We start from the raw sequence: 226,235 nt of genomic DNA on the forward strand, positions 1-226,235 counted from the left end.
TTTCCCAGGGAGCAGGCGAAGCGCAAGCCCGTTTGTCCTCCCATGACTGCTCTCGTCCTCGCCATGTCGCGCGCCCACCGATCCGCCGATGACCTCGCTCGTGAGTTCATCGCGCGATTCCTGCGCATTGCGCTGGTGACGCTCGGCCTGCTGCTGATCGCGGGCGGCGCGCTGATCGCGCCGCTGCCCGGTCCGCTGGGCCTGCCGCTGACCGTGGTGGGCCTGATGCTGGTGCTGCGCAATTCGTTCAAGGCCCGAAAGCAGTTCGTCCGCTTCCAGCACGCCCACCCCAAGCTGATCTTCCCGCTGCGCCGCCTGCTGCGCCGCGAGCCCGAGGTCGTGCTGGTGGCCTGGCAGCAAGCCCTGCGCGTCGAGCGCCTGATCGTGCCGCGCAAGTGGCGGGCGGCCGTTCGGTGGCGCAAGGGCCTCAAGCGCCGCGCCATGAAGCGGTCCGGGCGGTGAACGCGATCGCCACGACTATCGACATCAAGCACAGGGTCCGTCGCCGCGCGCGATTGGCGCTGCTGCTGCGCGAATCCGCCGCCCGGGCCTTCCGCTGGATCGCCATCGGCTTCGGCGCGCTGGTGATCCTGGCCGGCGCGGTGCTGACGCCGCTGCCGGGCCACGTGGGCCTGCCGCTGCTGGTCATCGGGCTGATGATCGTGCTGCGCTACTCGTTCCAGGCGCGCAAGACCTTCATCAAGTGGCAGAAGCGCCACCCCAAGCTGGTCTTCCCGATCCGCCGCCTGATGCGCCGCGAGCCAGAGGTGCTGCTGGTCGTCTGGCAGCAGATGCTGCGCACCGAGAAACTGGTCCTGCGCAAGGCCCGCTGGCGGCTGCTGAAGAAGACCCGCAAGCGGGTGAAGCGCTACGTGGCGCGGAAGACGGCCAAACCGGCCTGACCCGTCCGACGGGCGAAGATCGTCCTGAACCCATCAGGTCCATGGGGATTTAGCAGGGGCGCGCCGCGCCCATCGCCCTCCAGGACAAACCATGCGTTTCGATGTCGAAGCCTCGCTGACCTACGACTTCGCGACCCCGTGCGAGGTGCTGCTGCTGGTGGAGGCGGCGCACGGGCCCGACCAGGTCGTGCGATCCGAGGCCCTGACCTTCTGGCCGAATGTCGACGCGGTCCGGGTCGACGATCCCGTCACCTTCGAGCGGCGGACGGTGTTCACGGCCTCCGGAAGGATCAACGCCCTCTACCGGGCCCAGGTCGACATCGCGCCTCGCGCTCCGGATCTGTCGGCGGCGCCGGCGATGGCCATCCGCGACCTGCCTAGCGCGGTGTTGCCGTTCCTGCGGCCCAGCCGCTACAGCCCTTCGGACCGCCTCGAGCGCTTCGCCCGGCATGAATTCGGAGACCTGGAGGGCGGGCGTCGGGTGATGGCGATCCTGGCCTGGATCGCCGAGAACGTGAATTATCGCGCCGGGGTCAGCGACGCGGGCACGACGGCGGTCGACACCTTGATCGATCGGGCCGGGGTATGCCGGGATTTCACCCATCTCGTCATCGGCCTGTGCCGCGCCGCGGATATACCCGCCCGCGCGGTCAGCGCCTATGCCTGGCGGCTGGAGCCGCCGGATCTGCACGCCATCGCCGAGGTCTATCTGGGCGGCCGCTGGTGGCTGGTCGACGCCACGGGCTTGGCGCCCATCGACGGCCTGGTCCGGGTGGCCACCGGCCGCGACGCCGCTGACATCGCCTTCATGACCATCTTCGGCGAGGCGACCCTGGTCGAGCAGAGCTTCTCGATCCAGGCGGCGACATAAGAAAAAGGGCGCGGACCTCGCGGCCCGCGCCCTCTTCGTCTTGTCCGTGGGACCGGCCGCTATTGCAGCTTGGCGCCCATCTGGCTGATCGCGACGTCGGCGAGCGGATCGCTCTTGGCGCCGGCGAGGCGGGCGGCCAGGACGGTCTCGGCGGCCTGGGCGGCGAGATCCACCGCGGCGGCCTTCACGTCGGCGGCGGCCTGGGCCTCGGCCTGGGCGATCTTGCGTTCGGCCATCTCGGCGCGACGCTTGATCTGCTCCTCGAGCTTTTCCTTGGCTTCCTCGGCCAGACGCTTGGCGTCGGCCTTGGCGGCTTCCAGCATGCCCGTGGCCTGGCGCTCGGCTTCCTCGCGCTGGGCCTTGACGTCCGCGAGCAGGGCCTGGGCCTCTTCACGCAGTTGCTGGGCTTCGTCGAGCTCGGCCTTGATCTTGGCGGCGTAGCCGTCCAGCGCGCCGAACAGCGCGCCCGGCAGGACCTTCAGGAAGACCAGTAGGCCGAAGAAGATGACCAGGGCGACCAGAACCCAGAATTCCGGGTTCGACAGGCTGAACAGGGATTCGTGTTCCATTTTCAGCGCTCCTTAGGCCAGGGCCGACTTCAGCTCGGCGGCCGAGGCCGCCTTGCCGGTCAGCTTCTCGACGATCGCGCCGGCCGTCTCTTGAGCGACCACGCGGACCTGGCTCATGGCCGCGTCGCGGGCGGCCTGGATCGAAGCTTCGGCCGTGGCCAGCTTCTCGGCCAGGACGGCCTCTTCCTTGGCCTGGCGCTCGGCGGCTTCGGCCGAAGCCTTGGCCTTGGCGTCAGCGGCCGTCTTCTGGGCCTTGGCGCGAGCCTCGGCGACCTCGGCCGCGGCGGCGCGAGCCTGGGCCTCCGCCTCGTCCTTCATGCGACGGGCGTCGGCGATGTCGCCGGCGATCTTGCCGCCACGCTCGTCGATCGCGCCGCTGACGCGGGGCAGAAGCACCTTCGACAGCACGACGTAGAGGAAGGCGAAGATGAGCAGCAGCCAAACGATCTGACCCGCCCAGTGCTCGAACTGCAGCTGCGGAAGGCCGCCGCTTTCGTGCTTGGGGGCTTCAGTCGTCTCGACCGTGCCGTGATGTTCCGTCGCCATGGGCGAGGGCGCCTCTCAGCTAGTGCGCTTGGAGCGGGCCGGGATCCGGCCCGGCTCCAGGAAGCGCGAGAAAACAAAAGCATGGAGCGCGTCGCTTCCGATGAAGCGCCGCGCTCCAGGGTCGGATTACGAGAACAGGATCAGGAAGGCGATGACCAGGGCGAAGATGCCCAGGGCTTCCGTCAGAGCCATGCCCAGGAACAGCATCGGGCGCTCTTGAGCGGCGGCCGTCGGGTTGCGCAGGGCGCCTTGGAAGTAGTTGCCGAACATCACGCCCAGGCCCACGCCCGCGCCGATCATGCCGAGCATGGCCAGACCAGCGCCGATGTACTTAGCAGCAGCAGCGTCCATGATAGAGACTCCTTGAAGAGGGTATTGGTTGAAAGACTAAAGGTTGATCAGTGGCTGTCGAGGTGCACGACGTCGTTGATGTAGACGCATGCGAGCACCGCGAACACGAAGGCCTGCAGGAAGGCCACCATGAACTCGAGGGCCGTCAGAGCGACGACCGAGGTCAGGGCCAGGGCCGAACCGGCCCAGCCCAGCACGCCGAGACCGCCCAGGGCGATCACGAAGCCGGCGAAGATCTTCAGCACGACGTGGCCGCCCAGCATGTTGCCGAACAGACGAAGGCCCAGGGTGATCGGACGGATCAGGAACGACAGGATCTCGATCGGCACCAGCAGGAAGTACAGCGGCCACGGCACGCCCGACGGGGCGAACAGCTTGAAGAACTTGAGGCCGTTCTTGGCGAAGCCGACGGCGACCACGGTCAGGATGACCATCAGGCCCAGCGTCAGGGTCACGGCCAGCTGCGACGTGGCGGTGAACACCAGGAACATGCCCTGGAGGTTCATGAACAGCACGAAGGCGAACAGGGTGAAGATGAACGGCAGGAACTTCTTGCCGTCATGGCCGATGATCGACTCCGCGAGTCCATCGACTAGTCCGTAGAGCATCTCGCCCACCGCCTGCAGGCGGCCCGGAATGACGGCCTTGCGCGCGGCCAGGCTGTAGAACGTGATGACCAGCAGCGCCGCCAGCAGCATCGCGAACACCGAGTTCGTGATCGACAGGTCGATAGCGCCGAGGCCGGGAACGGTCACGGTGGGCAGTTCCACGATCTTCTGGATCTGGAACTGGTGCATCGGATCGGCCATCGGCCCTAGTCTCTCTTCTGCTTGGGGACGGTTGGCCCGTCTCCCATGTGTCCGTCGGCATTCCCCTGCGGGGACGGCGCCGACGCCTGCGCGCTCAGTTTCATCGCCTTGCGGACGATGGAGAAAATCGCGAACCCGAGACCGATCAGCAGACCGCCGACCATGCCCCAGGGGCTCGTGTGGACGTAATGGTCGAGCAGCCAGCCGAAGCCGAGACCCACCAGTACGCCCCCGATCAGGTCCGCCAGGAGGCGGTAGCCGTCCTGGTTGGCCTTCTCGGACTCCGCCTTGGCGGGTTTCTCAGCCGCCTTCTTCGCCTCAAATGCGTCGAGCCGAGCGTCGAGGCTTCGCAGAGCCTTGTCGTTCGGTTCGTCGGCCTTGGGCATGGGAAGCGGCAGGTCCGAAAACGCCGCGGACGCGCCAAAACAAGGCGCTTTTCCGGCCGGCTTGATCGGCGCGGAACCTATAGACGTCGCCGCAGTGCGTCAAGGTGACCGCATCGCGCGTCAAGTGGCCGGAATACTTAAGGATTTCGCCATCGGCTTCGTGGAGGGGCAAAACCATCCCCAATCCGGACGAATTAACCGACGGCCGGGGTCTATCGAAACCGTCGAACGCTTCCTATCTGGAGCGTGCTCTCTCGGCATCACCCCCACTAGGCAAGGGGCGATGGGCCTGATGACGCATTGATTTTTGCGTCGATCTGGGGTTAAGAGCCGCCGCCTCCAAACAATACGAAGATTCATGTCGCACCTGAAGAACACCGGATTCGCCGATCGTATCTCCTCCCAGCAGGAGGCCAAGAAGGCCATGCTGGCCAAGTTCAAGGCCAAGCCGACCGTCCAGGACCCCGATTTCGACAAGCGCGAAGAGCAACGCGCCGCCGAACTCGAAGCCGTCCGCGCCGCCCGCGCCGAAGCCAAGGAAAAGGCCCGCCTCGAAGCCGTGGCCCGCCAGGAAGCGATCCTCGCGGTCAAGCGCGCCGAGCGCAAGGAACGTAAGACCCAGGAAGCCGCCGAGATGCGGGTTCGCAAGGAAGAGAAGGCCAAGGAGCGCGACGAACTGCGCGCCCTGGGCAAGACGACCAACAGCAAGCAGTCCCGCGCCCAACAATGGGGCCACCTGCTGGGCTAAAGACCAAGAGGGGTCCTTCGGGGCCCCTTTTTCTTTGCCGGTCGTCTTTTCTTTGCAAGCGCCGTCGAACGGGACCATGAGCCGCTGATGGTTCACCTGGACGTTCTCGCCAGCCTGTTCGTGGTCGCCGCCCTCGCGGGCGCGCTCGACGCCATCGCCGGCGGCGGCGGACTCGTGACCCTGCCCGCCCTGCTGCTGGCCGGCCTGTCACCGGTCCAGGCCCTGGGCACCAACAAGCTGCAAGGCGCGATCAGCGCCATCTCCTCGACCAGCGCCTTCGCCCGGCGCGGCCTGATCGACTGGAAGACCGCCCTGCCGGTCGCCGTCGGGGCCGCCGTCGCGGGCTTGTGCGGCGCGCTCTGCGCCAGCCTGCTGTCGCCGCAGCTGCTTCGGGCGATCGTGCCCGTGCTGCTGATCGCCATCGCCCTCTATTTCGGCTTTTCGCGCGCCCTCAAGACCGAGGACGTCGCCCCGCGCATGGCGTTGATCCCGTTCGCCTGTTTCGTCGCGCCGCTGGTCGGCTTCTACGACGGGATCTTCGGGCCGGGGGCGGGGGCGTTCTACATGGTCGCGATCGTCACCCTGCTGGGCTACGGCGTGCTGAAGGCGACCGCCCACACCAAGTTGGCCAACGCCGCCAGCAATCTGGGCAGCCTGGCCCTGTTCATCCTCAAGGGCGCGGTCGTCTGGCCGATGGGCCTGGCCATGGCCGCCGGCGCCTTCATCGGCGCCCAGGTGGGCTCGCGCCTGGCGATGCGCTTCGGGCCCAAGCTGATCCGGCCGCTGCTGGTGGTGATCTCGTGCGCCATGGCTATCAAGCTGCTGGCCGACCCAGCCAATCCCATCCGGCAGGCGATCGGATTCTAGTTACGCCGCGACCAGCTTCTCGGCGGTCGACAGGTCGACGCTGACCAGCTGGCTGACGCCGCGCTCGGCCATGGTCACCCCGAACAGGCGGTCCATCCGGCTCATGGTCACCGGGTTGTGGGTGATGGCGATGAAGCGGGTCTGGGTGCGGCGGCGCATTTCGTCCAGCATGTTGCAGTAGCGGTCGACATTGGCGTCATCCAGGGGCGCGTCGACTTCGTCCAGCACGCAGATCGGGGCCGGATTGGCCAGGAAGACGCCGAAGATCAGGGCGCTGGCGGTCAGGGCCTGCTCGCCGCCGCTCATCAGGCTCATGCTGGCCATGCGCTTGCCCGGCGGGCAGGCGAAGATCTCCAGGCCCGCCTCCAGCGGGTCCTCGCTCTCGATCAGCTTCAGCTCAGCCTGGCCGCCGCCGAACAGGGCCTGGAACAGGGTCTGGAAGTTGGCGTTGATCACGTCGAAGGCGGCCAGCAGGCGCTCGCGCCCCTCGGCGTTCAGCTCCTCGATGCCGGCCCGCAGCTTGGTCACCGCGCCCGACAGGTCGGCGCGCTCGGTGCGCATGATCTCCAGGCGGCCGGCGTATTCCTGGGCCTCTTCCTCGGCGCGCAGGTTCACCGGGCCGATGGCGTCGCGCTCGCGTTCCAGGGCGAACAGGTGGGCCTCGACCCCGGCGGCGTCCTTCGGGACGGCCACGGCCTCGCCGGCGACATGGCGGCCCAGCTCCTCGGGCTCCATGCGGGCCTGCTCGCGGATGGCCGAGGCGACCTCGGCGAAACGCTGACGGGCCCCGTCCAGGTGGGCGACCAGGGCCGCGCGCTTCTCGCGGGCCTCGCCGGCGGCCTGCTCGGCCGCGCGGGCGGCCCGGTCGGCGTTGAGGCGGGTGGTCTCGGCCGTCTCCAGGGCGTCGCTGGCCTTGGACCTGCGCGCCTCGGCGGCGGCGAACTCGTCCAGCAGGACGACCAGCTTCTCCCGCAAGGCGGCCGGCGCCTCGCGGGCGGCCTCCAGGGCGGCGGCGGCCTTCACGCGGTCGCCGTCCAGGGACTCGGTGCGCTTGCTGGCGGTCTCGGCGCGCCTGGCCCAGTCGCCGCGATCGCGGTCCAGGCTCTCCAGCCGGCGTTGGCGACCGGCGCGCTCGCGGGTCTCGACGTCGAGCGCGGTGCGCGCGGCGCTGGCGGCCTCGCGAGCTTGGGCCGAGGCCTGTCTGGCCTGCGCCAGCTGGGGCTGCAGGTCGCCCGAGGTCTGGGCGGCGGCGTGGGCTTCGCGCGCGACGGTCAAGGCTTCGTCGGCTTCGGCCTTCTCGGCCTCGAAGCGGGCGATGGTGTCGTCCAGCGACTGGGCCCGCGCGGCGCGCAGAGCCTGCTCGCGCTCATGTTTGGCCACCTGCTCGCGGGCCCCGTTCAACAAGCGCTCGGCGTCGGGCGGGCCGCGCCGCTTGTCGCGCAGCAGCTCCTCGACGGCGCGCATGCGGTCGGCGGCGGTCTTCAGGGCGGCGGCCGTGGCCTCGGCGCGCGGAGCCATGACGTCGATCTCGGCCTCGACCTCGGCCAGGCGGGTGCGCTGCTCCAGCCGCACCGCGGCGGGCTTGGGCGCGTCGGCGCGGGCCACGAAGCCGTCCCAGCGCCACAGGTCGCCTTCCTTGGAGACCAGCCGCATGCCGGGCTTCAGCGTCGCTTGCAGCCGATCGCCGTCGGCGCGGGCCACGACGGCGACGTGCGAGAGGCGGGCCGCCAGGGCCGGCGGGGCCTTGACCAGCGGCGCCAGCGGCTGGGCCCCGTCCGGCCAGGCGGGCGCCGGCGCCTCGGCTCCGCCCCAGTAGGAGGGCGCCTTGGCGTCCAGGGCCGCGTCCAGGTCGTCGCCCAGCGCCGCCGCAAGGGCCGCGCCATAGCCCTTGTCGGGCGCCACGCTGTCCAGGGCCGGGGCGTGGCCGCTCTTGGTGCGCGGCGCGGTCAGCTGGGCCAAGCCGCGGGCCTCGGTGCGCAGGCGGCCCAGCTGGTCTTCGACATTGCGGGCCAGCTGGCGGGCCTGGGCCTCCTGTTCGGCGGCCTTCACGCGCTCGTTCTCGGCTTCCTCCAGCGCCGCGCGGGCTGCGGCCAGGGCGGTCTCGGCGTTGGCGAAGCGCTGGCGGGCGTCGGCGGCGGCCGGGTCGATCTCCGGACCGACGGCGGCCCGCTCGGCCTTGGCCTGGTCGAGGGCGCGGTTGGTGCGGTTGGCGCGGGCCTCGGCTTCCGAGAGCCGGGCGGCGGCGGCGCGGAACTGGGCCTCCTCGGCGGCGACGCGGGCGGCCAGCTGCTCGACCTCCGTCTCGGCGGCGGCGCGGGCGGCCTCGGCGGTCTTGGCGGCAGCTTCCAGCTCGGGACCCCGTTCCGGCGCGGCGGCGACCAGGGCGCGGACCTCCGTCAGTTCAGCGTCGATGCGCGAGAGCGCGGCGGCGGCGTCGTCCTTGGTCTGCTGCTCGCGGGCCCGGTCGTCGTCGATGCGGGACAGGTCGGTCTTCAGCCGCTCGAACTCGGCGGCGGCCGCCTCGGCCTCGCGCTCGGCGCGGTCCTTCTGGATGGCCAGCTGGCCCAGGATCGCCTGGGCGATCGTCGCCTCTTCTCGCAGCGGCGGCATGGCGGCCTCTGCCTCGGTGATCGCCACCTGGGCGGCGGCGCTGGCGCGGGCGGTGTCCTCGACCAGGCGCGCGGCCTCGGTGGCCTCGCGCTGGGTGCGCTCCAGGGTGTCGCGCGCCTCGGTCCAGCGGGTGTAGAGCACGGCCCCCTGCACGGCGCGGATCTCGGAGGACAGGCGCTTGTACTTCTCGGCCTGGCGGGCCTCGCGGCGCAGGCGGTTCAGAGCCGTCTCCAGCTCGCGCGCCACGTCCTCCAGGCGCGAGAGATTGGCCTCGGCGGCGCGCAGGCGCAGCTCGGCCTCATGGCGGCGGGTGTGCAGGCCCGAGACCCCGGCGGCTTCTTCCAGGATGCGGCGGCGGTTCTGCGGCTTGGCGCCGATCAGCTCGCTGATCTGGCCCTGGCGGACCAGGGCCGGCGAGTTGGCCCCGGTCGAGGCGTCGGCGAACAGCAGCTGGACGTCGCGGGCCCGCACCTCGCGGCCGTTGATCTTGTAGGTCGAGCCGGCCCCGCGATCGATGCGGCGCACGACCTCCAGCACCGGGTCGTCGTTGAACTGGGCCGGGGCCGTGCGGTCGGCGTTGTCGATGGTCAGGGCGACGTCGGCGTGGTTACGCGGCGGCCTTGCCCCGCTGCCGGCGAAGATGACGTCGTCCATGCCGCCAGCCCGCATGGCCTTGGCCGAGTTGGCGCCCATCACCCAGCGCAGGGCTTCCAGGAGGTTCGACTTGCCGCAGCCGTTCGGACCGACGATGCCGGTCAGCCCCGGCTCGATCCGGAACTCGGTCGGCTCGACGAAGGACTTGAAGCCCGAGAGGCGGAGGCGCTGGAACTGCACGGAGGCGGTCCCCTCTGGTCCCTTAGCCCTTCGCCGCGGTGGCGAAGGCCTTGGACAGGGCGGCGAAGCCGATGTCGCCCACGATGGGCGCGCCGTTGACGTAGAAGGTCGGCGTGCTCTCGACGCCGTCATCGATGGCCTTGGCGTTGCGTTCGTTCACCGCCTTCAGGGCGGCGGCGTCGCTCATGGTCGCCTTGAACTGCTCGTCGGTCAGGCCGTACTGCTTGCCGATCGCCGCCAGCCCTTCGTACAGCTGCTCGGTGCGATAGATGTCCGCCTGCTTCTGGAAGACGGTGGTCAGGACCTCGAAGTACTTGCCAGGAATGCGGCGCGACAGGATGAAGCCCGCTGCGGCGAAGGCCTCCGGCGGGGTCAGGAATTCGCGGAAGACGAGGCGCACCTTGCCGGTGTCGATGAAGGTCTTGCGAACCTGCGGCAGCTCGGTCGTCCACCAGTGGGCGCAGTGCGGACAGCTGGCCGAGGCGTAGACCACCAGCTGGACCGGCGCCTTGGGCGAGCCCATCAGCATCTCGCCGGGGACGGGCGGCAGGGCGCGGCGCGCGCCACCGTGGCGCTGGCTGTTAAGGCCAGGCCGGAAACGATCAGCGCGCGCCGGTCCAGGGTCATTACTTCGAGGCTTCCGCGATGGCGGCGTCCAGCTGGGCCAGGGTGGCTTCGCCGCCCTCCTCGCCGCCGACCTTCTTGCCGTTGACGATGAAGGTGGGCGTGCCCTGGATCTTGTCGGCCTTCATCTGGTTTTCGATGCGCTGGGCCGACTTGGCGGCGTTCTCGTCGCTCAGGCAGCTGTTGAACTGATCCTCGCTCATGCCGGCCGAGCGGGCGATGATCAGCAGTTCGCCGCGGATGTCGCCGGTCTGGAAGATGTTGGTCTGGGCCTTGTAGAGGGCGTCCGTCACCTGGAAGTACTTATCCTTGCCGGCGCAGCGGGCCAGCATGGCGCCGGCGTTGGCCAGGGTCGGCTCGCCGGTCAGGGCCTCGCGGGCGACGTAGTTGATCTTGCCGGTGTCGATGTACTTGGCCTTGAAGGCCGGGAAGACTTCGGCGTTCCATTTGGCGCAGTGCGGGCAGGCGACCGAGGCGTATTCGACCACCGTCACCTTGGCGTTCGGGTTGCCCAGGCTCATGTCCTCGGCGGTGACCTTTGTCCCCTTGGGGCCGCAGGCGGCGAGGCTGGCCGCGAGGGCGGCGACGAGGGTGATGCGGGTGATCAGCGAACGCATGAATTGGCCCTTCGGCGGTCGATTGAGAAGTTAAGCCCGATTCTCGCTAGCGAGCGAAAAAGGCGCGACGTTGACGGGTCTCAAGAGCTTGACTGGACGCAGGTTGTCAACCGGCTCAGCGCTGGGACCGCAGCACCCCGCGACCCAGCTTCAGCAGCGCCTGTTTCAGCGCGCCATCGGGCTGTTCGGCCAGGCTGTCGGCGAGTTGCTTTTCCTGCGCCGCGTCCAGCGGCGGCTTGCGGCGCGGACGTTGCTGGACCGGCGCGGCGGCGGCCTTCACAGGGCCCTGGACGATGCGCAGGCGGGTGACCACGCCCTTGCCCAGCAGCATGTCCAGCCGGGCGGTGATCTGCGGGGCCTGGTGCTGGATCAGCGAGGCGACCGGACCGTCGACGCGCAGCTCCAGCGCGCCGCCCTCGCCGTTGCGGCCCTTGATGATGCGGACGGGCTCGGTTCGACGCGCCAGCGTGTCGCCGACGATCTCGCGCCAGCGGGCCTGCAGGACGGCGGGACCTTGGCCGAAGCGGGTCTCCAGCTCCCTCAGCAGCGGCGCCAGGTTCTTGCCGGCGGGCGGCGGCGCGCGGAACTGGGGCTTCGTGCGCTTGCTCCGCAGGATCGCGAGGGCTTCTTCCGGCGTGGGCAGGGGGCGGCGGACCATGTTTCCAGGCTAGCACGAGGCCCGGCCTTCGCGGTAGGCGAGGGAAGATGAAACACCGTGACGCGCTCCGTTCGGCCTTGCTGGCCTGGTACGACCGTCAGGCCCGCGACCTGGCCTGGCGCGTCTCGCCCGCCGACCGCCGCGCGGGCGTGCGCGGCGACCCCTACCGCGTCTGGCTGTCGGAGGTGATGCTGCAGCAGACCACCGTGCCGCACGCCACGCCCTATTTTCTGGGCTTCACCCAGCGGTGGCCGACGGTCTCGGACCTGGCCGCGGTGGAGGACGGCGAGCTGATGGCCGCCTGGGCGGGGCTCGGTTACTACGCCCGGGCTCGCAACCTGCTGGCCTGCGCGCGAGCGGTGGCCAGCGACCACGGCGGGCTGTTTCCGGACACCGAGGAGGGGCTGCGGGCCTTGCCGGGCGTGGGCGCCTATACCGCCGCCGCCGTGGCCGCGATCGCTTTCGACCGCGCCGCCAATGTCGTCGACGGCAATGTCGAGCGGGTGATGGCCAGGCTGTTCGCGGTCGAGACGCCGCTTCCCGACGCCAAGCCCGAGCTGAAGGCCCTGGCCGCCGACCTCGTCACCGACGATCGGCCGGGCGACTGGGCCCAGGCGCTGATGGACCTGGGGGCCACGGTCTGCAAACCGAAGTCGCCGCTGTGCGACCGCTGCCCGATCTCGAACTGGTGCCAGGCCCACGCGACGGGCGCGCCGGAGACCTATCCCCGGAAGACCAGGAAGGCCGATCGCCCCCGCCGCCACGGCGTCGCCTATGTGCTGACCCGCGGTGACGAGATGGCCCTGGTCCGCCGCCCGCCGAAGGGGCTGCTGGGCGGCATGCTGGGCCTGCCGACCAGCGACTGGCGGGCCGAGCCGTTTTCCGACGCCGAGGCCGTGGTCGCCGCCCCGGTTCCCGCCCCTGGCGCGACTTCGGGACGGTGGAGCACGTCTTCACCCACTTCTCGCTGACGCTGCGGGTGTTCGTGGCGCGCGGCGACGAAAGCCGCCCCGACTTCGTCTGGACCCCGCGCGAGGGTCTGGGCGCCCTGCCCAGCGTGTTCCTGAAAGCGGCGAGAGCGGGCGACCGGTTGATCTAGCCAGCGCGAGCGGGAAGGCGATCCGTCATCCGGATCGGCCGGAGAGCGCCTCCCACAGCGCTTCCGACCGTCGATCTACGCCGACGCCTCGCCCCACAGGCGGTGTCTCAGTTCATTCCCGCGCGGACCTGGGCGCGCAGGACGTCGATCGGCGCCAGGCCGGCGTCGGTCTTGAAGTGCCAGTAGGTCCAGCCGTTGCAGGCCGGGGCCGACTGGACCAGGGCGCCGATCTTGTGGATCGAGCCCGACAGGTCGCCGACCGTTATCGAGCCGTCCGGACGGACCTTGGCGGCGTGATTGCCTTTGGCGCAGTACAGGGTGTCGCCCGGCGACAGCAGGCCGGCCTCGACGATGGTGCCGAACGGCACGCGCGGCTCGGCGCGCTTGCTGCCCATGACGTCCAGGTCTTCCGGCGCGATCGGCACGACCTTGGCGATGCGGGCCTTGGCGTGGTCCAGATATTCGGCCTCGCGCTCGATGCCGATGAACTTGCGGCCCAGGCGCTTGGCGGCCGCGCCGGTGGTGCCGACGCCGAAGAACGGGTCGAGGATCACGTCGCCCGGCTTGGTGGTCGACATGATCACGCGGTACAGCAGGGCTTCCGGCTTCTGGGTCGGGTGGGCCTTGGCGCCGTCCGCGCCCTTGATGCGCTCCTCGCCGGTGCACAGCGGGATGGTCCAGTCCGAGCGCATCTGCACCTCGTCATTGGCCATTTTCAGGGCGTCGTAGTTGAAGGTGTAGCGCTTGGCGTTCTGGCTCTTCGACGCCCAGATCAGGGTCTCGTGCGCGTTCGCAAAGCGGGTGCCCTTGAAGTTGGGCATCGGGTTGGACTTGCGCCAGACGATGTCGTTCAGGATCCAGAAGCCCAGGTCCTGGATGGCGACACCGACGCGGAAGATGTTGTGATAGCTGCCGATCACCCAGATCGCGCCGTCGTCCTTCAGCACACGGCGAGCGGCCTTCAGCCACTCGCGGGTGAACTTGTCGTAGGCGGCGAAGCTCTCGAACTGGTCCCAGTGGTCGTCGACCGCGTCGACCTTGGAATTGTCGGGGCGCAGCAGGTCGCCGCCCAGCTGAAGATTATAGGGCGGGTCGGCGAAGATCAGGTCGACCGACTTCTCCGGCAGGGCGTTCATCTGCTCGATGCAGTCGCCCAGGATGATGGTTTCCGGCCCGAACTTCATGACCCGCGTCCTCAAGAAAGAGAGCGGAATCATGAGTCTTACTGGTAAACGCGGTGTGTATGGACGTGGTTACCGGGGTGTTAACTCGACCCGAAGGCGACTATTTGAGTCTGATGGGACTCAAATCTTGTGAGCGATCAAAGATCTAGCTCGGCGTTGATCACGAGTTCGCCGGCCAGGGCGGCCTTGACCGGCGCCCAGCCCAGACGGTGGATCGGCGAGGGGCCCAGGCGGATCAGGCCCTCGACGTGGACCGGGGCGTGATAGCCCTTGTGACCGGCGAAGCCGTAGCCGGGATAGAGCGCGTCCATCTCGACCATGATCCGGTCGCGGGCCTCCTTGGCCAGGATCGAGGCGGCGGCGATCGAGCACGACAGGCTGTCGCCCTTGACCACCGTCTTGACCTCGCACGGCAGGGCGAAGCGGTAATTGCCGTCGACCAGGGCGAAGGCCGGCTTCACCGACAGGCCCTCGACCGCCCGGCGCATGGCCAGGCCGGCGGCGTGCAAGATGTTGAGCTCGGCGATCTCCTCGATCGAGGCCATGCCCACGCACCACGAGATGGCGACGGCCTTGATCTCTTCTTCCAGGGCCGCGCGGGCCTTGGCGGAGAGCTTCTTGGAGTCGTTGAGGCCCTTGGGGACGCGGTCGGGATCCAGGATCACCGCCCCCGCGCTGACCGGCCCGGCCCAAGGGCCGCGCCCGGCCTCGTCCACCCCGCAGACAGGACCCTGTCCGCAGGCCAGCTCCAGCATCATGTCGGGCCCGACGCGCATGGCCGCTGTTTAGGCCGCTTCGCCAGAGTGGGGAAGAATGATCGAAGTTTACGCCCGTAATTATCCGCTTGACGCCGACCTGCCGCCCCGCTCTTGATTACGGCTGTAATTCGAGGGGCGGCATGACCATCCAGCCAGGCTATCGGCGCGACATCGACGGCCTGCGCGCCGTGGCGGTCGCGGCCATCGTCATTCATCACGCCTTTCCGGCCCTGCTGCCCGGCGGTTTCGTCGGGGTGGACGTGTTCTTCGTCATCTCCGGCTACCTGATCACCCGACTGATCGCCCAGGCGCGGGACGCGGGGACGTTCTCGTGGGGCGGCTTCTACCTGCGCCGGGCGCGGCGGATCGTGCCGGCCTACATCCTGGTGACCCTGGTCACCGCCGCCCTGGCCGCCTGGATCGAGATGCCCAGGCTGCTGGCCCAGACCGGCGCGGCGACGGCGGCCTCGGGGCTGTTCCTGGCCAATATCCTGTTCGCCCAGACCGCCGGCTACTTCGCGCCCGGACCCCAGCAGAACCCGCTGCTGCACCTGTGGTCGCTGGGCGTCGAGGAGCAGTTCTACCTGGTCTGGCCGGCCGTGATCGCGTTGCTGTCGCTGAAGTCCACGCGAGGGATGCGGGCGGGTCTGGCGCTGGTCCTGCTGCTGGGCTCGCTGGTCCTGGCCCAGGCGATGGTCACCAGCGTCTGGGCGTTCTTCGGCCTGCCGATGCGGGCGTGGGAGTTCCTGGCCGGTGGGGCCCTGGCGCTGGGCTTGGTCAAGCCGCCCGGGGACCGAACGACGGTCAATCTGGCCGGCGTCATCGGCGGCCTGATGATCGCCGGCAGCCTGGTTCTGCTGAACGAGGCCAGCGCCTTTCCAGGCGTCTCGGCGGTTCCCGTCGTCATCGGCGCTGCGCTGCTGGTGTGGAGCGGTTCGGGCGCGACGCCGGGACTGGCCGTGCTGCGCCTGCCGCCGGTGGTCGGGCTGGGGCGGGTCTCCTATTCCCTCTATCTGTGGCACTGGCCGCTGCTGGTGCTGGCCGCCGACGTCGCCCAGCAGCCGTTGAGCCTGTTCCAGCGCCTGTGTCTGGTCGGCTTGGCGCTGGGCCTCGCCGTCCTGACCTGGCGCTTCGTCGAGCAGACGTTCCGGCGCGGGCCCGTCGAGCGTCCCTGGCGACGCCTGGGCCTGATGCTCGCGCCTGTGCTGGCGCCGATCGCCGTGGGCGCCCTGCTGTTCTTCACCCACGGCCTGCCGGGCCGCCTTTCATCCGAGGCCAAGGCCCTGGCCGACCTAGAGGAGACCGACGTCAATCCGGCCCGCGAGGCTTGCCTGGAAGAGCATGGCCAGGGTGATGAGTGCCGGTTCGGCGCCGGGCTCGACGCGCCGGGCGAGGACGTCATGGTCTGGGGCGACTCCCACGCCGACGCCTTGACGCCAGGCGTGGTCGAGTGGGCGCGGCGACGGGGCTGGAGCGTCCGCGAGACGGCGCGCAGCGGCTGCCCGCCGATGGTCGGGCTGAAGGTCCGCATCACCAACCGCTTCGCCCTGGACTGCGCCCCGACCGCCGACCAGGCCCTGGACCGGATCGCTTCGGACCGGCGGCTGAAGCTGGTGATCCTGTCCGGACGCTGGCCGCTCTATCGTGGCGCGCCGCCGTTCTATGACGTCAATTCGCCCCGCGTCACGGTCGAGGTGGTGGGGCGACCGGGGTACAAGCCGTCGCTGACCACGTCGCTGAGGACCACGTTGGACGCGATCGCCCGCCGTAATCCGAACGTCCGGGTGTTGATCGTCGGGCCGTTCCCGGAGCTGACCCTGGGCGCGCCCGAGTGCCTGGGCCAGGTCCGCCAGCTGGGCGGGCGGCCCGAGGTCTGCGCCAGCGTCGCCGCCGACCTGCCGCTGTCGCGCGCCGGCCCGGCCGAGGACGCGATCCGCGCCGCGATCCAGGATCGACCCGGCGTGGCGGCGGTGTTTCCGTCCGAGACCCTGTGCCGGAGCGGGCGCTGCGCGGCGATGCTGGATGGCCGGCCGATCTATTTCGACGACGACCATCTCAGCGCCTCCGGCGCGCGGCGGTTGGCGCCGGCGTGGCTGGACGCGGGCTGGGCCGAGCTGGAACATGCGTCCCACTAAGCCCGGAGACTGCTGACGCTTGGGAATTCGGCGGCGGCCTGCTTGGATGGCCTCATGACCTTCAAGACGATCGCCGCCGTCGCCGCCCTGGTGCTGACCTCCGTCCCGGCCCACGCCCAAGACGGCTGGCGGTTGGTCTGGTCGGACGAGTTCGACGGCGACCGGCTGGACGAGACCAAGTGGACCTACGCCGCCGACTGCGGCGGCGGGGGCAATGACGAGCGCCAGTGCTACGCCGTCGATCCCGAGACGGTCTCGGTCAAGGATGGCGTCCTGCGGCTGACGGCGATCAAGCGCAAAACCCGAGGGCTGGCCAATCCGTGGGCCGGTCCGACGGGGCCGATGAAGACCGGCGACTACGCCTCGGGCAAGATCCTGACCCAGGGCAAGGCCAGCTGGCTCTATGGCCGCGTCGAGGCGCGGGCCCGCGTCCCCGGCGGCCAGGGCGTGTGGCCGGCGATCTGGATGATGCCCGAGCTTTCGACCTATGGCGGCTGGCCCAAGTCGGGCGAGATCGACATTCTCGAGACCGTGAACCTGGGCGCGCCCTGTGACGGCTGCGAGGGCGGCCGCGAGAACCGGGTGTTCGGCACGATCCATTTCGCGGGCGACGCGGCCGGGACGCACCGGCAGGTCAGCAACAGCACGCCGATGCCGGTCTCCAGCGACGGCTTCCATGTCTATGCGGTCGAGTGGACGCCCGAGGCGATCACCTGGTTCGTGGACGGGCGGCGGTACGCGCGGGCCGAGGCGGCGGACTGGAAGCGCGACGACCAGGTCGCGGGGCCCGCGCCGTTCGACCAGCCCTTCCACCTGATCCTCAACCTTGCGTTCGGCGGCCGCTGGCCCGAGGGCGCCAACGCCAAGGGGATCGACGAGGCGGCGCTGCCGGCGACGATGGAGGTCGACTGGGTGCGGGTCAGTCAGCGGCCTTAAAGCTCTGGAAGCCCGGCTCGGCTGGCCCTAGAGGAATGGGACCGGGGGATCGTCCATGACGCTGCTGACCAACGCCGTGCCGCTGCTGTGGCTGATCGCCTCGGCCGTGGCGTTCTTCTTCGTGTTCCGGCCCAAGGCCGATTGGCCGATCGTGGCCACGCCGATCCGGGGGCTGAGCGTCTTCATCCTGGTGTTCGTGGGCGGTGCGATGCTGACCGCCGTGACCCGGCCTGACGAGGCGCCGCTGCCTAAGCCGAGGCCCGCCCAGTTGGTCCGGACGGCCTTGCCCGACCCGGCCCTGGTCCGGGCCCATCCGGAGCGCTACCTGGCGCTGGACCGGGTGAAGGCCGACCGGAACAAGGCGGGCGATGTTCTGCTGACCGGCGGAGCGACCAACCTTTCGGGCCTGGCGATCGCCAATCCGCGCCTGGCCTGCCGGATGACCCGCCGGGGCGCCCCGCCGGCGAGGTTTTGGCCGGCGAGGTTTCGGCCGTGGCCGAGGGGACCATCCCACCCGGCGGCAGGATGATCTTCGCGGCGATCAATCTGGGCCCGGCGGGCGGCCCTTGGGATGGCTGGAGCTGCCGCGTGTCGGCGGCGAGCGCTCCGTAAGCGACTGCTTATCGGCCGGCGTATAAGCCCAGCGCCAATGGCTCCGCCGGTTGGACGGGCGCAGCTCTCCCTCGTCATCAGCACGGGAGAACCGCCAATGACCAAGCTCTCCGCCCTGGGCGCCAGCCTTCTGATCCTGTCCTTCGCCGCCCCTGTCCTGGCGGACGAGGCCAAGCCGGCCCCGCCGAAGGTCGCCGCGCCCACGACGAAGGCCGCAAAGCCGCCGGCGGCCAAGACCTCCGACGATCGTCCGGCTCGTCACGCCGCCAGGGACGACGACGACAAGCACGGCGAGAACCACGAGAAGAAGCACGATGGGGAGCGCCGCCATGACCGCGACTGAACGCGTCATCCCGCCGCGCCGCTGGGATCCGGTCATCAAGCTGACCCACTGGGGGATCGTCGCGGCCATTCTGGTCAATGGCCTTGTCACCGAGGAAGGATCGGGACCGCACGTCTGGGTCGGCTACGCCCTGGCCGCCACCCTGGCCCTGCGGCTCATCTGGGGCGTCATCGGCCCGGCCGAGGCCCGATTCACCGCGTTCCCGCCCAGCCCCGCCCGCGCCCTGGCGCATATCCGCGAGATCGCCGCCGGCAAGCGCGTCGAGCACGCCTCGCACAATCCGCTGGGCGCCCTGATGGTCTATGCCATCTGGAGCGTGCTCGGGGTGATCGTCGTCACGGGCGTGCTGATGGCCAGCGCGCCCGCGAAGCCGGAATCCGGGTCGCACGCCGCGCAGCCGGCCTCCGCGACGCAACGCCTCGAGCGCGACAGCGCCCGCGAGGAAGACGGGCGGGAAGAGGGACGCGAGGCCGGCGAGGAGCACGAGGAAGGCCCGCTGGCCGAGATCCACGAGACGGCGGTCAACCTGCTCTATGGGCTGATCGTGCTGCACATCGCCGGCGTCGTCTTCGAGACCCGGCGCAGCGGCCGGCGGATCGTCATAGCGATGCTTCCCGGAGGACGCTAGGGTCCGAGCTCAATACCTATCAGGGTGTCATTCCGGCCCATCATGATCGAACGGCGACACGCTCTCGAACGCAGGACCACGGCGATGATCGTCGTCGTGATCCTGCAGCTCGCCGCGACCATCTTCTTCCTGGTCGACGTCACCGGCGACCTCCGCGCCGGCGGTCTGGGTTCGCACCTCCTGGTCGAGGGCGGGGCGGCCATGGCCCTGCTGGCCGGCGTGCTGTTCGGGGCGGCCCAGATCCGCTGGCTGGTCCTGCGGGCCCGCCAGGACGAAGCGGCCGTCGCCACCGCCCGGGGCGCCCTGGCCGATCTGGCGCGGCTGCGCTTCGCCGACTGGCGGCTGACGGTCGCGGAGGCCGACGTCGCCCTGTTCGCCCTGAAGGGCTGCGACGTCGCCGAAATCGCCGCCTTGCGCGGTGCGGCCCCCGGCACCGTCCGCGCCCAGCTCGCCCGCGTCTACGCCAAGGCCGGGGTCCGCACCCACTCGGCGCTGATGGCGCTGTTCATGGAAGAGCTGGTCGAGACGGGCGGCGGGTGACGCCCCTTAGCGCTTGGCCAGCGCCTTGCATTCCTCGTGGCGATAGCAGGTCGTCAGGTGATCGTTGACTAGGCCGGTGGCCTGCATGAAGGCGTAGACGATCACCGGGCCGCAGAACTTGAAGCCCTTGGCCTTCAAGGCCTTGGCCATGTCGACGGCGAGCGGCGTCTGGGCCGGGACCTCGCCCGCGCGCCACTGGTTCTGGATCGGCGCGCCGCCGACCATGTCCCACAGGAACGTCCCGAAGTCCTCGCCGCGCTCGCGCATGTCCAGATAGATGCGGGCGCCCGAGATGGCCGCGTCGATCTTGCCGTTCGAGCGGATGATGCCGGCGTCGGCCATCAGCCGGGCGCGGTCGGTCTCGTCGAAGCGGGCGACCTTCTCCGGATCGAAGCCGGCGAAGGCGGCGCGGAAGCCCTCGCGCTTGCGCAGGATGGTGATCCAAGACAGGCCGGCCTGGAACCCGTCCAGAACCAGCTTTTCCCAAAGGGCGCGGCTGTCCCACTCGGGCACGCCCCACTCGTGGTCGTGATAGGCCTCGTAGAACGGGTCCCCGTTCATACCCTTCCAGGTGCAGCGCGCGATCTCGGTCATGCGGTGACGCTAGCAGAACTTTTCGGGAACAAAAATCCCTTTAGGCCATCCAGGTCGGACGGTCGACGCGCACCGGCCGACCCTCCACGCTCAGCGCGGCGTCCTCGATGCGGTCCAGGCGCAGCAGGGCCATGGCCCGGCCGTCGCCGCCGCTCAGCACCTCGCCGGCCCGAAGCTCGCCCGCCAGAACCTCGGTCCCGAAGGCCGGGGCGGGGCCTTCGAAGGTGATCGGCAGCATGCGGGTCTTGATCGTCCCGCGCCGCTTCATGCGGCTGGTGGTCTCCTGGCCGACGAAGCAGCCCTTCTTGAAGTCGATGCCGGCCAAGAGGTCGAAGTCGGCCTCGATCGGATAGTTCGCCTCGCTGCCCCAGTCGGCGGGGCCGGGCACGCCCAGCGCCAGGCGGTGGGCCTCGTAGGCGTCCTCATCGGCGTTGGCCGGACGCTCGCCATAGGCCCGCGCGCCCAGGCCCGGCAAGCGGGGATCGGCATAGAGGCCTTCGCCCGCGACCTCGCCGCCGAACACGGCGAACACCGGCAGGTCGCTGGCCTCCAGCGTCGCCTTGGCCCGCAGGCGGTACATCGTCAACCGCGTCAGGATCGCCGCCCGGTGCTCGGCCGCGACGTCCAGCAGCGCGCCATCTTCCGTTCCCGCCACGAACAGGTCGTAGAGCAGCTTGCCCTGGGGCGTCAGCAAGGCCGCGAAGCGCAGCGCGCCGGGCGCCAGGGTCTCGACATCCTGGGTCAGCAGGCCCTGCAGGAAGCTTCGCCAGTCCGGACCGGAGACGGCGATGACGGCGCGGGAGGCGAGATGGGCGACAGTCGACGAGTTCATACCCGCAGATGTGGCGCCGAGGCGACGATCGCGCCAGTCCCCGAAAAGACGGAAAGCTGAACTGTTAACGTGGGATGCGCCGACTCGCCGACCGGCCTATAGATGGACCGATGACACAGCGGGCCTTCCCGATTCTCTTCATCACGGCCACACGCATCGGCGATGCGGTGCTCTCGTCCGGCTTGATCAAGCTTCTCTCCGAGCAAATCCCCAACGCGCGCTTCACCATCGTCGCCGGCCCGCTGGCGGCGCCGTTGTTCGCCCATGTGCCGGGCCTGGACCGCGTGATCGTGATGGAAAAGGCCAAGGGGAAGGGCAAGGGCCACTGGTTCAAGCTCTGGCGGCAAGTGCGCCACAGGAAGTGGGGCCTGGTCGTCGACCTGCGCGGCAGCGCGACGGCTCTCTTCCTGCGCCGCGACAAGCGGGCGATCTGGAAGAAGCTGCCAGGCGAGGTCGTGCACAAGGTGGTCGACGCCGCCCGCACCCTGAAGCTGGAGGGCGATCCGCCCGCGCCTCACCTCTACATCACGCCCGAAGTGCAGACCCTGGCCGATGAGCTGCTGGGCGACGGCGGCCCGATCCTGGCCATGGGGCCGGCCTCGAACTGGATCGGCAAGGTCTGGCCGATCGAGCGCTTCACCCAGACGGCGGCCCAGCTCCTGGACAAGGACGGCCCGATGGCCGGCGGGCGCCTGCTGATCCTGGGCGGTCCGGAGGACACCCGCATGGTCGAGGAACTGCGCATGGCCTCGGCGCGCGGCCGAACCATCGACCTGACCGGCAAGGTGGACCTGCTGACCGCCTATGCCTGCCTCAAGCGGGCGCGGCTGTTCATCGGCAACGACTCGGGGCTGATGCACATCGCCGCCGCCGCCGGGGCCCCGACCATCGGCCTGTTCGGCCCGTCGGACGAGCGCCGCTACGGCCCCTGGGGCGACAAGGCCGAGGCCGTGCGCGGGCCCCGCGCCTTCGACCAGTTCGTGGCCATCGACCCGGACCTCTCCCAGGCCATCCGCCACATGAGCGACCTGCCGGTGGCCACCGTGGTCAAGGCCGCCAAGGCGCTGCTGGCGCGGACCGAGCCGGAGGCGGTGGTCGAAGAGGCGATCGCGGAAGAGGCTGTCGAGGCCGCGGCCGCGCCGGAGCCGGTCGTCGACGCGGTGGAAGAGGTCTCGCCGCAAGAAGAGGCGGTTGAGGAAGAGCGCGTTCCAGAACGCGATACCAACTAATTCCGCCTTCCTCGCCCTTGTGGCGAGGACCCATGGCGCCGCCTCCGATGAGCGTGGCGTGATCAAGGACTTGCCCGCTGAACGATGGGTCCTCGCCACAGGGGCGAGGAAGGCCATGTTTTCTGGGTTGCTTGGGACGTAAGCCGGACCTAGACCCGCTGAAACCCCTCGCCAGGAGCCCCCCCATGACCCAGACCTTCGACCTGATCGTGCGTGGCGGCGAGGTGGTCAACCACGCGGGGCGGGGGATCACCGACATCGGCGTGCGGAACGGCAAGATCGTCGCCATCGGCGACCTCGGCCAGGCCAGCGCCGGCGAGGTGTTCGACGCCAAGGGCCTCACCGTCCTGCCGGGCGTGATCGACAGCCAGGTCCACTTCCGCGAGCCGGGCCTGGAGTGGAAGGAAGACCTGGAAAGCGGCTCGCGCGGCGCGGCCCTGGGCGGCGTGGTCGCCGTCTTCGAGATGCCCAATACCGAGCCGACCACGACCGACCCGGACGCCCTGGCCGACAAGCTCTCGCGCGCCAAGAACCGCATGCACACCGACCACGCCTTCTATGTCGGCGGCACCCACGAGAACGCCGAGTTCCTGGGTGAGCTGGAGCGCCTGCCGGGCTGCTGCGGCATCAAGGTGTTCATGGGCGCTTCGACCGGCAGCCTGCTGGTGCAGGACGACGAGGGCGTCGAGAACGTGCTGCGCCACGTCAACCGCCGCGCGGCTTTCCACTCCGAGGACGAATACCGCCTGGCCGAGCGCCGCGCGCTGGCCCGGCCCGGCGACTGGACCAGCCACCCCGAGGTGCGCGACGCCCAGGCCGCCTTGCAGTCGACCCACCGCCTGGTGCGCATCGCCAAGTCCCTGGGCAAGCGCATCCACGTGCTGCACGTGACCACCAAGGAAGAGATCGACTTCCTGGCTCAGAATAAGGACGTCGCCAGCGTCGAGGTCACGCCCCAGCACCTGACCCTGGTCGCCCCCGAGGCCTATGAGCGCCTGAAGGGCTTCGCCCAGATGAACCCGCCGATCCGCTCGGCCGATCACGTGGCCGGCGTCTGGCGCGGCATCGAGGCCGGCATCGCCGACGTCCTCGGCTCGGACCACGCCCCCCACACCCGCGAGGAAAAGGCCCGGCCCTATCCCGCCTCGCCCTCGGGCATGCCCGGCGTCCAGACCCTGGTGCCGATCATGCTGACCCACGTGGTCGACGGAAAGCTCAGCCTCGAGCGCTTCGTCGACCTGACCAGCCATGGCGTCAACCGCGTGTTTGGGCTGGCCGACAAGGGCCGCATCGCCGAGGGCTTCGACGCCGACTTCACCATCGTCGACATGAAGGCCCGCCGGGTCATCACCCACGACTGGATGGCCACCCGCTCGGGCTGGACCCCGTTCGACGGCTTCGAGGCCAAGGCCTGGCCCAAGGCGACCATCGTGCGCGGCATCGTGGTCATGCGCGACGACGAGATCGTCGCCGAAGGCCGCGGCGAGCCGGTGCGTTTCCTAGAAACCCTGGCCCGCTAAAGCCCTTCGCGCTTGCGGAGCAGCCACAGCCGCTCGGCCGGGCCCGGCGCGAGGTCGATCGCCCGATCATAGGCCGCCCGCGCCGCGTCGCGCCGGCCCAGCCGCGCCAGCATATCGGCGCGCACGGCGTGATAGGGCTGGAAGTCCGCCAGTCGAACGCCGTCCAAGGCCTCGATCTCGGCCAGCGCCACGGCGGGCCCGGCCGCCTCGGCCAGGGCCACGGCGCGGTTCAGCCGCGCGAACGGATCCTCGCGCCACGCCAGCAGCAGGTCGTACAGCGCCAGGATCGCCGACCATGGTGGTGGCTCGGCCAGTGAACGCCGCAAGCTCCAGGCCGCGTGCAGGGCCGCGCGCAGCTGGCGCGGGCCGGGTCGGTTCAGCCGCGCCGCCCGGCGCAGCAGGGCGTCGCCGTCGCGGATCAAGGGCCGGACCCACAGGGCGGGGTCCTGCTCGGAAAGCGGAACCATGGCCCCCTCGGCGTCCAGCCGCGCGGGCCGTCGCGCCTCGGCGAAGCGGACCAGGGCGGCGAAGGCCAGGGCCTCCGGCTCCTCGGGCAGCAGCTCGGCCAGCACCGCCGTCAGGTCCAGCATCTCGCGGGCGTAGCCGGCGTGGGGCCGGCGCCGGCGGCGTCCTCGTGGGCGCGGGCATAGGCCACTTCCAGCGTCGACAGCACCGCCTCCACGCGTTCGGGCCAGGCCTCGGGGCCGGGAACCTCGAACGACACCCCGGCCTCGGCGATCTTCTTCTTGGCGCGGGTCAGGCGCTGGAACATGGCCGGCTCGGCGACCAGGAAGGCGCGGGCGATCTCGGGAACTGAAAGGCCGCAAACCAGCCGCAGGGTCAGGGCGGCGCGGGCCTCGGGCGCGACGGCCGGGTGGCAGCAGATGAAGATCAGCCGCAGCCGCTCGTCGGGGATCAGCCGGTCGTCCGAGGCCAGGATATCCTCAGCTGTGGCCTCCGGTTCGGGCGCGTCGGGCGCCAGGCGCTGGCGGACGTTCCGCCTGCGGATCATATCCAGGGCCCGGCGCCGCGCGGTGGCGTACAGCCAGGCGGCAGGGTCCAGGGCGGGGCCGCCGGCCAGACGGCGGCGGCCCGCGCGCAGGCCTCGGCGAAGGCCTCCTCGGCCAGGTCGAGGTCGCGGAAGGTCGCGGCCAGGGCGGCCACGATGCGCGCCCCAGCCGCCCGCACCGTTTGGTCGAGCGCCCTCAATCTTCGTCGATGACGGGGCGGACCTCGACCGCGCCGTCGCCGGCCAAGGGGATGCGCCGGGCGATGGCCAGAGCCGCGTCCAGGTCGGGAACCTCGACCAGATAGAAGCCGCCCAACTGTTCGCGGGCCTCGGCATAGGGACCGTCGTGCAGGGCGTGCTGGCCGCCGGTCTTGCGCACCGTGGTGGCGGTGTCGACGGTCTTCAGGCCCGAGCCGCCCTTCAGGATTCCCTGGGCCGCCAGTTCGCCGGCCAGGGCCTGATGGGCGGCGATGATCCCGTCCAGGGCGCGACCTTCGCCGGTGCGATAGAGGTCTTCGTTCTCGTAGATCAGCAGGGCGTATTGCATCACTTCGTCTCCCGTGAGCGCGCGGCCATCGCGGCGCTTCGACCTGAGAGACGCGCCGGCTCGGCGGGATTCGACAGGGGAGGGCGAAAAATGTCGAGGGGGCTTTCAGGGCCGCGGCCCCTCCATTGGCTCGGTCTCCGTGTGAAGCGGCGAAGCCGTGTTGAACACCTGTATGACACGCGACATAACTGACGATATGGACGGATCGCCCCTCAACACCGCGCCCTTCCGCGACGCTCGCTACGCGCCCCGCGCGCTGGAGGTCGATCGGCGCGGCGACACCCTGATCCTGCGCAATCCCATGCCCTATTCGGACGCGGTGAGGACCACGACCGCGCCGCTGGCGCGCTGGGCGGTCGAAGCCCCGGACCGGTTGTGGCTGGCGGAACGGGACGGCGACGGCTGGCGCACGGTGACCTACGCCCAGGCCCGAAATCGGGTGGAGGCGCTGGCCGGGGGCTGGCCAGGCTTGGACTGTCGCGCGGCGCGCCGCTGCTGATCCTGGCGCGTAACGGTATCGACCACGCCCTGATCGCTTATGCCGCCATGAGCCTGGGCGCGCCGGCCGCGCCGGTCTCGCCGCAGTATGGCCTGAAGGGCGCGGATCTGACCCGGCTGCACCACGCCGTCGACCGGCTGAAGCCCGCCGCTGTCTATGCCGACGACGCCGAGGCGTTCGGCGACGCCCTGGCCGCACCGTTCCTGGCCGGTCTGCCCGTAGTGGTCAGCTGCCACGCGCGGCCCGGCGACATCGCCTTCGCGGACCTGCTGAACAGCGCGCCGGTCGAACCCGTCGCCCGGCCCGACGACGTCGCCAAGCTGCTGCTGACCTCGGGCTCGACTGGGCGGCCCAAGGCGGTGGTCTGCACCCACGCCAACATCGCGCTGAACGCGGCCCAGATCCAAGGCTGCTACGCCGATCCCGAGCCGCCGGTGCTGGTCAATTCAGCGCCCTGGAGCCACAGCCTGGGCGCCAACGCCATCCTGCACATGGTGTTGCACCGGGGCGGGACGCTGTACATCGACGCCGGCCAGCCCGTGCCTGGACGCTTCGGCGAGACGGTGCGAAACCTGTCCGAGGTGGCCACGACCTATCACAACATGGTCCCGGCCGGCTGGGCGATGTTCGTCGGCGAGCTGGAGCGCGATGCGGCGCTGGCCGCCAAGTTCTTCGAGAAGGTCCGGGTGCTGCAATACGGCGGGGCGTCGATGGCCCAGTCGATCCTGGACCGCGTCCAGGCCGTGGCGGTGCGCACGATCGGCCAGCGGATCACCTTCGCGGCCGGCTATGGCGCGACCGAGACCGGGCCGACGGCCTGCAACATCCACTGGCTGAACGCCCGCTCGGGCATGGTCGGCCTGCCGACGCCGGGCACGGCCGTGAAGCTGGTTCCCGCGGGCGACGGCGGCAAGTTCGAGATCCGGGTCAAGGGGCCGCAGGTCTCGCCAGGCTATCTTGATCAACCCGAGGCGACCGCCCAGGCCTTCGACGAGGACGGCTTCTACCGGCTGGGCGACGCGGCGCGGCTGGCCGATCCCGAGGATCCGTCGGCGGGCCTGGTCTTCGACGGACGGCTCGTGGAGAACTTCAAGCTGGCCAGCGGCGCCTTCGTCGCGGCTGGGGCGCTGCGTGTGGCGGCCGTGTCGGCGATCGGCGGGCTGGTCTCTGACGCCATCGTCTGTGGCGAAGGCCAGGCGGGCGTCGGCCTGATGCTGTTCCTCGACGCCAAGGCCTGCGAGGCCTTCGGCGCTGAGGCGCCGACGGCGATCGCCGAGCGTTTGCGGCGGTTCAATCTCGACGCCAAGGGCGGGACAGGAAAGATCGCACGGGCGTTGATCCTGGACGGCGCGCCCGACGCGGCCAGCGGCGAGCTGACCGACAAGGGCTACATCAACCAGGCCCTGGCCCGCGATCGCCGGTCGGAACAGCTGGCGCGGCTGTTCGCCGAGACGCCCGACGCCGGCGTCATGCGGTTCTAGGCTCCAGCCTTTGGCCCACGCCCAGGCAGATCAGCATCTGGCCGAAATAGTACAGCCCCCATACCGCCAGGCCGGTCGCCAGGGTGTCGGGCAGCGGTCCGAGGCGGGCGAAGATCAAGAGGTCCGACAGCACGAACATCAGCGCCCCGCGACCGACCGTCTTCAGCGAGAAGTCGCTGTTCAGCGCCGCGGCGGCCATGGCCGAGAGGAAGACGCTGTAGACGGCGATCTCCGGCGCGGCGGCGCGGTCGTGCGGCAGCATCCAGGCGGCGGCCGTCACCGTCGGGATCAGGAACAGCGGGCGCAGCGACGCGCGCCGCCGATGGCGCAGGTACAGCGCCACGGCGACGATATGACCCAGCAGGAAGGCGATCGCTCCGACCGTCAGGCCGTGGGTCTCGAGCAGCACGTCGCCTGCCGCGCCCAAGGCCATGACGGTGACCAGAAGCCAACCGTCCAGGCTCCTGGCCCGGATCATCGCATGGATCGCCAGCAAGCCCACGCCGGCGCCCTTCCATATCGTCTCGACCATCGGCGGCAGGTCCAGGCCCCAGGTCGCGACGTAACTGACACCGGCGACCGCCGAGGCGAGCAGCGTCCAGCGCGCGGCCGGGCCCATGGCCTTCATGGTGCGTTTTCTCCCCGATTCTTTCGATCAGACTGCGACGACTGTCGTCCTCGACGCAATCGTGTTGAGACCCATGCCGAAATGTCGGAGACAAGAGGCAAGGCTCGCCTGGCGGCGTGGAGAACAAGACCATGAACGGCGCGGACGCCCTGATCACGACCCTCGCCGACAACGGCGTCACCGCCTGCTTCGCCAATCCCGGCACCAGCGAGATGCAGTTCGTCTCGGCCCTGGACCGCGAGCCGCGCATGCGCTCGGTCCTGTGCTTGTTCGAGGGCGTGGCGACCGGCGCCGCCGACGGCTATGGCCGCATGGCCGGCAAGCCCGCCTGCACCCTGCTGCACCTGGGTCCCGGCTACGCCAACGGCGCGGCCAACCTGCACAACGCCCGGAGAGCGTACACCCCAATAGTGAACGTGATCGGCGACCACGCCACCTATCACCGGGGCTTCGACGCGCCGCTGAACAGCGACATCGCCGCCCTGGCCGCGCCCAACTCGGTCTGGGTCAAGTCGGCCGAGAGCGCCGACAGCGTCGGCCCCCTGACCGCCGAGGCGATCGTCGCAAGCTATGGCGCGCCCGGCGGCAACGCCTGCCTGGTGCTGCCCGCCGACGCGGCCTGGAACGCGGCGACGGTGAAGGGGCCGGTCGTGACGCCGCCTGGCTTCGAGCGGCCCGACAAGACCGCCGTCGAGGCTGTCGCCAAGGCGTTGGGCTTCGCGAAGAAGCCCGTGCTGCTGCTGGGATCGGGGGCCTGCGGCGAGGTGGCTCTGGCCGCCGCCGGCCGGCTGGCGGCCCATGGCGTCCGCGTGCTGACCGACACGTTCACCGCCCGTCAGGCGCGGGGCGAGGGCCGCTTTCGACCCGACAAGCTGCCCTATTTCGCCGAGCAGGCCCTGAAGGACCTGGAGGGCGTCGACCTGATGGTGCTGGTCGCCACCCAGCGGCCGGTCGCCTTCTTCGCCTATCCCGATCGCCCCAGCGTGCTCGTGCCGGAAGGCTGCTCGGTCGAAACCCTGTGTGGCCGCGAGGTCGACGCGGCTGCCGCCCTCGTCGCCCTGGCCGACGCGGTCGGCGCGCCGGCGGCGGGGGCGGTCGAGGCCCTGGTCATTCCGGACGTCCCGGCTGGCCGCCTGGACCCCTGGGCCATCGGCGCCTCGGTGGCGCGGCACATGCCGGCGGATACGGTGATCTCGGATGACGCGGTGACGGCCGGCCTGCCGATCTTTACCCAGACCCGCGCCGCCCGCGCCCACGACTGGCTGTCCCTGACCGGCGGCGCGATCGGCCAGGGCATCCCGCTGGCGATCGGCGCGGCGGTGGCCTGTCCGGACCGCAAGGTGCTGGCCCTGACCGGCGACGGGGCCGGGATGTACACGGTGCAGGGCCTGTGGACGATCGTCCGCGAAAAGCTGGACGTCACGGTGGTCGTCTTCGCCAACCACGCCTATCGCATCCTCGGCATCGAGCTGGGTCGCACCGGCGCGGGCAATCCGGGACCGGCGGCCTCGCGACTGCTCGACCTGGGCGATCCGCGCATCGATTGGGTCTCGGTGGCCCGGGGCATGGGCATGACGGCCGAGCGCGCCGAGACGGCCGAGGCCTTCGACGACGCCTTCGCCCGCGCCATGGCCACACCCGGCCCGCGCCTGATCGAAGCCGCGCTCTAGCGGGGCAGGGCGGCGTCCAAGGTGTCCGCGATGGCGGTCATCGCCGCCAAGTTAGGATGATAGGGCGCGCCGCCCGGCGGGGCCGGATAACCGTTCATCCAGGGCTGAGCCGCGCAGGCGTCATGCCCTCGGCTGAGCTCCGACGCGGCGATGACGCTCGCCCCGCCGGCCGTCGCCGCCTCTCGGGTGATCGACAGCAGGCGCGCGGCCTTGGTCCGGGCGGCGTCGGCGTCCGCCCCGGTCAGCGGCGTGGCGGCGCATACGCCCTGGGGCGGCAGGATGGTCGGATATTCGACCAGCACGATCCGGCCTTCGGCGCCCGTTCGCGGATCGCCGCGACGAGGCCGGTCATGGCGGTCTTCAGCGCCGCGTAATCCGCCTCGGTCGGGGCGGTCGCCGGCGCGCAACTGGCCTCGCCCCGCTGGCGGCACGAGGCGCCGTAGAGGCCGCCGACCAGGCCGATGTCGTTGCCGCCGATGGTGACGGTGACCAGCGTCGTGTCGGCCGTCACCGCGTCGATCTGGGCCGGGAGCTCGCCCCACGGCTGGAGGATCGCCGAGGTCCTGGCCCCGCTGCAGCCGACATCGACCAGGGTCAGGCCGCGCCGGGCCGCCAGCTGGCTGGCGTAGTTCCGCGTCGAACGCGTACAGCGGGCCGGCGCGCCCTCCTGATACGGCGCGATCCCCAGCCCGGCGGCATACGAGCTGCCCATCGAGACATAGCGCTCGCCGGCTTGCGCGGCGGTTGCGAGCAGGGCGAAGGCGAGGGTCAGGCGGCGCAGCATGGCGCGAGCTTATCCAGCGTCCCGACCAAAAAGAAAGCCCGCCGGATCGCTCCGGCGGGCCCCTTTTCAGTTCAGGTCGGGACTGGGATCAGCCCTTGACCTTGTTGGTCGGCAGCTTGCAGCCGCCGCCGATGCCCTTGGCCTGGACGCAGGAGAGGAACTCCTTGGCGGCCGGCTTGGCGACGCCGGTCGGATAGCCCAGCACCCAGCCGGGCAGACCGTCCGAGCAGGCCACTTCGACGAAGCCCTCGGTCTCGGTCGCGCCGATGACGCGAGCGTCCGACACCGTGCACGAGGCCTTGTTGAAGCCGACCAGGTCCTTGGTCAGGCGGGCGTACTGGGTGGACGTCTTGGTGAAGGAGCAGCGGAAGCCGTTCAGTTCGGCCGTCAGGCAGTCATAGACCGTGCCGCCGGTGGCGGTGAACACGGCGATGGCGCCGACGTCGCTGTTCTTGCACTTCAGCTCGACGATTTCCTTCTTCGGGTCGTTGGTCGGCAGCATGCCGTACTTCTCGACGTCGCAGGGGAAACCGGCCTTGGCCGCCAGCTTGCTGTAGAAGCCGGCCTGTTCGGTCTGGGCCGCGACCGCGTCGGTCATGGTGCAGCCGCCGCCGACGAAGCCGGCCTGGGCGCACGGGATGGCGCGGGCGAAGGCCCCCGTCGTCGCGGTCTGCTGGTAGACGTAGCCCTTGCCGTCCTGGCACGACACTTCGAAGTAGTTGTCGACCTTGGTGCTGAGGATGTAGCGCTTGTCCTTGATGGCGCAGGTCGTGCCCGCGGCCGCCGCGGCGGTGTTCAGCGTGTCGACGATGGCCAGCTGGGTCTGACGGTTGGTCAGCTTGCAGCTGACGTTGCCGCCTTCCTCGTACAGCAGGCAGCTGTTCACGACGACGTCGCCGCTGATGTTCATCGGGGACGTGGTCTGGACGACGTAGCCGCTGCCGCCTTTACAGGCGACTTCGAAATACGAGTTCTTGGCGCCCGAGCCGATGGCGCGGGTGTTCTCGATGTCGCAGGTGACGCCGCCCTTCTTGACGAAGGGGGCCAGGCCCGCGCCCGGGTTGGCGTTGCCAGGCAGGATACAGGCCAGGCCGCCGGCCTTGCCGTCGGCGGCGGGCTGGCTCGATTCCAGGCAGGTGTAGACCTGCGGAGCCGTGTCCTTCTTGGCGATCAGCGCGAAGCCCATGCCTTCGTTACAGGCGACTTCGTAGTACTTGGCGCCGGCCTTCTTGTCCTCGCCGATGAAGCGAGCGTCCGAAACCGTACAGCCCGCGCCGCTGGCCTGGATCAGGGCCGGGGCTTCCTTCATACCCGCTTCGCGCGCCTTGGCGTCGACAGCGGCGGGCTTGCCCTTCTCTTCCTTCGGCGCCGAAATGACGGCGGCCGGAATAAGAATGGCGACCGCGAGGGCGGCCGACAGGCCGATCGCGAAACGCTTCATGGGAAACATCTCCTGGGTGGATTCCTCGCGCGGACATAAGCGCGCGCTTGCATCGGGGGTCAAGATACCGTCCGACATAGGCGCGATCGTGACGGGGTCCGAGCGTAAAAAATGGGTTGGAACAAGGACAAGCGCCGGTTGAACCGGAGCTGAAGGGGACGCAATGCGCGATGGATTCGAAGAGGGCGAGGCGCCCGGCGAGACTCAGGAACCTCGAAAGGGGCGTCTGGTCTATCCGTTCGAGACCGCGCCGGAGCAGGGCTCAGGCGAGGCCGTCGAAGTCGCGCCAGGCGTCCTGTGGCTGCGCATGCCGCTGGGCGGCTCACTGCAGTTCATCAACGTGTGGGCCATTCAGGATGGCGAGGGCTGGGCGATCGTCGACACCGGCGTCCAGACCCGCGAGACCAGCCAGGCCTGGCGGGCGGCTTTCACCGGCGCTCTGGGCGGCAAGCCGGTCACCCGGGTGATCGTCACCCACCTGCACCCCGACCACATCGGCCTGGCCGGGTGGCTGACGCGCAAGTTCGACTGCCGGCTCTGGATGACGCGGCTGGAGTATTTCCAGTGCCGCATGCTGGTGGCTGATACCGGCCGCGAGGCGCCGGAGGACGGGGTGAAGTTCTTCCAGGCCGCTGGCTGGGACGAGGACGCGATCGAGAACTACAAGGCCCGCTTCGGCGGCTTCGGAAAGGCGATCTACGCCCTGCCCGACAGCTATCGCCGACTCAGCGACGGCGAGGATTTCGAGATCGGCGGCCGGACCTGGACGGTCGTGACGGGGCAGGGGCACTCGCCCGATCACGCCTGCCTGTGGTGCCCCGCGCTGAACCTGCTGATCTCCGGCGACCAGGTGCTGCCCCGCATCTCGTCCAACGTCTCGGTGTTTCCGACCGAGCCGGACGCCGACCCCCTGAGCGACTGGCTGCGGTCGCTGGCCAAGGTCAAGGCGACCGTGCCCGACGACGTGATCGTGCTGCCGGCCCACAACGATCCGTTCGAAGGGCTGCACACCCGGATCGACGGCCTGATCTCGGGGCATGAACGGGGTCTGTCGCGCTTGGAAAAGAAGCTGGCCGAGCCCAAGCGGGTGGTCGACACGTTCGGAGCCTTGTTCGCCCGGCCGATCGGGTCCGATCTGCTGGGCATGGCCACGGGCGAGGCGCTGGCCCACCTGAACTGCCTGATCCGCCGGGGCCGAATCGAGCGTGAGCTGGATGCCGAGGGTGTGGCCTGGTACCGGGCCGTTTCCGAGGACGGGGTTTCTAGTCCAGACTAGAAACGGTCGTTTGACATTTCGCATACGAAATTTAGGTTGGCCCGCATGTCCGTGCCCGCCGATCGCCGACTGATCTTCCTGCTCAACGCCGGCCATCGGCGCGTCCAGCGCTGGATCGAGGGCAAGATGGCGGCCAAGGGCGGCCTGACCGCCGCCCAGTCGGGGGTCTTGTTCTTCCTCGGCGAGCAGGATGGGGCGCTGATCGGCGAGGCGGCCGACGCCCTGGACCTGGCGCCTTCGGCCATGACCGGCCTGATCGATCGCATGACCCGGGCCGGGCTGGTCGAGCGCCGCGCCGATCCCAAGGATGGCCGCGCCATGCGCCTGCACCTGACCGACAAGGGGCGCGCCGCCCGCGAGGCGGCCAAGGCCGGGCTGGACGGCATCAACGCCCACCTGACCGCCGGTTTCACGGACGAGGAGATCGGCGTGGTCGCCCGCTGGCTTTCCAGCCTGCAGACCAAATTCCCCAAGGGAGAGTGACATGACGGACGCTAGGCAAGGTGACTGGGTGAAGGTCGAGATCGACGCCGGCGTGATGACGCTCACCCTGGCGCGTCCGGAAAAGAAGAACGCCCTGTCCAACGCCATGTACGGCGTGCTGGCCGACAGCCTGGAGGCCGCCGAGAAGGATCCGGCCGTGCGCGTCGTGATCTTCCAGGCCGACGGCGACAGCTTCACGGCCGGCAACGACCTGCAGGACTTCGCGGCCCAGGCGACGGGCGCCTTCACGGGCGAGCGGCACGTGATCCGCTTCCTCAAGGCCCTGGCCAACGCCACCCGGCCGCTGGTCGCCGCCGTCCACGGCCAGGCCGTGGGCGTGGGCACGACCATGCTGCTGCACTGCGACCTGGTCTATGTCACCCCGGACGCGCGGCTGACCGTGCCGTTCGTCAACCTGGCCCTGGTGCCGGAGGCGGCGTCCAGCTGGCTGCTGCCCGCCCGTATAGGTCACGCCCGCGCCTACGCCATGTTCGCCCTGGGCGAGGCGATCGACGGCGGTACGGCCGTGGCCTGGGGCATCGCCAACGGTTCGGCAGAGCTTTCCGATTTGCGCGCCCGCGCCCGCGCCGCCGCCGATCAGCTGGCCAAGAAACCGCTGGGCGCCCTGACCACCACCAAGCGCCTGATGCGCGACGCCGAGAAGATCGCCGCCCTGATGGACACCGAGGGCGCGCTGTTCGGCGAGCGTCTCAAGACCGCCGAAGCCCGCGAGGCCTTCATGGCCTTCATGGAGCGCAGGCCGCCGGACTTCAGTAAGGTAAGCTAGCAAAAACGATCTGGGAGGATCGACATGGCGGAGCGGATAACCTCGTCTTTCGGGGCGAAGTCGACGGCGCGCGAGGTGGCCGCGGGCCATGACCTGTCGGGGAAGGTCGCCATCGTCACCGGCGCGGCCACCGGCATCGGCGTCGAGACCGCGCGGGCCCTGGCCCTGGCGGGCGCGGAAGTGATCATCGCCGCCCGCAAGCCCGATCTGGGCGAGGAGATCGCCAACCAGATCAACGAGGAAGCGGGCATGAAGCGGGTCAGCTTCGGCATGCTGGACCTCTCCAGCCTCGAGGCCATCCGCCATTTCGCCCATCGCTGGGGCGACCGTCGCCTGAACCTGCTGATCAACAACGCCGGCGTCATGGCCTGTCCGCTGTCGCGCACCGCCGACGGCCTGGAGATGCAGATCGGCACCAACCACTTCGGCCACTTCCTGCTGTCGGTTCTGCTGGCGCCAAACCTGGTCGATGGCGCGGAGCATTCGGGCCATCGCTCGCGGCTAGTGTCGCTGTCCTCGATCGGCCACCGCCGTTCGGGCGTGAACTTCGAGGATCCGAACTACCAGACCCGGCCCTACGACAAGTGGGAAGCCTACGGCCAGGCCAAGACCGCCAACAGCCTGTTCGCGGTCGGCTTCGACAAGCGGTTCAAGGACTGGGGCGTCAACGCCAACGCCGTCATGCCCGGCGGCATCATGACCCCGCTGCAGCGCCACCTGCCGATCGAGGAGCAGCGCGCCCTGGGCTGGCTGGACGAGAACGACAAGCCACGCGAGGGCTTCAAGACCACCGAGCAGGGCGCGGCGACCAGCGTCTGGGCGGCCGTCGGCGACGAACTGGAGGGCGTCGGCGGCCTCTATCTTGAGGACTGCAACCAGGCCGTTCCGTGGAGTCAGGAGCTGCCCTGGAACGGTGTCATGCCCCACGCCCTTGATCCCGAGGCGGCCGACCGCCTGTGGGACCTGTCTGTGAAGACCACCGGAGCCGGCGCCTGATGCAGCGCCGGGCCATGCTGCGCCTGGCCGGCGTCGCGGCCATCGTCGGGGCGGCGATCGACATCGTCGCGCCGTTCCTGATCTATCCGCGTCTCACCGATCCCTGGCCGCACCTGGTCTATGTGGCCATCGACCTGCTGCTGCTCTTCGGCATGCTGGGCGTGTGGTCGGCGAGCGGGCGGAAGGCGAACGTCCTGGGTCTGGGCGGCTTCGTGCTGGCCCTGTTGGGCGTGATGCTGGTGCGGACCTCGTCGGCCGAGATCTTCGGCGCGGCGTCCTACGTGATCGCCTCCAGCGTCTGGTCGATCGGCATGGTCGTCTGGGGGATAGACCTGCTGCGGGCCAAGCTGTTCCGCATCCCCGCCATCCTCTGGATCGCCGCCCTCGTCATCGGGCTTGTCGGCATCGTTCTGAAGGATCACGGTCCCGTCGCGCACGTGGCGAAGATGAGCTTCATCGTCGGCTTCATCCTCGCCGGCCTCGACCTGATCCGAACACGGGAGCAATCCGCATGAGCCAAGCCGCTTCACTCCGGGGCAAGACCCTGTTCGTCACCGGCGCCTCGCGCGGCATCGGCCTGGCTATCGCCCTGCGCGCCGCGCGCGACGGCGCCAACATCGTCATCGCCGCCAAGACCGCCGAGGCCCATCCCAAGCTGCCGGGCACCATCTACACCGCCGCCAGCGAGATCGAGGCGGCGGGCGGCCATGCCCTGCCGCTGGTGGTCGACGTCCGCGAGGAGGCCAGCGTCCAGGCGGCGGTCGAGAAGGCCGTCGAGCGGTTCGGCGGCATCGACATCTGCGTCAACAACGCCTCGGCCATCTCGCTGACCGGCACGCTGGCGACCGACATGAAGCGCTACGATCTGATGCACCAGATCAATACGCGCGGCACGTTCGTCACGTCCAAGGCCTGCATCCCGTATCTGAAGAAGGCCGAGAATCCGCACGTCCTGATGCTGTCGCCGCCGCTGGACATGTCGCCGCGCTGGTTCGGTCCGCACGTGGCCTACACCATGGCCAAGTTCGGCATGTCGATGTGCGTGCTGGGCATGGCCGAGGAGTTCAGGAGCGACGGCGTCGCCTTCAACGCCCTGTGGCCGCGCACCGGCATCGCCACCGCCGCCATCCAGTTCGCCCTGACCGGCGAGGAGGGGCTCAAGCACTGTCGCACCGTCGAGATCATGGCCGACGCGGCCCATGCCGTGTTCCTGAAGCCGTCGCGGGCGTTCAGCGGCAATTTCCTGATCGACGACACCTTCCTGTACGGCGAGGGCGTGCGCGATTTCGACCAGTACAAGGTCGATCCGTCGGCGACCCTGATGCCGGACTTCTTCGTGCCGGAGAGCAGCGGGCCGCCACCAGGGGTAAAGATCGGCTAGCGCTTCTTCTTAGTCGCCGCCGCCCGCGCGGCGACCTCAAGCGACTTGCGCGACCAGTCCAGCAGGAATTCCTGGTCGTCCATGGCCTCGGCCGGAGCCGTCCAATAGCCCATCGGCTTGTCGTAGCCGAACGGGGTGAAGGCGTGCGATCCGGCGGCCTCGAACTCGACTTTGAGCGACTCGTCGCCCTTGAGGTAGAGAACGTCGTCGTCGATCAGCGCGAAGAACAGTCCGTTGGCATAGATCCCCACGCCGCCGAACATTCGGCGCGCGGTGATGTGGCCCAGCGGCGCCAGTTGCTCCAGAACGAAATCCCGATAGTCGTCAGAGACCGCCATGCCCGTTTCAGTCCGTCCCGCCACACCCGCCGATGCGGGCCTGATCCACCAGTTCATCCTCGATCTGGCGGACTATGAGAAGCTGCTAGACGAGGTCACGGCCAGTGAAAGCGACACGGCCGCCGCGCTTTTCGGCGACAATGCCCGGGCGTTCGCCGACATCGCCGAGCTCGACGGCCAGGCGGTCGGCTTCGCGCTGTGGTTCTACAACTATTCGACCTTCGTCGGCCGGCACGGGATCTATCTGGAGGATCTGTTCGTGCGGCCGGCGGCGCGCGGCTCGGGCGCGGGCAAGGCGCTGCTGGCCAACCTGGCCAAGCGCTGCGTCGACGAGGGTCTGGGCCGACTGGAATGGTCGGTGCTGGACTGGAACGCGCCGTCGATCGCCTTCTATGACAGCCTGGGCGCGGCGGCGATGGACGAATGGATCATCCGCCGCCTGACCGGCGAGGGAATCCGCAAGCTGGCGGGCGTCTGACCGCTATTCCAGCCGGTCGGCCTTGCGCAGGTCGGGGAACAGGAAGGCCCACAGCGCGGTGACCGCCATAGCCCCGACGCCGCCGAACACCGCCGCGCCGATGGGACCCAGCAGCCAGGCCACCGCGCCGCTCTCGACCTCGCCCAGCTCGTTGGAGGCGCTGATGAACACGCCCGAGACAGCGGCGACGCGGCCGCGCATGGCGTCGGGCGTGACGATCTGGACCAGGGTCTGGCGGACATAGACCGACAGCATGTCCGCTCCGCCCAGCACCGCCAGGGCGGCCACCGACAGCCATTCCAGCTTCGAGAGGCCGAACACCACCGTCGCCAGGCCAAAGACGGCGACGCCCGCGAACATGATCCGGCCGGCGTGGCGGCGGATCGGATTGCTGGCCAGATAGATCCCGACCAGCACCGCGCCCACCGCCGGCGCGGCCCGCAGCAGGCCAAAGCCGCCGGGGCCGATGTGCAGCACGTCCTTGGCGAACACCGGAAGCAGGGCGGTGGCCCCACCCAGGATCACCGCGAAAAGGTCCAGCGAGATCGAGCCGAAGACGATCTTGTTGTTCCAGACATAGGACAGGCCTTCCTTGATCAGCTCGGCGCGGGAGCCGGGCTGTTGCTCGGGCTTGGTCGACTTGCGGATCGACAGCGCCAGCAGGGCGGCGGCGAGGTAGAGGCCCAGGGAGGCGCCGAAGGCCATGCCCGGCGAATGGATCAACAGCAGGCCGCCCAGGGCCGGGCCGATGATCGAGCCGGCCTGCCAGGACAGGGAGTTCCAGGCGATGGCGCGCGGCAGCAGGGCGCGCGGCACCAGCATCGGCCCCATGGCGCTGCTGGCCGGCGACAGGAAGGCGCGGCTGGCCCCGAACATCACCGAGACGGCGAAGATCGGCCACAGATGGTGCGAACCCGACATAGCCAGGACCAGCAGCACGGTGGCGCTGATCGCGTCCAGGCCCAGCGTCGTGGCGACGATCAGCTTGCGGGTCCGACGGTCGGCCGTCTCGCCGGCCACCAGGGTCAGCAGGAACAGCGGCAGGAACTGCGCCAGGCCGATCATGCTGACCATGAACGCCGACTCGCCGACGGAATGGGTCAGGCGGGCGATGGCGTAGACCTGCCAGCCCAAGGCCACCGACTGGATCTGCACCCCCAGGGTGGAGACGAACCGCGCCACCCAGAACAGGAGGAAGTCACGCTCCCGCAACAACGCGCGCGTAGAGGTGTCGGGGACGGACGCGGGCGTCTCTGGGGAGGCTGGGTCGGACATCGCGCCGAAACATAGAGCCAAGTCGCCGCACCGCAACGTTATTGACCTGAGAAAGGCTTGGCCCTACAGCGCGCGCATCTTCTGAAGGCTCGGAGCGTGGTTTCACCGCACTCCCAGAGAATGAAAAGAGCTGGGCATGCGACGCCTGCGACGAATTCAGCGCGAACGCGCCACGATCTGAAGCTCTCCCGGTCGCGCCTTCGCGTCGGGAGCCCCCGACGCCCTTTCGCATTTCCCGAAGGCCGATGACCTCCGTTCAGAAGTCCCTTTCTCCCGCGCCCGCCACTCTGTCCCCCCTTGGGCCGCTGGTCCACGAGACCCCGGCGATGGAAGCGGCCGTCACCCACCTCATCGATCGGGTCTTCGGGCCCGGCCGTTTCGCCAAGTCGTCCGAGCGCCTGCGCGAGGGCAACGCCCTGCTGGCGGACTGCTCGTTCGTGGCCCTGCGCGACGGCAAGCCGGTCGGCTGCTGCCGCATGTGGCCGGTGACGATCGGCGGCGAGCCGGTCGCCTTTCTGGGTCCTCTGGCCGTCGATCCGGACGAGCGGAGCGCGGGCCTCGGCCAGGCCCTGGTCGAGAGCGCCGTCGAGGCCGCCCGAGCCGCCGGCTGGCGAGCTGTGTTGCTGGTCGGCGACGGCCCCTATTTCGGCCGGATCGGTTTCGGCGCCGCCCATACCGCTGGCGTGGTCATGCCCGGCCCCGTGGATCAGCGCCGCGTGCTGCTGCTGCCGCTGCGCCAGGGGGCGACGTGGGACTGTCCGGCGCGGTCGCGATCGCGCCCGGCGCGAAACCGGGCGCGACGATCGCTTGAGCCGGCGGGCCTTACGGCCTAACTGATCGGTGATGACCGATGCGCGCCCCAAAGCCGGACTGGAAGGCGTCGCCCAAGCCGTGAAGGCGGCGGGCGAGCGCGGTCTGCCACCGGTGCATCTATGGAACCCTGCCCACTGCGGCGAAATCGACATCCGCATCCGCAAGGACGGCGTCTGGTTTCACGAGGGTACGCCGATCGGCCGGGCGGCCCTGGTGCGCCTGTTCTCCACCGTGCTGCGCCTCGATCCGGACGGCTATCACCTGGTCACGCCGGTCGAGAAGATGAGGATCACGGTCGAGGACGCGCCATTCATCGCCACGCGCGTCGATCGTGTGGACGGGACGCTCGTCTTCCAGACCAATGTCGGCGACACGGTCGAGGCCGGACCGGAGAACCGGATCCGTGTCGAGATCGATCCCGAGACCGGCGAACCGCGGCCCTATGTCCATGTGCGCCGAGGGCTGGAGGCGCTGATCGCCCGGCCGGTGTTCTACGAGCTGGCCGAGATGGCGCGCCTGGAAGGCGACACCTGGGGCGTGACCTCGAACGGCGCGTTCTTCCCGATCGCCTCGCCCGGAACGGCGCCGGCATGACGAGAAACGCCTTGTCTCGTGAGGAGCGGCGCGCCTGGATCACCCAGCGGCTGCATCCGATCTCGGACTACGATCCCAGCCTGGCCAATCCCATGAAGTCGGACTTCGATCTCAATCCGGGGCTGAAGGTCGACAACCCTCATGCTCTGCGCCCCGCCGCCGTGCTGGTGGGCCTGGTCGAGCATGAGGACGGCTTGACCGTCCTCCTGACCCGCCGCTCGGACACCCTGCGCAGCCATACCGGCCAGATCGCCTTTCCGGGCGGCCGCTGCGATCCCGGCGAGACGCCCTGGCAAACGGCCCTGCGCGAGGCCCAGGAAGAGGTGGCGCTGGATCCGGCCTTCGTGACCGTGGCAGGGCTACTGCACGGCTACCAGACCGTGACCGGCTTCCACGTCATGCCGGTGGTCGGCTTCATCGATCCCAAGGCGACCTTCGTCCCCAGTCCTGAGGAGGTGGCCGACGTCTTCGAGACGCCGTTCGACTTCCTGATGGATCCGGCCAATCACCAGCGCCAGCATCGCGAGGCGCCGGGCGGCGAGCGTCGGCACTTCTACGCCATGCCGTGGAACGACCGCTTCATCTGGGGGGCGACGGCGGGCATGCTCCGATCGCTGTACGAGGCGCTTTACGGCGAGGACGGCCATTCGCCCCATTTGCCGTCTGGCGGAGGCGGCGCGTCCTAGCCTAACTATGTCGCGGCCTCAGGCCGGACGCGTCAGTGGGAGCAGGCGTTGAGCAGCGAGACGATCGGCCCCGCGCCGTGGATGACGCTTCCGAAGACCCAGGCGGTGATCGCCGCCCTGGAGGCGCGCGGCGGTCCCGGCTGCGCCCGCTTCGTGGGCGGCTGCGTGCGCAACACCCTGATGGGCAAGCCGATCGACGACATCGACATCGCCACCACCTTGACCCCGGACGCGGTCATCGCGGCGCTGGAGCAGGCGGGGCTACGCGCCATTCCGACCGGCATCGACCACGGTACGGTCACGGCGCTGTCGGCCGGCCGGCCCTACGAGATCACCACCCTGCGCAAGGATGTCGAGACCGACGGCCGCCGGGCGGTGGTGGCCTTCACCGACGACTGGAGCGAGGACGCCCAGCGCCGCGACTTCCGCTTCAACACCCTCTATGTCGACGCCGAGGGCCGTCTCTACGATCCGACCGGCGAGGGCGTCAGCGACGCGCGGGACGGCAAGGTGGTGTTCGTCGGCGATCCGATGACCCGTATCCGCGAGGACTATCTGCGGATCCTGCGCTTCTTCCGCTTCCAGGCCTGGTACGGCCGGGGCGAGGCCGACCCGGCGGCCCTGGCCGCCTGTGAGGCGCTGAGGGACCGGCTGCTGGGCGGCACGGCCGAGCGCCTGCAGAAGGAACTGATGAAGATGCTGGCCGCGGAGGACCCGCGTTCGGCCTTCCGGCTGATGGCCGCCACGGGGGTGTTGCCCACGATCCTGCCCTCGGTGGAGTCGCTGGCCCGGTTCGAGGCCCTGGTCGCCATCGAGACCGAGCAGCTGTTCGAGATCGATCCGGTCCTGCGCCTGGCTGCCTTGATCCCCGACGACGCCGAGGCCGCCGGACGGCTGGCCGAGCGTCTGCGTCTGCCCAACGCTGTTCGCGACCGCGTCGTCGAGGCCGTGGGCCAGGAGCCGCGTATCGTCTCGTGGATGAGCCCGCGCGAGGCCCGCCGCGCCGTCTACGCCCTGGGCCAGGGCGCGTTCAGCGACCGGATCAAGCTGGCCTGGGCCGGCTCGGGCCGCGACTCGACCGCGCCCCAGTGGCGGGCCCTGCTGGCCCTGGCCGAGACCTGGACGCCGCCCGCCTTCCCGCTGTCGGGCGAGGAGATCCTCAAGGCCGGCGTGCCCAAGGGGCCCATGGTCGGCGAGGTCAGGCGCGAGATCGAGCTCTGGTGGATCGACCAGGACTTCATCGAGGACAAGTTCAGCGCTATCGAACGCCTGAAGGCGGTCGCGCAAGGGATGGTGTACTAGGATGAAGATCGGCCTGCTGGAGACCGGCAATCCGCCGGGCGACCTCGCGGAGACGCATGGCGGCTATGCGGCGATGTTCGAGGCGCTGCTGGGACCCGAGCACAGCTATCGCGTCTACGACGTCCAGAAGGGCGAGCTGCCCGAGGACCCGGCCGAGAACGACGCCTATGTCATCACCGGCTCGGCGGCCGGAGTCTATGATCCGCTGCCGTGGATCGAGCCGCTGAAGGCCTTCCTGCGCGCGGCCAAGGGCGAGACGCCGCTGGTCGGGGTCTGTTTCGGCCATCAGATCATGGCCGAGGCGTTCGGCGGCAAGGTCGTGAAGTCCGACAAGGGGTGGGGCGTGGGCCTGCAGGCCTATGAGGTCGCCGAGCGCGCGCCGTGGATGGACGACGCCCACCACGTTTCGGTGCCGGGTTCGCACCAGGACCAGGTGGTCGAGCTCCCGCCTGGAACGCGGGTGCTGGCCGGCAGCGCCTTCACGCCCTACGGCATCCTCGCCTACGACGACGCCAGGGCGATCTCGATGCAGTTCCATCCGGAGTTCTCGCCGGCCTACGCCAAGGCCCTGATCGAGGCTCGGCGTGGAACGCGCTTCACCGACGAGCAGGCCGACGCCGCCATCGCCAGCCTCTCGGCCGAGAACGACCGGACGCGGATGGCCGAGTGGATCGGCCGCTTCCTGGCGCAGGAAACCCAAGCCTAGGCGGAGCGTTCGAGTCCGGAACTTCACCGGGAGAACGCTGATGCGCCTCGCCACTGTCGCGATCCTGACCGGAACCCTGGCCGTGGCCGGGGCCGTGATGGCCAGCGCCGATCCCACGCCCGCGGCGAAGCCGGCGCCGGTCGTGCTGAAGACCGCCGCCAGTTTCCAGTCGATCCAGGATCCGGCCGCGCGGTCGGTCGCCCTGTTCACCGAGGCGGGCAAGGTGATCCAGAGCCCGCGCTGCCTCAACTGCCACCCGGTGCAGCGCGCCCCGACCCAAGGCGACGACCTGCATCCGCACAATCCGCCGATGGTCGCCGGCGACAGCGGCCACGGTCCGGCCGGCATGCCCTGCTTCTCGTGCCATACGGCGGCCAACGTCCCGACCTGGGGTCAGGACATCAAGAGTATCCCCGGCGATCCCAAATGGGCCCTGGCGCCGGCCGAGATGGCCTGGCAGGGCAAGTCGCTGGGCGCGATCTGCGGCCAGATCAAGAACCCGGCGACCAACGGCGGCAAATCGCTGGCCGAGCTGCATCACCACATGGCGCAGGATCACCTGGTCGGCTGGGCCTGGAATCCCGGCGCGGGCCGCGTCCCGGCCCCGGGGACGCAGGCGCAGTTCGGCGAACTGATCAAGGCGTGGATCGACACCGGCGCGAAGTGCCCGAAGGCCTAGCGCCGACCCTCAGGGCCACTTCACCGTCGGCGGCATCGAGCTAAGGATCGACTCGACATTGCCTCCGGTCTTCAGGCCGAACATCGTGCCGCGGTCGTAGAGCAGGTTGAACTCGACATAGCGGCCACGCTGGACCAACTGCTGCTCGCGCTCGTCGGCGGTCCAGGCCTCGGCCATGCGACGGCGGACCAACTCCGGATAGATCTCCAGGAACGCCCGGCCGACATCCTGGGTGAAGGCGAAGTCCCGGTCCCAGTCGCCGCTGTCGTGATGGTCATAGAAGATGCCGCCGATGCCGCGCGGCTCGTTGCGGTGCGGCAGGAAGAAGTACTCGTCGCACCAGGCCTTGTACTTGGGATGCCAGGCCGGATCGTGCTTGTCGCAGGCGCGCTGGTAGGCGGCGTGGAAGTCGATGGCGTCCGGGAAGTCCTGCTGGCGCTGATAGCCGAGCAGCGGCGTCAGGTCGCCGCCGCCGCCGAACCAGCTCTTGGTCGTGGCGATGAAGCGGGTGTTCATGTGCACCGCCGGCACGCGCGGGCTGACCATGTGGGCGATCAGGCTGATGCCGGTGGCGAAGAAGCGGGGATCATCCGCCGCCCCGGGCATGTTCTTCGCCATCTCGGGCGTGAAGGTCCCGTGCACCGTCGAGACGTGAACGCCGACCTTCTCGAACAGCCGGCCGTGCATCATGCCCATGACGCCGCCGCCGCCCGCCGGGCGGTCCCAGGGCTTCTTCTCGAAGCGACCCGCCTCACCCGGATAGAGATCGGCCGGGGCCTCGTCCTCCAGGCGTTCGAAGGCGGCGCAGATCTGGTCGCGCAGGCTTTCGAACCACGCCTTGGCGCGGGCCTTCTTGGTGTCGAGGTCTTGATCGGTGCTCATGCCTGCCGATTAAGCCCCCGCGCGTCCGTGTGCAAATGGGGCGTGTTTCTGTCAGGAAATCGATTCTAGATTGCATCAGTAAAAATACGCCCTCTAATTGTCTGGCGCATTCGCGCGACATGGAGGGTTGGATGAAACCGAAGGCCATCTTCAAGGCAGCGGCTGCTGCGACGCTGTTGGGGCTAAGCCTGTCGCTGCCCGCCTCGGCGGCGCTGCAGAATGGCTGGGATCGCGTCTACTATTCCGACGAGGCGCATACCGAAATGGTCGGCGAACGCACGCTGTACTGCACGGGCCAGCAATATCAGTGGTGGGGCACGACCTCCCCGTACTTCGATCAAGAACTCTTCCCCTGCCAGCCCTCGGGCCCGCCGACTCCCATTCCGGGTCCGTTCTGACGGCGGTAAATCGACAAGAGGCGGCGGACACGGTTGTGATCTACTACCTATAGCGCAGTCGCAACGCTGGGGATCGCACCATGCCCGCCGCCAAATCGTCCGCTTCGAAATCGTCCGCCGCCGACGTCTGGATCGCCTCGGGCGTGCGGACGCCCTTCGCCAAGGTCGACGGACCGCTGGCCTCGTATGATGCGATCGAGCTGTCCGTGCCGGTGGTGAAGGCGATGCTGGCTAAGGGCGCGCGACCGGATTTCGCGGTCTGGGGCACGGTGATCCCGAACCTGACCTGGAGCAACATCGCCCGCGAGGTGCTGCTGGACGCCGGGGCCGACCCGACCATCCCGGCTTTCTCAACGGTGATGGCCTGCTCGACCAGCATGATCGGCGCGATTGAGGCGGCGGGGATGATCGACGGACGCGGCCGCGACCTGGCCCTGGTCGGCGGCGTCGAGAGCATGAGCCGGGTGCAGATCGGCCTGTCGGTCGCCCTGTCGGACTGGATTCGCAAGTTCCAGGGCGCGAAGACCGGCGGCCAACGTCTGCAGGCGCTGGGCGCGCTGAACCTGAAGGACGTCAGGCTTTACATTCCCAAGGTCGCCAACCGGGTCACCGGCCTGTCGATGGGCGAGCACACCGAGATCACGGCCAAGGATTGGAGCCTGTCGCGCGCCGACCAGGACGCCATCGCCCTGGCCAGCCACCAGGGCGCGGTGAAGGGCTGGGAGGAAGGGTTCTTCGACGACCTGGTGATCCCGATCGGCGGGGCCAAGCGCGACACCATTCCACGCAAAGACTCGACGCTGGAAAAGCTGGCCAAGTTGGCGCCCGCCTTCGACAAGACCAGCGGCAAGGGCACATTGACGGCCGGCAACTCCTCGCCCCTGACCGACGGGGCGGCGGCGATCTGGGTCGGCTCCGAGGCCGGCATGGCGCGGCTGCCGTCCGAGACGCCGAAGGTGCGGATCATCGACCACGAGGTCACGTCGATCGACCTGCGCCACGAGGGTCTGCTGATGGCCCCCGCCTACGGCGTGCCGCGCATGCTGGCCCGCAACGGCATGACCTATGCCGACGTCTCGCTCTGGGAGATCCACGAGGCCTTCGCCGCCCAGGTGCTGTCGCACATCGCGGCGTGGGAGAGCGTCAAGTTCCTGGCCGAGAAGGCCGGTGTCACGGCGCCGATGGGCGCATTCCCGCGCGAGCGCATGAATCCGTACGGTGGGTCGCTGGCGCTGGGCCATCCGTTCGGGGCCACGGGCGCGCGGATCCTTAGCCAGGCGGTGAAGGAACTGGCCGCCCGTCCGAAGGGCGAGCGGGCTATCGTCAGCATCTGCGCCGACGGCGGTCAGGGCACGATGATGTTGCTGGAGAGCGCCTGATTCAGGTCAGGGCGGTGAAGATCAGGGCCACGACGGCGACGTCGAAGATGCGAATGGCGACGGACAGCATGGAGGGCTCGCGGCGGTGAGTTCACCAATGATCCAGCAAGATCCGCGCCAAGCCGTCGGGCGCCGCTGATGGCCCTGTTCTTCGACGCGGCCTGGTATGATGCGCGTCTGGCCGAGCGCGGCCTGGGCCGTGCGATCCTGGGCGTCGCCACCGGCCTGACCGAGGCGGAGCTGACCCTGGCCTTCAAGGACCAGCGCGAGCTGTCGATGCGGGAAGTCTCTGCTTTCGCCGAGCTTTTGGGCGTGACGCCGGCCGAGGCGGCTTCGCGGGCCGGGGTGCGGCCGCCACCCGTCAACGACGCCCAGCGCATCGCGGCGCTGGAGGCGCGGGTGGCTGTCCTGGAGGCCGAGCTGGCCCGCCTGAGACGCTAGATGTTGGTCTTCTTCAGCAGGCCCGCCTTGGGACGGCGATCGGCCGGGCCGGAATATTCCGTGCCGAGATAGGTCGATCTGGCAGTGTCGAGCACTTCCTGCCCACCGCGCAGGCCGCGCTTCTGACCGGATTGACCCATGACGTGAGCGGCGAAGGCGGCGAAGCCTTCACCGCGCGGCGGTCGTTCCCGGCGCGGTGGGGGGGCGTCTTCCTCCGCAACGAAGACGGCCTCTTGCTCGCTCTCATGGCGCTCGTCCTCGCGCGGCGCCGGGAGGGCGCGACGCGTGGGTCCTGGGCGTCGAATGGGATCGATCGGGCCGTTCATACGCGGGACGGTAGAACCAGGACGGTTAAGAAGACCTGGATCGACTTGGTTAAGAAGGTGTGGGTCAGGACTTGTTCGCGAGCTTGGCGAGCTGCTCCTGCATCGCCTCCATCTGGCGCTTCAGTTCGGCCAGCGAGTCGTCGCTGGCCGGCGCGGCGGTCGAGGGCGCGGGGGCTGGTTCGGCGGATGGGGCCGCGGCGTCTTCCGGACGGACGTAGGCGAACGGAGAGAACATCTTCATGGCCCGGTCGAACAGCGCCATGTTCTGGCGGATCTGCTCTTCGTAGACGCCGATGCCGGGCATCTTGCCGGGCGCCAGGTTGGACAGCTGGCCGCGCAAACGCTCCTGCTGCTTGGTAAAGCTCTCGAGCGACATCTCCAGATACGACGGCAGGAAGGCCTGCATCGAGTTGCCGTAGAAGCCGATCAGCTGACGGAGGAACTGGATGGGCAGCAGGTTCTGGCCGCCGCCGCGGTTCTCTTCCTCGAAGATGATTTGGGTCAGCACCGAGCGCGTGATGTCGTCGTTGGTCTTGGCGTCGTAGACCACGAAGTCGACCCCCTCCTTCACCATGTCCGAGAGGTGTTCGAGGGTGACGTAAGAGGAAGACGCTGTGTTGTAGAGGCGACGGTTGGCGTATTTCTTGATGATCACGCGTTGCCCGGCCGATTTCTCGGTCCCGGCGGCCGTTTCGCCTTTTTCAGGGTTCTCGGACATTTCGTTCCCTAGTCCAGAGGTTCCGTCCTCTTTCGCATCGCACTATCGCTAATGCAAAGGCATGGCGCCAGTGGTCAGATGACTTGGAGGTGTCGCGAAGGCGTGAAAATGTGCTCGTGACGAACGCGGCCCGGATGTGCATGTTGATGCTGCATCGCAAAAGAACGGGCGCCGCAGCCGCGAACGCGTCACGTCAGAATGTCACGGGAGCTATCGCATGAGCGACATCGTCATCGTCTCCGCCGCCCGCACGCCGGTCGGCTCGTTCAACGGGGCGCTGTCCAGCCTGCCCGCCGCCGAACTGGGCAAGATCGCCATCGAGGCGGCCGTGTCTCGCGCTGGACTGGCGCCGGCGGACGTGGACGAGGTCATCCTCGGCCAGGTGCTGCAAGCCGCCGCCGGCCAGGGCCCGGCCCGCCAGGCCTCGGTCAAGGCCGGCATCCCGGTCGAGAGCCCGGCCTGGAGCCTGAACCAGCTTTGCGGCTCGGGCCTGCGCGCCGTCGCCCTGGCGGCCCAGCAGATCGCCGATGGTTCGGCCAAGGTGGTCGTCGCCGGCGGCCAGGAGAGCATGAGCCAGGCCCCGCACGCCCAGAACCTGCGCGGCGGCCAGAAGATGGGCGACCTGCAGTTCGTCGACACCATGATCAAGGACGGCCTGTGGGACGCCTTCCACGGCTACCACATGGGCCAGACGGCCGAGAACATCGCCAACCGCTGGCAGATCACCCGCGAAGACCAGGACAAGTTCGCCGTCGCCAGCCAGAACAAGGCCGAGGCCGCGCAGAAGGGCGGCAAGTTCGACGAGGAGATCGTCCCGGTCACCATCAAGGGCCGCAAGGGCGACACGGTCGTCGACAAGGACGAGTTTATCCGTCACGGCGCGACGCTGGAAAGCGTCCAGGGCCTCAAGCCCGTGTTCAACAAGGAAGGCTCCGTCACCGCGGCCAACGCCTCGGGCCTGAACGACGGCGCCGCCGCCCTCGTCCTGATGAGCGCCGAGGAGGCCGCCAAGCGCGGTCTCAAGCCTCTGGCCAAGATCGCCTCGTGGGCCAATGCCGGCGTCGAGCCCGAGATCATGGGCACCGGCCCGATCCCCGCCTCGAAGAAAGCGCTCGAGAAGGCCGGCTGGTCGGTCGGCGACCTCGACCTGGTCGAGAGCAACGAGGCCTTCGCCGCCCAGTCACTGTGCGTGGTCCGCGAGCTGGGTCTCGACCCGGCCAAGGTCAACGTCAACGGCGGCGCCATCGCCATCGGGCACCCGATCGGCGCGTCGGGCGCGCGGATCCTGACCACCCTGCTGCACGAGATGAAGCGTTCGGGCGCCAAGAAGGGCCTGGCGACCCTGTGCGTCGGCGGCGGCATGGGCGTGGCCATGTGCGTCGAGGCGGTCTGACACTTTATCGACACGCAACCTTAGCCGTGACCGCGCGCTTCCAGATCCGATGGTTCTGGGCGCGCGCGGGCCGGCGCCAATCATAAAAATATCCGGGAGACTGAAATGACGAGAGTTGCGTTCGTGACCGGCGGCACCCGCGGGATCGGCCGAGCCATCTGCGAGCGGCTGATCGCCGACGGACACAAGGTGGCGGCGGGCTATTCCGGCAACGAGGAAGCGGCCGCGGCCTGCGCCAAGGAGCTGGGCGTGATGGTCGTGAAGGGCAATGTCGGCTCGTTCGACGACTGCGCCGCCGCCGTGAAGAAGGTCGAAGCCGAGCTCGGACCGATCGACATCCTGGTCAACAACGCCGGCATCACCCGCGACGGCATGCTGCACAAGATGACCTACGAGCAGTGGTCGGAAGTGATCCGGGTCAACATGGACTCGGCCTTCAACATGACCCGTCCGGTGATCGAGGGCATGCGCGAGCGCAACTGGGGCCGCATCGTCAACATCAGCTCCATCAACGGCCAGAAGGGCCAGATGGGCCAGACCAACTATTCCGCCGCCAAGGCCGGCCTGATCGGCTTCACCAAGGCGCTGGCGCTCGAGAACGCCAAGAAGGGCGTGACGGTCAACGTGATCTGCCCCGGCTACATCGACACCGAGATGGTGGCGGCGGTGCCGGAGAACGTGCTGGCGGGCATCATCGCCGGCATCCCGGTCGGCCGCCTGGGCAAGGGCGAGGAGATCGCCGACATGGTCTCGTTCCTGGCGGGCGAGCGGGCCGGTTTCGTGACCGGCGCGACGCTCAGCCTGAACGGCGGCCAGTACATGGCCTGACCAGGCCTGGTCCGAAGACCTCCCCCGAAGCTCGGGCTTGACGGCGACTGTTGCGGTTTGGCCTCATGCGCGCGGCTTCGGGGTTTGGACGTTAACACGTCCAAGATTCGCCCCAGTCGGCGGGCAGTACGGATCGTATGAAATTCTGCAAGGCGGAGCTTGGCGATTGGGGGGCGAAGGCGACCCTGGCCATCGCGGCTCTGATGGTCATGGCGGCGTCGGCGAACGCCCAGCAGCTGCCGCACTCCCTGCGGGACGCCCTGCTCGGCCATAAGGGCTCGGGCGAGGCTCGTCGCGTGGCGGCCCCGCCGGTGGCCCGCTACGTCTCCGAAGCCGGTGGCGGCTTCATCTTCGACCAGGCCTCGCCCCAGCCGCTGATGAAGTTCGACAACAGCGCCGAGGTCTGGGTGCTGTCGGCGCAACAGGCCTCGCGCGGCGACGTCATCTATCGCAACGATCTGGGCGAGCCGGTTCTGCGGGTCACCAAGCTGGGCGGGGTGATCCTGTTCACGGACGACGCCCCGATGGGCGCGGCCGCCGCCCTGTCGGGCCGGGCTTCGTCGATCCAGCCGCCGGCCATCCTGTCGTTCAGCGTCTTCGTCCAGCGGGTGCGTATCGCCACCGCCCGCGCCAGTCGCGCGGCCCAACGCGACATCGAGTTCTCCACGGTGCAGGACGTGCGCCCCGAGACCTCGGTCCTGGCCGCCGATACCGCGACCGTCGTCGCCGAAGCCTTCGAGCGCATGGCGCGCAAGGGCGATCGTTCGTTGATCTCGCGCATCGCCCGCGTGTTGCTGGCCGAGGGCCGCAAGCCGGCCGCGTCCCTGAAGGACGGCTCCCTGACCATCACCTATTCGCCCGACCAGGGCGTGGCGGGACGTCCGTCGTCCAAGCGGATCATCAAGGTGATCAACCGCTGACGGGCTTTATATAGCCCGTTGGAAGCGTAACCATAACTGCTCAGAACCCGTTTACCTGGCTCGCATATCGGTGTTCGCTAGTCACGGCTTCGTGGCGTCGCACCTCGCGCGCAACCCTGCGTTATGCGACGCCAGCGAGGCTTTTCGCGCGTTCGCAAGGTTCTAGTGTTTCCATGGATAGCCCCGACATCGCCGAGGCGCCCGGCCGCGGGCGCCTGAAGATGGCCGACATCGCGCGGATGGCGGGCGTGTCAATCTCGACGGTGTCGCGCGCCCTCGCGGGCAATCCGTTGATCCCCAAGGCCCTGCGCGACCACATCGTCGAGATCGCCCAGACCCACGGCTATGTCGTCAATCAGTCGGCCCGATCCCTGCGCCTGCGCAAGACCGACACCATCGGGGTCATCATTCCCCTGGCCCATGAGGCCGGACAGCTGATCTCCGACCCGTTCTTCCTGGAGATGGTCGGACGGCTGGCCGACGAGATCACGCGTCGCGGCTATTCGGTTCTGCTGAACAAGGTCATCGTCAACGAGACCGGTTGGCTGGAGCGCATCATCCAGTCGCATCGGGCCGATGGCCTGCTGCTGATCGGCCAGAGCAACCAGCACGAGGCGCTGAACACGGTCTCCGACACCTATCGGCCCATGGTCGTCTGGGGCGCCCGGCTGCCCGGGCAGCGCTACTGCGCCGTGGGCAGCGACAATGTCGAGGGTGGTCGCGTGGCCGTGGCGCATCTGGCCGCGAACGGCCGCGCGCGCATCGCCTTCCTGGGCGAGACCGACGCGCCCGAGGCGATCCAGCGGTTCGAGGGCTACAAGAAAGGCTTGGCCGAGGCCGGGCTTGCTTTTGATCCCACGCTCGTCGTTCCGACGCCCTATACGGCGGGCGAGGCGCGGGAGGCCATGGCGACCTTCCTGGCGACCGGCGTCCCGTTTGACGCGGTCTTCGCGTTCTCGGACGTCGTCGCCCTGGCCGCCATCGACGCGCTGAAGGCGGCTGGCCGGACCGTGCCGGGCGACGTGGCGGTGGTCGGCTTCGACGACGTCGTCCAGGCTCAACACAGCACCCCACCCCTGACCACCGTGCGCCAAGACCTGGCGTTCGGCGCGCGGGCGATGGTCGATCTGCTGCTGCGTCGCATGGCCGGCGAGGACGCGCCCTCGACCCTGGCGCCGGTCGAACTGATCGTACGCGGCAGCAGCGTCGCGTCGTGACGTCCTAGGCGGCCTCGACGCCGATCGACTTCAGTTCCTTGAGGAACCGGGTCAGGCTGATGTGCGAGCGCTTCAGGCCCTGCACGACCTCGGGACGGGCCAGGGCCGACTGCGGGACAATGAAGCCCTCGCGGCCGACGCGCTGCGCCATGCCTTTTTCGAGCATCTCGACGAAGCGACGGCGGACGGTCTCGTAGGGCAGGCCCAGGGAATCGGCGACCTGGCGCACGGTCAGCGGCCTACGCTCGTGATCCGGCGGAATGTCGTCCACCTCGGTATAGACCGAGCCGCGGATGTGCGAGCAGTTGCCGGCCCAAAGCGTCGTGAAGACGAGAGCATAAAGAAGATCGGAGCCGTGGACTTCAGTGGCGATTTCGACCCAGCGCAGGATGTAATCCGTCGCGTAGCGAGTGGCCGCGCGAGCATTGACGTACTCTTCGGACATAGGTGACTTGGTTCCCGGGGCCGACGCACTGAACGCGACCAGAAAAGGATTGCATGGCTCAGATACCGACGCCATGCGACCAAGTTGCCCACTATGGGTACCCGCTTTGGGGGCCTGCGGCAGGTTGACGCGCCCCTTTTCCGCCTGGAGGGATCAGCCGCGCGACGGCGTCCAGTCGGCTGGCGCCATCTCGAAGCCCTCGAACCGGAAGCCGGGCGCCACGGTGCAGCCGACCAGGGTCCAGGCGCCCAGGCTGACGGCCGTCTGCCACCACGAGGTCGGCACGACCACCTGCGGCCGGCAGCCGGCGCGCAGGTCCGGACCCAGCACATGGGCGGTCGATCCCGCGCCGTCGGGCGGCGACAGGGTGATCGAGATCGGCGCGCCAGCGTACCAGTGCCAGGTCTCGACCGCGTCGACCCGGTGCCACACCGAGACCTGCTCGGCCTCCAGCAGGAAATAGATGCAGGTCGACTTCGCCCGGCCGTCGGAACCCGGTTCGTCCTGGAAGGTCTGCCTGTACCAACCGCCCTCGGGGTGCGGCTGCAGGTCCAGCATCCGGATGATCTCCTTGGCGCCCAGGTCGCCGGCGATAGCCCGTTCCTGCCTGTTCTGGTCCGTCACGCTGTTGCTCATCCCTTGAAGCTGTCCTTGGCGGTCCGGATCTCGGCGAAGGCCTCGGCGGGCGAGGCCGCGTTCGGCCGCAGCAGCGGCGCGCGCAGGAACGGGTTGGTGGCCTTCTCGGCCGCGATGGTGGTCGGCACGGTCGGCTCGCCGCGCTCGCGAGCGGCGAACACCGCGTCCGCCCGCGCCTTCAGGGCGGGATCGTCGTCGACGGACAGGGCGAAGCGGGCGTTCGAGGCGGTGTATTCGTGCGCGCAGTAGACGGTGGTCTCGTCCGGCAGGCCGGCGACGCGGGTCAGCGAGCTCCACATCTGTTCCGCCGTGCCCTCGAACAGGCGTCCGCATCCCAGGGCGAACAGGGTGTCGCCGACGAAGGCGATGGCGTCGGCGGCGTCGTGATAGGCGATGTGACCCAGGGTATGACCGCCGCTGTCGATCACCTCGAAGCGCGTCTCGCCCAGCATGACGACGTCGCCGCCGCTCACGACCCGATCCAGCGGCGCGATACGCGCCACCTCGGCCGGGCCGGCGATGGTCGCGCCGGTCGCCGCCTTCAACGCTTCGTTGCCGCCCGCATGGTCGGGGTGCCAGTGGGTGTTGAGGATCATGTCCAGGCCCCAGCCCAGCTTGTCGAGTTCGGCGAGGATGGCCGTGGCGTCCGGCGTGTCGATGGCCGCCACCTGGCCGCTGGCCTCGTCGCGGACGAGGAAGCCGTAGTTGTCGGACAGGCAGGGGAACTGGTGGACGGTCAGGGGCATGGCGCGGTTGCTCTATCGCGCCGAAGCGGGCGCGCCTACAAGGATGACCTCGACGCTCGGGAGACTCAATGCGCCGCGACGTGCTGGACTTGAGAGCCTTCTACGCCGCCCCGCTGGGGCGCGCGGCGAGAACCATGCTGACGCGCAAGGTCGAGGAGGCCTGGGGCGACACCCGGGACCTGGACGTCTTGGGCGTCGGCTACGCCACCCCATTCCTCGACGCCGCCCGGACCAGGGCCCGGCGGGTGGTGGCGGCCATGCCCGCCCAACAGGGGGTGGAGGTCTGGCCGCATGGCGGCCGCAACCAGGCGTGCCTGGTGGAAGAGACGGCCTTGCCGCTGCCCAACGCCCTGTTCGATCGCGTCCTGGCCGTCCACGCCCTGGAAGAAGCCGACGACCCCGCCGCCCTGCTGGCCGAGATCGGTCGGGTCATGGCCCCCACCGGCCGGTTGATCGTGGCCGTTTCGTCGCGCGACGGGGCCTGGACGGGGGCGGAGACCACGCCCTTCGGGCACGGTCGGCCCTACAGCCGCGGTCAGCTGGAAAGTCTGATCCGCGAGGCGGGCCTGGAGCCCGCCGGCTGGACCCGCGCCCTCTATGTTCCGCCATTCGGCGCCATGGCCGGCTGGGCCGAGGGCTTCGAACAGGTCGGCGCCCGCCTGTGGCCGCGTTTCGCTGGCGTGATCCTGATGGAGGCGGTCAAACAGACCTTCGCGGTCAAGCCGCGCGGCCACCGCGCCCCCGCCCGGGTGTTCGCGCCCGGAGTGCTGCTGCCCAGTCCAGCGGGGCCGACGCCCGCGCGGCACACCGGCGGACGCCCGCTTCCTGTCAATAAGGCGCCCGTTCCTCAGGCGCCGAGCGGTCGAGACCGCTGATCGGGCTTGGAGCGAAGCGCGCGGACGCCTAGCTTGGAGTCGTAACAACCGTTCGCTCCTGGGAGCCGCGCCATGAAGATGATCGTCGCCGTGATTAAGCCGAGCCGCCTGGACGCGGTGCTCGAGGCGGTGACCGAGGCGGGGGCGTCGGGCCTGACGGTCACCGAGGTGCGCGGCTATGGCCGGCAGAAGGGCAAGACCGAGGTCTATCGCGGCGCCGAGTACGAGGTGAAGCTGCTGCCGAAGGTCAAGCTGGAGATCGCCGTCCCGACCGACGTGCTGGAGCCGGTCATCGAGGCCCTGCAACGCACCGCCAACACCGGCAAGATCGGCGATGGCAAGGTCTTCGTCCTCGATCTGGAGCAGGCCCTGCGCATCCGCACCGGCGAACGCGACGCCGCCGCGATCGCGGGCTGATCCCGCGAGCTTTTCGAGAGTCCACGAGACGGGACGCCCAAGCGGAGCCATAAACGGCTCCGCGCGTTTTTGCAGTTCACGGGCGTTTTAGGGCGACATGGATCCAGGGTCTTCCGTCTTCCAACCGGGATACAACTGCTGGCGGGTCGAGCCCGCCGACCGCGTGGCCCTGTTCATCGACAACGACGAGGCGTTCGACGCGCTGAAGCCGCTGATCCTGTCGGCGCGCAAGTCGATCTGGATCCTGGCCTGGGTGTTCGACCCTCTCACGCGCCTGGATCCCGATCGGGTGCGCAAGAGCCGTGACCCGACCCACGCCGACCGCATCGGCCTGATCCTGCGACGCCAGGCGGCGCTGAACCCGGCGCTGGACGTGCGGGTGCTGACCTGGGACATGCCGTTCCCGATCGCCGCCTCGCAGCTGTTCGGACCCCACAGGGGCGCGGCCTTCTTCGCCGGCTCGCGGGTCAAGTATCGCCTGGATGCCACCTTGCCGGCCAGCGCCTGCCATCACCAGAAGGCGGTGATCATCGACGGCGTCACCGCCCTGATCAGCGGCGGCGACATCGGCGTCGACCGCTGGGACGATTGCCGGCATCTCGACAACAATCCGCTGCGCCGGTTGCCGACGGGCCGTCACTACCCGGCCCGCCACGAGGTCTCGATGCTGGTCGACGGCCGGGCGGGCGAGGCGATGGCCGATCTCTTCATGGACCGCTGGAAGTCGTCGGGCGGCGATCCCATCGACCGTCCCGAGCGGCCGGAGGAAACGCCCTGGCCCGAGGATCTGCTGCCGGACCTGCGCCGCATGCCGATCGCCGTGGCGCGCACCTCGGCCGCGTGGCAGGGCCGAAAAGAGATCACCGAGTGCATGCTGCTGCATCTGTCGGCCATTCGCCGGGCGCGACGGCTGATCTATCTGGAGAACCAGTATCTGACCTCGCCGATCATCGTCGAGGCCTTGGCCGAGCGCCTGGCCGAGCCGGACGGTCCCGAGGTCGTGACGATCGGCCCGGCCCGCAGTCCCAGCTATTTCGACCAGATGACCATGGACAGCGCCCGGGCGTCGGCGATCAACCGGCTGCGCGGCGTCGACGTCCACAAGCGCTTCTCGGCCTTCTCGGCCCACACGCCCAAGGGCGCGCCGATCATCGTCCACTCCAAGGTGGCGATCATGGACGACTGGATGCTGCGGATCGGCTCGGCCAATCTGAACAACCGCTCGATCGGCCTGGACAGCGAGTGCGACCTGGCGTTCGAGGCCCATTCCGATCTGGAGCGCGAGACCGTCCGCGCCTTTCTGGGACGACTGGTCGGCCACTTCATCGACCGAAGCGCCACCGACGTGCTGGAGGCGATGGAGCGCGAGGGCGGCCTGGCTGCGGCGATCAACGCGCTGGATGTGCGGGGCGGCCCGCCCCGGCGGCTGCAGCCCGTGCCGACCCGCTATCTGTCGGGGATACAGCAGTTCATCGCCGACTGGAGCCTGGGCGACGCCATCGCGCCGGACGACGCCTGGCGGCCCTGGGGGCGTCGCGCGCGCCTGAAGCGCGACATCGCCAAGCTCACCGCGCCGCCGCCGGAGCCTCCGGAGCGTCTTCAGCCGTGATCTCCAGCTCGACCACCAGCGGCAGGTGGTCGGAGGCGACCCTGGCGAGCGGGCTGTAGGGCGAGCTGACGCCACGCGTCTCCAGACCCTTGGTCAGGAAGACGTGGTCGATGCGCATGAACGGGAAGCTGGACGGAAAGGTCGCCGTCGCGGGCCGAGGCCAGGTCGGGGTCGGGGCTTGGGCGTCGCGCAAGGCGGTCCGAAGCATGCGATAGGTGGCCGAATAAGGCGTGGCGTTGAAGTCGCCCAGCACGACGCCGGGTGCCACCCAGCGATCGTCGCCCATCCATTCGGGGCCCAGCAGGGCGGCCGCCTGCCGCTTCTGCTCCTGGGGCACCAGACCCAGGTGGGTGTTGATGATCTGGACCTTGGTTCCGCCGACCTCGACCTCGACCCAAAGGGCGCCGCGCGGCTCCAGGCCAGGGACCCGGCGGTACATGGGCAAGCTCCTGGCCTTGATCCGGCGTTCGGGCAGGGCGGTCAGGATGGCGTCGCCATAGAGTTCTTCCTCCACGGTCATCGCCGGGTGGAAGTGGAAGCTCATCTTCAGGAGCTCGGCGAGGCGGTGGGCCTGGTCGACGCTTTTGGTTCGGATCCGGCCGACGTCCAGCTCCTGCAGGGCCACGACGTCCGGCTTTTCGGCCGCGATGACCTCCGCCACACGTTCGACGTCGAGCCTGCGGTCCGTGCCCACGCAACGGTGGACGTTGTAGGTCATGAGACGAAGCGTCTTCATCCGTCGAAGAGATCGCCCGAAGCCGGCGGAAGTTCCTTTGATGCCGGGACGCCATTGCGGCTGAGCATGAACAGGCAGGTTTCGGACCGCCAGTTCTCCAGCGCGCTCGCGGGATCCATCGAGCGCGCGGGGCCCTGGCCGGCGAAGGCGGCGCTGGCGTCGACGCGCAGGTTCAGGTCCGCCGTCAGAGCCATGAAGTCGGCCAGGGTGCAGAGGTGGATGTTCGGCGTCGACCACCAGGGCAGCGGCAGGGCCTTGGTCTCGGGCATGCGGCCACGGCTCAGCAACGACCAGCGCACTCGCCAGTGGCCGAAGTTTGGGAACGAGACGATGGCCCGGTCGGCGATGCGCAGCAGCTCATCCAGCACATGGCGCGGCTTGCGCGTCGCCTGCAGGGTCTGGGACAGCACCGCGTAGTCGAACGAGCGGTCGGGGAAGTGGTCGAGGTCCAGGTCGGCGTCGCCCTGCACCACCGACAGGCCCCGCGCCATGCAGGCGGCCACGCCGCTGGCGCTGAGCTCCAGGCCACGCGCGTCGACCTGCTTCTCGTGGGCGAGCAGGTCCAGCAGGGCGCCTTCGCCGCAGCCGACGTCCAGTACGCGCGAACCGGGGCGCACCAGGCGCAGGATCTCGCGGAAATCCTCACGGATGACGGTGTTGGTCAAACCAGCCCCCGATCACGTTCCGCCGAGGCCAGGAAGCCCTCAAGCGCCGCGTCCATCACCGGCTCGTCTAGCAGGAAGGCGTCGTGGCCCTTGTCGCTCTCGATCTCGGCGAAGGCGGCGCGGGCGCCGGCGGCGGTCAGGGCGCGCACGACGTGGCGGTTCTCGGCGGTCGGATACAGCCAGTCGCTGGAGAAGCTGAGCACGCAGAACCGCACGTGGCGCGCGCGGGTGAAGGCGTTGGCCAGTACCCCGCCGTGGCTGGCGGCGATGTCGAAATAGTCCATGGCCCGCGTGATGTAGAGGTAGCTGTTGGCGTCGAACCGGTCGACGAAGCTGGACCCCTGGTGACGCAGGTAGCTCTCGACCTGGAAGTCGGCGTCGAAGCCCCACGACAGGCCATCGCGCTGCAGCTCTCGGCCGAACTTCCGCTGCAGGGCGGGCTCGGATAGATAGGTGATGTGCGCGGCCATCCGGGCCACGGCCAGGCCCTTCTCGGGCCGCACGCCGTGGTCGGCATAGGCGCCGCCGCGCCAGTCCGGATCGGCCATGATCGCCTGCCGGCCCACCTCGTGGAACGCGATGTTCTGGGCCGAGTGCCTGGAGGCGGAAGCCAGGATCACGGCGCTGGACATCCGCTCGGGATAGTCCACCGCCCACTGCTGCACCTGCATGCCGCCCATCGAGCCGCCGACCACGGCGAACAGGGTGTCGACGCCCAGGGCCGTGACCAGCATGGCCTGGGCCCGGACCATGTCGCCGATGGTGATCACCGGGAACGACAGGCCATAGGGCCTGCCCGTGGCCGGATTGGTCGAGGCCGGACCCGTCGAACCCATGCAGCCGCCGACCACGTTCGAGCAGATGATGAAATGGCGAGCCGGATCCAGCGGCTTGCCCGGACCCACCAGTCGGGGCCACCAGCCCGGCTTGCCCGTCGTCGGGTGCGGCGAGGCCACGTACTGGTCCATGGTCAGCGCGTGGCAGATCAGGACGGCGTTGGATTTGTCGGCGTTCAGCTGGCCATAGGTCTGGTAGGCGACCTCCAGCCCTTCGATCACCCCGCCCGAATCGAGCCGCAGGGGTTCGTTCGCGGGAAACCGCCAGGTTCCCCCGCCGGACAGGACGGGCGTGACCAGATCGAGCGCAGCCATGTCGCCTTGGAGCGCTTGGCGAAGAAGGTGTCAACCGCCCGCTTCCTGCGAAGGCGGCGGACGGCTATGGAGGTCGGCATGGAGCGACTGATCCTGATGCGCCACGGCAAGGCCGAACGGCATGCCGCGAGCGGCGGCGACTTCGAGCGCGCCCTGGCCGAAAGCGGCCGGGTCGACGCCGCCGTCATGGGCCGTGTTCTGGCGGGTCTGGGCCTGACGCCCGACCTGATGCTGGTGTCCTCGGCCCGCCGCACGCGCGAGACCGCCGAGCAGATGCTTGTGGCGCATGATCACAAGCCGCGCGTCGAGCATTCGCGCGACCTTTACCACGCCGACCCAGAGGACATCCTCACGGCGCTTGACGATCGTGGCGACGGCGCCGGAACCGTGATGATCGTCGGCCATAACCCCGGCCTGCACGAGCTGGCGCTGCGGCTGGCCGTCCAGAGCCAAGCCTCGCCGATCCAGACCAACAAGCTGCGCGGGCGCTTTCCGACCGCCACGGTGGTCGTCTTCGGCTGGAACGGCCGGGGCGCGCCGGTGCTGCAACACCTTTTCTACGCCCAAGAACATGGCGGAGCCGGCGGCGAATGACCCTGATCTACAAAATCCTGTCCCGCGCGGAGTGGGACGCCGCCAAGGCCGCCGGCCGGTTCGAGGGCTCGGCCGTCGATCTCCAGGACGGCTACATCCACCTGTCGGCCGCCGATCAAGCTCAAGAGACCGCCGCCAAATACTTCAAGGGCCTGCCGGACCTGGTCCTGCTCGGTGTCGAGGCCGAAGGCCTGGGCGACGCTCTGAAGTGGGAGGCCTCGCGCGGCGGGGCGCTGTTCCCGCACCTCTATCGCCCCTTGCTGGCGGGCGAGGTGCTGACCGAGACCGATCTGACGCTGGACGCCGCCGGCGTGCCGCAGCTGGGCGACCATCTCGCATGAGCCTTCATGATCTCGCCGCTCGCGCCCTCCACGTCTTCGATCCCGAGGACGCGCACGGCTGGGCGATCCGGGGCCTTAAGTGGGGCCTGGGGCCGCGCGAGAGCGGTCCGGACGACCCGATCCTGGCCGTGAAGCTGGCGGGGCTGGACCTGCCCAACTGCGTGGGCCTGGCCGCGGGGTTCGACAAGAACGCCGAAGTTCCCGACGCCATGCTGGCCGCCGGCTTCGGCTTCGTCGAGGCCGGCACGGTCACGCCGCTGGCCCAGGCCGGCAATCCGCGCCCGCGCCTGTTCCGGCTGACCGAGGATCAGGCGGTGATCAACCGCATGGGCTTCAACAACGGCGGTTTGGAGCCGTTCGCTCAACGCCTTTCGGCCCGCCAGGGCAGGGGAGGGATTGTCGGCGCCAATATCGGCGCCAACAAGGACGCGACCGACCGCATCCAGGACTACGTCATCGGCCTGACCCGCCTGTGGGGCCTGTCGGACTATTTCACGGCCAACATCTCCTCGCCCAACACGCCGGGCCTGCGCGCGCTGCAGACCAAGGCGGCGCTGGAGGAGCTGCTGGGCCGCCTGGCCGAGACTCGCGCGGCGTTGAAGATCGCGTCCGGCGTCGACTATCCGATCTTCCTTAAAGTCGCCCCCGACCTGGAGGACGGCGAGGTCGAGGCCATCGTCGAGACCGTGGTCGGGGCGGGCCTGGACGCCATCATCGTCAGCAACACCACCATCGCCCGCCCCGAGACCCTGAGGTCGGCGCGGGCCGGTGAGAGCGGCGGCCTGTCCGGCGCGCCGCTTCTGGAGCCGTCGACGGCGGTGCTGAAGCGCTTCCACGCCGCCGCGACCGGCCGCGTGGCCCTGATCGGGGCGGGCGGGATCGCCGACGGCGCTGGCGCCTACGCCAAGATCCGGGCCGGCGCGCGCGCGGTGCAGCTGTATTCGTCCCTGGTCTATGGCGGTCCGGGCCTGGTCGCCCGCATCAAGCGGGACCTGGCCGCCCGTCTGCGGGCCGACGGCTTCGCGGCGGTCGAGGACGCGGTCGGCGCCCCATGACTCGCGAGCGGGCCGTTACGCTGCTGCGCCGCTTCGGACCGCTCGCGGTCATCGTGATCCTGTTCGTGGCCGCCTTCGCCAGCGGCCTGGCCGGCCATCTGTCGCTGGAAGAGCTGCGAACCCGGGGCGCCGAGCTGCAGGCCTTCGCGCGCGAGAAGCCCGTGCTGTGCGCGGCGATCTATCTGGCGATCTATGTCAGCTCGGTGGCGGTTTCCCTGCCGGGCGCCCTGATCCTGTCGCTGACCGCCGGCTTCCTGTTCGGGCCCTTGGGCGGCGCCCTGGCGGTGACCGGCGCGACCGGTGGCTCGACCGTCACCTATCTGGTCTTCCGCACCGCCTTCGGCGATGTGCTGCGCCGAAAGCCCGACGCCTTCCTGGCGCGCATGGCGGAGGGGCTGCGCCGCGACGCCTTCAACTACCTGCTGACCCTGCGCCTGATCCCCGCTTTCCCACTGCTGGCGGTCAATGTCGCCGCGGGGGTGGCCAACATTCGCACACGCACCTTCGTACTGGCCTCGATCCTGGGCATGATCCCGAGCTCCTTCATCTATGCCGGGATCGGCGCGGGACTTGGCCATCTCTTCGCGCGTGGCGGTCCTGTAACGATCGAAACCCTCTTGTCGCCACGGATCTATCTTCCAATCATCGGCATGGGCGTTCTGGCCTTTCTGCCGCTGTTGTGGCGCCATTGGCGCAAAGGGCGTGGAGCCGCGCCGTTGCCCGAATCTTTGGACGAGAAGTAGCCGCCCCGGATGGTCGAAACGGTTTCGCCGTCGGAGACTGAACCCGCCCCGCCCCGGAAGCGCTTTCCGTGGCCCGGCGGCCTGTCGGCGCGCCTGCTGCTGTTCACCGCCGTCGTCGTCGCGTTCGGCGGCCTGCTGATCCTGCCGCCTGCCCTCGCGGCCTATGAGGAGCAGTGGCTGCTGGACCGCGTGCGGGCCGGCGAACTGGCCTCGACCATCGCCGAGTCCGACCCAGAACTGCGGGTCAGCGACGCGGTCGCCAACCAGATGTTCGACCAGGCCGGGGCCGTCACCGTCGCCGTCCAGGTGGACGGCGCCCGCCGCCTCGTCCTGCCGCCCAAGCAGCCCTTCGAGACGCCCTATCTCGTCGACCTGCGCCGCCAGAATCCGGGCTCGTGGCTGGCCGCCCCGTTCTTCACCCTGACCAGCCCCAAGGGCAGCATGGTCCGCGTCATGGCCGAGCCGCGCTTCCGCAAGGCCGAGTTCGTCGAGGTGGTGCTGCCCGACGCGCCGCTGAAGGCCAAGCTGGTCGGCTACTTCTGGCAACTGGCGGGCGTGACGGTCTTCGTGGCGGGGCTCGCGGGCCTGCTGGTCTACGCCTTCCTGAACATCTTCCTGGTTCGGCCGATGCAGCGGATCACCCGGGCCATGGAGGCGTTTCGGGGCGATCCCGACGATCCGGCCGCCCGCATCGTCGTGTCCAGCCGCCGCGACGAGATCGGCCGCGCCGAACTGGAGCTGGATCGCATGCAGGCCGATCTGCTGGCGGCCCTGGCCTCCAAGGCGCGCCTGGCCGCCCTGGGCGAGGCGGTGGCCAAGATCAATCACGACCTGCGCAACATGCTGACCAGCGCCCAGATGGCCTCGGACCGCCTGGCGGCCCTGGGCGACCCCAAGGTGGCCCAGGCGCTTCCGCGTCTCGAAAGAGCCCTGGACCGCGCCATCACCCTGGCCTCCGACGTCATGGCCTATGGCAAGTCCAAGGAGCCCGAGCCGGTCACGCGGGTCATCCCCCTGCGTCCAGCCCTGGAGATGGCGGCCGAGGACGCCGGTCTCACCCCGCAGGGAGTCGGCCTCGAGACGGTGATCGGGACGCGCGAGCAGGTGCTGGCCGATCCCGACCAGCTGCATCGCATCCTCACCAACCTGCTGCGCAACGCCCGCGAGGCCATCGAGGGCGCGCCGGACCGCGGCGGCAAGGGCAAGGTGTTCGTCGAGCTGCGCCGCGCCGACGGCATGAGCATCCTGCGCCTGTCCGACGATGGTCCTGGCGTGCCGGAGCGGGCGCGAGCCAATCTGTTCCAGCCCTTCGTCGGCTCGGTGCGGCGTGGCGGCACGGGCCTGGGCCTGGCCATCGCCCGCGAGTTGGCCCAGGGTCACGGCGGCGATCTGGCGCTGGTGGAAACCGGGCCTGGCGGTTCGGTGTTCGATCTGACGCTGGCCGGGGTTCCCGACCCGCTGCCAGAAGTCGACGACCGGGCCGCCGACGCTTCGGCCAGCTAGGAGGAAGGGCGATGACGACCACCTGGACCATCGCGGTGAAGCTCGGCGCGTCTCCTGAACGCGCCCCGATCCATGAGATCACCGTGGAGGCGCCCGACGCGCCGACCGCCCTGCGCCGCGTGGCGGCCATGGTCGCGGTGCAGGAAGCGTCCGACGCCGAGCTGCTGCTGGACGGTCAGGAAGAGGTCTTCTCCCGCGCCGAGGTCGAAGCGGGCCTGGAAGAGCACCAGGCCCACACTTGAGTTCGGGGAGGGGCTAGAGTCCCTTGGCCACGCCCTCGCGACGCGGATCGGCGCCGCCTTCCAGCATGCCGCCCGGACGGACGATCACGCCGTGCAGGCCGGACCCCTCGATTTGCCCGACCTTGATGTTGACGCCACGCGCGTTCAGCGCCGCCAGCATGTCCGGCCCGAACCAGTCGGCGTCGCCCGAGAACGTGTCGCCGCGCGCCACGATGTTCGGCAGCGACACGGCCTGCTGCATATTCAGGTTCCAGTAGAACAGCCCGACCATGGCCTTGAGATTATAGGACAGGATGGCGTTGCCGCCGGGCGAGCCTAGGGCGGCGACCAGCTTGCCCTTCTTGTCCAGCACGATCAGCGGGGCCATCGACGAGCGCGGCCGCTTGCCCGCGGCGATGGCGTTGGCGGCCGGGGCGCCGTCCTTCTCCTTCGGCGCGAACGAGAAGTCGGTCAGCTGGTTGTTCAGGAAGAAGCCGCCGACCATCCGGCCATTGCCGAAGATGCTCTCGACCGTGGTGGTCATCGAGACGACGTTGCCCTGGGGATCCACGACTACCAGGTGGGTGGTGCCGCCCGGCTCCTTGGTCATGTCGACGCCGACCTTGGGCGCGCCCTTGGGGTGGCCGAAGGGCGGGGCCTCGCCGGCCGTGTCGGTGATCAGCTTGGCGCGCTCGGCGACGTACTGGGGATCCAGCAGGCCGTCGACCGGCACGGTCACGAACGCGGGGTCGCCCACATAGCGGTCGCGGTCGGCGTACATCACGCGCTCGGCCTGGGCCAGCTGGGTCCAGGCGACCGGGTCGGTCGGGCCGCGCTTGCCGATGTCGGTGTGCTCCAGCATCTGCAACGCCTGGATCACCGCCAGGCCCGAGGATTGCGGGTTGGGCACGCAGACGGTGTAGACCTTCCAGGGGCGGCACAGGGCTGGCGCCGAGCGCGGCTTGTAGGTCTTCAGGTCTTCCAGGGTGATGGTGCTGGGCAGGTCGCCCTGGTGCAGGCGGTCGACGATCGCCTGGGCGATCGGGCCTTCCAGGAGGGCCGAGGGGCCCTGGGCGGCGATCTTGCGCACCGTATCGGCATAGGCCGGGTTCTTCAGCACGTCGCCGGCCTGGTAGCGGGTCCCGTCAGGCTTGGTGAAGTACTTCACCGCGTCGGGCTGGGACGGCTGGGGCGCGCGGGTGGTGCTGATCATGCCGGCCAGGCGCGGGCTGACCACGAAGCCGTCGTCGGCCAGCGTCTCGGCGTCCTTGAACAGCGCGCTCCAGGCGATCTTGCCGTGCGCCTTCTGGGCCTCGGCCAGCATGGCGACCGCCCCGGGCACCCCGGTCGAGCGGCCCGACAGCAGCGCCGTCACGAAGGGCAGGGGCTTGCCGTCGTTCCCCAGGAACATGTCCGGCCCGGCCCCGCTGGGCGCCGTCTCGCGGCCGTCATAGGCCGTCACCTTGCCGGTCTTGGCGTCGTAGAAGACCATGAACGCGCCGCCACCCAGGCCCGAGCTCTGCGGCTCGACCAGGCCCAGCACCGCCTGGATGGCCACCGCCGCGTCGACCGCCGAGCCACCGTCGCGCAGCACGCGCAGGCCCGCCTCTACCGCCAGCGGATTGGCGGCGGCGACCATGCCCTTGCCGGCGGGCGAGGTCGAGACCGGCTTCGGCGTCGGCATGGCCAGCGGGATCGACTCCGCCAGGGCCGCGACGGGCGCGAAGGTCAGCTGGAGGGCCGCGGAGAGGGCGAGCAGGGACACGAGACGACGCATACGGATCCTCGACAGACGTGGGGGTGGGCCTGCCCGCCATCCCGAAAGCGCCCATGGACACCAATAGGGCGATGCTGTCACGCCCAGTTCGTCTGACGCCGGCCTCAATCCATTCGTCTGAACCCCAACCGTGCAAGGGCGCATCGCCGCGAGAACATCGATGCGCCAAACTTTTCGAAATTATCCGTCAAACCGGGCTTGCGTTCCCGGAATGACCGGGCTATCTCCCCCGCCTCGCCGCAAGGCAGTGCGCGCCCGTAGCTCAGCTGGATAGAGCATCAGACTACGAATCTGAGGGTCGGACGTTCGAATCGTTCCGGGCGCGCCACTTCGGTTTAAAACTGCGAACGCCGAGAACCGCCGATTGTTCGCCCGCTGAAGCGGCCAGGGTCCTCAGCAAGTCAGTCCGATTTCCCACGATGCGCATCTCGTTTTTCGAGATGACTTCCACGCGCTGAGCCAACGCGCGCACGTGCTCGCGACGGTACTTGCCGTCCTCTCCCCGTAGCCGCTCCTTCGCGACTTCAGCGAAGCGGCCGAGAGTTTCCGGCGTGAGCATTGGCCCTAGCTTGTCGATCGCCGCTTGGGCCCGGTCAGCGTCTGCGCGGGCCTCGTCGCGGATGATCGCCAGCTCCCTCATCCGATCCTTGAAGTCTTGGTCCTCAGTCGAGGCGAACCCGTCCTCAAGCGCTTCATAAAGGCGCTTCAGCTTGGCCGCCGCCTGGGTAGCTCGCTGCCGCAGCTCGACGACGTGGACGCGGCGGCGGTCGATCCACTCACTCCGCTTGTCGATGACGTTGCCGAGCAGAACCTCAAGGCGCTCGGGATGGAGAAGCCGCCGCTCAAGATGCTCAACAACGGCGGCATCCAGACGCCCTTCATTGACGGTAATGCCCTCACAGGCGGTGCTGCCCTGCCGCGCCTTCGTCGAGCAGGTGTAGTAGCGGTACTGGATGCCCGTTGAACTCCTGCCAGTGCGGAGCGTCATGGCTCCTCCGCACTTGCCGCAAAAGGCGATGCCGCCCAACAGCACCCTACTGGTCACGTGGCTGGGGTGCGTCCGCTTCCAGTGGCGCAGATGCAGCGAGTCCTGAACCGCCTGGAACTCCTCGCGCGTGACGATGGCCGGGACCTCACAGATCGCGTGCTCGGCGTCGGGTTTGCGCTTCCTGAGCTTATGGTCGGTGCGGTTGAAATGGTGCTCGCCCATGTAGGACGGGCGGTGCAGGATTTGGTGGATCGCATCGAGCCCGAACTTTCCGCCGTCGCGGGTGCGAATGTCCCGGTCGTTGAGATAGGCGGCGATCGACTTGAACCCCATCGGGCCGGAGCCGTCGGTGCCGAACAGCGCCAAGCGATAGATAAGCCTGACCTTCTCGGCGTTGATTGGGTCGATCTCCAGTTTCTTCTTGAGCTTCGCGCCGCGCTGCTCGGCAACATAGACGCGGTAGCCGAGCGGCGGACGCGACCCGTTCCAGAACCCCTGACGGGCGTTCTCCTTCATGGCGCGAAGGGTGTGCTTGGCGTTCTCCTTCGATTGGTACTCGTCGAAGAGGGCCATGATCTTGCGCATCATCGCGCTCATGGGATCGTCACCCAGCTCCTGGGTGATCGAGACCAGGCGTACCCCGTTCTTGGCCAGCTTGCGGATGTAGAACTCGAACTGGAACTGGTCGCGGAAGAAGCGCGAGAACGAGTGGACCAAGATCACGTCAAAGAGGGCGGGCTTGGTCAGCGCCGCTTCAATCATGGCCTGGAACGATGGGCGCTTGTCGTCTGTAGCGGTGTTGCCGGGTTCAACGAACACCTCGCCCAAGGTCCATCCCTTGCCCGCGCAGTACGCCTCCATCTGCCGGCGCTGGTCCGGGATGGAGAGGTCGCTCTCGGCTTGTCGGCCGGTTGAGACGCGGAGGTAGAGCGCCGCCCTCGACGCCATCGAGGTCGGTTCAGGCTCGATCAGTCGGCCCATGGGATCGTCTCCAGATGTCAGGGGATGGGGCCGAAGAGCTCGTCCAGCACATCGGCGAAGAAGGCTTCAATGACCCGCACCTCCTGATCGGTGACAGGCACGAACTCGGGCCAGTCGTCGGTGATCGTGATGGAGACAGGCGGAAGCTCCCTGGCTGGTAGTTCGCCAGGGCGGTCGAAGAGGTAGTCGTAAAGGTCGGCCAACGGCTGCGGCTGGCGTTTGGAGCGATGGGCCATAGGCCCAGCCTGGAACGCGCGTGCCGGATCGCAAGCACTTCGCCCATCCGTCGTGGGCCAGCGTGGAAAAACAGGCGGTCGGCGGGTCGCCTAGGGATGCTCGGCGCCGAACACATAGCGCGCTCCGCAGTCGGGGCACCGGCGGGCGCTGAGATCGCGTACCGCGTCCGCCACCAACGCCATAACAGGACCGCCCTGATGCGAGAGCAATCGGGCGGCGACCGCGAGCTTACTGGCGACGCCATGGAGGTCGCTCGCCTTCGTCCGGGTCAGCGCCTTGAGGCGCCGTGGTTGGAGCGCCGCGAGCGCCTTCAGCTCGAGCTCGATAGCGTCCATCTCCGGTATGTGGGCGAGCGGAGGGCGTCGGCGGGGTGGCAAGTCCGTCCATCCGGCCTCGCGGGCCGCCTCGGTCTCAAGCGCGGCCCACTGGAGGCTCAAACGGTCGATCTGAAGGTCGGTGGACATCCACTCGGCGCACTGAGCGACCAGCGAACTCGGAGGTCTCGCCTGAGCGTCTCCAAGGACTGATGACGCGACACCGGCAGCGAGCAACGTGCGGCGGGATACCTCGATCGGAACGGCTTGATCATCGGACATGTCGGGGCTCCCGGCGCGAGCGCTCGGTCCGATCCATGCTAAGATCGGGCGGATTCGAGTTCTGAGTGCTCAAGGATGCGCACATGGAACCGATTAAGTCAACACTACGTGCGCAAGGACGCTCTATCCGTGTCGATTATAACGCCCATGCAGCTAAAGCTTGCTCGTACGGCGCTCGGCTTGGGCGTACGCGAACTGGCCGCTGCGGCTGACGTGGCGCCATCGACGGTCCAGCGGTTTGAGTCTGGCAAAGGCGACATGCATTCACGCACTCTCGATAAGGTACAGCGGGTTCTGGAGGACGGCGGCGTGATCTTCATCAGCGCCGACTCGGCCGGCGGCCCTGGCGTGCGGCTTCGCTCGTAAGAGCCAGGACCTGAAAGGTCGGTGCTCGCCCTGAAGCGCTTGGAGAGCCTCTGCCGGGCGGGCTGGTGAGGGTCAAGGGCGGCTTCGCCGTCGCGCCGCGATGGCGCCAGAGGCGCCACCCTTGACGCTCGCCAGCCCGTCCGGCCCTCGTTCCACCAGGCGCTCCAGGGCGGATTGTCTCCAGCTTGGGAAAGCGGCCTCTAGCATCTGCTTCTGTCCGCAGAGAGCGGTCTTTGGGCCCCCAAATGCGAAAGGTCCCTCTTAAGCCATTGCCGCATCTGGCGGATTTGGCCGGAGCGGGACCCTGATACGAACCCGGGTCCCGGAAATTCCTCATCACCACCAACGACATGGGCCCGAAGGGTCCCGGTCCTTTTATCTTGCCGTCGTACTTAGCCCCCCCTGATCAACCGCCCAAAGGAACTGCCCCTGCGGAGCGGTGGCCCCCGGCTAGTTGGCCCCACACGACATTGGTCCAGCCAAACTATGAGCTTCGGTCAATCGGTGCCCCGCCCCCCCCACAACTGATGCCAAGTTTGAGCGGCTTTTGGAGCCAAGATTGAGGTGACAGGATCATCGCCGATCGGTAGGTGGCTGCGGCTGCCTCCGTTCGCATTTGGGCCACCATCCTTAGATGACTGATGCCACCTCCAAGTCTGCTCCTCATGACGCGCGCGGCGTAGCGAACCTTTTGTTGTTTTTTGCCGCCGAAGCTGGGGTGGCGCTCACCAACCTATCACTCCAGAAACTCGTCTACTTTGCACACGGACTGATGGTCGTTCGTCACGGCCGACCTCTTGTCGATGGCTATTTCGAGGCGTGGGAGTACGGTCCCGTCCATCCCCTCCTGTACGCATCGTTCAAGTCCGCCGGCCGAGGCGTGCTGACACAGCGTGCAGTTAAACGGGATCTACGAACAGGCGTGACCCAAGTCGCCGCGCCGCCGGAAGACCCGGAAAGCCGGGCAGTAGTAGAGGACGTTTTTAGAGCTCTTGGCCGGCAGTCGAGCACAAGGCTGGTCAACCTTTCACACGCTAAGGGCGGCCCCTGGCACGAAGTCGTGAACGAAAGCGGAACCCGCGCGGGACTCGGGCTGCGGATATCTGATATGGTCATAAAGCAGCGATTCCACCGGCATCTAATTTCGATCGGCGCCGCCGACGAACGTGAAGGAGTGGCCTTTGACGAAATCCCGCCTGCCTGAGACCGACTTGGCGCGTATTGCGCCTCTGCCGACTGAGGATAAATGGCGGTTGCTCAGGAATATGCGCGCAGGTTTTTCGCCGATTAGCTATCGGCCGGCGCGGCGCCATCTGGCGGACGCGCTTAGACTGCAAAAACCACTTCCATTCGATATCGATAGCCCGTCGGCTGCTCAATTGCTCGCCGCCGTGCGCGCGGATTCACGGTCAGACGTCGAGGCGGATGCCAATATCGAAGTGATCGAATTGATCATGGATTTCAGGATCAACGAAAAGATTACAGCCACCGCAGAAGATTTCGCCCCTCTCAAGCTGGCCCCCGGATACAGCGCGACCTACTGGACTAATGCGATTTTGCGCTGGGGCGACCGCCTGCTTGTCGTGAATACTGATTTCCGCAGGGGCGCGGGGTATAGCCCTCTGGGGCGGCGTTTTTCGATCTCGGTGGCGCATCAGCGCATTCGCATGATGGGAGGCGACTATGCCGAGCTGGAACTCGGCCTTCTCACCTTTCCCGGTCGCAAGCATCAGCCTCGGTCCATCCAACTTTCAGTCCCTCAGGTTGAGCTCTTCTCCTACGAGGAACTCGTGGAAATGACGGGGGAAACTCTGGCTATCTGGGATCAGGTCTGCGAGGAAAAAGCGGCCTCTAGCCGCAGGCGCGCAGCAAATGACGACGGCCCGCTTTTCAGCGAGCATCTCTTTGGTGGCGTTGGCTAGAAGCAGCTAGGACGCTCGTAGATCGATCGCGCTATGGTGCTTGATACGGCGCGAGGATTCAGACATGGTTAACCCGAGTTAACACACGGCTTGCATCCTTGTGTTTATATTCGCTTCGTTCGCGTAGCTGCGCTTACGGCTTGACCCGTGATGCGTGGAACCATATTTACGCGCGCCGATTTTATCCTGGCGCGTTCGAACGCTTGGCTCGAAGGCACATGAACGAAGTTATGAAGATTGTGGGGATTCTCGTGGTAGGCACATTTGCCGTCGCGAGCCTGCGTCTGATGCTCGACATGATCCGCACCGGTGTCAGCCGGGTACGAGAAGCGCGCGAAGAGGGAAGCGGAATTTCCCAAAAGTGGCGCGGAGAACTCTCTGGCGGCCAGCGTAAACCTAGCACGGCTCGGGCACACGGACTGCACATGACTGTGCGGGGCGGTACGGTTTACTATCGCGAAAAGTCCGTTATGGCTAAGGAAGTCGCCTAGTAGAACTAGATACATCTGCGCGGCGGAAGGGGAGCCACGCGATAGATGGATCGTCATACCAGCCCGCTGTTGACAGCTCGCAAGGTATTCGCTGCTTGGGTCCCGACGATTACGGGCCAGCTCTCGTTCAGCATGATCGGCCTGGGGACTGGCGCCCGCTGCGTTACAGCGAACTACGAGTGCCCCGACCCCGCCTCTCCAAGGGTGCCAGTACGCAACGTCGCCATCGCTATGCGGCGGCAGACGAAAGACCTTCCATTCAATTTCTGGCCCATCCCTTGGTTTAAGCCCAGCACTGGCGCCGAATTTATTCTAGTCGCGCAATCCGCACCGGCAATGAGGCCGAAGCCCGAGGCGCCACTGAACGATGGCCACTTCGCCACTCACCGAGATGATATCGGGGTCCTCAGGGGACGGGTTATCGTCATACCCTACCACGCTGACGAGCGCGCGGCCTGCGAACAGCTCGTCGATAATGTTCGCCTAGCCATCGGCCGAGCCGCCGACGCGTCGCCGCGTGGAGGTTTGTGCACGACCGAGTTTGTGGGAGATAAGATAGATACGCTCCTTCTTGAGGCAGGGAAAAAGCAAATCGCTTCCATTTCGTGGCCGTTCGAATTGTTTCGAACTGGGGAGCTTCGCGTCGGAATCACCGACGCAACCGGCGCTGTATCGGAGCATACAGGGTCTATAGATGAGGATCGTTTCGACGAACTACTCTTAAATCAGGTATACTATTTCATAAAAGATGTCTCACATCGCCATTATCATCACCGCGACTCTTCAGATAACCTCCTCCCAATCGTCGAGGTCAAAGACGGAGATGACGAAGCGTGGAGGCGCGAAACGCTGTGGGCGCTAACACGATCAGTTCTTGAGCTCCGACGCCGGAAAAGGCTCGCGGGACATAAGAACGCGGTAGGCATCCTCGCCTATGCCGAAGCATTCCAAGGCACGCTCGCGCGCGTCCGCCGGTTTGACGAAAAATTCGCACCGAGCGAACTAGGGCAATCCTATAATTTCGATCATACCCGCGCCTCCTTGGAGGCTACTATAGATGAGAGAGCATACACTACATCGTTTTGGGCTCAGCTACAGGCATTCTACATTGCAACTGCTGTAGCAGCGGCGGCGCTCTGGATAGCTGCCGTACAAATTAAGGATTCTGCCTGCGTCAAGATTGGCCCATCGTGCGTCGCTCCAAGAGTTCCGAGTTGGGTTGCATGGTCCATTCGCACTGCGATTGAGCGGCCAGTTTGGTTACTTGCTGCAGTTTTTATTGTTGCAATGCTTCATCTTGAATTCTCGCGCCGCTCTCTAAAGAATATCGATGCAGTTCGTTCGTTTTCTGAATTTGTGAATGGATGGGCTGACGCAATTGGAGCGACTGTAAGCCGCTGGGCGCGAAAGCGGCATCCCATTTGGGGTGACCAGCTTGGCGCCCTGGTAGCGACCGGCATGACATTGCTGTTCGTCTTGTTCATTGGTTACATTCTAGGTCTGCTTTTTGGCCTCTGGAATTGGCCCTTGTCGTAGCGCTCGAGCCGGGCGTCCACCTGAGGGGGAGGCCTCGTTGGTCAGCATTAATCGCCAATGGTGGGAGCACTTGGCTCCCAAGGTGATGCACCGGCGCGCCCGCGAGATCGAAGCACTGCTCCAGGCATGGACCCGGTCGGGATATGGGGCGATGTGGCTAGAGTCTGCGCGGCAGGAAGGCGGCCTGATCCGTGTAAAGCCAGGACAGAATATTCCCGTCGTCCATATCGTCGGCATCCAAGACCGCCCGATGTTCATCGCGCCTCAGAAGAAGGTCGAAGAGGGGCACAGGACGGTTTCAGACGACGACGAGAGAATGATGTCCGGGCGCCCCCTGGAAAGCGGCGAGCTGGCAATGCGGCCTCAAATCCTGGTGGATTTGATGGACGACCCCGCGCTTTTGAATGCCGCCTTAATGGGCCAGACCTCCGGCCACATCATCGGCGTCAAGCACCCCGCTACGCTCTTCTCGGCGCCGGCGTGGCTGCTATTGGCGCCGACAGCCTGGCCGAAGAAGGCCTTCGTTCTCTATCAGCACATTTTCGGTTCGGGAAACTCTTACCCAAATGACGGCTACTTCTACGTTGGGGTGACGACTCGGTCATGGCAGGCGCGCTGGGCCGAACATCGCCGCGCTATGAACAACGGCAGCCCACTGCTGTTTCACCGGCGACTTCGCGAGGAGATGGACGCGGGCCGCGTCACCTACATCCATCACAAGGTGATGGGGATTACGGAAGACCTAGAGCAACTCTACGCCACCGAGGAGTTTCTCGTCGCGGGCCATTGGGACGATCAAAGGCGCCTGAACATGATCCCCGGCGGGAAGTCTGGCCTGAAATATATGCGCGAGCACGGAATGCTTCTCAGCCGATTGGTCCCCGCGCCGGATGAGCGGGATCGGATCGTGTCTGAGTGGCTGAGAGCTAACCCGCGAAAGGGGCTGCCGGCACCCTGGGTTTCGGAAAAATGGAAAGACGATGCTTGGGCAGTCGCACAAATTTGCGGTCGTGACGGCAGGCTGTCTGTCGAGCAGGTGCGCGCAATCCGGTCACTAGCTCAAGACCACGCGACCGAGGAGATCGCGGATCGTATCGGCGCCCTCAACGCCGATCAGGTTCAACGGGTGCTCGATGGGAAGACTTACACGCGCGTAACCTAGACTAGGCGTCAATCTACATCGCGGCTACGCCCTTTTACGCCACGGTGTCGGCAAAGGACTTCGAAGCCGCCAAGTATACGAGCCGAGGGACTGGTTCCGATAGACGCTCGCTGCCGGGCAGGCCCCTTGGCGGTCCTTTGCCCATGCTAGGTCGCCCGACTCCAGTTTCTCCGCCTGATCAGCCAAGCACCGAGGACGCCGGTCTGTAGGGCTCGGCGTATAGGTTCAGCGCAGTGAGCTTAGCCTTGAGGAGTGATGTCAGGCCCACGTGGTTCGACAGGACGGCCCGCAGGTCGATGGCGTCCATCAACAGAATGTTCTTTGCCGGGTTTTGCTTCAGAAGATCGACCACATGGTTCGACCAGCCGTTCACCGATAGGAACAGGCCCATAGTTTGCTTTCCCGACCGATGAAGCTGTCCGGCTAGACCGTCGAGTTGACGAATATCGGACAACTGCTCGCGCCAGCGGCATTCAGCGATGTAGTGCCAGCCCTCGAACTCGAAGGCGCCGTCGATCTGCTCGCCACCGCCGTTGCGCCGAAACGCCTTGTGCGCCGGAACACCATGGACATCGAAAAGCCGGACCAGGAGGTTTTCTAGGAAGTAGCCTCGCTGCTGAGGATCGCCGGTCAGGACCGCTTGATCGAACATCGCCAGAAGCAGGGCGCTTTCCCTGCGGATCATCTCGTTGCGTTCCCGCTTCTGGCCCAGCACCGCCGCTTCGCGCGCCAACTCAGCCTCCCGACGGCGGCGTTGGACCTCCTGATGTTCGCGCGCGGCCATCTCCTGCAGCGAGCCCACCATCTCCCGGGCCTTTTGGACGACCGAACGGGCGCGGTACTCGTCTTGTGCAAGGTGGAAATCCTGCCAATCGGCGGCAATCTCGATGATCCGGCGGACGACTTGGCCCTCCAACTCTAGCTCGCCGAGGGCGTCGAGGACTACAGCGCCGGCTTCTCGCTTCGAGCGCTTCCCATTCGTGGCCGGATCGCGCTCGTTGAGGAAGCGCTTGATCAGGTCGGCAGGGACACCGGCCGGCACCAGTAACCGTTCCGCCGCCATGCGCTTGATGTTGACCAGCGTAGCGATGGCTTCGAGCGCAAGCCGCCGGGCGTCTGCGTCAATGAAAGGACTGGCTTCGGACAAAAGCGGTCGTCACCTATCGTGGCCTAGTTGGCAACGCCAAAGATAGTGACGCTAAGCGCGTTTGTCGCCTTGATGCACTCACCGTCAGACAAGCGTAGTCTAGAGGGCTGCGGCGTAGGCGTAGCTGTCCTCCGTGTTCGATTCTGCGCACCTACCCTTTTCCGCGAAATTGCATCCCGGAACGCGCTGGGGCCGCCGCAGGTACGACGCCCGCGCGCTCTGTCTGACGGCAAAGACAGCTTGCCCCCTCGAAGGGCAGTTCGCCACAGACTCTCCGGAAGGTTGACCTTGCTGAGAATTGACGCTCCGTTCGAGGCAACTTGGGAGGGGACAAATGTTTCGCACGCTTCTGCTCGCCAGCGTCGCTGTCAGCCTGGTCACCGGCGCGGCGGCGGCGCCAAAGACGGTGGCCCGTCCCCGCCCCAGACCGGCCCCCGCACCAGCCCCAATCCTGACGCCGCCGGAACAGGCGATCGTCATGGCCAAGCGCAATCTCGAGCGCGTGACGGCTGATCAGTATGCCGCGCAAGAGCCTCTCGATTCATTTGTGGGCAAGACGTTCACGATCGAGATCAAGCCGACGACGACCTATTCCGAAGGCGTGCTGGACATCTATCTGCTGACCACGACCATCTATCCGAACGAGAGCGCTGACTTCAAAGACGCCCATAGATTCGAGAACCATCCCTCCGTCGAGATTCGAGACGTGTCGGCGACAAAGCGGGGGAGTTATGTAGGCCAGAATGCTTTCGGTACCCGCGTTGCGGTGTCTCGGATCGATCTCGACTACGCGCTTTTGATGTTCGTCAATCGTCCGGAGGACAGCCAGTATCTCGTGCGGGTCCGCCTGCCGGGGCCAGATGCCAAGGTGCTATCCACGAGTGCCCGAGTGGTCGTGACAGGGAAGATCTCAAGCAGCGACAGCGGAAAGATCGCCGGGTGCGAAACTCGATATTCGGGAGCCACCATCGATCATCCGACATCCGGCACGGCCCGGAGGTGCTGGGTGGCGGTGGAGCTGCAATCGATGGTGGTCCTCGATAAAGCGGGCGGACGCATTCTAGGCCAGTGGACGCCTGAGAGTCCCAAAGCTTCGATTCTGAGTAAACCTGAACCCATCTCGTTCGATCCATAGGCCCAGTCTATTTCGCGATTGATTGGGGACTCCAGGGCTCTTGAGTTGTCGTCCTTGCGTGGGCGCCAATGGGGGCTTTGACAATCGCCTTCCGTGCCCGAAGCCCCGGCGAGCAAGGCAATTCGTGCTCTAGAGGGCTGCGGCGTATGCGTAGCTATCCTCCGCATTCGATTCTGCGCACCTACGCCAATCTACGAAATTCTATCCGGGAGCACGCTGGCGCCGCCGGCAGTACGCCGGCAACCGGACAGGGCGAATGTCTGCGAAGGGTGGTTAGTGGACGTTTGGCGGGACAGAGTGCTGGGTGCACTCGCGAGGGAGGAGGCGGCGTGAACAGTAGCGGATTGCTCTACAGCGACGCGGGCATGCTCAGCATCGCGATCTACGTCTTCTGGGGCGGCTGGCTGGTGACCTTGGCCGGGTTGATCATGTCGATCTTGGTGATGCGCCAGCCGCAGCGCCTAGCCCTGGGCGTCGCGCTGGCGATCGGAAGTCTGGCGCCCTTTGCCTATTTTCAGCTCTGGGTAACTCTTAAGCGCTTCGCACCAAGCGAACCTAAGTCATCCGACCTTTCGATTTGGCTCGTGGTGGCCGGAATGGCCGGGTGCGTGTTGGCCGCGCCCCTCGGGGCGCTGGTTCATGTGCTTAGAGCACAGCGACGCGAAAACACCCCATAATCTGAAGGTCCGACTAGGGTGGGAAGCGGTCATTGATGGCTCCTGTTCTTCGAGCATTTCGGCCAGAGTTGCCGCAATGCCGCCCCGACCAGAAGCGATACTCGGCCACTAGCCTAGAACGGGAATGACCATGCCCCTAGGAATACTGGCGGCAATGCTGCTCTTTTATGCGGCGGACCAAACGATCCCGAAGTCTGCAGCCACACCACAGCCGTGGCCGGCCGCGACCTGTCCCTCCTCAGCGAAGGGAGAACTGATCCCATTCGAGCAAGTACCCCTTGAGGTTTTGGCCGACCTTCGCCGCGTTGATCCAAAGATTTCGCCGCCAGGCGGACCATTCAATCCAAGTGACGTGATCGACGGCACCACACCTGGAACGCGGATTATAGCCGTGATGCGCCTCGGTGATCGACTGGCCGCAGCCTATGAAAAAGGCGGCCGGGGATACAGCGTCACCGTCGTCACCTATGTGCAAGATCCAGCCACCAAGCACCTCGTTGCGAGCGGCCTGCACACGTTAAGCGGCCGCGATACGCCGCGCGGGTGGGTGAAGGACGAGGACGCTTGCGCGGCGATGGTGCGCGCCTTGAGTGCCGGTGGGTGAAGCTCCCGGAAGCCGCCGCTGTTAAAGTCGGCTCAGGGTGGTTTGCAGACCTAGGGTGCAAGCTGCACCCAGATGGTCGGAACCTGATACTTTTCCGCCCAAGCCTGAGCAGCAGCCAAGGCGTTCTCAAGTGAGATGTCGTCCTCGGCGAGCGATCCATATCCCACCCATTCCCCGTCTGCCTTCCATGAACCGCCCGTGCCAAAGAAGCGGCCATCGCCGGAAGCCTCAACTGTCAGCCAACGGTGATCGTCGCCGAGGTCGGGCATTTGCTCATCCGATGAGAGGTAGATGACTTCAGCCATGGTGCAGATCGTGAAGGAGCGCGCCTAGGTCCGCAATGGGGCGTAAGCGGATCTTGCTTCAACCATCAACGCTCGGGCAACGTACTCTCCCAGATCGTCCGTCTCCAATCTCCGCTGTGGGTGGATGGCAGAATCTAGATGCCGAAGACAGCGGAACTGACTCAGTCTGTGGGCTTCCCGCGCTTCCACATGTCCCATCCTTGTCCCAACAACTGCCACAACGGAGGCAGGTCGGCGCGGCGCAATCCGTTTCGAAAGGCGTTCAGTTCCTGAAGCGCCGAACGAGCTTCCGTGCTGCAACCGATCATCTTGTCCATGGCACGCCTAGCTTTGGGCGAGTTACGATCGTTCGCGGACATAAAGGTCTCATATCTCGGCTCGAAAAACGCGAATGCGTTCTCCGCTCGTCGCAGCGCGCTAATCACAACGGTGTCTCTGACACTGGCATAGGGGAAACGGTCGATCGCCTTTTGAGCCACGGCAAAGCGTTCTTGTCCCAGACGCTCCGAACTCTCGAATGTCTCCCGAGCGTCATCGAATACAGAGACGATCTCCACGACGAGTTCGATCGCCGCTGCTGTCACAGCGATCTGATCTTCGCGACGGCGCCGATCGTTCTCGCGGGAAGCGACCCGAGCCAAGCTGTATGCGACCCACATCGCAGCTATAGAGCCAAAGGCCTGAACCCAACTGGCCATGTCGCTGCTGAAGAGGCCCTTTTTCTGCGCGACAACCGACAGAAAGAGCGCAGCGTAGATCAGGGCGCCAACGGCCAGAACTCGGTCGAAGAACTTCATGAGGGCGACGTTCCCACGATTCCCGCCCTCCGTGCAGCCACGCTTTCCGCTCAGAGCGCAGCGTGACCGCGGCAGTTGTGGAGGTCGATATCCTCCGCGTTCGGTTCTGCGCACCTACGCTAAACTGCGAAATTGTATCCAACAGGACGCCAGCGCCGCCCCGACGCCAAGTGCGCGATCGACGTCCGCGATCGGGTGGCTAAGCACGCCGCCGCAGTCTACTTCACAGCTCGCGGACCACCCGTTTTAAGTAGGTCAGACAACCCAACCGGATTGGGAATGTTTTGAAAGAACACCGTTCTTTGGTAGAGGCTGATGCTGCGCTTCGACCTGCACAGGCGCCTAGGCGACGCGCGCCGGAGGTCGCATGGGCGTTACCAAGGACATCATCGACCAGACGCCAAGGGCATTCGATCTAGCGGCTGCCTTTTCCAAGGCCCCCCTAGCAACCTTGCGTGGACCGGTGAAGCTTGGCGACGCGCTCACGCTGCTGGCCGGCGCGCTCTTGACCCTGACCTTCACCTTCATCGTCACTGGGCTGATTTGGTTTGCGGTCCTCTACCCGGACGCTTTCAGAGGGCACATGGGTGAAGGACTTAAGGAGGAAATAACGGCCAACTTCGTCATCGGAGGCAGCTTGTTCTTCGTCGAGTTCTTCTGCGCTCTTCTGACGTCCGTGGTCATTACCGTTGTCGCGCGCCTGTGTGGCGCCGCCTCCGGCGCCAGCCTTTTCGCCAAGGTCTTGCTCGTCTTCTGCCTGGAGGCGCTCGTCGGCATTCCGTCAGCCGTCTGCGTTTTCGCCGAGGAGGCTTCGACCCAATCCGTGATGATCGCAGTCATCGCCGTCATTCGCCTAGTTGAAGTAGCCCTGCTTCTCGCGCCATTGATCATTGCCGGACGTCTACGCGGAATTCGACTGGCACTCACCTGGGGCATAGGAGTGCCAGCTCCCACGGCGATCGTCTTTTTTGTGATTACCGGCATGCATTGGGTGACGCTCGGCCCCTTCCTCGTGAAGTCATGGGACTAACCTGGCGAGCACGACAATTCGCGCTCTAGAGGGCTGCTGCGTAGGCGTAGCTATCCTCCGCGTTCGGTTCTGCGCACCTACCCTTTTCTGCGAAATTGTATCCGGCGCTACGCCAGCGCCGTCAGCGGTACGCCGCCAAGCGGGCGCGGTGAACGTCTGTGAAGGGTGGAGAGCGGAACTTACGCGGCGATCCACTCAACTGATGATGCTCACCTCGGGCGCATCGCCGGTGTTCCAGGAAAACAGCACCAAGTGCCAAAGCCCAGGCGCTTTCCGCGAGGGGTCGATCAGGCCCTGGGCGCCCGCAGCGTCCAAGCGCGCCCGGACTGACCATGAACGCGGATTTCCCCCTCTCGCTACCACCTCCTGCCAAGGCGCTATCGCATCTTCCATCAGGACGCCGACAACCTCACGCGAAGCCCGATCGCGAAGATCAATGATCCGATCAGCCCTGACCCTGACAGCCAATATCTCCAGACTAGCCGCCCTTACGTCCCTATGAGCATCCATTAGCGCCGCCGCCGGCGTCTAGACGGGCGCTCAGGCGGCTCGGGCGGTCAATGTTCGCAACGGGTGATTGCGGAAGTGTCCGCATGGCCTAGGCTGGGCCAGCAATGAAACGAACAAACCTCACAGGGACAACTATCGCTTGGGCCTTGGCGCTTCTCTTTTGTGGCGCAGTACTGCTAGGCGACAGGATCACCTTAGATCAAAGAGATGCCAGCGTGGTAGCGGCACTTACTGAGCGTGGCTTCAAAGGAGCCAAGGTCGAGAAGGTCAGCATTCTCGGCCGGTTCTGGGTTCCGTGTGGTCGGGGATTAACAAGCGACGTCAGGCATTGGGTCGCCGCCGAGGCCGACGGGTATGTCTGCGCCTACTGGGGCCAACCCGCGCGAGTTTACGTAGAGCGCAGAGGTAGGCGGCGCGAAGCTAGTCGTTAGGTCCGCAACGGGTCGAAAGTGGTCATCAGCCATAGGCCAGACCGGCGACAGTTTCAGCGCCGGCGCCAATGACCGCTCACGACCCATGGCGGACCTTCCCCACGGTCGGATAACATCCGCGTATGAGCAATCTCGAACAGCAAATCAGGGACGGCGTGACTCGTCTCAGCACATTGCCGGATTTCCGTGAGGACCTTTGGCTGACGTTGTATCTCGCTGGGCAGCCGGAAGACCTCGCTGAGTTGGCTCGCCAGCTTTCGGCAGATGGGTGGATCAATGTTGGTGGCAGCGACAGCGGCTTCATCTACCCGAAGAAGCCAGCTCGAAATCACGGCGATGACATTGTCGAGCTAACGCTCCGTACGTCGGAGCTTTGCCGCCACCACGCTGTCGAACTCCTCACGATTGACGCCGACACGAGCGCCGAGGTTGATCGCTCGAAATTCGTCACGCTGTTTCAAGCTTAGGTCCGGCAACCACCCCGAGCGGACGTTCGTGGCGTCCGCTCGGGGCTAACGTCTTACTGAAGTGGCAGAGATTGCCTTCTCGCCGGGCGCGGTCCGCAGCGAGGGTCTGAAGTCGAGGTCTTGGCTCCGGTCTCCGCCCAGGCGACTAGGTCGGCCGCCGCGTCGATGACCCTGCCGCCGATCTTTCGAAATGAGGGACCGGTGCCGTAGAGGCGGTGCTTCTCCAGCGTCCTTGGCGAAAGGCGCAGGAGTTGGGCGGCTTCAACGGTTGAGAGATAGACCGGCAGACTTTCAGTTTTGAACGTGTCCATGGCGATGCCCTGGCTTTGCCCAAAGGGGGCGGTTGAGGGCTTTGCAGTTCCAGCTTCCGCGCCCGAAGCCCCGGCGAGCACGGTATTCGTGCTCTAGAGGGCTGCTGCGTAGGTGTAGCTATCCTCAGCATTCGATTCTGCGCACCTACCCTTTTCTGCGAAATTGTATCCGGCACTACGCCAGCGCCGTCGGCGGTACGCCGCCAAGCGGGCGCGATGAACGTCCGTGAAGGGTGGTGAACGGACCTGCCTCCGGTCGACCAAAATCAGCGGGCCGCTAGAATTTCCGCTGATCGACTGACTCCGGGCGACACGGTCCGGTTATGGTAGTCGTCATAAGGACGCGCCCTTCATAATAAGTATTCACCTCTTGCTTCAAGATACCAGCAAGGCGGTCGATTGTTGTTGTATCAACTTCATTTATGCCATTCTGCATCTTGGGCGGAGTCCGCCTCATAGATATAACTGATTCAGAATAAGACAGCGCGCAGTCTTCCTCACACTCAAGTCGGCGCTTTCCATCAACTATTGCTTCTATCGTTTTGTGATCATCGTCGATGACATAGTGACGAACGTGGATTGCCTTGGGGTCAGTGAGGCTATTGACGCGTGCGTTCAATTCGGGGTTTGCGATCCACGACCGGGCGCTTACTTCGCACCTAAACATGGTCTCCTTGGCGTCAGCGATGCTCGCGCCCATGATTCCAAAGGTTGCAATCAAGCAAGAAGTCGAAATCCGCACCGGAATATCAATCCTATCAACACTCCTGCCAAGCTTAGCACCAAAGCTTTGCGGAAGGCACTGATCGCGCGAAGTCTGATTTGGGTCGGGAGCGGCCCTTGCCTTCTTGCCGCAACGGCGACGTCGGAAAGGCTGCTTTCAGCACCGGCGCCAATGACAGCTCACGACCCTTCCCGGACATTGCCGCCGTCAGGTTCGCGGAGCGTCCTGTAAGTGCCTGAGGTGCAAGGTCCGCTAGGTCTCACTCTTGGAGCCGTTCCAACTTCCCGCTCCCCCCTACCGCACGTCCGTGAAGCGGGAGAACTTTCCTCTATTGAAGCACCGCGAATAGCTTCCCTGCTGAAAGCGAGGCCCGATCTCCCGGACCCAGTAGCCCGGGATAGCTTCTAGCGGATGCAGGAACCCTTCCCGAGCACCCCATGGCTCATAGGGGGTTCGTGAGGCCCCTTCTCGGCGGGAAACAAATCTCCGCCGCGCGCGGCGATAGCGCTCGTAGGGCCTGCGGCGTCGGATGTGAACCTGGGCAAAGCTAAGGGTCATAAGTGGATTAGGACCAGCGCGGGCGCTGTCCGCAAGGCCGACGGCCTGCATCCCGGACAAGCCGCCATGTCCACCAACCACCCATATCAGTCGCCAGCATGGGCGGCTTGGAGCGCTCTCAGAGCGGCGCTTGGAAATGGCATGTTCCACCAATCGCGGTAGCCAGCATCGCCCTTTTCATTGAGCAGGGCGACTGCCGCGCGCTCAACGGCCAAGGTGAAATCACGCGTCCCGCACTCACCTCGAAAGCAGACCTCTCCCGTCTCAGTCGGAGATTGCTTCTGAAAATCCGGAAACTCCAAAACGCGCAGAAACAGACGCGCAGGGTCCACGTCGACTTGGAGGTTCAGCCGCCACTCGTAGCTGACCTTGGCGATGTCCGCTTCCCGGCCAAAGCTTCAATTTCCGCTTCCGGGCGGCGCGGTAGTTTCCGCACCCGACCCGTGGCGGACAATAAGTGCGACTGCTACGAGACCGGACGGATTGGGGAAGAGCTATGGCTATCTGCTGCTTCTGCGCACAACCGATTACCAGCAGCGATGCTGGCGCGGTTTCCATCGCCCTGACGGTTCTCTCCCCTAGGCGAAACCCACCCAGCCAGGAACTGTTCGCTCACGCACCGTGCTTAGAAGAAAAGCTTGCTCCAGCTCTCGCGCCGTCCATCCCGTTTGATGCGGAAGCCTTCAGCGACTGACGGCCGACTTCTCCTAACCACCCCGAGCGGACGTTCGTAGCGTCCGCTCGGGGCTAACGTCTTACTGAAGTGGCAGAGATTGCCTTCTCGCCGGGCGCGGTCCGCAGCGAGGGTCTGAAGTCGAGGTCTTGGCTCCGGTCTCCGCCCAGGCGACTAGGTCTGCCGCCGCGTAGATGACCCTGCCGCCGATCTTTCGAAATGAGGGACCGGTGCCGTAGAGGCGGTGCTTCTCCAGCGTCCTTGGCGAAAGGCGTAGGAGTTGGGCGGCTTCAACGGTTGAGAGATAGACCGGCAGACTTTCAGTTTTGAACGTGTCCATGGCGATGCCCTGGCTTTGCCCAAAGGGGGCGGTTGAGGGCTTTGCAGTTCCAGCTTCCGCGCCCGAAGCCCCAGCGAGCACGGTATTCGTGCTCTAGAGGGCTGCTGCGTAGGTGTAGCTATCCTCCGCATTCGATTCTGCGCGCCATTTCTCCCAAGCCCATGATGCCGACGCCGTGGCCTCGATTTGGCCGGCGCGGTTATCGGCGCGTCTGTCCTCTTACTTCTTATTCCCGCTTGGCGCGGGCGTGATGGCCAGGGCGCCGTCGGCGCGTGGGGTTACCTCGACCGGCAGGGCGGCGGGCAGGTTGGCCAGGAAGGCCCGGGCCTGATCGGTGCGGAAGCTTGCGGTCAGGCGCAGGTCGGCGACGGCGGGGCTGGTGACGACGCGGACGGACGAGAAGCGGCCGATATCGCTGGCGACGTCGGTCAGGCGGGCCGAAGCGTAGCTTAGTCGGCCGCGGCGCCAGTCGGCGACGGCTTCCGGATCGGCCAGGCGTGCGCGGCGCGCCTCGCGGGCGTCCAGCGCGACGCTGTCGCCTCGGGACAGGACGGCGTCGAAGGCCGGGCCGCCAGCGTCGCGGCGCACCGCCACGCGCCCCCGCGCGACCGCCACGCCGATCTCGCCGCTTTCGGCGCGGCGGACCTCGAAGCGGGTGCCCAGCACGGTGACCCGCGTCTGGTCCGCCTCGACCTGGAAGGGACGGCCCCCGGCGTGGCGGACATCGAACAGCGCCTCCCCCGCTCCAGGACGTAGCGACGTCCGCCCGGCCAGCCGGCCGTCCGCAGGCGCGTCCCGGGCGCCAGGATCGCCAGGCTGCCGTCGCCGAGCGTCAGGGTCCGCGTGGCGCGGCCGCTTTCCAGGATCGTGGGGCGGGGGCCACGCCGACGCCAATCGCCAGGCACGCGGCCAGGGGCAGGGCGATGGCGGCGGCCCAGCGCCAGGTCTGGCGACGGTTCCCGGCGGGGCGCGCCACCAGCGCATCGACGCCGCCCAGCGCCAGCATCAACTGCTCGGCCTGGTCATAGGCCTGGGCGTGGCGCGGATCGGCCGCCAACCATTGGCCAAGCGCCTGGGCGCGCTCGGGCGACAGCCGCTCGCCGAACACGGACAGGGCCCACTCGCGAGCCTGGTCGTCGATGTCGCCGTCAGGCGCGGCGGTTGCGTTCACGTGACAATCCTCGAAAGTCGATCGGGCCGCCGGCGACGGCCCGCTGGCAGGCGGCGACCGCTTCGCCCACGGTCTTGCGCACCAGCGCCTCGGACACGCCGTTCTGGCGGGCGATCTCGGCGAAGCTTAGTCCAGCCACGCGGTTGTCGGCCAGGAACCGGCGATGGCGTGGCGGCAGGCCCTCGACCACGCGGTTCAGCACGTCGAGTTCCTGCTTGGCGATGACCGTTCGCTCGGCGTCCGGCGCGGCGTCGGGTTCGAGCGCCGGCGCCGAGGCCGAGACCAGGCGGTAGGCCATCTTCTGGCGGCGCAGAGCGTCGCGCGCCAGATTGATGGCCACGCGGAACACGAAGGCGCGTGGGCTTTCGTGCTCCTGGTCGGCCGGACGCTCGCCCAGCTTTACGAAGGCCTGCTGCGCCAGGTCCTCGGGCTCGGGCGGGCCGGGGCCGAAGCGAGCGCGAAGAAACAGCCGCAGGTCCTCCCAGTCGTCGCAGTAGCTCTCGCGGAATACCGCGCGTCGACTCCAGGTCCACGCCTCTTCGTCGGCGCTCGGCCGTTGCGACTTCGCCACGGCTCCTCCCCTTCGTTGTGCGCCGGTCTCTCACCGACGATGCGGCCTCCCGGCCGTCCGTTCAATGCGTCGCCAAATAAATCGCGACCGGAAGGTTTTGTTGTGCGGATGGGGGAAGCTCATTCGTTGAACTTTAATTGGGCGCGATTTTGAGCAATAAATTGCTCATTATTTCCCATGTGACCGGTAACTTTTTCCTTTCGAATTCAAATTCGGCATGTTTATGTCGAACGCAGTGACACCGGTGTCCAACCGGGAAAGCGACGTTTTCGTCGCGTGGGAGGGAGGCGGCCGCGTGCGAGCCCTGAACCATTTCGATCGCCATGGGCGAGGCGTCCCGGCCGGGCGAGACTCCGATGCGCGTTGACGGCGCCTTCGTGCGGCCCCTTCTCGATTATTCGCGCAGCCTGGACCGGGAGCTGAACGACCTGTTCGTCGGCGCGCTGCTGCGACGCATGCGCCAGGCGCTGCTGGACGGCCACAGCCTGGACGTGCCGCGGATCGGCGAACTGACCGTCCGCCAGGCGCGTCCCTACGCCCTCGTCAATCCAATCAATGGCCAGACCCGCGAACTGGGCGGCGAGCGGACCATCCTGTTCCGTCCCGACCGGCAGCTGGTCCGAGACCTGAACGCCGCGCGGAGCGATCCCGATGTCGCCTGATCACCGGGGCTGGCCAACGCCGCGGGCCGCCTGACGCGACCGCCATCCGGCGTCGGGCCGGAACAAAGAGCCCGCCGCCGAAAACACGAAATCAAAATTGGGGAGAAACCAAATGAACATCGATCGAAACAAGCGCCGGGGCAGGCTGCTCGCCGGCGTCTCCATCGCCGCCTTCGCCGCCGCCGCGCCGGGTCTCGTCGCCGCCCAGACCGCGGCGCCCGCGCCGCCCGAGACCGTCAGCGAGGTGGTCGTCACCGGCTATCGCGCCTCTCTGCAGAGCGCGCTGAACCTGAAGAAGAACTCGGACGTGATGATGGACGCCATCAACGCCGAGGATATCGCCGACTTCCCGGACTCCAACCTCGCGGAATCGCTGCAGCGCCTGCCGGGCATCTCGATCGACCGTGACAACGGCGAAGGCCGCACGATCAGCGTGCGCGGCCTGTCGGGCGATTTCAGCCGTGTACGGATCAATAACATGGAGGCGCTGTCGACCGGCGCGGCCAATGACGCCGGCTCCAGTCCCAACCGCTCGCGCGCCTTTGACTTCAACGCCTTTGCCTCGGAGCTGTTCAGCTCGGTGCGGGTGCGCAAGTCGTCCTCGGCCGAGGCCGACGAAGGCTCGCTGGGCGCGACCGTCGACCTGATCACCGGCCGCCCGTTCGACTACAAGAAGAGCCAGATGGCCTTCTCGGCCGAGGACTCCTATTACCAGAACGGTAAGAAGCACTCGCCGCGCATCACCGGCCTGTTCTCCGACCGCTGGTTCGACGGCAAGATGGGCGTGCTGGTCTCGGCCGCCTGGGCCAAGCGCAACTCCGAGGACGACAGCTACAATCGCGGCACCGGTTCGTCCGACTACGTCTATCGCGGCTCGACCTGGACCGGCGACGAACTGCCCGGCCGCGCCGGCTTCGCGGCGCCGACGGGCACGGTGTTCAGCGCCCTGATCCCGACCACCCTGACGGGCTCGGCGCTGAACGCCTACAAGGCCGATCCGGCCAACTACTACAACCCGATGGCCAACCCGGCCGCCTATGCGGCGATGACGGGTTCGGATCCGGCCGCCTACGCCAAGCTCTATCCGGGCTGCGCGGCGGTCGCCGCCCAGGCGGTGGCGGGCCTGACCCCGACCACGCCGGGCTGCAACAACTCGCTGATCCGCTTCCCGGCCTTGGCCTCGATCAACCAGCGAAACGTCGAGACCGAGCGCCTGGGCTTGACCGGATCGTTCCAGCTGCAGCTGGCCGAGCGCACGCGTCTGACCATCGACGGCCTGTATTCGAAGTTCGACAGCGTCAGCACCAACTACCAGATCGGCGCGGTCGGCCTGAACCGCAACAACACCAACGCCAGCTACTCTTACGGGGCCAATGTTCCGACGGCGACGGTCCGCAACGGCTCGGCCATGACCGACGCCCAGCGGCGCGGCCTCTATCCCGGGACCTGCACCTTCGCCGCCGAGACCGAGCTCTCGCCCGGCACCGACTGCGGTCAGGCGCTGAACGGCGCGACGCCGCTGGCGGGTTATGCCTACAGCTACAATCCCTACAATCTCGACGCTTATGACTACTACACCAACCCGAATTCCCCCGGTTACGCTGGCGAGGCCTCGACCCTGCCGTTCCGCGGCCAGCTGATCGGCCGTCCGGCGGTCAAGGTGCTGGACGCCGAGGTGGTCGGCCAGAACGCCGAATATCTGAAGCTGGCCAATGTCGATTGGCGCTCGGGCGCCGATCGTGGCGCCTACACCACCGACTTTCGCCAGGTGTCCGTCAACCTGGACCACGAGTTCAGCGACAAGCTGAAGGCTCAGGTCTCGGTCGGGACCTCGCGTTCGGAGAACGTCAACGTCGGCACCCTGGTCGAGTTCAACGCCATGGACGTGCAAGGGCCGTTCGTCTTCGACGAGCGCGGCGCGACGGGCATGCCCAAGTTCGACGTCGGCTTCAACGCCGCCGATCCGAACCAGTGGGGGATCGTCAAGGGCTTCTCGGCCATGCGCAATTATCGGCGCACGACGATCAACGACTACAAGGGCGGCAAGATCGATCTGACCTACGATCTGGACGATCACTGGACCATCAAGGGGGGCGTCACCAAGCGTCAGTTCGAGTTCTCGACCGACCAGTACGAGCGCAACAGCGACCTGCTGAACCCGACCGAGAAGGAGGCCAAGGTCACCGTCTCCTCGCTGGGCCAAGTGATCGAGTTCGGCGATGGCCTGGACGTGCCGACGGGATCGACGACCAGCTTCTTCGCGCCCAACCTGGAAGCGTTCAGCAGCGTCTTCGGCTTCGACTGCAACTGCATCAACAAGTACGGCGATTTCCGCATCACCCGGAAGCGCAACCGCACCGCCAGCTTCGGCGTGACGGAGAAGAACCTGTCGTACTACGCGCAGTTCAACTTCGACTACCAAGTCTGGGGCGGCCGTCGCCTGTTCGGTAACGTCGGCGTGCGCCAGGCCGAGACGGACGTGCTGGCCTATGGCGAAACGACCGCCGGCCGCCGTATCACCGGCGAGAACAGCTACACCGATACTCTGCCGTCGGGGAACCTGACCTGGGAGGCGTACGACAACCTCTATATCCGCTTCGCCGCGGCCAAGGTCATGGCGCGTCCGCTGCTGGGCAACCTGTCGCCGGCCGTCACCGGCATCAGCATTCCGGGCGACGGTTCGTCCATCGGCGGCACGATCACGGTCGGCAACACCAAGCTCTCGCCGTTCCGCGGCAAGGCCTACGACATCGCCGCCGAGTGGTACTTCAACAAGGGCGGCCTGATCAGCCTGGCGTACTTCCGCAAGGACATCGACAGCTTCCCGCAGACCGTCTTCTACGAAGCGCCGCTGTCGAACTTCCTGGACGCCGACGCGATCGCGGCCCTCAAGCTGCAGTTCCCCGGCGAGACCGGCGGCGACGTCTTCCGCCGCGCCTATATCGACGCCGACAACCCCGTCCTGGCCCGTCAGGTTCGCGACGCGCCGGGGGGCTACCTGCAAGGCTGGGAGTTCAACTTCCAGCAGGACCTGACCTTCCTGCCCTGGTACTTCAAGAACCTGGGCGTGCAGTTCAACATGACCAAGCTGGACACCCGGCTGACCTATATCCTCGATCCGGGTACGGTCGTCGCGGGCGCGGGCACGGTCACCAAGGCGCCGACCTACGGCAAGGGGCCCTGGCTGGGGGCCTCGCCCAAGGGCCTGAATCTGACGGTCTATTACGAGACCGAGAAATTCAACGCCCGCGTCTCGATGGCCAAGCGCGACGCCTACAAGACGACCTATCCGTTGACGGCCGGCAGCTGCGATCCCGGCCTCCAGGCCAACGGCTCGGCGTGCGACAGCCCGCTGATCAACGAGTTCGGGGCCTCGGCGGCGACGACCAACGTCGACATGTCGGTGCGCTACTCGCCGCTCAAGCAGGTCAGCATCACCTTCGAGGCGTTGAACATCACCGACGAGAAGGCCACCCGCTACAGCTACACCGATCCGGTCATCCAGTCGTACGGCGCCAGCGGTCCGAACTATCGGCTCGGGGTCCGCTACAAGTTCTAAGACGGTCCTTTCCAGATCGACGCCTTGGGGCCGCGCAGAGCGCGGCCCCTTTTTGTTTGTCTTCGGTGCGTCATTCCGTCGCGGGCTGGCTCGTTCGGGCGCAACCGTTGAGGGTGGAGCCCTTGCCGTGAAGCTCCGTACGCGCACGAGACCCTCGGCGTCGGAAAAATCGAGACAAATTGCCGCTCCGCCTCAGGTTGTCCCATTTACCGTAATTTAAGGGCGCGGCCTACAAAGTTTCCACAGCCAAATATTTCGCATATCGGCGATATATATTTGTCGCGGGGGCGACTTTATTGTCTGACGTCGGATCAGGAACGATCTCGTTCGCCGGTGAGGTGACGATTTCAAATATCGGTGAAGCCCATGAGCAGCTCGGAGCCTTGCTTCGCGAGCAGGGCGCCATTGTCATCGATATTCAGGACCTGACCGACACTGATCTGACGTTCGTCCAACTCTTGGAATCGGCTCGGCGCAAGGCGGGCGAGAACGGCGTCGGCCTGTCGCTCAACACGCCGGCCGCTGGCTCACTACTGGAAGTCCTCCGGCGCGGCGGATTCCTGGACGACGAAACCTCGGACCGCGCCCAGTTCTGGCTTCAAGGGGCAGCTCAATGACCGCGATCCTCACCGTCGACGATTCCGCCAGCATCCGTCAGGCGATCAAGATCGCCCTGAGCGGCGAAGGCTACGCCGTGACCGAGGCCGTCAACGGCCAGGACGGCCTGGACAAGGGCAGCGCCGGCGGCTTCGACCTTATCGTCACAGACCTGAACATGCCGGTCATGGACGGCCTGGCCATGATCCGCGAGCTGCGCAAGCGCCCGGCCGGCGCCGGCGTGCCGATCCTGTTCCTGACCACCGAATCCGACGCCGAGATCAAGGCGCAGGCCAAGGCGGCCGGGGCCACCGGCTGGCTGACCAAGCCCTTCGATCCCGAGCAACTAGTCCGGGTCGTCAAGAAGGTCCTCGCCAAGTGAGCGGTCAGGATCCCGTCGAGATCTTCCGCCAGGAAGCGCAGGAGCTGTTCGAGGACATCGAGCAGGGCCTGCTCGATCTGGCCCACCGTCCCGGGGATCGTGATCTGGTGGACGCCGTCTTCCGCGGCCTCCACACCCTGAAGGGCTCGGGCGCCATGTTCGGCTTCGACGCCCTCGCCGCCTTCACCCACCACTGTGAAACCGCCTTCGACCGCGTCCGGAAGGGCGAGGTCGCCGCGACCTCCGAACTGGTCGGCGCGGTCCTGGCCTGCCAGGACCACATGCGAGCCCTGGCCGAGGGCCGACCGGCCGAGGCGGCCGTCGGCGAGGCCCTGCTGGCCGAACTGCACCGCGTGGTCGCCAGCGCCGGCGGCTCGGCCGTCGAGACGCCCGCCGCGTCCGCCGCCGCCCCGGCCTCGACGCCCGCCGCCCCCAGCCTCAAGACCTGGCGCGTGACGCTCAGCCTGCCGGCCGACGCCCTGGTCAACGGCACCCGCCCATTGCCGCTGCTGGACGAACTGCGCGAGCTGGGCGACTGCACGGTCGTCGCCGTCACCGACGCCGTTCCCGATTTCGACGCCCTGGTGCCGACCGAGTGCCATCTGGCCTGGGACGTGACCCTGGTCACCAAGCACGGCCGCGACGCGATCGAGGACGTCTTCATCTTCGTGATCGACGACATGACGCTGGACATCCAGGACGTCACGCCGGTCGAGGTTCCAGCCGAAGCGCCCGTCGAAGCCCTCGCCGAGATCGTCACCGAGGCCGCGCCCGCCGCCGTCGCGTCGCAGGCCGCCGCCGCGCCCGTGGAGGCCGCCAACGAAGGCCGCGCCACCAAGACCAGCGGCGACACCGTCCGCGTCCCGGCCGAGCGCCTGGACGAGATGATGGACCGCGTGGGCGAGCTGGTGATCGCCCAGTCGCGCCTCAAGCAACTGGCCGCCAGCAGCAGCGACATCGCGCTGCGCGCCGTCGCCGAGGAAATCGAGCGCCTGGCCGCGGAAATGCGCGACACGATGATGGTCGTGCGCATGGTGCCGATCGCTCAGCTGTTCGGCCGCTTCCGCCGCCTGATCCACGACCTGGCGCGCGACACCGGCAAGTCGATCACGCTCTCGACCGAGGGCGAGGCGACCGAGCTGGACAAGACCGTCATCGAACGCCTCGCCGACCCGCTGATCCATCTGATCCGCAACTCGGCCGACCACGGCCTTGAGACGCCCGAACAACGCCGCGCCGCCGGCAAGTCCGAGACCGGCCACATCGTCCTGGCGGCGCGCCAGTCGGGCGCCGAGGTGGTGATCACCATCACCGACGACGGCCGTGGCGTCGATCGCGCCCGGGTCCGCGCCAAGGCCGAGGAAAACGGCCTGATCCAGCCGGGTCAGGTGCTCAGCGACAACGAACTGCTGCAGCTGATCTTCGCCCCCGGCTTCTCGACGGCGGCGGCGATCACCAACCTATCCGGTCGCGGCGTCGGCATGGACGTCGTCAAGAAGACCATCGAGGGCCTGCGGGGCGCGATCGAAATCACCAGCACCCCGGGCCACGGCTCGGTCGTCTCGCTGCGCATCCCGCTGACCCTGGCCATCATCGATGGCCTGCTGGTTCGCGTCGGAAGCGGCCGCTACGTCATCCCGCTGTCCTCGGTCGAGGAGTGCGTGGAGCTGTCGGTCGAGCAGGACGTACGCTCGGCGGGCCGCAGCCTGATCACCCTGCGCGACCAACTGGTGCCGTTCATCCGCCTGCGGCAGATGTTCAAGACCGGCCTGGCGCCCGATCCGCACCAGAAGATCGTCGTGGTCTCCACGGGCGGACATGAGCGCGTCGGGCTGGTCGTCGACCAGATCCTCGGCGACCACCAGACCGTCATCAAGCCGCTGTCGCCGTTCCATGCCGACGTCGGCGCCTTCTCGGGCGCGACGATCCTGGGGGATGGCGGCGTGGCCCTGATCCTCGACATCGGCAGCCTAGTGGCCGCCGGTCAACGCCACGACGCGCAGACGCGCGCCGCCAGCTGAGAAGGGGCCCGGACATGACCACCGAACTTCCGACCGGCCCGATCGAGGCCCTGACCTTCGACCTGCGCGGCGAGACCTTCGCCCTCGAAGCCGGCCTCGTGCGCGAGGTGCTGGACCTGCTGCCCGAGACCGACGTGCCGGGCGCCCCGGCCTTCGTCGGCGCGGTGATCAACTTCCGGGGCCGGGTCATCCCGCTGGTCGACCTGCGCGTCGCCTTCGACATGGAGGCGGCCGAGCCCACGATCGACAGCCGCATCGTCGTCATCGAGCACGCGCTGGATGGTGAGCCGACCCTGATCGGCCTTCGCGCCGACAAGGTCCACGAAGTCACTTCCATCGCCCACGACATCACCGAGGACGCGCCGCGCGTCGGCCTGAAATGGCGCGCGGACTTCATTCGCCTGCTCGCGCGCCGGGACGGCGACGTGATCGTCATCCCCGACCTCGACCAGATCTTCGCGGCGCGCGGCCAGACCGCCGTCGTCACCCCCATCAACGCGGCGCAAGCCTGAGCTGGACCTTCCACATGCGCTTCACCATCAAACTCAAGCTCGGCCTGGCCTTCGGCCTGCTCATCGTCCTGATGACGGCTTCGACGCTGCTGGGCATCAGCTCGCTGAACAAGATCAACTCGGCCCAGACCGCGATGATCGTCGGGCCGATGGCCCAGTTGCAACGCGCCCAGGCCGCCAACATCGCCCTGCTGCAGATCACCCGCGCCCAGAAGAACATGGCTCTGGCGACCAACGACGACGAACTGCGCGGCCAGAACGAGAAGGCCGACAAGCAGCGCAAGGAAGTCCAGAGCCTGATCGACCAGGGCGTGGCCAAGGCGACCAGCGATGACGCCAAGGTCAAGTGGACCGCCCTCGAGCAGGACTGGGAAACCTACGCCGCGATCGACCTGAAGCAGCGCGAGGCCCTGATGTCGGGACGCCGCGCCGAGGCGGTGACGATGATGTCGACCGTGCAGCGTCCGGCGACCAACGCCGTGAGCCAGCGCGTTGACGATCTGGTGGCTTTCAACACCCAGCGCCTGCACGCTGCCGACGAGGAAGGCAACCAGACCTTCGCCGCCGCCCGGAACGTCCTGATCGCCGTGGTGATCGGCTCGCTGCTGATCGGTGTCGCGGCCGCGGCCTGGATCTCGCTCACGATCGGCAAGGGCCTCGCCAAGATCGCCGATCTGGCCAACGCCGTCGCCCTGGGCGACCTGGACCAGCGCGTCAACATCACGACCAACGACGAGATCAAGGACCTCGTGGATACGGTCAACCGCATGACCGAAAATCTGCGCGCCACCGCCGCCGTCGCCGACAAGGTGGCCGACGGCGACCTGACCGTCGAGACCAAGCCTCTGTCGGACAAGGACACGCTGGGCATCGCCCTGGAACGCATGGTCGAGCGCCTGCGGGGCGTGGTCTCGGACGCCATCTCGGCCTCGGAGAATGTCTCGGCGGGCAGCCAGGAACTGTCGGCGGCCTCCGAGCAGGTCAGCCAAGGCGCCACCGAACAGGCCTCTTCGGCCGAAGAGGCTTCGGCCTCGATGGAAGAGATGGCCTCGAACATCAAGCAGAACGCCGACAACGCCGCCCAGACCGAGAAGATCGCCCGCCAGTCGGCGATCGACGCCGAGGCCTCGGGTGAAGCGGTCAATCGCGCCGTCGACGCCATGCAGACGATCGCCGAGAAGATCGCCATCGTGCAGGAAATCGCCCGCCAGACCGACCTGCTGGCCCTGAACGCCGCCGTCGAGGCCGCCCGCGCCGGCGAGCACGGCCGTGGCTTCGCCGTCGTCGCCTCGGAAGTGCGCAAGCTGGCCGAGCGTTCGCAGACCGCCGCCACCGAGATCAGCGCCGTGTCGTCCGACACGGTGAAGGCCGCCCAGTCGGCCGGCGAGATGCTGACCACCCTGGTGCCGAACATCCGCAAGACCGCCGAGCTGGTCTCCGAGATCAGCGCCGCCTGCCGCGAGCAGGACATCGGCGCCTCGCAGATCAACGAGGCCATCCAGCAGTTGGACAAGGTCACGCAACAGAACGCTTCGGCCTCGGAGCAGATGTCGGCCACGTCCGAGGAGCTCGCCGCCCAGGCCGAGGAACTGCAGACCTCGATCGCCTACTTCCGCCTGTCGAATGGCGGCCAGGGCGTGCGCAAGCCCGCCGCCTCGGCGCCGGTCGTGCGCCTGCCAGCCCGCGCCGCCGCCAAGCCGGTCGCGCCGAAGGCCGCCGCCCGCAAGGCGCCGCGCGCCGTCGCCGCCCAGCAGGCCCGCGCCCAAGGTTTCGCCCTGGACCTCAGCCAGGGCGGCCCGGACGCCGACGACCGCGAATTCACTGAATACTGACTGACCCTCGACCCCGCTCACGCCGAAGGATCAAGACCATGCGTTTCACTATCAAGCTCCAACTGGGTTTGGCTTTCGGCCTGATCATCGCCCTGTTGCTGACGGCCACCCTGTTCGGCGTGAACAGCCTGTCCTCGACCAACCGCGACATGAACGCGATGGTCGATGGCCCGGCCGTCCGCCTGCAGGCGGCGCAGGAGCTGAACATCCACATGCTGAATGTGGTGCGGTTCGAGAAGAACATGGTCCTGGTCGACACCCCCGAGGAAGTGAAGACCCTCGAGGCGTCGGTCGAGAAGGAGAAGAAGACCTTCGAAGCGCTGCTGGCCAAGGCCGAGGGCCTGGCCACGGCCGAGGGCAAGCCCAGGTGGCAGGCCCTGGGCGGCGCCTGGGAGCGTCTGCTCAGCGCGCATGAACGGGTCTACGGCCTGGCCGTCGTCAACAACGACGCCGGCGCCACGGCCGTCTCGATGGGCGAGGGCCGCAAGGCGGTCACCGAGGCGAGCGCGCAGGTGCAAGAATTGGTCGAGCTGTCGCAGGCTCAGCTGAACGCCGCCACCGACAAGGCCGACGAAGACTTCGCCAAGGTCCGCAACAGCCTGATCATCCTCGCGGCCGTCTCGCTGCTGATCGCCGCCGCCGCCGCGGTCTATATCTCGATGACGGTCAGCAAGGGCCTGAACCGCGCCTCGGAGGCGGTTCGCTCGGTCGCCGACGGTGACCTGACCAAGACGATCGACATCACCACCAAGGACGAGATCGCCGACCTGCTGGGCCACGTGAACGTCATGATCGAACGCCTGCGCGGCGTGGTCTCGGACGCCATCTCGGCCTCCGAGAATGTCTCGGCCGGCAGCCAGGAGCTGTCGGCGGCCTCGGAGCAGGTCAGCCAAGGCGCAACCGAACAGGCCTCGTCGGCCGAGGAGGCTTCGGCCTCGATGGAAGAGATGGCCTCGAACATCAAGCAGAACGCCGACAACGCCGCCCAGACCGAGAAGATCGCCCGCCAGTCGGCGATCGACGCCGAGACCTCGGGCCAGGCCGTGACCAAGGCCGTCGACGCCATGCAGACGATCGCCGAGAAGATCACGATCGTGCAGGAAATCGCCCGCCAGACCGACCTGCTGGCCCTGAACGCCGCCGTCGAGGCCGCCCGCGCCGGCGAGCACGGTCGTGGCTTCGCCGTCGTCGCCTCGGAAGTGCGCAAGCTGGCCGAGCGCTCGCAGACCGCCGCCGCCGAGATCAGCGCCGTGTCGTCCGACACGGTGAAGGCCGCCCAGTCGGCCGGCGAGATGCTGACCACCCTGGTGCCGAACATCCGCAAGACCGCCGAGCTGGTCTCCGAGATCAGCGCCGCCTGCCGCGAGCAGGACATCGGCGCCTCGCAGATCAACGAGGCCATCCAGCAGTTGGACAAGGTCACGCAACAGAACGCTTCGGCCTCGGAGCAGATGTCGGCCACCTCGGAAGAGCTCGCCGCCCAGGCCGAGGAACTGCAGACCTCCATCGCCTACTTCCGCACCGGCAACACCACGGCGGCGCGTCGTCCCGTCCGCGCGCCGGCCAAGCGCCCGGCCGCATCGACCGCTCGCAAGCCGGCCGCTTCGGCGCCGCGCCAGACGGTCGCCGCCCAGCAGGCTCGCGCCAACGGCTTCGCCCTCGACCTCAGCCAGGGTGGCCCGGACGCCGACGACGCCGACTTCCGCGAGTACGCCTGATGGCCGGCGCCGCTGATCAGCAGTTCGTCACCCTGGGGCTCGGCGCCGAGGTCTTCGCGGTGTCGGTCGCCCATGTCCGCGAGATCCTCGACTACCAGGCGCCGTTCGCGATCCCGGAAGGGCCCAGCTACCTGATGGGCCTGACCGACGTGCGCGGCCGGGGCACGCCGACCATCGACCTGCGCCTGAAGCTGGGCCTGCCAGCCATTCCGCCGACCGGCGCGACCCGCATCCTGGTGCTGGACGTGCCGCTGGAGGACCGTGTGCTGTCGCTGGGCCTGATCGCCGACCGCGTGATCGAGGTCGTGGCCTTCTCGGAAGACCAGGTCGAGGCCGCGCCGGATATCGGCGTGCCGTGGCGATCGGAATACATCAAGGGCGTGGTGCGTCGTGACTCGGCCGCTGGGAAGGGGGGCTTCGTGGTCATCTTCGACCTCGCCCGCCTGCTGACCAGCCAGGACGCCGCCGCCCTCAGCCAAGCGGCCTAGAACAGGCCGTCGAAGAGACAGCGGCGCGACAGACGCCGCGAACGGAGAAGCCCGTGTCGAGACATGCCGCCGTCGCCCTGCAGGCGCCCGAAGCCGAACAACTCAGCGCCCGCAATTTCCAGCGCCTGGCGACGTTCATCCAGGATTACAGCGGCATCAAGATGCCGGCCAACAAGCGCACCATGCTGGAAGGCCGTCTGCGCCGCCGCATGCGGGCCACGCGGATCCCCGACGTCAACGCATACTGCCACTTCCTGTTCGAGGAAGACGGCCTGGCCGCCGAGACCATCCACCTGATCGACGCGGTCACCACCAACAAGACCGAGTTCTTCCGCGAGCCGGCCCATTTCGACTTTCTGGTCGCCAAGGGGCTGCCGGCCCTGGCGGCCAAGGGCAAGCGCGAGATCAAGATCTGGAGCTCGGCCTGTTCGACGGGCGCCGAGCCCTACACGATCGCCATGATCATGGACGAGTTCTGCGAGAAGCAGCGCGGTCTCGACTATTCGATCCTGTGCACCGACATCTGCACCGAGGTGCTGGACCAGGCGATCGCCGGCCGCTTCTCGGAACAGATGATCGAGCCGGTCTCGATGGCGCGCCGCCAGCGCTATCTGATGCGGGCCCGCGACGCCTCGCGCGCCGAGATCCGGATCAAGCCGGAACTGCGCGGCAAGCTGTCGTTCGCCCGCCTGAACCTGATGGATGACGCCTATCCGATCGAGACCGATCTCGACGTCGTCTTCTGCCGCAACATCCTGATCTATTTCGACAAGGTGACCCAGGCCAAGGTGCTCAAGCGCCTATGCAACCATCTGGCGCCTGGCGGGTATCTGTTCCTGGGACACTCGGAGTCGATCGTCGGCATCGACCTGCCGGTCGTGCAGATCGCCAACACCGTGTTCCAGAAGCGGTAGGGAACGCCATGATCGCGGGCAGGAAGATCCGTGTTCTGATCATCGACGACTCCGCCACCGTGCGGCAGACGCTGGCCTCGATCCTGTCCGAGGACCCGCAGATCGAGGTGCTGGGCGTCGCCTCCGACCCGTTCGTGGCCGCCAAGCGCATCGCGGAGGAGATTCCCGACGTCATCACCCTGGACGTCGAGATGCCGCGCATGGACGGCATCACCTTCCTGCGCAAGCTGATGGCGCAGAAGCCGATCCCCGTGGTGATGTGCTCGTCCCTGACCGAGGCCGGGTCCGAGACCCTGCTGCAGGCGCTGGAGGCCGGCGCGGTCGACATCATCCTCAAGCCCAAGATGGGCGTCGCCGACCACCTGCTGGAATCGAAGATCCGTATCTGCGACGCGGTGAAGGCCGCGGCCGGCGCGCGGATTCCCGGCTCCAAGCGTCCGGTCCCGCAGTTCGTCCGTCCCGACCATGCGCCGGAGAAGAAACTCACCGCCGACGCCATGCTGCCGCCCCCGGGCGCGGCCAAGGCGATGGCCCGCACGACGGAATCGATCATCTGCATCGGCGCCTCGACGGGCGGGACCGAGGCCCTGCGCGTGCTGCTGGAAGCCCTGCCGCCGGACTCACCCGGCGTCGTCATCGTCCAGCACATGCCCGAGAAGTTCACCGCCTCGTTCGCCAAGCGGCTGGACAGCCTGTGCGCGGTGGAGGTGAAGGAAGCCGAGGACGGCGACACCGTGCGCCGTGGCCGGGTGCTGATCGCGCCGGGCAACAAGCACACCCTGCTGGAGCGCAGCGGCGCCCGCTATTACGTCTCGGTCAAGGACGGGCCGCTGGTCTCGCGCCACCGGCCCTCCGTGGATGTCCTTTTCCGCTCGGCGACCCGTTCGGCGGGCTCGAACGCGGTGGGCGTGATCATGACCGGCATGGGCGACGACGGCGCGCGGGGCATGGCCGAGATGAAGCAGGCGGGCGCCTTCACCCTGGCCCAGGACGAGGCCACTTCGGTGGTGTTCGGCATGCCAAAGGAAGCCATCGCGCTGGGCTGCGTCGACCGCGTGGCCCCCTTGCAGAACCTGGCGGCCGAGATGCTGCGCGCGGCGAGCCGGTAAGGCTCATTCATCCTGCTCGCCCAAGGGGGAGATGGAGAGCTCAATTCCTAGAACAGCAGGTCGTCGTCCTCGACGGCCGTGACTTCGGCCTCGACCTCGACCGGACCCTCGCCCAGCCCTTCGGTCAGGGCGCGATGGACCTCGCGCTCCTGGGCCATGGTGTACTGCTTGGCCAGGCGGTCGACGGTCGGGCGCAGGGCCGCGGCGATGTCGTCGGTGGCGATGTCGCCGTCGCCGGCCATGCCCTGGAGCTGCGCGGCGGTTTCGTCGAGCACCGAGCCGATCTGCTTGTGGAAGTCGAAGCGCTGGGAAGCGCGACGCAGCATGTCCACGACTTCCGCGCCCTGACGGGCCACGGCGGCCAGGGCGTGCTCGACGCCGTCGCCGGCCTTGCCGATCCGGGTGACCGCGTCGCTCAGCACATTGGCGGCGGCGGCGGCCTTGCCGTCCTCGGCGTCCTGGACGGCTTCGCGCTGACCCAGGGACTCGGCGGCGTTGAACAGCCCCTCCAGGGCGCTGGTGGTCAGGCCCGCCGACTTCTCCAGATGGATGGCGTGCTGGCGCAGCTCGATGGCGATGACGCCCAAGGGCTTGCCGGTCTCGCCGATGCGGCTGCACTTCAGCGTGGTGTTCAGCGCCATCATCTGGACGTCGGCGCGGATGTTCTGGATGCCGGCGATACGCTCGGACAGATCGCGGGCCGAGACGGCGGCCGAGCGGCTGACGTCCTCGGCGGCCTGCTCGCCGGCGGTCATGTCGCCGACCAGCTCCAGGGCCTGGCCGACATTGCCTTCCAGGTCGCGCAGGAAGTTCGTCTCCGCGCCCTCCGTCTGGCCCGAGGCCAGGTCGCGCAGGCGCAGCAGCTCGGCGGCGTCGGCGGCCATGCCGATCACGTTCTGGCCGATGCGCGAGACCTCGCGATGGAAATCCTCGGCCGTCGCGGTCAGCTGGGCGCCCAGCAGGCGGTGCATGAAGGCGTGAGCCCGGGCGCGCGGTTCGGCGTCCAGGCCGGCGACCTCGGCCGACTCGTCCAGATAGCGCAGGCCCGCCTGGACGTGCTCGATCCGCTGACGGGTGATGTCGCCGATCTGCAGGGCGGCCAGGCCCGAACCGACCTTCTTCTGAACATCGCGCGCCAGGGTCGCGACGCTCAGGGCGACCTCGACGATGCGGGCGTGGTGGGCGGCGATGGCGCTGGCGCTGGCCGTCAGGGCGTCGGGCACCGCCGGCAGCAGCGCCACGCAGTCGCGAGCCAGTTCCTGCTCGTGGACCAGCGCGCCGCGCAGGGTGTGGTCCAGGCCGGCCAGCTCGCCGGCGAAGGCGTCCAGCTGGGTGCGGCCCATCTCGATGCAGTCGTAGATCTCCTGAGCGAAGATCGCGAACTCCGGCCCGGCGGCGGCGATGCCGCCCGAGGTGATCTTGATGTTGATGGCGAAGACGCGGAGATAGGCCAGGTGCTGGCGCATCTCCTCGATGCAGGCGCCCAGGCGATCGCCGAACTTGACCAGCTCGGCCACCCGCTCGCGGCGCTGGCCCAGGCTGTCGGGCAGCGACTTCAGCGACTCGGCGGCGCGGGCCAGGTCGGCGGCGGTGGTGGTCACCGTGTCGGCGTCGAGATTGCCCCGCATGCTGTCCAGTCCCGCGATCAGGGCGCCGACGCCCTCGACCGCTCGCGACAAGACGTCACCCGCTTCCAGAAAGCGGCTTTCGACCACCTGGCGCGCCGCTTCGAGGCGTTGCGCGACCCGCGCGCCCTCGCCGGTCGAAACCGTCGTGTCCGAGACTGTCGCTGCTGATGCCAAGCCCATGAAATCGCCGACTGTTTTGTTCGTGACGGACTATCGCAGGGATGTGCGAAGGCGGGGTAAAGATCGCGGGAAAATTTGGCCGCCTCAGGCGCTGAGTGTCGCGTCCTGGGCGTCGTCGGTGCGGACGTCCATCGCCTCGCCGATCGCCGCGAACAGCGCCGCGCTGGTGATCGGCTTCTGCAGGTGGACGTCGGCCCCGGCCTCGCGGCTGGCGCGGACGTGCTCGGGCCGGGCGTTGGCCGTCAGCATGATGATCGGGACGCGCGCGGCGCCGCGCGCGGTTTCCAGCGCCCGGATCCGCCGGACGGCCTCCAGGCCGTCCATCACCGGCATTTGCATGTCCATTAGGACGAGGTCGGGAGGAGCCAGGCCATACATCTCGACCGCCTCGAGGCCGTTTTGCGCGGTGACGATGTCGGCGACCTCGGCCAGCATCAGCTCGACGACCTTGCGGTTGGTCGGGTGGTCGTCGGCGACCAGCACGCGCGGCGCGCCAGCCGGCGCCTCGACGGTGTCCTCGACCGGCGCGGGCGTCCGCGCGGAGGCGACCAGGGGCAGGGCGAACCAGAACGTCGAGCCCACGCCGGGGGCGCTGTCGCAGTCGAGCTCTCCGCCCATCAGCTGAACCAGCTCGCGCGAGATCGCCAGGCCCAGGCCCGTACCACCGAAGCGGCGCGTGAACGAAGCGTCGGCCTGCTGGAAGCGTTCGCAGATCCGCGCCTTCATCACCGCGTCGAAGCCGATACCGGTGTCGATCACCTCGAAGCGGGTGCGGCCCTGGTCGTCCACCGTCACGCGCAGCGCGACCTCGCCCCGGTCGGTGAACTTGACGGCGTTGTTCAGCAGGTTGGTCAGCACCTGACGTAGGCGTGCGCCGTCGCCGGTGACGGTCCGCTCGGCGGCGTCCGATACGGTGACGTCCAGGCGTACGCCCTTCTCGTCGGCGCGCAGGGCGCAGAGCGCGGCCACCGAGCGGGCCATGTCGCCCAGCTCGAACGGCGCGGCCTCGATCACCATGTGGCCGGCTTCGATGCGGACCAGGTCCAGCACGTCGGACAGCAGGCCCTCCAGACTATGGCCCGAGGCGGCGATCATCTCGACCAGCTCGCGGGCGCGAGGCTCGGTCAGGGTCTTCGACAACAGGTCCGCGCCGGCGATGATGCCGTTCAGCGGCGTGCGGATCTCGTGGCTCATATTGGCCAGGAAGGCGCTCTTGGCCTGGCTGGCCTGCTCGGCATGGTCGAGGGCGGAGCGCAGGGCCTCGGCCGACCGCCTGCGCGCCGTGACGTCCTCGCCCAGGGTGACCACGTGGCGCGCGCCGATGTCGTCGTAGGTGGCCAGGGTCTTGATCAGCAGATGGCGCGTCTCGCCGCCGATCTCGATCGCCTCCTCCAGGACCTGCATCTCGCCGCTGCGCAGGACGGCCGCCTCGATGGCGTGGGTGCGCGCGGCGCGGTCGGCGGGAAGCACCTGGTCGATGGTCCGGCCGATCGTCTCGTCGGCGACCAGGCCGAGGGCGTCCTCGGCGGCGCGGTTGATCAGGACGTAGCGGCGATCCTCGACGTTCCTGACGGTCAGGGGCAGGGGCAGCAATTGCAGGACCGTGCGCAGGAAGCCCTGGGTCTCGACCTCCTCGGTGACGTCTCGCGCCGTGGCCAGCAGGCGAACAATGCGGCCCTCGGCGTCCCTGACCGGGGCGATGGTGGTGTCGCAATAGATCCGGGCCTTGGCGGCGCCGCCTAGGAAGGCGCGAAAGCGAGCGACCGCGCCCTCGGTCGCGGAATTGAAGGACCGGTCTAGCGAGAAGCGGCTTTCCTCGGGCCACAGGGCCCGCCAGTCGACGCGGGCGCCAGGGGCGCCGAACAAGGCCAGGGCCTTCTGGTTGGCATGCTCGACGACGCCGTCGACGCGCAGGATCCAGGCGCTGTCCTGGTTGGCTTCGAGGATGTCCAGATAGCCGTAGGCGCGGCTCGACTCCTCGAACGCGGGCCGCGCCGGACTCGCGGCGCCTTCAGGACGAAACTCTGGCGGCGACATGAAGAGTGCGCGACCTCCGGACCAGCATAGGCCCATGCTTGGCTGAAAAGACCGTTAAGTGCGGCCTCGGCGCCAGGCAGGACTGCCGTGCGGAGGTGGGGAAATAATGAAAAGTCTTTTCTTATTCTTCTTGACATGGAATTTACCTTCCATGCACCCTTCCAAAAAATGAGGGCGCTCGACGTCCCGCATAATCGTTCGTGGAGAGGAAGAGCATGACCCGTCAGCTACCGTCCCGTCGGCGCTTCTTCGGCTTGGCCGCCGGCTTCGGGGTGTCGGCGGGCCTGTTGGGCGCCTGTTCGCGCGGTGGCGCCGGCGCGTCCGAGATCGTGGTCAGCTTCAACGACCTCTCCCAGCCCTTCTTCGTGGCCATGCGTCGCGAGCTGGAGGATGAGGCGACCAAGCTGGGCGTCAAGGTCCAGGTTCTGGACGCCCAGAACAATTCCTCCAAGCAGATCGCCGACCTCGAGGCCGCCGCCGTGCAGGGCGCCAAGGTGGTGATCGTCGCTCCGACCGACTCCAAGGCGCTGGCGACCGCCGCGGACGAGCTGACCAAGCAGGGCGTGGCGGTGATCTCGGTCGACCGCAACATCGCCGGCGCGAAGACCCCCGTGCCGCATATCGGGGCCGACAACGTCGCCGGGGGCCGCGCCATGGCCGACTGGGTGGTCAAGACCTATCCGGGCGGCGCCCGCGTGGTGGTGATCACCAACGACCCCGGCAGCTCCAGCTCGATCGAGCGGGTCAAGGGCGTGCACGAAGGGCTGGCGGCCGGCGGCGCGGGCTTCAAGATCGTCACCGAGCAGACCGCCAACTCCAAGCGCGACCAGGCCCTGACGGTCACCCAGAACGTGCTGACCTCGATGCACGACACCCCGCCCGACGTGATCCTGTGCCTGAACGACGACATGGCCATGGGCGCGCTGGAAGCGGTGCGCGCGGCGGGCTTCCCGTCCAACCGCATCAAGGTGCTGGGTTTCGACGCCATCCCCGAGGCCCTGGCCCGGATCAAGGCCGGCGAGATGGTCGCCTCGGTCGAGCAGAACCCCGGCCAGCAGATCCGCACCGCCCTTCGCCAGGCGGTCGACAAGATCAAGACGGGCGCGGCGCCCAAGAGCGTCAGCCTGACCCCCGTGCTGATCACCAGCGCCAACCTCGCCGAGGCCTCGCGCATCGCCGAGGTGAAGTAGGTCGCCATGACCCTTCTGGACGTCAGTCAGGTCAGCAAGCGCTTTCCCGGCGTGCTGGCCCTCGACCAGGTCCGACTGCAGGTCGGCCGCCAAACGGGCATGGGCGAGGTTCACGCCCTGCTGGGCGAGAACGGCGCGGGCAAGTCAACCCTGATCAAGATCCTGTCGGCCGCCCACGCGGCGGACGGCGGGACCGTGACGTTCGATGGCCAGCTCCTGGATCCCAAGGATACGCCGCTGCGTCGCCAGCAGCTGGGCATCGCCACGATCTACCAGGAATTCAACCTGTTCCCGGAGCTTAGCGTCGCCGAGAACATGTTCCTGGGCCGCGAGCCCAAGCGGCCCCGTTCTGGAAATTGGGGGCTTATCGACTGGGGCCTGCTGCGCCGAGACGCCCAGAGCCTGCTCGATACGCTGGGCCTGCCGCTGGATCCCGACGAGACCGTCCGTCGCCTGACCGTGGCCGAGCAGCAGATGGTCGAGATCGCCAAGGCGATGACCTTGAACGCCCGGCTCATCATCATGGACGAGCCGACCGCCGCGCTGTCCAGCCGCGAGGTCGACCGCCTGCACGCCATCATCGCCGGCCTGAAGGCGCGCGGCGTCAGCGTCATCTATGTCTCGCACCGCCTGGCCGAGGTGAAGGCGATGTGTGATCGCTACACGGTCATGCGTGACGGTCGCTGGGTGGCCAGCGGCGACGTCGCCGAGGTCGAGGTCAGCGACATGGTCCGGTTGATGGTCGGCCGTCACGTCGAGTTCGTCCGTCGGGCTCGTTCGGGCGAGCCGGGCCGCGTGGTCTTGAAGGTCGAGAAGGTCTCGCCGCGCCGGCCGCGCATCGCCGCGCCGGGCTACCTGAAGGACATCTGCCTGGAGGTCCGCGCCGGCGAGATCGTCGGCCTGGCCGGGCTGGTGGGCGCCGGCCGCACGGACCTGGCCCGGCTGATCTTCGGCGCCGACGCCATCGCGTCCGGATCGATCCGCCTGGACGACAAGCCTCTGAAGCTGAAGTCGCCACGCGACGCCATCAAGGCCGGCGTCATGCTGGTGCCCGAGGACCGCAAGCAGCAGGGCTGCTTCCTGGGCCACTCGATCCGCCACAACCTCAGCCTGCCGGCGCTGAAGCCGATCAGCGTCCTGGGCCAATGGGTCGACGAGCGGGCCGAGCGCGATCTGGTCGAGACCTATCGCCAGAAGCTGCGCATCAAGATGGCCGACCAGGAGACCGCGATCGGCAAGCTGTCGGGCGGCAACCAGCAGAAGGTGCTGCTGGGCCGGTCGATGGCCCTGACGCCGCGCGTGCTGATCGTCGACGAGCCCACGCGCGGCATCGACATCGGCGCCAAGGCCGAGGTGCACCAGGTGCTGTCGGACCTGGCCGCCCAGGGCGTGGCCATCGTCGTCATATCGTCAGAACTGGCCGAGGTGATGGCCGTGGCCGATCGCATCGTCGTCTTCCGCGAGGGGGCGGTGGTCGCCGACCTCGACGCCGAGGCGGCCACCGAAGAGGGCCTGATGGCCTACATGGCGACCGGCGCGCTGCCGGCGCCGACAAGGGAACACCGTCCCCAATGACCGCCTCCCCGACCCTCATCCCGGATCCGGCCGCCCAGCGGCAAACCGTTCCCCCGCCCAGCAAGCGCTTCGACCTGCTGGCCTTCGCGCGCAAGCACCGGACGATCCTGTTCCTGCTGCTGCTGATCGCGGTGTTCGGGACCGTCAACGAGCGCTTCCTGACGGCGCGCAACGCGCTGAACATCCTCAGCGAGGTGTCGATCTACGGCATCATCGCCGTCGGCATGACCTATGTGATCCTGATCGGGGGGATCGACGTGGCGGTCGGCTCGCTGTTGGCCTTCGCCTCGATCGCGGCCGCCTATGTGGTGACGAACCTGATCGGCGGCGGGCCGGCGACCTGGTTCCTCGCCCTGGCCGTCTCCACCCTCGTCGGCTTCGTGGGCGGCCTGATCCAGGGCAAGGCGGTGACCTGGCTGCATGTGCCGGCCTTCATCGTCACCCTGGGCGGCATGACCGTCTGGCGCGGCGCGACGCTGCTGCTGAACGACGGCGGGCCGATCTCGGGGTTCGACGAGGCCTATCGCTGGTGGGGCACGGGCGAGATCGCCTTCGTGCCGGTCCCGATCGTCGTCTTCGCCCTGGTCGCGATCGTCGGTCACGTGGTGCTGCGCTACACGCGCTACGGGCGTCAAATCTACGCCGTCGGCGGCAACGCCGAGGCCGCGCGGCTGTCCGGCGTCAATGTCGATTTCATCGTCACCAGCGTCTACGCCGTGATCGGCGCCCTGGCCGGTCTGTCGGGTTTCCTGCTGTCGGCGCGACTGGGCTCGGCCGAGGCCGTGGCCGGCACGGGCTACGAACTGCGGGTCATCGCCTCGGTGGTGATCGGCGGGGCCAGCCTGACCGGCGGCTCGGGCAATGTCGGCGGCACCATCCTGGGCGCCCTTCTGATAGGCGTTCTGTCGAATGGTCTAGTCATCATGCACGTCACCTCGTACTTCCAGCAGGTGGTGATCGGCCTGATTATTGTCGCGGCCGTCGCCTTCGACCATTACGCCCGCACCCATAAGGCCTAGCGGGCCCAGTACGATCAGGACGGACCCGATGCGTTCCTTTCGAGCCCTTCTTCTCGGCGCGGCCCTGCTCGCGCTGCCGCTCAGCGTGCAGGCGCAGTCGGAGCTGATCGGCAAGGTCGATCCGTTCGTCGGCACCGATGGCGGCGGGGTGACCGGCGGCAACACCGTGCCGGGCGCGGGCGTTCCGTTCGGCTTCGTGTCGTTCAGCCCCGACACCACCAACGCCGACACCCACGGCTATGACTCCAAGAGCCCGATCATGGGCTTCTCCTACACCCACGTCAGCGGCACGGGCGGCTCGGGCAAGTACGGCAACTTCCGCGTCACGCCGGCCGTAGGACCGCTGCGGGTCAACCACCTGCACTTCGGCAAGACCAACGAGCGCGCCGCGCCCGGCTACTACGCCGTGGGCCTGGGCAACAGCGAGGCCGAGCGGGTCGAGGTCGAGCTGACCGCCTCGCGCCGGGTCGGCTTTCAGCGCCTGACCTATCCGGCCGTCGCCGAGAGCCAGCTGATCTTCGACGTCAGCTCGGTGGTGGCCATGCGCGGTCGCGGCCAGCGGGTGCGGCTGGCCAAGGTCCAGCTGATCGACGACCACACCCTGGCCGGCGAGGTCACGGTCGAGGGCGGCTGGAACCCCGCGCCCTACACCCTCTATTTCCACGCGGTCACCGACCGTCCGGCCAAGGCCTTCGGGGCGTGGAAGGCCGGGCAGGGCTGGATGGAGACCAAGCCCGGCGTTGGCGCCAGCGAGGGCGGCGTCCAGGTCAAGAGCGCGGCCAACCGCCAGGGGCTGATGATCGAGTACGACACCGAGCAGGAGTTCTCCAACCGCCTCGGCGCCTATCTGACCTTCGACACGACCAGCAACCGCCAGGTCCAGATGAAGCTGGCCGTGTCGTTCATCAGCGCCGACAAGGCCCGCGCCAACCTGGCCGAGGAAATGCCCGGCTGGGACTTCGACGCCGCGCGCAAGGCGGCCGAGGTCCAGTGGGGCGAGGCCTTGTCCAAGATCAAGGTCGAGGGCGGCACGGATGAGCAGCAGCGGATCTTCTACTCGGCCCTCTATCGCTCCCACACCATGCCGCACGACCTCGGCGGCGAGAACGTCTGGTGGACATCCGACGAGCCGCACTACGAGGACTTCTACACCCTGTGGGACACGTTCCGGACGCTGCACCCGCTACTGACGGTGATCCAGCCGCAGCGGCAGCGCGATATGATCCGTTCACTGATCGACACCTACAAGCACACCGGCTGGATGCCTGACGCCCGCATCGCCGGGGCCAACGGCATGACCCAGGGCGGCTCGAACGGCGACATCCTGGTGGCCGACGCGGTGGTCAAGACGCTGGGCGGCTTCGACCTGCCCCTGGCCTATGAGGCGCTGCGCAAGAACGGCGAGGTCGACAGCGACCAGCCGTTCCAGCAGGGGCGGGTGCTGAAGGACTATCTCAAGCTCGGCTACGTGCCGTTCACGGTGACCCGCTCGGCCTCGCGGACCCTGGAATACGCCTATGACGACTACGCCATCGGCGTGGTGGCCAAGGCGATGGGCAAGACCGAGGACGCCAAGCGCTACTTCGCCCGCAGCGGCAACTGGAAGAACATCTGGGATGATAGCCTGGGGTGCGTGCGCCCGCGCTATCCGAATGGCGAGTGGGTCGAGAACTACAGCTGCACCTATGAGTATCCGGACCGCTCCGGGCCGTGGTGGGACGCGGTGTTCTACGAGGGCAATGCGCTGCAGTACTCGACCTATGTGCCGCAGGACGTGGCGGGGCTGATGGCCAAGACGGGCGGCGCCAAGGGTTTCGTGACCTGGCTGGACCACCTGTTCGACGGCCACTACTCGCAGGGCAACGAGCCCGACATCCTGGCGCCGTATCTCTACATCCACGCCGGCCGGCCCGACCGCACGGACGAGATCGCCCGGACGCTGATGGCCAAGCACTACAAGCTGAGCCGCACGGGCCTGCCGGGCAATGACGACGCCGGAGCGATGTCCAGCTGGTACGTCTGGAACGCCATCGGCCTCTATCCGAACGCCGGCCAGCCCTACTACTACATCGCGTCGCCGCTGTTCACGCGCAGCGTGGTGGCGCTGGAGGGCGGCAAGACCTTCACGGTGTCCGCGCCCGCGGCCTCGGAAGCCAATCGCTACGTCACGGCGGCCAAGCTGAACGGCAAGGCCATCGACCGCGCTTGGATCACCCACGACGAACTGGCCAGGGGCGGGGTGCTGGAGCTGACCATGGGCCCGGCGCCGACCGGCTGGGCGACGACGTTCACCGCGCCGCCCAATGGCCAGTAAGCGCTAGATCCTCCCCCAGAGGGGGGAGGATCAGCTCGCCTTCAGACGGTACAGGCCCGACCCGTGCGAGGGCAGCTGGACGCTGAAGCGTCCGGCCGCCGTGCCGGCGTCGGCACGGCTCCACAGATCACGCACGGAGACCGAGGCGGGCAGGCCGACGGTCTTCAGGTCCACGCCTAAGTCGCGCGGCTTGCCGCTGGTGTTGAAGAGGGCCAGGTACGCATCGCCATTGGTTGCCTTGGCCGTCCAGACCCGCACGCCGTCCTCGACGAAGTACGGGCGGTTGTCGCTGGAGGCCTGATTGACAGCCAGCACTTCGGGATTGGTCAGCAGGGCCTTGGTCGCGGCGTCCAGGTGGCGCAGGTCACCACCCATGATCAGCGGCGAGCGGGCGATTGACCACAGGGTCATCAGGGTGCGCTGTTCGTCGGGCGTGAACTTGGTGTCGCGCTCGCCGAGCGCCAGGCGGCCCAACGGCAGCATGTCGGCGTCCGGCCAGCCGCCGTCGCCGATATAGGGCGACCAGTTCTCCAGACGCGTGAACTGGGCGTCCAGCATCTTCCAGTCGTCCCAGAAGTCGTCGGAAATGCGCCACATCTGGGCGTGGGCCTTGGCGTGGGCGCCGCGCACGACCGGCGTCTCGCCCGGCGACATCGACAGGATCATCGGCCGGCCCGTGCGGCCGATGGCGCGGTGGATGGCCTCGATCTCGGCGGCGTGGGCGTCATAGGGGCGCGAGAGGTCGTCGACCTTGACGAAGTCCACCCCCCACGAGGCCAGCAGCCTGAAGACGCTGTCGTAATAGGCCTGGGCGCCGGGCTTGCTCATGTCCACGCCGTACATGTCGGGGTTCCACGAGCAGACGCTGCGTTTGTCGACGATGTCGGCGATCGGGATGTTGGTTCCCAGCACCTTCAGCCTGCGCTCTACCGCCAGGCGCGGTGCGCCGCGCATCAGGTGGACGCCGAAACGCAGGCCCTGGGCGCGGACCTTGTCGGCCAGCGGCTTGAAGCCCTTGCCACCGACGCTGGACGGGAAGCGGTTGGGGGCTGGCAGCAGGCGGCCGTGGTCGTCCAGCGTCGGGACGGGCTTGGCGGCGTATTCGTAGCTACTGGCGCCCGGTTCGTACCACTGGATATCCACGGTCAGGATGTCGTAGCCGGCCGGCAGCAGTTCGCGGGCCATGATCGCGGCCTGCTCCAGGGTCTGGGCCTCGGTGATCGTGGTGGCGAAGCTGTTCCAGCTGTTCCAGCCCATCGGCGGGGTCGGGGCCAGTAGCGGCCTCTTCTTCGGCGCGGGTTTCTTGGTCGCCGCGACGGCGGGCAGGGCGGTCGTCAGGGCGGCGGACGCGCCCAGCAGGCCGCGACGGCTGAGGGTCGAGGTCATCGGCGCTCCTAGTGGTTCTCGTGGGTGGGGATCACCTCGGGGGTGACCAGCCGCAGTTGGTCCAGCGCCACGCGACCGGTGCGCGCGGTCACGGTGACGGTGTGGCGGCCCGGCGCCAGAGCGGGTCCGGCGGTGGCCTTCAGCATATTGTCCAGCACGCCCTGCGCCCAGGCGGCCGAGCCGACAGCACGCGGCCAGCTGACCTTCTGGGACGCCGCGCCGTCGATGCTGACATCCAGCGCGATCTCCTGGCCCTGGCCGTCGGGGAAGATCGGCAGCACGCCCAGCTGGACGCTGCGGCCTTCCGAGGCCACGTCGACCGTGAAGCTCATCGTCGCGCCGGGCTTGTCGGCGATCATCACGCCCTGGCCCCGACCCACGCCCTCGACCAGTCGCCAGCCGGTGTTGGTGGTGAAGGTCTCGGCCTCGGTGATCGGCGACTGGGCCGGCGCATTGCCGTCGACCACGGCCAGGAACTTGGCCGGATCGCTGATCAGGCCGCCACCGGGCATCGGCACCGGACGGGCGCGATAGATGCGCCACTGACTGTCGGCCGGCTCCTCGGGCATGATCCAGCGCCACTTGCCGTCGGCGATCTTGTTGTTGAACTTGTCGGTCAGGGCGGTGATCTCGCTCTGGGCGTCGACGGCGGCGGCGCCCGCCGAGCGGGCCATGACCTGGTCGTTGTCGATCAGCTCGTTGTAGCGCTCGGCGGCGAAGAACCGGACATTGGCGGCGGCCGAGACGCGGATCGGGAACTCCACGAGCTCGAACCAGGCGTCCGCCAGCTCCGGCGGGACCTGGGCGGTGGTCGCCTTGGTCTCGGCGACCAGCTTGCGGAAAGCGCGCAGGCGGTCATTGACCTCGTCGGGGGTGTAGTCGGACAGGTGCCGGCTCTCGGCCTTGGGCAGCCACTCCAGGTGCTCGGGGCGACGCTCGAAGTTCAGACGATAATAGCTGTCCATCAGCGTGGCGGTCTTGCCGGCCAGGGCGGGGCCGAAGTTTCGGCGGCTCCAGTCCTCCAGGAACTGACGCTGGCTCTTGCCGCGCCAACGATCGATGTCCCAGGCCATCTCCAGGAAGTGGCTGGTCCCGATCTCGGCCGGCTTGATGTCGCCGATATTGGCGACCCAGACGTTGCGCGCGCCGGTGTCGAAGGCGTGGGTCATCTCCTCCTGCACCAGGGCCGGCGGCGTCGTGCTGAGCCACAGATACGACAGCGGGAAGCCGAGATACGAGAGGTGGTAGTAGACGCCGGCCCCGCCCTTGCGGCTGGCCTCCTCGCGGCTGGCGAACTGGCGGATGTAGCCGAAATTGTCGTCCGGCCAGACGATGGTGACGTCGTCGGGGACCTTCACGCCGGCGCGATAGATCTCCAGCACCTCCTTATAGGGCACGAAGATCTGCGGGACCTTGGTCACGTCCGACGAGACCTCCCTGCTCAGGATCTCGCGCTGGTCGCTGATGATCTTGTCCAGCAGGGCGACCTTGTCCTGCTGGGTCTTGGGCCCGACCATGCCGGTGTCGTGAATGCCGCGCATGCCCAGGGTCCACAGGCTTTCATAGGACCCGTTCAGCTTGGCGCGCTCGTCCCAGTAGGCCTTCACGCCTTCCGGATTGGTTGCGTAGTTGAATTTGGCGGGGTCGTCCTTCCACTCGCCGACATTGTTGCGCAGCATGGCTTCAGCGTGGGACGAGCCCATGACGATGCCGTACTCCTCGGCCAGCTTGGCGTTGGCGGGATCGGAGTTGAACGGCGCGGTGGTGTGGTGCATCGCCGGCCACAGCGTGTTGGCCTTCAGCCGCAGCAGCAGGGTGAAGATCTTGCGATAGGTCTTGGGCCCGATGTCGCCGCGCTCGGGATCGAAGGTCTTCTCCGCCCACGGATAGAGGCCCCAGTCCTCGTCATTGACGAACACGCCCCGGTACTTGACCGACGGCGGACCGAAGCGATGGACGCCCGCGCGCACGACCAGGGTGTCGCGATGCTTGGGTGTGACGTCGGCCCACCAGGCCCAAGGCGAGACGCCCATGCCCTGAGCCACCTCGTAGGCGCCAAAGGCCGTGCCGCGACGGTCGCTGCCGATCACCACCAGAGCCTTGTCGACGCCGGGCAGGGGACGGTCGACCGTGGCGATGACAAAGCTCTCCCAGGCCCCCTTGAGCCGCGAGACGTCGACCTTCCTGGCCGCGACCAGCTGGTCGATCAGCTTGCTGGCGCCCAGCGTGCCGACCAGGATCGCGGTCTTGCCGGCCGGGGCGGCGGAGACGCTCACCGACTGGCCGGTCACGGTCTTGATGTCTTCGGCCAGGTCGTCGGCGGCGTGACGGACCACGGCGGCGTCCGCCGGATCGACGACGAGGGTCGGGATGCTGCCCGGCGCCACCAGGATGAAGCCGCCCCGCGTGGCGCTGTCGGCGAAGATGGGCTCGGCCTCGGCCGCGGTCCGCGTGGCCGGCGCCTTGGCCGCCAGGGCTCCGGTCGTCGCGCCCAAGGCCAGGGTCAGAGCCCACGCGCTCACGGTCGCCAGTCGGACCCACTTCATCGGCACACTCCCTCGCACTCTACGCACACGGCCACGCTAGAAGACGCGTGGCCAAGATCAACGACAGGCGGACGGATCCGCCGCGATCAGTTCGACTTCCGCGACCTGGACCGCCTTACCCGTCGTCAGCTCCAGCCGATAGCGGGCATAGGCCTTGGCCTTCAAGTCGAAGGTCCTGGTGGCGTGACGATGCGCGAAGCGCTCGCCCTTCCGTTCGTCCAGCTTTAACCAGCGCTTGCCGTCGAAACCGCTGAAGCGCCAGGCGGCCGGGTCGGCCTCCGCGGCCCCGACGCTGACCGTGTAGGCCTTCAGGCAGGTCGCGGCCGGACGGGTGAACACCGCCGACTGGCCGGTCGAGGCGGTCCAAACCGTCGAGGTCTTGCCGTCGACCAGGGCCGGGGCGTCGGCCTCGACCTTCAGCACCGCGCCGTCATAGGCCCACTGACCGGGCGTGGCGCTCATCGTGAAGTTCAGCACGCCGCCGCCCAGCAGTTGGGCCTGCGAGAGGAACGGCCCGGCCAGCGGTTTGCCGTTGAGGGTCGCATTGGCGATGTAGGGGCGGTCGTCACCGGCGTTCTCCGCCAGGATCTGCAGCGTCTTGCCGCCTTCCAGGTGCAGGACGCTGCGGGCGTGACGCGGGCCGTGCAGGTAGAAAAGGTCGCTGGCCAGCTTGGGGAAAAGGCCCAGGCGGTTGAAGACGTAGTTTGAGCTCATCGCCCCGGCGTCCTCGTCGCCCGGATAAGCGGTGGGCGTGAAGTGCGCGAAGACCTGCTTCGCCCAATAGGACGACAGGTCCGCCCGGCCAATGGCGTGGAACAGCCACGGCGTGGCGAACGACGGCTCGTTGGTGATGTCGATCAGGCCCGCGTCCAAGGCATGGTTCAGGCGCTCGTTGAAGCGCACCCGCCCGCCCATGGCCTCGACCAGGCCCGGCAGATCGTGCAGCACGCCGTACGAATAGATCCAGGCCGTGCCTTCGTAGTAACCGACATTGTTGTGGACCTTGCCGTCCCAGCCCAGCTTGGGGTCGATGTCCTGGAACTTGCCGTCCGGATAGCGCGGCATCAGGAAGCCCTGGAAGCCGTCGCTCTGGGTCTCCGGGTTCCAGATCTTGCGCCAATTGGCCGAGCGTTCGGTCAGTTGGGCAGCCTCATCGGACTTGCCCGCCTTGGCCGCGACCTGGGCGGCGAAATAGTCGTTCAGCGCGAAGCCGAGCGTCGAGGAGCCTGACTTGGCGCGCTGGTTGTTAGGCTCGGGGCTGAGATCGCCGACGCCGAAATATCCGCTTTCCAGATAGCGCGGCCGGCGGCGTTCGAAGGCGTTGAAGTGGGTCACCCGCCAGGCCTCCTTCCAGTCGACACCCTGGACGCCGCGCAGGGCGGCCTCGCCCAGCACGTTGTCGACCTCGTCGCCGCCCTGGCCGACATGATAGTTCTGGCCGCCGATGATCGCCGTGTCGGCCGCGCCGAACTTGTCGAAGGTGTGGATCAGCGAATTCAGGTTGGCCGCGTAGTCGCTGGGGCGCAGCGCCGACATCAGCGGGAACAGCGTCCGATAGGTGTCCCACAGGGTGTAGTGCTCGTCCCAGTTCGGGCGGCCCAGTTCCTTGGCCGGCTGGTCCAGGGTGCGATCCCGGGGATGGGTCGAGGCGTGGTACAAGGCCGTGTAGAAGCGCCGGGTCTGGGCCTTGTCCAGGCCCGAGACCTCGATCTCGCCGAGGCGGTCGTTCCAGGCCTTCTGGGCGGTCTGGCGGGCGCCGTCGTAGTTCCAGTCGGGGATCTCGCGGTCCAGCAGCGCTTCGGCCGTCTGGGCGCTGGTGAAGGACACCGCGATCTTGACCAGCAGCGGCTTGCCGGCGGCGGTCTTGAAGGTCAGCCAGGAACCCAGGCGCTCGTCGCTACCGGTCTGGCCTTCGACCGCGTCGGGGCGGGCGCCGATCTTGTCGAACACGCCCCAGGCGGCGGGCTTCTGGTCGACCTTGGCGACGAACCAGATGTCGATCAGGGCGGGGTTCCAGTAGCCCTTGGCCTTCACGTGGCCGACGATCTTGCCCTCGGCGGGATAGAGCTTCACGTCCGCCTGGTCCGAGGCGACCAGGCCGCCGACCTTGCGCGTGACGTCGAAGACCAGCTGGGCCTTGTCCGTGGTCGGATAGTCGAGGCGATAGATCGCCGAATAGTGGGCGGGCGTGACCGCCGCGCGCACGCCGTAACGCGCCAGCAGCACCGAATACTGGTCGGCGGCCAGGGCCTCTTCGGCCTTGGGCGACAGGTGGGCGGCTTCGTCGAATTGGGCCTCGCCGACCTGGGGCGACAGCAGGAAGGTGCCGTAGGTGGTGACGCCGCCCGACCCCTGCGAATGCAACTGGGCGAAGCCGCTGATCGGCTCGGCGGCGTTGTAGCCGGCGTTGCTGGGTTTGGGGGTCTCGGGCGAAGGATGGATGGAGCCGTTGGGCAGGGTCGGCCCGGGAATGGTGTCGCCCTCGTTGTCGTCGCCGAGGCCGACGGTCAGGATGGGCAGCGTGTAAAGCGACGGATCGGGCACGGCGTGGGCGGAGGTCGACGCCATCAGGGCGGCCACAATCAGCAGGGGCTTCACGCGACGTCCTGGCATCAAGATCCTCCGTGTTCTCGAAAACATAGCCGGTCCACGAATGGACCGGCTATCAAGTGCTTCACAGGGGAAGTGAAGATCAGAAAGTGGCGCGCGCCGTCACGGTGAAGGTGCGACCGTCATAGTCGACCCAGCGCGAGACCCGACGGTCGTTCTCGAACTCGAACCGTGCGGAGTCGGTGAGGTTGTAGGCGTCCACCGACAGGGTGAAGTTGTCGGTGACATTGTACGAGGCCGACATGTCCAGCTGACCGCGCGCCCTGACCGAGCGTGCGCCGCCGGTATAGGTGCCGTTGGCGTTCAGCGGATAGTCCGAGCGATAGTTGTAGACGGCGCGGATGCCGTACTTCGGCGTCTCGTAGTAGCCGATCAGGTTGACGTTGTGCTTGGAGATGCCCGGGAACGGAGCGATCGAGGGGCTCTTGGACGTCGTGTAGGCGTAGTTGAAGCTGCCGCCGAAGTTCTTCCAGAAGCCGGGCAGGAAATCGAGGTTCTGCTGGATGTTGAACTCGACGCCCTCGACGGTCGTCGGCTTGTCGAGGTTATAGGCGCCGCTGGCGTTGACGTGCACCTGGCGGGTGGCGGTCGAGAGGCTGGTGGCGTTGCAGTAGGCCCCGTCCCATGACAAGGCGCCGAAGCCCCAGGTCGAGCCGTCCGAGGGGCAGAGCAAAGCCGGGTCGGACGTCGAGGCGATGCGACCGGTGATGTTCTTGCGGAAATAGGCCAGCGAGACCAGGCCGTTGGGGCGGTTGTACCACTCCAGCGACAGGTCGAAGGACTCGGCCATGTAGGGGCGCAGGTTGTTGTTCCCGATCTGCACCGAGACGTCATAGACGCTGACCGAACCCGAGCTGAGGCCGGTGTTCAGGATCTGGCCTGGATTGACCTTGGTCGACGGCGAGTACTGGCGCGGGTGCGGGCGGACATAGGTCTTGTAGTAGGCGCCGCGCAGGATCAGGTCGTCGGTGACGTCGGCCACCACGATCGCCGACGGTAGGAAGAAGTTGTACTTGTTCTTGTACTGGTCGGTCTTGAAATCGTTCGGCGAGCCGATCGAGTCGACCGGCGGCTTCGTCCGGTCCAGCGTCGTGATGGTGTTCTTGGTGTCTTCGTAGCGGCCACCGAAGTTACCGCGCACGCCGTGGCCGAAGATCTCGGTGTCGTACTTCGCCTGGATGTAGAACTGATTGATATCGTTCTCGTTGGTGAAGTTCTTGTCGTAGTAGGCGCCGTCCGAGTACTGGATGTTCAGGCCGGTCGGCGACAGCGTGCCGCCCGGATAGACCGAGACGGGCGTCACCGCGCCTAGGAAGCGGCGGATGTCCAGGGTCTGCCAGTTCTTGGTGTAGTTGCCGGCGATGCCGCCCATGAAGTCGTCCACGAACGGCGCGGTGCTCAGCATGTCCGGCGTGATCTTCGACGTCTGGATGCCGTAGCCGAACACGCGGTAGCCCGTGGAGACGTACTTCTCGCGTTCGAGGCGTACGCCGCCCTGGATGCTCTTGATCGGGCCCCATTCGACGAAGCGTTCGCCGTCCAGACCCAGGCTGTTCAGCTCGTTCTTGGCGTAGCTCTGCGAGCCTTCCAGGCCCAGGCGGATCGAGCTGTTGGCCGACGTGCCGTTGTTATAATACGACACCGGGTCGTTGACGTTGCCCCACGTCCAGGTCGTGCCCGCCGGCCCCAGCGTGTTTTGCGGGGTGGGGCGCGTGACGTACGAGAAGCCGCCGATATCGTCGAGCCCGGTCGACATCGAGCCGTTGATGTTGTTGCCGCCGGCGCGGGTGGGATTGACCACGTCGACCGAGGTCTCGACCGAGGCGTTGGAGCCCGACGACAGGCTCAGGGCCGCGGCCAGGCGCCACTTGTCGTTGCTCCAGTCGATGTTGCCGATGACGCCGTTCGACTTCTGGCGCTGGGAATAGAGGCGTGTCGAGGACAGGCCGTTCATGTTGGTGAAGTCGTAGCCCTGGTACAGGTAGCGGCCGTCGTTCGTCTGGATCGGCGTGCCCGTCGGCGTGATCACCGTGCCCGCGCCCGGCGTCGAAGACGGGGCGACGTAGTTGATCAGGAAGTACTGGACGGTGTCGGGCAGATTGCGGTCGGTCGAGAAGCCGATCAGGCCGATCTTGGTGTTGTCGTTCGGCTTCCACTCGACGCCAGCCGTGCCCGACCAGACCTTGCCGACATTCATGCGGGTGTACTGGCGGATGGCGCTGTTGGCCCAGACGCCGTTGGTGCTCTTCGAGCCGGTGTTGCTGGTGACATAGGCCGCCGCGGCGGTCGGCGACAGGCCCAGGGCCTGGCCTAGCGAGCGGCAGTACGAGGTCGCGTTGCTGGCGCAGGCGGTCGGCGAGAAGTACTGGCCGTACGCCGCGTTGAACTGGGTCGGCGTCAGGCCGGTCATGGCCGAGGTCAGATAGTCGTAGTTGTTGAGGCGGACCGTATCGCGGCGGAAGTTTTCCTTCTTGTAGGCGAGGGTGCCGAACACCGCGAGGTTGTCGGTCAGGTGCTTGTTGTAGCCCAGCGTGGCGGCGGGGGCCTTGAGATCGCCCAGGGTGTTGTACTCGTACGACCCCTTCATGAAGCCGCCGTCCTTGCGCGAAAGCGCCGGGGCGATCTGCAGGTCGACATTGCCCGAGAGGCCGCCCGAGACGGTGTTGGCCATCGGCGACTTGGCGATCACGAACGCCGAGAAGATGTCCGAGTTGAACGCGCCCAGCGGCGAGCCCTGGTTGTCGCGCAGCAGGGCGGGACCGGCGAACGACTGGCCGTTCAGGGTGGTGCGCGCGTACTCGCCCGGCATGCCGCGCAGGTTGATGGTGGCGTCGCGGCCTTCGGCTTCACGGTTGATCTGGACGCCCGGAATGCGCTGCAGCGCCTCGCCGACGTTCAGGTCGGGGAAGCGGCCCAGGCCGTCCGACGAGATGCCGTCGGTGATTTCGATGGCGGCCTTCTTGGAGCGCACCGCATTGGCGTAGCTCTGCTTGAAGCCGGTCACGACGACCGCGTCCAGGGTGTCGCTCGACGGCGCGGCGGCGGTCTGCGCGGCGGCGATGGCGGGCAGTCCCCCGATGACGGTGGCGGACAGAAGCGCGATCTTGAGAATGCGCGCGGGGCTGATGTTGGGGTTCACGATGTTCCCTCCTCCTTGTTGTCTTTTTCACCGCCTTGGCTGGCAGTTTATTGGCCTGACCTCTTTAGCGGTATCAGGTCAGGGCGGTTCATTCAATTTGTCTGATGAATAAGATTGACGACAACGTTTCAATGCTGCCAATATGCAACAATCGCCATATCAAATTGATTCAAAACGGTTTTTTATATGAAATTGGTTTGATTGGCATATTTTTTCACAACCTTACGTTAGAAATTATTTTTCTTCCGTTTGAAGTGGCCAGGCCAAATGGTCGTTGGAGGTTATGGTACCGGAACCATCGCGTCGCTCAGGCGGCGGGGCGCCTATCGCCGGGATTCGGACGGGACGCCGGCCCGAAAATGAGTGCACAAAGGGTCGAGGGCTTATCCTCGATCGGGATCGAGGAAGCGTAGGAATGGAGCGTATGGGCCGGGGGTTGCTGGCGGGCGTCGCGGGCTTGGCCATGGTCGGCCTCGGGGGCGCGGCGCGCCAGGGACCTAGAAGTCCACCGACATGGTCCCGCGTGGCGACGCCATTCTGTTGGTCGACGCCGTCCAATGGAGCGCCGGCGGCGACGCGGCCTGGAACGGCTTTGGCCTGCCGCACATGAAGTACCGTCCCAGGCTGGATCCGACCCGCGTCGGTTTCCGCCTCGAACCGTTCACCGGCGAAGGGACCACGCCGGACAGGGCCCGTCCCGCCCAAGCCACGCCGCCGCAATAGGAGTTATCCCGATGAAGCGTCTTTCCCTCTTCCTCGCGGCGGCCCTGATGGCGGGGCCCGCGCTCGCCGGCCAGCCCATCAGCCCGCGGTTCAACGCCGATCCGTCACCGCACGCCTTCAAGGGCGGCTACTACCTCTACGCCACCGACGACGCCTCGAACTCGGGCCAGTACTGGGACTCGACCACCTGGCGGCTCTACAGCTCCAAGGATCTGAAGACGTGGAAGGACGACGGCGCGTTCCTGGGCGTGACGGTGTTCAAGTGGGCCAGGCCCGACGCCAAGGCCTGGGCGCCGGAGGCGGCCTATCGCGACGGCAAGTACTACTTCTACGCCCCCGTGGGCGGCGACAAGATCGGGGTGGCGGTCGCCGATAAGCCCGAGGGGCCGTTCGTCGACGCGATCGGCGCGCCGCTGGTCGACAAGGCGCGCGACGCCAACGCCGGGGCCGAGCCGATCGACCCGCAGGTGCTGATCGACGACGACGGCCAAGCCTACATGGTCTTCGGCACCCGCGTGCCCAAGATCGTCAAGCTGGGCGCGGACATGAAGAGCCTGGCCGGTCCGATCCAGGACATCGCCGTCACCGGCTTCCCGGCCGAGGACCCCAAGAAGAAGTACGGCGAGGCCCCGTTCATCCACAAGCGCCAGGGGCTCTACTATTTCAGCTTCTCGACCGGCTGGCCGGGTCAGATCGTCTACGCAACGTCGAAGAGCCCGATGGGGCCCTACGCCTATCGCGGCGTGATCCTCGACTATCTGAAGATCTCGACCAACCACCAGGCGATCCTGCAGGACAAGGGCAAGACCTGGTTCTTCTACCACGACAACCTGCTGCCCGGCGGCGGTGACCACCGACGCTCGATCGCTATCGAGCCGCTGCGCTACGGACCGGACGGGACGATCCTGGAGATCAAGCCGAGGGCGGCGAAATAGGGCCACGCCGAAATTCGAAGGTGGCTCGACTAAAGTTTTTACGCAACACTCCGGGCGCGAGTTGAGAGACCGGCGCTCGGCAACCTTCCAAAGCATTGTCGGGCGGCCCTGGGCTCTGTAAGCAGGCGCCTTGCCGGTCGCCCCAGGGCGCTAAGGAAGGTTGCGAATGCCGAGTCCCGTGATGGCGGCGCTCAAGGACGTTGGAGACGGCATCCGTCTCGCGCCCCTGTGGTGGCGAGTGGGCCTGGACCAGACGGCCTCGCGCTTCCAGCGCTCGATCCTGGGTCCGTTCTGGATGGCCTGCAACCTGCTGGTCGTCGCCTTCGCCCTGGCCTTCCTCGTCAGCGCCATGATGGGCGTCGACATGTCCAAGAGCTATCCGCAGGTGGTGGCGGGGCTTCTGGCCTGGTCGTTGGTCGGCACCGCCATGGCCGAAGCCCAGGCGATCTTCCTCTACAATTCCGGCCTGATGCAGAGCCAGCGCCTGCCGCTCAGCTTCTATGTCTTCCTGCACGCCCAGAAGGCGGCGACGAACTTCCTGTTCCAGCTGATCGCCTTCTGGGTGACGATGCTGGTGCTGCGCAAGTTCGCGATCCCGCACTGGACGCTGATCCCGGCGCTGGTCGTCATCCTGCTGATCGTCTGCATTCAGGGCTTCATCATCGCCATTCCCTCGACGCGCTTCCGCGACGTGGCGTACATGATGAGCTACCTGGTCCAGTTGTTGTTCTATGTGACGCCCGTGTTCTGGACGGCCGATCACCTGAGCCCGAAGGCGCGCCGGATCGTCGAACTCAATCCCTTCACCCATCAGGTCGAGTTGCTGCGCGCGCCGCTGACCGGCCACGCTCCGGCCATGATCGACTGGTGGTGGACGCTGGGCACGACCGGCGTCCTGGCGGTGGTCGCGCTGGCGCTGCTGGCCATGTTCCGCAAGCGCGTGGTCTTCTGGCTGTAGGAGCGGGCGATGACTCACCAGATCACGCTGAAGAACGTCGACCTCGACTATTTCGTCTACAGCCTGCGCTCGCAGTCGCTGCGCAGCGCCGTGTTCAACCTCGCGGTCGGCGGCACGATGTACAAGGCCGCCGGCGACGTGGCGGCGGTCAAGGCGCTGCACGACATCAACCTGGAGATCGTCGAGGGTGACCGCATCGCTTTGGTGGGTCACAACGGTTCGGGCAAGACGACCCTGTTGAAGGTGATCGCCGGCATCTACCACCCGACCCGTGGCGAGCTTTCGATCGACGGGGACATCACCTCGATGATCGCCATCAACGCCGGCATCGACATGGAGGCCACGGGTCTCCGAAACATCCACAAGCTGGGCCTGATGCGTCGGCTGCCGCGCAAGGTCATCGACAGCCGCGTCGACGCCATCGCCGAATTCTCCGGCCTGGGCGACTTCCTGCACCTGCCGGTCCGCACCTATTCGGCCGGCATGCTGGCGCGCCTGATGTTCACGGTCGCCACCGAGTTCGAGGCCGACATCCTGGTGCTGGACGAATGGCTCAGCGCCGGCGACGCAGAGTTCGTCAAGAAGGCCGGCCAGCGCATGCATCAGATGGTCGAGGACGCCAAGATCGTGGTCATGGCCACCCACGATCACGACCTCGTCCGCCGCGTCTGCAACCGCGTCTGCGAACTGCAGAGCGGCCGTATCGCCTTCCTGGGCACCACCGAGGAATGGCTCGCCTACCGGGAATCCCACGCCGCATGACCGACACCGCCCGCCGCCTCGCCCACGAGGACCTCAAGGGGGTCGACACCGACGCCTGGATCGCGCGGCTGAAGCGCTCGGTCGCCGAGCGCGTGCAGGATGGCGCGCTGTATCCCGAGTTCCCTTCGGCCGAAATCCAGCGCCAGTTCGTCGGCTCGGCCTACGAGGACGCCCTGGACGAGGCCGGTCGGTTCTACCGCTTCGCCCAGGAGAGCATGGTCGACCGCGCCTACAAGCGGTCGGCGGGGCAGGGCTATCTGGATTTCGGCTGTGGCTGGGGCCGCATCGGCCGCTTCTTCCTGCGCGACTTCCAGGCCGAGCACATGGCCGGGGTCGACATCGATCCGGACATGGTCGCCTTCTGCGCCGGCGCCAACCTGCCGGGCCAGTTCGGTACGATCGTCAACGGTCAGCCGCTGCCGTTCGCGGACGGCCAGTTCCGGCTGGTGACGGCCTATTCGGTCTTCACCCACCTGCCGCCGCACCTGTTCCGCGCCTGGCTGGCCGAACTGCTGCGCGTGCTCTCTCCGGGCGGCCTGCTGGTGTTCACGGTCGAGCCGCCGCGCTTCCTGGACTTCCTGGAGTCCACCGACTCCAATTCCGACAACGCCTGGCACGTGGCGCTGTCGGCCTACAAGGACCAGCTGCCGCGCATGCGGGACGAGCTGGCCCGTGACGGCGTCGCCTATCTGCCCTCGGGCGGCGGCGCGCACCGCGGGGCCGAGATCTACGGCGACACCACGGTCACGGCCAAGTTCGTGGCCAAGGAAGCCGCCCCGCACGGCGGCGAGGTCGTGCGCTATGTCGATGATCCCGCCCAGTTCTGGCAGGCGGCGGTGGTCATCCGCAAGCGTGAGCCGCGTGGACGCCAGGGCTTGCTGGCGCGCCTGCTGGACCGCCTGACGGGCAAGGCATGACGATGTTGCCGCCCGGCCTCAAGCCCGGACGTGACGTTGCGATCGAGGGCGTGGACGCCCAGGGACGGGTCGTGCTGGTCGGGACCGGCGACGATCCGCAGATGATCTGGACGCCGCCCAAGGCCGAGCGCGCGGCGTTGCGCGCGGCCCGCACCGTCCGGATCGACGTCAAGCTGGAGGGGCTGGACGGCGAGTTGGTCGGGCCGGCCCTGTTCGCCGACTGGGGCGACGGCTTTTCAGAAGATTCCTACGCGCGGCTGAAGGCCGGGCCCGACGGCTGGTTCGCCTCTCTGCCGGCGCGCAGCCGCCAGCTGGTGCGGGTGCGTCTGGATCCGTCCGAAGGCCCCTGCTGCTTCACGGTAGGCAACCTCACGGTCAAGCCGGCCGGGCATCTGGGCAGCGATCCGCGTGGCTGGAAGGGCGTGGCGATCCAGGCGCTCAAGCCGGCCCTGGGGCCGCTGCGCAAGCCTGTCGGCGCGGTCTGGCGCAAGGGGCGCGCCATCGCCGGGCAGGTTCGCGCCAGCCGCGCCCAGACCGGTGACGCTGGTCCGGTTCGCGCGGCCTATACCCACGCGATCCAGGTTTCCAAGAACCTGCGCAGTCCGCACTTCGCCGCGCCGATCGCCGCGCCGATCACGATGCCGGCCGACGCGCCCAAGGTCGTGGCGTTCTACCTGCCGCAGTTCCATCCGTTCCCGGAGAACGACGCCTGGTGGGGCAAGGGCTTCACCGAGTGGACCAACGTCTCCAAGGCCCAGCCGCAGTTCCTCGGCCACTACCAGCCGCGCCTGCCGGGCGATCTCGGCTTCTACGACCTGCGCCAGCGCGAGGTGCTGGCCCAGCAGGTCGAGCTGGCCAAGGGGGCGGGCGTCCACGCCTTCTGCTTCCACTACTACTGGTTCGCCGGCAAGCGCCTGCTGGAGAAGCCGATCGAGCTCTATCTGGCCGATCCGACCCTGGACCTGCCGTTTGCCCTGTGCTGGGCCAACGAGAACTGGACCCGCCGCTGGGACGGTGACGAGACCGACGTCCTGATGGCCCAGAAGCACTCGCCGGAGGACGATCAGGCCGTGTTCGAGGACATGGCCCGCTACATCCGGGATCCGCGCTACCTGCGGGTGGGCGGCAAGCCGGTGCTGGTGCTGTACCGGCCTGAAATCCTGCCCGACGCCAAGGCGACCACCGACCGTTGGCGCGAGCAGGCGCGGGCCATGGGGCTGGGCGAGCTGCGGTTGCTGTGCACCACGGCCTTCGGCTTCCAGGACTACGCCAGCCATGGCTTCGACGGGATCATCGACTTCCCGCCCCACGCCATCGTCGAGGGCGAGATCACCAAGTCGGTGACGCCGCTGCACGAGAACTTCACCGGCAAGGTCTACGACTATCCGGCGGTGGTCCGGCACAAGCTCTCCGAACTCTCGAGCGTCGACGCCGCCTTCGTGCCGGGCGTCATGCCGGGCTGGGACAACCAGGCCCGCAAGCCCTGGGCCGGCCACGCCTTCCACAACGCCGATCCGGAAAGCTACCTGACCTGGCTGTCGGGCGCGCTGAAGCACGTCGAGGCCAAGCATCCGAAGGGTGAGGGCCTGGTCTTCGTCAACGCCTGGAACGAGTGGGGCGAGGGGGCCTATCTGGAGCCCGACCGCTGGTTCGGCCACGGCTATCTGCACGCCACCCGCGCCGCCCTGGGCGCCTATGTGCCGCGCCTGACGGATGCTCATCCGCTGGTGGCCGAGGCGCGGGCGGGGTTCCAGAAGCGCGCCGACGCCGTCGTCCTGCTGCACCTCTTCTATCCGGAGCTGATCGACTGGTTCGCCCAGCGCTTGGCGGCCACGGCGGGCGATCTCGACGTGATGATCACCGTGCCGGAGAGCTGGAGCGAGGATGACCTCGCCCGCGCTCGCGCCGCCTTCCCAGCCGCGCACTTCGCCATCGCCGAGAACCGCGGTCGCGATATCCGGCCCTTCGTCGAGACCCTGCGGCGGGCGCGGGCCCTGGGCTATTCGGTGTTCTGCAAGCTGCACTCCAAGCGCTCGCCACACCGCGCCCAGGGCGACGAGTGGCGAGCCGAGCTGTTCGACGGGCTGCTGGGCGGCGAGGCGGCCAGCCTGGCCTTGCGCGCCTTCGCCCAGGATCCGAAACTGGGCCTGCTGGCCTCGTCGGAAGCGCGCATGCGGATCGGCGATCCCGACGTGATGGACAACAACTGGACGGCGGTGAAGCGCCTGTCGGCCCGCATGGGCCTGAAGCTCGAACCCGAGACGCCTTTCGCGGCCGGCTCGATGTTCTGGGGACGGACGGAAGCCTTCGCGCCGCTGTCGGACCTGACCGACGCCGAGATCGACTTCGGGCCGGAGCTGGGCCGCGTCGACGGCACGACGGCCCACGCGATCGAGCGGCTGACCGCGGCCATCGTCGGCCGCGCCGGCTATCGCGCGAGCTTCGAGCTGTGAAGCGGGTGCTGCGCGTCGCCCGCCGGATCGCCAAGGGCGCGGCCGGCCGGCTGAAGGCGATGGTCCCCGAGCGTCCGGAAGGGCCGGGCACGCCGCTGGAGGTGGTGTTCGAGGAAAACGTCCTGCCGCGCGTCGACGACGTGCTGGTCGAGCCGCCGCCTCCCGCGCCGGGCGCCATGGCCCAGGCGATCCCGCAAGTGATCCTGGACGAACCCGAGACCCGCGCGCTGCTGGGCGGTAACAGCGGCGGAACCGATGTGCCGCCCTGGGCCCATGGCGCCAACGGCGTGCTGCGCTCGCGCGTGGACCTGGTCCGCCTGCCGGGCGTCTGGCACGCCCCGGCCTATGGCGCCCTGTTCAACGACCAGGGACTGGTGTTCCACAAGGCCATCCACGAGGCGCTGTACCTCACCCCGACCCTAGGCCTGCTGCCCGGCGTCAAGGTCGAGGCGGACGGCCCGGTGTTCCGCGTTCCGGACGACGTCCCGGTGGTCGACCGGGCGACGGTGTTCATGGCCTGGGGCGGCCTGCACAACTACGGCCACTTCCTGATCGACTGCCTGCCGGCCCTGGCCACGGCCATGGGGGCGGGCGCGACCGAGCGCTTCCCGGCGATCACGCCGCCGCTGCTGCCCTGGCACCGCGAGCTGCTGTCCCTGATGCTGGGCGACCAGCCCCAGCCGCGTCTGATCGAGGCGCCGCTGGTGCGGATCGAGGACGCGGTGTTCGCCACGGCCATGGACCACTTCCTGCACGCGCCGAACGCGCCGCTGGACAGGGTGCGCGAGCGGATCCTGGCCGCCGCCGCTATCGATCCCGCCGGCGGCGCCAAGCGCATCTACGTCACCCGCCGGGGCTCGCAGAAACGGGTGCTGGTCAACGAGCTGGACCTGGAGACGGCCCTGGCGGCGCGCGGCTTCACGATCGTCCGGCCCGAAGAACTGTCGGTCCGCGACCAGATCGCCCTGTTCCACCAGGCCGACCTGATCGTCGCGCCCGCCGGTGCGGCCCTGGCCAACGTCCTGTTCTGCCGGCCGAGCGCCAAGGTCATCGAGCTGCAGCCCAGCAACTTCATCGGCGTCTGGGTGCGCAACATCGCCCTGCTGGTCGGGGTCGACTGGCGCGCGTTCTTCGCGCCCTCGCCGCTGAGCGAGACCGAGGTCTATCTGGAAGGCCACCATCGTCCGAACGCGGAGTTCAGCTGGCGGCTGGACCTGCCGGCGTTCCTCGCCTTCCTCGACGCCGCGCTCTAGGGGGCGGTCCATGGTCGCCAGCGTCGACATCACCGACTGCGACCGGGTCCCCCTGGCTTCGGCGCTCGCTGGCGATGGCGGCCGCGCCGCTCGCGCCAGGCTGATGGATGGCGGCGGCATCGTCCTGGCCCGGCCGATGCTGTGGCCGTGCGCGGGCGAGCAGATGAACGCCGACCACATGATGGACTGGCCGGCGCCGGACATCGATCTCTACGTGGTGCGCGACGTGCTGTGCGGCGGACGCGGCAGCCACCTGACCCTGGACGGCCAGCCCCTGCAGGCGCGAGGGCCTTATCCGGGCTACATCAAGTACTGGTACGACAACGACATCGCGCCCGCCAACTGGGCGTTCACGGCGCCGGCTAAGCGACGGCTGGAGCGGGCGTTCGTCATCGCCCACTTCAACTTCGTCTGGGGTCATTGGCTGACCGAGATGTACCCCAAGCTGTTCTTGATCCAGGCGCTGGAACAGGCGGGTATCACCGCGCCGATCGTGCTGCCCGCGACCGCGCCGGCCTATGTGGCGCGGATCGTCCGCCAGTTGCTGCCGACGCACGAGATCATCACCTACGACCCGGCCCGCGAGGCGCTGGCGATCGACATAGCCCTGCTGCCGCACATGCTGCACGCCGACTACATCTTCCATGACTTCCTGCGCTGGAAGCTGGAGGAACAGGCCCTGGCCTGGCCGCGCGGCGGCGGCTTCGACAAGGTGTTCGTCAGCCGCGCGGGCCTGCGCGCGCCGGGCGTCTTCCGCGAGATGACCAATGAGGCCGAGATCGAGACGATCGCGCAAGAGCTGGGCCTGACCCTGCTGCGGCCCGAGACCATCCCGTGGGAGCAGCAGGCCCGAATCTTCTCGCGCGCCCGCGTGGTGGCCGGCGAGTTCGGCTCGGGCCTGCACAACGCCCTGCTGTCACCGACGGGCTGTCAGGTGGTGTCGCTGAACTGGCTGGTCGAGGTGCAGTCGCGGATCGGCAACTTCCGCCGTCACGACGTGGGCTACATCCTGCCCAGCGATGGCCGGCCGCGCCTGCACACCGTGGAAACCCAGAGCCAGCCGTTCACGATCGATCCCGCCGAGTTCCGCGCCAAGCTGGGCTTGGCGGTCGAGCGCGCCGAGACCAAGGCCGCCATGGCCGGCTGGGATGATGGCCCGCTGGCTGCGCCGGAGCTGCGACTGTGAGGGCGCTGCTCCTGGCCGCGCTGCTGCTGACCACGCCCGCCGTAGCCGCTCCGCGCGTTTCGCTGATCAAGGCCTGCGAGACGCCCAAGGAAATCGTGTTCCAGGGCGGCGGCTATGGCGGCATCTCGGGGATCGACCACGAGCCGCGATCGGACCGCTGGGCGTTCATCAGCGACGACAAGTCCGAGCACGGGCCGTCGCATTTCTTCCTGGGCCGGCTGGACGTCCGGCCCGGTCATCCGTGCGGCCCGGTGCTGGAGACGATGGTCCCGCTGCGCCGGGAGGACGGGACGACCTTCCCCGACCGCAAGGACGGCGCCGAAGCCGCCGACGGCGAGTCGATCCGTTTCGACCCGCTGAGCCGCGACCTCGTCTGGTCTACCGAGGGCGACTTCGATCACGGCTATCCGCCGTCGGTGCGGCGGATGAAGGCCGACGGGACGCCGCTTGAACGGACGGTGGTTCCCGACTCCCTGACCTTCCACGCCGGCGGCCTGACCGGCGCGCGCAAGAACGCCACGGTCGAGGGGCTGACCTGGTCCGTTGACGGATGGTCGATGTGGCTGTCGATGGAATGGCCGCTGGCTCAGGATGGTCCGATCCCCTCGGTCGCCGAGGGCGGTCTCGTGCGGCTGACCAGGCTGGATCGCGCGGGCAGGGTCCTGGCCCAGTACGCCTATCGCATCGATCCGGTGCAGGAGGCCTCGCCGGTGGGCGTGAACGACAACGGGATCAGCGAAATCCTGACCCTGGATGATCACCGTCTGCTGGTGCTGGAGCGCTCGGGTGTGAAGCGGGCCGACGGACGCTACGGCTATCATGTCCGCCTTTATCTGGCCGATCTGGCCAAGGCCCAGGACGTCGCCAAGATCGACAGCTTGGCGACCCTGCCGGTGAGGACGGTCGAGAAGCGGCTGCTGCTGAACTTCGATCGGCTCGGCATCCGGATCGACAATCTGGAAGCCATGGCCTGGGGGCCCCGCCTGAAGGACGGGGCCCGTACGTTGGTCCTGGCCTCGGACGACAACTATGACGCCAACCAGATCAACCAGATCCTGGTGCTGCGCTTCGCGCCCTAGGCGGCCGCTTCGTCGGCCGGGAAGTCGGTCGAGACCGCCACCGCGCGCCAGGCGTCGACGACCTCCAGCAGTTCGGCGGCCTTGGCCTCGGTCGCGGCCGCCGTGTCGCTGCCGAGCGGCAGGCGGACCGGCGGATTCTCCGCGTCCACGAAGTCGACCAGCACCTGGGCCAGGCGTTCGGGGTCGCCGGGCTGGGCGTGGCTGACTTGGGCCGCGCGGACCCGCGTGGCGCCCGCCGTCTCGTGATAGTCGGCGATGCTGGCCGGGCTGACGCTGAGCGAGGTCGCGTCCAGGAAGTCGGTGCGGAAATAGCCCGGCTCGACGGCAGTCGCGAAAATCCCCAGCGGCGCCAGCTCGGCGGCCAGGGCCTCGGTCAGACCTTCGACCGCGAACTTGGTCGAGCAGTAGACGCCGAAGCCGGCGCCCGAGCGCAGACCGCCCACCGACGACAGGTTTAGGATCCGACCCGAACGTTGGCGGCGCATATGCGGCAGCACGGCCCGGGTCACGGCCAGCAGGCCGAAGACGTTGGTGCGATAGAGCGCCTCGACCTCGGCGCCCGTGGCCTCCTCGACCGCGCCCAGCAGGCCGTAGCCGGCGTTGTTGACCAGGATGTCGATGCGCCCGAAGCGCTCGACGGCGGCCTTGGCGGCGGCGTGAGCCTGGGCTTCGTCAGTGACGTCCAGGGCCACGGCCAGCAGGTTCGGGTGCTGGCCGATCCGACCGATGACGCTTTGGGGATCGCGGGCGGTGGCGACGACGGCGTCGCCGGCAGCCAGGGCCTTCTGGGCGATCAGGGCGCCGAAGCCGCGCGAGGCGCCGGTGATGAACCAGGTGCGCATGTCTCGTTCCTTCCGTTTGGGCCGCGTCCGGGAGCGTCGCGGCGACGGAGGAACATCTAGACCCGAGCCTTCGATGAGGTAATCATGTCAGTTCTCGTCGAGCTATTGAGTCAATCTCAGCAATGCGTCCTGTCGCGCCCGCCGATCTCGCCAGCTTCCTGGCCATCGCCCGCCACAAGAGCTTTCGCCGCGCCGCCGACGAGCTGGGCTGCACGCCGTCGGCGCTGAGCCACGCCCTACGCGGCATCGAGGAGCGGCTGGACCTGCGCCTGGTCAACCGCACCACCCGCAGCGTCGCCCTGACCGAGGCCGGCGAGCGTCTGTTCGCCCGCGTCTCCCCGGCTTTCCGCGACATCGACGACGCCCTGGACGACCTCAACAACTTCCGGGGCCAGCCGATGGGCGCCTTGCGCTTCAACGCCTCGCGGGGCGCGGCCGAGCTGGTTTTGCTGCCGGTCGTGACCCGGTTCATGGCCACGCAGCCGGGCGTCAAGGTCGAGATCATGGTGGACGGCGCGCTGGTCGACATGGTCGCCGAGGGCTGCGACGCCGGCATCCGCTTTGGCGAGACCATCGCCCAGGACATGGTCGCCGTGCCGATCGGCGGACGCCAGCGCACGGCCATTGTCGCCGCGCCGTCCTTCTTCGAAAGGCATCCCCGGCCGACCTCGCCCGAACAGCTGAAGGACCTGCCCTGCATCCGTTTCCGCTTCGCCAGCGGCCGTCTCTATCACTGGGAGTTCGAGCGCGGCGGCGTCGAGCTGAACATCGAGGTCGACGGCCCACTGACCCTGGGCGACCAGGGGCTGATGATCCAGGCGGCGCTGGACGGGGTGGGGGTGGCCTTCGCCTTCGAGGATCAGGTCATCGACCTGATCGCGGCCGGCAAGCTGGTGCGCGTCCTGGAGGACTGGTGCCCCTACTACGGCGGCTTCTATCTCTACTATCCCAGCCGTCGCCGCGCGCCCGCGCCGCTGCGGGCTTTCATCGACTTCATCCGCGAGGGCGGGTGAGGCGGGCTATTCGTCGCCTTGGAATTTGTCGACGGCCTTGCGCAGGGCGCCGACATTGATCGGCTTGGCCAGGACCTCGACGCTCTCGAAGCCCTTGCGCGGCAGGTCGCCGTAACCGGTGGCGAACACGAACGGCACGCCGCGCTCGCGCAGCTCCTCGGCGACCGGGAACACCATCTCGCCGCCGATATTGACGTCCAGCACCGCGCCGTCGGGCGAGGGTTCGCCGCTGCCCAGCCAGGCCAGGGCGTCGGTCACGGCGCCGAACGAGCCGGCGACCTCGCACCCCAGGTCCCCGAGCATGTCCTCGACCATCATGGCCACCAGCGCCTCGTCCTCGACGATCATCACCTTGCTGGACTTCATGCGGCGAGACTCATCCTCTTCGAAAGCGGCGCGCGCAGGGTGTAGACCACGCCTCGCGGCGTGAAGTCGAGGGTGGCCTTGCCCCCCAGGTCGCGGGCCAGGCCACGCTCGACCATCTGGGTCCCGAAGCCGCGCCGTTCCGGCTGGCCGGTCACAGCGGGACCGTCGACCTCGCGCCAGGTCAGGGTCAGCATCGGCGGCGTGGCCGCCTCGTCGACCGTCCAGCGGATGACCACCCGGCCCTCCGGCGTCGACAGGGCGCCGTGCTTGGCCGCGTTCACCGCCAGCTCGTGCAGGGTCATGTGCACCGAGACCGAGGTCTCGGCGCTGAAGGACAGGGCCGGGCCGACGACGTCGAAGCGGTCGGCCAGGTCGGGACTGAACGGCGCCAGCGCCTTTTCCAGGATCTCGTGCAGCTGGGCGCGCCCCCAGGCGCGCCGGGTCAGCAGTTCGTGCGCCTGCGACAGGGCCAGGATCCGGTTCTCGAACACCTCGGCGAAGGTCTCGGGCGACGGGCTGGCGCGCAGCGTCTGGCGCGAGATCGACTGGACGATGGCCAGGGTGTTCTTCACCCGATGGTCCAGCTCCTGCAGCAGGAAGGTGCCGTGGTGGCGGGCGTCGACCAGGCTGTCGTGCAGGCGCCCGCTCTCCAGGGCCGAGGCCGTGGCGCGGGCGATCACCTGCAGCTTTTTGACGGTCTCGGGCGAGGGGACATACTCCTCGGCCCAGTAGGCGCCGATGGCGGCGACCGGGTCCTCCAGGCGCACCGGCGTCATGACCAGGCTCTTGACGAAGGTCGGCCGGTAGGCGTCGTGCGGGATGCGCTCGTCCAGATAGATATCGGGTATGATCACCGTCTGGCGGTTCAACATCGCCCAGCCCGAGATGCAGGCGGTCAGCGGAAAGCGCTTGCCCTTCCACAGCGGGCCGATGGCGTCCTCGTCGAAGTACCAGCACTTGTCGTTGTCGCGCAGCACGAACGCGACGCCGTCGGCGCCGGAGACGCGTCGGGCGGCCTTGCGGACGACCTCGGCCACCTCGCTGATGGTGCGGGTCGCCGACAGAGCCTCGATCGTCTCGATGAGCGTCAGCAAGTCCGCTTCGGGCGTCGCGACGTCGTCTTTGGAGGCCAAATCCAGCATTACTCTAGCATCGCAGGCGGTTGTATCCGGAACCCTAACATGCAGACGGCGCCGGACAAGGCGAGCCGCCGAAACCGGGTGCGATCGCTTGCACATGCGTCAAGGTTGAGTTCGGGCGGAGCCTTGAGTCGGGTCGTCGACGGTTCTGGGGTGGGCGTCGCAAGAACGCTGTTAGCTCAAGGCTCTAGCGCGATTTTTAGCCTGGCGCGCTTACGCCGAGGCTGCTTCGGCCGGCTCCCTTTCGCCGTTCAGGACACGCGACAAACGGTCGCGGTCCAGGGCGCCTTCCCAGCGGGCAATCACCAGGGTGGCCACGCCGTTGCCAACCAGGTTGGTCAGGGCCCGGCACTCGCTCATGAACCGGTCCACGCCGACCAGCACGGCCAGGGCCGCGATCGGGATGTCGGGCACGACGGCCAGGGTCGCCGCCAGGGTGATGAAGCCGGCCCCGGTGACGCCCGAGGCGCCCTTCGAGGTCAGCATGGCGATCCCCAGCAGGGCCAGCTCCTGGCCTAGCGAGACGTGGGTGTTGGTCGCCTGGGCCAGGAACAGGGTGGCCAGGGTCATGTAGATGTTGGTGCCGTCCAGGTTGAAGCTGTAGCCGGTCGGAATGACCAGGCCCACGACCGAGCGTCGCGCGCCGGCCTTCTCCAGCTTTTCCATCATCTGCGGCAGCACCGACTCCGACGAGCTGGTGCCCAGCACGATCAGCAGTTCCTCGCGGATGTAGGCCAGGAAGCGCAGGATCGAGAAGCCGCTGGCCCAGGCGATCGCGCCCAGCACCACCAGCACGAACAGGATCGAGGTGATGTAGAAGGTCGCCACCAGCGCGCCCAGCTGGATCAGGGCGCCGACGCCGTACTTGCCGATCGTGAAGCCCATGGCCCCGAACGCGCCCAGCGGCGCCAGGCGCACCACCACGTGGATGACGCCGAAGAACAGCTTGGCGGTGTCTTCCAGCACGTCCGCGACCTTGTCGCCGAAGTCGCCTAGCCGCACGCAGGCGAAGCCGGTCAGGATGGCCACCACCAGCACCTGCAGCAGGTTGCCCTCGGCGAACGCGCCCACGAAGGTGTCGGGGATCAGGTGCAGCAGATAGGGGACCAGGCCCTCGGCATGCTTGGCCTTCTCGACGTAGCCGGCGGCGATCGACGGATCCAGCGTCGCGGGATCGATGTTGAAGCCGTCGCCGGGCCGCAGGGTGCGCCCGACCACCAGGCCCAGGATCAGGGCCAGGGTCGAGACCACCTCGAAATAGAGCAGGGCCTTCACCCCCACGCGGCCGAACGCCTTGATGTCGCCCATCCGGGCGATGCCGCCCGCGACGGTGCAGAAGATCACTGGCGCGATCACCAGCTTGATCAGCTTGATGAAACCGTCGCCCAGCGGCTTCACCGCCACCCCGACCTTGGGCCATAGCGCGCCCACCAGGATCCCCAGGGCGATGGCGATCAGAACCTGGACGTAGATCGACTTCAGATGCCGCACGATCGTCATTCCCCCGCTTCGCGCCTCTGCCCCGCGTCCCTGCTTAGCGCCAAGTCTGGGCCAAGTCGCGCCCAAGTCTCGACGGCGGGGTTCGCACGCCCCGCATCTTGCGCTATTGACCCTGCGCCGCGCGCGCCGCGGCCCGGTAGCTCAGCAGGATAGAGCAGCGCTTTCCTAAAGCGAAGGTCGGGGGTTCGAGTCCCTCCCGGGCCGCCAGAAAAAAATCAATGAAAACAATATATTATTGATTTGCTTGGCGACCTGATGCCGTTCCTCTTGCGGAACTAAAGCGAACAAAATGCGCGGTTCGGGACCCGAATCCCCGAAATAGTCCCGGATTTTGTTCCCCTCATGTTCGCGCCGTCGATCCGCGTACGTAATCGTAAGGGGCTCTCGCACCTATCGATGGCTACCAGTTGGGTCCACTAGTTGTTACTGGGGACGAACTAGCGCGGATGGGGGTTACTCGGGGGCACCAAGCGCTCGCGGCGAGCGAGGCATGAGGAGTACGCTTGGGAAAGTTCGCACCCGAAAAGTCAGCTAGACCTTTTTCAGAAGAGATTTTGCACCGAGGCCGCCTGGGTCTGCCCCCTGCATCGGGCCTTCAGCCGCTTTGAGTACCCGCCCGCTTGAGCCGATGTATTTGCGGCAGTCGAGTGCTGCGTCAGAAAACGAATTGTGCCCCTTGAACTGAAGCTCGATCGAAGCCCACATCACGCCATTTCCATGGTCGTAACGTGAGGCGCTTGCGACTTTCCCGACATGCTTCATCTGCATCAGATAAATAAAGCCTGCATTCTTCTCTGCGGCCGTGCTGGCCAATGGGAATTGGAAATGAATAACGTATCGCGCTTGGTTGGGGGTCGCTTGCACTCGGGTCTCCTGAAAATGGGCCTTCGCTTTTGGTCCACCCCCAGCTTCGCGCCTCAACCTGAAGATGACGTTTATTCGGATCCCAACGGGTAGAAATGGTGTTGTGTCGGGTCGGGCGCTATCCTGAACCGACACAAGTTGTCGGTCGCCATTTAGGGTATCCCGATACACGCCCTCGTGCCGGGAGACCGCCACTCGTATGGGCGTCCCGGCACGAGGGCGTGTGTTCACCGAGACCGACAGTTGATATCGGCAGCGATTTAAGGTCCGACTTCGGCGGCGTCGCGCCAGAAGCGGACTCTGACCTGCCTCCAGGAACTGGCAATTCAGCCCCAGTCGAGAAAACCGGCAACGACCTAGCCTGCCCATCGGCTGCACGTCCCCTCAAGCAGGCGAAGACCGGTCCTGGGGCGCGAGCGCCAGCGTCAACGTGTAGCCACCGGGGATGCCGCCGACGAAATCCTCGCGTGATAACTGGGCCACAACGGGACCTACAGCGACCGTCGTTGGCGCCAAGCGCGCCAGGGCCGTGGCCATTTCAGCGGTCAACGTCTCGCCCGTCGCCGCGAATAGAAGTTTGACGGCCAAGGTTTGAAAGTGCTCGAGGCTTGGTCCTTCAGCGCCGGGGTTGTTGATGTTGAGCTTCAGGCGAAGGCGGGTATCGCCCGCGACAAGGATGCGGCGCGACGTGAAATCTCGCTGAGCAAGGTCGCCAAGTTCCAAGAACTTAAAGCCCCCAAGCTTCCGGACCGCGCCGTCCTGGAGGCGAAGTTCGGCCCCATCCGCAAACCGAACGACGAAGTCGATGTCGCTCTTCTTCATGCGTTGGAACTGAACGCGGTCGATTTTCTGATCACGGAGGATCGCGGCATCCACGAGCGCGTGAAGCTCACGCCCTTGTCGAGCCGCGTGTTCACCGTCGTCGACGCCTTGGTCTGGCTGCGCCGCACCTTCGATCCAACGCCGGTGGCGCTGCCGCTTATCGCCGATCGGCACGCCTACGAGATCGACAAGGACGACGAGATTTTCGACAGCCTGCGTGAAGGATATCCCGCATTCGACAAGTGGTGGGCCAAGTGCGTCAACGAGCACCGACCTTGCTGGATCGTTACGGTGGACAGCGAGCTGGCCGGGATCATCGTGCGCAAGGACGAGGCGCGCGCCGAGGCCACGGTCACCCTGACCTACAACGACATCAACCAGTTGAGGGGCTGGACCAAGGAACAAGGGACGCCGATCCATCTTAACGACGCGCCCTTCGTCTTCATTGCTCGGTGCTCCGACTATATTTCAGCGCCCGTTGTCAGTCTTCGGGGCCGGCTGCTGATCCACGCCGGTGCCAAGACCGTCAAGCGCGAGCAGGAAAACGATTGGCGGCCCGTCGATTTCGTCATCCGAAACATCCCGATCAGGAGGGGGGACTGAAGGTCAGTGCAGCCTCGTCGCGTAAATGTCCGCAACCACCAGCTACGCGGCAGGTTCGCAGAGCTTCCTTCGTCGCCGCCGAGCGTCGCTAATGAGGCGGGTATTGCGGACTAAATCGCCAGCGCCCACTTATAGTTCTCACAGGCGCCCGTAAGCACCCCGGTGTGCCGCGACATAAGCGTAAGCTCGCGCAATTCGGTAGATTTAGCCCGGTCGTCCTCAGCATATCACACGAAGCTCTGCCATAAATTTGAGACGACGCTAAAAGCTTAGCCTTTGGGTGGGCTTATATCCCGAGGCTCGGATACGCTCATCAGCAATGCCATATATCCAGGTAGTCTTCTCATGTCTGAATGGGGGGGTAGGCCATTTCATCACCCCAGGGTATAGAGACTCTCGCTGCATTAACGGGATGCGAAAAGTGTATCGGATCGCCGAGGGATCGCTAACACTGGCCTCCGAGTGGCAGGACCAGAGCGTCAACGTGCTCTTGCCCATGGACGCCAAGGTGCATGGCGCAAATCTGGTCATCTCCAGGGATCGCCTACCGCTTGGTATGACGTTCCGCGATTATGTCGCTCAGATGCGCCAGAATTTCATGGCGCAGCTGGCTGGATGCGAGATTTTCGCCGACACGATCGGTCAAGTCGATGGTCGCGAGGCGCAGCTCATGGAGCTCAGTTGGCGCAGCGACGGCAAGCCCATCCACCAAGTCATCGCGCTGGTGCTGCACGAGGCCAATGCGGTCCTGAACTTCACCGGATCAATTCCAGGCGGGCGCGATGAGGACACTCGAGACGCGCTGATCTCAGCGATCACGTCGTTCACCTTCGCGCCGTGACCGAAGCGACCCCGATAGCGCACGAGAAGCTGCGGGCGCTTAGCGAGAGCACCGCGGCCACGAGCAACGCGAGCACGGTTTCGGCGATCGCGACGACGGGGCACGTCGCCTCCGGCGGCATTTTGGCCGCGGGGGCCTATTCGGCGGCGAGTTCGGGGGGACTGACCGCGCTGAAATGCTTTGGCGGTCGGGTCATAGCGCCTCTTGGAGGCGCGATGGCGGGGGCGTGGATCGCCGAACAGGTCCATGCCGACGAAGCCGCGTTCTGGGTCGCGCAGCAATTTGGCGCCCAGCGCATCGCCGGTCCCGGGAAACAGGCCGCGCACCTCACGCACCAAATCGCGCATAGCAACGCCTTCGCCGGCCTGCTCGCCGGCATAGCCGCCGGTATCGTCGTCGGCGCCCTGGTCGCGGTGAGCGCCGCCGCGATCATCGGCACGGCGGGCATGGCGGCGCCGCTCGTGGGGGCGGCGGTCGCCTTCGGCGCCGGCGCGGCGGGCGGGTTCGTCACCGCCGCGATCGCGGGGGCGGGCGCCAAGACGGCCACCCTGTCCGGCCCGATCGCCAGCGGCTCTCTCAATGTGTTCTTCGAGGGCAAGCCCGCGGCGCGCGTCACGGATATCGCCGCCTGCACCAAGCACCCGTCGGTCCCCTCGCTGATCATCGAGGGCAGCAAGACCATCTTCATCAACGGCCTGCCGATGGCGCGCATCGGCCACAAGCTGTCGTGCGACGCGGTCGTCCAACAGGGCTGCAATACCGTGCTCGGCGACGATACGACCGGCAGCTACGGAACCCCCGACGCCGAGCTGTCGATCGCGGAGCAGCTGTTGCTCTCGGTCGCCGAGGTCGTGGGCATGCGGTCGGCCGTACGCCAGGGCGGATTGCTCGACGGCAGTTTGCGGCGGTTGTTCGGCGAGCCGGTCGACATCGTCACGGGCGACTACGCCGACCAGCGGACCGACTTCCAGTACCCTGGTGTCCTGCCGCTGAAACTGGCGAGGACCTATCCTGGGCGAATGCGGGTGGAGGGCATGCTCGGCCCGCGTTGGATCTGCAATTGGTCGCAGCGGGTGCTGCTCGACCACAAGGCGGGCACGGCGTTGCTCGAGGATGCGGACGGCCAGCGACTGTTGTTCGCGATCGGCGCCGCGTTGCAGATCGACGCTCGCCATCTCAAGGCGCCCTATTATCGGCTGACCGGCACGCGCGATCGGCTTCGCCTGTTCGACAGCCGCACCCAGCAGTTTCTGCTCTTCGCGCCCGGCGGCGACGCGGCTGTGCTGGAATTGGCGGGGATCGAGGATCGCAACGGCAACCGCATCCTGTTCTCTCGCGACGCCAAGGGACGCCTGACGCAGATCCAGCATGCGGACGGCACGATGTTCCGCGTCGAAACCACGCCTCAGGGATGGCTGAGCGCGCTGTGGATGGAGAGCGAGCGCGAGCCGCTCGTACGCTACGGCTATGACGCCGATGGGCGCTTGCTGCATGTGCTGGGCGCTTTCACCGGCGAGTTCCACTATCGCTATACGTCAGAAGGGTGGCTGAACGGGTGGCGCGACAGCGGCCTGACCGAGGTGGAGATTGCCTACGATACGGCGGGCCGGGTCGTCGGCACGCACACCGGCGAGGGGATGTTCAACGATCGCTTCCTCTACTTCCCGGAGGAGCGACGCTCGCGCTATGTCGACGCCACGGGTGCGGTCTCCACCTTCCACTACGACGCCAACGGCCTGGTCGTCGAGGAGGAGGATCCGCTCGGCGCGCGCACGATCAGCGAATGGGACTCGCTCGAGCGCTTGCAGCGCCGGATCGACCCCGCCGGCCGTGAGACGCGTTTCTCCTATGACGGCGACGGACGCCTGATCGGCGAGACCGACTGGGCCGGACGCAGCGCCCGTTGGGCCTATGACGGCTGGGGCGCGCTCGTGGGCTTCGAGGACCCAGACGGCGCCGCCAGCTGGACCCGCGACACGCGCGGCAACATCGTCGCGTGGAAGGAAGCGGACGGCGCCTCCGGGTCTGCAGAGTACGATGAACGCGGCGTCCTGATCCGCGAGCAGGTCGCCGGACTCGGCGCGACACATTGGGAAAACGATCCCGCCGGGCGTCCGATCGCCCGTCATGATCCCGGCGACCGGATCTCGCGCTACGCGTGGGATCGGATGGGGCGCCTGCTGGAACTCACCGACCCGGCGGGACGGACCAGCCATTGGGCTTATCAGCGCTCGCCCGAGAACCCGCGCGGCGCGGTCAGTCACGCGCACACCCCGGACGCCGGGGAGATCCGCTTTACCTATGACGGCGAGGGGCTGATCAAGGCCCGGATCCGTAGCGACGGGCAAACGACCCGCTTCGTCCATGGCGCGTTCGACACCCTGCGTCAGATCATCGATCCGCTCGGCGCCACCACGCAGTTCGCCTACGACGGCGCGGGCCGGCTGGCGGCGATCACCGACGCGGTCGGGCAGCAATGGCGGTTCCGCTACGATCCGGCCGGGCGGCTCTCGGCTCAGGTCGATTGGGCGGGTCGTGAAACGCTCTATCACCGCGACATCCTCGGTCGCGTCCAAAGCAAGCGGATGCCCGACGGAGCCGAGCAGCGTTTCGAGTGGGACGCGCAAGACCGCATCGTCCGGGTGATCGCGGGCGAAGACGCGATCTCCTATCGTTATGACGATCAGGACAGGCTGGTCGGCGCCAGCACCTGGGTGCTGGTCGATGACGCGCCGCGGCGGATCGCCGATGTCTCGCTCGCCTACGACGGCAAGGGCCGGCTTGTCCGCGAGGAGCAGAACGGGATCGCCGTCACCTATCGTTATGACGAGGCCGGCCGGTGCGTGGGCCGCTCCAGTCCCAGCGGCGAAACGGCGATGGCGTTCGACGAGGCCGGGCTCCTCACGCGCTACGAAAGCAACGGCCACACCCTGCGCTTCGCCCACGATGCCAGCGGGCTCGAGACGCTCCGGGAGCTGGCGGCGATCGGCGCGCCGACCGCGTTCCAGCTCTGCCAGCGCTACGATCTGGGCGGGCGGCTGGCGGAACAGCGGGCGGGTGGCGTCACCGTCTTCGCGGCCGGTCGGAAGGAGCCCGACACCCTGGCGCGCCGCTACGCATGGGATCATGTCGGCCGCCTGGCGGGCGTTGACGAGACCGGGGCGGGGGCGGGCGCTGAAGGCGTGGCCCGCTATCACTACGACCCGCGTGATCAGGCCGTGGCGGTGGAGCGGGCCGGCGGCCGCGAGACCTATCGCTACGACGCGCTGATGAACCTCGCCGAGGGCCTGGCGGGCGAGCACCGCTATTGGCGCGACTGCGTGGTCGAGGCCGGCCCCAACCGGTTCCGCTACGACGCGCGCGGGCGGATGACCGAGCGGGTGCTGACGCAAGACGGTTTCCGCCCGCGGCGCTGGCGTTATCGCTGGGACGGGTTCGACCGGCTGGTGGGGCTGGAGACGCCCGACGGGGCGCGCTGGCGTTACACCTACGACGCCTTCGGGCGCCGGGTGGGCAAGACCCTGCTCGACGAGCCCAATCGGCGGGTGGACTATGTGTGGCAAGGCCAAGCCATCGCCGAGGCGTGGCATCGGCGCGGGCCCGGAGGCGGTGCCGGAGGGGTGTCCGGCTCCGGTTCGCTGCACATCGAACGCTGGCATTTCGAGCCGGATGGGGTGCGCCCGCTCGCCAAGGAATTGGTCCCCGCCGGGGGCGACGGCGTTCCCGCGTGCGGCGAAGCGAAACTGCTGCCGATCGTCGCCGACCAGATCGGCGCGCCCCGTGCGTTGTTCGATGCGGAAGGCGAATGTCGCTGGCGCGCCGAGGCGGAGCTATGGGGCCGCACGCGCACCGCGCGGGAGGTGCTGCGCGAGCGGCACGGCGAGCCCGGGGACGAGCCGGACAAGGCGTCGTGCGCACTGCGCTTCCCGGGCCAGTGGGAGGACGCCGAAAGCGGTCTGCACTACAACCTCAACCGCTACTACGACTCGGAGACGGGGCAGTACCTGTCGCCCGATCCGATTGGATTGTCGGGTGGGCTAAGGACGCATGCCTATGTGCGTGACCCGCTGAAGTGGATGGATCCTAGTGGGCTGGCGTCGTGTGATGGGCCGACGGCCTACGGTACGCCGTACCGGCAACTGTCCCAGAAGGCGCGATCCGCACTCCTTGAGAAAGTCCAGAGCCGCACGATCACTCGCGCCGAGTGGCAGCGGCTGCAGTGGCATGACCGATTGACCGCTCGACGACAGGAAGGGATCGACCAGTTTTGGCATCAGGAAAGGCAAAACCTAGCCAACGGCCTGCCTGGTACGCGAAATTGGAACGCGCAAGCGCGTCAGTCCATCATGGATGGCGGCACGCCTCGTGGCATTTTCGGGCATCATAAATACAGTGTTTCTAGATATCCTCAACTTGCGAACGATCCCGCCAATATTGCGCCAGTTACTTTCTCGGAGCATTTTCAAGGCTGGCATGGCGGCAATTGGCGGAATCCTTCGCATGGGGTTCCGCTGAAACCAGAATTTCTCCTAGATTTTTGAGGTACTGATGTTGCGGATCGTTCTGGTGATCAAGGATAGTAGCCAGGTCCCGGCCAGCATTATCTCGAAAATATCTCGCTTGTCGGGGAAAGGACTTATGGAAGTAAAGGGGGCGATCGCTGGTCATGTGCCGGTGCTGGATAAGCCTCTATTTGATCGCCTAGATTCCAGCCCTGCGAGAGATATTCTGTCCCTGTTGAGCGATCTGGAGGCCTCGAATATCCCCTACAAGGCTAGCGAGCTCAGTGGTCGAGACGTGTACAATGAGAGAAATACATATTTTGAAATAACTTCAACCAAGCTGAAAAACATAATTAATGCTCGCGAACAATCAATAGAGCAACAGCGCGCCATCGGAAGTCTAGAGGATCCGGAGTGAAGTCTTCGATATCTATTTTCGACGATCTTATTTTTCGGGTATTCTAAGCCGTCTTCGTGCGGGCCGATCGACCCCATGTCTTCGGAGTGCTGTCATGATCAGGCTACATCCGCCGCCATGGCGGGCGCGGGCGCTTCTTAGGCGCCGCATTGCCCATCCAGCTAGTGATCTGCGGCCAGGAAGTTAGATCGAAGATGGGCAAGTATTTGCAAGTTGTAGAGCCGCATTATTCGGGAGAGTACGCCGCGATCAACAATGGGGTCGCCCGTGCGCGCATCGCCGAGGCGGCGACGGCTTATGAATATCGGCTTCAGGAGGGGAAAGTCGCCTCTAACGGAATTGGCAAGGTGATCCTCTCCGCCCCGGCCGCGGAGCGCCGGACAGAAGACTTGGTCGACGTGCTGCGCTACGAACATCCGTTAGGCGAGCATCCGGAAGTCAACGCGCTGTCGTCTCTCCATGCGCGCTTTGTCGGCGAGACGCACCATGCCTTGCGGGAGCTGGGGCGGACCGCGGATGGGATCTGGACGCGCTTGAGGCGGTCTATCGCCAGGTGGCGGACGACGACTATCGGTTCAACGGTGTCTGGGCCAAGCTCAAATGGAACGCCAGCAAGACCTGCGCCGTCGGAGTCGAATGGCGGACAGATCGCCAACTGGTGCTCGGCTTCACGGTTACCGCCAAGGGCGACGAGACGCGCTGGGCGCCGTTCCTCACCTCGCCGATCGGGCTGGGCAAGATCGACACGGCGGCGGGCAAGCTGGTCTGGGAAGATGATCGCCATGCCTGGCTCTGGCACAGCAACAAGCGCGACGGATGGCGGATCGACACCGAGACCTTGCAGGTCCACTTCCTCTACGCGCCTGCCGAAGAGGGCAATCCGCACGGGCAATACCAGCTTGGTAAAATGTACCTGAACGGGGATGATTGGGTTGGCGTCGATCCCGTCAAGGCGCGCCATTGGTTGGGGAAATCCGCCGATCAGGGCTTCGCGCGCGCCAAGCGGCTTTTGGAAGATCTGTAGCAGATCAACACTACTTGGCCGAATTGGGGGGTACGCATGAGTGGCGCTCAGACCCGCCGACATCCATGAGGCGGCAAATGATCCCCGCGGAACAGATCATTGAATACCTGGAGGGGCGCGTCGCCCTGCCGGACTTTTACACGCAGATCCTGCATGACGAGTCGTTGCAGGCGTTTCTGGAGCTGGATGCGTCTATTCCGCCCTATACCAACGTGGGCAACTTGTTCCTCTACCTCATGGATCAGGACGTCTCGAAGCCGGCGACCGACATCAACGTGCGCGATGCGTTGTCGAAGCTACTGACGGCATTGGGTGTCGAGCACAAAAGCGACACGTCCAGCCTCAAGACCTATGAGCTGGTTCTGGATGCGTCGCCCGCCTGGCTCTCGCCGCCGGAAGCCTATGTAAAGGCGCTGATCGCGGGCTTCGAGACGCTAGGCGGCAGGCGGGAGAAGCTCGCCTTCGCGAAGGACAAGATCGCCCGAGACTTCCGCTATCTCAAAAAGCCGCCCAAGTGGCTCCAGTCGCCGTCCTGGCTCTTTGACGGTGATACGCCGCTGCTGTTTGTCGGACAGCTCGACGCCTCGGGCCTCGCCCACGACGTGGCGCAGATCTACGTCTTCTTCGACGAGCGGAATGGCGGCGTCCAGACATTGATGCAAGTGGCCTGACGCTCGACCAGCGTGGGGCGGCCCCGGGAAGCCAGCCGCACGGTGTGTCATGGTCGAAAGGAAGCGCGCGTGGACTGGAGCACAGACGTAGAGAAGCTTCGCGCGGCGACAATCGCAGCTTTTGATGCACTGCCTTCGGCGCTCGAGGGGCAGCGCCTCTATGCCATCTGCCTTCAGACCGCGGACGACGGCATGGGCGTCGGGTTCTGCGCCAATACCGAGGAGGGCTACGTCGAAAAGCGCGCCTCCGAGGCCGAGGTCGAAGACATGACGCCGGAGTACTCGGTTTATATGCGCTGGGCGCCCGCCGAGTGGCGGTACGAACTGTTCGGCGACGACCATTTCGCGGACGTCAATGGCGACTTCACTGCGGCCAGCCTCGATGGAATTGAGGATTTGGCCCTCAATCGCTGGGTGTTCGGCAAGCAGGCCGAATTCATCCTTCTCCGCAAGACCGCGGCGGCCCTATGACCCGCAGGGCGAAAGAGCCTTCCGGGCTTTAGACACAAACCGAAAGTCCACTTCCCGGCGACGTGCCGACGTCGGGAAGTGGCGCTACCTCGCGGCGGCCCTGGCGATAGCCAGAAGCGCCTCCCAAAGGACGCCGGTGTCCTCCCGCTCGATGGAGCGAACGCTTAGCGGGCCGCGTCCGCCGCTGAATCGATGCTCCGTTTCGCTCCAGCCTCCGCCTTGGTGAGCCTGGTCCGATAGGCCTCGAGCCTCGCCCGCATCGCATCGTGACGCGCCTTCAACAGGGCCTTGGCTTCCGCCTTGAAGGGGACGGGGTGGCCAGCCGTCTCGCGATCCGTGAGGTCGATGGTCATGGCCGTGTCCTCGTCCGTGGCGAGAATCGTGGTGCAGGTATCGGCGTCGGTGATGGCGATGCTGGTCGCCACGTTGTTGTCGGTCGTGGCGATGCTGGTCGCGACCTCGTTGTCCGTCTGTCGGATCGATTCCCGCACCTGCGCCGTGTATCTCTCGAGCTCCGTCTCGTTGGACAGATTGACGAAGCCGCCGCCGCCCGCGCGCGCGACGGCGGTCAGTTTCGCGGCCTCGCCCGACGGCAGGTTGAAGCCGATGACATTGACGATCGCCCGTGTGCGGCCGCCGTTGATCCGGCGGGCGACGGCCACGGGATCGCCGTCGCAGGTCTCTTCCCCGTCCGAAACGACATAGATGATCTGCTCCCCGGGCGTGGTGGAAGCGGCCAGCAGCGCCTCGGCGCGATCGAGCCCGGCGGCGAGCGGCGTCCAGCCGACCGCGCGGACCTGTCCCAGCGCCGCGCGGAGTGGCCCCCGGTCAGCCGACATCGGTGCGAGCACATCGATGGCCGAACAGGATTTCGCCTTGCCGGCCTGGCTATTGTTTCCCTGTTGGCCGAAGACCAGCAGGGATGTCTGCACCGATGCGGGCAGTCCCTCGACAAAGCCGAGCGCCGCCTCCCGCGCCAGCTCGAGTTTGGTCCGGCCGCCCATTCGCCCGGCCATCGAACCGGACCCATCGATCATCACGATCACGCGCGTCGGCGGAACCCGTGGGGTGACCTGACCGGCGGGCCCTTTCAGCGCTGGCTGTTTAAGCGTCACGTCCTTTTTGAAGCACGCCTCCGGATCTTTCTTGGTGAACTGGGCGACATAGGCCCGCGCCTCCGCCGAAGCGCCTGGAGCTTCTCCCCCGGCCTTGGCCTGGTCGAGGTCGGCCGCAGCGTGCCGGTCGCTCGAAGCGTCACCGCAGCCGATCAGTGTCAGCGCAAGCGCAAGGGCCGCAAGATTACGAACTGGAACGGCCGTCATTTTCGCGTCGTCTCTCAGTCGGGGTGGGGCGCGGAGACTCGTGCTCGCGGTTGCTTGAACAACGCATCAAACAATCGTTGTCACGGGGGCGTAGTTCCCGTGTCGAATCCTGAAATCTTCCGCTGATCAGTATTTCCGCGAGCGTCTCTAATGTCGGGTTGTCGTCAATGCGGCCAATCCGTCCCTGGGTTCGCCCAGCCTTGTTTCTCGACAAGGGCCGTCGGCGTCTCGCGCGTGGGACGTGTTTCCGCTAGGTGTCGTCCATGCAGCGCGACGAGCAGGGCGGGCCGGTCACCATTGTCGACATCGCTCGTCAGGCGGGCGTGTCGATCAAGACCGTCTCGCGAGTGATCAATCGTGAGGAGGGTGTCGGGCCCCAGACCCGGGCGCGCGTCCAGGAGCTGGTCGAGGCGCTGGGTTATCGCCCCAACGTGTCGGCCCGCTCGCTGTCCAGCCGGCGCAGCTACCTGATCGGCGTGATCTTCATGCAGGTGGGCGCCTATCACTATGTCGGCGAGGTGCAGGTGGGGGCGATGCGCGCCTGCCGGCGGGCCGGTTACCATCTGGTCGTCGAGCAGGTTGGGGCGCCGGACAAGATGGGCGGCGTCCAGGGCTTGGCCGGCGCGCTGCGCGCCGCGCGGTTCGACGGCCTGGTGCTGACCCCGCCGACCTGCGACGATCCGGAGGTGCTGGCGGCCGTCGAGGCGGCGGGCCTGCCCTACGTCCGCATCGCGCCGCATCGCGAGTTCGAGCGCTCGCCCTATGTGTTCATGGATGACCGCCGGGCGGCGCGGGAGCAGGCCCTGCGCCTGTGGAACATGGGCCATCGGCGGATCGCCTTCATCGACGGACCGGCGGACCACGGCTCGGCCGCCCGGCGTCGCCAGGGCTATGTCGAGGCCCTGCAAGATCGTGGCGTCGAGCCCATGCCCGAATGGATCGCCAAGGGCGACTTCCTCAGCCTTTCCGGATTCGACGCGACGGAAGCCCTGTTGCGTCTGGCGGAGCCGCCAACGGCGATCTTCGCGGCGAACGACGGCATGGCGCTGGGCGTGCTGGCGGCGGCGGCCAAGAACGGACTTTCCGTGCCGCGCGATCTCTCGGTGGTCGGCTTCGACGACATTCCCGAGGCCGAGGCCGCCTGGCCGCGCCTGACCACCATCCACCAGCCGACCGCCGAAATGGCCGAGGCGGCCGTCGAGATGCTGATCGACGGATTCGGCGACGAGCGGTTCCGGACGAGCGTCCAGGTCCGTCAACTGGACTATCGCCTGGTCGCCCGGGATTCGGCCGCGGCGCCGTCGAACCCGATCGTTCGCACGTAAATCGATCCTCTGGAAGCGCTTCCGGCGGAGAGGAAATTCCGCTTGTCCGCGTCAGCGCGAATGAAGCTTCGCCGCTGAGGGCTTCTGGCGGCAGGTCGCGCCTGTAATCGTTTTCATGTGGGTTTAGCTCGGACAGCGGTGTCAATGAAGTCACCCATAGACAACGTTGTCGTAGCGTGTTGTCTCAATGCGACAACGTTGTCGTAAATCGCGCTAAGCGACCGATCGCGCTGTTAGGAAAGGCCTCGAAACAAGGGGCCGGAGGAACCGCAAACAAGGCGCTCTCGAGCGCCACAGGGGCATCGTGACGTCGCCGGCGCGTTCAGGCCGATGGGTCTCGATTGTCCCTAGCAGGACAAAGGGAAAGAGATGCGTAGTCTGTTGTTGGCATCGGCCGCCTTCGCGGTCGTGAGCTTCCACGCGCCTATCGTGATGGCCCAGGAGGCCGGCGTCGTGAAACTGGACGAGGTCGTCGTCACCGCTCAGCGTCGTAGCGAGAACCTGCAGAAGACGCCGCTGACGGTCTCGGCCGTCACCGGCGACAAGCTGGAATCGCAGGGCATCAAGACCGTCGTCGATCTGTCGGCCCAGGTGCCGGCGCTGCAGATCAGCTCCAGCGGCTCGGGGGCCGCGGTGGTCTTCCTGCGCGGCATCGGCAGCACCAACACCACCGAGGTCGGCGACCCGGCGGTGGCCTATCATATCGACGGCATCTACATCGCCCGCTCCACCTCGGTCGGCGCGCTGTTCTACGACGTCGACCGCGTCGAGGTGCTGCGCGGGCCGCAGGGGACGCTGTACGGCCGGAACGCCACGGCCGGCGCGATCAACGTCATCACCAAGCAGCCCAAGTTCGACTACGAGGGCAATGGCGCGGTGGACATCGGCAACTATGGCGCCATCACCACCTCGGGCATGGTCAACGTGCCGGTCAGCGACACGATCGCCGTCCGCGCCGCCTTCCAGACGTCGCGCCACGACGGCTATGTGAAGGCCCTCAACAAGGGACCGGGCACCGGCGGCAACGACCGCTACGACCAGGACGACAAGTCGGCCCGCGTCCAGTTGCTGTGGAAGCCCAGCGACACGTTCTCGCTGCACGTGGGCGCGGACTATCTGCACCAGGGCGGAGCGGGCGGTGGCGACAAGAGCTACGGCGCCGCCTTGTCCAACAACGATCCCTGGACCTGCAACTGCGCCACCAACCTCTATCGCAACAACAAGTTCTTCGGCGCGCACGGCCAGGCCGACCTGGACCTGGGCTTCGGCACCCTGACCTACCTGACCGGCTACAACTTCTCGCGCCTGGACCGCAGCGGCGAGAACGCCAGCACCGGCGCGCCCAACTATTTCAAGGGCAAGGACACCACCTGGTCGCACGAACTGCGCCTAGGCGGCGACACCGGCAATCTGAAGTGGGTGGTCGGGCTGTATCGCTTCACGGAAGACAACAATGTCGACTTCCGCGTCTTCCTGGCGACGAACTCGTACCTGTCGTTCATCCAGCCCGAAGTCACCGCCAAGTCGATCGCCGCCTTCGGTCAGGGCACCTATGAAATCACCGACCGGTTCCGGGTCACCGGCGGCCTGCGCTACACCGAGGACCGCAAGGCCCGAGACGGCGGCACCTTCCTGACCAACTCGGCTGGCGCGATCACCTCGACGGTGATCAAGAACCTGGCCGACGCCAAGTGGAACGCCACCAACTGGAAGCTGGGCGCCGACTTCGACCTGACCAGCACGTCCATGCTCTACGCGAACGTCGCCACGGGCTACAAGGCCGGCGGCTACTACGACGGCATCGCCAACAACGTCTACGAGCCCGAGAAGATCACCTCGTACGAAGCCGGCGTTAAGAACCGCTTCTTCGATAACCGCCTGCAGTTCAACGCCACGGGCTTCCTGTACGACTATCGCGACTTCCAGGTCACGGCGGTCGGGACCATCGCCGGCCAGAACGCGTCCGTGACGCTGAACGCCGACAAGGCCCGCGTCTACGGCGTCGAGTTCGAGAGCAATCTGGTCGTCACCGAGCACGACCGTATCGACGCCACCCTGGGCTGGCTGCACGCCCGCTATACCGACTTCGTGCTGCCGCTGGGCGACGCCTTCGCCAACAACAGCGCCAATGCCGGCGGTACGGGCTGCTTTAAGGCCAACTTCAGCGCCGCCGCGCCCCGGTCGACCGACTTCTCGGGTTGCCGCATGGCCCGGACGCCAAGCTGGAGCCTCAATGTCGGCTACCAGCACACCTGGGAGATCGCCTCGGGGGCCAAGGTCGTGGGGCGTGTTCAAAGCCACTACGAGAGCGGCAAGAACCTCGAGTACCACGGCTTCGCCGAGAACCGGCAGGACGCCTTCACCAAGACCGACGTCAGCCTGACCTACACCAGCGCCGACGACCGGTGGTCCCTGCAAAGCTATGTCCGCAACCTCGAGAACGACGACGTGCGCACTGCCTCGTCGCCGAACTCGACGACTGGTCTGGCGACCAACGGCAACGGCGAGTTCTACGCTCCGCCGCGCACCTACGGTCTGCGCCTGGGGGTCAATTTCTAGCTTCCCGATGACCCTACGCCCTCGGCGCTCCTGCGCGCCGAGGGCGCCTTTCTCGTGTTCAGTGCTCCGGAGTCCGACGTGCGCATCCTTCAACGCCTCCTGATCTCGACGGCCGTGGCGGTCACGACCGGCTCCATGGCCCTGGCGGCCGAGCAGCCCGCTCTGGGCGTGCGAGGCGGCAAGATCGTCACCGTCGACGGCCTGCGGTTCCGCGATCTGGACCGCGACGGCAAGCTGTCGCCGTTCGAGGACTGGCGCCTGTCGCCCGACGTCCGCGCCGCCGATCTGGTCTCGCGCATGACGCTGGACGAGAAGGCCGGCGAGATGATGCATGGCACCCTCCCGGCCGTTGGCGGCATGGTCCCCGGGCGTGGCCAGGGCTACGACCTCGACAAGCTGAAGCCGATGATCCTGGAGCGGCGCGTCACCACCTTCATCACCCGTCTGGCCGGCGATCCGGCCTGGCTGGCCGAACAGAACAACGCCGTGCAGGCGCTGGCCGAGCAGGGCCGCCTTGGCGTGCCGGTCACCATCAGCACCGACCCGCGCCACCACTTCCAGTTCGTCGACGGCGCCAGCGTCGCGGCGGGCGGCTTCTCGCAATGGCCCGAGGCCACGGGCCTGGCGGCCATCGGCGATACGGCCCTGGTCAAGCGCTTCGGCGACATCGCCCGCCAGGAATACCGCGCGGTCGGCATCCATCAGGCCCTGTCGCCGATGGCCGATCTGGCCACCGAGCCGCGCTGGTCGCGGATCAGCGGCACGTTCGGCGAGGATCCGGCGCTGGTCGGCCGCATGGTCAAGGCCTACATCCAGGGCTTCCAGGGCGGCGAGACCAACCTGGCTCCGAACGGCGTCTCGGCCGTGGTCAAGCACTGGGTCGGCTACGGCGCCTCGGCCAAGGGCTTCGACGGCCACAACAGCTATGGCCGCTACGCCGTTTTCCCGGCCGGCCAGTTCGACCTGCACGTCAAGCCGTTCGACGAGGCCTTCGCGGCGGGCGTCGCTGGCGTCATGCCGACCTACGCCGTCCTCAAGGATCTCAGCATCGATGGCCAGTCGACCGAGCAGGTCGGCGCGGGCTTCTCCAAGCAGTTGCTGACCGACCAGCTGCGCGTGAAGCACGGCTTCAAGGGCATCGTGGTCTCGGACTGGGCGATCACCAACGACTGCGGCGAGACCTGTCTGAACGGCTTCCCGGCCGGGGTGAAGCCGACCTTCGCGGGTCTCTCCACCGCCTGGGGCGTCGAGAGCCTGACCAAGGTCGACCGCTACGCCAAGGGCGTGAACGCGGGCCTCGATCAGTTCGGCGGCGTCGAGGACACGGCCGAGCTGGTGGCGGCGGTCAAGGCGGGCAAGATCGCGCCGGCCCGCATCGACGACGCCGCCCGTCGCATCCTGGCGATCAAGTTCGAGCAGGGCCTGTTCGAGAACCCCTATGTCGACGCCAAGGCCGCCTCGGCCGTGGTCGGATCCAAGGCCTTCGTGGCCGAGGGGCGAGCCGCGCAGAGCGCAGCCCTGACCCTGCTGGAGAACAAGAACGGCCTGCTGCCGCTGAAAGGCGCGGGCCGCAAGGTCTGGCTGAAGGGCGTCTCGCCCGACATCGCCCGCGCCCATGGTCTGGTTCCGGTCCAGGACCTGGCCGAGGCCGAGCTGGCGATCGTCCGCACCGCCACGCCCTACCAGACCCTGCACCCGAACTACGTGTTCGGCAGCTTCCAGCATGAGGGCGACCTGTCGTTCAAGGACGGCGCGGCCGACTACGAGGCGATCAAGACCGCCTCCGCCAAGGTCCCGACCATCGTCGCGGTCTATCTGGATCGCCCGGCCATCCTGACCAATGTCCGTGACAAGGCCTCGGCCCTGATCGGCGACTTCGGGGCTGGCGACGACGCCTTTCTCGACGCCCTGACCGGCGCCGCCCCGCCGCGCGGCAAGCTGCCGTTCGAGCTGCCGTCGTCCATGGCCGCCGTCGAGGCCCAGGCCGAGGACGCGCCGCACGACAGCAAGGACCCGCTGTACCCGATCCACTTCGGCCTGACCTACTGAGGACCTTCGCCTTGATCCGTACCCTGAAAGTCGCGGCGAGCCTCGCCGTCCTCGCCTTCGCCACCGCCGGTCACGCGCAGACCGACCGCCCCTGGATGAACACCAAGCTGTCGCCCGACGAGCGCGCCGCCCTGCTGGAGAAGGAACTGACCCTCGACGAGCGCATCGGCCTGGTGCACGGGCCGATGTCGATGCCGATCTTCGGCATCAAGAAGCCGGAGGGCGCGATCGGCTCGGCCGGCTACATCCCTGGCATCCCGCGCCTGGGCGTGCCGGCCGTCAACGAGAGCGACGCCAGCCTGGGCGTGACCAATCCGCTGAACGTGCGGCCGGGTGACGGGGCCACGGCGCTGCCGTCGGGCCTGTCGCTGGCGGCGACCTTCAACACGAAGCTGGCCTATGAAGGCGGCGCGGTGGTCGGGCGCGAGGCGCGGGCCAAGGGCTTCAACGTCCAGCTGGCCGGCGGTGTCAACCTGGCCCGCGACCCGCGCAACGGCCGCAACTTCGAATATCTGGGCGAGGATCCGTGGCTGGCCGGCAACCTGGCCGGGGCTTCGATCAAGGGCATCCAGGACCAGGGCGTCGTCTCGACGGTCAAGCACTTCTCGCTGAACGGCCAGGAGACCCATCGCCACTTCGCCAATTCGGTGATCGACGAGGCGGCCCACCGCGAGAGCGACCTGCTGGCCTTCCAGATCGCGATCGAAAAGGGCCAGCCGGGCTCGGTGATGTGCGCCTACAACCTCGTCAACGGCGACTACAGCTGCGGCAACACCCATCTGCTGAACGATGTCCTCAAGCGTGACTGGGGCTACAAGGGCTGGGTGATGTCGGACTGGGGCGCGGTCCAGGCCACCGACTATATCCTCAAGGGCCTGGACCAGCAGTCGGGCGAACAGTTGGACGCCCAGGTCTGGTTCGGCGAGCCGCTGAAGGCCGCCGTCGAGAAGGGCGAGGTCCCGGCCGCGCGCCTGGCCGACGCCAGCCGCCGCATCCTGCGCTCGATGTTCGCCGCCGGTCTGTTCGACAAGCCGGTCGCGCCGGGCGGGGCCATCGACTACGACGCCGGCGCCGCCGTGGCGCGCGCCGCCGCGACCGAAGGCGTGGTGCTGCTGAAGAACCGGCCGGGCCTGCTGCCCCTGGCCAAGACCGCCAAGTCCATCGCCGTGATCGGCGGCCATGCCGACGCCGGCGTGCTGTCGGGCGGCGGCTCGTCGCAAGTGGCGCCGCCGGGCGGCGCCAAGACCATCATTCCGCTGGGCGGCGAGGGCATGATGGGGCCGTTCCGCAGCCAGTACTTCAACGGCTCTTCGCCGCTGGCCGCGATCCGCAAGGTCGCCCCGGACGCCAAGGTGAGCTTCGACGACGGCCGCTACATCGCCTCGGCCGTGGCCGCCGCCAAGGCCGCCGACATCGTGGTGGTGTTCGGCAACCAGTGGATGGGGGAGGGCGAGGATGCTGCGGACCTGTCGCTGCCCGACGGTCAGGACGCCCTGATCGCCGCGGTCACCGCCGCCAATCCCAACGCCATCGTGGTGCTGCAGACCGGCGGGCCGGTGTCGATGCCGTGGCTGTCCCAGGCCGGCGCGGTGGTCGAGGCCTGGTACTCGGGCGCCAATGGCGGCGAGGCCATCGCCGACGTGCTGTTCGGAGAGGTCGATGCGTCGGGCCGTCTGCCGATGACCTTCCCCGCCTCGATCGACCAGTATCCGCGCGCGGCGTTGCCGGGCCTGGGCCTGCCCGACAAGACCCAGTTCGACGTGGTCTATTCCGAGGGCGCCGACGTGGGCTATCGCCGCTTCGCCCAGACCGGCGCCAAGCCGCTGTTCCCGTTCGGCTACGGCCTCTCCTACACGACCTTCGCCTACGCCAATTTGAAGGTGACGGGCGGCCAGACCCTGGACGTCAGCTTCGACGTCACCAACACCGGCCAGCGGCCCGGCAAGGACGCGCCGCAGGTCTATCTGACCGGCGCGGCGGGCAAGACCGTCCAGCGGCTGATCGGCTTCGACAAGATCGAGCTCAAGCCCGGCGAGACGCGGCGGGTCACCCTGACCGCTGATCCGCGCGTGCTGGGCCAGTTCGACGCCAAGGCCAATCGCTGGGCCTTGACCGGCGGCGACTATCAGGTCGCCGTGGGCGCCTCCTCGGCCGATCTGACCCTGAAGGGCGCGGCCAAGGTTAAGGCGCGGACGCTGAAGCCGTGAGCGGAGGCAAGGCCATGAAGATTCTCTTCGCCGCCGCGGCGACCGTCGCGATGCTGAGCGCTGGTCACGCCTGGGCCGCCGATCCGACCGTGGCCACGACGTCGGGGCCGGTCGTCGGTGACGTCGCCAATGGCGTGGCGGCCTTCAAGGGCGTGCCGTTCGCCGCCCCGCCGTTGGGCGCCCTGCGCTGGCGCGCGCCACAGCCCCCGACCGCCTGGACCGCGCCGCGCGATGCCAAGGCCTATGGTCCCGACTGCATGCAGAACCCGTTCCCCGGCGACGCCGCTCCCCTGGGCGTCAAGCCGGCCGAGGACTGCCTGTACATGAACGTCTGGACGCCCGAGGACGCCCTCAAGGACAAGGCCAAGCGCCCGGTCATGGTCTGGATCTACGGCGGCGGCTTCGTCAACGGCGGCAGTTCGCCGGCGGTCTATGCCGGCGATCGCTTCGCCCGCGACGGGGTGGTGCTGGTCAGCTTCAACTACCGGGTCGGCCGCTTCGGCTTCTTCGCCCATCCGGCCCTGACCGCGGCCGGCGCCGACGGCGGGATGCTGGGTAACTATGGTCTGATGGACCAGATCGCGGCGCTGAAATGGGTGCGCGACAATATCGCCGCCTTCGGGGGCGATCCGGAGAATGTGACGGTCTTCGGCGAGTCGGCGGGCGGCATGTCCGTCCACGCCCTGCTCACCGCGCCTCAGGCCAAGGGGCTGTTCCAAAAGGCGATCATCCAGTCGGGCGGCGGACGGCCCCGCCTGCTGCCGACCCTGCCGCTGACCGCTCCGACCGGCCAGCGCTCGGCCGAAGCCGCCGGCCTGGCCTTCGCGGCCAAGGCGGGGGTGGCGGGGACCGGCGCGGCGGCGCTGGACGCCCTGCGCGCCTTGCCGGCCGAGGCGGTGGTCGACGGCCTCAACATGGCCACCTCCAACACCCCGACCTGGGGTGGCGGTCCCATGCTGGACGGCAAGATCATGACCCAGGAGCCGCTGAAGGCCTACAAGGCCGGCGCCTGGACGAAGATGCCGGTCATGGTCGGCGCGACCAGCGCCGACGGCTTCTTCTTCGGCGGGACCCGCGATCAGGTGTTCGCCCCGTTCGGCGCGCGCCGGCCCGAGGCCGAGGCGCTGTACGACCCCAAGGGCGACGGCGACATCAAGGTCTATGGCTGGGCGGCGGCGGGCGACCGCATGTTCATCGAGCCGGCCCGCGCTGTGGCCCGGACACTGTCCGCCCAGGGCGCGCCCGTCTATCAGTTCCGCTTCTCGTACGTGGCCGAGAGCCAGCGCGGCCAGTGGTGGGGCGCGCCGCACGCCACCGAGATCCCGTTCGTGTTCGACACGGTGGACGCCCGCTACGGCGCGGCCCTGACCCCGGCCGACGCGGCGGCGGCCAAGGCCGCCCACGCCTACTGGATCGGCTTCGCCCGCACCGGCGTTCCCGCGGCCCCCGGCGGACCAGCCTGGCCGCGCTATGCGACCGGCTCGGACCAGATCCTCGACTTCTCGCCGCGAGGCCCCAAGGCCGAGGCCGATCCGTTGAAGCCGCGGCTGGACCTGGTCGAGGCGACGACGCCATGACGATGATCATCGTGAACACCGAACAGGTTCAGCACTTGCGGAGCCTGTTGCCGGCGATCACCAAGGAGCACCTTCAAGGGACGCTGGGCATCAGCGAGACCACATGGGTCCGCCTGCGAGATCGGCGACCGATCCGACGCTCGACCTACGAGCGTCTGATGCGGCGGTCGGGATTGTCGCGGCCGAGCTGCGCCGGCCAGGAGCGCGGCTCGAGCGTGGTCCCGCCGATGATCCATGCCCAGCCGTCGGCGCCGGGCGGGGCTTTCCACGACGCCGGATAATCGGCCGCGACGACGTGAGGTCTTTGGGATCGGCGGACTCTAGCCTTACGATAGCCCCCGTCCGGAGACTTCATGGCGCCCGATCCTCGCCAGGCCCGACCGCAGCCCGCGCAGCTGGATCTGCTGGCCTATGAGCCCGGCCTGCGGCGGTATTTCCGCCGCCGCGCGCCTGTCGCACAGGTCGATGATCTGGTGCAGGAGGTGTTCACGCGCCTGCTGGGCCTGCGCGATCCCGCGGCGGTGCAGGACCTGGAGCGCTACATCTTCGTCGTCGCCGCCAGCGTTCTGGCGCGTCAGCATCGCCGCAACGCACCCTGGCAGGCCGTCGACGACATCGAGGGGCTCGGGCCGCCCGACGAGGTGACGCCGGAGCGCTCGCTGATCGGCAAGCAAGGCGTCGAGGCCATGCTCGCGGTGCTGGATCAGCTGTCGCCGCGCACGCGACACGTCTTCCTGCTGCACCGCTTCGAGGAAATGACGTATCAGCGCATCGCCCGGGAGCTGGGAATTTCGGTCAGCGCGGTCGAGAAGCACATGATGGCGGCCCTGAAGGCTTTGTTCCTGCGGGAAGGGCGCGATCGATGAGCGCGGCGTTGCAAGAGCGGGCCGCCGAGGTGGCCGAGTGGTTCGCGCGCCGCCGCACGGGACCCCTGACGCCCGAAGACCAGGTCGCCTTTCAGGCCTGGCTGGACGCCGATCCGGGCAATCGAGAAGCCTTCGAGGCGGCGTCCGATCTGTGGAGCGATTACGACGGGCTGCGCACCGACCCGCGCCTGATGCGCCTGCGCGAGGAGGCCAGGGGCGCCGTCAGCCGCCACCGGACCCGCCGCATGGTCGGCGCGATCGCCGCCTGCGCGGTTCTGGTCCTGGGCGGCGTGGCCGCCTGGCGCGGCGCGGGCTATCTGTCCGGCCTGATAGCGCCTCAGCCCACCCGCTACGCGACGCGGGTCGGCCAGACGATGAGCGTCGGCCTTCCCGACGGCAGCCTGGCGATCCTCGACACCAATTCAGAACTGAGGGCATGGGCGCCGGGCAAGACGCGCCGGCTGGAGCTGGTCCGGGGGCGAGCCTTCTTCAAGGTCGCCAAGGATCCGACGCGCCCGTTCGTGGTGCGTGTCGGCGACCACAGCGTGACCGCGCTCGGCACCCAGTTCGACGTCGACCTGCGTCCCAGGAGTTTCCGGGTCGTGCTGTCCGAGGGGCGCGTGCGGGTGAAGTCCGATCATCCGGCGGGCGGGGCGGCCAGCTCCGTCGACATGAACGCCGGCTACCAACTGGTCGCCCGCGACGGCGACTGGAACCTCTCGCGCACCGATACGCGCGGCGCCGAGGGCTGGGTGTCGGGACGCCTGGTGTTCGACGACGCGCCGTTGAGCGCGATCGCCGCCGAACTCGGCCGCTATTCGACCGTCCCGATCACGGTGGCGCCTGGCGTGGCCGACCGGCGCATGAGCGCGGTGCTGCCGGCCAAGGATCCTGAAGCGTTCGTGGCCTCGGTCGAGGCTCAGGGCCTGGCCCGACGGGGACCGGGCGCCGGCTACGCGCTGATCGCGCCTTGAGGGGCTGACGTGGAAATTTTTCGCGGCCGGCGCTGAGGTGTTTCGTCGGGGCTGACTCTAACCATCAAACGGCAGCGAACATGCCGTGGGGAGGAACAAGAGAATGACGCACCACGCGAGGGGCGGCCTGCGGCCGTGGCTGATGGGAGGCGTCGCCCTGGCGCTGATCGCGACCACGGCGCACGGCGAGGAACGCAGCTATCAGATCAAGGCCCAGAACCTGGGCAGCGCGCTCAAGGAATTCGGGCTGCAGAGCGGGCGGCCGATCTCGTTCACCGAAGACCGCGTTCGCGGCCGTCGCTCGGCCGAGGTTTTCGGCACATACGACGACGAAGCGGCGCTGCGTCGACTGCTGCGGGAAGCCGACGGCCTGAGGTTCGTCCGAGCCCAGAACGGCTTCGCCGTCGTCCAGGCCGACATGCCCACGATGATCAAGGTGGCGACCCAGGCCGCGCCGATGGCGCCAGCCTCCGCGCCGGCTCAGATCCGCGCCGAGGCCCCGGCCGAACCAATCGCGGTCGAGGAAGTCGTCGTCACCGCCCAGCGTCGGGCCGAGACGGTGCAGTCCGTGCCGCTCGCGGTCTCGGCGGCGACCGGCGAGTCCCTGGCCAAGCAGGGCGTCAAGAACATCGTCGATCTGTCGGCCCAGGCGCCCAGCCTGCAGATCAGCAATGGCGGCGGCGGCAACGCCCAGGTGTTCATGCGCGGCGTGGGCAGCACCAACACCACGGTGGTCGGCGATCCCGCCGTCGCCGTGCATGTCGACGGCATCTATGTCTCGCGCGCTAACGCGATCAGCGGGGCGTTCTACGACCTGGATCGGGTCGAGGTCGTGCGCGGGCCGCAGGGCACGCTCTATGGCCGAAACGCCACGGCCGGCGCGATCAACATCATCACCAATGCGCCCAAGCACGTCTATGAAGGCGCCTTGGACGTCGAGGCGGGCAACTATGGGGCCCTGACCACGACGGGCATGGTCAATGTGCCGCTGAGCGACGCCCTGGCCATCCGCGCCGCATTCCAGACCAGCCGCCACGACGGCTATCTGAAGGCGGTCAATCAAGGTCCCGGGACCGGCGGCAATGACCGCAACGACCAGGACGACAAGTCCGCGCGCCTGTCGGTGCTGTTCCAACCCACCGAGCGGTTGAAGGTCCTGGTCCGCGGAGACTATCTGCACCGCGGCGGCGCGGGCTTCGGTGACGTGGCCTTCCCGCTGGAGACGGGCAATCCCTATACGACCCTGGCGAAGGTCAACGTCTCGCAGGACAACACCTTCAAGAACATCACCCTCGAGGCCAGCTACGACTTCGACTGGGCGACCCTGACCTATCTGGGCGGCCACCGCGACGTCGACGTCAACACGATCACCGAGAACCTGGCCTCGGACAATCACCGTCCGACCTACCAGTCGCAGGACAATTGGAGCGAGACCCAGGAACTCCGCCTGGGCGGCGACAGCGGCAGGCTCAAGTGGGTGACCGGCCTCTATACCTTCAAGGAAAAGAGCGCGACCGACACCCGCATCCTGCAGGCCAACGGCAATTATCTGGCGTTCTTCCAGCCCTACATCTTCTCGCGTTCGGCCGCCGCTTTCGGCCAGGCGACCTATTCGGTGACCGAGAAGCTGCGGCTGACGGCGGGCGCGCGCTACACCCATGACCACAAGGGCCGCAGCGGCAACACCTATCTGCTGAAGCCGGATTTCTCGATCCTGTCGCTGGTGGTGCGCAACCTCTCGGACGAGACCTGGAACGCGACGAACTGGAAGCTGGGCGTCGACTACGACATCAACAGCCTGTCGATGCTCTATGCCCAGGCCTCCACGGGCTACAAGGCGGGCGGCTATTTCGACGGCCTGCCCCCGAACGCCTACGAGCCCGAGCACATCACCGCCTACGAGATCGGTTCCAAGAACCGCTTCTTCGACCGGCGGATGCGGCTGAACGTCGCCGGATTCTACAACGAATACAAGGACCTCCAGGTCTCGGCGGTCGAGAACATCGCCGGCCAGAACGCTCTGGTCACCCGCAACGCCGGCAAGGCGGTGATCTACGGCGTCGAGGTCGAGACCGACTTCAAGATCACCCGCGCCGACGTCATCGACATGAACATGTCCTGGCTGCACGCGCGGTACGAGACGTTCCTGCTGCCGCTGGGCGACCCGTTCGTCAACTATGCGGGCAACGCCACGGTCTCGCGCTGCTACAAGGCCGACTACACGGCGGCCTCGCCACGCGCGGGCGACTTCTCGGGGTGCCACATGGCGCGGACGCCGACCTGGAGCATCACCGCCGGTTACGCCCATACCTTCGCGCTGGCCAACGGCGCCAACCTGACCGCCCGCGCGCAGAGCCATTACGAGAGCGAGAAGGAGCTGGAGTTCCACGGCTTCGCCTCGAACCGGCAAAAGGCCTTCACCAAGACCGACCTGTCGCTGACCTACGCCGCCGAGGACGGGCGGTGGTCGCTGATGGCCTATGTCCGCAACCTCGAGGACAAGGCGGTGAAGACCAATTCGAACGCCAACGCCACGACCGGGGTCTCGACCAACGGCACGGCCTTCTACGCCCCGCCCCGCCTCTACGGCGTGCGGCTGTCGGCGAAGTTCAACTGACCGAAAAGGGCGCTCGTCCTCCGGATGGGCGCCCGACCGGCTTTCTCCAGATGTTCGAGGCGTACATGAGCAAGAGGTGGTGGTTGATCGGCGTCGCGGCGCTGGCGCTGGCCGCGCCGGCGGGCGCGGGTGAAGTAAACGGCAAGGTCACGGGACCAAGCGGCGCGCCGGTGGCCGGGGCCAGGGTGATGATCAACGACCTGCTGCGCGGTGACACGACCGAGGGCGACGGCGTCTTCGATCTGCCGCGTCTGCCGGCCGGAGACTACGAGGTCTCGGTCACGGCGATGGGTCTGGCCAGCCAGACCCGCTCGGTGAGCGTTCCGCGGGACGGCGTGGCGCGGCTGGATGTCCAGCTGGCCCCCAACACGGCCCTGCCCAGGGCGGCGGCGATGAACGCCGAACCGGCGGCCGAGCATCTGGCGCAGAAACAGGCCTATCTGAACACCATCAAACCGACCGCCGCGCGCAAGCCCAACATCGTGGTCCTGCTGTTCGACGACCTGGGCTATGGCGACCTGTCCTCGTACGGCAACCAGCTGATCAAGACACCCCATATCGACGCCCTGGCGGCCAAGGGCATGAAGCTGACCCAGTTCTATTCGGGCTCGCCGGTGTGCACGCCCTCTCGCGCCGCGCTGCTGACCGGACGCTATCCGACCCGTTCGCGGGCCGCCAACCACGTGTTCTTCCCCAGCGACAATCCGATGGCCCAGATCCGGCGCTCGGCCGGCTACGCCAACGCCATCCCCGCCGACGAGGTGCTGCTGCCCGAGGTCCTGTCGCGCGCCGGCTATCGCACCGGCGCCTTCGGCAAGTGGCACCTGGGCGATACGGCGGGCCATCGCCCGACCGACCTCGGCTTCCAGACCTATTTCGGCGTGCTCTACAGCAACGACATGAGCCCGCTGACGATCTGGCGCGGGACCGGCGTCGACACGCCGCCGGACAAGACCGACCAGCGCACCCTGACCGAACGGTTCACCGACGAGGCCATCGGCTTCATGCGGGCCAATGCCGACCAGCCGTTCTTCGCCTATGTCCCGTTCACCGCGCCGCACCTGCCGCACTTCCCCAATCCCAAGCATCAGGGCGTGTCGGAGGGCGGGACCTATGGCGATGTGGTCGAGGACCTGGACGACAATGTCGGCCGGATCATGCGGGCGCTGGACGAGCTGAAGATCGCCGACGACACCATCGTCATCGTCACCAGCGACAACGGCGGCGACCAGGCCGGCAGCGTCGGCGCCCTGCGTGGCCGCAAGGGCGAGACCTTCGAGGGCGGCATGCGGGTGCCGTGCTTCGTGATCTGGCCGGGCCACACCAAGGCGGGCGCGGTCAGCGACGCCATGGCCATGAACATCGATCTGTTCCCGACGCTGCTGGCCGCCCTGGGCGTCCCGCTGCCGAAGGACCGGACGATCGACGGTCGCGACATGGCCGGCCTGCTGTCCGGCGGCGCCTCGCCCCACGACTATCTCTATTACGTCACGGCGCTGTCGGGCGAGTTCCAGGCGGTGCGCGACACCGACTTCAAGTATCGCGCGCTGCTGTCGGAGAAGTGGCCGCTGGCCCCGACCGGAACGCCCCTGCCGCACGGCGCGCGCGCGGCGCTCTACCACATCAATGGCGACAACGAATCCCACGACGTCAGCGCCAAGCACCCCGACGAGGCCAAGCGGCTGTCCGAGCGTCTGGCCGCCTTCCGCGCCGACGCGGAAGCCAATCCGCGTGGCTGGACCGCCCAGGAGACGAAGCGATGAAACCCATGCTCTCGACCCTTCGCGCACTGGGCGCGGCTTTGCTGGCGACGGCGTGCGCGGTGGGCGCGCGGGCCGAGCCGGCGCCGCCTCCGCCGCCGCCTGCGAGCCATCCCAACATCGTGTTCGTGCTGGTCGACGACCTGCGCTTCGACGCGATGGGCTTCCTGAACCCGGGCCTGAAGACGCCCAACATCGACTTCCTGGCCCGCAACGGCGTCTACTTCCCCAACGCGGTGGTGACCTCGTCGCTGTGCTCGCCCAGCCGCGCGACGATCCTGACCGGGATGACGGCGCGCAATCATGGCGTCATCGACAACAACAATTCCTCGGAAGCGGGCCTGACCTTCTTTCCGAAATACCTGCAGGCGGCCGGCTACCAGACCGCCTTCGTCGGCAAGTGGCACATGGGCGACGCCAATGACGGGCCGCGACAGGGGTTCGACCGCTGGATCAGCTTCCTGGGCCAGGGCAACTATTTCCCGACCGACGGCCTGACCCCGCAGCAGGTGGCGGCCGGCCAGCGCAACATGCTCAATGTCGACGGCAAGGAGACGGCGCAGAAGGGCTACATCACCGACGAACTGACGGACTATTCCATGGACTGGCTGGAGCACGGCCGCGACAAGTCCAAGCCGTTCTTCCTCTATCTGTCGCACAAGGCCGTGCACTCGGACGTCAAGGCCGCCGAGCGCTATGCCGACCAGTACAAGGATCTCGACATCAAGCTGCCGACCAGCATGGCCGACACGCCCGAGAACAATCGCGGCAAGCCGATGTGGGTGCGCAACCAGCGCAACAGCTGGCATGGGGTGGACTTCTTCTACAACCAGGACCGGCCGCTGAAGGACTACATGCGCGAGTACTATCGCGGGCTCAGCGCCGTGGACGACAGCGTCGGACGCATCCTCAAGTACCTGCGCGACAACCACCTGGAGGACAACACCATCGTGGTGTTCTTCAGCGACAACGGCTTCCAGTTCGGCGAGCACGGGCTGATCGACAAGCGCGACGCCTACGAGGCCTCGATCCGGGTGCCGATGGTCGCCTATGCGCCGGGACGCTTCGCCAAGGGCGCGGTGATCGACAACCGGGTGCGCAACCTCGACCTGGCCCCGACCTTCCTGGACGCCGCCGGCGCGCCGCGTCCGGCCCAGTTCGAGGGCCAGAGCGTGCTGCCCCTGGCCAGCGGCAAGGTCAAGCCACAGGACTGGAAGGAGCAGGACTTCGTCTACGAATACTACTGGGAATGGACCTTCCCCCAGACCCCGACGACCTTCGCCATCGAGCGGGGGCGGATGAAGTACATCCAGTACCACGGCGTCTGGGACCTGGATGAGCTGTACGACCTGGCCAAGGATCCGGACGAGATGAACAACCTCATCGACGATCCGGCCTATCTCCAGGCCAAGATCGAGCTGCGCAAGGCGCTCTACCAGCAGCTGACCAACGCCAAGGGCCAGACGGTGGTGCCGTTCACCGAGCGCACCAGCCAGGGCCAGGTGTTCCGCAGCCTGGCCGGCGCCAAGGCCGCCGAGTTCCCCGAAACCTGGCTGCGGCCGGCCAACCCCGTCGACCGCTACAACGGACTGTTCCCGGACTCGCCCGCCAAGCTGGAGGCCCAGAAACAGGGCAAGCCGTACTTCCCGCGTCACTAGGAGGATCGGATGGACACGGTCCTGGCGAAGGGGGAGACGCGGACGGCGGGCATGGTCCGGATCGACGGGCGGACCTTCGCCATGGGCTCGACGCGCTTCTATCCGGAAGAGGCGCCGATCCGCCGCGTGCGGGTGGACGGCTTCTGGATCGACGAGACGCCGGTGACCAATCGCCAGTTCGCCGCCTTCGTCCGGGCCACGGGCCATGTCACCGATGCGGAGATCACACCCGATCCGCGGGACTATCCCGGCATGCCGCCCGAGATGGCCAAGGCCGGTTCGCTGGTCTTTCAGCCGCCGAAGGGACCGGTTTCTCTGGATGCGCCGCTGTCGTGGTGGGCCTTCACCTTCGCGGCCCACTGGCGCAAGCCCTACGGCAAGGGCAGTTCGACCCTGAACCTGCCGGACCACCCCGTCGTCCACGTCTCGTATCGCGACGCCGAGGCCTACGCCGCCTGGGCCGGGAAGTCCCTGCCGACCGAGGCCGAATGGGAGCTTGCCGCGCGTGGCGGCCTGGAGGACGCCGAGTTCGCCTGGGGCGACACGCTGGCGCCGGACGGCAAGATGATGTGCAACTACTGGCAGGGCGCCTTTCCGGCGCAGAATCTGCGCCTGGACGGCTTCGAGCGGACCTCGCCGGTCAGGCGCTTCCCCGCCAATGGCCACGGCGTCCACGACATGATCGGCAACGTCTGGGAGTGGACCTGCGACTGGTGGTCGCTGCCGACGCCGAAGGGGCCTGGTTGCTGTCCGCCCAGCAATCCGCGCGGCGGTCCGATGGAGGCCAGCCTCGACCCCGCCCAGCCCCACGCGCCGATCCCGCGCAAGGTGCTGAAGGGCGGCTCGCACCTGTGCGCCGAGAACTACTGCCAGCGCTATCGGCCCGCGGCCCGCATTCCGCAGACGATCGAGAGCGCGACCAGCCACATCGGCTTCCGCTGTGTCGTGCGAGACGCTCCGCCAGGCTGACGACCCGCCCCTCGACGTTCGATCGAACTCGCGCCCCTCGGGTTTCCCTTTGCCCGAGGGGCTTTTTCTGACGTCATCGGAGGGGGGCGCGAGGCGCCGCCGGGCGGGGGTGGCTCAGAGACGCCAGGTCAGCCGGGATTGACCTTCAGGCCTGAGCGCGCCGCCGAACGGCGCTGAGCGCGATATGATCCGTTGACGGATGATATGGGCGCGATGGGGCGACACCATGCTTGCGAAGCCTGGAAGCCTTTAGGGAGACCATGCTGAGTGGTTCGGCCACCGCCGCGGCCGGCCGCAAGGGCCTGACGCAGCCGGCCGTCAGCCGCCTGATCGCCCAGCTGGAACAGGATGTCGGCTTCGAACTCTTCTATCGCGAGAAGGGGCGCCTGACGCCCCCCTAATTGACGCCCTACGAGCGCGCCCGCGCTTCGGCCAGGTCGAGGTCGCGGGTCAGCCGCGAGCGGACGCCGTCATTGACCACGCGTTGGCGCACCAGACGGCGCAGCGCCTCGCGCTCGGCCTCCAAGGCCTTGAGGCGAACATCCTTCTCGAAGGCCTGGCTGCGGCGGGCGGCGACCGCGACCTCGCCCGACTGGGCCAGGCTGTCCAGGCGGTCGCGATAGACGTCCGCGACCCGCGCCGTGGCGGCCTGGAAGTCGAGATCGGCGGCGTGGGGCGAGGCGGTCATCAATTGCTCGACCGCGTGGATCGCGGCGTTGGCCAGGGTCGTCCGGGCCTGCTGGGCCTGTTCCTGGCTGTCGGTGTCCGGCGGCAGCTGCAGGTTCTTCAGCAGCAGCGGCAAGGCGGTGCTGGAGATCAGCAGCGACAGGACGATGACGCCCGCCGCCAGGAAGATCGCCAGGTCGCGCGCCGGGAAGACCTCGCCGCTGGCGGTGACCAGGGGCAGGGTCAGGACGCCGGCCAGGGTGATGGCCCCGCGGGCGCCGGCGCAGGCCGTGGCGGCGATGATCTTCCAGTCCGGGCTGGCGCGTTCCTCGCCTCGGCGGCGCGCGCGCAGCAGGGTCAGCTTCAGCGAGCCCCACACCCAGGCGAAGCGCAGGAGCCCCAGGCCCAGGGTGATGGCCACGACATAGACGCCCAGCCACCAGGCTTGGTGGTGGCCCGTGGTGCGCACGGTCTCGACCGCGCCGGCCAGGATCGAGGGCAGCTGCTCGCCCAGCAGCACGAAGATCACGCCGTTGGCGGTGAACTGCAGGGTGTCCCAGACCATGTTGCGGCGGACGCGGGTGGCGGCCACGGTCTGGCGGGCGGCTTCGGAGAAGCTCATCGCCACGCCGGCGGCAACGGCGGCCAGGATGCCCGAGGCGTGGACCTTTTCGGCCAGCAGGTAGGCGGCGAACGGGATCAGCAGGCTGACCAGGGTCTGGGGACCGGCGTCCTCGGCGCTCTTGCGCGAGAGCCAGGCGTTGAGGGTGGTGACGACCAGGGTGGTCAGCACGCCGATGGCGATCCCGGCCAGGGCGACCCAGGCGAAGGTCAGCACCGCGTCGCGCAGCACGAAGGTCCCGGTCAGGGCGGCGGCCACCGCGAACCGCAGGCAGACCAGGCCCGAGGCGTCGTTCAGCAGGGATTCGCCCTCCAGGATGTGCATCAGCCGCTTGGGGATCGGCACCCGCTGGGCGATGGCCGAGACCGCGATCGGGTCGGTCGGCGAGATCACGGCGGCCAGGGCGAAGGCCACGGCCACCGGCATGGCCGGGATCATCCAGTGAATGAACAGCCCAGCGCCGACCACGGTCAGCACAACCAGGCCCAGGGCCAGCTCCAGGATCACCGGCAGGTCGCGGAAGAAGTCGTCCTTGGGGATGCGCCAGCCGTCCAGGAACAGCAGCGGCGGCAGGAACAGCAGGAAGAACAGCTGCGGATCCAGCGCCACAGGCGTCTTGGTCACCAGGGCGATGAAGGCGCCCAGGCCGATCTGGACCAGCGGGGCGGGCACGGCCAGCGGCAGGAAACGCGCGGCCGCGCCGCTCAGCACGACGGCGGCCAGAAGCGCCAGGACGATCTCGACGGTCTGCATGCGGGTGTATGGTCCTTTCGAGGTCTAGCCCTTTTATCGGAAGGCTCGGGGGCTTGTCCTCGCTTCCGGAAACTCGAACCGACCGGAACGCGGCGGACACGCTGGCCGCGCTCAACCTCGCGACGGTCTTTCACAATATGAGATTGTTTCCTATAGAATGGAATGAAGCGGTCCGGCGGCGTTCGGAGCGGCAGTTAGGGAGTAGATGATGCGACGCGCGCTTCTGGCCGGCTTGGCCGTCTTCGCACTGGCCCCCGTTGTCCTGGCCGCGCCGGCCCTGGCCCAGCCCATCGACCGCCATGCGCTGGTCAGTCGTCACGACGTCAGACTGACCAAGGTCGATCCATCCGCGCCGCTGATGGTCGGCAATGGCCAGATCGGCTTCACCGCCGACATCACCGGCCTGCAGACCTTTCCCGAGGCCTATTCCAAGATCGCGCCGCTGCTGACCGAGGCCCAGTGGGCCTGGCACGCTTTCCCGAACCCGAACAACTACACCTATGCCGACGGGACCGTGCCGATCGACGTGCGCGGGACGAAGCAGCCCTACGCCTACATGAAGGACTGGAACGAGGCCCAGACCCGGCCGGCCCTGGCCTATCTGCGCGAGAACCCGCACCGCTTCTCGCTGGGCCGCGTGGCCCTGGACCTGCGCGACAAGGCCGGCAAGCCCGCCCGGTTCGAGGACCTGACCGCGACCGATCAGACCCTGGATCTGTGGAGCGGCGTGCTGACCAGCCGCTTCACCTACGACGGCGAGGCCGTTACCGTCCGCACTCGCGTGCACCCGACCCTGGACATGATCGTGGTCGACGTGGACTCGGCGCTGGTCGAGCAAGGCCGACTGAAGCTGTCGGTGAAGTTCCCAGGCGTTTCGAAGAACCTGAACCCCGATCCTTCGGACTGGAGCCATCCTGAGCTGCACACGACCAAGGTCACGGGCGAGGGAGCCCGCCGCCTCGACGTCGCGCGCCAGATCGACGCCACCCGCTACGTCACCGCCTTGCAGGCCGACCGCGCGGTCGACTTCACCGCCGCCGGGCCGCACGCCTTCGTGGTCGCGCCCAAGGCCAAGGGGCGAACCCTGGGGCTGGAGGTCGCCTTCTCGCGGACGGCCCTGCCAAAGGCGCTGCCCAGCGTGACCGTCGCCGACCAGGCCACGCGGGCCCACTGGAAATCGTATTGGACGCAGGGCGCGGCCGTGGATTTCTCGGGCAGCACCGACCCTCGCGCGGCCGAGCTGGAGCGCCGGGTGGTGCTGTCGCGCTATCTGATGGCCCTGAACGGCGCCGGCGAGGTCCCGCCGCAGGAGGAGGGCCTGTTCTCCAACAGCTGGAACGGCAAGTTCCACCTCGAGATGCACGCTTGGCACGCCGGCCATTTCGCGCTCTGGAACCAGCCGGAATATCTGGAGCGCAGCCTGCCCTGGTACCTGGGCCACCTGAAGGACGCCAAGGCCCGCGCCGCCAGCCACGGCCTGAAGGGCGCCTGGTGGCCCAAGATGGTCGGGCCCGACGGCGTCGACAGTCCCTCCAAGGTCTCGCCCTTCATCATGTGGCAGCAGCCGCATCCGATCTGGATGTCCGAGCTGGTCTGGCGCGACAAGCCGACCAAGGCGACTCTGGCCAAGTACGGCGCCCTGGTCTCCGAGACCGCCGACCTGCTGGCCAGCTTCCCGCATCGCGACGACAAGGGCCGCTATGTGCTGGGCCCGCCGATCATCCCGGTGCAGGAGAACTACGACCCGCTCACCACCTTCAACCCGGCCTTCGAGCTGGAATACTACCGCTGGGGCCTGGAGACCGCGCAGCAGTGGCGGGTCCGCCAAGGGCTGGCGCGCAAACCCGAGTGGGACGCGGTGATCAAGGGCCTGGCCCCGCTGGCGACCAAGGACGGCCTCTATCTGCCCACCGAGTCGACGCCCGACTTCTGGGACGTGGCCAGGAGCAAGGATTGCTCCAAGCACGCGGTCGGCGAGAAATGCATGAACCGCGACCACCCCTCGTTCCTGATGGCCTACGGCCTGATCCCCGGGAAGGGCGTCGATCCGGAGACCATGCGGCGCACGCTGCGGGCCGTCGAGACCGACTGGGACCTGCGCCAGACCTGGGGCTGGGACTATCCGATGGTGGCCATGACCGCCGCGCGCCTGGGCGAGCCGGACAAGGCCGTCGACTGGCTGTTCTTCGAGGCCAAGAACAACAAGTTCGGCGTCTCGGGCATGACCCCGCGCGTGCACCTGGACGAACACGCCCAGGCCTTCGTGCCCAAGGCCGGCGAGGGCGACCCGGTCGGTCCCGACGGCCCCGGCTACACCCGCGCCGCCGAGACCTATTTCCCGTCGAACGGCTCGCTGCTGGCCGCGGTGGCGATGATGGCCGGCGGCTGGGACGGCTCGAAAGGCCCGACGCCGGGCTTCCCGAAGGACGGCAAGTGGGTGGTGCGGGCCGAGGGCTTCAAGCCGTTGCCCTAGGCGCATCGGCTTTCAGCGACCCGATCAGACTCCCTATTGCCGCTCTATCCGGCTTTCGTCGGGGAGAGCGAATTCTGGGTTGATCAAATCTGAAATATCGATTGGCCCCAGGTCGCGAAGAGCGCGCCTGGACCGATGCGGAGCGGGGTTCAGTCTCCCTATCGCAAAACCCGAGCTTCTCGAGATTGGTCGCCAGCTTGGTCTGGCGAAGCGACGCTTTCCGCAGGCGATCGAGACCTTAAGGGCTCGGCGGCCAGCCTTGCTGGCGGCTGCGATTCAAACTGGTAAATCCAGGATATAATCTAGCAAAAACAATCTCATTTTGCGCGTCATGGGCCGGATCCGCATCGCACCTAGTTGGCCGCATGCGGCGAAACTGCGCCGAATTGGTAAGACCAGAGTTGCGATTTTCAGCGCAATGTTACAGGATGTGGATATATATCCCACATTGTGAAAACGTGGGTCGGTGACGATACCGGTGTCAAAACGCCGGCTAGGGGAGAAACACAGGATGACCTTCAGCCCATTCAAAGCGCGCCTGCTCGTCTCGTGCGCGGCTCTGGCCATCGTTGCATCCGCCAGCGCTGGCGCCGCCATGGCCCAGGCCGCCGCCCCGGATGCGGGTGAGCAGACCCAGGTCGAAGAGGTCGTGGTCAGCGGCTATCGCTCCAGCCTCAGCAAGGCCCTGGGCGCCAAGCGCACCAGCATCGGCGCGATCGACGCCATCCTGGCCGAGGACATTGCCGCCTTCCCCGACCAGAACCTGGCCGAAGCCATCCAGCGCCTGCCCGGCGTGACCATCGACCGCGTCGGTGGCGAGGGCCGTCAGATCTCGGTGCGCGGCCTGAACGCCGACTTCACCCGCGTGCGCATCAACGGCGTCGAGGCCATCGCCACGGGCGGCGGCAACCGCAGCCGCGGCTTCGACTTCAACGTCTTCGCCTCGGAGCTGTTCAACAGCATCACCGTGCGCAAGACCCAGTCGGCCGACGTGGCCGAAGGCTCGCTGGGCGCCACGGTCGACCTGCAGAGCGGCCGGCCGTTCGACTACAAGGGCTTCAAGGCCGCGGCCTCGGCCGAGGGCAGCCTGAACAGCATCACCGACCGCATCCTGCCGCGCGCGGCCGGCCTGCTCAGCTGGTCCAACCCCGACCAGACCTTCGGCGTTTTGGCCTCGGTGGCCTATTCCAAGCGCCAGCCGGTGGCCGAGGGCTTCAACACCACCCGTTGGCAAGGCGCAGACGCCAGCGACAACTTCGCCAGCTGTTCGAAGTGCACGACGCCGGAAGAGCTGGCCAAGGTCCAGAACGCCTTCTATCCGCGCATTCCGCGCTACACCGCCTCGAAGATCGACTCCGAGCGCCTGGGCATCACCTTCTCGACCCAGTGGCGTCCGAATTCCAAGTCCGAGCTGTCGCTGGACGTCCTCTATTCGGACCTGAACCAGTTCACCGAGAGCCCGAACCTGGAAGCGATCTCGTTCAGCCGTTCGAACGCGGCCGGCGTCGGCTCGACCATCGTTCGCGACTACGCGATCAACGACCGCAACACCTTCACCTACGGCGTGTTCGACAAGGTCGACGTGCGCTCGGAGAACGGCACCCAGCGCGACCACACGACCTTCACCCAGGTGACCCTGGCCGGGAAGTACGAGTTCACCGACCGCCTGCGCGGCCAGGCCCGCATCGGCGTGGCCAATTCCGACTACCGCATGCCCGAGCAAATCTCGTTCCAGCTCGATCGCAACGACGTCAACGGCTACACCTACGACGCCCGCGCCAACGACCGCACGCCGATTATCAACTACGGCTTCGACGTCGCCAATCCGGCGCTCTACACCCTGACCGAGATGCGCTCGGCGGTGCAGACCTCGCTGAACATCACCCGCACCGCCAGCGGCAATCTGGAGTTCGACGTCGACGAGCACCTGAAGCTGCGCGGCGGGATCGACGCCCAGCAGTACGTGGTCAAGTACCGGGGCGCGAGCCGCAACCAGGTGCTGACCGGTTCGAACCAGATCGTCGGCGTCGGCGGCTTCTCGAAGATCGTACAGTTCGGCCGCGACTTCCCGTTCCCGGGCGGCGACCGCAAGTACGTGGTGGCCGACATCGACAAGGCCCTGGCGCGCACCAATCTGCTGAACTTCCCGCTGATCGTGCAGCAGGGCGACACCCGCGACGTCGAGGAAGAGGACCTGTCGGGCTTCGGCCAGGCGGTCGTGGACGCCACCATCTTCGGCGGCATGCCGCTGCGCTCGGACTTCGGCTTCCGCGTGGCCCACACCAAGGTCACCTCGCAGGGCTTCATCGGTTCGGGTGTCTATCTGACGGCCAAGAACGACTACACCGACGTGCTGCCGTCGATGAACATCACGCTGGAGCCGCGCGACAACTTCATCCTGCGCGGCGGCATCGCCAAGGTCATGGCCCGTCCGACCCTGAGCAGCCTGACCCCCGGCGGTTCGGTCGGCGCCACCACCCGCACGGTCAACTTCGGCAATCCTGAGCTGGAGCCGTTCCGCGCCACCAACTTCGACTTGGCGGCCGAATGGTACTTCGCCAAGGAGTCGCTGATCGGCGTGGCGGTCTTCTACAAGAAGATCGACAGCTTCATCGCCAGCCAGACCACGCGGGCCGTCTACAGCTCGCTGGGCCTGCCGGCCAGCCTGCTCAGCACCAGCGCCGGCGTGTCGGTCAACGACATCTTCGACGTGACCAACCCCTACAACGGCGAAGGCGGCTGGCTGAAGGGCGTCGAGTTCCAGTACCAGCAGCCGTTCAACTTCCTGCCCGACTACCTGCGCGGCTTCGGCTTCATCGGCAACTTCACGTACGTCGACTCGAACGTGAACTACGGCACCAAGGCCGCGCCGAAGTACAACAAGCTGACCGGCCAATCGAAGACCACGGCCAACGCCACGCTCTATTTCGAGCGCGGCAAGTTCAGCGCCCGCACCTCGCTGGCCCGTCGTTCCGGCTTCCTGACGGCCTTCCCCGGCTCGAACGGCAACAGCGAGCACGGCACCCACGGCAGCACGTACTACGACTTCTCGTCGAGCTATAAGCTGCGGCCGAACCTGGTCGTCACCCTGGAAGGCATCAACCTGGGCGACAAGTTCACCGACGCCTATGTCGACACCGCCGACCGCGTCAGCGACTACCGTCACACCGGCCGGGAGATCCTGCTGGGCGTGCGCTGGACGTACTGACCGCCTTTAGAGCTCCTCCCCTGGGCCTGGCGGCGGACCTTCCCGCGCCAGGCCCGTCTTTTTTAGGAGAGTTGACGTGATCGCTCGCAGAACCGTTCTTGGCCTCGCCGCCGCCACCTTGGCGACGCCGGCCCTGGCCCGGCAGGCGACCCCGCCTGTCGCGCCCGCGCCCAAGGACTGGATCGACCCCAAGACCGGTCACCGCATCGTGCGCCTGTCCGAGGAGGGCGGCAGCAAGAACCTCTATTTCCACCAGCACGGCTACACGCCCCAGGGCGACAAGCTGGCGATCACCACGCCGTCGGGCATCGCCCTGGTGGACCTCAAGACCTTCAAGCTGACGCCGGTCCCCAAGACCAAGGACGCGGACCTGCTGTTCTTCCCGCGTCGTTCGCGGCGCCTGTACTATTCGGTCACGGCGCCGGGCGAGGGCCAGGCCGTCGACCGCCCCAAGACGATCTACGCCCTCGACATCGACAGCGGGAAGGCCACGGTCGTCGGCAAGCTGGCCCAGGGCCAGATCACCTCGGTCAACGCCGACGAGACCCTGCTGCTGGGGATCGTCACCTACGGCGGCAAGCCGCTGCAGCCCAAGACCGCCGACGACCTCAAGCGCTTCGGCCAGGCCGAGTACGCGGCCCTCGGCCCCGATGGCAAGCCGCTGTCCTTCGCCAAGGCCAAGGGCGTGCGGATGACCGAGCGCTTCGAGACGCCGACGCCGATGGAGATCTTCACGCTCGACCTGAAGACCGGCGCGCGCAAGGTGGTCCACGCCTCGGACAAGTGGTTGGGCCACGCCCAGTTCTCGCCGACCGACCCGGCCCTGGTGATGTTCTGCCACGAGGGGCCCTGGCACCGCGTCGACCGCATCTGGACGATCCGCACCGACGGCACGGGCCTGACCAAGATCCACACCCGGACCATGAACTTCGAGATCGCCGGCCACGAGTTCTTCTCGGCCGACGGCAAGTGGATCTGGTACGACCTGCAGACCCCGCGCGGCCAGGTGTTCTGGATCGCCGGCCACGAGCTGGCGACGGGCAAGAAGCTGTATCGTCGGGTCGAGCAGAACGAGTGGTCGGTGCACTATAACGTCGCCGCCGACGGGGTGCTGTTCGCCGGCGACGGCGGCGACGCCGACATGGTCGCCCATGCGCCGGACGGCAAGTGGATCTACACCTTCCGTCCCGAGACGATCCGCGACGCGGCGCTGCCCTACTACACCGACGACCTGATCACCGTGGACAAGATGGCCAGCGAGCGGCTGGTCGACATGTCGGCCCACGACTACCGGCTGGAGCCGAACCTGACCTTCACGCCCGACCAGAAGTGGATCGTGTTCACCTCGAACATGCACGGCGCCAACCACGTCTACGCGGTCGAGGTCGCCAAGCGCTGACCGTGCGCGTCGCGGGGCTGTCCGTTCCCCCATTCTCGGCGGCTCCGCGAGGCCCCGGCGCACCTCCAGCGCCGGGGCCTTTCGCGCTCTAGAGGCCCGTGACGCCCGAGGAGTCGACCACCTCGGGCGGCTTGCCGTCCAGGGTGTCGATCTTGCTGCGGGTGAAGGTCCAGTTCCTGGCGTTGGCAATGCGGCCGCCGGCCTGGACGTCGAGGTCCAGGTTCTCGAACGCGAAACCTTCCAGCGGCAGGTCGGGGAAGGCGGCGACCTCGAAGGCGGTCTTGGCGCCGATGGCCTTGATGTCGCGCACGCGCACATCGCTGAGGCGGCAGCGGCCCTGCTCCGGCGGCACGTGCTGGGTCATCACCTGCCAGTAAGGGGGTACGTCTGTCATGCCGGCCGGAATCTTGGCGTAGCTATAGGCCGGGTTCCAGTTCAGGTTTACGCGGAAGACGGTGAACACGTCGTGCAGGTCCATGCCGGAGATGTCGATGTTCTTGACCGTCCCGCCGCGCGTGTGGGCCGACTTGAACAGGATGCCGACCGGCGTCGGGTGATGCACGGTCAGGCCGGAAATCTTGATGTCGTGGAAGCCGCCCGAGGTCTCGCTGCCGAAGGTGACGCCGGCCGAGGCGTCGCGGATCACGCAGTCGCGGATGACGATGTCGCGGGTCGGTCGCGCCACCCGCAGGCCGTCGGCGTCGCGGCCGGCCTTGATGCACAGGGCGTCGTCGTTGCAGGCGACGTCGATCCGCTCGACCAGCACGTCGTGTGAGCTGTCGATATCGACCCCGTCGGTCGAAGGGCCGCGACCGCCTTCGTTGTTGCGGATCTCCAGGTCGGCCACGTGGATGTCGTGGGAATAGCAGACATGCACCGTCCAGAAGCCGGCGCGGCGCAGGCGCGGGCCGGCCAGTTCGACCTGCTCGCTGCCGAACACCTGGATCAGGCGCGGCCGCTTGCAGTCGTAGTCGGCGGCCCAGAGCAGGCCCTTGGGATCGTACTTTCGGCGCAGGGCCCAATAGCTGTCCCAGAACACCTTGCCGTCGCCGTCGATGGTCCCGTCGCCGACGATGCGGACGTTCTTCTGCTTGTAGACATTGACCAGCGCCGCCGGCCAGGTCAGCTCGATGCCGGCCACGCGGGTGGGCAGCTCGGGATAGTCGGCCAGGTTCTGCGAGCCCAGCAGGGTGACCCCCTTGTCCAAACGCAGGGTGACGCCCGACTTCAGGAAGATCGACCCGGTGCGATAGACGCCGGGCTTGAAGGCGACCGTCGCGCCGGTCTTGGCCGCTTCGTCGATCGCCGCCTGGATGGCCTTGGTGTTCAGCGTCCGACCGTCGCCGACCGCGCCGTGGGCGTTGGCCAGGATCGCCTTGCCGGCGGCGAGCGCCAAGGTGGGCGCGGACACGGCCACGAGGCCGAGCTGGAGAAGGGCGCGGCGTTGCATGGCGGGCTCCTCAGCGGGCCGGATTGAAGTCGGGCTTCTGGGCGAAGACGTAGGCCTCCCAGTCCGCGCGCGAATGGAAGTCCAGGCCTTTGTCCCACACCGCCCCCATATAGTAGACGAACGGTTTGCCGGGCGTGACCTTGACCAGCACCAGCCAGTCGCTGTCGGTCTCGACCACGTCGACGATCTGAGCCGGGTCGACCAGCAGGGCGACGCCCATCGTCCCCTTGTCGGGGTCGGTGACATCCCAGAACGAGAACACGCCCCTGGCCTTGTCGGCGCGCAGGTCGCCGGCCGTCTTGGAGGTCGGAGCCTTGGTGATGCCCAGCGCGACCGTGATCGGCCCCTTGGCGTTCGAGCCGAAGGTCGAGACCATCCGCGTGAAGTTCGTGCCCATCGGCAGGGTGAAGGTCCGGCTCTCCCAGACCTGTCGCTTCTCGCCCACCTTCCAAGGCGCGTAGCTGACCTTGAACGACGCCACGTCCGGGCCGTCCTTCAGGATCTTGTAGTCCTTCCAGTTGCGCGACACCCACAGCTTGCCGCCGTCCCAGACGCCCAGGCCGCCGGCGCCGCGGAAGGTCTTGACGTTGTAATAGTCGATGCCCTCGCCGTGATAGGCGTGCTGGTCGCCGGTGCGCAGCTGGCGGGTCATGAACGGGTAGCGGACGCTCTTGCCCCAGGCGTCGACGCCCGAGGTCGAGGGGGGCTCGTACTGCTCCAGCGCCGGACCGTAGATGCGGTGGGCGGTGCGGTCGTTCTCCCACAGGATGTCGTCATAGCGCTCGGGCGCATAGCGGACCGTCGCGCGGGGCTTGTCCTGGCCGGCCGGCGGCGGGGCCATGCGATAGATCATCTTGGGCGGCGTCGGCTGGCCCGGCGCGGCGGGCGGAACCTGGGCGGGGGCCAGGCCCGGACCCTCGATCAGCGGATCATAGGCCAGGGCGGCGACAGCCTTCATCTCGGTAGCGTGGCGCGCCTCCTCCTCCGGACCGCGCACCGTGCGCGGCAAGGCGGGCGTCGGCGTGGTGGCGACGATGAAGTCGGCGGGGTCCTGAGCCGGCTCAGCCAGGGGCAGGGCGGTGGTCGGCTTGGAAAGGTTCATCACCTCCAGCCCGGCCAACAGGAAGGCGCCCGTGCCATAGGGGCCGATGTCGGTGGCGGCGGTGGGAACAGGCTGGTCGCCGGTCTTCTGCACCGCGCCGATCATGCCGCTGGGCAGCGTCTGGGCCTCCAGCGCCTTCCAGCCCTTCACGACCACCGGCTGGTAGGTCGCGCGGTCCAGGACGCCGTGATTGATCCCCCAGGCCAGGGCGTAGACGAAGAAGGCCGAACCCGAGGTCTCGGCTTCCGGGAACAGGTCCGGCTGCATCAGGCTGGACGCCCACAGGCCGTCAGCGCGCTGCAGGCCCGCGACTCGCTTGGCCATGGCCTGGAAGATCGTGATGTAGCGCGGCCGCTGGACATAGTCGGCGGGCATCGCCTCTAGCATCCGGGCCATGCCGCCCATCACCCAGCCGTTGCCGCGCGACCAGAAGAGCTTGCGACCCCGCTCGTCGCGGCGCGCGATGAAGCGCTCGTCGCGGTAGTAGAGGCTCTCGTCCGGATCGTAGAGGCGGGCGAAGGTGCGCCACCACTGCTTGTCCATGGCCTCGAGATATTTCGGATCGCCGGTCAGGGCGCTCATCCTGGCCAGGACCGGCGGGGCCATGAACAGGGCGTCGCTCCACCACCACACCAGATGCTCGGGGATGGGCTGGCGGCCCAGGTGCGGCAGGGCCCAGTCAAGGCGTTGGCGCAGGGGCATGATCACGCCCTCCTGCCGACGGCGGGCGTAGAGCTCTTCGTAGAGGTCGCCGATCGCCATCTCGTCGGCGTTCAGCATCAGCTTGGGCGAGCGCGACCCGCGCAGGCCGTAGTTGAAGTGCTCGGCCGCCTCGCTGAGGAAGACCAGGGTTTCCTTGTCGTTGGTCACCCGGGCCAGGCGGGACGCGCCAACATAGTAGGTGGCCGAGACCCAGTTGGACGACATCTCGCGCACGGCCCCGCCGGTCGAAACCGGGATGGGCTCGGCGCGCATGGCCTTGATCTGGGCGGCGTTGGCGCGGTTCAGTACGGCCAGGACCGCGTCGGGCGCGGGGAGGGCGTCTTGTTTCGCCATGGCGGCCTTGGGCGCGCGCGGCGGGGCGGCCGAGACGCTCGCGGCCGAGGCCAGGGCCGCGCCGGCGAGGGTCAGGGCGATCACGGTGCGGTGGTTGGACATGACGCGAAACATGGGCGATTTCCTCCGCACAATGCCACTGCAACCGGTGTCATTGTCATTATGTGGAAGCCTATGCCACAAAGTGGAATGGCTGAAAAGGCGATCGGGGAGGATCATATGACGTTCACGTGGAGCCGCCGCGAGGCTTTGGCCGCCGCCGCCGGTCTGCCCTTGGCCGGTCTGATCCCGGCGTCCGCCAACGCCGCCCAGAAGGTTCGCGATCAGGCCGTCTGGACTTTCGACAATCTCACCCGGATCGGTGGCGTCGAGGCCCACGCCGAGGGCGCGCCCACCCTAATCGATGGTCCCTGCGGCAAGGCGGTTCAGTTCGACGGCGTCCAGGACGTGCTGTTCGTCGAGCAGCACCCGCTGGCCGGCGCCCAGACCTGGACCTTCGAGGCGGTGTTCCGCCCCGATGGCGGGAACGAAGCCCAGCGCTGGTTCCACCTGCAGGAGATCGCCCCGGCGGGCGCGCCGCCGTCGACGACGCGCTTCCTGTTCGAGATCCGCACCGTCGGGACCGAGTGGTGGCTGGACGCCTTCGTCACCGGCCCCGGCTACAAGCACACCCTGATCTTTCCCGAGAAGCGCTTCCCGATCGGCCAGTGGTTCCATGTGGCCCAGAGCTTCGACGGCAAGATGTATCGCTCGTACGTCGACGGTCAGCCGCAGGGCGAGGCCGAGATCGCCTATGCGCCGCAAGGGCCGGGCCGCGCCTCGATCGGGGCGAGGATGAACAAGATCGATTTCTTCAAGGGCGCGGTGCGCGAGGCTCGCTTCACCCGGCGGGCGCTGTCGCCGGAACACTTCACCCGCCCGAAGGCCTGAGACGCGGGTGTTCCGTTCAAGGACGAGCGACGGACCGCCTGTGCGTCGCCGAAGTGTCACGCTTGAACGCTAGTGGGACCTGGCGCGCGGGGCGTCGCGCGCGGGTTCCAGCATGCCGCCGTCCGACATCCTCCATGCGCTCGTCCTGATGCTCGCCGCCGTCCCCGCGACGGCGCGGGCCGTCGAACGGCCGCCGGCGACCCTGGCCGAAAGCGTCATGGCCTTGGCCGCCGAGCGTAACCTTGTCATCGCCTTCGACACCGCGACCCTGGCGGGGCTTCCGGGCCGGGTCGCGCCGCGCGGCCTGTCGCCGCGCCAGACGATCGAGACCCTGGTGGCCGGAACCCCCGTATCGGTGCGCGAGGTCAAGCGCGGGGTTTTCGTGCTGCTTGCGGGCGGACCCAAGACCGTGGCGACTCCGCCGCCGCCCAGTGCGCCGGAGGCGCCAGCCCTGGTCGAGCCCGTCACCATCAACGCCGCCTATGCGCGGAGCCTGGACCGCTCGTTGGCCCTGAAGCGCAAGGCCGCCTACGGCCTGGACGCCGTCAGCGCTGAGGACATCGCCCGCCTGCCGGCCTTCAACGCCGCCGAGGCCCTGCAGCTGGCCCCCGGCGTCAGCCTGGAGCGTCACCGGGGCGTGGGCCTCTATGTCAGCGTCCGAGGCCTGGGGCCACAGTTCCAGAACGTGCTGCTGAACGGCCGGCCGATCGCCCTAAACGACCTCGTCGAGAACGGCGGCTTCCGGGGCCGCCAGTTCCGCTTCGAGGTGCTGCCCGCCGACGTCATCGACCAGATCGAGGTGGTCAAGACCACGACCGCCGACATGGACGAGGGCGCCCTGGGCGGCGACATCGACGTGCGGACCTTCAAGCCGCTGGATCGGGGCCGGCGCTCGGTGCTGTCGGTCCGGGCCTCCGAAGGGCGCACCGACAAGGTCGATCCGTCGGTCTCGGGCGTCTGGAGCTGGGTCGACGCCAGCGGTCGCCTGGGCGTGCTGGCCGGCGGCGTGGTCGAGCGGCGACGGATCCGCAACGACCGCCTCTACCAGACCGGCTGGAACCTGGACCGCTTTACGTCCGTCCTGGGGCCGGGCCTCTACACCCCGACCCGCACGCGGCCGACGGTCGAGCTGGAGGACCGCCGGATGGCCTCCGGCGACTTCACCGTGCAGTGGCGGCCGACCAACGATCTCAGCCTCGACTTCGACCTGCTCGCCACGCGCCTGGACGCTCACTACGACGAGTATGGCCTGGACATCTATCCGGACGATCCTTCGGTCTCGAGCCCGCGCTTCGTGGCCGGTACGCAGGTCGTGAAGGGTGACACCGTCCAGGCCGGGACCATCGACAACGTCCGCTGGATGGCCTCGCAGGAGATCAGCCTCAACCGCCACGACCTGGTCGCCGTCGGCGCGCACGGGCGTTGGGTGCGAGGACCTTGGACGCTGGACGGCGACTGGGGCTATTCGCGAGCGCGCAGCTATCACCCCGACGGCCGGGGCACGGTGCGGGCGCGCGTGGCCTTATTCGCGCCGCTGACCTACGACTTCAGCCACGGCCTGGCCGGCGGGCCGGACCTGCGGACCCCCGTCGACTACGCCGACCCGGCCAACTATGTCGGCCAGTCGTTCGACTACACCTTCAAGGACTCCCGCGACGTCGACGAGACGGTCAAGCTGGACCTTCTGCGGCCCATCGGCGCCTTCGATCTGCGGCTGGGAGCCGAGAGCCATCGGCGCTCCCGCGATTATCGCCGGCGCGACTGGACACTCGACACCCTGGTCGGCCAGCCACTGACGGATCTGGGTCCGTCCGTCTACGGAGAGACGCCGTTCTCGAACTTCCTGTCGGGCGTCGACGCCGATCTGCCCCGACGCTGGGTCGCGCCCAACGCCAAGGCCTTCTACGACCTGCTCTACACCCCGGTCGTCGCCGCCCGGCCGCCGACGGCGGCGGATCTGCGCAACTCGTTCGTGGTCGAGGAGAAGATTCGCTCGGCCTATGCGCGGCTGGACTTCCAGGGCAGCGCGTTCGGCCTGCCGATCGACGGCAACATGGGCCTGCGCTACGCGGCCACGCGGCAAGTGTCCAAGGGCGTGCTGTCCAGCGGCTCCGATCCGCTGCCGGCCCAATGGCGCAAGGCCTATGGCGACTGGCTGCCCAGCATCAATCTGAAGGTCGCGCTGCGCCCGCGGCTCTATCTGCGCCTGGCCGCCTCGCGGGTGGTCAGCCGGCCCAACGTGGTCGACAACGCCCCGCGCATCACGATCGCCCGCGACACCCCGACGGCCAACGGCGGCAATCCCGAACTCGATCCGTTCCTGGCCACCCAGCTGGACGCCTCGGTCGAGTGGTACGCGCCGACCGGCGGCGCCTTGAGCCTGGCGGCGTTCGATCGGCGGCTGGACGACTACATCACCGCCCAGAACACCTTCATCGAGGTTCCGGGGCGCGGCCAGGTGCTGCTGTCGACCAACGTCAACGGCGGCCAGGCCCGCATCCAGGGACTGGAGCTGACCGTCGCCTACGTATTCCGCGACCTGCCCGCGCCGTTCGACGGTCTGGGCGTGCAAGGGGCGGCGACGCTGGTGCGCAGCCAGGCCAACTATTTCGCCGGCGACCGGACCATTCGCAACGCTCTGCTGGGTCTGTCGCGCGCCACCTACAGCGCGGTGGTGTTCTACGAGAAGGGCCGGGGCTCGGTGCGCCTGGGCTACAACTGGCGCGGCCCTTACCTGACCTCGATCGGCAGCTCGATCACCGCCCCGGCGACCACGGCCGCGTTCGGCTCGCTGGACGGCGCGGCCTCGTGGCGGATCGACCGCCGCGCCACCCTTTCCCTGGAGGGCGTCAACCTGACCGACGCCCGCCGTTACGTCTATGGCGAGAGCCGCGACCAGCCGATGGAGATCCATCACTGGGGCCGGTACCTGTCCGCGAGGATGAGATGGGCGTTCTGACCTTCCGTGGCGCGGCGGGAACCCGCGCCGACCTGCCCGACGGGCCCAGCGAGGCGGTGGAGGCCAATCCGCCGATGGAGGCGCCGCGCTTCGAGGCGCTGGTGTCACGCTACCGTCGCCCGCTGCTGCGCTTCTTCCAGCGCCGGTCGGTCGGGGTCGAGGACGCCGAGGACCTGACGCAGGAGGTCTTCATGCGGCTGTCGCAGCGGTTCTCGCGCCTGCACTGGGGCAATCCGGACGGCTTGGTGTTCACGGTGGCCTCCAACGCCCTGGTCGATCACGCGCGTCAGCAGCGGTCGCGCCAGCGTGGCCGCCATGTCGAGGTCGATCCGGCCCTGCCCGCCGACGAGCCGACGGCCGAGGCGACCCTGGCCGGACGCGAGCGCCTGGCCCGGCTGGTGGCGGCCCTGGACGACCTGCACCCCAACGCCCGCGCCGTCTTCGTGCTGTGCCGCTTCGAAAACCTGACCCAGGCCGAGGTGGCGGCGCGGCTGAACTTGTCGATCAGCGCCGTCGAGAAGCATATGATGAACGCCCTGGCGCGTCTGCGCGAAGCGATCGAGGTTTCGCATGACGCCTAGAGACGAGATGGATCCCCGCCGCCTGCTGGCGGCCAGCCTGACGCGTTCGCTGACGATGGCCGAGCGGGCCGCGCTGGACGTCTGGGAGGCGGGGTCCGCCGAGGCCCGCGAGGAGATCGCGCGCACCCGCGAGGTGTGGCTGGCCATGGGCCTGGCCGCGGACGATCCGGCCGTGCGCGCCCTGCGCCGAAGCGTCGGTCGCAAGGCCTGGCCTGAGCGCCGTCCGCTGCTGGCCGGGCTTGGCCTGCTGGCGGCCGCCCTGGTCGTGGGCGTGGCGCTGCGGGCCCAGCCCCAGGTCGAGACCTACGCCGCGTCCGAACACGCCGCCGCGCGCCTGACCCTGGCCGACGGCAGCCACGTCGTGCTCAGCCCTGGCGGTCGCCTCACGACCCGCTTCTCGCGGAGCGCGCGCGACGTGTCGCTGCAGGCCGGCGACGGCTTCTTCGAGGTGACCCACGACAAGAGCCGGCCGTTCGCGGTCGCCGCGTCGGGCCGGACGCTGACGGTGCTGGGCACCCGCTTCAACGTGGCGGGCGGCGAGCGGCTGACGGTGTCGCTGGTCCAGGGCTCGCTGCGTGTCAGCCAGCCGGGCGCGCCGAGCGTGCTGCTGGTTCCGGGCCAGCGCTATGTCGGCGCCGCGGGCGTCGGCGGGGCCGCCCGGACGGGGGACGTCGGAAGCGACGCGGCCTGGACCGAGGGGCGCGTGGTGCTGGCCGACGCCAGTCTGGTCCAGGCGGCCGAGCGCCTGTCTCGGGCGTCCGGACGGCGGGTCCAGCTGACCGATCCGTCCCTGGCCCGCCTGCGGGTCTCGGGCTCGCTGCCCATCGGACGCATGGACGACGTCGGCGCGGCGCTGGAGGCTCTGCTGCCGGTGCGGGCGCGGATCACGGCCGAGGGCGACCTGATCGTCTCGCCCGCCACCAGGTCCTCCGCAAAATCCTCCGGTCTCGGATAAATGTGAGGGTTTTCAACAGGATCGTCGCAAATAATTCATCGATGCCCGGCTGAGGTCCCGGCGCCTGGCCCTCGTTCTTCTGCCCTGACCCGCCTCCCTGCGGGTTCAGCAAAAGATCGGGGGATAGATGTCCAGCTCGAAGTTCAAGTCGAAAGTCCGGGGCGCGCGCTGCGCGGGCGCCGTCGCCGTCCTCGCCTTCGCCGCCCTGGGCGCGAGCCAGGTCCAGGCCGCTGACGCCGCCGCGGCGCCGGCCGCCGCCGAGCCCGCCGACGCGGTCGACGCCGTCGTCATCACCTCGTACAGCAAGAGCCTACAGGCCGCCGCCGCGTTGAAGCGCAACGCCGAGTACGGCCTGGACGCCGTCAACGCCGAGGACATCGGCAAATTCCCGACCCGCAACGCCGCCGAGGCGCTGCAGCTGGTCACCGGCGTCACCATCGACCGCCAGCGCGGCGCGGGCCTCTATGTCAGCGTCCGGGGCCTGGGCCCGCAGTTCCAGTACACCGAGCTCAACGGCCGCTCGATCGCCGTCAACGACCTGATCGAGAACGGCGGCGCCAAGGGCCGGCAGTTCCGCTTCGAGGTGCTGCCCGCCGAGCTGATCTCGCAGATCGAGGTGGTGAAGACCCCGACCGCCGACATGGACGAGGGCGCCCTGGGCGGCAACATCAACATCAAGACCTTCAAGCCGTTCGACCTGGGCAAGAAGGCCGCCTTCTCGGTGCGCGAGACCTATAACGACGTGCGCAAGAAGGCCGACCCGTCGGTCTCGGGCCTGGGCAGCTGGACCAACGCCGACAACACCATCGGCGTCCTGGCCTCGGGCCTGTACGACGAACGCCACGTGCGCAACGACCGCCTGTACCAGGTCGGCTGGAACCTCGACCGGTTCAAGTCGGTGCTGGGCAGCAGCTTCTACACGCCCTCGCGCACTCGCCCGACCATCGAGACCGAGCACCGCAAGCTGTATTCGGGCGCCGTCTCGGGCCAGTGGAAGCCGAACGGCGACTTCCAGACCGACGTCGACGTGCTCGTCACTCGCCTGGACGTCGACTACGACGAGTTCGGCCTGGACATCTATCCGGACGACAGCACCTTCGCGACGCCGCAGTTCGTGGCCGGCAGCCAGAAGGTCGTCGGCGACACGGTGGTGGGCGCGACGATCAACAACGTCCGCTGGATGGCCTCGCGCGAGACCAGCCTGAACCGCCACGACCTGGCGGTCTTCGGGATCAAGCAGGCCTGGACCCCCGGCGCCTGGGCCTTCAACGCCGAGTACGGCTATTCGCGCGCCCGCAGCTATCATCCGGACGGCAAGGCCACGACGCGCGACCGCATCGCCTTCTTCGCCCCGCTGACCTACGACTTCTCGCGCGGCTACACGGCGATCCCGCAGCTGACCACGACGGTCGACTATACCAATCCGGCCAACTTCGTCGGCCAGGCGTTCGACTACACCTGGAAGGACTCGCGCGACACCGACGAGACGTTCCGTCTGGACGGCTCGCGGGTGTTCGACAGCTGGTTCACCAAGATCGCGTTCGGCGCCGAGCAGCACAATCTGAACCGCACCTACCTGCGCCGCGACTGGGTGCTGAACGACATCCTGAACGTGCCGCTGACGACCCTGGGGTCCAGCTTCTACGAGACCATGCCCTATTCGGGCTTCCTGTCGGCCTTCTCGGGCAACACGCCGCGTACCTGGGTCACGCCCACCAGCGACGCCTATTACAACAGGCTCTATACGGCGGCCGTCGCGGCCCAGCCGTGGTCGGCGGCCGACCTGCGCAACTCGTTCATCGTCGACCAGAAGATCCACAGCGCCTATGTGCGCGGCGACTTCAAGTTCGACGTCGGCGGCCTGCCGGTCAGCGGCAACCTGGGCGTTCGCTACGCCAAGACCAAGCAGCTGGCCTCGGGCACGCTGACCAGCGGCTCGACGCCGGTGCCGGTGGGCTATCTGAAGGAATACAGCAACTGGCTGCCCAGCCTGAACGTCAAGGTCGAGCTGCGTGACGACCTGGTCGCCCGCTTCGCCGCCTCGCGCGTCGTCAATCGTCCGAACGTCACCGACAGCGCCCCGCGCATCAGCGTCAGCCGCGACTCGCCGACGGCCTCGGGCGGCAACCCGGACCTGAACCCATTCCTGGCCGACCAGTACGACGCCTCGCTGGAATGGTACCCGGCCCCGACCACGGCGGTGACCGGCGCGATCTTCGTCAAGAAGATGGATGACTACATCACCGCCCAGAACACCACGATCCAGGTGCCGGGCCGCGGCGACATCCTGCTGTCGACCAGCGTCAACGGCGGCGACGCCGAGATCAAGGGCTTCGAGGCGGCCTATAACCAGCAACTGTCGTTCCTGCCGGGCCTGCTCGACGGCCTGGGCGTCCAGGCCTCGGTCACCCTGGTGGACAGCAAGGCGAACTACTTCGCCGGCAACCGTCAGATCAAGGACGACCTGGTCGGCCTGTCCAAGCGCAGCTGGAACCTGGTCGGCTACTACGAGAAGGGCCCGGTCAGCGCGCGTCTCGGCTGGTTCTGGCGCTCGCGCTACCTGTCCTCGATCGGCAGCACCACCACGGCCCAGTCCTATGTCGACGCCTACGGCTCGCTGGACGGTTCGCTCTCGTACCAGATCACCCCGCAATACGCGGTGACGCTGGAGGGTTCGAACCTCAGCAACGAGATCCGCTACCTGTACGGCAAGACCAAGGACCAGCCGATGGAGATCTATCACTGGGGTCGCACGGTCTCGCTGACCCTTCGCGGCAAGTTCTGATCCTACCCCGAGCGCCCTCACTCATACGAGGACGTCAACTGAACGCGGACCGGCCGACCTGGCCGGTCCGCGCCTTTCTCTTTCCACGAGGTCGTCATGCGCCCGTCGTCGCTCGCCGTCGCCTTCTCGGTCATCGCCCTCGCGGCCCCCATGGCGGTCCGGGCCGCCGAAGCGCCGAAGATCAACGCCCTGCGCTGGCTGGGCTCGCACAACAGCTATCGGCCCGAGCTGGACCCGGCGGCCCTGGCCCACCAGCGCCAGGTGATGGGCGAGCGCTCGCGCGGCGTCGAATACGGCCATCCGCCGATCCGGGCGCAGCTGGACCTGGGCGTTCGCCAGCTGGAGTTCGATCCCTACGCCGACACGACGGGCGGCCTCTACGCCGCGCCGTACGCCGATGACCCGGCCAAGGCCGCGATCATGAAGCAGCCCGGCGCCAAGGTGCTGCACGCCCCCGTGATCGACAACCGCACCCTGTGCCTGCGCCTGTCCGACTGTTTCGCCGAGGTCGCGAGCTGGTCCAGGGCCCATCCCGGTCACCAGCCGATCGTGATCTTCGTCAACACCAAGGAAGAGCCGTTCAACACCCCGGCCATTCCGAACCCGCCGCTGTGGACCCAGGCGGACTTCGCGGGGATCGACGCCGACGCGGTGAAGGCCTTCGGTCGCGACCGGATCATCACGCCCGACGACGTGCGCGGCGACCGCGCCACCCTGCGCGACGGGGTGACGGGCGGCGGCTGGCCGACCATTGAGAGCGCCAAGGGCAAGGTGCTGCTGGTGCTGGACGCCAATCCGCGCATCGAGGACGCCTATCGCGCCGGCCATCCATCATTGAAGGGCAGGGTGCTGTTCGGCCTCTATGTCGAGAGCGAGCCCGAGGCGGCGGTGTTCAACATCCAGGATCCGCGTCCGGAGGAGGCTCGCATCAAGGCCCTGGTCGCCCAAGGCTTTCTTGTGCGCACCCGCAGCGACGCCGACACCACCGAGGCCCGCAACCACGACCTTGGCCGCCTGGAGGTCGCCGTCCGTTCGGGCGCGCAGATCGTCAGCACCGACTACTATCCCGGCGCGCCCGATCCGCTGGGGCTGAAGTTCGAGGTCCGTCCGTCCTGGTTCGGAAAGTAGGGCGCTACAGCTCGCCGCCGATCCGTTCGACCTCGTCGGCCAAGGCGGCCATGTCGAGGACCTTCAGCGTGCGGCCGCTCTGGCGGACGATGTTCAGGCTGGCCAGGCGGTTCAACTCGCGGGTCACGGGCTCGCGCTGGCTGCCGACCAGCACGGCCAGCTCGGCGTGGGTCGGACAGGGGTGGATCACCGCCGTCTCGCCGTCGCCCTCGGCCGCCGTGGCCATGCGCAGCAGCTCGATGTCGACCCGGCAGGCCACCGACACGGCGGTCAGCTCGAACAGGCGATCGGTCAGGGCGCGGGTCAGGCTGGCCATGTCCTCCAGCAGGGCCCGCATGAAGCGCGGCGACTCCTCGAACAGGCGCAGCACCAGCCGCTGGGGCAGCCGCACCAGCCGCACGTCCTCCAATGCCACGATGTTGACCGAGCGCGGCAGGCCGTCGATGGCGGCGATCTCGCCGAAATAGCCGCCGGGCAGGATGCGACGATAACCGACCTCGCGGCCGGACCGCGCATACAGATTGGCCAGCAGGACGCCGTCCAGCAGCAGGTAGATCCCGCCATCCTCGTCCCGCCGCTGGATGATCATCTCGCCCTTGCCGTAGCGCAGATGCTCGATCTGGGCGCCTAGAGACTCGACCTCCGCGCGAGTCATGTGACGAAACAGCTTGTTGGTCCGATAGTCATCGACCGTCGCGCTGCTCGCCGCGCGCTGGGGTGATGAAGGAATCACGTTCATCGACTACGTTCCTGGACGTCGGGCGGGGGCGGGGCGAAATGGAAAAGCGACGGCGATACAAGGCCTTTATCAGCTATAGTCACCATGACCGCAAAGCCGCCGAATGGCTTCATCGCGCTTTGGAGACGTATCGCGCGCCCCCTAGGTTGACGGCTGGCGGTAACGCCAGTTTCGCGGGCGGGTTGCGCCCGATTTTTCGTGATCGCGCGGAGCTGGGCGCCGCCGCCGATCTGGGCGACGCCATTCGCGACGCCCTGGATCGCTCCGACGCCCTGATCGTCCTGTGCTCGCCGACCGCCGCCGACTCGCGCTGGGTCGACCAGGAGGTCGCCTATTTCCTGAAGGACCATGGGCCCGGCGCCGTGATCTGCGTGATCACGCCGGCGACGCCGCAGAGCGCCCGGTTGCCCGAGGTGATGCCGCCGACCCTGCGCGCGGCCCTGCCCGAGACCGTCGAGCCGCTGGCCGTCGATCTGCGCCCCGGCGCCGACGGCAAGCGTCTGGCTCGGCTGAAGATCGCCGCCGGATTGCTGGGCGTCAGCCTGGACCAACTGGTGCAGCGCGACGCCCGCCGCCGCCTGCGGGTGATGACAGCCTTCACCACCCTGGCCGCGCTGGTCACGGTGGGCATGGGCGCGATGACCATCGCCACGCTGAAGTCGCGCCAGATCGCCCGCGAGCAGCGCGACGAGACCGAGGCCCTGGTGGCCTACATGCTGGGCGACCTGCGCCAGCAGCTGGAGCCGGTGGGTCGCCTGGACGTGCTGGACGGGGTCAGCGCCAAGGTGCTGGCCTACTACGCCAAGGCCAGGACCGATCGGCTGGACGACAAGGCCCTGGCCCAGCGCGCCAAGGCCCAGACCCTGCTGGGCACGATCCGCGAGCAGCGCAACGACCTGGTCGGGGCCGAGGACGCCTTCCGACAGGCGGCGGCCACCACCCACGCCTTGGTCGAACGCGATCCGAAGAACGGCGAGCGCATCTTCGATGAGGCCCAGAACGTCTTCTGGCTGGCCTACATGCAATGGCGACGTGGCGACATCGCCGGCGCCGAGCGCGGTTTCAGGCGATACGGTGAACTCGCCCGGACTCTGGTCAAGCTGGATCCCAAGCGCGGGGAGTGGCGCATCGAGGTCGCCTACGCCCAGAACAATCTCGGCACCCTGATGTTCGAACAGGGCCGGTCTGAGGAGGCGCTGACCGCGTTCCGAAGCGCCCTGGCGGTGTTCGACGCCGAACGGCGACGCGCGCCCAGGGACAAGGCGCTCATCACCTCGACGGCCAATACGCGCGCCTGGATCGCGGATACGCTGCTCAAGCAGGGGCGGGTGAGCGACGCCTATGTCGAGCGCCAGGCTGCGCTGGGATTGCTGGCGGAGGCCGGCAGGCAGGCCCCGGACGACAAACGGCTCGCCGCCCAGACCATCGGGGCCAGCCTGGCGCTGGCGCGGCTCGAGCTTGACCTGGGACGGCTGGAGGACGCCCGAGCACGGTCGGACGAGGGCATGAGCCGGCTGCGCGACCTCGCCGCGCTGGATCCGACCAACGCCAAGTGGCGGGAATTCCAGTTGGTCGGCCACATGGATCTGGCCGACATCGCCTGCTGGTCCGGCGACATGGCGCAAGCCAGGGCGGCCCACGCCGCCGCTGCTCTCGCCCTGGCCAAGCTTCGCGCGGGCGAGGGCGATAAGGCTTGGCGTGGCGAACTGGATGGCCGCCTGGACCAGCAGGCGGTGGTGCTGGCGCGGCGGGGCGGGGATACGGCGGGGGCGCGGGCATTGGCCCAGGCGATCATCGACCGCCTGCGGACGATGCCGTCCGACCGCGATGGCGCGGCGGATCGTTCGCTGTTGCTGGGCTTCGCGCAGCTGGAGGCGGGTCACGCGGACGAGGCCGTGGCGATCCTCGCGCCGCTGCGGACATCGCTCAGTCCGGCCTACGCCAATGTCCTAGCGCGCGCCTATCTCGCGACTGGTCAGCGCGATCAGGGTGAGAGCATCGTACGCGCGTTGAAAAAACACGGTTACGCGCATCCAAGCTTAACAGCCTTTTAGCAAAATTCCCCTGTAGGTGGAATCTTCAGTCGGGAGGCACTGGAATGACGGAACCTACACCCTCTAAAGTTGTCGAACTGGTCATCGGTTTGGACCAGAACTTTAACTTCATGAATTTCTTGCATCCGGACCGGCCCACGCGCCTGTCCCTGGATCTGAGCGAGCGCTGCGAACTGGTCTTCACGCTCAGCGATCAACTGATCAACGCGGGCTGGAAGTTCCAGAGCCGCCCGATCGAGTTCGCGCGCGACTACGGGATCAACTTCTCCAGCTTCGTCTGGGTGCCGCATTCGATCGACGGTGGCGACCCCGACAACCGCTCGCGCTTCAAGGTGATCTACGAGGATCAGCGCATGGGCGAGTACACCTACAGCCTGTTCATGCAGGACAACCATGGTCAGAAGATCGACCTGGATCCTGACATTTCCAACGGCGCGGGCCGCGTTCCCTGATCGCGGGCGCGCTGTTCGACAAGGACGAGATCGCCGCGCTGATCCAGCGCGGCGAGATCCTCGCGGCCTACGATATCGCCCGGGCCGCGCTGGAAGCGGGCGAGACCTCGCGCGAGGCGGCCTATGCGGCCGTGCTCTGCCTGGCCCGATCGGGCGCCATCGACTTCGCGCGCGCCGAATATGTTCGCCTGGGCCTGGATCAGGCCCAGGACGACAGCGACGCCGTCGCCCTGGGCGCGCGGCTGCTGAAGGATGTCGCCCTGGGCGCCCGAGGGCCGCGCAGGGCCGCCTTCGCCCGGGCCTCGATCGATCGCTACGAGGCGCTGTTCCGGCGGTTCGGCGGGCTTTATGGCGCCATCAACGCCGCGACCATGACCCGCGTGGCCGGCGATCCGGCCGGGGCCCGCGCCAGGGCCGTCGCCGCGCTCGACATTCCGCCGCCGCCCGGCCTGACGGGCGAAGCAGCCTATTACGACCTCGCCAGCCGGGCCGAGGCCCGCTTCCTGACCGGCGACCTGGACGGCGCGCGCGAGACGATGGCCGCTGCCGTGGCCCGGGCTCCCCAGGCCTACGCCGCCCACGCCTCGACCCTGCGCCAGCTGGACATGCTGTGCCGCGAGACGGATGTCGACCCGGCATGGCTGGCCCCGTTCCGCCCGCCGGTCTGCGCCCATTTCACCGGTCATATCCTGGGTCCCGCCGACGACGGCGCGCGGCCCGACTGCGCCCTGCGCCACCAGATCGACCGCCTCCTGAAGGATCAGCGCGTCGGTTTCGGCTATGGCAGTCTGGCCGCCGGGGCCGACATCGTCTTCGCCGAGGCCCTGCTGGCGGCGGGAGCCGAGCTGCACGTGGTGCTCCCGGTCAGCCGCGCCTCGTTCGTCGAGATCTCGGTCGCGCCGTTCGGCGTCGAATGGGTCGGGCGGTTCGAGCGCTGCATGGCGCGGGCCGCCAGCATCCGCCACGCCTCGCAGGATCCCTATCGCGGCGACGAGCGGGTTTTCGCCTATTCCAGCCAGGTCGCCATGGGCTGCGCGGTGCTGCGCGCCCAGACCCTGTCGACCGAGGCGATCCAGCTGGCGGTCTGGGACGGCTGCGAGACCGGCGGGCCGGCCGGAGTCTCGTACGACCTGACCTACTGGGCGCGAAGCGGCCGGCGGCGGACGGTGATCCCCATCGATCGCGCCCCGCCGCCGCGCGATCCGCCCGCGCAGCCGGACCAGCCCGCGCGACGGGCCATGAAGGCGATGCTGTTCGCCGACGTCCAGGGCTTCGGCGCGCTGCGCGACGACCAGATCCCCGCCTTCATCGAGGTGGTCATGGGGCGGATGGCCCGGGCGGTCGAGGGGCTGGCCGCGCGGCCGACCCACGTCGAGACCTGGGGAGACGGCCTGTTCCTGGTCTTCGACCAACCCATCGACGCGGCCCTGGCGGCCCTGGCCCTGCTGGAGGCGCACAAGGCGCTCGACCTGAAATCCCTGGGCCTGCCGCGCACCCTGGGCCTGCGCATCGCCGGCCACTATGGCCCTGTGCACCTGCGCACCCACCCCTGACCCACGCGCCGGCGGTGATCGGGGCCCACGTCGTCGTCGCGGCCCGTCTCGAGCCGGACGTCGCCCCCGGTTCGGTGGGCGTCAGCGAGGCCCTGGCCGGCGCCCTGGCCACCTTCCACGGCGACAGCGTGGCCTGCGGTTATGTCGGTCGCACCCAGGGGCGCAAAGGTTTTCCCGCGACCCCCATCTTCAGCCTGACCAGAGCGCCATAGCGGCCGTCTGACGGCCTCAAGACGAGGCCGCAATCGATTGTTGTCTGGTGGGGCTTCACGGACCGTCGATACGCCATCCGCGTTCGGTGTGCAGATCCGCACATCGGAAATGGCGGTTTTTCATCATGGTCCAGCTGTCGACCGCGACGAGCCAGGTCCGGACGGCTGAACGTCTCTGTAGGTCCTCGTCACTGGGAGGCCTGCTTGACCGACACCGCCCTCTGTCCGCGCCCGCCGCCGGCCGCGTGAACCGACTGGGGACCCAGGCCACCCGCCGGCCGGGTCCTTCTTTTCGAAACGCCTTTCCCCGGGATCGCGGCGACGTCCGCGCGCGACCCGCCATGCCCATGGGAGCCCGCGATGCTGCTCGACAAGTCCTCCTCGCCTTCCTCGTCCGGCGTGACGAACGCCGTGCTCAACGCCGCGCCGCCCATCGACGACGCCGCCGCCCGTCTGCTGCGCCATGTCCTCAAGGTCTGGGCGCGCGAGCAGGGCGTGTCCGAGGCCGACGTGCCGACCTTCATCGATGGCGTGCTCGACCACGCCACGGCGACGATCCGGGACGGCCGCTTCGGACGTGGCGGTGCGTAGTCTTCGCCTCTTCGCCGAGCGCGGCGTCGGCCCGGCCCCGGTCCGAAGCTATGGGGGCGGCGCCGAGGCGCTGCCCCGGCTGGCCGTGGTGTCGCCCGAACCGTTGCCGGCGTTGGAGACCGAAGCCTGGCGCCGCCTGCGCCTGATGGTGGCCGAGGGCCGCCGCAGGGCCGCCCCGGCCGCCGACATCGCGCGGGTCACCTGGTTTTCCGACCCGTCGCTGCTGAACGCCTGGGTCGACTTCACGACCGCCGCCGAGGCGTGGGACCCCGCCGTGCGGGGCGACGCCCGTATCTTGGCCGAGGACATCGTCAGCTACGCCCGCGACATCGGGCCCGAACTCTACCGCCGCCTGGCGGCCCTGCTGGCGCCCCTGAAGGCCCGCGCGCCGTCGCTTGAGGAGGCCCGCGCCAGCCAGGCGATCCTGGAAACCCTAGGCCGCGCCGCCGAGGAGCGCGCCCGCCGCGCCGGAACGTTGGGCGAGACGATCGCGCCGCTGGCCCGCGCCGCCGCGCGGCTGGGCGCGGTCTTCGCCGGCCATCAGCGCAATCCCCCTGTCCGCGTCGTGCTGCCTCATGTTCCGGGCGTCTGCCTGGCCTATGACGACGCCGGTTTCGCCTGCGCTAGCGACATGGCGACCTTCGACAAGCGCCAGTCCTGGGTGCTGGAGCCCAGCGGCGAGGCCTATGTCCTGGTCAGCGCGGCCGATCCCGAACTGGTCCTGGTGGTCGACCAGGATCAGGACCTGATTCCGCTGACCCGCATCCCGCCGCCCTTCACCTTCGCCGATCGCGGGCCCCGACCGCGCGTGGCGCGCCGCGACGCGATCCCGGCCGACGCCGCCCGCTTCCTGGTCTCGGTCTCGTCCGATCTCTACCTGCAGAACGTCAGCTACCAGACCCTGGCCCTGGAATGCCCGGGCGATGGCGGCTGGCGGCACGGCGCGCCCGTCGTGACCATGCTCAAGCGCGGCGGCGCGACCCAGCGCTGGTCGTTCGAGCCGCCGCTGCGCTCGCGCCAGGAGCTGATCTTCCACGACGTCGTCGCGCCGGCCGCGGACCATGGCCTGGAAGTGGGCGGGCTGGCGCGGCTGCGGGACGATTGGATGGCCATCGCCGACGACCTGCGCGCCGGCGCGGACCAGATCCTGTGCTGCGCCGAGCGGAACCAGCCCTTCGTCGCCGCCGGCTCGGTGGTGGACGTCCTGGACGGCTGGCGTCGCCTGGCGGCCGAGGCGCGCGTCGCCTCGAGCGACCTGGTCGGCTGAACGGGAGGCGCGGGCCATGCTGGACGCGATCCTAGCGAGCCTTCTGGCCGGTTCGATCCCCGCCGTGGCGTTGAAGGTCGCCCTCGTGGCGGCGGGTTTCCTGCTGGGCGTGCGGCTGCTGGCGGCCGGCGGAAGCACGGCCGATGATCGCGACCGCGTGCTGGTCGAGGCCGCGCGGGGTCAACGGTCCGCGACCAAGACGGGCGACCACGCCGATCCCGCCATGCCCGTTCGCTAGCTGGACAAGGGATCCGGGCGTCGGAAGCGCAGGATGACCTCCACGCCCTCCGGACGGCGGGCCAGGGCGTCCTGGACCATCAGCAGCAGGGTCTCGGACGAGACATGCAGGTCGACCACCTGGCCGCTGCCTTCGTAGACGATGTGCGAATGCGGTTCGGGCACGGTGTCGTAGACCAGCTCGCTCGTCGTGGTCGGCAGCCGGCCGATCAGCCCATGGTCGGCCAGGGCCTCCAGATGCCGGGCCAAGTCGCCGGCCGTCACCGCCAATCCGGCCTCGGCGGCCAGCTCGGCGATCTCGGGCAGGGACAGGTGGGTCTCCGGCGACTCCCGCAGCAACGCCAGCAGATGCGCCGGCGCGCCTCGGCCGGGCAGGCCGGCCCGGCGCAACTCGTCCTGGAACACGGCGTCCACCGTGTGGGGCATGGCGTCCTCCCTGGAGAACGAGAAATCGGACCGGGCGCGGTCGTTGAGCCGCCGCGCCCCGAGTCCTTTTGGCGCGTCTAGGCCAGGTCGAACCGGTCGGCGTTCATCACCTTGGTCCAGGCCGCCACGAAGGCGGCGACGAAGGTGATGTCGGACTCGGCATAGACCTCGGCCAGGGCGCGCAGTTGCGAGTTGGAGCCGAACACCAGGTCGACCCTGGTGGCGGTCCATTTCGGCGCGCCGGTCTTGCGGTCGCGGCCCACGAACTCGACCTCGTCCTCCGAGGTCGCGGTCCAGACCACGCCCATGTCCAGCAGGTTGACGAAGAAGTCGTTCGTCAGCGCGCCGGGACGCTGGGTCAGGACCCCATGCCGGGACTGGCCGGTGTTGGCGTCCAGCGCCCGCAGGCCGCCGACCAGCGCCGTCATCTCCGGCGCGGTCAGGGTCAGGAGTTGGGCGCGGTCGACCAGCAATTCCTCGGCCGTCAGCGGCGAGTCGGTGTCCACGAAGTTCCTGAACCCGTCGGCCCGGGGCTCCAGCACCGCGAACGAGGCGACATCGGTCTGGTCTTGCGTGGCGTCGACCCGGCCGGGGGCGAACGGAACCTCGAGGTCGAAGCCGGCGTCTTGGCCGCCTTTTCCACCGCCGCCGAACCGGCCAGTACGATCAGGTCGGCGAGGGAGACGGGCTTGCCGAACCCGGCCCGGATCTCTTCCAGCCTGGCCAGCACATCGGCCAGCTGGTCGGGTTGGTTCACGGCCCAGTCCTTCTGCGGAGCCAGGCGGATGCGCGCCCCGTTGGCGCCGCCGCGCTTGTCCGAGCCCCGGAAGGTCGAGGCCGAGGCCCAGGCCGTGGCGACCAGCTGCCGCACCGTCAGGCCCGAAGCCAGCACCTTGGCCTTCGCGCCGCGATGTCGGCCGCGCCGATCGGCGGATGGGTCGCGTCGGGCAAGGGGTCTTGCCACAGCAGCTCTTCCTTCGGGACCAACGGGCCCAGATAGCGAGCCTTGGGACCCATGTCGCGGTGGGTCAGCTTGAACCAGGCGCGGGCGAAGGCGTCCTGGAACTGGTCTGGGTTCTCGTGGAAGCGCTTGGAGATCGGGCCGTAGTTCGGATCCAGCCGCAAGGCCAGATCCGTGGTCAGCATCATCGGCGGGTGCGTCTTCAACGGATCATGCGCGTCGGGCGCTCGCGGGCCGGCGCTCGGATCCTTCGGCGTCCACTGATAGGCGCCGGCGGGGCTCTTGGTCAGCTCCCACTCGTGGCCGTACAGGGTGTCGAAGAAGCCGTTGTCCCAGGCGATCGGATTGGGCGTCCAGGCGCCTTCCTGGCCGCTGGTGATGGCGTGGATCCCGACGCCGTCGCCGAAGCTGCTCTTCCACCCCAGGCCCATCTGGGACAGGCCGGCGGCTTCCGGCTCGGCGCCGACCTGGGCCGCGTCGCCCGCGCCGTGCGCCTTGCCGAAGGTGTGGCCGCCGGCGATCAGGGCCACCGTCTCCTCGTCGTTCATGGCCATTCGCGCGAAGGTCTCGCGGATGTCGCGGGCGGCGGCCAGCGGGTCGGGCTTGCCGTTCGGGCCTTCGGGATTGACGTAGATTAGGCCCATCTGAACGGCGGCCAGAGGCTTGTCCAGTTCGCGGTCGCCGGTGTAGCGGGCGTCGCCCAGCCAGGTGTCCTCGGCGCCCCAGTGGACGTCTTCCTCGGGCTCCCAGACATCCTCGCGGCCAAAGCCGAAGCCGAACGTCTTGAAGCCCATGTGCTCCATGCCGACGTCGGCGGCGAAGATCATCAGGTCAGCCCAGCTGATCGCGGCGCCGTATTTCTTCTTGATCGGCCACAGCAGGCGGCGGGCCTTGTCCAGGTTGCCGTTGTCGGGCCAGCTGTTCAGAGGGGCGTAGCGCTGCTGACCCGCGCCCGCGCCGCCTCGGCCGTCGCCGGTGCGATAGGTGCCGGCGCTGTGCCAGGCCATGCGCACGAACAGCGGGCCATAGTGGCCGTAGTCGGCCGGCCACCAGTCCTGGCTGTCGGTCAACAGGGCGATGATGTCCCGTCGCAGGGCCTCGACATCCAGGGTCTTGAGCGCATCGGCGTAACGGAAGCCCTTGGGCATCGGGCTCGACAGCGCCGAGTGCTGGTGCAGGATCTTGAGGTTCAGCTGATTGGGCCACCAGTCGCGGTTCGAGCGCCCTCCGAAGCTGGTGTGGAACCGGACGCCATGCCGCAGCGGGCACTTGCTGGTCGGTTCGATCAGTTCGCTTCCGTCCATCTGTTCTGTTCTCCGGTTCTGACTCTGTTGATGCGCGTTCGGGATGCGTCTTGGTGTTGGCGGACCGCGCTCGGGCGTGCGCCGTCGATCGACGGTCGCGTCCCGCTGGCGGAGGATGGTGATCCTGGCGTGTCGTCCCGGGCGGCCCTCTCTGTCGGATTGCCTAAGGGAGTGTTCGCCCAACTTGACGATAAATAGAAGCAGCAAGCTGTAATGGCTGTGATAGGCTCGAGCTATGAGCTTGGAGCGGCTGATCCGATGAACCTGCGCGACCTCCGCTATCTGCTGGCCCTGGCCGAGCATGAGCACTTCGGCCGCGCGGCCAAGGCCTGCGGCGTCAGCCAGCCGACCCTGTCGGTGCAGATCCGCAAGCTGGAGGACCTGATAGGCGTGGCGCTGTTCGAGCGCGGCAGCAAGACGGCCGCCCCGACCAGCGCCTGCCTGCAGCTGATCGACCACGCCCGCGCCGCGGTGGTCTCGGCCGAGACCCTGCTGTCGACGGCCCGGGCGCTGCGCGACCCGATGGCCGGTCGCTTCCGGCTGGGCATCATCCCGACCCTGGCGCCCTATCTGCTGCCGTTGGTCTTCGCGCCCCTGCGCCAGGCTCTGCCGGCCCTGGAACTGGAGCCGTGGGAAGACCAGACCGAGCCGCTGCTGGAGCGCCTGCGCGCCCACGACCTGGACGCGGCCCTGCTGGCCACCGATGTTCCGGGCGCGGATCTTCTGAGCCGACCGCTGTTCGCCGAGCCCTTCCTGGCCGCCCTGCCGCCCGAGCATCCGCTGGCCCCGCGCCCGATCATCGCCGAGGCGGATCTCGCGCCGGACATCCTGGTGCTGTCCGACGGTCACTGCCTGCGCGACCAGGCGATCGAGGCGTGCGGCTCGGATGCCGGCGGGGGCGGCGCCCTGCGCGCGGCCAGCCTGCCGACCCTGCTGAACATGGTCGCCGCCGGTTACGGCACCACCCTGATCCCCGGCCTGGCGGCGGGCGCGGCCGAGGACGCCGGCATCGTCCTGCGGCCGCTGGCGGCGCGGGCGGGACGCACGGTGCGGATCGTCTGGCGCGCGCACTTCCCGCGCATGCCGGTGGTCGGCGCCGTGGGCGACGTGATCGCCGAGCGGCTACGCGGTTTCGCCGAGGGCGCGGCCGCGGGAGCGCTCTAGCGGGTCCCCGCTACTTCTTCTTGGGCTTCTTGAACGCGATCTCTTCGGGCGTCAGCTTGCGGACCTCGGTGACCGGATAGGTCATCGGGCCGATCGAGCCGGGCACGATGACCTCGGCGTCCAGGCCCTGGCAGATCCACGAGCTGCCGCGTGACTTGATGCCGATCCGCTGGGTCCAGTCGATGTCGGGTGAGCGCGAGAACAGGGTCAGGCGATAGACGGTCTTGGAATTGATCGAGACGTCGACCGTCTTGTCGTCCACCACGTTGAAGCCGTTGACGTCTTCGGCGCGGAAGCAGGACCTCTGGGCCGGGGGCATCTTCGCCTGCTTGCTGGCTTCCGAGGCCAGGACAGGGCCAGAGACGAGTATCGCGCCCAGCGCGACGGAACCGATCAGGACACGCATGGTCAATCACTCCAGAGGGCGCCCGCCGAAGGCATCCTCGCGCCGAAGCGTGACCAGCTCAAGGCTCTAATGTTTCAGGCGGCGCCGGTTTGGCCAGGCGCAGGATCGCCAGGCCCACGAGGGCCGAGGCCAGCGAGCCGGCCAGCACGCCGATCTTGGTCTGATCGATCAGGCCGGGATCCCTGAAGGCCAGAACCCCGATGAACAGGCTCATGGTGAAGCCGACGCCGCACAGCACCGCCACGCCGTAGAGCTGGGCGAGCGAGGCGCCGCGCGGCAGGCGCGCCCAACCCAGCTTGATCAGGCCGAAGGCGACGGCGAAGACGCCCACCTGCTTGCCCAGGAACAGGCCCAGGGCCACGCCCAGCGGCGCGGGGGCCAGCAGGGCCGAAAGGCCCACGCCCGCGAACGACAGGCCGGCGTTGGCGAAGCCGAAGATGGGTGTCACGACGAAGGCGACAGGCTTGTGCAGCGCGTGCTCCAGCTTGTGCAGCGGACACCGGTCGCCCGGGCGCAGGGGAATGGTCAGGGCCAGGGCGACGCCGGCCAGGGTGGCGTGGATCCCCGACTTCAGCACCAGGACCCACAGGACCGCGCCCAGCAGCAGATAGGGCCACAGGACCAGCACCTTCAGCCGGTTCAGGGCGATCAGGACCAGCAGCATCGCGCCCGCGCCGGCGAGGGCCAGAAGGTGCAGCTGGGCGGTGTAGAAGAGGGCGATGATCACGATGGCCGCCAGGTCGTCCATGATGGCGATGGCGGTCAGGAACACCTTCAGCCCCGCCGGAACGCGCGGTCCCAGCAGGGCCAGCACCCCCAGAGCGAAGGCGATGTCGGTGGCCGAGGGAATCGCCCAGCCGGCGAGGCTGGCGGGATGGCCTGCGTTGAAGGCCAGATAGATCAGGGCCGGCGCCGCCACCCCGCCTAGCGCCGCCGCGCCGGGCAGCAGGACGTCGGCCGGGCGCGACAGCTGGCCGTCCAGGACCTCGCGCTTGATCTCCAGCCCCACCAGCAGGAAGAACAGGGCCATCAGCCCGTCATTGATCCAGTGCTGGACACCCGTCGGGCCGATCGGGGCATGGAGGGCGTGGAAATAGGCCTCGGCCAGGGGCGAGTTGGCGATGATCAGCGCCAGGGCCGCGGCCCCCATCAGCACATAGCCGCCGGCGGCCTCGTTCTGCAGGAAGTCGGCGAGGGCGCGCCGGGCGCGCAGGCTGATCGTCTTGAGGGCCATCTCAGAGGGTCCTTAGAAAGCGATGGGCGAAAAACAGGCCGACCAGGCCCAGGCCGCAGGCGACATAGGCCCCGATCGCCAGGAACTGGCCCCATTCGATATCGAGCCTGGCGAAGGACTTTACCAGCAACAGCGAGATGCTGCCGATATAGCCGAACGAGTCGGCGACATAGATCAGGAAGCCGGCCGTCCCGACCTTGCCGGTCGCGGCGATCATCCGGTCGAACAGCATGGCGTTGAACGGGGTATAGCCCATGTAGAGGCCGGCCCCGGCCAGGATCATCCACCAGACCGGCGCCAGCGCGCCAAGCTGGAACGCCAGGGTCGACGCCCCCAGCAGGACAAAGCCCAGGGCCACGAAGCCCAGATTGAACGCCACGGCCCGGCGGTTGTCCCTGACCCCCATCAGGGCGGCCAGGCCGACCAGCACGATGGCCGCCACCGGCAGCTCCGACAGGGTGAAGATCCCGGCGGCGTTCGGAAAGCCCAGCTCGGCCCAGATCTCGGCCGAGAAGTTGTCGCGGAAGTCGCGCAGCGCCGTCAGGATCACATAGACCGCGATCAGCAGGATCAGGGCCGGGGCGTGGGCGGCGAACAGGGCGACGCGGTCCTGACGGTTCATCGGCGCGCGCCGCACCCGCTCGGCCTCGTCGGCGGCGCTGGGCGGCGGCAGCTGCGAGAGGGCGACGACGGCGACCAGCATCAGCGGCGCGAAGACCAGCCCCGAGACCGCCGGCATCCAGCGTTCGTCGATGTTCGACAGCAGCAGCATCTTGCCGACCGACTTGGCCACGCCCGACGACAGGATGAAGCTGGCGCACAGCATGGCGCCCAGCACCTCGGTCAGGCGGCGGCCTTCCAGGAAGCCGAACACCAGGCCCCAGATCATGCCCAGGCACAGGCCGTTCAGGTACATCGCCATCGGCCCGATCACCGTCGGCAGCAGGCCGAACAGCAGCAGCGACATCTCGGCCCCAAAGATCAGGGTCAGGATGGCCATGGCCCGCCGGCCGGCCCGCATCTCGGAGATCACCTTGACCCCGATGAACTTGGCCGTGGCGTAGCCGGCGACCTGGGCGATGACGAGGGCGATCTTGAAGTCGAAGGCGAACGGCCAGCCGTCCGGATGGGCGAACGCCGCCGCCGTGAACGGCTTGCGATAGCCGAACATGGCGAAATAGACCGCGAACGCCGATAGCCCGCCATACAGCGCGAACAGCCAGGGCGGGGCGGTGGCCAGGAAGCGGCTCACCGCGCTTTGCCGGACGGTCGCATCGGCCGTTGGGGTCATGCCGTCGTCCACTCCCGTCTCGCCAGGCCTTCAGCTAGCCCGCTTCGGGCGAAATGGGAATCGAAGCCGGGGTCGACTTGCTGGATTGAAGGTCAGATTGAGCAACCTTCAGGTCGGCGATGTCGCGAAGGCAGCATAGGCGCGACGGTTTGTCGCAAGTTCAGAATATAATGGAGTTGTTGAGGTTTGGGGTTGATCTTCCGGGCCGATGCTGACGCCCTTCGACCAGGATATCGACGCTCTTCGGGCCAGCGAGGCGTTGTTCCGTCTTCTGGCGGAGCAGGCGGGCGACGTCATCAGCCGTCACCGACTGTCGGGCGAGATCGACTATGTTTCGCCGGCGGTCGAGCGTGTCCTGGGCTGGAAGGCGCAGGACTTGATCGGCCAGGTCGCTTCGGAGCTGCTCGATCCCGAGGACGCGACGCGGTTGCGCGCGGCCATGAGCAATCTGCTCTCCGGGGCGGCCGAGCAAAGCATCGAATACCGCGCGCGCGCCAAGGACGGGCGCCATGTCTGGGTCGAGGCGCATCTGCGGCTGGTCCGCGACGAGGCCGGCGCGCCCCGGGAGATCGTGGCCGTCACCCGCGACATCGACGCGCGGGTTCGCCTGGCGGAGGCGGCCCGCGAGACGCAGAGACGCGCGCTGCTGGCCGAGCAGGTCGCGGACGTCGCCTTCTGGCGCGTCGACCTGCGCACCAGCGCGGTGAGCGTGTCGCCCAAGTTCCTGGATATCTACGGACTGTCCCGGGGCGCGCGCCTCTCGCTGGCCGAGATCCTGCGCCACTTCGCGCCCGACACCCGCGCCCGGGTGCGCGCCGAGATCGCCGAGCATCTGCGCACCGGCACGCCGTCGCGCAACCGCATCGACCGGATCGTCCGTCCGGATGGCGAGATCCGTCATCTGCTCGGGAGCTTCGAGTTCGATCTCGATGGCGCGGGGGCTCCCGCCGTGATGTTCGGCACCCTGATCGACGTGAGCGATCTGGTTCAGGCGCGCGAGGCCCTGGCCCAGACCGAGTCGCGCTTTCGCGATCTGTCCACGGCGACGCGGGACATCGTGATCGAGGTGGACCGCAAGGGGCGCATCATCTTCATCAGCTCGGCGGTCGAGAAGGTGCTGGGCTATGGCGAGACCGAACTGATCGGCCACAAGGCCGCGCACCTGACCCATCCCGACGACCTTCCCGGACTGGTCCGCGGTTTCGGCGCCCTGATCGCCGATCCCACCATCGTTCCGCCGATCCTGGAAGCGCGCGCCCGGCACGCGGACGGTCGCTGGATCTGGCTGCAGGGGCGGCCTGTCGCCGACATGGCGGCCGGGCGGCTTCACGGCGTGCTGCGCGACATCACCGAGTGGAAGCAGGCCCAGGACGATCTGGCGGCCGAGCACGCCCGCGCCGAGGCGGCGCTGGAGGCCCGTTCGGCCTTCCTGGCCAATATGAGCCACGAGCTGCGCACGCCGCTCACGGCGGTGATCGGCTTCGCCGCCCTGGTCGTGGGCCTCGAGGATCTGCCCGACAAGGCCCGCGACTACGTCCAGCGCATCTCCACGGCCGGCAAGGCGCTGCTGTCGGTGATCAACGACGTGCTGGAGCTGGCCAAGCTGGAGAGCGGTCAGGTCGAGCCTCATCTGGCGCCGTGCGCGTTCACGCCGCTGGTCGAGGATACGATCAAGATGTTCGCGCTGGGCGCGGCCGAGAAGGGGCTGGACCTGCGGCTGCGGATGATCGAGCCGCCGCCGCGCGTCCTGACCATCGATCCAGACCGCGTTCGTCAGGTGCTGATCAACCTGATCGGCAACGCGATCCGCTACACCGACGCGGGCTCGGTGACGGTCGAGGTGGTCTGGCGCGAGGACTTCGAGGAACTGTTCGTGGCCGTGCGGGACACGGGTCTGGGCATAGACGCCGCGCACCAGGAGCAGCTGTTCAAGCGGTTCTCGCAGGTCGAGGCCTCGCGCTCGCGCTCACGCGGCGGCACGGGCCTCGGACTGGTCATCAGCAAGGGTCTGGTCGACGCCATGGGCGGTCGGATCGGCGTCGGCAGCCGGCCTGGCGAAGGCAGCGACTTCTGGTTCACGGTCCCGGCCACGATTCCGGCGCGCGACGCGCTGGCCACGGGCGCCGAGCCGGTCTTCGAGCCGGTGCGCGCCGGCGGCCGCATCCTGCTGGCCGACGACAACGCCCTGAACCGCGAGATGACCCGCGCGATCCTGGGCGTGTTCGACGCCGAGATCGTCGAGGCCAGGGACGGACGCGAGGCCGTGGAGGCCGCCCGTCGCGAGGTCTTCGAACTGATCCTGATGGATATCCGCATGCCGGGCATGGACGGGGTCGACGCCACGCGCGCCATCCGCGCCGAGCCGGGGCCGAACCAGAACGCCCCGATCCTGGCCTTTTCGGCCGACATGGACTTCCAGGCCTCCGACATCTTCGACGGCATGATCCGCAAGCCGGTCACGGCGGCCAAGCTGATCGAGGCGGTGGCGGGCGCGGCGCGGGTCGAACCCGCGGCGAGTCACGTCGCCAAGTGATCCGAAAGGCGGACGCCGCGACCGCCCAAACAAAAACGCCCCTCGCTGGGCGGGGGGCGTCTTCGGGTTCCGAACTCGAAAGAGATCGGCTTAGGCGGCCTTGACCAGCGACTTGGTCAGGATGCCGATGGCGGCTTCGCGGTCGATGCGCTCGATGGCGGCGACTTCGCGGGCCATGCGGTCCAGGGCCGATTCATACAGCTGGCGTTCCGAGTAGGACTGTTCCGGCTGGTTCTCGGCGCGGTGCAGGTCGCGGACCACCTCGGCGATCGAGATCAGGTCGCCCGAGTTGATCTTGGCTTCGTATTCCTGGGCGCGGCGCGACCACATGGTGCGCTTCACGCGAGCGCGGCCCTTCAGGGTGGTCAGGGCTTGATTGACGACATTGCCTTCCGCCAGCGGGCGCAGGCCGGCCGTCTTGGCCTTCTTGGTCGGGACGCGGAGCGTCATTTTTTCATGGTCGAAGGTGATGACGTAGACTTCGAGCGACATACCGGCCACTTCCTGGGTCTCGACCGCCTGAATGGTGCCAACGCCGTGCGCGGGGTAAACGACGTGATCGCTGACCGAGAATTCCAGACCGCTCTTGCTCATGTTCGTCCTCATCAATGCGGACCCATCGGGTCCGAACGCCGTGTTCTGTCCCAAACCAAAAGCGACAGGGTCCCGCTCCGCGGAATACTGGGTGCGGGGCCAAGCCTGTCAGGATTTGGAATAGATCTCTAAGACACCCTTCGCCTTCGATCGGGCGAGCCGGTTCATGACTTCAAGAAACGGCTTCTTCGACAAGACGGACCAGTCGCGAGAAGCCGCGACCGTCACGTCGTCAGGGACAATAGCATAAAATTCAGCCCAATGAAAGGGTTGCGTCCCGACATGCGGGATCGCGCCGCCAAGCTTTCACGGCTTGGTGGGGGCTGGAGCTTCAGAAATCGGAGTGGGGTATCAGGATCCCTTGCCGGGCTTTTCGCTGAAGTACTTCTCGAACTTGCCCGTCTCGCGCTCGAAGTCCTCGCGGTCGGCGGGCGGCTCGCCCTTGACCGTGATGTTCGGCCAGACCTTGGCGTAGTCGGCGTTGACGCGCAGCCACTTGCCGTCGGCCTCGTCCTCGGTGTCCGGCTTGATGGCGTCGACCGGGCATTCCGGTTCGCAGACGCCGCAGTCGATGCATTCGTCGGGATTGATGACGAGGAAGTTCTCGCCTTCGTAGAAGCAATCGACCGGACACACCTCCACGCAGTCCATGAACTTGCAGCGGACGCAGGCGTCGGTGACGATGTAGGTCATCGAAAACTCGAATGGTCGGACGGGTATCGGCGGGCGCGTTTTCGAAGCCTGAGCGCCGCTTGTCAATGCGGCTTACTCCCCTAGGGGCTCAGGAAATCTCAACGGGTGGCCAGACAGCGGTGGCTTTCTGCAACCCGCCCGAGGATCGCGCGGCGATGTCGCGCGACAACCCACCGTCTGGACGCGAACCCTTTCTTATCGAACGAACGTAATTATGCGGCCCTGGAAACTCCCAATAAAAACAAGGTCGGAAAGCCGACATTATGAAGACTGACGCCTTGGCTATCCCCTCCAGCGTGGAAGCCGATATCGCCCCGCGCGCCTTGGCCACGGCGCGCGCGCGGGCATTCGGCGCGTTCATTCGTGAAATTCCGTTTCCTGCCGCCCTTCTGGACCGGGACCTGACCCTGGTGGCCGTCAGCCGCGAATGGGCGGCGCAGGGCATCGCCGCCCGGCTTTCGATCGGCGACGACGCCGGCGCCAGCGGCTTGGTGGCGGCCGAGGACGCCGGCGTGCTGCTGGCCTGCGCCGAGGCGGGGGTCGCCTTCTCGCGCTATCTGCCGACCCACGGCGACGACGGCGTTGAGCGGGTCTGGCGCACTGAGTTCAGCGCCTGCCTGGAGGACGGCGAGCCCTATGCGGTGATGATCACCGCCCGCGACGTCACCGGTTACGCCGAGAGCGTGCTGCGCGCCGAGCGCGACCAGCAGCGCTTGAAGATGGCGCTGGAGCTCGACGACCTGCTGGTCCGCGAATACGACCTGCGCACCGGCGAGATCTATTTCTCGGGCACGGCCCCCGAACTGCAGAAATGGTGCGTGTTCCAGACCGACCCGCTGGAAATCGTCCATCCCGACGACCGCCAGCGCTGCGCCGACGCCGTGGCCGCCCGCAAGATCGGCGAGGCCCGCGTCTTCGAATTCCGGCTGAACCGCGACGACGGCGTCGAGACCTGGGTCCGCTCGGTCGGCAAGGTGTTCGTCGGCCAGGACGGCAAGCCCGAGAAGCTGGTCAACCTGTTCAAGGACATCACCGACCGCCGCCGTCACACCGAGGCGATCGAGACCCTGGCCTTCAAGGATCCGCTGACGGGCCTGCCCAACCGCGCCCTGTTCCAGCACCGCTTCCAGGAGGCGGTGACCGCATCCGAGACCCTGGGCGAGATGTTCGGCCTGATCATGATCGACGTCGATCACTTCAAGGACATCAACGACACCCTGGGCCACGACGCCGGCGACGCCCTGCTCAAGCGGCTGGCTGGCATGTTGCAGCATGCCTTCCGCAGCAACGACACCGTGGCGCGCCTGGGCGGCGACGAGTTCGCGGTGATCCTGCGCGGCTTGCATGGCGAGGCCGACATGATCCGGCCGATCGAGAAGTTGCAGGACCTGCTGAGCCGCCCCATCGAGCACGGCGGCCGCAGCTTCACGGCCAGCGCCAGCATCGGGGCGGCCCTGCACGGCGATCCGGACGCCGATCCGGCCCACATGATCAAGAACGCCGACATCGCCCTCTACCGGGCCAAGGCGGCGGGGCGGAACCGCAGCATCGTGTTCGAGCCGTCCATGCGGTCCGAGGTCGAGCGGCGGCTGGAGCTGCTGCGCGACGTCCGCGCGGCCCTGGCCCAGGACGAGTTTACCCTGTTCTACCAGCCGGTCGTCGACATCCGCGAAGGCAAGGTCGCCGGCTTCGAGGCCCTGATGCGCTGGGTCCACCCCGAGCAGGGCGTGCTGACCCCGACCAGCTTCATGCCCGCCTTCGAGGACCAGGACCTGTCGCTGAAGCTGGGCGACGTGGCGTTCGAGGCGGCGCTGCGCCAGATGCGGCAATGGCTGGACCAGGGCGTCGAGTTCGGTCGCGTGGCGGTCAATATCAGCTCGGCCCAGTTCCGCTCCGGCCGTCTGGCCGAGGAGATCCAGGAGCGTCTGGCCCGCTGGAACGTGCCTTGCCAGAGGCTGACCATCGAGGTCACCGAGAACGTCTATATGGGCTGGGGTTCGGACTTGGTCAGCGAGACGGTCCGGCGCCTGCACGAGGCCGGGGTGATGATCGCCCTGGACGACTTCGGCACCGGCTACGCCAGCCTGGCCAACCTGCGCCAATTCCCGATCGACCGCTTGAAGATCGACAAGTCCTTCGTCCAGAACACCGAGGACGAGGCCATCGTGAAGGCGGTCATCACCCTGGGCGCGTCCATGGGCATGAAGGTCGTCGCCGAGGGCGTCGAGGACGCCGAGCAACTGGCCGCCCTGGCCCACTACGGCTGCGACCAGATCCAGGGCTACCACTTCGGCCGGCCCATGCCGGCGGAGGCGGTCGCCGGGTTCCTGAAGGGGTTCAACGCTTAGCGCTCACCCTTAGTGGCCCGCCGCGCCGTGCATCGTGTAGCCTCGGGACATGACTCTGACGATGCGCGAAGTGGTCGGGTGGTCCCGCGGCCTGGTGGGGCGGTCCATCCTGGTGGTGGTGGCCATCGTTCTGATGCAGCTGACGGCCAGTGTCGTCTTCTACAGCGCCATCGATCGCCAGACCCTGCGCGAGGACCAGGCCCGTCGGATCGCCGAGCTGCTGGTCGTCGGCGAGCGCGTCGCCGGGCTGGCCCAGGCCGATTTCGACAAGGTGATGACCTCGCACTATCTGGAGGCCGAGGTCGTGGCCCTGCCCCCGGAGGGGCCGCCGGCCACGCGGGCGACGATGTCCGAAGCCGACGCCATCGTCGAATATGTCCGGCGCTGGGAGCCGGGCCTCGCCGAGCGACCGCTGCGCCTGTGGTCGGAAAGCCGTCCCGAGGGCCGCGACCTGGTCGGCGTCATGGGGCTGAAGGACGGCCGGTGGCTGACCTTCCGCTCGCGCAACTTCCCCAGGCCCTGGCCGATCGCCCTGCGCGCCGTGGCCACGACCCTGGTCTTCTCCCTGGCCTGCGTGGCGCTGGGCGCCTACGCCCTGCGCCAGCTGGGCGCGCCCCTGCGCCGCCTGACCGAGGCCTCGCGCCATGTCGGCGAGGCGCCGCCGTCGCCGATCGTGGTCCAAGGGCCCAACGACCTGGTCGAGCTGGGACGGGCCTTCAACGACATGCAGCGCCGGATCTCGGGGCTGATCGAGGACCAGGCTCGCGCCATGGAGGCGCTCAGCCACGACCTGCGCACCCCGCTGGCCCGGCTGACCCTGGCGGCGGACTATATCGAGCCGGAGGACATCAAGACTCTGGTCGCCGACAATGTCGGCGAGCTGGACGCGATGCTGCGGTCGCTATCGGACTGGCTGAGGGCCCAGCATTCGGCCAGCGCGCCCGAGACCGTCGACCTGCCCGCCCTGATCCAGGGCGTCGCGGCGCGCTGGCCGGAGGCGGTCCGCTACGAGCGCGGCAAGGCCCTGACCATCATCACCCATCGCCGCCCGCTGGAGCAGGCCCTGATCCGCCTCGTCGACAACGCCGTGCGGTTCGGCGGCCAGGCCAGGATCCGGCTGGCGGCCGACGGCCCCGACGGTCCGCTGATCGAGGTGCTGGACCAGGGGCCAGGCCTGACCGACGAGGCCATGGCCCGCATCTACGAGCCCTTCTTCCGGGGCGACGCCGCGCGGGCCCGCGACACCGGCGGCTTCGGCCTGGGCATCCCCACGGCCGAACGGCTGATCAAGCGGTTCGGCGGCAAGCTGGTGATCGGCAACCGCGACGGCGGCGGCGTCAGCGCCAGGATCTGGCCGCCGGTGGCGCGGGACGTCTAGCGCTTGACCTGCGCCTGTCGGATCTGGCCCTGGCTGACGATCCAGATCTGGTCCTTCCCCGTCCCGACGAAGAACGGCTGGCGGTAGAGCAGGCTGAGGAACACATGCGTCTCGACCGGGGTCGGCGAGACGATGTGGTTGACAAGCAAGCCCTCGGGCTTGGCGCCGGGCGGCAGTTGCGGCGGCTGAATGACCAGGCAGCTGGCCGACAGGGCGTCGCGGCGTTCCAGCGTCTTGCCATCCGCGCTGATCGTGTAGCGATAGTGGCCGCCCACCGGGATCGCGCCCGCGGCGGGACTGGGCGCCAGCAGCCAGACCAGCCAGCCATCGCCATCCGGATCCTTGACGATGGCGCTGTTGTAGCCCGCGCGGCACAGCGTCGGCGGCAGGTTGGCCATCGCCGTCTGGCGGGCGGCGAACATGGTCCGCTCCTCGGCGGTCAGGGCGCGGTCGGCCGGCTCGACGACCGGCCCGGCGCCCTGGCTGGTGACGTCCACGTCGTAGCCCGCCTCCAGCCCCTGGCCGAGGTCGCGCAGGAACCGGACCTTGGCGACCTTGCCGTCGTCCTCGACGAGCCAGCCCTTGACCCCGGCGGCGACCAGGTCCGGGACCTTGGCGCGCAGGGTGTCGGTGGCGCGCCAAGCCGAGAGGTCCTGGCGATAGAGCGCGATACCCATCTTCTGCAGATCGGGAAGTTCGAAGGCCCGGATGGGCGGCGGGGGTTCGGCGGCGCGCGCCGGATGCGCCAGGAACAAGGCCAGGCCCAACAGGACTGGCAGGCAACGCGATCCCATTCGCTTCTCCCCAAGTTCCACCTAGGGTAGCGCGTGGCGCGGCGGCGTCTAGCCCTCCACCGCCTCGTAGAGCCCGCGGGCTTCCGTCGCCGGACCCCGGCGCTCGCCGCAGTCCAGGACCCGCACGGCGATCAACCGTCCGGCCAGGCCGAACAGCAGCACGTCACCGGGTTTCACGGTCCGCGAGGGTTTGTCGATCCGGCTCTCGGCTCCCGACCGGGTCAGGCGGATGCGGCCCTCGTCGACGAACTTGGCCGCCAGCGAGCGGGTCTTGAAGAAGCGGGCGCGCCAGAGCCAGACGTCGGCCCTGACGGCCTCCCCATGGGTGTCGGTCATGACGCGACCTTCTGGACCGCCGGCTTGCGGCGGCGAGGCTTCTTGCGACGGGGCGGCGGCGGCTCGGTCAGCTTGGCCAGGGCGGCGAACGGGGAGTCCGGCCGCGCCTTGACCGGCTTCTGCTCCAGCTTGGCCGCGCCGCGCCGCTTCCAGACGATCGGCTGGTCCGGCTTGGCGCGGATGGCGGGGGTGTAGTCCAGGGCCCGCATCACGGCGGAGGCCTGGCTGGCGGTCCAGCCCAGCTTGTCCAGCGACGCCTCGGTCAGCACCACGCCGCCCGGCCGCTGCTCGGTGCGCAGCAAGGCGTCCAGGATCTCCAGCGCCTCGACCGGAACCGTGAAGCCGGCCACGGCGCGCAGGCCGCTGGCCGACAGCTCGCGGGCGCTGGGCTCGGGCGAGGGCAGGGGCTCCAGCGTGGTCAGCGCCCCGCGCCAGCCGCTGGGGTTAAGCGCCCGGGCGCAGGCGATGGCCTCGGCCTTGATCACGCCGGGGCAGTAGAGGCTGAACGCCCCGATCCGCACGCCCAGGCTTTTCAGCGTGCGCCGCTCGCCCTGGCTGAGCGCCTTCAGTTCGGGATCGACGGGACGCTTGTCCAGCACCCCGCCGGCTTCCAGCAGACGGTGGGAAATGCCGCGCGGCAGGCCCCTCAGCTCGCCGCCGGCCAGGGCCCGTTCCAGCTTGCGCAGCGGGGCCAGGCAGCGGTCGACCTCGCCGGCCAGGAAGGCGTCGAGGCGCCGTTCGGCCCGCTCGCGGGCGGCGGCGGGGCCCAGCTCGCCCAGCAGGCGGGCGCGCGGCGACAGCAGGGGAGGTCGCGGCGCACCGCGCCGGCCGCCTCGCCGCGCCACAGGATCACCCCGTCCGGCGTCAGGGTGAAGGCGTCGTCGGCCTCGCTGGCCAGCGTTCCCAGGCGGCGGGCGATCTCGGGCCCGACCGCGCGCTGGGCTGCGTTGCGCAGGGCCTTCTCCTCCAGCGGCGAGGCGGCCTTGACCGGGGTGAAGGCCACGCCCGACAGGTGACCGACCACATGGCCCTCGACCGTCACCTCGCCGTCCTGGCCGACGCCGGCATAGAGGGTCTCGCGCTCGCCCAGCTGCTTCATCAGTACGCTGGTGCGGCGGTCGATGAACCGGGCCATCAGCTTCTCGTGCAGGGTGTCGCTGATCCGGTCCTCCAGCTGGCGGGTCAGGCCTTGCCAGTGGGCCGGATTGGCCACCCAGTCGGGACGGTTGGCGATGTAGCTGAGCGTACGCACCCCCGAGAGCCGCGCCGCCAGGCTGTCGATCTCGCCGTCCACGCGGTCCAGCGCCTTGTACTGGCTGTTGATCCAGTCCTCGGGCAGGCGCTTGCGGCCGGTGGTCAGGTCGCCGAACAGGGTGCGCGCCATGCGCTGGTGGTCGTCGTCGGTGGTCTTGCGGAAGTCGGGCGTCTGGCAGACGTCCCACAGCCGCAGTAGGGCCGAGCGGTCGGTCTTGCAGCGGGCGATGACCTCGTCCTGCTTGGCCAGGGCCCGCAAGGTGCGCTCGTCCAGCGCCTCCTGCGACAGCGAGAGGCCATTGCGTTTCGGCGTCTCGTTCAGCGAGCGCAGCAGACCCGGCAATGAGCCGAAATCCAGGCGGGCGTTTCGCCACTCGGCCTGGGTGATCGGCTCGAAGGTGTGGCTCTCCACGGCCTCGACCAGGTCCTCGTCGATCTCCTCGCAGTCGCCGGTGACGCCGAAAGTGCCGTCGCGGGTGTAGCGGCCCGCCCGGCCGGCGATCTGGCCGACTTCCTGCGGGTGCAGCCAGCGGGTGCGCTTGCCGTCGAACTTGCGCAGGCCCGCGAAGGCCACGTGGTCGACGTCCATGTTCAGGCCCATGCCGATGGCGTCGGTAGCCACCAGGAAGTCGACCTCGCCGGACTGATACAGAGCCACCTGGGCGTTGCGGGTGCGGGGGCTGAGCGAGCCCATGACCACGGCAGCCCCGCCCCTTTGCCGGCGGATCAGCTCGGCGATGGCGTAGACCGCGTCGGTGGAGAAGGCGACGATCGCCGTGCGCCGGGGCAGGCGGGTCAGCTTCTTGGAGCCGGCGTAGGACAGGTTGCTGAACCGCTCGCGCCCGACGATCTCGGCGTCCGGCAGCAGGCGGCGGACCAGGTGCGCCATGGTCCCGGCGCCCAGGAACATGGTCTCGAACTTGCCGCGGGCATGCAGCAGGCGGTGGGTGAAGATGTGGCCGCGCTCGGGATCGGCGCACAGCTGGATCTCGTCGACGGCCAGGAAGTCGACCTCGCGGGCCAGCGGCATGGCCTCGACCGTGCAGACGAAATAGGCCGCGCGCGGCGGGACGATCTTTTCCTCGCCGGTGATGAGAGCGACGCTGGCCTTGCCGCGCAGCTTGACGATCCGGTCGTAGATCTCGCGCGCCAGGAGGCGCAGCGGCAGGCCGATCATCCCCGAGGCGTGGCCCAGCATGCGTTCGACGGCCAGGTGGGTCTTGCCGGTGTTGGTAGGCCCCAGGACCGCGGTCAGCTTCGAAGGGGCCAGGCCGGTCGAACGGTCACTCATGGAGTCAAGGTGGGGCGGGAATCGACCCGGGGCAAGACGGCGGGGTCAACGCCGCGATACGCGCGCCCGGCCTATCGAGGTCGACGCCCAGACCACCAGCGCCGTCGACAGCAGCACGCCGGTCATCAGCGCGCCGACGGCCAGGATGCCGACCGGCGTGACGCGCACCTCGGCCCGGGCGCTGAACGGGCCGGCCTTGAACTCGGCGAGCGCCGTCTGCGGATCGCGATCCAGAAGCGGGTCGTCGTACATGGGACCTCCTTGTCTACTTCTCGAACACCACCTTGCCGTCGACGATCGTCAACACCGGCTGGGCGGTGAGAATGGCCTTGGGCTCGACGGTCATCAGGTCCTTGTCGAAGGCGGTCATGTCGGCCTTCTTGCCGGCTTCCAGCGTGCCCAGCTCCTTCTCGCGGAACACGGCGTAGGCCGGGGCCAGGGTCAGCATCCGCAGCGCCTCGGCGCGGGTGACGGCCTCCTCCAGATGCCAGTCTTCGTTGGCGAAGCCGTCCAGCCCGTGGCGATAGACGGCGGCGTAGAACTCGATGCGCGGGTCGCCGACCTCGACCGGGGCGTCCGAGCCGGCGGCCACCACGACGCCGGCGGTCAGGAAGTCCTTCCAGCGATAGCCTTCGTGCAGGCGATCCTTGCCCAGGCGCGCCGGGGCGAAATAGAGGTCGCCGATCGCGTGGCTGGGCTGCATCGAGGCGATGACGCCCAGCCTGGCGAAGCGCGGCACGTCGGTGTCGGCGACGATCTGAGCGTGTTCGATCCGCCAGCGGGCGGTCGTGTCGCCGGCCAGGCTCTGCTCGAACCAGTCGAGCGTCATGCGGTTGCCGCGGTCGCCGATGGCGTGCATGGCCACCTGGGCGCCGACGGTCTTGGCCTGCTTCATCAGCGTCAGGCCCTGTTCGCGCTGGGTCAGCTGCAGGCCCAGCCCCTCGGCGTCGCTGTAGGGCTCCAGCAGGGCCGCGCCGCGCGAGCCCAGGGCGCCGTCCATGTAGAGTTTGATCCCGCGCACCCGGATAAGGCCGGTCTTGTCCTCGAAAGGCCCCATCGACAGGATCAGACCGGCGCTGGCCGGGTCCATGTAGTTGTCGACGCGCAGGCGGAACTTGCCCTCGCCCGCCAAGGCGGCCAGCAGGGCGTGGTCCTCGATCTCGACGCTCATATTGTCCAGGCCCGTCCAGCCGCGCGCGGCGTAGAGCTGGCCGGCCGTCTCGAGGGCCTTGCGCTTGAGCGCCCTGTCGGGCGGCGGGATGACGTCCTTCACCAGGGCCTGGGCGTGGTCGATCAGCATGCCGTCGGGCTGGCCGTCGGGACCCTTGAGGATCTGGCCGCCGGCCGGGGTGGCGGTCGCGGCGGTGATCCCGGCCTTGGCCAGGGCGGCGGTCGAGGCGACGCTGGCGTGGCCGTCCGAGCGGCCCAGCACGACGATCCGACCAGGCGCGGCGGCGTCCAGGTCGGCCCGGGTCGGGAAGCGCTTCTCGGGCCAGTGGGTCTCGATCCAGCCCCGGCCGTAGATCGCGCCTTCTGGATGGGCGACGGCGTAGGCCTTCACCGTCGCAACCAGCTCGGCGACGGACTGGACCTTGTCCAGGTTCAGGGTCAGCTCGCGCAGGCCGATGCCGGTCAGGTGGGCGTGGGCGTCGACGAAGCCCGGATAGGCGGCCGCGCCCTTCAGGTCGAGGTCGCGGACGTCCTTGGCGGCCTTGGCGCGGGCGGTCGCCAGCGGCCCGACGAACAGGATCCTGTCGTCGCGGATCAACACCGCCTCGGCGGTCGGGGTGGCGTCGACGCCGGTATGGATCGGGCCGCCGTGGATCAGGATGTCGCCGGCGTGCGCGGCGGCGAAGGGGGCGCCGGCCATAAGGGCGGTCCAGGCGGCGATCGTGGCAAAGCGGCGCAAAGGAGCATCTCCGGAGAGCAAGTTCCGGAAATCGTACGAGGCGTCACTGCCAAGTCGCAACAGGCCTGCTAGGTTTGCCGCATGTCCGCCCAGGGTTTCACCCTTTTCGACACCGTGATCGGGCGCTGCGGCCTCGCGTGGGGCGAGCGCGGCCTGATCGGCGTGCAATTGCCGGAGAGCTCGCCAGGCGCGGCCTGGGCGCGGCTGCGCAAGCGCTTTCCCGACGCGGTCGAGGCCGAGCCGCCGGCCGAGATCGAGGCGATCATGGACCGCATCCGCGACCTGTTGGGCGGCGGGCGCGACGACCTGTCGGACATCCCGTTGGACCTGGGCGGCCAATCCTCCTTCAACCTGCGAGTCTACGAGATCGCCCGGGCGATCACGCCGGGCGACACCTCGACCTATGGCGAGGTGGCCAAGGCCATGGGCGAGCCGGGCGCGGCGCGGGCCGTCGGCAAGGCCCTGGGCGAGAACCCCTGGCCGATCGTGGTGCCCTGTCATCGCGTGCTGGGCTCGGCCGGCAACATGGGCGGCTTCTCGGCCCCCGGCGGCGCCGAGACCAAGGCCCGCCTGCTGACGATCGAGAAAGCCAAGACCAGCGCGGTCCCGACCCTGTTCGATCTGGAGTTCTCGGTCGCGCCGCCGCGCGGGGGATGAAGGCATAAGAAGCCCTCTCTCATGGAGAGAGGGAGGGGCCCATCGCGTAGCGATGGGAGGGTGAGTGGGTACGCCCTCACCGAACAGGGCTCCGACCAGCGCGGCTACGCGCCGTCAGGGGCAATTTCTTTAGCTGCTTTGGGGGATCACCGGCTGACGGTGAAACCACTCACCCTCCCACCGCCTCCGGCGGCGGGCCCCTCCCTCTCTCTCAGAGAGAGGGATATTCCGTTCGTCCGTCCCCGCCTCTTAACGCGCGGTAACGCTTGCTCGAACAGGGGCGAAACGAATCAGGACCGAATCGGCGACGTTCTCCGATTCAGTGTTTGTTCCCTACAAGCTATTGTAGCTTAAGCTGGATTAACCACAAATCGGTTTCGCCGAAGCTCCACGGCGGTCGCCTATTTCGCGGCGGTTTCCGCGGGCGGGCATTCGGCTGAAAGGCGCTTGGCCGTCAGGCTGCCGGCCAGGGGCATGCCGTTGATGGTCTTGATGTGGATGTTCATCTTGAAGGCCTCGGGCGAGTAGACGCCGTCGGCGGTGACCGGCGAGACGCGGTCCTTCTTGTCGGTCCACGTGCCCTTCAGCTGGATCTTGCCGTCGCGGACGACATTGGTCGTGTAGTCGCAGCGGTAGCGCTTGGTGCAGATGCCGCGCGAGAACTGCTCGGCGTCGGCCGGCTTCAGGCACTTGGTCTCGTTGCTGACCGGGATGACGCCGATCTTGTAGTCGTACTCCCACTGGCCGGGCAGAATCGTCGACTTGGCCGTGGCCTGGGTCGCTGCCGCGCGGACCAAGGGCTGAGCCAGGGCCACGCCCCCGATGGCGAGCGCCAGAACAGAAGCGGCGAGAGCGGTGGAACGCATACGACGGGTCTCCTTCATGCGGCCTATATATAGAGCGCCAGATGAACCGTGCTTGAAGGCGGGGGTGAGGCATCGGGTTCCCTCGCGAACGCGAGAGGCCTTTGATGGAACGGGCCAGACCAGCCTTGACTCAAGGGCGGGCCTTCGCCTATATCGCCCGCTCTCGCGCGGTCGGCCTGGTCCAACCGTGTGTCCGAATTCATATCTTAGCGTGGCCCAGGCTCTTCACCGAGCCGAGCGGCTTCGCCCAAGCCAAGGTAACCACCATGTCGCGCCGTTGCGAACTTACCGGTATCGGTCCGATGGTCGGCCACAATGTGAGCCACTCGAACATCAAGACCAAGCGCCGCTTCCTGCCGGCCCTGTCGCCCGCCACGCTCCAGTCGGAGTCGCTGGGCCAGAGCTTCAAGCTGCGCATCAGCAACGCGGCCCTGCGCACGCTGGACTTCAAGGGCGGCCTGGACGTGTTCCTGCTGGGCGCCAAGGACGAGCAGCTGTCGCCGCGCGCCCTGAAGATCAAGTCGCAGGTCAAGGCCAAGGCCAAGGCCGCCGCGCAAGCCGCCTAAGCGGCTTCGGCCTCAAGGCTGATCCAACGAAAGCCCGCCGGGTTCGCCCGGCGGGCTTTTCGTCGTCTTCACTTCACGCTGGGTGTCCCCTTGACACCCCTTATGCTCAAAGTTAGCATAAGTTCGTCGCTGGATAGACCGGCGGCGTCAACCAGCGTGGGGGAGCCTCATGCGCTACGACTATCTCGTCCTGATCGGACGTTTCCAGCCGTTCCATAACGGCCACCTAACGGTGCTGCGGCACGCCCTGCGCCTGGCCGACAAGGTCATCGTCCTGGTCGGCAGCGCCGGCCAGCCGCGCACCACCCGCAATCCCTTCAACGCCGGCGAGCGCGCCGTCATGATCCGCGCCGCCGCGGGCGACGAAGCCGGGCGCCTGATCGTCCAACCGCTGCGCGACCGGCTCTACAACGAGACGGTCTGGGTCGCCGACGTCCAGCGCCTGGTCGCCGAGACGCTCGAGGCCGACGGCGCGGGCCCGGAGACCAAGGTCGGACTGATCGGCCGCGACAAGGACGGGGCCACCGGCGCCTATCTGGCCGCCTTCCCGCAGTGGCCGCTGGTCGACGTACAGCACACCGACGTGCTGTCGGCCACCGAGCTGCGCGCCTGGCTATTCTCCGGCGAGGCCGGGGCCTTGCGTCTGGTCGAGGCCAACACCCCGCCGGCCGTGTTCGAGATGCTGGAGGCCTTCCGCGCCGGCTCGCCCGCCTACGCCCAGCTGGCGCGCGAGGACGCCTTCATGCGCGCCTATCGCCAGAGCTGGGCCGCCGCGCCCTATGCGCCGACCTTCGTCACCGCCGACGCGGTGCTGGTCCACTCCGGCCATGTCCTGCTGGTCCGCCGCCGGGCCGAGCCGGGCAAGGGTCTCTGGGCCCTGCCGGGCGGCTTCGTGAACCAGGACGAGACCGTTCAGGCGGCGGCCATGCGCGAGCTGCAGGAGGAAACCCGGGTGAAGCTCCCGCCGGCCGTGCTGCGCGGCTCGATCAAGGCGCGCCAGGTGTTCGATTATCCCGGCCGCTCGCTGCGGGGCCGCACGATCACCCACGCCTTCCACTTCGACTTCCCGACCGGCGATCTGCCCAAGGTCCGCGCCGCCGATGACGCCGACCGGGTCCGCTGGGTCCCGCTCAGCGAGGCGATGCTGATGGAGGAGCAGTTCTTCGAGGATCACTTCCATATCCTCGAGCACTTCGTCGGCGGCGCCTGACGTCCAAACCCCTTGTCATGCCGCCCCGATAGACGGGTCGGCCCGTTCCCGCGCGAAGGAGCTTCCGCGATGTTCGACAACCTGGTCCTCAACACCGACAGCTACAAGGCCAGCCACTGGCTGCAGTATCCGCCCGGCACGACCGGCGCCTTCTCGTACGTCGAGAGCCGGGGCGGGCGCTATGACCGCACCGTCTTCTTCGGCCTGCAGGCGATCCTGAAGAGCCAGCTGGGCAAGCCCGTCACCCACGCCATGATCGACGAGGCCGCCGCGCTGCTGGCCGCCCACGGCGAGCCCTTCAACGAGGCCGGCTGGCGGCGGATCGTCGACGTCCATGGCGGCCGCCTGCCGGTGCGGATCCGCGCCGTACCCGAAGGGAGTGTCGTGCCGACCCACCAGGCGCTGATGACGATCGAGAACACCGATCCGGAGTGCTTCTGGCTGCCGTCCTATCTGGAGACCCTGCTGCTGCGGGTCTGGTATCCGGTGACGGTCGCCACGATCAGCTGGCAGGTGAAGCAGACGATCCGCGCGGCCTTGGAGAAGACCAGCGACAACGCCGCCGCCGAACTGCCGTTCAAGCTGCACGACTTCGGCGCGCGGGGCGTCTCCAGCCAGGAATCGGCGGCCCTGGGCGGGCTGGCGCACCTGGTGAACTTCCAGGGCAGCGACACCCTGAGCGCCGTCCTGGCCGGTCGCGCCTGGTACCACGAGCCGATGGCCGCCTTCTCCATCCCCGCCGCCGAGCACAGCACGGTGACCAGCTGGGGGCGCGAGAACGAGGTCGAGGCCTATCGCAACATGCTGGCCCGCTTCGGCAAGCCGGGGGCGCTGTTCTCGGTGGTGTCCGACAGCTACGACCTGTTCCACGCGGTCCGTGACCTGTGGGGCGGGGAACTGCGCCAGGCGGTGATCGACAGCGGCGCGACCCTGGTGGTGCGGCCCGACTCGGGCGACCCGGTAACCATCGTCGCCGAGACCCTGCGCCTGCTGGACCAGACCTTCGGTTCGACGACGAACGGCAGGGGCTACAAGGTGCTGAACCATGTCCGCGTCATCCAGGGCGACGGCGTCAATCCGGTCAGCATCGCCGCCATCCTGGAGCGCATCGTCGCCGAGGGTTTCAGCGCCGAGAACCTGGCCTTCGGCATGGGCGGCGGCCTGCTGCAGCAGCTGGATCGCGACACTCAGAAGTTCGCGCTGAAATGCTCGGCGGCCAAGGTCGACGGGCGCTGGATCGACGTCAGCAAGGATCCGGTGACCGACCCGGGCAAGCGCAGCAAGGCGGGGCGGCTGATGCTGCTGACCGACGGAGCGGGCGGCTATCGCACCGTGGCGGCCCCCGAGGGCTTCACCCCCGAGCCTGGCTGGCGCGACGCCATGGTCACGGTCTGGGAGGACGGTGTCCTGCGGGTCGACCAGACCCTGGCCGAAGTGCGCGCCAGAAGCGTGGCCTAGCTAAAAGCAAAACCCGCCGCGGCTTGAGCCGCGGCGGGTTTGAACGCTCGATACTGATACGCTTACTGGTACGCGGTACTGAACTTGGGCCGCTTAGCGCGCGACGACGGCGCCCGACGACGGGTTGGCCGTGTTGTAGGCGCTCAGGGCCGGGTTGTTGATCTTGGCCACGGCGTCGTTGACCGAGGCGCGGATGCAGGCCGGGTACAGGTAGCCAGCGAGGGCTTCGCCACGGACGTCCTGCCAGCACACGGTCGAGGCGGCCTTGACGATTTCGGCGCGGACTTCGGCGGCCGACTTGCCGGCCAGCTTCACGCGCATTTCGGCGGCCGAGGCGGGAGCGGCGGCGGCGAGGACGATGGCCGAAGCGGCCAGAACGATGGAGCGGATCATCTCGAAAGTTCCGAAAGGGGGTTGTGATCAACCACCTCCAGACGCGTTCCCCTGACGGTCCTGCTCGGTCTTTTGCCTGTCGCGCCGTCGGATGTCGATATAGCGACGTTCGTCTGAGTTATCAACGATTATGTTGCGATGCACCCTGAGCTTGAGCGTTGTGGTGTTTCGCGTGCGTACAATCGTTTGCGGTCTTGAAACAGAATACGAAAAACCCGCGAAACCGAGGTCTCGCGGGCTCTTTTCAAGTCATGACGCCGCGGTTTAGCGGATGGCGACGCGCATGAAATAGGTGCTGCGGCTCTGGGCCTTGTTGAAGGCGACCAGTTCGGGGCTCTTGGTGCGCAGCACGGCGTCGCGGGTCACTTCGCGCACGCAGTACGGCGCCAGGTCCGAGGCGTTCGGGTTGCCGGCCAGGTCGTCCTGGCACAGTTGCTTGGCCGCCGAGACGATTTCGGCGTGGACTTCGGGCGTGGCGCGGCCACGGACCTTGACGGTGTATTCAGCGGCGCTGGCCGAGGTGGCGGCGGTGGTGGCCATCAGAGCGGCGATGGCGACAACGAGCAGACGGATCATGTTGGTAGTCCCGGAAAGGAGGTTGGGTTCAACCGCCTCCCGGCGCGTTCCTCTGACGGCCCCCAGGATCTCGCCTCGTCGTCCGTCGCTGACACCGGTATCTGGTACCGGTACCTATTGCAAGCGCGAAGTAAGATTTTTCCGAAAAAAGATCAATACAATCATATAGTTGGCAATGAAACCGTCTCGTTCGAAACGAAACGGCTTAGCGCTTGCGAACGTGCTTCTTGGCCGGCTTGGGCGGAAGCGGCGGCGGCGCGGGGGGGCGCGACCCAGTCGAAGGCCAGCAGCAAGGTGCGCTGGTTCTTGCTGACCGCGCCGTCGTCCGAGATCAGGTAGAGACGCGTGGCGCCGGCTGGCGCGCCGGGCGGTGGGCCCGTCAGGGCCAGGCCCTCGAAATTGTCGCGCGGCATGGCGCCGTCGATATGCAGGGCCGCTGTAGTGCGCTGGCGAGCCGCCGGCAGGGTCGGGTCCGAGATGAAGCGCACCGTGGCCCGCCAGCCGCGGATGGGGTCGTAACCGCGATGCAGGGTGGCGATGGCGGTCCCGGCGAACGGCGCGAAGGCGGTCAGGCCCCAGGTGAAGTCCGGACCCGACTGTGGGGGCAGCGACCGGCACTCGGACGACAGGCGGCACAGCCACACCTCGCCCTCCTCGCCGCCGACGATGTAGGCGTCGGGGCCGGCGGCCGGATAGGCCGTGATCGCTTCCATGCCCTCGTTGTCGGGGAAGATGGTGGCGGGCTTGGGCGCGACGGCGGGCCGGCTCCAGGTTCCGTCGGGCTGGACCGCGTAGCGCCAGATGCGGTGATCGCCTTCGAAGCTGACCAGGCGCTCGCCGTTCGGCAGCACGGCCAGCCCTTCGGCGTCGGCGTGCGACTTGCCCTGCAGCGGCTGGCCGTCCAGGCCCGGCAGCGGACGCAGCTTGGTCTCGGTCAGGCCGATCAGCTTGCCGCCGGCGTCCAGCTGCAGCCGGGCCTCGAAGATGTCGCCCTCGTCGCTGATCGCCGTCAGCCGGCCGTCGGCGTTCACCGAAAGGTCCGACAGGCCATGCAGGCGCGAGGTGTTCGTGCTGGTCAGCACCAGGCCGCCGGCATAGGTGAAGCCGCCGCCAGCGTCGATCTTGGCCGGGTTGGCGGCGTCCAGCGGCACGGGCGTGGTGATGACGGTGATCTCGGGCCCGGCCTTGACCGGCGCGGGCGGGGCGGCGACCACGGGCGGCGGCCGGCGCGGCGTGCACTGGGTGGCGAAGCCTCCGGCGCCGCCGACCAGGCCCAGGACGAGCGCCGTGCGAAGACCGATCACGCCGGGACCTTGCCGGCTTTCGCGACCTGCGGCGTGACCACCGGCAGCGGGGCCAGCAGGCCGCGCGTGCGGGCGATCTGGCGCGGCTCTTCTTCGAACAGAGCCGCCAGCTGTTCGACCAGCACCCCGCCCAATTGCTCGACGTCGACGATGGTGACGGCGCGGCGGTAGTAGCGGGTGACGTCGTGGCCGATGCCGATGGCGATCAGCTCGACGGGGCTCTTGCCCTCGATCTCGGCGATGACCTGGCGCAAGTGGCGCTCCAGATAGTGACCCGAATTGACGCTCAGGGTGCTGTCGTCCACCGGCGCGCCGTCCGAGATCACCATCAGAATACGGCGGGCTTCGGGCCGGCCGATCAGGCGCTGGTGCGCCCACATCAGGGCTTCGCCGTCGATGTTCTCTTTCAAGAGGCCCTCGCGCATCATCAGGCCCAGGTTCTTGCGAGCCCGGCGCCAGGGACTGTCGGCGGCCTTGTAGATGATGTGGCGCAGGTCGTTCAGGCGGCCCGGCGCGGCGGGCTTGCCCTGCTTGATCCACTCGTCGCGGCTGGTCCCGCCCTTCCAGGCGCGGGTGGTGAAGCCCAGGACCTCGGTCTTGACGCCGCAGCGCTCCAGGGTGCGGGCCAGGATGTCGGCGCAGATCGCCGCCACCATGATCGGCCGCCCGCGCATCGAGCCGGAGTTGTCGATCAAGAGAGTCACGACCGTGTCGCGGAACTCCTGGTCTTCTTCCTGCTTGAACGACAGCGGCGCGGTCGGGTCGATGATCACCCGCGTCAGGCGGGCGACGTCCAGCATCCCCTCCTCGAGATCGAAGGTCCAGGCGCGGTTCTGCTGGGCCAGCAGGCGGCGCTGCAGCTTGTTGGCCAGGCGCGAGACGACGCTGGAAAGCGCGCTCAGCTGCTGATCCAGATAGGCGCGCAGGCGCGTCAGTTCCTCGGCGTCGCACAGGTCCTCGGCCGGGACGATCTCGTCGTGGGCGGTGGTGAAGATCTTGTACAGCGGCTCGGCGCCGGCCGAGGGGCCGGTGTCGGGACGGGCAGGCTTGGCGCCGTCGCCCATTTCGGGCTGTTCGTCGCTCTCCTCGGGCTCGCCCTCCTGGTCCGACTGGACCATCTCCTCGTCGCCGGCTTCGGTCTCGCGGTCCGAGGCTTCGCTTTCCTGCGGCGAGGAACCCTCGGGCTGCTCGCCTTCGCCCTCGCCCTGATCCTCGTCTGAGTTTTCGGTGGGGGCGTCGTCCTCGCCGTCATCCTCGTCGGCGCTTTCGGTCGCCTCGGACATCTCCTCGCCCAGGTCCAGGTCGCGGAGAATCTCGCGGGTCACGCGGGCGAAGGCGGCCTGGTCGTCGATGGCGGCGGCCAGGCGGTCCAGGTCCTTGCCGGCCCGGGCCTCGATGTCGTTGCGCAGGATGTCGACCAGGGCCTTGGCCCCGTCCGGCGGCGGATCGCCGGTCAGGCGCTCCCGGACCATCAGGCCCAGGATCTCGGCCATCGGCGCCGACTGGCGGTCGGTGGCGACCGCGCGGGTCAGGCCCTGCTTCTCCAGCCGGGCCTCGAGGGCGGCGGTCAGGTTGGCGCGAACACCGCCCAAGGCGTTGGACCCGATGGCTTCCAGCCGCGCCTGCTCGATCGACTCGAACGCCGCCTGGCCGTCGGGCGAGGCCGGGCGGGCGCGCGCGTGAGCCATCGGATCGTGGTGAGCCAGGCGCAAGGCCATCTGGTCGGCCAGGCCGCGGATGCGGGCGGCCTCCTTGCCGGACAGGTCGCGCGGCGGATGCGGCAGCACCGCCCGCTTACCCAGCAGCTGCGGACCATCGCCCGAGAACACGACCTCCAGGTCCGGTGTCTCGGCGAGCGAGCGCGCAGCGTGCGCCAGGGCGCGCTTGAAGGGTTCGGTGGGGCTTTCGGGCTTGGAGGCCATGGTCTTCGAGTTAACGGCCTCAGGCGGTGAAAACAAGGAACGGCGTGCGCGGACGAGGCGTTGATTTTCCGAATAGCGCCGCTCCCGCGCGCCCTCCGAAGGAAACGTCAATGCTCAAGTGGGCCATCATCCTCGCCATCGTCGCCCTGATCGCCGGGGCGCTGGGCTTCACCGGCGTCGCCGGCGCGGCGGCCGGCATCGCCAAGATCCTGTTCTTCCTGTTCCTGGTCGGCTTCGTCATCGTGATGCTGCTGGGGGCGACCGTGTTCAAGGCGGCGGCCGGCCCGAAATAGGCCGCCGCGCGCCTTGCGCGGGCCGGAGCGGACGTCGACCCCGCCGCCGGCATTCGATGACGCTAGGACTCGTGGGTGAGTCCTAGCGTCCCGCGTAGGCCTTGGCCTGCCGGTCGACCAGGGCGACCAGGTCGCCCATCTCCAGGTTCACGTCGATCAGGTGCAGGCCCCAGTCCTTCAGGACGTTGCCGGCCACCACGATGTCGCCTGAGATCTCGTCGGTCCGCGGATCGGCTGGATCGGCGTTCACCTTGACCGACAGATAGGTGAAGTCCCCGTCGGCGACACAGCGCGCCGAGACCAGGCCCGGCAGGCTCACGAACGGCGTCGACACGGTCAGGCCCTTGGCGAACGGTTTGGGCTCGCCGCTGGACAGAAAGGCCTTGCTGCTCAGATAGGCGTGGACCGGCGCGTCCTCGGTCGAGGCCTTGCCGGCCAGCAGGGCCGCCGGATTGACGCAGCCGGCGCGGCGACCTTCGGCGTCGGTCTTGCCAAAGCGGCTGTTGGCCGGCGGCGGCGAGGTTTCGCGGAACGAGACATAGGTGACCAGGCAACCGGCCTGGTCGGCCTTCACGCACAGGGGGATCGAGCCGAACTTGCCGGCCGCGTCGACCGGCGTGGTCATGCCCAGGATGTAGGCCGAGATCAGATTGGCCTGGGCCAGCTTGCCGTCGACCTCGTTCTTCAGGAGGTCGAGCAGCATGCGCGAGCCCTGGCTGTGGCCGATCAGAACCACGCCCCGGCCCTTGTTCTCGTTGGCCAGGTACCAGCGCCAGGCGTCGCGCACGTCGCCATAGGCCAGGACGCCGTTGCCCGGCGAAGGCTGGCCCATCATCACCGCGCGCAGGGCCGCCAGGGTCACCTGGCGGTACATCGGGGCGAACACCCGGCACTGGGACGCGAAACGGGCCAGCTGCTGCTCGACCACCCGCCGCTCGGCTTCGTCGATGACCATGTCGCTGTTGCCGCCCGGATCTGTCGAGACGGTCGGATAGACATAGAAGCAGTCGTAGTTGGGCGCGGCGGCGGCCTTGAACGTCTCGACCGAGGTCTTGCCGTCGGCCTGGACGATGGTGGTGGTCTGGTCGACCACGCAGGCGTCCTTGCGACCCGGCAGGCACAGCCAGGTCTCGGTCTTGCCGTAGTCGTTGGGCTCGACCGAGGCGGCGGGCGCTTGGGCGCAGGCCGCGTTCGCCAGGGCCAGGCCGATCGTCAGCCCCAGGGTCGCCAGAAGTTGCGCCATCACGTGATCTCCCCACCGATCTCAAACGACCGTTTTGCCGGGAGCATGGCCACAAAGACCGCCGGTCGCCAAGGGCCTATAGCGACAGCCAGCGACGCGGGTTCTTGTCGCCCAGGGCCCGGGCCTCGCCGGGCTTGAGGCCCAGCTCGCGCATGCGATAGGCGACGATCTCGCGCAGCGCCTCGACGGGCTCCTTGCCGGCCACGGGGCTGGAGGCGACGGCGCCGGCGTTCATCGCCAGGTCGACGGCCGCCCATTCGGCCTGGGCCCGGTCGGCCTTGCCGACGGCGAAGTAGTGGCGGACGGGCGCGCGCTCGCCTGGGACCTCGACCATGACGCCGATGACCCAGCCTTGAACGATCAGATCGGCGTCGGGACGCTGGCGGAACATGGGCCGCATGTAGCCGTCCGCGCCGTCCCGCGAAAGGGTCAGCCGATCAGCTGGAAGCCGACCTGGCTGAGCAGGCCCAGCACCAGCCAGACCGACAGACCCAGGACGACGAGACTCAGGGATGTCCGCGGGGCGCGTTTACGACGCGGGGCGGGGTACTCACGCACGAACGACATAACAGCCTCCATGCCTGCAAGGCTGCATCCTAACGCCCATGGTCCCGCTTGGATGCTTGGGTCGGTTCACTTTGGCGCGATTTCGCTGAAATGGCGGTGGATGGACGGTGGACAGAAAAAGGGCGGAGCCTCGCGGCCCCGCCCTCGTTCGTTTCAGCGACTTTATGGATTTCCTAGAAATCCATGTCGCCCATGCCGCCGGGCATGCCGCCCGGAGGGCCGCCGGCCGAGGCCTTCTTCGGGGCTTCGACGATCGCGGCTTCCGTGGTGATCAGCAGACCGGCCACCGAGGCGGCGTTCTGCAGAGCGGTGCGGACAACCTTGGCCGGGTCGATGACGCCGTCGGTGACCAGGTCAACGTACTGCTCGGTCTGGGCGTTGAAGCCGAACGAGCTGCTGGCGTTTTCCAGGATCTTGCCAACCACGATCGAGCCTTCGACGCCGGCGTTCTCGGCGATCTGGCGGATCGGCGACTGCAGGGCGCGACGCACGATGGCGATGCCGGCGGTCTGGTCGTCGTTGTCGCCGGTCACGCCAGCCAGGGCCTTGGAAGCCCAGAGCAGAGCCGTGCCGCCACCCGGGACGATGCCTTCATCGGCGGCCGCGCGGGTCGCGTTCAGGGCGTCGTCAACGCGGTCCTTCTTTTCCTTCACTTCGACTTCGGTCGAGCCGCCGACGCGGATGACCGCGACGCCGCCGGCCAGCTTGGCCAGACGCTCTTGCAGCTTTTCCTTGTCGTAGTCCGAGGTGGTGTCCTCGATCTGGCGCTTGATCTGGGCGATGCGGGCTTCGATGTCGGCCTTTTCACCAATGCCGTCCACGATCGTGGTGTCGTCCTTGGTGATCGAGACCTTCTTGGCGCGACCCAGCATGTCCAGCGAGACGTTCTCGAGCTTGATGCCGAGGTCTTCGCTGACGACTTGGGCGCCGGTCAGGATGGCGAGGTCTTCCAGCATGGCCTTGCGGCGGTCGCCGAAGCCCGGAGCCTTGACGGCGGCGACGCGCAGGCCGCCACGCAGCTTGTTGACGACCAGCGTGGCCAGGGCCTCGCCTTCGACGTCCTCGGCGATGATCAGCAGCGGACGGCCCGACTGGACGACGGCTTCCAGCACCGGCAGCAGCGGCTGCAGCGACGACAGCTTCTTTTCGAACAGGAGGATCAGCGGCTCTTCCAGCTGAACTTCCATCTTGTCGGCGTTGGTGATGAAGTACGGCGACAGGTAGCCGCGGTCGAACTGCATGCCTTCGACGACGTCGAGTTCGGTCTCGGCGGTCTTGGCTTCCTCGACGGTGATGACGCCTTCGTTGCCGACCTTGTCCATCGCCTTGGCGATCATCTCGCCGACTTCCTTGTCGCCGTTGGCCGAGATGGTGCCGACCTGAGCGATTTCAGCGTTGGTGGTGACCTTCTTCGAGGACTTCTTGATTTCCTCGATGGCGACCAGAACGGCCTTGTCGATGCCGCGCTTCAGGTCCATCGGGTTCATGCCGGCGGCGACCGACTTGAGGCCTTCTTGCACGATGGCTTGGGCCAGGACCGTGGCGGTCGTGGTGCCGTCGCCGGCCTTGTCGTTGGTCTTCGACGCGACTTCGCGGATCATCTGCGCGCCGAGGTTCTCGAACTTGTCAGCCAGTTCGATTTCCTTGGCGACCGAGACGCCGTCCTTGGTGGTGCGCGGGGCGCCGAACGACTTTTCGATGACGACGTTGCGGCCCTTGGGGCCCAGGGTCACCTTCACCGCGTTGGCGAGGATGTTGACGCCGCGCAGCATCTTGTCGCGCGCGTCCGAAGAGAAATAAACGTCTTTAGCGGCCATGTGTATGAGCCCTTCTAAAAGAGAATTACGGGTAGAAAACGGTCGGAACGGTGGGAGGGATTAGCCCTCGACCACGCCCAGGACGTCGCTTTCCTTCATGATCAGCAGGTCTTGACCGTCGACCTTCACTTCCGTGCCCGACCACTTGCCGAACAGGATGCGGTCGCCAGCCTTGACGTCCAGGGCGACGACGTCGCCCTTGTCGTTACGCGCGCCGGGGCCGACGGCGAC

At 67.9% G+C, this 226,235-nt stretch carries 200 protein-coding genes, 2 tRNA genes and 8 pseudogenes (1 of these 210 running past the window's edge); 129 read left to right on the forward strand and 81 right to left on the reverse strand.

The annotated features are described in order from the left end of the window. The first annotated feature begins 42 nt into the window (after positions 1-42). The 3 genes from MZV50_RS02250 to MZV50_RS02260 all read left to right on the forward strand — a co-directional run bounded on the left by MZV50_RS02250 (position 43) and on the right by MZV50_RS02260 (position 1,773). Entirely contained in the window at positions 43-462 is a 420-nt protein-coding gene (locus MZV50_RS02250; protein WP_252632810.1) for a hypothetical protein, read from the forward strand. Beyond that, entirely contained in the window at positions 459-902 is a 444-nt protein-coding gene (locus MZV50_RS02255; protein ID WP_252632811.1) for a hypothetical protein, read from the forward strand. The genes MZV50_RS02250 and MZV50_RS02255 overlap by 4 nt, the downstream gene beginning before the upstream one ends. 91 nt (positions 903-993) lie before the next feature. Continuing rightward, a complete protein-coding gene (locus tag MZV50_RS02260; protein ID WP_252632812.1) occupies positions 994-1,773 on the forward strand; it encodes a transglutaminase-like domain-containing protein in 780 nt (259 codons plus the stop codon). Positions 1,774-1,832: 59 nt separating this feature from the next. Here the strand turns inward: MZV50_RS02260 and MZV50_RS02265 are convergent, their stop codons facing one another. From MZV50_RS02265 to MZV50_RS02285, 5 genes are all read right to left on the reverse strand, one after another. Continuing rightward, positions 1,833-2,342: a F0F1 ATP synthase subunit B gene (locus MZV50_RS02265; RefSeq protein ID WP_252632813.1), complete on the reverse strand. Its 510-nt coding sequence runs from the start codon at positions 2,340-2,342 to the stop codon at positions 1,833-1,835. Positions 2,343-2,354: 12 nt separating this feature from the next. Beyond that, the gene (locus tag MZV50_RS02270; RefSeq protein ID WP_252632814.1) at positions 2,355-2,888 is read right to left on the reverse strand and encodes a F0F1 ATP synthase subunit B family protein; all 534 of its coding nucleotides are present in this window, start codon (positions 2,886-2,888) and stop codon (positions 2,355-2,357) included. 126 nt (positions 2,889-3,014) lie between these two features. Next, positions 3,015-3,239 carry a F0F1 ATP synthase subunit C gene (locus tag MZV50_RS02275; protein ID WP_004615714.1) on the reverse strand — a complete coding sequence of 75 codons (225 nt, stop codon included), beginning with the start codon at positions 3,237-3,239 and terminating at the stop codon, positions 3,015-3,017. Positions 3,240-3,286: 47 nt separating this feature from the next. Beyond that, entirely contained in the window at positions 3,287-4,048 is a 762-nt protein-coding gene (locus MZV50_RS02280; protein ID WP_252632815.1) for a F0F1 ATP synthase subunit A, read from the reverse strand. 5 nt (positions 4,049-4,053) lie between these two features. Continuing rightward, positions 4,054-4,434 carry an AtpZ/AtpI family protein gene (locus MZV50_RS02285; RefSeq protein ID WP_252632816.1) on the reverse strand — a complete coding sequence of 127 codons (381 nt, stop codon included), beginning with the start codon at positions 4,432-4,434 and terminating at the stop codon, positions 4,054-4,056. Between the two features lie 358 nt (positions 4,435-4,792). On the opposite strand from MZV50_RS02285, the gene MZV50_RS02290 reads away from it, so the two are divergent. Both MZV50_RS02290 and MZV50_RS02295 read left to right on the forward strand, forming a co-directional pair. Continuing rightward, a complete protein-coding gene (locus MZV50_RS02290; RefSeq protein WP_252632817.1) occupies positions 4,793-5,182 on the forward strand; it encodes a DUF6481 family protein in 390 nt (129 codons plus the stop codon). An 87-nt stretch (positions 5,183-5,269) separates the two neighbouring features. Continuing rightward, positions 5,270-6,049: a TSUP family transporter gene (locus MZV50_RS02295; RefSeq protein ID WP_252632818.1), complete on the forward strand. Its 780-nt coding sequence runs from the start codon at positions 5,270-5,272 to the stop codon at positions 6,047-6,049. Here the strand turns inward: MZV50_RS02295 and smc are convergent, their stop codons facing one another. The 4 genes from smc to MZV50_RS02315 all read right to left on the reverse strand — a co-directional run bounded on the left by smc (position 6,050) and on the right by MZV50_RS02315 (position 11,392). Beyond that, complete coding sequence (gene smc / locus MZV50_RS02300) at positions 6,050-9,493, reverse strand: chromosome segregation protein SMC (protein WP_252632819.1); 3,444 nt, start codon at positions 9,491-9,493, stop codon at positions 6,050-6,052. A gap of 22 nt (positions 9,494-9,515) precedes the next feature. After that, positions 9,516-10,016: a DsbA family protein gene (locus tag MZV50_RS02305; RefSeq protein WP_252632820.1), complete on the reverse strand. Its 501-nt coding sequence runs from the start codon at positions 10,014-10,016 to the stop codon at positions 9,516-9,518. Between the two features lie 103 nt (positions 10,017-10,119). Then, on the reverse strand, positions 10,120-10,734 hold the full coding sequence (locus MZV50_RS02310) for a DsbA family protein (RefSeq protein ID WP_252632821.1): 615 nt from the start codon (positions 10,732-10,734) through the stop codon (positions 10,120-10,122). Positions 10,735-10,849: 115 nt separating this feature from the next. Then, positions 10,850-11,392: a DUF721 domain-containing protein gene (locus tag MZV50_RS02315; RefSeq protein WP_252632822.1), complete on the reverse strand. Its 543-nt coding sequence runs from the start codon at positions 11,390-11,392 to the stop codon at positions 10,850-10,852. Positions 11,393-11,439: 47 nt separating this feature from the next. Here MZV50_RS02315 and mutY point away from each other — a divergent pair. Then, positions 11,440-12,491 (forward strand): annotated as a pseudogene (gene mutY / locus MZV50_RS02320) (A/G-specific adenine glycosylase). Positions 12,492-12,598: 107 nt separating this feature from the next. On the opposite strand, the gene MZV50_RS02325 reads toward mutY, so the two are convergent. Together MZV50_RS02325 and MZV50_RS02330 are read right to left on the reverse strand one after the other, a co-directional pair. Beyond that, positions 12,599-13,675, reverse strand: a complete 1,077-nt coding sequence (locus MZV50_RS02325; RefSeq protein WP_252632823.1) for a site-specific DNA-methyltransferase — start codon at positions 13,673-13,675, stop codon at positions 12,599-12,601. Positions 13,676-13,812: 137 nt separating this feature from the next. Further along, a complete protein-coding gene (locus MZV50_RS02330; RefSeq protein WP_252632824.1) occupies positions 13,813-14,451 on the reverse strand; it encodes a ribonuclease HII in 639 nt (212 codons plus the stop codon). A gap of 122 nt (positions 14,452-14,573) precedes the next feature. On the opposite strand from MZV50_RS02330, the gene MZV50_RS02335 reads away from it, so the two are divergent. From MZV50_RS02335 to MZV50_RS02360, 6 genes are all read left to right on the forward strand, one after another. After that, on the forward strand, positions 14,574-16,568 hold the full coding sequence (locus MZV50_RS02335; protein ID WP_252632825.1) for an acyltransferase family protein: 1,995 nt from the start codon (positions 14,574-14,576) through the stop codon (positions 16,566-16,568). A 54-nt stretch (positions 16,569-16,622) separates the two neighbouring features. Further along, complete coding sequence (locus MZV50_RS02340) at positions 16,623-17,504, forward strand: glycoside hydrolase family 16 protein (protein WP_252632826.1); 882 nt, start codon at positions 16,623-16,625, stop codon at positions 17,502-17,504. 55 nt (positions 17,505-17,559) lie between these two features. Next, complete coding sequence (locus tag MZV50_RS02345; RefSeq protein WP_252632827.1) at positions 17,560-18,033, forward strand: hypothetical protein; 474 nt, start codon at positions 17,560-17,562, stop codon at positions 18,031-18,033. A gap of 180 nt (positions 18,034-18,213) precedes the next feature. Continuing rightward, positions 18,214-18,459, forward strand: a complete 246-nt coding sequence (locus tag MZV50_RS02350; RefSeq protein WP_252632828.1) for a hypothetical protein — start codon at positions 18,214-18,216, stop codon at positions 18,457-18,459. After that, positions 18,446-19,087: a cytochrome b/b6 domain-containing protein gene (locus tag MZV50_RS02355; protein ID WP_252632829.1), complete on the forward strand. Its 642-nt coding sequence runs from the start codon at positions 18,446-18,448 to the stop codon at positions 19,085-19,087. The genes MZV50_RS02350 and MZV50_RS02355 overlap by 14 nt, the downstream gene beginning before the upstream one ends. A gap of 42 nt (positions 19,088-19,129) precedes the next feature. Then, complete coding sequence (locus MZV50_RS02360) at positions 19,130-19,627, forward strand: helix-turn-helix transcriptional regulator (RefSeq protein WP_252632830.1); 498 nt, start codon at positions 19,130-19,132, stop codon at positions 19,625-19,627. A gap of 6 nt (positions 19,628-19,633) precedes the next feature. Here the strand turns inward: MZV50_RS02360 and MZV50_RS02365 are convergent, their stop codons facing one another. Continuing rightward, entirely contained in the window at positions 19,634-20,221 is a 588-nt protein-coding gene (locus MZV50_RS02365) for a DNA-3-methyladenine glycosylase I (protein ID WP_252632831.1), read from the reverse strand. A gap of 40 nt (positions 20,222-20,261) precedes the next feature. Continuing rightward, a complete protein-coding gene (gene ygfZ, locus MZV50_RS02370; RefSeq protein WP_252632832.1) occupies positions 20,262-21,053 on the reverse strand; it encodes a CAF17-like 4Fe-4S cluster assembly/insertion protein YgfZ in 792 nt (263 codons plus the stop codon). 110 nt (positions 21,054-21,163) lie between these two features. Between ygfZ and MZV50_RS02375 the strand changes: the two genes are divergently transcribed. Together MZV50_RS02375 and MZV50_RS02380 are read left to right on the forward strand one after the other, a co-directional pair. After that, positions 21,164-22,282, forward strand: coding sequence for a glycosyltransferase family 9 protein (locus tag MZV50_RS02375; protein ID WP_252632833.1), 1,119 nt, complete (start codon positions 21,164-21,166; stop codon positions 22,280-22,282). A 185-nt stretch (positions 22,283-22,467) separates the two neighbouring features. After that, positions 22,468-23,802 carry a dihydroorotase gene (locus MZV50_RS02380; RefSeq protein ID WP_252632834.1) on the forward strand — a complete coding sequence of 445 codons (1,335 nt, stop codon included), beginning with the start codon at positions 22,468-22,470 and terminating at the stop codon, positions 23,800-23,802. Here MZV50_RS02380 and MZV50_RS02385 read toward each other — a convergent pair. Next, positions 23,799-25,011 (reverse strand): annotated as a pseudogene (locus tag MZV50_RS02385) (RNA polymerase sigma factor). The gene MZV50_RS02380 and the pseudogene MZV50_RS02385 sit on opposite strands and share 4 nt — an antisense overlap. Beyond that, positions 25,008-25,358 carry a YciI family protein gene (locus MZV50_RS02390; RefSeq protein ID WP_252632835.1) on the reverse strand — a complete coding sequence of 117 codons (351 nt, stop codon included), beginning with the start codon at positions 25,356-25,358 and terminating at the stop codon, positions 25,008-25,010. The pseudogene MZV50_RS02385 and the gene MZV50_RS02390 overlap by 4 nt, the downstream one beginning before the upstream one ends. 196 nt (positions 25,359-25,554) lie before the next feature. Here MZV50_RS02390 and MZV50_RS02395 point away from each other — a divergent pair. After that, positions 25,555-27,338: pseudogene (locus tag MZV50_RS02395) on the forward strand (feruloyl-CoA synthase). On the opposite strand, the gene MZV50_RS02400 reads toward MZV50_RS02395, so the two are convergent. Continuing rightward, the gene (locus MZV50_RS02400) at positions 27,325-27,966 is read right to left on the reverse strand and encodes a lysoplasmalogenase (RefSeq protein ID WP_354668920.1); all 642 of its coding nucleotides are present in this window, start codon (positions 27,964-27,966) and stop codon (positions 27,325-27,327) included. The pseudogene MZV50_RS02395 and the gene MZV50_RS02400 overlap by 14 nt on opposite strands. A gap of 131 nt (positions 27,967-28,097) precedes the next feature. Here MZV50_RS02400 and MZV50_RS02405 point away from each other — a divergent pair, with 131 nt between their 5' ends. Next, positions 28,098-29,636, forward strand: coding sequence for an acetolactate synthase large subunit (locus MZV50_RS02405; protein WP_252632836.1), 1,539 nt, complete (start codon positions 28,098-28,100; stop codon positions 29,634-29,636). On the opposite strand, the gene MZV50_RS02410 is transcribed toward MZV50_RS02405, so the two are convergent. The 3 genes from MZV50_RS02410 to MZV50_RS02420 all read right to left on the reverse strand — a co-directional run bounded on the left by MZV50_RS02410 (position 29,633) and on the right by MZV50_RS02420 (position 31,870). Beyond that, positions 29,633-29,938, reverse strand: coding sequence for a hypothetical protein (locus MZV50_RS02410; protein ID WP_252632837.1), 306 nt, complete (start codon positions 29,936-29,938; stop codon positions 29,633-29,635). The genes MZV50_RS02405 and MZV50_RS02410 overlap by 4 nt on opposite strands. Beyond that, a complete protein-coding gene (locus MZV50_RS02415; RefSeq protein WP_252632838.1) occupies positions 29,878-30,420 on the reverse strand; it encodes a GDSL-type esterase/lipase family protein in 543 nt (180 codons plus the stop codon). The genes MZV50_RS02410 and MZV50_RS02415 overlap by 61 nt, the downstream gene beginning before the upstream one ends. An 88-nt stretch (positions 30,421-30,508) precedes the next feature. Beyond that, entirely contained in the window at positions 30,509-31,870 is a 1,362-nt protein-coding gene (locus MZV50_RS02420; protein WP_252632839.1) for a hypothetical protein, read from the reverse strand. Between the two features lie 154 nt (positions 31,871-32,024). Here MZV50_RS02420 and MZV50_RS02425 point away from each other — a divergent pair, with 154 nt between their 5' ends. From MZV50_RS02425 to MZV50_RS02450, 6 genes are read left to right on the forward strand one after another with little or no spacing between them, the layout of a single operon-like run. Continuing rightward, on the forward strand, positions 32,025-33,137 hold the full coding sequence (locus tag MZV50_RS02425; protein WP_252632840.1) for an MBL fold metallo-hydrolase: 1,113 nt from the start codon (positions 32,025-32,027) through the stop codon (positions 33,135-33,137). Between the two features lie 45 nt (positions 33,138-33,182). Next, positions 33,183-33,620 (forward strand): MarR family winged helix-turn-helix transcriptional regulator, encoded by a 438-nt coding sequence (locus MZV50_RS02430; RefSeq protein WP_252635156.1) that lies wholly within the window; start codon positions 33,183-33,185, stop codon positions 33,618-33,620. 1 nt (position 33,621) lies between these two features. After that, positions 33,622-34,407, forward strand: a complete 786-nt coding sequence (locus tag MZV50_RS02435) for an enoyl-CoA hydratase (protein WP_252632841.1) — start codon at positions 33,622-33,624, stop codon at positions 34,405-34,407. A gap of 24 nt (positions 34,408-34,431) precedes the next feature. Further along, positions 34,432-35,403: an SDR family NAD(P)-dependent oxidoreductase gene (locus tag MZV50_RS02440; RefSeq protein WP_252632842.1), complete on the forward strand. Its 972-nt coding sequence runs from the start codon at positions 34,432-34,434 to the stop codon at positions 35,401-35,403. Further along, positions 35,403-35,918 carry a hypothetical protein gene (locus MZV50_RS02445; RefSeq protein WP_252632843.1) on the forward strand — a complete coding sequence of 172 codons (516 nt, stop codon included), beginning with the start codon at positions 35,403-35,405 and terminating at the stop codon, positions 35,916-35,918. Before MZV50_RS02440 ends, MZV50_RS02445 begins: the two co-directional genes overlap by 1 nt. Beyond that, entirely contained in the window at positions 35,915-36,784 is an 870-nt protein-coding gene (locus MZV50_RS02450) for an SDR family oxidoreductase (protein WP_252632844.1), read from the forward strand. Before MZV50_RS02445 ends, MZV50_RS02450 begins: the two co-directional genes overlap by 4 nt. Here the strand turns inward: MZV50_RS02450 and MZV50_RS02455 are convergent. Next, entirely contained in the window at positions 36,781-37,179 is a 399-nt protein-coding gene (locus tag MZV50_RS02455; protein WP_436792201.1) for a TfoX/Sxy family protein, read from the reverse strand. The genes MZV50_RS02450 and MZV50_RS02455 overlap by 4 nt on opposite strands. Here MZV50_RS02455 and MZV50_RS02460 point away from each other — a divergent pair. Next, entirely contained in the window at positions 37,121-37,600 is a 480-nt protein-coding gene (locus MZV50_RS02460) for a GNAT family N-acetyltransferase (RefSeq protein WP_252632846.1), read from the forward strand. The genes MZV50_RS02455 and MZV50_RS02460 overlap by 59 nt on opposite strands. 3 nt (positions 37,601-37,603) lie before the next feature. Here the strand turns inward: MZV50_RS02460 and MZV50_RS02465 are convergent, their stop codons facing one another. Next, the gene (locus tag MZV50_RS02465) at positions 37,604-38,875 is read right to left on the reverse strand and encodes an MFS transporter (RefSeq protein ID WP_252632847.1); all 1,272 of its coding nucleotides are present in this window, start codon (positions 38,873-38,875) and stop codon (positions 37,604-37,606) included. A gap of 136 nt (positions 38,876-39,011) precedes the next feature. Between MZV50_RS02465 and MZV50_RS02470 the strand changes: the two genes are divergently transcribed. The 7 genes and pseudogenes from MZV50_RS02470 (at position 39,012) to MZV50_RS02500 (ending at position 43,655) form a co-directional block, all read left to right on the forward strand. Then, entirely contained in the window at positions 39,012-39,056 is a 45-nt protein-coding gene (locus MZV50_RS02470) for a hypothetical protein (RefSeq protein WP_223395942.1), read from the forward strand. 64 nt (positions 39,057-39,120) lie between these two features. Next, positions 39,121-39,686 (forward strand): annotated as a pseudogene (locus MZV50_RS02475) (GNAT family N-acetyltransferase). A gap of 32 nt (positions 39,687-39,718) precedes the next feature. Next, positions 39,719-40,282: a DUF1285 domain-containing protein gene (locus MZV50_RS02480; protein ID WP_252632848.1), complete on the forward strand. Its 564-nt coding sequence runs from the start codon at positions 39,719-39,721 to the stop codon at positions 40,280-40,282. An 11-nt stretch (positions 40,283-40,293) separates the two neighbouring features. Continuing rightward, the gene (locus MZV50_RS02485) at positions 40,294-40,968 is read left to right on the forward strand and encodes a CoA pyrophosphatase (RefSeq protein WP_252632849.1); all 675 of its coding nucleotides are present in this window, start codon (positions 40,294-40,296) and stop codon (positions 40,966-40,968) included. A 48-nt stretch (positions 40,969-41,016) separates the two neighbouring features. Continuing rightward, on the forward strand, positions 41,017-42,270 hold the full coding sequence (locus tag MZV50_RS02490) for a CCA tRNA nucleotidyltransferase (protein WP_252632850.1): 1,254 nt from the start codon (positions 41,017-41,019) through the stop codon (positions 42,268-42,270). Between the two features lies 1 nt (position 42,271). Beyond that, positions 42,272-42,976 (forward strand): glutamine amidotransferase-related protein, encoded by a 705-nt coding sequence (locus tag MZV50_RS02495; RefSeq protein ID WP_252632851.1) that lies wholly within the window; start codon positions 42,272-42,274, stop codon positions 42,974-42,976. 40 nt (positions 42,977-43,016) lie between these two features. Continuing rightward, on the forward strand, positions 43,017-43,655 hold the full coding sequence (locus MZV50_RS02500) for an Isoquinoline 1-oxidoreductase subunit (protein ID WP_252632852.1): 639 nt from the start codon (positions 43,017-43,019) through the stop codon (positions 43,653-43,655). Positions 43,656-43,664: 9 nt separating this feature from the next. Here MZV50_RS02500 and hemF read toward each other — a convergent pair whose 3' ends face one another. Further along, a complete protein-coding gene (gene hemF / locus MZV50_RS02505; protein WP_252632853.1) occupies positions 43,665-44,537 on the reverse strand; it encodes an oxygen-dependent coproporphyrinogen oxidase in 873 nt (290 codons plus the stop codon). A gap of 131 nt (positions 44,538-44,668) precedes the next feature. On the opposite strand from hemF, the gene MZV50_RS02510 reads away from it, so the two are divergent. Both MZV50_RS02510 and MZV50_RS02515 read left to right on the forward strand, forming a co-directional pair. After that, a complete protein-coding gene (locus MZV50_RS02510) occupies positions 44,669-44,935 on the forward strand; it encodes a DUF6289 family protein (RefSeq protein WP_252632854.1) in 267 nt (88 codons plus the stop codon). Positions 44,936-45,015: 80 nt separating this feature from the next. Continuing rightward, positions 45,016-46,314, forward strand: coding sequence for an acetyl-CoA C-acyltransferase (locus tag MZV50_RS02515; protein ID WP_252632855.1), 1,299 nt, complete (start codon positions 45,016-45,018; stop codon positions 46,312-46,314). A gap of 1 nt (position 46,315) precedes the next feature. On the opposite strand, the gene MZV50_RS02520 is transcribed toward MZV50_RS02515, so the two are convergent. Further along, entirely contained in the window at positions 46,316-46,381 is a 66-nt protein-coding gene (locus MZV50_RS02520; RefSeq protein ID WP_125155815.1) for a hypothetical protein, read from the reverse strand. A gap of 71 nt (positions 46,382-46,452) precedes the next feature. On the opposite strand from MZV50_RS02520, the gene MZV50_RS02525 reads away from it, so the two are divergent. Further along, on the forward strand, positions 46,453-46,755 hold the full coding sequence (locus MZV50_RS02525; protein ID WP_252632856.1) for a DNA-binding protein: 303 nt from the start codon (positions 46,453-46,455) through the stop codon (positions 46,753-46,755). On the opposite strand, the gene MZV50_RS02530 is transcribed toward MZV50_RS02525, so the two are convergent. Together MZV50_RS02530 and phaR are read right to left on the reverse strand one after the other, a co-directional pair. Next, positions 46,752-47,081 carry a hypothetical protein gene (locus MZV50_RS02530; RefSeq protein ID WP_252632857.1) on the reverse strand — a complete coding sequence of 110 codons (330 nt, stop codon included), beginning with the start codon at positions 47,079-47,081 and terminating at the stop codon, positions 46,752-46,754. The two genes, MZV50_RS02525 and MZV50_RS02530, sit on opposite strands and share 4 nt — an antisense overlap. A 64-nt stretch (positions 47,082-47,145) precedes the next feature. After that, positions 47,146-47,799, reverse strand: a complete 654-nt coding sequence (phaR, locus tag MZV50_RS02535; RefSeq protein WP_252632858.1) for a polyhydroxyalkanoate synthesis repressor PhaR — start codon at positions 47,797-47,799, stop codon at positions 47,146-47,148. 217 nt (positions 47,800-48,016) lie between these two features. On the opposite strand from phaR, the gene MZV50_RS02540 reads away from it, so the two are divergent. The 4 genes from MZV50_RS02540 to MZV50_RS02555 all read left to right on the forward strand — a co-directional run bounded on the left by MZV50_RS02540 (position 48,017) and on the right by MZV50_RS02555 (position 52,157). Then, positions 48,017-49,192 (forward strand): acetyl-CoA C-acetyltransferase, encoded by a 1,176-nt coding sequence (locus tag MZV50_RS02540; RefSeq protein ID WP_252632859.1) that lies wholly within the window; start codon positions 48,017-48,019, stop codon positions 49,190-49,192. Between the two features lie 105 nt (positions 49,193-49,297). Beyond that, positions 49,298-50,020: a beta-ketoacyl-ACP reductase gene (locus tag MZV50_RS02545; RefSeq protein WP_252632860.1), complete on the forward strand. Its 723-nt coding sequence runs from the start codon at positions 49,298-49,300 to the stop codon at positions 50,018-50,020. 137 nt (positions 50,021-50,157) lie between these two features. Beyond that, a complete protein-coding gene (locus tag MZV50_RS02550) occupies positions 50,158-50,940 on the forward strand; it encodes a DUF4908 domain-containing protein (RefSeq protein WP_252632861.1) in 783 nt (260 codons plus the stop codon). A 221-nt stretch (positions 50,941-51,161) separates the two neighbouring features. Next, positions 51,162-52,157 carry a LacI family DNA-binding transcriptional regulator gene (locus MZV50_RS02555; protein ID WP_252635157.1) on the forward strand — a complete coding sequence of 332 codons (996 nt, stop codon included), beginning with the start codon at positions 51,162-51,164 and terminating at the stop codon, positions 52,155-52,157. Positions 52,158-52,161: 4 nt separating this feature from the next. Here the strand turns inward: MZV50_RS02555 and MZV50_RS02560 are convergent, their stop codons facing one another. The 3 genes from MZV50_RS02560 to gloB form a co-directional block, all read right to left on the reverse strand. Beyond that, the gene (locus tag MZV50_RS02560) at positions 52,162-52,602 is read right to left on the reverse strand and encodes a hypothetical protein (protein WP_252632862.1); all 441 of its coding nucleotides are present in this window, start codon (positions 52,600-52,602) and stop codon (positions 52,162-52,164) included. A gap of 153 nt (positions 52,603-52,755) precedes the next feature. After that, the gene (locus tag MZV50_RS02565) at positions 52,756-53,238 is read right to left on the reverse strand and encodes a cupin domain-containing protein (RefSeq protein ID WP_252632863.1); all 483 of its coding nucleotides are present in this window, start codon (positions 53,236-53,238) and stop codon (positions 52,756-52,758) included. Further along, entirely contained in the window at positions 53,235-53,984 is a 750-nt protein-coding gene (gloB, locus tag MZV50_RS02570; protein WP_252632864.1) for a hydroxyacylglutathione hydrolase, read from the reverse strand. The genes MZV50_RS02565 and gloB overlap by 4 nt, the downstream gene beginning before the upstream one ends. Before the next feature lie 68 nt (positions 53,985-54,052). Between gloB and MZV50_RS02575 the strand changes: the two genes are divergently transcribed. From MZV50_RS02575 to MZV50_RS02585, 3 genes are all read left to right on the forward strand, one after another. Further along, a complete protein-coding gene (locus MZV50_RS02575; RefSeq protein WP_252632865.1) occupies positions 54,053-54,859 on the forward strand; it encodes a class I SAM-dependent methyltransferase in 807 nt (268 codons plus the stop codon). Between the two features lie 72 nt (positions 54,860-54,931). Next, on the forward strand, positions 54,932-55,276 hold the full coding sequence (locus MZV50_RS02580) for a P-II family nitrogen regulator (protein WP_047411696.1): 345 nt from the start codon (positions 54,932-54,934) through the stop codon (positions 55,274-55,276). 97 nt (positions 55,277-55,373) lie between these two features. Next, complete coding sequence (locus tag MZV50_RS02585) at positions 55,374-56,885, forward strand: phospholipase D-like domain-containing protein (RefSeq protein WP_252632866.1); 1,512 nt, start codon at positions 55,374-55,376, stop codon at positions 56,883-56,885. Here the strand turns inward: MZV50_RS02585 and MZV50_RS02590 are convergent. Genes MZV50_RS02590 through metX form a run of 3 tightly spaced genes read right to left on the reverse strand, consistent with a single transcriptional unit; the run spans position 56,842 to position 59,437 of the window. Beyond that, positions 56,842-57,621, reverse strand: a complete 780-nt coding sequence (locus MZV50_RS02590) for an endonuclease/exonuclease/phosphatase family protein (protein ID WP_252632867.1) — start codon at positions 57,619-57,621, stop codon at positions 56,842-56,844. The genes MZV50_RS02585 and MZV50_RS02590 overlap by 44 nt on opposite strands. Further along, positions 57,618-58,286, reverse strand: coding sequence for a methionine biosynthesis protein MetW (gene metW / locus MZV50_RS02595; protein ID WP_252632868.1), 669 nt, complete (start codon positions 58,284-58,286; stop codon positions 57,618-57,620). Before metW ends, MZV50_RS02590 begins: the two co-directional genes overlap by 4 nt. Continuing rightward, entirely contained in the window at positions 58,283-59,437 is a 1,155-nt protein-coding gene (metX, locus tag MZV50_RS02600; RefSeq protein ID WP_252632869.1) for a homoserine O-acetyltransferase MetX, read from the reverse strand. Before metX ends, metW begins: the two co-directional genes overlap by 4 nt. Positions 59,438-59,515: 78 nt before the next feature. Between metX and MZV50_RS02605 the strand changes: the two genes are divergently transcribed. From MZV50_RS02605 to MZV50_RS02630, 6 genes are read left to right on the forward strand one after another with little or no spacing between them, the layout of a single operon-like run. After that, positions 59,516-60,031 (forward strand): SixA phosphatase family protein, encoded by a 516-nt coding sequence (locus tag MZV50_RS02605; RefSeq protein ID WP_252632870.1) that lies wholly within the window; start codon positions 59,516-59,518, stop codon positions 60,029-60,031. Further along, the gene (locus tag MZV50_RS02610; RefSeq protein ID WP_252632871.1) at positions 60,028-60,372 is read left to right on the forward strand and encodes a DUF952 domain-containing protein; all 345 of its coding nucleotides are present in this window, start codon (positions 60,028-60,030) and stop codon (positions 60,370-60,372) included. Before MZV50_RS02605 ends, MZV50_RS02610 begins: the two co-directional genes overlap by 4 nt. Then, the gene (locus MZV50_RS02615; protein WP_252632872.1) at positions 60,369-61,427 is read left to right on the forward strand and encodes a quinone-dependent dihydroorotate dehydrogenase; all 1,059 of its coding nucleotides are present in this window, start codon (positions 60,369-60,371) and stop codon (positions 61,425-61,427) included. Before MZV50_RS02610 ends, MZV50_RS02615 begins: the two co-directional genes overlap by 4 nt. Further along, positions 61,424-62,170, forward strand: a complete 747-nt coding sequence (locus MZV50_RS02620; RefSeq protein WP_252632873.1) for a TVP38/TMEM64 family protein — start codon at positions 61,424-61,426, stop codon at positions 62,168-62,170. Before MZV50_RS02615 ends, MZV50_RS02620 begins: the two co-directional genes overlap by 4 nt. A gap of 9 nt (positions 62,171-62,179) precedes the next feature. Beyond that, entirely contained in the window at positions 62,180-63,673 is a 1,494-nt protein-coding gene (locus MZV50_RS02625; RefSeq protein ID WP_252632874.1) for a sensor histidine kinase, read from the forward strand. Between the two features lie 11 nt (positions 63,674-63,684). Further along, the gene (locus MZV50_RS02630; protein WP_252632875.1) at positions 63,685-63,915 is read left to right on the forward strand and encodes a hypothetical protein; all 231 of its coding nucleotides are present in this window, start codon (positions 63,685-63,687) and stop codon (positions 63,913-63,915) included. A 13-nt stretch (positions 63,916-63,928) separates the two neighbouring features. On the opposite strand, the gene ggt is transcribed toward MZV50_RS02630, so the two are convergent. Further along, entirely contained in the window at positions 63,929-65,671 is a 1,743-nt protein-coding gene (ggt, locus tag MZV50_RS02635; RefSeq protein ID WP_252632876.1) for a gamma-glutamyltransferase, read from the reverse strand. A 251-nt stretch (positions 65,672-65,922) separates the two neighbouring features. Between ggt and MZV50_RS02640 the strand changes: the two genes are divergently transcribed. Next, positions 65,923-65,999, forward strand: a tRNA-Arg gene (locus MZV50_RS02640). Here MZV50_RS02640 and MZV50_RS02645 read toward each other — a convergent pair. The 3 genes from MZV50_RS02645 to MZV50_RS02655 all read right to left on the reverse strand — a co-directional run bounded on the left by MZV50_RS02645 (position 65,955) and on the right by MZV50_RS02655 (position 68,341). After that, positions 65,955-67,640, reverse strand: a complete 1,686-nt coding sequence (locus tag MZV50_RS02645) for a recombinase family protein (protein ID WP_354668943.1) — start codon at positions 67,638-67,640, stop codon at positions 65,955-65,957. The genes MZV50_RS02640 and MZV50_RS02645 overlap by 45 nt on opposite strands. A 17-nt stretch (positions 67,641-67,657) precedes the next feature. After that, complete coding sequence (locus MZV50_RS02650; RefSeq protein ID WP_252632877.1) at positions 67,658-67,876, reverse strand: hypothetical protein; 219 nt, start codon at positions 67,874-67,876, stop codon at positions 67,658-67,660. A 90-nt stretch (positions 67,877-67,966) separates the two neighbouring features. Next, a complete protein-coding gene (locus MZV50_RS02655; protein ID WP_252632878.1) occupies positions 67,967-68,341 on the reverse strand; it encodes a hypothetical protein in 375 nt (124 codons plus the stop codon). 279 nt (positions 68,342-68,620) lie between these two features. Here MZV50_RS02655 and MZV50_RS02660 point away from each other — a divergent pair, with 279 nt between their 5' ends. From MZV50_RS02660 to MZV50_RS02685, 6 genes are all read left to right on the forward strand, one after another. After that, a complete protein-coding gene (locus tag MZV50_RS02660) occupies positions 68,621-68,839 on the forward strand; it encodes a helix-turn-helix domain-containing protein (protein WP_252632879.1) in 219 nt (72 codons plus the stop codon). A 634-nt stretch (positions 68,840-69,473) separates the two neighbouring features. Beyond that, a complete protein-coding gene (gene socA, locus MZV50_RS02665; protein WP_252632880.1) occupies positions 69,474-70,043 on the forward strand; it encodes a type VI toxin-antitoxin system SocA family antitoxin in 570 nt (189 codons plus the stop codon). Continuing rightward, positions 70,021-70,761, forward strand: coding sequence for a hypothetical protein (locus tag MZV50_RS02670; protein ID WP_252632881.1), 741 nt, complete (start codon positions 70,021-70,023; stop codon positions 70,759-70,761). The genes socA and MZV50_RS02670 overlap by 23 nt, the downstream gene beginning before the upstream one ends. Before the next feature lie 218 nt (positions 70,762-70,979). Then, positions 70,980-71,252, forward strand: a complete 273-nt coding sequence (locus MZV50_RS02675; RefSeq protein ID WP_252632882.1) for a hypothetical protein — start codon at positions 70,980-70,982, stop codon at positions 71,250-71,252. A 45-nt stretch (positions 71,253-71,297) separates the two neighbouring features. After that, entirely contained in the window at positions 71,298-72,788 is a 1,491-nt protein-coding gene (locus MZV50_RS02680; protein ID WP_252632883.1) for a hypothetical protein, read from the forward strand. Between the two features lie 37 nt (positions 72,789-72,825). Further along, positions 72,826-73,950 carry a hypothetical protein gene (locus MZV50_RS02685; RefSeq protein WP_252632884.1) on the forward strand — a complete coding sequence of 375 codons (1,125 nt, stop codon included), beginning with the start codon at positions 72,826-72,828 and terminating at the stop codon, positions 73,948-73,950. 178 nt (positions 73,951-74,128) lie between these two features. Here the strand turns inward: MZV50_RS02685 and MZV50_RS02690 are convergent, their stop codons facing one another. Continuing rightward, complete coding sequence (locus tag MZV50_RS02690; RefSeq protein WP_252632885.1) at positions 74,129-75,097, reverse strand: hypothetical protein; 969 nt, start codon at positions 75,095-75,097, stop codon at positions 74,129-74,131. Positions 75,098-75,431: 334 nt separating this feature from the next. Between MZV50_RS02690 and MZV50_RS02695 the strand changes: the two genes are divergently transcribed. The 3 genes from MZV50_RS02695 to MZV50_RS02705 all read left to right on the forward strand — a co-directional run bounded on the left by MZV50_RS02695 (position 75,432) and on the right by MZV50_RS02705 (position 77,513). Continuing rightward, positions 75,432-76,232: a hypothetical protein gene (locus tag MZV50_RS02695; RefSeq protein WP_252632886.1), complete on the forward strand. Its 801-nt coding sequence runs from the start codon at positions 75,432-75,434 to the stop codon at positions 76,230-76,232. A gap of 329 nt (positions 76,233-76,561) precedes the next feature. Then, positions 76,562-76,909 (forward strand): hypothetical protein, encoded by a 348-nt coding sequence (locus MZV50_RS02700; RefSeq protein ID WP_252632887.1) that lies wholly within the window; start codon positions 76,562-76,564, stop codon positions 76,907-76,909. Positions 76,910-77,063: 154 nt separating this feature from the next. Next, a complete protein-coding gene (locus tag MZV50_RS02705) occupies positions 77,064-77,513 on the forward strand; it encodes a hypothetical protein (protein WP_252632888.1) in 450 nt (149 codons plus the stop codon). Positions 77,514-77,563: 50 nt separating this feature from the next. Here the strand turns inward: MZV50_RS02705 and MZV50_RS02710 are convergent, their stop codons facing one another. After that, entirely contained in the window at positions 77,564-77,818 is a 255-nt protein-coding gene (locus MZV50_RS02710) for a hypothetical protein (RefSeq protein ID WP_252632889.1), read from the reverse strand. 161 nt (positions 77,819-77,979) lie between these two features. After that, positions 77,980-78,615: a hypothetical protein gene (locus MZV50_RS02715; RefSeq protein WP_252632890.1), complete on the reverse strand. Its 636-nt coding sequence runs from the start codon at positions 78,613-78,615 to the stop codon at positions 77,980-77,982. Between the two features lie 367 nt (positions 78,616-78,982). On the opposite strand from MZV50_RS02715, the gene MZV50_RS02720 reads away from it, so the two are divergent. Then, a complete protein-coding gene (locus MZV50_RS02720; protein ID WP_252632891.1) occupies positions 78,983-79,645 on the forward strand; it encodes a hypothetical protein in 663 nt (220 codons plus the stop codon). Positions 79,646-80,708: 1,063 nt separating this feature from the next. After that, positions 80,709-81,053: a hypothetical protein gene (locus MZV50_RS02725; RefSeq protein ID WP_252632892.1), complete on the forward strand. Its 345-nt coding sequence runs from the start codon at positions 80,709-80,711 to the stop codon at positions 81,051-81,053. Positions 81,054-81,106: 53 nt separating this feature from the next. On the opposite strand, the gene MZV50_RS02730 is transcribed toward MZV50_RS02725, so the two are convergent. The 5 genes from MZV50_RS02730 to MZV50_RS02750 form a co-directional block, all read right to left on the reverse strand. After that, positions 81,107-81,364: a helix-turn-helix domain-containing protein gene (locus MZV50_RS02730; RefSeq protein ID WP_252632893.1), complete on the reverse strand. Its 258-nt coding sequence runs from the start codon at positions 81,362-81,364 to the stop codon at positions 81,107-81,109. Between the two features lie 2,037 nt (positions 81,365-83,401). After that, a complete protein-coding gene (locus MZV50_RS02735; RefSeq protein ID WP_252632894.1) occupies positions 83,402-83,659 on the reverse strand; it encodes a helix-turn-helix domain-containing protein in 258 nt (85 codons plus the stop codon). Between the two features lie 219 nt (positions 83,660-83,878). Beyond that, complete coding sequence (locus MZV50_RS02740) at positions 83,879-84,553, reverse strand: FecR family protein (protein ID WP_252632895.1); 675 nt, start codon at positions 84,551-84,553, stop codon at positions 83,879-83,881. Beyond that, positions 84,492-84,830, reverse strand: a complete 339-nt coding sequence (locus tag MZV50_RS02745; protein WP_252632896.1) for a FecR/PupR family sigma factor regulator — start codon at positions 84,828-84,830, stop codon at positions 84,492-84,494. Before MZV50_RS02745 ends, MZV50_RS02740 begins: the two co-directional genes overlap by 62 nt. Further along, on the reverse strand, positions 84,808-85,401 hold the full coding sequence (locus MZV50_RS02750) for an RNA polymerase sigma factor (RefSeq protein ID WP_252632897.1): 594 nt from the start codon (positions 85,399-85,401) through the stop codon (positions 84,808-84,810). The genes MZV50_RS02745 and MZV50_RS02750 overlap by 23 nt, the downstream gene beginning before the upstream one ends. 356 nt (positions 85,402-85,757) lie before the next feature. Between MZV50_RS02750 and MZV50_RS02755 the strand changes: the two genes are divergently transcribed. The 11 genes from MZV50_RS02755 to MZV50_RS02805 all read left to right on the forward strand — a co-directional run bounded on the left by MZV50_RS02755 (position 85,758) and on the right by MZV50_RS02805 (position 99,195). Then, positions 85,758-86,063, forward strand: coding sequence for an HU family DNA-binding protein (locus MZV50_RS02755; protein ID WP_252632898.1), 306 nt, complete (start codon positions 85,758-85,760; stop codon positions 86,061-86,063). A gap of 112 nt (positions 86,064-86,175) precedes the next feature. Then, positions 86,176-89,622, forward strand: a complete 3,447-nt coding sequence (locus MZV50_RS02760) for a TonB-dependent receptor domain-containing protein (RefSeq protein WP_252632899.1) — start codon at positions 86,176-86,178, stop codon at positions 89,620-89,622. Between the two features lie 296 nt (positions 89,623-89,918). Then, positions 89,919-90,239, forward strand: coding sequence for an STAS domain-containing protein (locus MZV50_RS02765; protein WP_252632900.1), 321 nt, complete (start codon positions 89,919-89,921; stop codon positions 90,237-90,239). After that, positions 90,236-90,601, forward strand: coding sequence for a response regulator (locus MZV50_RS02770; RefSeq protein WP_252632901.1), 366 nt, complete (start codon positions 90,236-90,238; stop codon positions 90,599-90,601). Before MZV50_RS02765 ends, MZV50_RS02770 begins: the two co-directional genes overlap by 4 nt. Next, positions 90,598-92,622, forward strand: coding sequence for a chemotaxis protein CheA (locus MZV50_RS02775; protein ID WP_252632902.1), 2,025 nt, complete (start codon positions 90,598-90,600; stop codon positions 92,620-92,622). Before MZV50_RS02770 ends, MZV50_RS02775 begins: the two co-directional genes overlap by 4 nt. Before the next feature lie 14 nt (positions 92,623-92,636). Continuing rightward, the gene (locus tag MZV50_RS02780) at positions 92,637-93,134 is read left to right on the forward strand and encodes a chemotaxis protein CheW (RefSeq protein ID WP_252632903.1); all 498 of its coding nucleotides are present in this window, start codon (positions 92,637-92,639) and stop codon (positions 93,132-93,134) included. A 14-nt stretch (positions 93,135-93,148) separates the two neighbouring features. Continuing rightward, entirely contained in the window at positions 93,149-94,966 is a 1,818-nt protein-coding gene (locus MZV50_RS02785) for a methyl-accepting chemotaxis protein (RefSeq protein ID WP_252632904.1), read from the forward strand. Positions 94,967-95,004: 38 nt separating this feature from the next. Next, positions 95,005-96,684: a methyl-accepting chemotaxis protein gene (locus MZV50_RS02790; RefSeq protein WP_252632905.1), complete on the forward strand. Its 1,680-nt coding sequence runs from the start codon at positions 95,005-95,007 to the stop codon at positions 96,682-96,684. Continuing rightward, positions 96,684-97,172 carry a chemotaxis protein CheW gene (locus MZV50_RS02795; protein WP_252632906.1) on the forward strand — a complete coding sequence of 163 codons (489 nt, stop codon included), beginning with the start codon at positions 96,684-96,686 and terminating at the stop codon, positions 97,170-97,172. Before MZV50_RS02790 ends, MZV50_RS02795 begins: the two co-directional genes overlap by 1 nt. Before the next feature lie 53 nt (positions 97,173-97,225). Continuing rightward, positions 97,226-98,086 (forward strand): CheR family methyltransferase, encoded by an 861-nt coding sequence (locus MZV50_RS02800; protein ID WP_252632907.1) that lies wholly within the window; start codon positions 97,226-97,228, stop codon positions 98,084-98,086. Between the two features lie 8 nt (positions 98,087-98,094). Beyond that, positions 98,095-99,195: a protein-glutamate methylesterase/protein-glutamine glutaminase gene (locus MZV50_RS02805; protein ID WP_252632908.1), complete on the forward strand. Its 1,101-nt coding sequence runs from the start codon at positions 98,095-98,097 to the stop codon at positions 99,193-99,195. Between the two features lie 47 nt (positions 99,196-99,242). On the opposite strand, the gene MZV50_RS02810 is transcribed toward MZV50_RS02805, so the two are convergent. After that, a complete protein-coding gene (locus MZV50_RS02810) occupies positions 99,243-101,003 on the reverse strand; it encodes a hypothetical protein (protein WP_252632909.1) in 1,761 nt (586 codons plus the stop codon). A gap of 84 nt (positions 101,004-101,087) precedes the next feature. After that, the gene (locus MZV50_RS02815; protein ID WP_252632910.1) at positions 101,088-103,040 is read right to left on the reverse strand and encodes a PAS domain-containing hybrid sensor histidine kinase/response regulator; all 1,953 of its coding nucleotides are present in this window, start codon (positions 103,038-103,040) and stop codon (positions 101,088-101,090) included. A gap of 215 nt (positions 103,041-103,255) precedes the next feature. Between MZV50_RS02815 and MZV50_RS02820 the strand changes: the two genes are divergently transcribed. Genes MZV50_RS02820 through MZV50_RS02835 form a run of 4 tightly spaced genes read left to right on the forward strand, consistent with a single transcriptional unit; the run spans position 103,256 to position 109,138 of the window. Beyond that, positions 103,256-104,230 carry a sugar ABC transporter substrate-binding protein gene (locus MZV50_RS02820; RefSeq protein ID WP_252632911.1) on the forward strand — a complete coding sequence of 325 codons (975 nt, stop codon included), beginning with the start codon at positions 103,256-103,258 and terminating at the stop codon, positions 104,228-104,230. A 6-nt stretch (positions 104,231-104,236) separates the two neighbouring features. Continuing rightward, positions 104,237-105,805: a sugar ABC transporter ATP-binding protein gene (locus MZV50_RS02825; RefSeq protein WP_252632912.1), complete on the forward strand. Its 1,569-nt coding sequence runs from the start codon at positions 104,237-104,239 to the stop codon at positions 105,803-105,805. After that, complete coding sequence (locus MZV50_RS02830; protein ID WP_252632913.1) at positions 105,802-106,824, forward strand: ABC transporter permease; 1,023 nt, start codon at positions 105,802-105,804, stop codon at positions 106,822-106,824. The genes MZV50_RS02825 and MZV50_RS02830 overlap by 4 nt, the downstream gene beginning before the upstream one ends. Positions 106,825-106,852: 28 nt before the next feature. After that, complete coding sequence (locus MZV50_RS02835) at positions 106,853-109,138, forward strand: GH92 family glycosyl hydrolase (RefSeq protein WP_252632914.1); 2,286 nt, start codon at positions 106,853-106,855, stop codon at positions 109,136-109,138. A 30-nt stretch (positions 109,139-109,168) separates the two neighbouring features. Here MZV50_RS02835 and MZV50_RS02840 read toward each other — a convergent pair whose 3' ends face one another. The 4 genes from MZV50_RS02840 to MZV50_RS02855 all read right to left on the reverse strand — a co-directional run bounded on the left by MZV50_RS02840 (position 109,169) and on the right by MZV50_RS02855 (position 118,819). Then, positions 109,169-110,524, reverse strand: a complete 1,356-nt coding sequence (locus tag MZV50_RS02840; protein WP_252632915.1) for a glycoside hydrolase family 27 protein — start codon at positions 110,522-110,524, stop codon at positions 109,169-109,171. An 8-nt stretch (positions 110,525-110,532) separates the two neighbouring features. Continuing rightward, positions 110,533-113,070, reverse strand: coding sequence for a glycosyl hydrolase 115 family protein (locus tag MZV50_RS02845; RefSeq protein WP_252632916.1), 2,538 nt, complete (start codon positions 113,068-113,070; stop codon positions 110,533-110,535). A 57-nt stretch (positions 113,071-113,127) separates the two neighbouring features. Next, a complete protein-coding gene (locus MZV50_RS02850) occupies positions 113,128-115,686 on the reverse strand; it encodes a GH92 family glycosyl hydrolase (protein ID WP_436792202.1) in 2,559 nt (852 codons plus the stop codon). Between the two features lie 76 nt (positions 115,687-115,762). Further along, positions 115,763-118,819, reverse strand: coding sequence for a TonB-dependent receptor (locus tag MZV50_RS02855; protein WP_252632918.1), 3,057 nt, complete (start codon positions 118,817-118,819; stop codon positions 115,763-115,765). 104 nt (positions 118,820-118,923) lie between these two features. On the opposite strand from MZV50_RS02855, the gene MZV50_RS02860 reads away from it, so the two are divergent. The 10 genes from MZV50_RS02860 to MZV50_RS02905 all read left to right on the forward strand — a co-directional run bounded on the left by MZV50_RS02860 (position 118,924) and on the right by MZV50_RS02905 (position 129,085). Continuing rightward, a complete protein-coding gene (locus MZV50_RS02860) occupies positions 118,924-119,232 on the forward strand; it encodes a hypothetical protein (protein ID WP_252632919.1) in 309 nt (102 codons plus the stop codon). 100 nt (positions 119,233-119,332) lie between these two features. Then, positions 119,333-119,542 carry a hypothetical protein gene (locus MZV50_RS02865; RefSeq protein WP_252632920.1) on the forward strand — a complete coding sequence of 70 codons (210 nt, stop codon included), beginning with the start codon at positions 119,333-119,335 and terminating at the stop codon, positions 119,540-119,542. 11 nt (positions 119,543-119,553) lie between these two features. Then, positions 119,554-120,477, forward strand: coding sequence for a family 43 glycosylhydrolase (locus MZV50_RS02870; protein WP_252632921.1), 924 nt, complete (start codon positions 119,554-119,556; stop codon positions 120,475-120,477). Between the two features lie 166 nt (positions 120,478-120,643). Further along, the gene (locus tag MZV50_RS02875) at positions 120,644-121,435 is read left to right on the forward strand and encodes an ABC transporter permease (RefSeq protein WP_252632922.1); all 792 of its coding nucleotides are present in this window, start codon (positions 120,644-120,646) and stop codon (positions 121,433-121,435) included. 9 nt (positions 121,436-121,444) lie between these two features. Continuing rightward, on the forward strand, positions 121,445-122,197 hold the full coding sequence (locus tag MZV50_RS02880) for an ABC transporter ATP-binding protein (RefSeq protein ID WP_252632923.1): 753 nt from the start codon (positions 121,445-121,447) through the stop codon (positions 122,195-122,197). Next, positions 122,194-123,114 (forward strand): class I SAM-dependent methyltransferase, encoded by a 921-nt coding sequence (locus MZV50_RS02885; RefSeq protein WP_252632924.1) that lies wholly within the window; start codon positions 122,194-122,196, stop codon positions 123,112-123,114. The genes MZV50_RS02880 and MZV50_RS02885 overlap by 4 nt, the downstream gene beginning before the upstream one ends. Continuing rightward, positions 123,111-125,567 (forward strand): glycoside hydrolase family 99-like domain-containing protein, encoded by a 2,457-nt coding sequence (locus MZV50_RS02890; RefSeq protein ID WP_252632925.1) that lies wholly within the window; start codon positions 123,111-123,113, stop codon positions 125,565-125,567. The genes MZV50_RS02885 and MZV50_RS02890 overlap by 4 nt, the downstream gene beginning before the upstream one ends. Then, positions 125,564-126,820, forward strand: coding sequence for a glycosyltransferase family 61 protein (locus MZV50_RS02895; RefSeq protein WP_252632926.1), 1,257 nt, complete (start codon positions 125,564-125,566; stop codon positions 126,818-126,820). Before MZV50_RS02890 ends, MZV50_RS02895 begins: the two co-directional genes overlap by 4 nt. Positions 126,821-126,830: 10 nt before the next feature. Then, on the forward strand, positions 126,831-128,006 hold the full coding sequence (locus tag MZV50_RS02900; protein WP_252632927.1) for a glycosyltransferase family 61 protein: 1,176 nt from the start codon (positions 126,831-126,833) through the stop codon (positions 128,004-128,006). Continuing rightward, positions 128,003-129,085: an esterase-like activity of phytase family protein gene (locus MZV50_RS02905; RefSeq protein ID WP_252632928.1), complete on the forward strand. Its 1,083-nt coding sequence runs from the start codon at positions 128,003-128,005 to the stop codon at positions 129,083-129,085. The genes MZV50_RS02900 and MZV50_RS02905 overlap by 4 nt, the downstream gene beginning before the upstream one ends. Here MZV50_RS02905 and MZV50_RS02910 read toward each other — a convergent pair. Then, complete coding sequence (locus MZV50_RS02910) at positions 129,082-129,927, reverse strand: oxidoreductase (protein ID WP_252632929.1); 846 nt, start codon at positions 129,925-129,927, stop codon at positions 129,082-129,084. The genes MZV50_RS02905 and MZV50_RS02910 overlap by 4 nt on opposite strands. Positions 129,928-130,049: 122 nt before the next feature. Between MZV50_RS02910 and MZV50_RS02915 the strand changes: the two genes are divergently transcribed. Beyond that, entirely contained in the window at positions 130,050-130,940 is an 891-nt protein-coding gene (locus MZV50_RS02915; RefSeq protein WP_252632930.1) for a LysR family transcriptional regulator, read from the forward strand. A gap of 6 nt (positions 130,941-130,946) precedes the next feature. Here MZV50_RS02915 and MZV50_RS02920 read toward each other — a convergent pair whose 3' ends face one another. The 3 genes from MZV50_RS02920 to MZV50_RS02930 form a co-directional block, all read right to left on the reverse strand. Next, positions 130,947-131,306 carry a response regulator gene (locus MZV50_RS02920; RefSeq protein WP_252632931.1) on the reverse strand — a complete coding sequence of 120 codons (360 nt, stop codon included), beginning with the start codon at positions 131,304-131,306 and terminating at the stop codon, positions 130,947-130,949. Continuing rightward, positions 131,303-132,400, reverse strand: coding sequence for a sensor histidine kinase (locus tag MZV50_RS02925; protein WP_436792203.1), 1,098 nt, complete (start codon positions 132,398-132,400; stop codon positions 131,303-131,305). Before MZV50_RS02925 ends, MZV50_RS02920 begins: the two co-directional genes overlap by 4 nt. A 258-nt stretch (positions 132,401-132,658) precedes the next feature. Then, positions 132,659-133,927, reverse strand: coding sequence for a dicarboxylate/amino acid:cation symporter (locus tag MZV50_RS02930; RefSeq protein WP_252635159.1), 1,269 nt, complete (start codon positions 133,925-133,927; stop codon positions 132,659-132,661). A 148-nt stretch (positions 133,928-134,075) separates the two neighbouring features. Here MZV50_RS02930 and MZV50_RS02935 point away from each other — a divergent pair. Further along, positions 134,076-134,152 (forward strand) — tRNA-Arg (locus MZV50_RS02935). Between the two features lie 324 nt (positions 134,153-134,476). Here MZV50_RS02935 and MZV50_RS02940 read toward each other — a convergent pair. Then, positions 134,477-134,809: a hypothetical protein gene (locus tag MZV50_RS02940; protein WP_252632933.1), complete on the reverse strand. Its 333-nt coding sequence runs from the start codon at positions 134,807-134,809 to the stop codon at positions 134,477-134,479. Between the two features lie 591 nt (positions 134,810-135,400). On the opposite strand from MZV50_RS02940, the gene MZV50_RS02945 reads away from it, so the two are divergent. From MZV50_RS02945 to MZV50_RS02975, 7 genes are all read left to right on the forward strand, one after another. Further along, entirely contained in the window at positions 135,401-136,234 is an 834-nt protein-coding gene (locus tag MZV50_RS02945) for a hypothetical protein (RefSeq protein ID WP_252632934.1), read from the forward strand. A 421-nt stretch (positions 136,235-136,655) separates the two neighbouring features. Beyond that, positions 136,656-137,075 carry a DUF1795 domain-containing protein gene (locus MZV50_RS02950; RefSeq protein ID WP_252632935.1) on the forward strand — a complete coding sequence of 140 codons (420 nt, stop codon included), beginning with the start codon at positions 136,656-136,658 and terminating at the stop codon, positions 137,073-137,075. Next, on the forward strand, positions 137,072-141,616 hold the full coding sequence (locus MZV50_RS02955; protein ID WP_252632936.1) for an RHS repeat-associated core domain-containing protein: 4,545 nt from the start codon (positions 137,072-137,074) through the stop codon (positions 141,614-141,616). The genes MZV50_RS02950 and MZV50_RS02955 overlap by 4 nt, the downstream gene beginning before the upstream one ends. 7 nt (positions 141,617-141,623) lie before the next feature. Next, entirely contained in the window at positions 141,624-141,995 is a 372-nt protein-coding gene (locus MZV50_RS02960) for a hypothetical protein (protein WP_252632937.1), read from the forward strand. Between the two features lie 553 nt (positions 141,996-142,548). Continuing rightward, positions 142,549-143,019: a tetratricopeptide repeat protein gene (locus tag MZV50_RS02965; protein ID WP_252632938.1), complete on the forward strand. Its 471-nt coding sequence runs from the start codon at positions 142,549-142,551 to the stop codon at positions 143,017-143,019. Between the two features lie 77 nt (positions 143,020-143,096). After that, positions 143,097-143,690, forward strand: coding sequence for a hypothetical protein (locus MZV50_RS02970; RefSeq protein ID WP_252632939.1), 594 nt, complete (start codon positions 143,097-143,099; stop codon positions 143,688-143,690). A gap of 69 nt (positions 143,691-143,759) precedes the next feature. Further along, the gene (locus MZV50_RS02975; protein ID WP_252632940.1) at positions 143,760-144,161 is read left to right on the forward strand and encodes a DUF4303 domain-containing protein; all 402 of its coding nucleotides are present in this window, start codon (positions 143,760-143,762) and stop codon (positions 144,159-144,161) included. Positions 144,162-144,325: 164 nt separating this feature from the next. Here MZV50_RS02975 and MZV50_RS02980 read toward each other — a convergent pair whose 3' ends face one another. After that, positions 144,326-145,483 (reverse strand): vWA domain-containing protein, encoded by a 1,158-nt coding sequence (locus MZV50_RS02980; RefSeq protein ID WP_252632941.1) that lies wholly within the window; start codon positions 145,481-145,483, stop codon positions 144,326-144,328. 263 nt (positions 145,484-145,746) lie between these two features. Here MZV50_RS02980 and MZV50_RS02985 point away from each other — a divergent pair, with 263 nt between their 5' ends. The 13 genes and pseudogenes from MZV50_RS02985 to MZV50_RS26650 all read left to right on the forward strand — a co-directional run. Then, positions 145,747-146,808 (forward strand): LacI family DNA-binding transcriptional regulator, encoded by a 1,062-nt coding sequence (locus MZV50_RS02985; protein ID WP_252632942.1) that lies wholly within the window; start codon positions 145,747-145,749, stop codon positions 146,806-146,808. Positions 146,809-147,177: 369 nt separating this feature from the next. Continuing rightward, a complete protein-coding gene (locus tag MZV50_RS02990) occupies positions 147,178-149,367 on the forward strand; it encodes a TonB-dependent receptor (RefSeq protein WP_252632943.1) in 2,190 nt (729 codons plus the stop codon). A 78-nt stretch (positions 149,368-149,445) separates the two neighbouring features. Continuing rightward, positions 149,446-151,416 (forward strand): glycoside hydrolase family 3 protein, encoded by a 1,971-nt coding sequence (locus tag MZV50_RS02995; protein WP_252632944.1) that lies wholly within the window; start codon positions 149,446-149,448, stop codon positions 151,414-151,416. A 95-nt stretch (positions 151,417-151,511) separates the two neighbouring features. Next, a complete protein-coding gene (locus MZV50_RS03000) occupies positions 151,512-153,623 on the forward strand; it encodes a beta-glucosidase family protein (protein ID WP_436792223.1) in 2,112 nt (703 codons plus the stop codon). Positions 153,624-153,637: 14 nt separating this feature from the next. Continuing rightward, positions 153,638-155,200, forward strand: a complete 1,563-nt coding sequence (locus tag MZV50_RS03005; protein ID WP_252632946.1) for a carboxylesterase/lipase family protein — start codon at positions 153,638-153,640, stop codon at positions 155,198-155,200. Beyond that, complete coding sequence (locus MZV50_RS03010) at positions 155,197-155,481, forward strand: hypothetical protein (protein WP_252635330.1); 285 nt, start codon at positions 155,197-155,199, stop codon at positions 155,479-155,481. Before MZV50_RS03005 ends, MZV50_RS03010 begins: the two co-directional genes overlap by 4 nt. A gap of 72 nt (positions 155,482-155,553) precedes the next feature. After that, the gene (locus MZV50_RS03015; RefSeq protein ID WP_252632947.1) at positions 155,554-156,066 is read left to right on the forward strand and encodes an RNA polymerase sigma factor; all 513 of its coding nucleotides are present in this window, start codon (positions 155,554-155,556) and stop codon (positions 156,064-156,066) included. Further along, the gene (locus tag MZV50_RS03020) at positions 156,063-157,040 is read left to right on the forward strand and encodes a FecR family protein (RefSeq protein WP_252632948.1); all 978 of its coding nucleotides are present in this window, start codon (positions 156,063-156,065) and stop codon (positions 157,038-157,040) included. The genes MZV50_RS03015 and MZV50_RS03020 overlap by 4 nt, the downstream gene beginning before the upstream one ends. A gap of 103 nt (positions 157,041-157,143) precedes the next feature. Further along, positions 157,144-159,657 carry a TonB-dependent receptor gene (locus tag MZV50_RS03025; protein WP_252632949.1) on the forward strand — a complete coding sequence of 838 codons (2,514 nt, stop codon included), beginning with the start codon at positions 157,144-157,146 and terminating at the stop codon, positions 159,655-159,657. Between the two features lie 65 nt (positions 159,658-159,722). Beyond that, the gene (locus MZV50_RS03030) at positions 159,723-161,420 is read left to right on the forward strand and encodes a sulfatase-like hydrolase/transferase (protein ID WP_252632950.1); all 1,698 of its coding nucleotides are present in this window, start codon (positions 159,723-159,725) and stop codon (positions 161,418-161,420) included. Then, a complete protein-coding gene (locus MZV50_RS03035) occupies positions 161,417-163,075 on the forward strand; it encodes a sulfatase family protein (RefSeq protein WP_252632951.1) in 1,659 nt (552 codons plus the stop codon). Before MZV50_RS03030 ends, MZV50_RS03035 begins: the two co-directional genes overlap by 4 nt. A 9-nt stretch (positions 163,076-163,084) precedes the next feature. After that, on the forward strand, positions 163,085-164,044 hold the full coding sequence (locus MZV50_RS03040; RefSeq protein ID WP_252632952.1) for a formylglycine-generating enzyme family protein: 960 nt from the start codon (positions 163,085-163,087) through the stop codon (positions 164,042-164,044). 230 nt (positions 164,045-164,274) lie between these two features. Further along, positions 164,275-164,439: pseudogene (locus tag MZV50_RS26650) on the forward strand (helix-turn-helix domain-containing protein); the annotation flags it as partial. A gap of 14 nt (positions 164,440-164,453) precedes the next feature. Here the strand turns inward: MZV50_RS26650 and MZV50_RS03050 are convergent. Continuing rightward, entirely contained in the window at positions 164,454-166,085 is a 1,632-nt protein-coding gene (locus MZV50_RS03050) for a Na+/H+ antiporter (RefSeq protein ID WP_436792204.1), read from the reverse strand. A gap of 208 nt (positions 166,086-166,293) precedes the next feature. Here MZV50_RS03050 and MZV50_RS03055 point away from each other — a divergent pair, with 208 nt between their 5' ends. From MZV50_RS03055 to MZV50_RS03065, 3 genes are all read left to right on the forward strand, one after another. Next, entirely contained in the window at positions 166,294-168,558 is a 2,265-nt protein-coding gene (locus MZV50_RS03055; RefSeq protein ID WP_252632953.1) for a hypothetical protein, read from the forward strand. A 511-nt stretch (positions 168,559-169,069) separates the two neighbouring features. Beyond that, positions 169,070-171,766 (forward strand): TonB-dependent receptor, encoded by a 2,697-nt coding sequence (locus MZV50_RS03060; protein WP_252632954.1) that lies wholly within the window; start codon positions 169,070-169,072, stop codon positions 171,764-171,766. A gap of 76 nt (positions 171,767-171,842) precedes the next feature. Further along, positions 171,843-173,165, forward strand: coding sequence for an oligogalacturonate lyase family protein (locus MZV50_RS03065; RefSeq protein ID WP_252632955.1), 1,323 nt, complete (start codon positions 171,843-171,845; stop codon positions 173,163-173,165). 88 nt (positions 173,166-173,253) lie between these two features. On the opposite strand, the gene MZV50_RS03070 is transcribed toward MZV50_RS03065, so the two are convergent. Both MZV50_RS03070 and MZV50_RS03075 read right to left on the reverse strand, forming a co-directional pair. Continuing rightward, on the reverse strand, positions 173,254-174,615 hold the full coding sequence (locus MZV50_RS03070; protein WP_252632956.1) for a glycoside hydrolase family 28 protein: 1,362 nt from the start codon (positions 174,613-174,615) through the stop codon (positions 173,254-173,256). Between the two features lie 10 nt (positions 174,616-174,625). Next, the gene (locus MZV50_RS03075) at positions 174,626-176,887 is read right to left on the reverse strand and encodes a glycoside hydrolase family 88 protein (RefSeq protein ID WP_252632957.1); all 2,262 of its coding nucleotides are present in this window, start codon (positions 176,885-176,887) and stop codon (positions 174,626-174,628) included. A gap of 105 nt (positions 176,888-176,992) precedes the next feature. Here MZV50_RS03075 and MZV50_RS03080 point away from each other — a divergent pair, with 105 nt between their 5' ends. The 6 genes from MZV50_RS03080 (at position 176,993) to MZV50_RS03105 (ending at position 186,111) form a co-directional block, all read left to right on the forward strand. Further along, on the forward strand, positions 176,993-177,703 hold the full coding sequence (locus MZV50_RS03080) for a LamG domain-containing protein (RefSeq protein ID WP_252632958.1): 711 nt from the start codon (positions 176,993-176,995) through the stop codon (positions 177,701-177,703). 112 nt (positions 177,704-177,815) lie between these two features. After that, complete coding sequence (locus MZV50_RS03085) at positions 177,816-180,662, forward strand: TonB-dependent receptor (RefSeq protein ID WP_252632959.1); 2,847 nt, start codon at positions 177,816-177,818, stop codon at positions 180,660-180,662. After that, positions 180,650-181,243 (forward strand): RNA polymerase sigma factor, encoded by a 594-nt coding sequence (locus MZV50_RS03090; protein WP_252632960.1) that lies wholly within the window; start codon positions 180,650-180,652, stop codon positions 181,241-181,243. Before MZV50_RS03085 ends, MZV50_RS03090 begins: the two co-directional genes overlap by 13 nt. Further along, the gene (locus MZV50_RS03095) at positions 181,233-182,198 is read left to right on the forward strand and encodes a FecR family protein (protein WP_252632961.1); all 966 of its coding nucleotides are present in this window, start codon (positions 181,233-181,235) and stop codon (positions 182,196-182,198) included. Before MZV50_RS03090 ends, MZV50_RS03095 begins: the two co-directional genes overlap by 11 nt. A 127-nt stretch (positions 182,199-182,325) precedes the next feature. Beyond that, positions 182,326-184,983, forward strand: coding sequence for a TonB-dependent receptor (locus tag MZV50_RS03100; protein ID WP_252632962.1), 2,658 nt, complete (start codon positions 182,326-182,328; stop codon positions 184,981-184,983). Positions 184,984-185,079: 96 nt separating this feature from the next. After that, complete coding sequence (locus MZV50_RS03105; RefSeq protein ID WP_252632963.1) at positions 185,080-186,111, forward strand: phosphatidylinositol-specific phospholipase C domain-containing protein; 1,032 nt, start codon at positions 185,080-185,082, stop codon at positions 186,109-186,111. A gap of 4 nt (positions 186,112-186,115) precedes the next feature. On the opposite strand, the gene MZV50_RS03110 is transcribed toward MZV50_RS03105, so the two are convergent. After that, a complete protein-coding gene (locus MZV50_RS03110) occupies positions 186,116-186,850 on the reverse strand; it encodes a Crp/Fnr family transcriptional regulator (protein WP_252632964.1) in 735 nt (244 codons plus the stop codon). A gap of 38 nt (positions 186,851-186,888) precedes the next feature. Between MZV50_RS03110 and MZV50_RS03115 the strand changes: the two genes are divergently transcribed. The 6 genes and pseudogenes from MZV50_RS03115 to MZV50_RS03140 all read left to right on the forward strand — a co-directional run bounded on the left by MZV50_RS03115 (position 186,889) and on the right by MZV50_RS03140 (position 193,217). After that, entirely contained in the window at positions 186,889-188,904 is a 2,016-nt protein-coding gene (locus MZV50_RS03115; protein ID WP_252632965.1) for a TIR domain-containing protein, read from the forward strand. A 44-nt stretch (positions 188,905-188,948) separates the two neighbouring features. Next, positions 188,949-189,356 carry a hypothetical protein gene (locus MZV50_RS03120; protein WP_252632966.1) on the forward strand — a complete coding sequence of 136 codons (408 nt, stop codon included), beginning with the start codon at positions 188,949-188,951 and terminating at the stop codon, positions 189,354-189,356. 11 nt (positions 189,357-189,367) lie between these two features. After that, positions 189,368-191,121 (forward strand): annotated as a pseudogene (locus MZV50_RS03125) (tetratricopeptide repeat-containing protein). Between the two features lie 360 nt (positions 191,122-191,481). Next, complete coding sequence (locus MZV50_RS03130; RefSeq protein WP_252632967.1) at positions 191,482-191,712, forward strand: hypothetical protein; 231 nt, start codon at positions 191,482-191,484, stop codon at positions 191,710-191,712. After that, the gene (locus MZV50_RS03135) at positions 191,705-192,979 is read left to right on the forward strand and encodes a hypothetical protein (protein ID WP_252632968.1); all 1,275 of its coding nucleotides are present in this window, start codon (positions 191,705-191,707) and stop codon (positions 192,977-192,979) included. The genes MZV50_RS03130 and MZV50_RS03135 overlap by 8 nt, the downstream gene beginning before the upstream one ends. 16 nt (positions 192,980-192,995) lie before the next feature. Continuing rightward, positions 192,996-193,217 carry a hypothetical protein gene (locus MZV50_RS03140; protein WP_252632969.1) on the forward strand — a complete coding sequence of 74 codons (222 nt, stop codon included), beginning with the start codon at positions 192,996-192,998 and terminating at the stop codon, positions 193,215-193,217. On the opposite strand, the gene MZV50_RS03145 is transcribed toward MZV50_RS03140, so the two are convergent. Further along, complete coding sequence (locus MZV50_RS03145; RefSeq protein WP_252632970.1) at positions 193,214-193,642, reverse strand: transcriptional repressor; 429 nt, start codon at positions 193,640-193,642, stop codon at positions 193,214-193,216. The two genes, MZV50_RS03140 and MZV50_RS03145, sit on opposite strands and share 4 nt — an antisense overlap. 77 nt (positions 193,643-193,719) lie before the next feature. Beyond that, a pseudogene (katG, locus tag MZV50_RS03150) lies at positions 193,720-195,907 on the reverse strand (catalase/peroxidase HPI). 258 nt (positions 195,908-196,165) lie between these two features. On the opposite strand from katG, the gene MZV50_RS03155 reads away from it, so the two are divergent. Continuing rightward, positions 196,166-197,071 (forward strand): LysR substrate-binding domain-containing protein, encoded by a 906-nt coding sequence (locus MZV50_RS03155; protein ID WP_252632971.1) that lies wholly within the window; start codon positions 196,166-196,168, stop codon positions 197,069-197,071. Positions 197,072-197,081: 10 nt separating this feature from the next. Here MZV50_RS03155 and MZV50_RS03160 read toward each other — a convergent pair whose 3' ends face one another. From MZV50_RS03160 to MZV50_RS03170, 3 genes are read right to left on the reverse strand one after another with little or no spacing between them, the layout of a single operon-like run. Further along, positions 197,082-197,477: a DUF6491 family protein gene (locus MZV50_RS03160; protein ID WP_252632972.1), complete on the reverse strand. Its 396-nt coding sequence runs from the start codon at positions 197,475-197,477 to the stop codon at positions 197,082-197,084. A 58-nt stretch (positions 197,478-197,535) separates the two neighbouring features. Further along, complete coding sequence (nhaA, locus tag MZV50_RS03165) at positions 197,536-198,711, reverse strand: Na+/H+ antiporter NhaA (protein WP_252632973.1); 1,176 nt, start codon at positions 198,709-198,711, stop codon at positions 197,536-197,538. Between the two features lies 1 nt (position 198,712). Beyond that, positions 198,713-200,002 carry a DUF5690 family protein gene (locus tag MZV50_RS03170; protein ID WP_252632974.1) on the reverse strand — a complete coding sequence of 430 codons (1,290 nt, stop codon included), beginning with the start codon at positions 200,000-200,002 and terminating at the stop codon, positions 198,713-198,715. 208 nt (positions 200,003-200,210) lie between these two features. Here MZV50_RS03170 and MZV50_RS03175 point away from each other — a divergent pair, with 208 nt between their 5' ends. After that, positions 200,211-202,535, forward strand: coding sequence for a PAS domain S-box protein (locus MZV50_RS03175; protein ID WP_252632975.1), 2,325 nt, complete (start codon positions 200,211-200,213; stop codon positions 202,533-202,535). A 90-nt stretch (positions 202,536-202,625) separates the two neighbouring features. Here the strand turns inward: MZV50_RS03175 and MZV50_RS03180 are convergent, their stop codons facing one another. Continuing rightward, positions 202,626-203,129 carry a CarD family transcriptional regulator gene (locus MZV50_RS03180; RefSeq protein WP_047408402.1) on the reverse strand — a complete coding sequence of 168 codons (504 nt, stop codon included), beginning with the start codon at positions 203,127-203,129 and terminating at the stop codon, positions 202,626-202,628. A gap of 351 nt (positions 203,130-203,480) precedes the next feature. Next, on the reverse strand, positions 203,481-203,822 hold the full coding sequence (fdxA, locus tag MZV50_RS03185; protein WP_223391831.1) for a ferredoxin FdxA: 342 nt from the start codon (positions 203,820-203,822) through the stop codon (positions 203,481-203,483). 263 nt (positions 203,823-204,085) lie between these two features. On the opposite strand from fdxA, the gene MZV50_RS03190 reads away from it, so the two are divergent. Both MZV50_RS03190 and MZV50_RS03195 read left to right on the forward strand, forming a co-directional pair. Next, entirely contained in the window at positions 204,086-206,170 is a 2,085-nt protein-coding gene (locus tag MZV50_RS03190; protein WP_252632976.1) for a putative bifunctional diguanylate cyclase/phosphodiesterase, read from the forward strand. Between the two features lie 49 nt (positions 206,171-206,219). Next, entirely contained in the window at positions 206,220-207,548 is a 1,329-nt protein-coding gene (locus tag MZV50_RS03195) for an ATP-binding protein (RefSeq protein ID WP_252632977.1), read from the forward strand. On the opposite strand, the gene MZV50_RS03200 is transcribed toward MZV50_RS03195, so the two are convergent. From MZV50_RS03200 to MZV50_RS03220, 5 genes and pseudogenes are all read right to left on the reverse strand, one after another. Then, positions 207,545-208,342, reverse strand: a complete 798-nt coding sequence (locus tag MZV50_RS03200) for a hypothetical protein (RefSeq protein ID WP_252632978.1) — start codon at positions 208,340-208,342, stop codon at positions 207,545-207,547. The genes MZV50_RS03195 and MZV50_RS03200 overlap by 4 nt on opposite strands. Positions 208,343-208,390: 48 nt before the next feature. Further along, a complete protein-coding gene (locus MZV50_RS03205; protein ID WP_252632979.1) occupies positions 208,391-208,678 on the reverse strand; it encodes an RNA-binding S4 domain-containing protein in 288 nt (95 codons plus the stop codon). Continuing rightward, positions 208,675-211,223 (reverse strand): annotated as a pseudogene (locus tag MZV50_RS03210) (helicase-related protein). The gene MZV50_RS03205 and the pseudogene MZV50_RS03210 overlap by 4 nt, the downstream one beginning before the upstream one ends. A gap of 45 nt (positions 211,224-211,268) precedes the next feature. Further along, positions 211,269-211,475 (reverse strand): hypothetical protein, encoded by a 207-nt coding sequence (locus tag MZV50_RS03215; protein ID WP_252632980.1) that lies wholly within the window; start codon positions 211,473-211,475, stop codon positions 211,269-211,271. Between the two features lie 13 nt (positions 211,476-211,488). Then, a complete protein-coding gene (locus MZV50_RS03220; protein WP_252635160.1) occupies positions 211,489-213,093 on the reverse strand; it encodes an amidohydrolase in 1,605 nt (534 codons plus the stop codon). A 120-nt stretch (positions 213,094-213,213) separates the two neighbouring features. On the opposite strand from MZV50_RS03220, the gene MZV50_RS03225 reads away from it, so the two are divergent. After that, entirely contained in the window at positions 213,214-213,789 is a 576-nt protein-coding gene (locus tag MZV50_RS03225; protein ID WP_252632981.1) for a methylated-DNA--[protein]-cysteine S-methyltransferase, read from the forward strand. Between the two features lie 401 nt (positions 213,790-214,190). Here the strand turns inward: MZV50_RS03225 and MZV50_RS03230 are convergent, their stop codons facing one another. Continuing rightward, positions 214,191-214,655, reverse strand: coding sequence for a DUF3617 domain-containing protein (locus MZV50_RS03230; protein ID WP_252632982.1), 465 nt, complete (start codon positions 214,653-214,655; stop codon positions 214,191-214,193). Between the two features lie 266 nt (positions 214,656-214,921). Between MZV50_RS03230 and rpmB the strand changes: the two genes are divergently transcribed. The 3 genes from rpmB (at position 214,922) to MZV50_RS03245 (ending at position 217,889) form a co-directional block, all read left to right on the forward strand. Beyond that, the gene (rpmB, locus tag MZV50_RS03235) at positions 214,922-215,221 is read left to right on the forward strand and encodes a 50S ribosomal protein L28 (protein WP_125155294.1); all 300 of its coding nucleotides are present in this window, start codon (positions 214,922-214,924) and stop codon (positions 215,219-215,221) included. Positions 215,222-215,390: 169 nt separating this feature from the next. Beyond that, a complete protein-coding gene (locus tag MZV50_RS03240) occupies positions 215,391-216,431 on the forward strand; it encodes a bifunctional nicotinamide-nucleotide adenylyltransferase/Nudix hydroxylase (RefSeq protein WP_252632983.1) in 1,041 nt (346 codons plus the stop codon). A 69-nt stretch (positions 216,432-216,500) separates the two neighbouring features. Then, positions 216,501-217,889, forward strand: a complete 1,389-nt coding sequence (locus tag MZV50_RS03245) for a nicotinate phosphoribosyltransferase (protein WP_252632985.1) — start codon at positions 216,501-216,503, stop codon at positions 217,887-217,889. 93 nt (positions 217,890-217,982) lie between these two features. Here MZV50_RS03245 and MZV50_RS03250 read toward each other — a convergent pair whose 3' ends face one another. The 4 genes from MZV50_RS03250 to cobT form a co-directional block, all read right to left on the reverse strand. After that, the gene (locus MZV50_RS03250) at positions 217,983-218,282 is read right to left on the reverse strand and encodes a hypothetical protein (RefSeq protein WP_252632986.1); all 300 of its coding nucleotides are present in this window, start codon (positions 218,280-218,282) and stop codon (positions 217,983-217,985) included. A gap of 264 nt (positions 218,283-218,546) precedes the next feature. Next, a complete protein-coding gene (locus MZV50_RS03255; RefSeq protein WP_252632988.1) occupies positions 218,547-218,858 on the reverse strand; it encodes a hypothetical protein in 312 nt (103 codons plus the stop codon). Positions 218,859-219,019: 161 nt separating this feature from the next. Next, the gene (locus tag MZV50_RS03260) at positions 219,020-220,162 is read right to left on the reverse strand and encodes an esterase-like activity of phytase family protein (RefSeq protein ID WP_354668921.1); all 1,143 of its coding nucleotides are present in this window, start codon (positions 220,160-220,162) and stop codon (positions 219,020-219,022) included. After that, positions 220,159-222,084, reverse strand: coding sequence for a cobaltochelatase subunit CobT (cobT, locus tag MZV50_RS03265; RefSeq protein WP_252632989.1), 1,926 nt, complete (start codon positions 222,082-222,084; stop codon positions 220,159-220,161). The genes MZV50_RS03260 and cobT overlap by 4 nt, the downstream gene beginning before the upstream one ends. 110 nt (positions 222,085-222,194) lie before the next feature. Here cobT and MZV50_RS03270 point away from each other — a divergent pair, with 110 nt between their 5' ends. Continuing rightward, positions 222,195-222,377, forward strand: a complete 183-nt coding sequence (locus MZV50_RS03270) for a DUF1328 domain-containing protein (protein WP_252632990.1) — start codon at positions 222,195-222,197, stop codon at positions 222,375-222,377. Positions 222,378-222,459: 82 nt separating this feature from the next. Here MZV50_RS03270 and MZV50_RS03275 read toward each other — a convergent pair whose 3' ends face one another. From MZV50_RS03275 to groES, 5 genes are all read right to left on the reverse strand, one after another. After that, entirely contained in the window at positions 222,460-223,620 is a 1,161-nt protein-coding gene (locus MZV50_RS03275; protein ID WP_252632991.1) for a DUF3089 domain-containing protein, read from the reverse strand. Positions 223,621-223,696: 76 nt separating this feature from the next. Beyond that, the gene (locus MZV50_RS03280; protein ID WP_252635161.1) at positions 223,697-224,011 is read right to left on the reverse strand and encodes a hypothetical protein; all 315 of its coding nucleotides are present in this window, start codon (positions 224,009-224,011) and stop codon (positions 223,697-223,699) included. A gap of 38 nt (positions 224,012-224,049) precedes the next feature. Then, on the reverse strand, positions 224,050-224,187 hold the full coding sequence (locus tag MZV50_RS03285; RefSeq protein ID WP_252632992.1) for a hypothetical protein: 138 nt from the start codon (positions 224,185-224,187) through the stop codon (positions 224,050-224,052). A 173-nt stretch (positions 224,188-224,360) separates the two neighbouring features. After that, positions 224,361-226,004 carry a chaperonin GroEL gene (gene groL, locus MZV50_RS03290; protein ID WP_252632993.1) on the reverse strand — a complete coding sequence of 548 codons (1,644 nt, stop codon included), beginning with the start codon at positions 226,002-226,004 and terminating at the stop codon, positions 224,361-224,363. A 60-nt stretch (positions 226,005-226,064) separates the two neighbouring features. Next, positions 226,065-226,235, reverse strand: partial view of a co-chaperone GroES gene (gene groES, locus MZV50_RS03295; protein ID WP_172270611.1) — the 3' portion only. It continues 120 nt past the right edge of the window; 171 of the gene's 291 nt are visible here — the last part of the coding sequence; its start codon lies beyond the right edge, outside the window; its stop codon occupies positions 226,065-226,067.

Origin of the sequence: Caulobacter segnis (genome assembly GCF_023935105.1) — a bacterium.
Classification (GTDB): Bacteria; Pseudomonadota; Alphaproteobacteria; order Caulobacterales; family Caulobacteraceae; genus Caulobacter; species Caulobacter segnis_B.

What these genes read in the sequence shown, in the direction of transcription:
- MZV50_RS02250 (WP_252632810.1), top strand. Translation starts at nt 43, where the DNA reads ATGACTGCTCTCGTCCTCGCCATGTCGCGCGCCCACCGATCCGCCGAT.
- MZV50_RS02260 (WP_252632812.1), top strand. Translation starts at nt 994, where the DNA reads ATGCGTTTCGATGTCGAAGCCTCGCTGACCTACGACTTCGCGACCCCG.
- MZV50_RS02265 (WP_252632813.1), bottom strand. Translation starts at nt 2,342, where the DNA reads ATGGAACACGAATCCCTGTTCAGCCTGTCGAACCCGGAATTCTGGGTT.
- MZV50_RS02270 (WP_252632814.1), bottom strand. Translation starts at nt 2,888, where the DNA reads ATGGCGACGGAACATCACGGCACGGTCGAGACGACTGAAGCCCCCAAG.
- MZV50_RS02275 (WP_004615714.1), bottom strand. Translation starts at nt 3,239, where the DNA reads ATGGACGCTGCTGCTGCTAAGTACATCGGCGCTGGTCTGGCCATGCTC.
- MZV50_RS02280 (WP_252632815.1), bottom strand. Translation starts at nt 4,048, where the DNA reads ATGGCCGATCCGATGCACCAGTTCCAGATCCAGAAGATCGTGGAACTG.
- MZV50_RS02285 (WP_252632816.1), bottom strand. Translation starts at nt 4,434, where the DNA reads ATGCCCAAGGCCGACGAACCGAACGACAAGGCTCTGCGAAGCCTCGAC.
- MZV50_RS02290 (WP_252632817.1), top strand. Translation starts at nt 4,793, where the DNA reads ATGTCGCACCTGAAGAACACCGGATTCGCCGATCGTATCTCCTCCCAG.
- MZV50_RS02295 (WP_252632818.1), top strand. Translation starts at nt 5,270, where the DNA reads ATGGTTCACCTGGACGTTCTCGCCAGCCTGTTCGTGGTCGCCGCCCTC.
- MZV50_RS02305 (WP_252632820.1), bottom strand. Translation starts at nt 10,016, where the DNA reads ATGGGCTCGCCCAAGGCGCCGGTCCAGCTGGTGGTCTACGCCTCGGCC.
- MZV50_RS02310 (WP_252632821.1), bottom strand. Translation starts at nt 10,734, where the DNA reads ATGCGTTCGCTGATCACCCGCATCACCCTCGTCGCCGCCCTCGCGGCC.
- MZV50_RS02315 (WP_252632822.1), bottom strand. Translation starts at nt 11,392, where the DNA reads ATGGTCCGCCGCCCCCTGCCCACGCCGGAAGAAGCCCTCGCGATCCTG.
- MZV50_RS02325 (WP_252632823.1), bottom strand. Translation starts at nt 13,675, where the DNA reads ATGAAGTTCGGGCCGGAAACCATCATCCTGGGCGACTGCATCGAGCAG.
- MZV50_RS02330 (WP_252632824.1), bottom strand. Translation starts at nt 14,451, where the DNA reads ATGCGCGTCGGGCCCGACATGATGCTGGAGCTGGCCTGCGGACAGGGT.
- MZV50_RS02335 (WP_252632825.1), top strand. Translation starts at nt 14,574, where the DNA reads ATGACCATCCAGCCAGGCTATCGGCGCGACATCGACGGCCTGCGCGCC.
- MZV50_RS02340 (WP_252632826.1), top strand. Translation starts at nt 16,623, where the DNA reads ATGACCTTCAAGACGATCGCCGCCGTCGCCGCCCTGGTGCTGACCTCC.
- MZV50_RS02345 (WP_252632827.1), top strand. Translation starts at nt 17,560, where the DNA reads ATGACGCTGCTGACCAACGCCGTGCCGCTGCTGTGGCTGATCGCCTCG.
- MZV50_RS02350 (WP_252632828.1), top strand. Translation starts at nt 18,214, where the DNA reads ATGACCAAGCTCTCCGCCCTGGGCGCCAGCCTTCTGATCCTGTCCTTC.
- MZV50_RS02355 (WP_252632829.1), top strand. Translation starts at nt 18,446, where the DNA reads ATGACCGCGACTGAACGCGTCATCCCGCCGCGCCGCTGGGATCCGGTC.
- MZV50_RS02360 (WP_252632830.1), top strand. Translation starts at nt 19,130, where the DNA reads ATGATCGAACGGCGACACGCTCTCGAACGCAGGACCACGGCGATGATC.
- MZV50_RS02365 (WP_252632831.1), bottom strand. Translation starts at nt 20,221, where the DNA reads ATGACCGAGATCGCGCGCTGCACCTGGAAGGGTATGAACGGGGACCCG.
- ygfZ (WP_252632832.1), bottom strand. Translation starts at nt 21,053, where the DNA reads ATGAACTCGTCGACTGTCGCCCATCTCGCCTCCCGCGCCGTCATCGCC.
- MZV50_RS02375 (WP_252632833.1), top strand. Translation starts at nt 21,164, where the DNA reads ATGACACAGCGGGCCTTCCCGATTCTCTTCATCACGGCCACACGCATC.
- MZV50_RS02380 (WP_252632834.1), top strand. Translation starts at nt 22,468, where the DNA reads ATGACCCAGACCTTCGACCTGATCGTGCGTGGCGGCGAGGTGGTCAAC.
- MZV50_RS02390 (WP_252632835.1), bottom strand. Translation starts at nt 25,358, where the DNA reads ATGCAATACGCCCTGCTGATCTACGAGAACGAAGACCTCTATCGCACC.
- MZV50_RS02400 (WP_354668920.1), bottom strand. Translation starts at nt 27,966, where the DNA reads ATGAAGGCCATGGGCCCGGCCGCGCGCTGGACGCTGCTCGCCTCGGCG.
- MZV50_RS02405 (WP_252632836.1), top strand. Translation starts at nt 28,098, where the DNA reads ATGAACGGCGCGGACGCCCTGATCACGACCCTCGCCGACAACGGCGTC.
- MZV50_RS02415 (WP_252632838.1), bottom strand. Translation starts at nt 30,420, where the DNA reads ATGCTGCGCCGCCTGACCCTCGCCTTCGCCCTGCTCGCAACCGCCGCG.
- MZV50_RS02420 (WP_252632839.1), bottom strand. Translation starts at nt 31,870, where the DNA reads ATGTTTCCCATGAAGCGTTTCGCGATCGGCCTGTCGGCCGCCCTCGCG.
- MZV50_RS02425 (WP_252632840.1), top strand. Translation starts at nt 32,025, where the DNA reads ATGCGCGATGGATTCGAAGAGGGCGAGGCGCCCGGCGAGACTCAGGAA.
- MZV50_RS02430 (WP_252635156.1), top strand. Translation starts at nt 33,183, where the DNA reads ATGTCCGTGCCCGCCGATCGCCGACTGATCTTCCTGCTCAACGCCGGC.
- MZV50_RS02435 (WP_252632841.1), top strand. Translation starts at nt 33,622, where the DNA reads ATGACGGACGCTAGGCAAGGTGACTGGGTGAAGGTCGAGATCGACGCC.
- MZV50_RS02440 (WP_252632842.1), top strand. Translation starts at nt 34,432, where the DNA reads ATGGCGGAGCGGATAACCTCGTCTTTCGGGGCGAAGTCGACGGCGCGC.
- MZV50_RS02445 (WP_252632843.1), top strand. Translation starts at nt 35,403, where the DNA reads ATGCAGCGCCGGGCCATGCTGCGCCTGGCCGGCGTCGCGGCCATCGTC.
- MZV50_RS02450 (WP_252632844.1), top strand. Translation starts at nt 35,915, where the DNA reads ATGAGCCAAGCCGCTTCACTCCGGGGCAAGACCCTGTTCGTCACCGGC.
- MZV50_RS02460 (WP_252632846.1), top strand. Translation starts at nt 37,121, where the DNA reads ATGCCCGTTTCAGTCCGTCCCGCCACACCCGCCGATGCGGGCCTGATC.
- MZV50_RS02455 (WP_436792201.1), bottom strand. Translation starts at nt 37,179, where the DNA reads ATGAACTGGTGGATCAGGCCCGCATCGGCGGGTGTGGCGGGACGGACT.
- MZV50_RS02465 (WP_252632847.1), bottom strand. Translation starts at nt 38,875, where the DNA reads ATGTCCGACCCAGCCTCCCCAGAGACGCCCGCGTCCGTCCCCGACACC.
- MZV50_RS02480 (WP_252632848.1), top strand. Translation starts at nt 39,719, where the DNA reads ATGACCGATGCGCGCCCCAAAGCCGGACTGGAAGGCGTCGCCCAAGCC.
- MZV50_RS02495 (WP_252632851.1), top strand. Translation starts at nt 42,272, where the DNA reads ATGAAGATCGGCCTGCTGGAGACCGGCAATCCGCCGGGCGACCTCGCG.
- MZV50_RS02500 (WP_252632852.1), top strand. Translation starts at nt 43,017, where the DNA reads ATGCGCCTCGCCACTGTCGCGATCCTGACCGGAACCCTGGCCGTGGCC.
- hemF (WP_252632853.1), bottom strand. Translation starts at nt 44,537, where the DNA reads ATGAGCACCGATCAAGACCTCGACACCAAGAAGGCCCGCGCCAAGGCG.
- MZV50_RS02510 (WP_252632854.1), top strand. Translation starts at nt 44,669, where the DNA reads ATGAAACCGAAGGCCATCTTCAAGGCAGCGGCTGCTGCGACGCTGTTG.
- MZV50_RS02515 (WP_252632855.1), top strand. Translation starts at nt 45,016, where the DNA reads ATGCCCGCCGCCAAATCGTCCGCTTCGAAATCGTCCGCCGCCGACGTC.
- MZV50_RS02525 (WP_252632856.1), top strand. Translation starts at nt 46,453, where the DNA reads ATGGCCCTGTTCTTCGACGCGGCCTGGTATGATGCGCGTCTGGCCGAG.
- MZV50_RS02530 (WP_252632857.1), bottom strand. Translation starts at nt 47,081, where the DNA reads ATGAACGGCCCGATCGATCCCATTCGACGCCCAGGACCCACGCGTCGC.
- phaR (WP_252632858.1), bottom strand. Translation starts at nt 47,799, where the DNA reads ATGTCCGAGAACCCTGAAAAAGGCGAAACGGCCGCCGGGACCGAGAAA.
- MZV50_RS02540 (WP_252632859.1), top strand. Translation starts at nt 48,017, where the DNA reads ATGAGCGACATCGTCATCGTCTCCGCCGCCCGCACGCCGGTCGGCTCG.
- MZV50_RS02545 (WP_252632860.1), top strand. Translation starts at nt 49,298, where the DNA reads ATGACGAGAGTTGCGTTCGTGACCGGCGGCACCCGCGGGATCGGCCGA.
- MZV50_RS02550 (WP_252632861.1), top strand. Translation starts at nt 50,158, where the DNA reads ATGAAATTCTGCAAGGCGGAGCTTGGCGATTGGGGGGCGAAGGCGACC.
- MZV50_RS02555 (WP_252635157.1), top strand. Translation starts at nt 51,162, where the DNA reads ATGGCCGACATCGCGCGGATGGCGGGCGTGTCAATCTCGACGGTGTCG.
- MZV50_RS02560 (WP_252632862.1), bottom strand. Translation starts at nt 52,602, where the DNA reads ATGTCCGAAGAGTACGTCAATGCTCGCGCGGCCACTCGCTACGCGACG.
- MZV50_RS02565 (WP_252632863.1), bottom strand. Translation starts at nt 53,238, where the DNA reads ATGAGCAACAGCGTGACGGACCAGAACAGGCAGGAACGGGCTATCGCC.
- gloB (WP_252632864.1), bottom strand. Translation starts at nt 53,984, where the DNA reads ATGCCCCTGACCGTCCACCAGTTCCCCTGCCTGTCCGACAACTACGGC.
- MZV50_RS02575 (WP_252632865.1), top strand. Translation starts at nt 54,053, where the DNA reads ATGCGCCGCGACGTGCTGGACTTGAGAGCCTTCTACGCCGCCCCGCTG.
- MZV50_RS02580 (WP_047411696.1), top strand. Translation starts at nt 54,932, where the DNA reads ATGAAGATGATCGTCGCCGTGATTAAGCCGAGCCGCCTGGACGCGGTG.
- MZV50_RS02585 (WP_252632866.1), top strand. Translation starts at nt 55,374, where the DNA reads ATGGATCCAGGGTCTTCCGTCTTCCAACCGGGATACAACTGCTGGCGG.
- MZV50_RS02590 (WP_252632867.1), bottom strand. Translation starts at nt 57,621, where the DNA reads ATGAAGACGCTTCGTCTCATGACCTACAACGTCCACCGTTGCGTGGGC.
- metX (WP_252632869.1), bottom strand. Translation starts at nt 59,437, where the DNA reads ATGGCTGCGCTCGATCTGGTCACGCCCGTCCTGTCCGGCGGGGGAACC.
- MZV50_RS02605 (WP_252632870.1), top strand. Translation starts at nt 59,516, where the DNA reads ATGGAGCGACTGATCCTGATGCGCCACGGCAAGGCCGAACGGCATGCC.
- MZV50_RS02610 (WP_252632871.1), top strand. Translation starts at nt 60,028, where the DNA reads ATGACCCTGATCTACAAAATCCTGTCCCGCGCGGAGTGGGACGCCGCC.
- MZV50_RS02615 (WP_252632872.1), top strand. Translation starts at nt 60,369, where the DNA reads ATGAGCCTTCATGATCTCGCCGCTCGCGCCCTCCACGTCTTCGATCCC.
- MZV50_RS02620 (WP_252632873.1), top strand. Translation starts at nt 61,424, where the DNA reads ATGACTCGCGAGCGGGCCGTTACGCTGCTGCGCCGCTTCGGACCGCTC.
- MZV50_RS02625 (WP_252632874.1), top strand. Translation starts at nt 62,180, where the DNA reads ATGGTCGAAACGGTTTCGCCGTCGGAGACTGAACCCGCCCCGCCCCGG.
- MZV50_RS02630 (WP_252632875.1), top strand. Translation starts at nt 63,685, where the DNA reads ATGACGACCACCTGGACCATCGCGGTGAAGCTCGGCGCGTCTCCTGAA.
- ggt (WP_252632876.1), bottom strand. Translation starts at nt 65,671, where the DNA reads ATGCGTCGTCTCGTGTCCCTGCTCGCCCTCTCCGCGGCCCTCCAGCTG.
- MZV50_RS02645 (WP_354668943.1), bottom strand. Translation starts at nt 67,640, where the DNA reads ATGGGCCGACTGATCGAGCCTGAACCGACCTCGATGGCGTCGAGGGCG.
- MZV50_RS02650 (WP_252632877.1), bottom strand. Translation starts at nt 67,876, where the DNA reads ATGGCCCATCGCTCCAAACGCCAGCCGCAGCCGTTGGCCGACCTTTAC.
- MZV50_RS02655 (WP_252632878.1), bottom strand. Translation starts at nt 68,341, where the DNA reads ATGTCCACCGACCTTCAGATCGACCGTTTGAGCCTCCAGTGGGCCGCG.
- MZV50_RS02660 (WP_252632879.1), top strand. Translation starts at nt 68,621, where the DNA reads ATGCAGCTAAAGCTTGCTCGTACGGCGCTCGGCTTGGGCGTACGCGAA.
- socA (WP_252632880.1), top strand. Translation starts at nt 69,474, where the DNA reads ATGACTGATGCCACCTCCAAGTCTGCTCCTCATGACGCGCGCGGCGTA.
- MZV50_RS02675 (WP_252632882.1), top strand. Translation starts at nt 70,980, where the DNA reads ATGAACGAAGTTATGAAGATTGTGGGGATTCTCGTGGTAGGCACATTT.
- MZV50_RS02680 (WP_252632883.1), top strand. Translation starts at nt 71,298, where the DNA reads ATGGATCGTCATACCAGCCCGCTGTTGACAGCTCGCAAGGTATTCGCT.
- MZV50_RS02695 (WP_252632886.1), top strand. Translation starts at nt 75,432, where the DNA reads ATGTTTCGCACGCTTCTGCTCGCCAGCGTCGCTGTCAGCCTGGTCACC.
- MZV50_RS02705 (WP_252632888.1), top strand. Translation starts at nt 77,064, where the DNA reads ATGCTGCTCTTTTATGCGGCGGACCAAACGATCCCGAAGTCTGCAGCC.
- MZV50_RS02710 (WP_252632889.1), bottom strand. Translation starts at nt 77,818, where the DNA reads ATGGCTGAAGTCATCTACCTCTCATCGGATGAGCAAATGCCCGACCTC.
- MZV50_RS02715 (WP_252632890.1), bottom strand. Translation starts at nt 78,615, where the DNA reads ATGAAGTTCTTCGACCGAGTTCTGGCCGTTGGCGCCCTGATCTACGCT.
- MZV50_RS02720 (WP_252632891.1), top strand. Translation starts at nt 78,983, where the DNA reads ATGGGCGTTACCAAGGACATCATCGACCAGACGCCAAGGGCATTCGAT.
- MZV50_RS02725 (WP_252632892.1), top strand. Translation starts at nt 80,709, where the DNA reads ATGAGCAATCTCGAACAGCAAATCAGGGACGGCGTGACTCGTCTCAGC.
- MZV50_RS02730 (WP_252632893.1), bottom strand. Translation starts at nt 81,364, where the DNA reads ATGGACACGTTCAAAACTGAAAGTCTGCCGGTCTATCTCTCAACCGTT.
- MZV50_RS02735 (WP_252632894.1), bottom strand. Translation starts at nt 83,659, where the DNA reads ATGGACACGTTCAAAACTGAAAGTCTGCCGGTCTATCTCTCAACCGTT.
- MZV50_RS02755 (WP_252632898.1), top strand. Translation starts at nt 85,758, where the DNA reads ATGCGCGTTGACGGCGCCTTCGTGCGGCCCCTTCTCGATTATTCGCGC.
- MZV50_RS02760 (WP_252632899.1), top strand. Translation starts at nt 86,176, where the DNA reads ATGAACATCGATCGAAACAAGCGCCGGGGCAGGCTGCTCGCCGGCGTC.
- MZV50_RS02770 (WP_252632901.1), top strand. Translation starts at nt 90,236, where the DNA reads ATGACCGCGATCCTCACCGTCGACGATTCCGCCAGCATCCGTCAGGCG.
- MZV50_RS02780 (WP_252632903.1), top strand. Translation starts at nt 92,637, where the DNA reads ATGACCACCGAACTTCCGACCGGCCCGATCGAGGCCCTGACCTTCGAC.
- MZV50_RS02785 (WP_252632904.1), top strand. Translation starts at nt 93,149, where the DNA reads ATGCGCTTCACCATCAAACTCAAGCTCGGCCTGGCCTTCGGCCTGCTC.
- MZV50_RS02790 (WP_252632905.1), top strand. Translation starts at nt 95,005, where the DNA reads ATGCGTTTCACTATCAAGCTCCAACTGGGTTTGGCTTTCGGCCTGATC.
- MZV50_RS02795 (WP_252632906.1), top strand. Translation starts at nt 96,684, where the DNA reads ATGGCCGGCGCCGCTGATCAGCAGTTCGTCACCCTGGGGCTCGGCGCC.
- MZV50_RS02805 (WP_252632908.1), top strand. Translation starts at nt 98,095, where the DNA reads ATGATCGCGGGCAGGAAGATCCGTGTTCTGATCATCGACGACTCCGCC.
- MZV50_RS02810 (WP_252632909.1), bottom strand. Translation starts at nt 101,003, where the DNA reads ATGGGCTTGGCATCAGCAGCGACAGTCTCGGACACGACGGTTTCGACC.
- MZV50_RS02815 (WP_252632910.1), bottom strand. Translation starts at nt 103,040, where the DNA reads ATGTCGCCGCCAGAGTTTCGTCCTGAAGGCGCCGCGAGTCCGGCGCGG.
- MZV50_RS02820 (WP_252632911.1), top strand. Translation starts at nt 103,256, where the DNA reads ATGACCCGTCAGCTACCGTCCCGTCGGCGCTTCTTCGGCTTGGCCGCC.
- MZV50_RS02825 (WP_252632912.1), top strand. Translation starts at nt 104,237, where the DNA reads ATGACCCTTCTGGACGTCAGTCAGGTCAGCAAGCGCTTTCCCGGCGTG.
- MZV50_RS02830 (WP_252632913.1), top strand. Translation starts at nt 105,802, where the DNA reads ATGACCGCCTCCCCGACCCTCATCCCGGATCCGGCCGCCCAGCGGCAA.
- MZV50_RS02835 (WP_252632914.1), top strand. Translation starts at nt 106,853, where the DNA reads ATGCGTTCCTTTCGAGCCCTTCTTCTCGGCGCGGCCCTGCTCGCGCTG.
- MZV50_RS02840 (WP_252632915.1), bottom strand. Translation starts at nt 110,524, where the DNA reads ATGACCTCGACCCTCAGCCGTCGCGGCCTGCTGGGCGCGTCCGCCGCC.
- MZV50_RS02845 (WP_252632916.1), bottom strand. Translation starts at nt 113,070, where the DNA reads ATGAAGTGGGTCCGACTGGCGACCGTGAGCGCGTGGGCTCTGACCCTG.
- MZV50_RS02860 (WP_252632919.1), top strand. Translation starts at nt 118,924, where the DNA reads ATGAATAAGATTGACGACAACGTTTCAATGCTGCCAATATGCAACAAT.
- MZV50_RS02865 (WP_252632920.1), top strand. Translation starts at nt 119,333, where the DNA reads ATGGTCCCGCGTGGCGACGCCATTCTGTTGGTCGACGCCGTCCAATGG.
- MZV50_RS02870 (WP_252632921.1), top strand. Translation starts at nt 119,554, where the DNA reads ATGAAGCGTCTTTCCCTCTTCCTCGCGGCGGCCCTGATGGCGGGGCCC.
- MZV50_RS02875 (WP_252632922.1), top strand. Translation starts at nt 120,644, where the DNA reads ATGCCGAGTCCCGTGATGGCGGCGCTCAAGGACGTTGGAGACGGCATC.
- MZV50_RS02880 (WP_252632923.1), top strand. Translation starts at nt 121,445, where the DNA reads ATGACTCACCAGATCACGCTGAAGAACGTCGACCTCGACTATTTCGTC.
- MZV50_RS02885 (WP_252632924.1), top strand. Translation starts at nt 122,194, where the DNA reads ATGACCGACACCGCCCGCCGCCTCGCCCACGAGGACCTCAAGGGGGTC.
- MZV50_RS02890 (WP_252632925.1), top strand. Translation starts at nt 123,111, where the DNA reads ATGACGATGTTGCCGCCCGGCCTCAAGCCCGGACGTGACGTTGCGATC.
- MZV50_RS02900 (WP_252632927.1), top strand. Translation starts at nt 126,831, where the DNA reads ATGGTCGCCAGCGTCGACATCACCGACTGCGACCGGGTCCCCCTGGCT.
- MZV50_RS02910 (WP_252632929.1), bottom strand. Translation starts at nt 129,927, where the DNA reads ATGCGCACCTGGTTCATCACCGGCGCCTCGCGCGGCTTCGGCGCCCTG.
- MZV50_RS02915 (WP_252632930.1), top strand. Translation starts at nt 130,050, where the DNA reads ATGCGTCCTGTCGCGCCCGCCGATCTCGCCAGCTTCCTGGCCATCGCC.
- MZV50_RS02920 (WP_252632931.1), bottom strand. Translation starts at nt 131,306, where the DNA reads ATGAAGTCCAGCAAGGTGATGATCGTCGAGGACGAGGCGCTGGTGGCC.
- MZV50_RS02960 (WP_252632937.1), top strand. Translation starts at nt 141,624, where the DNA reads ATGTTGCGGATCGTTCTGGTGATCAAGGATAGTAGCCAGGTCCCGGCC.
- MZV50_RS02970 (WP_252632939.1), top strand. Translation starts at nt 143,097, where the DNA reads ATGATCCCCGCGGAACAGATCATTGAATACCTGGAGGGGCGCGTCGCC.
- MZV50_RS02980 (WP_252632941.1), bottom strand. Translation starts at nt 145,483, where the DNA reads ATGACGGCCGTTCCAGTTCGTAATCTTGCGGCCCTTGCGCTTGCGCTG.
- MZV50_RS02985 (WP_252632942.1), top strand. Translation starts at nt 145,747, where the DNA reads ATGCAGCGCGACGAGCAGGGCGGGCCGGTCACCATTGTCGACATCGCT.
- MZV50_RS02990 (WP_252632943.1), top strand. Translation starts at nt 147,178, where the DNA reads ATGCGTAGTCTGTTGTTGGCATCGGCCGCCTTCGCGGTCGTGAGCTTC.
- MZV50_RS03000 (WP_436792223.1), top strand. Translation starts at nt 151,512, where the DNA reads ATGAACACCAAGCTGTCGCCCGACGAGCGCGCCGCCCTGCTGGAGAAG.
- MZV50_RS03005 (WP_252632946.1), top strand. Translation starts at nt 153,638, where the DNA reads ATGAAGATTCTCTTCGCCGCCGCGGCGACCGTCGCGATGCTGAGCGCT.
- MZV50_RS03010 (WP_252635330.1), top strand. Translation starts at nt 155,197, where the DNA reads ATGACGATGATCATCGTGAACACCGAACAGGTTCAGCACTTGCGGAGC.
- MZV50_RS03015 (WP_252632947.1), top strand. Translation starts at nt 155,554, where the DNA reads ATGGCGCCCGATCCTCGCCAGGCCCGACCGCAGCCCGCGCAGCTGGAT.
- MZV50_RS03020 (WP_252632948.1), top strand. Translation starts at nt 156,063, where the DNA reads ATGAGCGCGGCGTTGCAAGAGCGGGCCGCCGAGGTGGCCGAGTGGTTC.
- MZV50_RS03025 (WP_252632949.1), top strand. Translation starts at nt 157,144, where the DNA reads ATGACGCACCACGCGAGGGGCGGCCTGCGGCCGTGGCTGATGGGAGGC.
- MZV50_RS03030 (WP_252632950.1), top strand. Translation starts at nt 159,723, where the DNA reads ATGAGCAAGAGGTGGTGGTTGATCGGCGTCGCGGCGCTGGCGCTGGCC.
- MZV50_RS03035 (WP_252632951.1), top strand. Translation starts at nt 161,417, where the DNA reads ATGAAACCCATGCTCTCGACCCTTCGCGCACTGGGCGCGGCTTTGCTG.
- MZV50_RS03040 (WP_252632952.1), top strand. Translation starts at nt 163,085, where the DNA reads ATGGACACGGTCCTGGCGAAGGGGGAGACGCGGACGGCGGGCATGGTC.
- MZV50_RS03050 (WP_436792204.1), bottom strand. Translation starts at nt 166,085, where the DNA reads ATGCAGACCGTCGAGATCGTCCTGGCGCTTCTGGCCGCCGTCGTGCTG.
- MZV50_RS03055 (WP_252632953.1), top strand. Translation starts at nt 166,294, where the DNA reads ATGCGACGCGCGCTTCTGGCCGGCTTGGCCGTCTTCGCACTGGCCCCC.
- MZV50_RS03060 (WP_252632954.1), top strand. Translation starts at nt 169,070, where the DNA reads ATGACCTTCAGCCCATTCAAAGCGCGCCTGCTCGTCTCGTGCGCGGCT.
- MZV50_RS03070 (WP_252632956.1), bottom strand. Translation starts at nt 174,615, where the DNA reads ATGCAACGCCGCGCCCTTCTCCAGCTCGGCCTCGTGGCCGTGTCCGCG.
- MZV50_RS03075 (WP_252632957.1), bottom strand. Translation starts at nt 176,887, where the DNA reads ATGTTTCGCGTCATGTCCAACCACCGCACCGTGATCGCCCTGACCCTC.
- MZV50_RS03080 (WP_252632958.1), top strand. Translation starts at nt 176,993, where the DNA reads ATGACGTTCACGTGGAGCCGCCGCGAGGCTTTGGCCGCCGCCGCCGGT.
- MZV50_RS03085 (WP_252632959.1), top strand. Translation starts at nt 177,816, where the DNA reads ATGCCGCCGTCCGACATCCTCCATGCGCTCGTCCTGATGCTCGCCGCC.
- MZV50_RS03090 (WP_252632960.1), top strand. Translation starts at nt 180,650, where the DNA reads ATGGGCGTTCTGACCTTCCGTGGCGCGGCGGGAACCCGCGCCGACCTG.
- MZV50_RS03095 (WP_252632961.1), top strand. Translation starts at nt 181,233, where the DNA reads ATGACGCCTAGAGACGAGATGGATCCCCGCCGCCTGCTGGCGGCCAGC.
- MZV50_RS03100 (WP_252632962.1), top strand. Translation starts at nt 182,326, where the DNA reads ATGTCCAGCTCGAAGTTCAAGTCGAAAGTCCGGGGCGCGCGCTGCGCG.
- MZV50_RS03105 (WP_252632963.1), top strand. Translation starts at nt 185,080, where the DNA reads ATGCGCCCGTCGTCGCTCGCCGTCGCCTTCTCGGTCATCGCCCTCGCG.
- MZV50_RS03110 (WP_252632964.1), bottom strand. Translation starts at nt 186,850, where the DNA reads ATGAACGTGATTCCTTCATCACCCCAGCGCGCGGCGAGCAGCGCGACG.
- MZV50_RS03115 (WP_252632965.1), top strand. Translation starts at nt 186,889, where the DNA reads ATGGAAAAGCGACGGCGATACAAGGCCTTTATCAGCTATAGTCACCAT.
- MZV50_RS03120 (WP_252632966.1), top strand. Translation starts at nt 188,949, where the DNA reads ATGACGGAACCTACACCCTCTAAAGTTGTCGAACTGGTCATCGGTTTG.
- MZV50_RS03130 (WP_252632967.1), top strand. Translation starts at nt 191,482, where the DNA reads ATGCTGCTCGACAAGTCCTCCTCGCCTTCCTCGTCCGGCGTGACGAAC.
- MZV50_RS03140 (WP_252632969.1), top strand. Translation starts at nt 192,996, where the DNA reads ATGCTGGACGCGATCCTAGCGAGCCTTCTGGCCGGTTCGATCCCCGCC.
- MZV50_RS03145 (WP_252632970.1), bottom strand. Translation starts at nt 193,642, where the DNA reads ATGCCCCACACGGTGGACGCCGTGTTCCAGGACGAGTTGCGCCGGGCC.
- MZV50_RS03155 (WP_252632971.1), top strand. Translation starts at nt 196,166, where the DNA reads ATGAACCTGCGCGACCTCCGCTATCTGCTGGCCCTGGCCGAGCATGAG.
- MZV50_RS03160 (WP_252632972.1), bottom strand. Translation starts at nt 197,477, where the DNA reads ATGCGTGTCCTGATCGGTTCCGTCGCGCTGGGCGCGATACTCGTCTCT.
- nhaA (WP_252632973.1), bottom strand. Translation starts at nt 198,711, where the DNA reads ATGGCCCTCAAGACGATCAGCCTGCGCGCCCGGCGCGCCCTCGCCGAC.
- MZV50_RS03170 (WP_252632974.1), bottom strand. Translation starts at nt 200,002, where the DNA reads ATGACCCCAACGGCCGATGCGACCGTCCGGCAAAGCGCGGTGAGCCGC.
- MZV50_RS03175 (WP_252632975.1), top strand. Translation starts at nt 200,211, where the DNA reads ATGCTGACGCCCTTCGACCAGGATATCGACGCTCTTCGGGCCAGCGAG.
- MZV50_RS03180 (WP_047408402.1), bottom strand. Translation starts at nt 203,129, where the DNA reads ATGAGCAAGAGCGGTCTGGAATTCTCGGTCAGCGATCACGTCGTTTAC.
- fdxA (WP_223391831.1), bottom strand. Translation starts at nt 203,822, where the DNA reads ATGACCTACATCGTCACCGACGCCTGCGTCCGCTGCAAGTTCATGGAC.
- MZV50_RS03190 (WP_252632976.1), top strand. Translation starts at nt 204,086, where the DNA reads ATGAAGACTGACGCCTTGGCTATCCCCTCCAGCGTGGAAGCCGATATC.
- MZV50_RS03195 (WP_252632977.1), top strand. Translation starts at nt 206,220, where the DNA reads ATGACTCTGACGATGCGCGAAGTGGTCGGGTGGTCCCGCGGCCTGGTG.
- MZV50_RS03200 (WP_252632978.1), bottom strand. Translation starts at nt 208,342, where the DNA reads ATGGGATCGCGTTGCCTGCCAGTCCTGTTGGGCCTGGCCTTGTTCCTG.
- MZV50_RS03205 (WP_252632979.1), bottom strand. Translation starts at nt 208,678, where the DNA reads ATGACCGACACCCATGGGGAGGCCGTCAGGGCCGACGTCTGGCTCTGG.
- MZV50_RS03215 (WP_252632980.1), bottom strand. Translation starts at nt 211,475, where the DNA reads ATGTACGACGACCCGCTTCTGGATCGCGATCCGCAGACGGCGCTCGCC.
- MZV50_RS03220 (WP_252635160.1), bottom strand. Translation starts at nt 213,093, where the DNA reads ATGGCCGGCGCCCCCTTCGCCGCCGCGCACGCCGGCGACATCCTGATC.
- MZV50_RS03225 (WP_252632981.1), top strand. Translation starts at nt 213,214, where the DNA reads ATGTCCGCCCAGGGTTTCACCCTTTTCGACACCGTGATCGGGCGCTGC.
- MZV50_RS03230 (WP_252632982.1), bottom strand. Translation starts at nt 214,655, where the DNA reads ATGCGTTCCACCGCTCTCGCCGCTTCTGTTCTGGCGCTCGCCATCGGG.
- rpmB (WP_125155294.1), top strand. Translation starts at nt 214,922, where the DNA reads ATGTCGCGCCGTTGCGAACTTACCGGTATCGGTCCGATGGTCGGCCAC.
- MZV50_RS03240 (WP_252632983.1), top strand. Translation starts at nt 215,391, where the DNA reads ATGCGCTACGACTATCTCGTCCTGATCGGACGTTTCCAGCCGTTCCAT.
- MZV50_RS03245 (WP_252632985.1), top strand. Translation starts at nt 216,501, where the DNA reads ATGTTCGACAACCTGGTCCTCAACACCGACAGCTACAAGGCCAGCCAC.
- MZV50_RS03250 (WP_252632986.1), bottom strand. Translation starts at nt 218,282, where the DNA reads ATGATCCGCTCCATCGTTCTGGCCGCTTCGGCCATCGTCCTCGCCGCC.
- MZV50_RS03255 (WP_252632988.1), bottom strand. Translation starts at nt 218,858, where the DNA reads ATGATCCGTCTGCTCGTTGTCGCCATCGCCGCTCTGATGGCCACCACC.
- cobT (WP_252632989.1), bottom strand. Translation starts at nt 222,084, where the DNA reads ATGGCCTCCAAGCCCGAAAGCCCCACCGAACCCTTCAAGCGCGCCCTG.
- MZV50_RS03270 (WP_252632990.1), top strand. Translation starts at nt 222,195, where the DNA reads ATGCTCAAGTGGGCCATCATCCTCGCCATCGTCGCCCTGATCGCCGGG.
- MZV50_RS03275 (WP_252632991.1), bottom strand. Translation starts at nt 223,620, where the DNA reads ATGGCGCAACTTCTGGCGACCCTGGGGCTGACGATCGGCCTGGCCCTG.
- MZV50_RS03280 (WP_252635161.1), bottom strand. Translation starts at nt 224,011, where the DNA reads ATGTTCCGCCAGCGTCCCGACGCCGATCTGATCGTTCAAGGCTGGGTC.
- MZV50_RS03285 (WP_252632992.1), bottom strand. Translation starts at nt 224,187, where the DNA reads ATGTCGTTCGTGCGTGAGTACCCCGCCCCGCGTCGTAAACGCGCCCCG.
- groL (WP_252632993.1), bottom strand. Translation starts at nt 226,004, where the DNA reads ATGGCCGCTAAAGACGTTTATTTCTCTTCGGACGCGCGCGACAAGATG.